The sequence below is a fragment of the Myxococcus sp. XM-1-1-1 genome (assembly GCF_020037095.1).
GTDB classification, from domain to species: domain Bacteria; phylum Myxococcota; class Myxococcia; order Myxococcales; family Myxococcaceae; genus Myxococcus; species Myxococcus fulvus.
This window is the reverse complement of the sequence record NZ_JAIQDH010000006.1, coordinates 230,687-423,350: the sequence shown is the minus strand read 5'-3', so window position 1 is coordinate 423,350 and position 192,664 is coordinate 230,687. Positions and strand designations below refer to the sequence as shown.

Sequence of the window (192,664 nt, the reverse complement as noted above, 5' to 3'; positions counted from 1 at the left end):
GGTCCACGTGTCCGATCGTGCCGATGTTCACGTGGGGCTTGTTACGCTCGAACTTCTCCTTGGCCATGACACTCCTCACCGCGGCTGAGCCGGTCAATCACCCGGCGCGTATCGAATCCCGCAAAAACTCACTGCGAAGGTGCTGCGTCCTGCTCCAAACCCGCCACAACGTCAACTGAAATCGCCCGCAGGGTCGACTGCCGGGCCGTCAGTAGCGGTTCAGCGCCGTCTTGGGCGCCGGCGCGTAGTGACTGAACTGCATGGTGTAGGTCGCCCTTCCCTGGCTGCGGCTGCGCAGGTCGGTCGAGTAGCCGAACATGGCGGCCAGGGGCACCTGCGCCTGGATGGCCTGCAGGCCGCCTGGGCGGGGCGTCATGCCCAGCACCTTGCCTCGCCGGCCGTTCAGGTCGCCAATCACGTCGCCCATGAAGGGCTCCGGCGTGACGATCTCGCAGTTCATGATGGGCTCGAGCAGCACGGGGCTGGCCGCGCGCACGGCGTCCTTGAAGGCCAGCGAGCCGGCGATCTTGAACGCCATCTCGCTCGAGTCCACGTCGTGCACGGAGCCGTCGTAGGCCTCCACCTTCACGTCCACCATGGGGTAGCCCGCCACGGGGCCGTTCTGGAGGGCCTCCTGGACACCGTCGCGCACCGCGTCCACGAACTCCTTGGGCACCACGCCGCCGACGATCTTGTTCTCGAAGGCGAAGCCCTTGCCGGCCTCGTTCGGCATCACCCGCAGCCAGATGTGGCCGTACTGGCCCCGGCCGCCCGTCTGACGGATGAACTTGCCCTCGGCCTCCATCTGGGTGGTGATGGTCTCGCGGTACGCCACCTGCGGCTTGCCGATGTTCGCGTCGACCTTGAACTCCCTCAGGAGGCGGTCGACGATGATCTCCAGGTGCAGCTCGCCCATGCCGGCGATCAGCGTCTGCCCCGTCTCCTCGTTCGTGCGCACGCGGAAGGACGGGTCCTCCATCGCCAGGCGCTGCAGCGACTGGATGATCTTGTCCTGGTCCGCCGTGGACTTCGGCTCGATGGCGATGTCGATGACCGGCTCGGGGAACTCCATCCGCTCCAGGATGATGGGCTGCTTGTCGTCGCAGAGCGTGTCGCCCGTCGCCGCCAGCTTCAGGCCCACCACCGCGCAGATGTCACCCGCGTAGCACTCGGTCAGCTCGTCCTTCTTGTCCGCGCGCATCTGGACCAGGCGGCTGACGCGCTCGCGCTTGCCCTTCACCGAGTTCCACACCGCCGTGCCCGCCTCCAGCTTGCCGGAGTACACGCGCAGGAACGTCAGCGTCTGGGACTGGAACGCCGGGTCGTTCATGATCTTGAACGCCAGGGCGCTGAAAGGCGCGTCGTCCCGCGTCTCGCGCACCGCGTCCTCGCCCTTGGGCGTCTTGCCGTGCACGGGCGGGATGTCCAGCGGGCTCGGCAGGTAGTCGATGACCGCGTCCAGGAGCGGCTGCACGCCCTTGTGACGGAACGCAGACCCGCAGAACACGGGGAACAGCTTCAGCCCCACGCAGCCCTTGCGGATGGCCGCGCGGACCTCCTGCTCGGTGAGCTCCTGGCCCTCCAGGAACTTCTCCGTCAGCGCGTCATCCTGCTCCGCGGCGGCCTCGAGCAGCTCCGCGCGCGCGGCCTCGGCCTGCTCGCGAAGCTCCTCGGGAATCTCCTGGATGTCGTAGCGGCTGCCCTGCTCCGAGTCGACGAAGACCAGGGCCTTCATCGTCAGGAGGTCGATGACACCGCGGTGCTTGTCCTCGGCGCCCAGGGGGAGCTGCATGCGCACCGCGCGCGCGCCGAGCTTCTCGCGGATGGTGCCCACGGACATCTCGAAGTCCGCGCCGATGCGGTCCATCTTGTTGATGAAGCAGATGCGGGGGACCTTGTAGCGGTCCGCCTGGCGCCAGACCGTCTCCGACTGCGGCTCCACGCCGTTGACCGCGTCGAACACGGTGACGGCGCCGTCGAGCACACGCAGGGAGCGCTCCACCTCGATGGTGAAGTCCACGTGTCCGGGGGTGTCGATGATGTTGACGCGGTAGCGCTGCTCGTTGCGCTGCCAGAAGGCGGTGATGGCGGCGGAGGTGATGGTGATGCCGCGCTCACGCTCCTGGACCATCCAGTCCGTGGTGGTGTTTCCCTCGTGCACCTCGCCCATCCGATGGATGGCGCCGGTGTAGAAGAGGATCCGCTCGGTGGTGGTCGTCTTGCCGGCATCGATGTGCGCCATGATGCCGATGTTGCGGTAGCGCTCCAGGGGATGCTCGCGAGCCATTGCGTCGGTACCTCTCCATGAGGGCGGGAGGGCTTTGGATGCCCCGTCTCACGTTCCCACCCGGACGATTTCAGAGAACCTGCTTCACCTAAAGAAACCGCCCGGATGCAACCTCTGCATCCGGGCGGGACACCGCGAGGCCGAAAGACCTACCAGCGGTAGTGCGCGAAGGCCTTGTTGGCCTCCGCCATCTTGTGCGTGTCTTCACGCTTCTTCACCGCGTTGCCGCGGTTGTTGGCGGCGTCCATGATCTCGCCGGCCAGCTTCTCCTGCATGGTCTTCTCGCCACGGGCCTTGGAGTACGTGATGATCCAACGCATGCCGAGGGCGACCCGGCGGTCCTGACGGACCTCGACGGGCACCTGGTAGGTGGCGCCACCGACGCGGCGGCTCTTGACCTCCAGCACCGGCTTGACGTTGTCGAGGGCCTTCTTGAACGTCTTGAGGGGGTCCTCCTTCGCGCGCTCCTCGATGAGGGCGAAGGCTCCGTAGCAGACGCCTTCCGCGATGGACTTCTTGCCCTTCCGCATCAGGTCGTTGACGAACTTGGTGACGAGCCGGTCCTGGAACTTCGGATCCGGAAGAATCTTGCGCTTGGCGACTACGCGACGGCGAGGCATCTCTTCTCTCTTCCCTTACGCCCTGGCTCCCTTGGGAGCACGCTACGACGGGCTTCAAGTACCGCTGAAGGAAACTTCACGAGGACGCTCCCCAGGGTGCGGGGCTCAACGTCCCAACTCTCAAACGAAGGTGATCGCGCTCAGCTCGGACGCTTCGCGCCGTACTTGGAGCGGCTCTGCTTGCGGCCCGCCACGCCCACGGAGTCGAGCGTTCCACGGACGATGTGGTAGCGCACGCCCGGGAGGTCCTTCACACGACCGCCGCGGATCATCACCACCGAGTGCTCCTGGAGGTTGTGGCCCACGCCGGGGATGTAGGACGTCACTTCGATTCCGTTGGTCAGACGCACGCGGGCCACCTTGCGGAGGGCCGAGTTCGGCTTCTTCGGAGTCGTCGTGTACACGCGGGTGCAGACGCCGCGCTTCTGGGGGCACTCCTTGAGCGCGGGGCTCTTGCCCTTGATGTTCAGCTTCTCGCGGCCCTTGCGGACCAGCTGGCTAATGGTCGGCACTGATACCTCGTTCTTCGGGTTCGCAGCCGCCACGAGACACGAGGCGGCGCATATCTACCTACAGGACTACTGAAAAAGGCCGCGAGTATAGGGAGCGACCCCTCCGTGTCAAGCACGGCATGACGCAGACCTGGAACAGGTCAGCGTCCGTGAGGTCTTTCCTTGAGACTCGTCAACCCAGCTTACGACGGGTCGGTCCTCTACTCCGCGTGCGCTCAGAAGTCGAGGACCATCACCACGGCGTCCTCGCCCTCGTCCGCGTAGTAGTTCGGCCGGATGCCCACCGGGCGGAAGCCGAAGGCGCGGTAGAGCTGGATCGCCGGCTCGTTGCTCTTCCTGACCTCCAGGGTGGCGAGGCTGCAGCGGCGCGCCCTGCCCCGCTCCAGCACCTCCTCCATGACGGCCCGCGCGACGCCCCGCCGCCGGTGCTGGGGGGCGGTGGCCACGTTGAGCACGTGGACCTCGTCGTGGACGATCCAGAAGATGGCCAGGCCCAAGAGCAGCGGGGGCACGAACTGCCGGGGCTCCTCCACCAAGAGGATGGTGGACCACTCGTGCTGGAGCTCGCGCTTGAGCAGCTCCGGGGACCAGGGGTTCTTGAACGCCGCCTGCTCCAGCGCCATCACCGCCGGCAGGTCCCCTTCCGTCATCTGACGGATGGAGAAGCCATGCGGCTCGCGTGGCTCGGCGTCCTCCCGCATCCGCCTCATCGCTTTGCCTCCCGTGTGAAGGGCGCCACCCGACGCACCTGGGCCGAGGCCCTCACCTGAGCCAGCTCCTCCACGGCCAGCGCCGCATAGCGCTCGCGGAAGAGCTTCTCCCGGATGGACTCCCGCACCGTCTCGTAGTCGGCCGGAAAGTCCCCGGGGTGCTGCTCGTAGAACCGACGGATCTCCGTCTCGCCCACCTGGGCCCGCAGGCGGATGCGGCTGTCCAGGACACGCTCGGCCCTGAGCCCCCGCGTCAGCACCGCCTTGAGCCCCTCCACGTCCACGTCCGCCCGGGCCAGGAAGCGCTCCAGGGCCTGGGAGCCCCCGACGCGCAGCCGGAACGCCTCCAGCCGCGCGTCCACCTCGGCGGGTTCGGCGGGGAACGCCTGGAGCCGGTCGGCGTTGAGCACCTGGACCCGCTGGCTGATGGCCAGCTCCAGCGCCCCCCGGAGGAGCTCCTCGTCCAGGGGGACCTCGAGCGCCTGGAGGCCGCCCCGCTGCACGAGGGCCACCCGGGCCTCGAACTCCAGCTCGCTCTGGGTGAGCACCCGACCCTCGATGATGGCGACCACCCGGTCCACCACCCTGCCCTGCGCCTCTCCCGCGGGAGCCTGGGCATGGACGGCCGGGGCGGCCAGCAGGAGGAGCCAGCCCGCCAGCCAGAAGGTACCTGCTCCCGCTCGGCGCGGCGCTGCCATGGCCTCCCTCATCTTCCGCCGGACTTTATACATCCCAGGCCAGCCGAACAGTCCTTGCTGGCGCACTCCCACCGACTGGTTACTTTCAATCACGTACAGCTCGGCGGGAACAAATGGCGGACGACTACTACCAGATCCTCGGCGTGGAACGGACGGCCTCCGAGGAGGCCATCAAGAAGGCGTTCCGGAAGCTCGCGCGCCAGCACCACCCCGACGTCAACCCCGGCAACAAGTCCGCCGAGGAGAAGTTCAAGCAGATCAACTCGGCCTTCGAGGTGCTGTCGGACCCGAAGAAGCGCAAGCTCTACGACGAGTTCGGCGAGGACGCCGAGAAGATCGGCTTCGACGAGAAGAAGGCGGAGGCGTACCGGCAGTACCGCGCCCAGGCGTCCCGGGGGGGCGTGGGCGGCATCCCCTACGGAGGCGAGGACTTCGACCTGGGGGACCTCTTCAACGACCTCTTCGGAGGACGCAGGGGCGGTGGGGGCGGGTTCAATGACCCCTTCGGGCGGGTCCGGGGGCGCGGCCCCATGGGTCCCGAGCGTGGCGAGGACCTCAACGCCCAGGTCCGCCTGACGCTGGCCGAGGCCGTCAACGGCACCGAGCGGCCCCTGTCCGTCAGCCGCGCCTCCCCCGACCGCTCCACCCCGGACGAGCGCGTCCGCCTGACGGTGAAGATTCCCGCGGGCGTCCAGACCGGCTCCAAGGTCCGGCTGGCGGGCCAGGGCGCCCCCGGCGCGAGGGGTGGGCCTCCGGGCGACCTCTACATCGAGACCGAGGTGATGGAGCATCCCCTGGTGCGTCGGGAAGGTGACGACCTCCACATGGACGTGCCCGTCACGGTGCCGGAGGCCATGCTGGGCGCGGAGGTGCGCGTCCCCACCTTCCAGGGCGAGCTCACCGTCAAGGTCCCCCCTGGCTCCCAGTCCGGCCGGCAGATGCGCCTCAAGGGGCGTGGGGTGCCCTCCCTCAAGGGGGGGTCACCGGGTGACCTCTACCTCCGCCTCCAGGTCAAGGTGCCGGACACCGACACCCCGGAGACCCGCGCCGCGGCGGAGACCCTGGCCAAGGCCTACCGGGACGATGTCCGTCGCGAGCTGACCCTCTGAAGCTCTTGTCTCTTGTCCTGGGCGCCGCCAAGGCATAGACGGCCCCTCCCACAGTCGGATTTCACGTCGCCGCAAACGGAGCACACGCGCACATGGGCCTCTTAGACATCTTCACGGGCGGCTCGGGCCCCGAGAAAGCCCTCAAGCTCAAGCCCAAGGTCACCCAGAAGTACGGCGACCCGGCGACCCGCCAGAAGGCCATCCAGCAGCTCGGGGAGATGAAGTTCCCCGAGGCCGTCTCCGTGCTCCTGGCCCGCTTCACCATCACCGTGGACCCGCTCACCACGGACGCCGACGAGAAGGAGCACACCTTCGAGCTGGTGAAGGCCTTCGGCAAGGACGCCGTCCCCCCCATCGTCGAGTTCCTCAGCAAGACGGAGCCCGCCACGTCGTGGGCGCTCAGGCTGCTGGGTGAGCTGGTCAGCGAGGACGAGGTGACCGAGGCCTGCGTGAAGGCGCTCCAGCACCTGTCCTCGACCTACACGAAGAACCCGGAGAAGAAGGTCGTCCTGCTCCACCACGTCACCGGTCGCCAGGACGCACGCATCCCCCCGGTGGTCGTCCCGTTCCTCTCGGACATGTCGGACGACGTGAAGATCGCCGCGCTCAAGGCGCTCGCCTCCTTCAAGTACGAGCCGGCCAGGGAGCCCATGCTCGCGCTCCTGACGGCCGACGAGACGGCGCGTCGGGTGCAGACCTCGGCGCTCTCCGCCCTGGCGGACGCGGGCTTCAGCGTGGGCGAGCAGCGCGCCCGCGTGGAGTCGCTCCTGGTGGAGCCCTACGTCCTGGACAAGGACGGCCGCATCCAGCGCCGGGCCTGAGCGCCCGGGCCCGGTCGTGTCGGGCAGCCGACACGACCACTGTCCTCCGGAAGGCCCTGCACACCGGGGCCGTTCCCAGGCGCTCGGAACCTGGAGCAGGATTCTCCCGTGCGCTCGAAGAAGAAAGGGGCCCTGGCAGAGGTCGTGCCGCTGCGCCCCACCACCTCGAAGAAGTCCACCCGTCGAGCAGCGAAGCCGGCTCCCCCGGCTGACGCCGACGCCGTCGCGCGCGCCCTCCTGGAGATGGCGCGCCACCTCACCGACAACGCGGGCCCCACCGAGGCCCTGCGCTCCCACCTCCAGACGCTCCACGCGCTGCTCAAGCCCAAGGTCTGTTACGTGGCCCGCTTCTTCGCCTCGCGCGAGCAGCTCCACGTCGAGCACGTCCGCGGCCGCTACGACAGCCGCGTCGTCGCCGCCGTCCCGGGCGAGGGCGTGGTGGGGCGCGCCTTCTCCGAGAAGAAGCTCCTGCGCGAAGCGGACACCCTCGCGGTGCCGCTGGAGAGCCCCCACGGCGTCACCGGCGTGCTCGTCGTCCTGGGCGCGCGCCGCGCCGTCTCCGACACCGTGCTCCAGTCGCTGGCCGCGCAGCTGGCCGCCGCCTACGAGGTGGCCCGGCTCCGCGACGACAGCGCCCGCCGCAACAAGGATCTGCAGACGGCCATCGCGGGCTTGAAGAGCCTGGAGCAGAACCGCGAGGAGCTGCTCGGCAACGTCTCGCACGACCTCAAGAACCCGCTCACCACCATCAAGTCGTACCTGGCGATGCTGGGACGCGAGAAGCTGGGGCCCCTCACGGACTCCCAGCGCCGCGCGGTGCAGATCTGCGATCGGAACTCCGACCGCATGCTGCGCATGGTGAACGACCTGCTGCTCATGTCCCGGCTCCAGTCCGGGAAGATGCAGCTCAACCAGCGCCCCTTCGGCCTCAAGGCCGTGGCCGAGGAGGTGGTCCGCTCCCTGGCCGTCGTCGCCGAGCACGGCAAGGTGCAGGTGCACATCCCCCCGTGTGCGGAGGTGTTCGTCCGGGGAGACCGCGAGCGCATCGCCGAGGCCATCCACAACCTCGTCGAGAACGGCATCCACCACAGCGAGCAGGATGACACCGTCGAGGTCACCGTCTCCGCCGAGGAGGGGCTCGCCGCACTGACGGTGAAGGACAGCGGTCCCGGCATGTCGGCCGAGGCGCTGGAGCACATCTTCGACGCCTTCTACCGGGCGCAGCCGGGCGTGCCGCGTCCTCCCGGGGCGGGGCTGGGCCTGCCGCTGGTGGGGAAGATCGTCGCCCTGCACGGCGGCCGTGTGGAGGCGTCCAGCGTGCTCGGCGAGGGCAGCACGTTCCAGCTGGTGCTGCCGATGTTCGCCGGGGCGGTCAGCTCCCCGGACCCGAACCAGGCGGCGCCCAAGGCGGGCGGCATCCTCCTGGTCGAGGACGACGCGGACTGCCGCGAGGTGCTGCAGCAGGTGCTGGAGCAGGAGGGCTACCGGGTGATGGCCACCTCGGGAGCCTCCGAGGCGCGCTCCATCCTCTCGCACATCCGGCCGGCCATGGTGCTGCTCGACCTGCGGCTGAGCGAGGAGGACGGGCAGTCGGTGCTCCGCTTCATCCGGGGCACCGAGTCGCTCGCGGACATCGTCGTGTACATCATCTCGGGTGCCAGCGAGGTGGCGTCCCTCACCTCCGGCCAGGGCCTGGAGCGCATCGACGGCTTCTTCGAGAAGCCGCTCCAGCTCCCCAAGCTGCTGGACACGGTGTCGGCGGTGGTGCGGCCCAGCCGCCGGGCTCCCGCCGTCCCCTGAGGGGGACGGAATGGACCGCGGAACGAACAAGAGGTGGCCGCACGCCACCTCGGCTTGGCTAGTATCCGCGCGTTCATGAGCACTTCCGTCTATTCCCGCTACCGCGCCGCATTCGCCGAGGGCCTCGCCAGCGCCCTGGGCGTGCAGGCCGCCGACATCGAAGCCCAGGTCAAGCCCGCGGAAGCGGCGCACGGCGACCTGAGCTTCGCCACCTTCCCTCTCGCCAAGGCCCAGAAGAAGGCGCCCCCCGTCATCGCCAAGGAGCTGGCCGAGAAGCTCTCCGTGCCGGGCCTGGAGATCAAGGCCGTGGGCCCGTACGTGAATGCCCGCTTCAACGCGGTGCCCTTCACCAGCGAGGTGCTCGACGCGGCCCGCAAGGCGGGCGCCACCTACGGCGGAGACGCGGACGCGGGGCGCGGCAAGACGGTGGTCATCGACTACTCGTCGCCGAACATCGCCAAGCCCATCGGCTTCCATCACATCCGCACCACGTTCCTGGGTCACTGCATCGCCAACATCTACCGGGCGCTCGGCTGGCGGGTGGAGGGCATCAACTACCTGGGTGACTGGGGCAAGCAGTTCGGCCTCGTCGCGGTGGGCTTCCAGGAGTACGGAGACCCCGCGCGCATCGACGACATGGGCCACCTGGTGGAGGTCTACGTGCGCGCCAACAAGCGCGCCGAGACGGAGCCCGCGTTCGACGAGAAGGCCCGCGACTTCTTCCGCCGCATGGAGGCCGGTGACGCCGAGGCCCTCAAGCTCTGGAACCAGTTCCGCGAGACGAGCATCCGCGGCTTCAAGCAGATCTACGCGCGGATGGGCATCGAGTTCGAGCACATCGAGGGCGAGAGCCGCTACCAGGGCAAGATGGACGCGGTCATCGAGCAGATCGCCAAGAAGCCCGGCGTGAAGGAGTCGCAGGGCGCGCTCATCGTCGACCTGCCCTACGCGGAGAACGAGCCGCCCATCCTGCTCAAGAAGAACGACGGCAGCACGCTCTACGCCACGCGCGACCTGGCCGCCGCCGAGGACCGCCACACGCGCTTCCAGTTCGAGAAGTCGCTCTACGTCGTGGCCCAGGACCAGGCGCTGCACTTCCGTCAGGTGTTCCGCACGCTGAAGGAGATGGGCCAGCCGTGGGCGGACAAGTGCGTGCACGTGGCGTTCGGCCGCATCCACGGCATGAGCACGCGCAAGGGCCAGGTGGTGCAGCTCAACGACGTGCTCGACGAGGCCAAGGAGCGCGCCGCCGCCAAGGTGAAGGAGAACCAGGAGGCCGGCCGGCTCCAGACGGATGACCCGGACAAGCTCGCCGAGCAGATCGGCCTGGGCGCCATCGCCTTCGGCGACCTCAAGCACAAGCGCGCCACCGACTACACCTTCGACTGGGACGAGGTGGTGAGCTTCGAGGGCCACACGGGCCCCTACCTCCAGTACGCCCACGCGCGCGTGGTCAACGTGCTGCGCAAGGGCGGCGGCGCGCCCGCCACCTACGACGCCAGCCTGCTGACGCTCCCCGAGGAGCAGGCCCTGGTGCGCGAAATCATGCGCCTGCCCGAAGTGGTGCGCGACGCGGCCGAGCAGTACGAGCCCAGCCTCGTGGCCCGCCTGCTGCTCGACGTGGCCGCCGCCCTGAGCCGCTACTACACGCTCGGCAACCAGGAGCGCGACAAGCGCATCAACGTCGAAGGGGATGACGCGCTGCGTTCCGCGCGACTCGCCCTGGCGGACGCGGCGCGGGTTACGCTCGCTTCGGGTCTGACCTTGTTGGGCATTCCGACACCCGAGAACATGTAGCCCCGGGGGCTGCCTTGGAAACCGCGCTGTCGCAGTCTGCGAATCAGGGAGAGTCCTTGCTGAAGGCGGAGTTCGGCCCGATGGGTCGGGCGCTGGGCACTCGTTATCTGGAGAGCGTCCACTTCCCACCCGAGGCCGAGGACGAGCTGCGAAACCTCCACGCCAAGGGGTTCGTGGTGCACGTCATGCGCTCCACGGCGTGGGTGAACTTCCTCTACCTCACCTGGGCCATGGTGCGCCGGAGCCTGCCGCCCGTGCGGGCGGTGTCCAACCTGCGCCCGTGGTTCACCAAGCCGTGGCGCCAGACGAAGCAGGGCGGCGCGTTCCTGGAGCGCTTCGAGTACGCGCGCCAACAGGGAGGCAGCGGCCTGGTCTTCCTGCGGCGCACGGCGCTCTTGCACGCGTCCGGGAAGGAGACGCACGAGGACCCCTTCCCCGCCCTGGTGGAGCTGGCGCGCACGTCGGACCGGCCCGTGTACCTGGTTCCGGAGCTGTTCGTCTGGGAGAAGCGCAGCGCGCGCCTGAAGCCCAACTGGGTGGACATGGTGTTCGGCAGCCCCGAGGCGCCGGGCTTCCTGCACTCGATGCTGGCCTTCTTCCGCAACTACAAGCGCGCGCAGTTCCGCGTGGGAGAGCCCATCGACCTGCGCGCCTTCGCCGAGCAGAACCCGAAGGACTCGGTGGAGGTGCTCGCGCGCAAGGTGCGCAGCACGCTGCACGTGCACCTGGCCCGGGAGACGCGCGCGGTGTTCGGACCGCCGGCCAAGCCGGCCGTGCGCATCATCGACGAGACCCTGCGCGACAGGCAGCTGCGCAAGGTGGTGGACGAGCACGCCGCGCAGTCCGGCCGCAAGCAGGAGAGCGTGCTGCGCGAGGCCCGCCGCAACCTGGAGGCCATCGCCGCGAAGCCCAGCCCCACGACGCTGGCCTTCGTCGCCCCGCTGCTCGACTGGGTGTTCAACCGCATCTACGACGGCATGCACGTGGACGAGGCGGGCCTGCACCGCGCGCTCAAGGCCGCCACCCGCGCGCCCATCGTCCTGTGCCCCAGCCACAAGAGCCACATGGACTACCTGGTGATGAGCTGGGTGCTGTGGAACCGCGGCTACGCGGTGCCGCTGGTGGCCGCCGGCGCCAACCTGTCCTTCTGGCCCCTGGGCAGCATCTTCCGCCGCTGCGGCGCGTTCTTCCTGCGCCGCTCGTTCAAGGGCGACAAGGTCTACGCCGCGTCCTTCAAGGCCTACGTGCGCAAGCTGGTGCACGACGGCATCCACCAGGAGTTCTTCCCCGAGGGCGGCCGCTCGCGCACGGGCAAGCTGCTCTCCCCCAAGCTGGGCATGTTCACCTGGCAGGTGGAGTCGGTGCTGGAGGGCGCGCGCAACGACCTGCTCTTCGTCCCGGTGGCCATCGACTACGAGAAGGTCGTCGAGTCGGGCAGCTACTCGAAGGAGCTGGCCGGCGGGGAGAAGAAGCCCGAGGACCTCAAGGCGCTGCTCAGCACGCCCAAGGTGCTCGCGGCGCGCTATGGCCGCATCCACCTGGGCTTCGACGAGCCGATTTCGCTCGTGGAGTTCATGAAGGAGCGCGGGCTCGACCCCGAGCAGCCGGTGACGGACGAGCAGAAGAAGGGCCTGGTCCGCGCGCTCGGCAACCGCGTGATGTACGGCATCAGCAAGGTGTCCACCGTGACGCCGCACGCGCTGGTGAGCACGTCGCTGCTCGCGCACCGTCGCCGGGGCCTGACGCAGCGGGAGCTGGCGGACCGCATCAGCATCCTGCGCCGCATCGCCCAGGAGGACGGCGCGCCGCAGTCGCGCGAGCTGGGCAACGCCCCCAGCAACCCCGAGACGATGGGGCCCATCCAGGACGCGATGCGCACCTTCATCGGCGACGAGATGGTGCGCACCCAGGAGGCCAAGGGTGACGTCATCTACCAGGTGGAGGACGACCGCCGCGCGGAGATGTCCTTCTACAAGAACACGCTGATGAACCTGGTGGCCGCGCGCAGCCTCGTGGCCAACGCCATGCTGGCCGCCGGCACGTCCGCCTCGTACGACGACGTGAAGGCGCGCGCGCTGTTCCTCTCGCGCCTGTTCAAGCTCGAGTTCATCTACCGGGTGAACACCACCTTCGACACCATCTTCGCGGAGACGGTGGAGCGGCTGGTGCGCATGGGCCTGGTGATGCACGAGGGCGACACGCTGAGCGTCGCGCCCGAGCCCCACGCCCAGCCGGAGCTGGAGTTCCTGGCGGACCTGCTGCGCGACTACCTGGAGGCGTACCTGCTGGCCGCGATGACGCTCAACGACGTGGCCACGGGCGTCGCCGAGGACCGCAAGGCCTTCCTCCGGATGGCCCTGGAGACGGGTCGCGCCGAGTACCACGCCGGCCGCATCACCGCCGCCGAGTCCCTGGCCAAGGTGACGCTGGAGAACGCGGTGACGTACCTGCAGGACCAGAAGCTCCTCGTCGAGGAGGACAAGAAGCTCAAGGTCGGTCCCCAGGCGACGGACGCGGACGCGCGCAAGCAGCTGGTCGAGAGCATCCGCGAGTACCTGCAGCGCTGACGTGTCGACTCCGGGCCGCGCCGCCTCCTCGAGGACGGTGCGGCCCGTCAGCGGGGCATGGGAGGATGGGCGGATGACTGCTCGCCCTGCCCTCCTGGCCCTCGTCCTCGGTGCCTCCCCGCTTCTCGGCTGTGGCTCCACGCCGAACACCCGTGAGCCCGCCTCGCGTGAATGTGGCGCCTCCATCCACGACGTGGCCTGGCTGGCGGGGAGCTGGCGTCAGGACACGGCCGGCAACCTCATGGAGGAGCACTGGACGCCCGCCGCGGGCGGCACGCTCTTCGGGGTGAGCCGCACCATCGTCCAGGGCAAGACGGTGTTCTTCGAGTACATGCGCATCGAGGCGCGCAAGGACGGGCTCTACTTCGTGGCCCAGCCCATGGGACGGCCGCCCTCGGACTTCAAGATGCTGCGTTGCAACAGCAACGGCGTGTTGTTCGAGAACCCGCAGCACGACTACCCGCAGCGAATCTTCTACCAGCGCCCCACCGCCAACCGCCTCACCGCCCGCATCGAGGGGAAGAAGGACGGCAAGGAGGCGGGACAGAGCTTCGAGTTCTTCCAGATGTAGCCGCAGGCCCGCGAGGGCTCACGGCGCGCTGCGGAAGACGATGCGAATCTCGCTGGAGAGCGGGTTGCCCTCGTAGTCCGTGAGCACCGTGCGCAGCACCAGCGTGTACTGCGTGTTGGGCGTCAGCACGACGCCCTCGGCGAAGGCGGCCTCCACCGTGTACGGGACGTCGCCCCGCTCCACGTCCTCGTCCAACTCCGGCACGGGGGGCGCGGTGAGCACGAGCGGGAGCTCATCCCGGCCGGAGAACACCGCGATGCCCGGGCGCAGACTGCGAAGGTCCATGGCCTCGGAGAAGGTGACGCGCAGGGCGCCTCCCCTCGGCAGCGTCTCCCCTCCTCCCGGCGCCGTGGAGACGACCCGGGGCGGCACCGTGTCGCGCGGCAGGTAGATGGCGTCCCCGGGCTCCAGGCACCCGGAAAGCGCCGACAGCGCGAGCACGCCCGCGAAGAACCGACTCGAGCGCGCGCCCATCAGCGGCACCCCTTCTGCGCCAGGCTCTCCGACGAGTGGCACTTGAGGCAGGCGCGGTCATTCGCCGACGCCAGCTTCTTGCACGACTGCGCGAAGCCCGCCGGGTGCGGGTTGATCTGCCGCCGCGGCGACAGCTCCGAGTGGCAGCTCATGCACGACTCCTCGCGGTGGCAGGAGATGCAGCTGGTCAGATCCCGCGACGCGGCGATGCCGTGGTGCTGCGGTCCGGGCAGCTCCACCCACGTGGTGTAGTCCGGGTGCACCTTCTGGTTGCGCGGCCGCAGCGACTGGGCGGCGTCCATGCCCACGCCCGCGCGCTCGTGGCAGGCGGCGCAGAAGGACTGGGCGCGGTGGCAGCTCTCGCACCGGGGCGAGTTGGTCCGGGCCTGCACCGGGTGCAGGGTGATGAAGTCGTTGGGGTGGATGGACAGCGGCTTCTGCATGCCGTCATGGCACGTCTGGCAGTAGCTCTCGCTGTGGCACTGCATGCAGACCAGCCGGTCCGTGGACGCGCGGGCCCCGTGGTTGAACTCGAAGCGCGGGCCGTGGTCCAGGCCCAGGGGGTTGCCCTGCATGGGCCGCAGCAGGCCCGAGTCGAACGTCAGCTTGAGCCGGCCGGACGGCTCCGTCGGGTGACACGTGGCGCACGTGTTCGAGGCCACGGTGCCGTCGTGGCACTTGAAGCACGTGGCCATCTTCGGCAGCTGGTTTCGCGTGCCCAGCTTCACGTCCTTCATCTCGCCGTGGCACACCGAGCACTCCACCTTCTTGTCCACGTGCTGCTGGTGGCTGAAGTGCAGGTTGGCCGGAGGCATGGACAGCTTCGCGGGCTCCTTGCGCACGGTGGCGTCGAAGCCCGGGTGGCAGGTGTTGCACGCGGACGGAGGGTCCGTGGGCTTGCCCTTCCGACCCGCCTCGATGTCGTGACAGGTCTCGCACTCCTCGTGGCCTGGGAGGTTCAGGTCCTTGGAGGACGCGCTGGCGCGGGCCGAATCGTGGCACGTGGTGCACTCGGCGCCCGCCTCCAGGTGCTGGGCGTGGTCGAAGCGCAGCGGGACGTGCTGGGCGGGATAGACGGCCAGGCTGCGCTCGCGGGCCGTGGCGGCCCAGGCGACGCCGGCGCCCACCAGCATGGCGAGCGCGGCCAGGGCGAGCAGTGCATGTCGGTTCTGACGGTGAAGCATCTACAAGCTCGCCTTCAGGTCGAAGAGGAGGAAGGCCTTGGTGTCGGAGTCGGTGAAGGGATTGAAGTTCTGCTCCACCACCAGCGACAGCCGCGTCGCGCGCGTCAGGGCCCGGCTGGCCCACACCTGGGCGCCGTAGAAGTTGCCCCCCAGGCGCGCGTTGAAGCTGTCGAAGATGCGCGCGAAGGACACCCGCGCGTCCAGCGTGAAGCGCTCCCGGTCGAACGTGTAGCCACCGGTGAGGTCGCCCCAGAGCTGGTCTCCGCCGAAGCCCGTGCGGTACGTCACGTCCAGCGCCGAGCGGAACGCGCCCGAGCGCCACGCCGCGCCCGCCGCCCCACCGATGCTGGTGGACTCCGGCGCGCCCTCCGCGTCCACTTGCGAGGCGATGGCCATCTCCGGGTTGACGTTCTCGTTGTACCGGCTGCCCAGCGCCTGCACGTAGAAGCGCAGCGGGCCGGGGGTGAACACGTCCACGCGCACCCGCGCCTCGTCGCGCGGCGCCCACGCGAAGTAGTACCAGATGGAGTCCGCCGACAGCACGGGCGACAGGCGCATCACCTCCAGCGTCGTCGCGACGCGCGTGCCGTCCCAGCGCACCTGCGTGCGAACCTGGGCCACCTTGCCCTGCAGCACGTCGTAGTCCACGCCGGCCAGCGCGTTGAGCCCCAGCCCCCGGCCGTAGCGCGCCTCCACCGTGGCGCGCTCCAGGTCCGTCTTCCCCTCCACCATCGCCTTGCGGTAGCCCACCGCGGCGTTGAAGCCCTTCAGGTCCTCGAGCAGCAGCTTGGCGCCGAAGACGGGCTCCATCGACGTCAGCGTGGGGTCCGCGCCCGCCACGCCCTGGTCCAGCCGCCGCGAGTCGCTCTCCCGCGTACCGTCCGGCTGATACACGGACGAGCCCAGGAAGCTCGCGCCCTTCACCCACAGGCCGCCGTACAACTCCGCGCCCAGGCCCATGCGCGTCACGTAGCGCGCGCGCAGCCCATCGAACGCGATGATGTCCGAGACGTCCGTGTAGAGCTGACGGCCCAGCCGTCCCTCGAAGCCGCCCTTCGCGTAGCGCACGTACGCGTGCAGCAGCTCAGCGTCCTCGGACTTCAGCCCGTCGACGCGCTCGGCCTCACCCTTGGGCAGACCGAAGTCCGCCCAGATGCGCATGTTGGACTCGAAGCCCAGGTCCTGTCCCGTGGCGAGCTCGAAGGCGTTGAGCCCCAGGTACTGGACGATTCGCCGCCTCGGCAGCAGCACCGGGTCGTCCGACGTGCTGCCACGCCACGCACGAATCTGGTACGCCTGCGCCTCGGTTCGCGCTTCCACCAGGAACGCCGACGCGTGCGACGTCGTTGCTCCCAGCCCCAGGCCCAGGGCACAGACAGCGCCAAGGATTCGAGGGGGCTTCCACCACGTCCGCTGCACCGTTCGAGCCAGGATGTAGGACGTCAAGGTGCTGACAGTATAGAGAACCTGCTGTCGCGACAGTTCAGCTTTTCGCGTCAAGGAGACGACAAATTGGAAGATTCCGCCCCCAGCGACGCCGCGCCCCTCGGGCCGACGGGCCCCTCCGAGCCTCCCCTTCCGGAGCCCAGGAGCCCTCGGATGCTGGCGCTCGGCGGGGCGGCCCTGGCGCTGGTGCTCTTCATCCTGGTGGGCGGCTCCGTCCAGTTGCTCAACGCGGCCTTCGGCATCTGGTTCACCGAGGTCTTCATCTTCATGGCGCTGGGGTGGCTGCTGCCGCGCCTCGGAGGATGGAAGCCCACGCTCTTCACGGGGCTGACGCCGCTGCATCCGGTGTCGACGCTCTTCGGCTTCCTGTTGGGCATCGCCAACTTCTTCGCGCTGGTGGTGCCCATCCAGTTCACCGCGCAGAAGCTCGCGCCCGAGTGGATGAAGGAGATGTTCGATGGCTCGCGGCTCTTCGAGCAGCAGACGCCGGTGGAGCTGGCCATCATCCTGGCGGGCGTGACGGTCGCCGCGCCCATCTGCGAGGAGCTGTTCTTCCGAGGCGTCTTCCAGCGGGGCCTGACGCCCCCGTCGCCGCGCTCGCCCACGACGGCCCTGGTCATCTCCGCGGTGGTGTTCAGCGCGTTCCACCTGGACCCGGTGGGCTTCGTGGCGCGCGTGGAACTGGGCCTGCTGTTCGGCTGGCTCTACCTGCGCACCGGCTCGCTGTGGCCCGGCATCGCCGCGCATGCGGCCAACAACCTGGTGTCCTCGGCGGCGTTCCTGGTGGCGAAGTCGATGGGCACCGAGGCCGCGGACACGGACACCAGCCCCCAGGACGTGCTGCTGCTGGCGAGCCTCGGCTGGGCGGGAGTGCTCGCGCTGCTGGGCATGTCGCGGTGGGTCCCCGTCTGGGGCACCGGCATCGCGGTGAGCGACGCGCGCGCGCGGGAGACGAAGCCCGTGCCGTCGCTGGCGAAGCTGGTGCTGCCGTGGGTGGTGGCCGCGACGGTGTCCCTGGTGCTGCTCGCCGTGGTGGACCGGCGCGGCATCGCGCTCAATCTCCATGACGTGGCCCACCCGCTGGCGCCACTCAAGAAGGACGCGCCCGCGGGGCTCCAAGCGGAGCGGGAGTCGTTGCAGGAGCTCCGCGAGGCCGTGCGCCGGGGCGAGGCTCCGCTGGAGGCGTACAGCGAGGAGCGCACGCGTCAGGCGCGCGCGCACAAGGCCGAAGGCGGTACCAAGTCACCGTGAGCGGGCGCGAAGCCAGCGGTTGGGCGAGGATGGGCGCCGCTCACTGAACGACTTGCGTACGTGGTGCCGCCCCCCGACGCTGGCGGCCCTCATGCCATGGAGCAAGCGCGGTTCGGCACGTCGCCCTGACGATGGTCGTCTCGGCGCGGCGTGCCACGTCACAAGACAGCGCGCCCACGAGCCCATCACGGACAGGAACGCTGGCGGCAGGACGTACCCGCGCCTGGCCCAGGCTCACGGGCCAGCACCTGACGTCTTCCGCGACGAGGGAGGGCCGGAGCGGACTCCAGCCCCCCACTTCAGACGAAGCGATACGAGCTCACGTGGAAGACGGGCCCCACCATCGCGGCGGTGAGCACGTCCTTGTCCACGCGGCCCTCGGCCTCGATGCGGTGGCCGTCCTTCTTGATGTGCCTGTCGCCACCCGCGAGCTGGTACGTGGTGCCGTCATCGGCCTCCAGCACCCACACGCCCGTCTCGATGTCGCGGAACACCACGCGCCCGGTGAGCGTCACGGCACGTCCTCACGCTTGAGCATGGCGCGAGCGACGATGAGGCAGACGACCGTGTTGAAGCCCAGCCACGGCTTCGCCAGGAACGCGAAGGGCATCCACGACAGCGCCGGAGCGCCCGCCCACGCCGAGTACGCCAGGAAGCCCGCGAAGCCCAGCGCGAGGCCACCCACCGCCGAGCGCATCCCCTTCCATCCGATGGCGGGCAGCGACAGCAGCACGGGGATGAGCGCGCTGTAGAACAGCGGGTTCACCGTGCGGCCCCGGCCGAAGATGATGCGCTCCCAATCCGGGATGGGCAGCGAGGCCATCTCCACCACGTCTCCCGCGGCGCCCGCCGTGCCCATGAACCAGGCGCGCACGAAGTACACGCCCACCGTGGAGAGCAGCAGCGGCACGAGGAACGCTGGACGCAGCAGCGCGTTGAGGTACCCCGGGCGCTCACGGCCGCGCAGCGTCAGCAGCACGAAGGCCAGCAGCGCCAGCGCCCAGTACAGCGGCGGCCAGCGCGACATGCCACCGCCGAGCGACGCCAGCGACGCCTCCGCGTTGAGCAGGCCGTGCCCGTACTGCTCGGTCCACGCCTGGTCCGCCACCTTGGTCGCACCCGCGTACAGCGCCTTCTCCACCTCGTCGGGCCCCTTGGCGCCGGCCGAGTACAGCATCGCGGCCACCGCGGCCACGTGCGGCGTGGCCATGCTGGTGCCCTGATACGAGGCGTAGACGGAGCGCGACACGTCCCTCGGGTCGATGGTGTTCTGGATGATGCCGCCCGCGTCCCCACGGCGCTTGTCACCACCGGGCGCGGCGATGTCCAGCTCCTTGCCATAGGACGAGTACGGCGCGAGCGAGCCCTCCGGCCCCACCGCCGACACCGCCACGGCGCCGGGATAGGCCGCGGGGAACTCCACGTGCGCGCGGCCGCCGTTGCCCGCAGCCGCCACCACCGTGACACCCTTCTTGCGGGCGTACTCCACCGCCTGAGCCATCACCTGCGAATAGCCGCCGCCGCCCAGCGACATGTTGATGACGTTGGCGCCCTTGTCCGCCGCGAAGCGGATGGCGTCCGCGATGTCCGCCGTGGTGCCACCACCGAAGTGGTTGAGCACCTTCACCGGCATCAGCGTCGCCTCGAAGGCCACGCCCGCCACGCCCTCACCGTTGTTGGTGGCCTGCGCGATGGTGCCCGCCACGTGCGTGCCGTGGCCGTGGTCATCGTTGGCGTGCTCGTCGTCGTTGACGAAGTCGTAGCCGGCCACGAACTTCACGCCCTTGAGGTCGGGCACCTGCTTGAAGTCCTCGTGGTCCTCGTACGCGATGCCCGTGTCCAGCACGGCCACGACGACACCCTTGCCCCGGCTGCGCTCCCAGGCCTTGGGCATGTCGATCATCTGGAGGTTCCACTGCCGCGCGTACTCCGGGTCATTCGGCGTGAAGCTCGCGCGGACCTCCATCAGCGGCTCGGCGGCCTCGACGCTCGGGTGCCGGCGGATCTTCTCCAGCACGCCCGCCACGTCGTCCACGCCCACCGCCAGCGTGAGGGCCTCGTCGGCGCTCTCCACCGAGTTGAGCTCCAGGTCCACGCCCCAGTCGGCCTCCCAGGCGTCGAACTCCGCCTTGGTGGTGCCGTCCTTGAAGTCCACGACGATGGCGTGGGGCACCACATCCACCGCGTCCGCCAGCGAGGCGGGGGGCGGCGCAGGGCGCTCGGCTTCGCTCTGGGCGGACTTGCACGCGGGCGCCACCGTCACGGCCAGGGCCAGCGCGGCTCCGCCCAAACTCCATCGCACCATCCGCATCGGGTTGCTCCTTGAGGAACGAGGCACGCTTCCGGAAGACCCTACGAACGAACGGAGAAACGATTGGGTCTGCACGGACAGTCTGTACGCCCACTCTCCCGGCGTGCAAGTGCGGGAGGCTGAAGAAATGTGAAGAAGTCCGCTGGGTTGCGGAGCATCGGTCAACCGCCGGAGAGGCGCTGGAGCCAGGTGGACAGGGCGTGCCCCACCTGCGGGAGGTTGCGTTGGAAGGTGGCGCCCGCGTCGTCGATGACCTCGAAATCCCCCCCCGCCCGGGCCACCGCCGCCGACACCGCCGCCCGAGGCATCCGTGCGTCCCCCTCCCCCTGGACCACCAGCAACGGGCACGTCACGCGCCCCAGCACCGCCGGGTCCACGTCCGCCGGCGCGACCAGGCACAGGCCCCCCACGGCGGGGAAGCGCGCCTGGAGCGCCAGGGCCACCTGCGCGCCGCCGTGCAGCGACGCCACCGCCACCGCGCTCGTGCCAGCCGTCTCCAGGAGCACCCGCATCGCCGCCTCGGCGTCCTCGAGCAACGCCAGGTCCTTGCCCCGCTTGCCCTGGCTCGCGCCCACGCCCCGGTGGTTGAAGCGCAGGGTGGGAAAGCCCGCGCTGGCCGCCGCCCAGGCGAGCTCCGCGGCGATGACGTGATCCATCCCCCCACCCTCGTCCGGCCGCGGCGGGATGATGAGCAACGGAGGCGCGCGCTTGCCGCGATGCGCCGTGCCCTCCATCACCTCCGCGCCCACGGGGATGAGCGTGGAGCGCTCCAGGAACTGACCTTTCTGGACCATGGAATCCACCATAGGAGGGCGGGCGCCGGACCGATACTCCTGCCCGCACCGCCCCTCGGAAGACCTCCAACCCTGGAGATCGCCTCGGGTTCGGCTCGGCTTCCCCGCTTCACTCGGGATGTGACGCGACAAGCCACCACGACGCACCGCGTCGGAATTGAGTGTTTGGAGCGAATTACCTCGTTCGTGCGCAACTTCGGACGGCTTCCTGGGACAATGGGGCAAGGACGTCATCTTCCATCCCCCCGTCGTAGTCCGCAGGAGCCCTCCAGCATGAGCACCATCGAGCGTGGCCGCCCCGTCGTCGGCACCACCCCCCGGACCCCTGTTGGCCGCACGTCGGAAGTGAACACCGTGGCGACGCCGGCGGTGCAGCCGAGCGCGGCGCGCGCGAACGCGGTGGTGGATGGCTTCGAGAGCGGCAAGGCGAGGGGCACGGCGACGGTGGCCGGTGTCTTCACGGCGCCCCCGGGCTCGAAGGACAAGGTCTACGACGGCAAGCTGGTGGGCGCTGGTGGCCAGACGTTCGAGCCCGGCACGCCGCTGAGCGACATCCCCGCCTTCACGCCGAAGAACAACCCGAACGCGACGGCCACGGTCATCTACACCAACGGCATGCGCACGGACCTGGCCAAGCAGACGGCGGAGCTGCAGGCGCTCGCGGACACGACGGGCATGCGCACCATCGGCATCCACAACTCCACGCAGGGCACCGTCGCCGACCTGTTCCAGGCTGTGAAGGACAAGCTGGACAAGGGCACCAACCCGGCCGTGGATACGCTGGCGGACACCGTCTACAACGAGCTGAAGGCGGGCCGGGACGTGCACCTGGTCGGCTACAGCCAGGGTGGCCTCATCACCTCGCGCGCGCTGTCGGATGTGGCGCGCCGGCTGCGCATCGAAGACGGGATGACCAAGGAGCAGGTCGAGCAGACGATGAGCAAGCTGAACGTGGAGACGTTCGCGGCCGCCGCCTGCACCTACCCGGACGGCCCCAACTACGTGCACTACATCAACAACCGCGACGCGGTCCCCACGCTCTTCGGTCTGGGCGGCAAGGGCTGGAGCCCCGCGGACATGCTGCGCCACGCGGGCAAGGGCGCGCAGGTGCACTACTTCTCCGAGGACACCGTGTTCTCGGGCGCGCACTCGCTGGTGGGCACGTACCTGAACCACCGCGTCCCGTTCGAGCAGGCTCGCGCCGGCCAGTTCTGATGGCCCACACGCCAGTCGTGGTAAACCACCACCATGACGCGTGACGAGGCCACTCAACTGGTGCAGGAGTATCTTCGGGCTCAGGGCGTCCACCTGAGCCCCGGGCTCAATCCCAAGGGGCTCGGTGGAGTGTCGGTGGGCGAGGCGCAGCTGTACTTCGAGCACTCCGAGGACACCGGCGAGCTCAAGTGCAGCGCCCTCATCTATCGCTTCCGTGACGCGCCCCGCCCCGGCGTCCTCGAGGGCTTCCGCGCCGAGCAGGCCGCGGGCACGGACGCCGGCGGTGGCACGGTGGACTTCGAGTCGGAGAGCAAGAGCCTCTTCCTCAGCCGCTCGTACCAGACGCCGCCCATCGACCTGGTCTTCGCCTCGGAGCTGAGCAAGCTCATGGCGGCGAGCCTGCGCTGGGGCAGCGAGGTGTTCGAGCGCGTGGCCTCCAAGGTCATCCCCGCGAAGTGACGTAGGAGGGCTTCGGACATGGCGCTCGCGTTCTCCCGCCACCTGCAGTGGCTCCTGTCGACCATGGGCCTGGCGAAGCCCCCTCCCCCACCGGGCGGCCCGATGACTCGCGAGGCCGCGCGGGAGCTCGTGCGCTGGTATCTGCAGACGCAGGGCGCGGGGATGAGCGAGGGCCTCAACGCGCAGGGCTTCGGCGGCGCGATGGTGGGCGACGCGCAGCTCTACTTCGAGCACCACGAGGCGACGCAGACGCTCGAGTGCAGCGCGCTGGTGTACCGCTTCCGCGAGGACCCGAAGCCGGGCGTCATCGACGGCTTCCGTCGTGAGGCCGAGGAAGGCACCGACGCGGGCGGCGGCACCGTGGACTTCGAGACGGAGAACAAGAGCCTGTTCCTCAGCCGCGACTACACGCGGCTGCCCTCGGGCTCCGCCTTCACGAAGGACATGGAGCGGCTGATGAAGGCCAGCCTCACGTGGGGCACCACCGTGCTGGACCGCGTGGCGTCGCGCGTCTTCGGGACCTGAGCGCGGCGCAAGTCCGCAAGCCGCATACCTCGGCTTCTCGCGCCTCGCAGCAAGCCAGGGTGGTGAGGCACCGGCCGGAGCACGGCCACTCGCCTGGGGCACGCACCCTCCCCGACCGGGAGGGAGCGACACTCATCCCCCAAGCTCCGCGGCGCCCCCACGCGACGGCGAGCAGCAAGCGCGCGTCAGACGGCCTGCAGCACGTAGAACTTGAGGTACTTCCCCTCCGGGAACTGCAGGCGCACCGGGTGGTCTGGCGGCTGGTAGCGCTCCTCGACGAGCGCCAGGTCCACGCCGGCCTTGAAGCCCGCCTCGCGCACCGCGCCCATGAACTCATCCGGGCTCACGCGCGCCGAGCACGACGCCGTGGCCAGCAGCCCACCGGGCCGCAGGATTCCCAGCGCCTGACGGTTGAGCGACGCGTACCCGTCGATGGCGGCCTGCACCGCGCGCTGACTCTTGGCGAAGGCGGGCGGATCCAGGATGAGCAAATCAAACGTGCGGCCCTCGTCCTTGAAGGACTGGATGACCTTGAACACGTCCGCCGCGAGGAAGTCGTGCTTCTCCGCGGGCAGCCCGTTGCGCGTGAAGTTCTCGCGCGCCAGGGCGATGGCCTCCGGGTCCAGGTCCACCGAGAACACGCTGTTGGCCCCGCCCAGCGCCGCGTTGACGGAGAAGCCGCCGCTGAAGCTGAAGCAGTTGAGCACGTCGCGGCCCTTGGCCAGTCGACGGATGAGGTGACGGTTCTCCCGCTGGTCCAGGAAGAAGCCCGTCTTCTGTCCTCGCCACACGTCCACCATGAAGGTGACGCCGCGCTCGCGGATGGCGATCTGCTCGGGCGCCTCCGGGCCGTACAGCATGCGCCCGGTGCCTCGGCCCTCGTCCTCCTCCACGTCGTCGCGCGCCACCTCGTCGCGGCCGACGATGCCCTTGAGCCCCGGCACCCCGGCCTTCAAGGCCTCGATGATGAGCGGCCGGTACGGCGTCAGGCCGGCCGAGTACAGCTTCATCACCGCCCAGCCCGCGTAGAGGTCCACCACCACGCCCGGCAGGCCGTCGCCCTCGCCGTGGATCAGGCGGTAGCTGTCCGTGTCCGTCAGGTCGATGAGCGACTGGCGCTCGGCCAGCGCCTGGCGCACGCGCCGGGTGATGAAGCCCGCGTCCACCGTGTCCCGCGAGTCGCGCGTCAGCACCCGCACGGCGATGGCCGAGTGCGGATCGTAATACCCGCGCGCGACGAACTTCCCGTTCTCCGTCAGGTCCACCACGCTGCCGGCGGGGATGCGCGGCACGTGCTCCAGCGCCTTGCGGAACACCCACGGGTGCCCCGCGCGCAGGTGCCGTCCCAGTCCGCGCGCCAGCTCCAACTTCACGACATTCACGGTGTCACTCCTCACGAGCCCTTCGGCTCCGCCGGGCCAGCAGCGTCCGGGCCAGCTCCTCGAAGCCCTTGCCCTCCGCCGCCCGGGTGATGAAGGCCGGCGGCGCGTCGATGCGGTCCAGCACCGCGCGCACGTTGGCCACGCCCACTCCCAGCTCGAAAGCCTGGAACATCGGGGCGTCGTTGAAAGAATCCCCCACGTACACGTAGCGGCCGTCCCGGGGCTCCAACTTCTCCCCCCACGCCACCCGCGCGAATCTCCGCGTCGCGCTCAGCTTGTCGAAGCGGCCGAGCCAGCAATTCACATGCACCGACGAGCGCACCGCCGTCACGCCTCGCGCGTGCAGCAGCGACTCGATGCGAGCAGCACCCTCCTCACCGAGGCGGGCCTCCTCGTTGTAGTCCACGGCCAGGTCCACTTCCGTGTACGCGCTGTCCACCGACAGCCGCGCGCCGGGCACCTGCTTCAACACCCGGGCGACCTCGGCCTGGAGCCTGCGCCGGTTCGCCACGCGCTCGGCGGGCGCCTCCAGGTACACCTTGCGCAGCCCTCGCTTGCCGCGCAGGAAGAACAGGCCGCCGTTCTCCACGATGACGCCGTCCACCGGGAGCTGTCGGGCCCACGCCTCACCCCACCCCGCCGGACGACCGCTCACCAGCACCACGCGCAGCCCGGAGTCGGACAGCCGCTCCAGCGCTCGCACGGTGTCCGAGCGCAGCTTGTGGCCCGTCGTCAGCGTGCCATCCACGTCCGTGAAGACGCCCTCGACACGGGACAGGTCCGCCTCGCGCAGCGGGCGCGGCGTCACGACCTTGCTGGAGGCCGGCATCACATCACGTCCAGTTGGGCGAGCAGTCCCTGGAAGATCTCGATGGTCGCCCCCAGCTCAGGGCCCGTGAGCTGGGCCAGCGGCTGCTTGCGCGCCTTGCGCAGGAACGCGTCCATGTCCGACGCGCGCCCGTAGAGCGCCTGGGCCGCCTGGGCCGCCTCGGCGAGCAGCCGCGCGGACACCGGCGCGTCCTCGTCCACCAGCGACAGGGCCCGCTCCAGCTTCACGCCGCAGGAGGCCCACACCTCGCGGTCGTGGATGATGAGGATCTGCCGCTGGTTCACCGCGGACAGGCCGCGCACGAAGGTGTCCAGCTCGCTGACGACCTTCAGCAGCTCCTCGCGCGAGGGGTTGGCGAGGATGGCCAGCCGCCCCACCTCCGCGCGCATCTCCACGATGTGGCGCTTGTCCTGCGCGCGCAGGTTCCGGTACGCGGCCGTGCGGCCGAACGCGTCCATCTCCGTCTGGAGCTGCTGCGCGTTCCACTGCACGTCCTGCGCCTCCGCCTCACGCACCTTGTTGAGCCGCGCCGTCAGGATGCGGCCCAGGTCCGCGGAGATGGCGCGCACCGTCACCGCGGCCTTCACCTCCGCCTCGTGGCCGGGCACCACCTGCGCCCGCGTCACCTCGCCCAGCGTGCTCGCCGTCTCGAACACGAGGTTGCTGACGCGCTCACGGAAGCTCGAGCGGAAGCGCTGGATCTCCGCCAGCAGCGTCCACCGGTCGCTCACCACGGACGGGTTGCGCATGGCCTCGCCCAGCTGCGTGATGCCCTGGGCCAGCTGCGTCATCGCGTCATGCATCAGCATGCCCGGGTCCTTGGTGCCGCTCAGGACCAGGTCGGCCAGGTTTCCACCGGGCTGCGCGGGGAACTGCACGCGGATGACGTTGAGGAGCGCGTTGACGTCCATCACCGTGTCACGGATGACGGGCGCCATCTCCTCCCAGAGGGAGAGGTCCGGGCTGGAATCCACCACGGGCGTCTCGTACTTCACCAGGTCCATGTCGCTCAGCCGGGCGATGGCCTGGGCGGCGGCGGCGTACACCTTGCGCAGCCGGCCGGCGAAGGCGCCGTCGGGGTGGGCCTGGAGGATTTCTTCGAGCCTCGGAGTCAGGGAGGCCTGCGGGTTCTCGGCGTCTGCGGACACGGGGGGCACACTCTAGCGCTCGACTTCCGCGCGGGGGAGTTCTAGCACTCGGACCGGGGCCGCGCCGCAAGGCCCGGGAGCGCTACGGGATGATTCAGGTCTGTCTGCTGAAGGACGGAGCCCTCTTCACCGGGGGTGAGGAGCTGCTCGCCGAGGAGGGGCGCAAGTGGATCGACGTCCTCCAGCCCGACGAGGCGCAGATGGCCCGGCTCGCCGAGCGCTTCGGCCTGCACAAGCTGGCCGTCGAGGACTGCCTCCACCTGGACCAGCGCCCCAAGCTGGAGGAGTACCCCAACCACGTCTTCGTCGTGCTCCAGGGCTTCAGCGCGGGCAAGGACGTCTGCCAGCTCACCCTCCATGAGCACCACTTCTTCCTCGCCAAGGAGTGGATCATCAGCGTGCACGAGCTGCCCTTCAACGGGCTGGAGTCCGTGAGACAGCGCGTGCGCGCGGACCCTGCCACCACCCTGGGGCGCGGCACGGACTTCATCCTCTACCTGCTGGCGGACGGGCTGGTGGATGCCCAGTTTCCCATCCTCGACACGTTCAGCGACGAGCTGGAGGACCTGGAGGTGGCCATCTTCGAGCAGGTGGAGAAGGCCCAGTTGCAGCGCATCTTCGAGCTGAAGCGGATGCTGGTGCAGCTGCGCCGGGTGCTCTCCCCCCAGCGCGACGTGGTGGGGCTGATGGCGCGACGAGGCATCCCCCACGTCGACGAGCGCTCCACGCTCTACTTCCGCGACGTGTACGACCACCTGGTGCGGCTGTACGAGCAGATCGACGCGGGCCGCGACATCCTGGGCAACGTGATGGACGGCTACCTGTCGATGGTGGCCAACAAGACGAACGACATCACCAAGCAGCTCACCATCTTCGCCACCATCTTCCTGCCGCTCTCGTTCATCGTCGGATTCTTCGGACAGAACTTCGATGCGCTGTCGGGACGGGGCTCGTACATCGCCATGTGGGTCTCGATTGTCGCCCTGCCCGTGTCCCTCTTCTTCTGGTTCAAACGCAAGCAGTGGCTGTGAGGCCGCTCGCTGGAGGATGCATGCCGACCGTCACCGTGAATGGCCTCTCCCTGCACTACCGCGACGTGGGCCAGGGCCCGGCGGTGGTGCTGCTGCACGCCTTTCCCCTCAACGGGGAGTCCTTCGATGCGCAGGTGAAGGCCCTGTCGGGCCGCTACCGCTTCATCCTTCCGGACACGCGGGGCTTCGGCGGGAGCGGGCTCGGCGAGGGCCCCACCCTCATGTCCGTCATCGCCCAGGACACCCTGGCGCTGCTGGATGCGCTCGGCATCGACCGGGCCGTGGTGGGTGGAGTGTCCATGGGTGGCTACGCGGCCATGGCGCTGCTGCGCGAGGACGCGGGGCGGGTTGCGGGCCTCGTGTTGATGGACACGCAGTGCACCGCGGATGACGACGCTGGCAAGGCGCGCCGCGAGGCCTCCGCGAAGGAGGCGCTCGAAAAAGGCGTGGAGCCCGTCATCCAGGCCCTGCTGTCCAAGCTGGTCGGCTCGGGAGCGGATTCACCCGTGGGTCGCGCGGTGGAGGCGCAGATGCGCGCGGCCTCGCCCCAGGCCATCGCCGCCGCCCAGCGTGGCATGGCGCTGCGTCCCGACAGCAAGGACATCCTGGCGCGCTACGCGGGGCCCGCGTTGATGGTGGCGGGAGAGCACGACGCCATCACCCCGCCCGAGAAGGCGAAGCAGATGGCGGACCTGGTGACGGGAGCCCGGCTGGAGGTCATCCCCGGCGCCGCGCACCTGGCCAACCAGGAGCAGCCCGAGCGCGTCAACGCGGTGCTGGACTCATTCCTCGCGTCACTCTGAGGAACTCAGCGCCCACGGGTCGCCAGTCGGCGGGCCTCCTCGAGGACATGTGCCTTGAGGAGATAACCGAAGCCCGCGTTCTGGATGCGGGTGACGAGCTCCTGACGGGTGGAGCCCATGTGCTCGGCGACCTCGTCCAGGTTCCACCGGGATTGGGCGAGCCGTTGCAGCAGGTAGGCGCGACGCGTCTGCGCCGCGGAGAGGCGGTACGTCTTCAGGTATTGAAGCGTGCCGTCCTTGTCCACGATGGCCTCGCCCAGGTGGTTCTCCGCCGACGGGACCAGGCTCGTATGGAAGCGCTGCAGGAGATACGGGCCGGCCTCGTACACCTTCTGTGACGACACCTCGACGCCCAAGAGGCCTCCGGCCATGAAGCCGTGGAAGGCGCCCCAGTCCTCGCGCATGCGCGTCACCTCCGCGCGCAGGTCACCGAGGCTCGACACCCGCTTCGCGTCCAGTGGCGTCCACAGCTCGACGACCTCCTGGAGATAGCCGTACTGGAGCAGCAGCTCGCCGTAGAAGTCCTCGAGCAGCGTGCGGTGCAGGACGCGGTAGTCGTCGGGATGCGAGACGACGAAGGCGGACAGCAGCTCATCCGCGTTGAAGAGCAGCAGGCCCACCTGCTTCTCGTGGACCTCGAAGGTGCGCAGCGCCCCGTCCAACACCGAGCTGAGCCACCCGGGGACGGAGGACTCCATGCGGGGATTGAGCCCGTAGGTCAGCGCGTCGCGTGAGTACTCCGACCAGGCGATCTCCGGCCCGCCGAAGTGCTGCGCCAGGAAGCCCTCCATCGCCAGATGCAGGGGCAACATGCGCAGCTGGTTCTTGTCCTCGCGGTGCACCATGCGGTGCAACAGGCGCACCGGGACGGGGCCGGCCATCACCTTCTTGCCGTCACGCGCGTTCAGCCGCGTGCCGTAGACGGCGTCCGCCTGGCGCTGGCCCCAGCTCACCACCATGCCGTGCGGGACGTAGGAGATGTACTTGAGGCCGCGGCCCTCGAGCTCACCCTCCAGGGACACCACCGCCGCCCACTCCGAGTACTCGCGGCGCGCGAAGCGCAGGTCGTCCCGCACCTCGTCGCGGAGCACCGGCACCAGCCGCATGCGGTTCCACGCCTGCGCGGGCGCGAAGCGCAGCCCGTGCGCCTCCAGTCGCCGGATGAGTCGCGTGTCGCTCATGCCTCCACCTCGTCCGCGCCTTCATGCACCTGGGGCTTCAGCCACGAATCCACGCGTCCGGACAGGTAGCGCTCCAGCTCCGCCAGCGACGCCGTGCCCTCCGCGAAGCGCGCGAACCCGAGCACCGTCGGGACGTCCTCGGCGTCTCGCACGCCCACCGTGGCCACCGCTCCGCCGAACGAGCGCGGCGCGTACTCCTCCGCGTCGAAGACGGGATTGACGTGCACCAGCGCGGTGCGCCGGTCCCGGTCCAGGCGCTCACGGAACACCCGCGTCAGCTCCGCCACCGCGCCCGGCGGGTCATTGTCGTAGCCATCCGAGACGATGACCACCAGCTCCGCGCCCCACTCCAGCGCATCCAACAGCGGCGTGGCCAGGTCCGTCTGCCCGCGCGCCGACACCGTCAACGGGTCCTCCACGGGCTCGCCCGTCCAGAAGGCCCGGTACTCCCGCGCCGCGGAGGACAGCAGGTAGTGCGTCGCCAGCGCCACGGCCAGCGGACGCCGCCGCTTCTGCAGCGAGCCGGACGTCGAATAGCTCCGGTCCAACACCGCCGCCACCTTCCCCAACGCGGGCTTCGCGCGCGCCAGCACCCGCGCCGCCGAGCCCTCCAGCGCCGTGTGCAACTCCTCGCGGCGAGAGGCCCGCGCCTCCGCCTTCAATGACAACACATACAGCGCGAGCTTCGTCAGCGGCGCGCGGGACAGGTCCACCGCCGGCTCCACGCCCCCCTCGCGCGCGGCGGACTCCTGGAGTCGCAGGCGCTCCGCCTGGGTGAGGCGCGGCTCGATGCGCTGGAGGAACACGTCGCGCGGGACGCCGTGCTTCTGCGCCAGTCCCTCCGCCACCGTGTAGGGCAGCTCGTAGAGCGCTTCTTGCGCGAAGTGCGCCCGACGAAAGGATTCGAACAGCGGCTGGGTGAAGACCCGCTTCTTCCAGCCCTTGAAGAGGAACGGCCCCAGCTCGCCCTCCAGCTTCACGTGCCCGTGCACCACCGCCGCGCGCAGCTTGGAGCGGTACTTCACCGCGTCGAAGGAGAGGTTCGAGCGCCCGGCCAGGTACTCCCGGACGATGGCGCGGCTGCGGCGGTTGTTGACGTGCCGCGAGCGCAGCGACTCCAACACCCGGAACGCGCGCTGCGTGGGCAGCCGGCGCAGCGCCGCGGCGATGAGGGCCCCCTCCTCCGCTCGCCCGGCCGGGTCCACGGGACTGCCGGCGGCGAGCAGGTTGAGGATGATCTGCGCCTGGTTGAAGTGGTTGATGCCCGCCGCGAGCGTGCGGCGGTAGAGGCGCCGGTAGTTGCCCAGGATGTACTGGTGCAGGAACTCGATGGAGACCGACTGCCCGCGCGCGTCACCGTAGAACTCCCGCTGGCCCGTGCAGGAGAAGCACGCGTTGACGAACATCACCAGGTCCTCTCGGGCGACCTGTTCGATACGGACTTCTGCGGGCAAGGCCATCGCGCGCACTGCCTCCGGGAAGACGAGAGGAGCGCCGCTCGGGGAAGAGTGAAACGACCAGCGTGTCAGGCTCCAAAGGCTTGAATCGGAAGTCGCATCGGAGTCCCGCGAGCGGCGCGCCGAGGCTACCACACGTCGCGCGCCGGGGACTCCTGACGTCCGCCTTCACCGCCTCACGGCTGGCACGACACCTCGGTGTCCTCCACCACGCAGGAGGTGCACGAGGCCGTCTCCACCAGGATGCCCTCGCGGCACTCCAGGATGGCCTTCCCGTCCTGACGGCACAGGCCCCGCCCCTCGGCGCTGGCCGCGCACGCATCCCCCGGGCCGTTGCCGGAGGTGTCACAGCGCACCGCCTCGTCAGACTCGCGGCACCCCAGCGGGCCCCGGCACGGCAGCTGCCGCCACTTGCCGGAACGACACTCCAGGGCCAGGACGGCCTCCTGACAGATGAAGCTCCCCGGTTCGTCGCAGTCGTCCCCCGAGCCGGGGCCACCGCAGGCGGTGAGGAGGAGGGAGCCAACAGCGGACACGAGTGCGAGGAAGGAGCGGTTCATGGGCTGAACCCAATATTTCGAGCGTCCCGCTCCCGGTCAACCACCCAGTGTCGACTGGAAGAAACGCCGGAAGTTTCCGCCCATCACACGTTCCACCCAGGACTCCGGATGGCGGCGCAGCAGTGCCGTGGTGAGCAGGCGCAGGTCCGTGACGTCCTTCATGCCCTTGGGCAAGGGCACCATGCCGTCGTAGTCCGAGCCCAGGCCCACGCCCTCCTCGCCCATGACGTCCACCGCGTGCTCGATGTGGCGAACCACGTCGTCCACCGAGTCTCCGCCCAGGTACACGGGGGCGAAGATGATTCCCACCACCCCACCCCGGTCCGCGATGAAGCGCAGCGAGGCGTCGCTCAGGTTGCGCCACCCGCCCCCCGCCGCGCGCACCCCCGTGTGCGAACAGAAGTAGCGCACCGAGGGATGGGAGAAGAGGTTCTCCAGGGTGCGCTCGGAGGCGTGCGCCACGTCCACGCTCAATCCCAGCCGGGCCATCTCCTCCATCACCTCGTGGCCCAGCGTCGTCAGCCCCCGGTTGCCCATCATCGGGAACGAGGAGCCGCCCAGGTCATTGTTCGACAGGTGCGTGAGCCCCATGAAGCGCACGCCCCGGCGGTGCAGCTCCGCCAGCCGCTCCACCTTCCCCTCGATGGCGTGCCCGCCCTCCACGCCCAGCACCGCGGACAGCCGCCCCTGGGCCAGGTTGTCGTCCAACACCTGACGCGAGTCGGCCACGCGCACCGTGTCCCCGGAGCGCTGGCAGAACTCCGCCATGCGCTCGAGCTGCCACAGCGCCCGCGTCCACTCGCTGGCGCGCGCCTCCCGAGGCCAGCCGCGCCACGCGGCGAACACCGGGAAGCCGCCGATGAAGGGGAAGCCCCGGGTGACGATGGTGAAGCACTGCAGCTTCACCCCCGCCTCCCGCAGGCGGGGGAAGTCCACGTGCCCCTCGTCGGAGCGGACACACAAATCCCGGTTCCACATGAGGGAGTCCGCGTGTCCGTCCGCGATGCACCAGCGCTGGTGGAGCTCGTTCACGTCACCCATAGGTGCCTGAGTCTGCCCATCCCACGGCCCCAGACAAGCACCCTCCGACCCACGCCGGGCCTCATGTCCCGGTGGCGATGACGCCACGGGGGAAGGCGAGCCCGGCCAGCGCGTCCTCCGGGGACAGCACGTCCGCGGCCTGCCCCCGGGAGCGCGCCTCCTGGCGCACCTGCAGGGCCTCCCGCGCGGCCTCCGGCGGGCCATACGTGTACCCCCGCCCCGCCAGCACCCCACGCAGCGCGTCCCGCAGCTCCAGCGCCGTCTGGCAGCGCTCCTCCGGCTCCCGGCGCAGCAGCCGCGCCAGGATGGAGCGCAGCGGCGAGCACAGGGACCGCGTCGCATGCTCCACGTGCTCCGGCGCGAAGCAGGCCACGCGCGCCGCCATCAACGGCAGGGGCAGCCAGCTGGGCGACTCCGCCTGGAGCACCTCCGCGTCCGCGTGCGGGCCGGCCGCGAGCGCCGCGCGCTCCACCGGCTCCAGGTCCAGCAGGTGCAACCCGGTGGCGAGCTCCAGCAGCACCACGCCCAGGGAGAACAGGTCCGAGCGCCCGTCGACCGGGCGGCGCAGCAACACCTCCGGAGACGCATACGCCAGGTCTCCGCGGACCACGTGGCCTTCGGTGGCCACGCGCCCCGGCAGCCGCGCCCACGCCAGCGCGAAGTCCGCCAGCTTCACGTGGCCGCGCGCGTCCAGCCGCAGCGTGCGCGGGCTGACGTCCCGGTGCACGAGCCCCAGGGGCCTGCCCCGGTCATCCTCCAGCGAGTGCGCGTGGTGGAGCGCGTCCGCCAGCTGCTCCCCCACGTAGGCGGTGAAGGCCTCCGAGAGCGGCCGGCGCCGCAGCGCCGCGAAGCTGATGAGCGTCTCCAGGCTCTGGCCCTCCACGTACTCCATGACGAGGTGGGGCGAGCCGTCGTGCACGCGCACCAGGAACACCCGCGCGATGGACGGGTGCGACAGCCGCATCAGCAGCTTGACCTCCTCGCGCAGCCGCGCCCGACCGAGTTCGTCCTCCGCGTCCATCAGGCGCTTGATGAGCACCAGGTCGCCAGGCGAGTCCGCGTAGTGCCTGCGGGCGAGCAGCAGCTCCCCCGAGCCACGCGAGCCCAGGTAGCGGATCAACTCATAGGACGTGGCGCCCGCGGAGAAGAGGATGAAGGGTTTGAGGGAAGGCTGGTCCGGGTGGTGGGTGCCCATGCGAAGGACGGCTCCTGGTGCGAAGGACCTCCCCAGGGTTGGGAAGGCGTGAGGAAACCTCACGCATCCTCCCTACCATCCAGGTCCGACACGCACTTCCGACCCTTCAGAATGGATTCAGGGAAAAAAGGAAACGGCCCCCACCGGAGTGGGAGCCGTCCCTGGGCCGCCCGTGAGGAGACGAGCCGCCCGACCGCGCCCCGTGGGTTACTTGGTGGGCGTCACGTTCTGCGTGACGTTCAGCTCGCGGACCACCATGTCCTTGCCATCCATGACGTACGACGCGCGGACCTGGTCACCCTCCTTCAGGTCACCCAGCTTCACCTCCTGGTTGTTCTGGAGGATGCGGCTCTGGTCGTTCGTCTTCAGCTTGAGCTGACGGTTGTTGGAGGTGTCCACCACCGTCAGCGAGCTGCCGCTGGTGGAGAGCACGCGACCGGACACGTTGGTGGTCGCCGCCATGGCGCCCGCCGTGCCGGAGCCACCCTGGGCCAGCTCCTCGTTGCGATCACGCTGCGCCTCGGCGAGGTCCGCCTGCTCATCGCGGACGTCCTCCTGGGCGCTGGCGATCTCCTCGTTCGCCTCACGCTGGGACTCGGCAATGTCCTCCTGCGCGTTGCGCTGGGTGTTCGCGATGTCCTGCTGCTCGTCCTGGCGAATCTCCGCCACCTCCTGGCGGGCTTCGCTCTGCGCCTCGGCGACGTCCTGGCGCTGCTCCGCCACGTTGTCCCGCTTGCTGCAACCGGTCACCATCGCCATCGCCGCGACCGCACCGACCGCCATCATGAGCTTGCGCATGTTCGTCCTGCCCCTTTCGGTAGGCTGTCCGGAGTGAGTGTTCCCCGGTGTTGGACAGAAAGTGAGCGCTCCCCTCGAACTTGCACAGGGCTTGCGCACACGCGCGGGAGGACACAGGGGGCCCTCGGCGTGCGCCCGGGCCTTGCTCGCCCGGCCGCTCTGCGTGGGAACATTCCCCGACACGGCCCATCGGAGAGAAACGGATTGCCTCCTGAGAGGCGCCGGCTTCTCCCCGTGCTCCAGGCGCTGATGGACTACGGCCCCGCGTCGCCGCCAGCGTCCGGAGAACCGCCATCCGGCGCGCCGCCGCCCGCGTCGGCGTCATCGCAGAACGGAGCGCCGCCCTCCACCCAGCGGGCGACGAGGGCACGCTGCTCCGCCGTGGGCAACGGGACGGTGGTCGGCGAGGGCGGCATGTCCTGGAACACCGAAGTGCGCGCGCGGATTCTCTCCGCCTTCGCGAAAGCGCCCGGCAGTCCACCACCGTCCGCGCCGCCATCCGGCGCCACGTAGTAGTCCAGCCGGAACGAGGACTGGCCGCTGCCGCTGGTGTCCGCGCCGTGGCAGGTGCTCACGCAGCTGGCGGCGAGGATGGGCTGCACGTCGTCGCAGTACGTGGGCACCGGCCCCGCGTCGGTGGGGCCCGCGTCGGACCCGGGCAGGCCGAGCACCTCGCACGTGCGCCCCTGCCCCTGCCTCACCGCGACACAGACGTGCGTGTCGGGACAGTCGCCGGCCGTCTCGCACGTCTTGCCGGTGAAGTCCGCCACGTCGATGGTGCAGGCCACGAGGAGGGCGGCCGCGCCGGTGGCGCCCGCGAGGAGTTTCTTCATGTTGGGCTCGGGAGAAACCGGGGACGAAGGAAGCGAGGGGGAACGGCCGCGACGTCAGGGCCCGGCATCGGGGCTGTCACAGAAGGGAGCACCACCGGCCACCCAGCGCGCCACCAGGGCCCGCTCCTCGGCGGTGGGCTGGGTGACGCCGCTGCCCGAGGGAGGCATGTCCTTCAGGTCCGACGTGCGCACCCGGATGCGCAGCGCCTTGGCGCGCGCGCCCGGCGCGCCGTTGCCCGTGGGCTCGTAGTAGTCCAGCCGGAACGAGGACTGGCCGCTGCCGCTGGTGTCCGCGCCGTGGCAGCTGCTCACGCAGCTGGCGGCGAGGATGGGCGCCACGTCCTTGCAGTACGTGGGCACCGGCCCCGCGTCCGTGCCGCCGTCTGCCTCGGCGTAGCTGGGGGGATAGATGACCTCGCACGTGCGCTGGCCGTCGGCGGCCACGGCGGTGCAGGCATACGCGGAGGGGCACTCGGTGTCGTCCGTGCAGGCGCGCCCGGCGAGGTCGTCCACGTTGATGGAGCAGGCCACGGCCACCAGCACGGCACCGCAGGCCAGGAGGGGGACAGGAGAGCGGAGGGCCACGGGGGGCTCGGTCAGAAGTGGTAGGTGAGGCTGGCGGTGTCGGCGGCCTCGTCCGGGAGCAGCTCCAGCACCAGCCCGTACAGCACGGCGGCGCCCGCGGCGGCGTACATCAGGTTGGCCGCGGTGGACGCCGAGCGGGCGCGGTCCAGCGTGCTCCTCGCCTCCCGGGCGGACGACAGGCTCTGCGCGCGCTTCGCCTCTCCCTGCGCGAAGAAGCCCAGGCCCAGCCCTCCCACGGCCAGCACGCCGCCCGCGACGAAGGCATACCGGTGACCGTGCAGCAGGGGCTGGGGCGCGCGGACAGGGGCATCCAGGGTCGCGACGGGGTCCGCGGCGGCGGCGGTGACGGGCAGCCCGAGCGCGACGACGAGCGCGGTGGAGACAAGCCTGCTGGGAGCCATGAGCATGGCGCCGAGTATAGCGGTGACGCTGGCGGACGTACTGCCGGAGTGTGCGTTGACAGCACGAGAGGGCCCCTGTAGTGCGTGCCCGGGTCCCCATCGCAAGGAGCCGTGACGCCGTGCAGGTCTGGGTCAACGGAGAAACGCGCGAGGTGCCGGAGGCCATCACCCTCTCGGCGCTGCTGGAGTCGCTTCGGGTCGGCGGCCCGGGCGTGGCCGTGGAGGTGAACGCCGAGGTGGTGCGCCGCGCCCGCCACCCCGAGCACCGCCTCCAGCCGGGGGACCGCGTGGAGATCGTCACCTTCGTCGGCGGCGGGTAGCGAGGAGATGGCCATGAGCATCCAGGACAAGCCCTTCACCATCGCGGGGGTGACGTTCTCCTCCCGCCTCATCCTGGGGACCGGCAAGTACCCCAGCCACGCCATCATGAAGCAGTGCCACGAGTCCTCGGGCACGGAGATGGTCACGGTGGCCGTGCGCCGGCTGGACCTGAAGGCCACGGGCGAGGCGTCGCTCATGAGCTTCATCGACCGGCAGAAGCTGCGCCTGCTGCCCAACACGGCCCTCTGCTACACGGCCGACGACGCGGTGCGCACCTGCCGGCTCGCCGAGGAGCTGGGCATGAGCAAGTGGGTGAAGCTGGAGGTCCTCGGCGACGAGAAGACGCTCTACCCGGACGTCGAGGAGACGGTGAAGGCGGCGCGCATCCTGGTGAAGGAGGGCTTCACCGTGCTGCCCTACACCAGCGATGACCCCATCACCGCGCGCAAGCTGGAGGACGCGGGCTGCGCGGCGGTGATGCCGCTGGGCGCGCCCATCGGCAGCGGCCTGGGCATCCGCAACCCGCACAACCTGCGCCTCATCCTGGAGACGGTGAAGGTGCCCGTCATCGTCGACGCAGGCGTGGGCACCGCGTCCGACGCGGCCATCGCCATGGAGCTGGGCGTGGACGGCGTGCTGATGAACACCGCCATCGCCGGCGCGCAGGACCCGGTGCGCATGGCCGTGGCCATGAAGAAGGCCGTGGAGGCGGGCCGCGACGCGTACCTCGCCGGCCGCATCCCCCGGAAGGCCTACGGCTCCGCGTCCAGCCCCATCGACGGCATCGTCCAGTAGCCTTCTCCGCGGACGGACAGGACGCTCCCGTGGCGCCCACCCTCCCCCGGCTCGTCGTCATCACCGACTGGCGCCTTCCTCGGGGGCGCCTGCTGGAGGCGTTGTCCCGCGCGCTGGACGCGGGACCGGACGTCGCCGTGCAGCACCGCCATCCGGAGGCCACCTCGCGCGGGTTCCTCGAGGAGGCCCGGGTGCTCGCCGCGCTCTGCCATGCCCGGGGCAATCCGCTGTTCATCAACGGGCGGCTGGACGTGGCGCTGCTGGTGGACGCCCATCTGCACCTGCCCGCCCACGGGCTGCTGCCCGCGCAGGTCCGCCCTCGCCTGCCCGCGGGCCGACTCCTCAGCGTGGCCGTGCACGACGAGGCCGAGGCCCTGGATGCGAGCGGCGCCGACCTGGCCCTGGTGAGCCCCGTCCACGCGCCCGGCTCCAAGCCCGGGGATGCGCGGCGACCGCTCGGTCCCGAGGGGTTCCGTGCCCTGGCGGGCAGGCTCGGGTGCCCGGCGCTCGCGCTCGGGGGCATCACGAGCGAGCGGGCCCTTGCGCTGGAGGGCGCGGCGGGGGTGGCCGTCATCTCGGCGGTGCTGGAGGCGGAGGACCCGGCGCGCGCGGCGCGCACGCTGCTCGCGGCCTGCCCGCCCCGGGCTATGCTGCCGGTCCCGTGACTTCACCTGCCTCCGCATCCGCGCTGCGTCCCCTGGCCCTGGGGGAGCTCATCGACCGCTCCGTCACCTTCTGGCGCGGCCACCTCAAGCCCCTCTTCGTGCTCAGCCTGGGCTACTCGCTGGTCAACTACATCGCGACCAAGGGCGTGCTCCAGCTCACGCGGGTGCTGACGCCCATGCTGTACTCCCCCGACCAGCAGGTGCTGGCCCAGCAGAAGCCGTTCGAGATGCTGGGGCAGTCCGCCCTCGCCATGGTGCTGTGGGGCGGGATGTTCTCGTTCCTCATCTGGAGCTACTGGCTGGCGATGGTCGCCACCTCCCGCTTCGTGGTGTCCACGCAGCTCGGCACGCCGGTGAGCCCCGCGGACAGCCTGCGCCGCAGCCTCTCCATGGTGGGGCCGGTGACGGGGGCGTTCGTGTTGTCTTTGGGCTGGTCGCTGCTGGTGATGCTGGTGGCGTGTGTCCCCGGCATCATCGTGCTCGTCGTGGGCGGAGTCGTGTCGGCGATGGGCTCGCAGGCGCTGGGCGCGGTGGTGCTCATCCTGGGTGCGCTGGTGCTGGGCCTGGGCATGGTGGGTGCCATGCTCTGGTACTTCCTGCGCTTCCTGCTCTTGCCGCCGGTGCTGGCGATGGAGGACCTGGGCGCGTGGGCCGCCTTCCAGCGCTCGGGGACGCTGCTGTCGGGGCGCGTGGAGCCGGGCTTCATGGGGCGCGTGGTGGTGCGGGGGATGATTCTCTTCACCGTCGTCAGCCTCATCCTGTTCTCGGTGCACCTGCTGTTCGGCATCCCCTCCTGGCTGGTGATGCTGCCCTACGGCAACCCGTTCTCCGCGGACACCATCGCCCGCACGCCCCAGTGGCTGCTGGTGCCCGTCGAGCTGCTCCAGGTCATGGCCCAGTCCTTCTTCTCCCCCGTGAACTTCGTCGTCTGCGCGTTCTTCTACCTGGACCTGCGCGTGCGCCGGGAAGCCCTGGACCTGGAGCAGCGGCTGGGCGGTGATACCTCACCGACGTCGCCGCTCGCCGCCTGACCTCGCGCGCCCGTGTCCGTGTCCTTCCTGCCCTTGATGCTCCTGCTGACCGCGCTTCCCTGCGAGGAGCGGGAGGACACGGCGCGCTCGCTCGAGGAGGCGCTGCGCGCGGGCCCCTCCGAGGTGTCCGCGTCACTGGAGCGACTGGAGCGGAGGCTCGGGGGAATCCCGCTGCCGCCTGCACCCGAGGACGCGACGGATGCTCAGCGCGTCGAGCAGGTGACGGCGTTCCTCGAGCGCGCGTGTGGCTTGCGTGAACAGGAGGCCCGCTCCGGCGAGCCGGTGACGGAGTTGCCCGGGAGCGAGCAGCAGCGACTGAAGTCCGTGTTGGACCGGCCGGAGTTCGCTCGCGCGCGGCAGCGGCACGGAGATCTGGTGAAGCAGTGGCTGCGCAAGCTGGAGGCGTGGCTGGAGGGACTGTTCGAGTCGCGCGAGGCCCAGGGCTTCGCGGTGGCGACTCGCACGGTGATGCTGGGACTGGCGATGGCGCTCGTGCTGTGGGGCGTGCTGAAGGTTCGCGCCATGCGTCGGGGGCGCGCTCCGGGGCGAGCACAGGACGGTGTCGGGCCCGCGGCGCCGCTCGTGCTGGACGCGCCACCGGAGCACCTGCGACGCGCGCGCACGGCCCTGGCGAACGATTCACGCGAGGCGATTCGCGAGGCACTGCTGGCCATGCTGTCCGCGCTGGAGGAGCGCCGGCTGGCGCGCCCCGATCGCGTGAAGACGAACCGGGAGCTGGCCTCGGAGCTGCCGTCGCGAGGGGCCCCCGCCTCGCTCACCCGGGAGGTGGAGCGTCTGGTGGAGTGGTACGACCACGCCTTCTACTCCCTGGCCCCCGTCCCCGTGGACGAGGCCACGCGGTTCCTCGAAGCGGTGGAGCGGCTCCTCGGCACGCTCGGCGCGGAGGCGGCGGCATGAGCTGGCCGACGACACGCAAGCTCGTTCCGGCGGCTGAAGCCGGACCTCTTTCGTCGCTGCGACCGCGTGACCTCGGCGGGTCGACGACACGCGACAGCCTCGCCGCTGAAGTCGGGAGCCTGTTTCATCCCGCGCGAAGTGCGCGTCCTCACGCCCCCTCTGCACGGCCCGGTGCCCGCTCCATCGCGGGCACCGCGCCTGGGGAGCAGGAGGTCACGCCGTGAAGAACGCACGGACGCTCATCGTCTTCGGGGTCCTCATCGCCATCGCGCTGGCGATGGGCCTGTCCACACGCGCGGATGCACCCGACTCGCCCGTTCCCTCCGTGGAGAACACGGGCCCCCAAGGCGCCCGCGCGCTCTACCTGTTCCTCCAAGAAGGAGGACGCGCGGTCAGCACGCACCTCGCCTCCCTGGAGTCACTCGCCGCCGACACCCGGACGCTCGTGCTGGCCTCCCCCATCGGCAGCCCCGTGACGGACGAGGAGGTGCGCAAGGTCGAGCACTTCGTCGAGCAGGGCGGCACGCTCGTGTACCTGTCGACGCGCGAGCTCGGCATGCACCAGGCCGCGCTGGAGAAGTGGCTCCGTCTGGAGCCCGGTCCCCTGCTGCCCGCGAGCGAGCGCGGGCTCTCCACGGACCTCGCGGACGCGGGTGGAACCACGGTGGACGTGTGGCTGGGCGCGGGTCCCCTTCGCGGACTCAGCACGCTGCGCGTCTCCCAGGACCGCGGCATCCTCATGGAGCACCCGGACGCGATTCCGCTCGCGGGGCTCGGCGGCGCGGTGACGGTGTGGCGACGTGCGCTCGGACAGGGCGAGATCTACGTGCTCGCCGGAGCGGACCTCCTGGAGAACCGCCGCATCGAGCTGCTCGACAACGCGCGCTTCTGGAACGCGCTCGCGGCCCGGGGCCCGCTCGTCATCGACGAGCACCACCACCAGCTCGCGCCCCCGCCTCCGCTGTCGCGTGGCATCTGGGTCTTCGTCGCGCAGGTCCTGGTCGTCAGCGGCCTCTATGCGTTCTCACGCGGCACGCGCTTCGGCGCGCCGAGGCCGGAGCGGGAGGAGAAACACCGCTCCGCGCTGGAGTACGTGCGCAGCATGGGCTGGCTCATGCGACGCGCGAAGGTGGAGAAGTCCCTGCTCCCCGAGCTGGACACCTCCCTGCGTCAGCAGTTGCAGGAGCGCCTGGGCATCTCCCCCACCCTCGCCGACGCGGAGGCCGCGCGGCTCCTCGACCAGGACGGCGGCATCCCCGCGTCGCACTACCTGGACGCCAAGGCGGAGCTGAACCGACTGCTCGGACAAGCCACCGTCAAGCCCTCGGACTACGCGCGAGTGGCCCGCCTCTATGCGCATTTGGAGCGCACCGTGGCGGGCCGACAATCGCTCAGCCGCTCCTGAGTCCCGTCCTCACGTGGACACCGGGCGCGAGACCACCGCGCCCGGCAGCCCCGACACTCAGAGCGACTTGCCCGCGGCCACCATCGCCGTGCCCACGTGGTGACGAATCTCGTCCACGCGCGCGTCCCAGCTCTCGTTGAAGATCTTCTCCGCGCGCTCGCGGCTGGGGCCCGGGCCCTCCGCGAGGCACTCGTCCACCTTGGCCACGAAGTCCTCGGTGGACTTGGCGATCTTGCACAGGCCCACCTTGCGGACCTCCGGCAGGTCCGTGGACACCACCGGCAGACCCGAGGCCAGGTACTCGCGCACCTTCAGCGGGTTGGCGTTCAGCGTCAGCTCGCTGATCTTGAACGGCATCAGCGCCACGTCGAACGCGCGGCTGTAACCCGGCAGGTCCGCGTACGCCTTGCGGCCGAGCATGTGGATGTTCGGCTCCGCCCTCAGCCGGGAGTCATCGCAGTCCGGCGTCGTCTTGCCGATGATGACCACCGAGCCCTCGGGATGCGCGCGCGCCGTGGCGATGATGGCGTCCTGGTCCACCCAGTCCGCCACCAGCCCGAAGAAGCCGATGACCGGCTTGGGCAGGTTCGCGATGTCCGCGGGGATGACCGTCGTCGGATCACACGCCTTCACGAAGTGGCGGAAGTCCGTGCCGTGACGCACCAGCACCGTGCGCGGGTTGACGCGGGACTTGTTGTCCCTCAGGCGCTCGGCGGACGTGATGCACAGGTCCGCGCGACGCAGGAGCCGGTCCTCCAGCTCCGCGATGTGCCGGCCGTTGGTGTCGCTGAAGGCGGAGAACTCGTCCACGCAGTGGTAGACGACGAACTCCTCACCCAGCGTGCCCGACACCGGCGCCGACGCGGGCAGGAAGCTCCAGGAGATGGGCCGCTGGAAGTTCAGCTGCTTCATCGCCCGGCGCACCTGCAGCCGGAGCAGCTCGCGGTTCGCCCCGCGCACCATCTCCGAGCCGTAGAACGGGATGGCCAGCGGCGACAGGACGTGGAGGTTGGGCTCCACCTCGCGCAGGCCCTGTGTGAAGCGCTCCAGCTTGGAGAAGATGCGCTTCACGTCGTGCGCGTTCGCCTTCGGCGCGCGGTTGCCGATGCTGTTCACCCAGAGGATGCGGTTGTCCCTGGAGAGGATCCGCATGATGTGGACCTTCGACAGCGGGTCGCCGTCCCAGTCGTTGGAGAACACCACCAGGTCGCGCCCTCGGAGCGCCCGGCGCGTCAAATCCAGGTCATCACTGCGACGCATCTCTCATCTCCCCTGTGTCTGAAGTCCTCGCGGGAGTCCCGCGAATCTCGTGTGAAGAACCGCTCATGCCGCGGGCGCCGCCTGCACGGGCGCGGACCGACGAGGCGCCAGCGCCTCGTACAGCTCCAGCAACACCGGCCCCACGTCGGGCGAGGCCACCTTCGCCGGCCCCGCCGCCACCGCCTCGCCGATGCTCGTCGCGAGCGACGCCGCGTCCCCCGCCCGGAACAGCCGCGTCCCCTCCGGCCGCGCGCAGACGTCGCTCGCCACGCAGGGCACGCCCAGGGCCAGCGACTCGCGCACGGAGATGGAGTCCCCGTCATGCGTCGTGGGCCGCAGGAAGACATCGCCGCGCGCGATGAGCCCCAACGCCGCGGGGTGGTCCAGCTCTCCCAGCACCTCGAGCTGCCCCGCCACGCCCAGCTCGCGCGCGTCGCGGATGAACTCCTCGGAGTCCGTCCCGGGGCCGAACAGCGCCAGCCCCACGTCCGGATGGGACTCCATCAACTTCCGCAGCGCCCGGAAGGCCACCTTGCGCCCGTACACGGGCGAGGGGTGGTGCGCCATCGTCAGCAACGGACGCCGCCGGGCCCGCGCGGCCTCCACCTTCACGGGCACCTCGCCCGCCTGCACCTGCGAGGCGCAGAAGGCGGGCTGCACCAGGACCTTCTCCGCCGGCACGCCGCACGACAGCAGCGCCTCACGAACCGCCAGCGAGACGGCGATGATGCGCGTGTAGCCCGCGAGCGCCACCCGGGCGAACGCGCGCCGCGCCGCGGACGCAGCCAGGTAGTCCGGCAAGAGCCCCGAGTGCAGCGTGATGAAGCGGGGCGCCCGACCCGCGGGCACCCCGGCCACCATGGCCGCGAGCAGCCAGGCCTTGGGGTTGTTCCCGCTGGTGTGGACATGCACCGTCCACCCCGAGGCGAGAAACCCGGTCAGCCTGAGGCCGAAGTGAGCGGGGCTTCGCACCGGGAGCACGTCCGGAACCGGCCGGCCGCCCTTCCCGATGTCCAGCACCTTCGCTTCGACCCCACGGCTGCGCAGGAACCGATGAAGTTGTTGAACGTGAATCGCCACGCCCCCGAACGGAGGCGGATGGTCTCCCACCAGGAGCACGCGCATGGCAGGCCCTAGCTCGGCACCGACGCCGAAGGAGGCACCGCCGACAGCGGCGAGCGACGCGGCAAGAGCCCCATCTCCCGCTGATACGTGGTCAGCGGATCCGGATCCTGCCGGATGACCCGCGCGGGGATGCCCGCCACCACCGAGCCCGGCGCCACGTCCTTGAGCACCACGGCGTTGGCGCCGATGACCGCGAAGTCACCGATGTGGATGTTGCCGAGAATCTTGGCGCCCGCGCCCACCCGCACGTAGTCGCCGATGATGGGCGCGCCCTCGATGCCCGAGCGTCCACCAATCGTCACCTGCTGCGAGATGAGGCAGTGGCGGCCGATCTTCGCCGCCTTGTGGATGACGACGCCGATTCCGCCGTAGCCCAGCTGCGTCCCCTCGCCGATGTCGGCCTCGTCCGGAACGTAGGAGCTGTGCAGGTAGTAGATGGCCTTGCGCAAGAGCGCGGGCAGCAGCGGAACCTTCTTCAGCCGCAAACCGCGAGCCATCCGGTACAACGTCATCGCATCGACACCCATCCACGCCTCCCCTGACCCAACCTCGCGACGGGGAGCAACCTAGGTACCGTTCCCCCGAGAGGGAAGTAGGCCCCAGGCGCATCCCGACTTTTCCTCAGGCCGTCCTCCGGGGACGCAGGCCCGCGAGCACCGCCAGCGGCCGCACCCCCGCGACGTACAGCATCACCACGTAGCCCACCGAGAAGAGCACCCCGGCCACCGCCAGCGGCAGCACGCGCCAGAAGAAGCCCTGGGGCAGGTGCCCCCACGCCCCCTGCGCCGCCGCCCGGAGCACGAACACGGCCAGCCCCGCCGCCCCCGCCGCCAGCGACGCGCGCCCCAGCTCCCGCCACGGGATGACGTCCACCAGACGCAAGGAGCGTCGGGGCGTGGACAGCGCCGCCGGAATCCGGGTGAGCAGCAGCACCTTGCCCACCACCTCCGCCACCGCCCACGAGCCGATGCCGCCCAGCATCCCCAGGTGCTTCACGCCGAAGTACACCAGCGGCACCGTCACCGCCGCCTTCACCGCGTACGACACGAAGATGGCCCGCGTCAGCCCGCGCGCCCTGAGCGTCCCGTCCATGGGCAGGATGGAGAGCACCACCCCGAGCACGCTGATGCGGAACACGGGCACGGCCGGCAGGAACTTCTCGCCGAACAGCGCGCCGATGAACTCCGGCGCCGCCGCGAAGAGGAACGCCGCGAAGGGCAGGAACACGTACGCCAGCTTCCCCGCCGCCTCGCGGAACGCGTCCACGCCCTCCTCCAGGCGCCCTTCCCGCTCCAGCTCCCCCAGGCGCACCATCAGCACCTCGCTGGTGGGCGTGTAGAGCAGGTCCACCACCGGCAGCTGGAAGCAGCCCACGCGGTACAGCGCGTACATCGCCGGCGCCACCGCGCCCGCCACCATGTACAGGTGCGCGTTCTGCTGCGGAATCGCCAGGAACATCGCCGCGCCGAACGGCGCCGCGTACGCCAGCTGCGCGCGCAGCAGCGGCCCGCTCACCAGGGGCCCCGTGACACCGCGCAGACAGACGACCCACGTCGCCACGAAGCGCAGCGCCGTGAAGCCGCACACCGCCACCATCAGCCCATGCAACGAGAAGCCCAGCAGCGGCGGCAGCACCATCACCGAGGCCCGCACCGCGTCCGACACCAGGTACACCACGGCCGAGGCCTTGGTGCGCCCCTGCGCCGTGAGCGACACCTCCAGCGGGAAGCTGCCCAGCAGGAACGCCGTGTAGGCCGCCAGCTCCCAGCGGTAGTCGAGCAGCCGCGGGTTGGAGAACCACCCCGCCACCGGGCCCATCAACGCGAAGACGAGCAGCGCGCCCACCACGCCCGCGCCCGACATGAACAGCAGCGTCTGTCCCAGGTACGGCCGCTTCTCGCCGGTGCGCGGCAGGAAGTAGTACAGGCTCTGCACCACGCCGAACGGCAGCACGTAGTAGAGCGTCGTGGCGATGAGGAACAGCTGGTAGTACGTGCCGTACTCGTCCAGGTTCAGCACCCGGGCGAGCACGAGCGGAATGGACAGCGTCAGCCCGGCGGTGAACAGCCGGGCCAACACCAGGGGACCGGCGCGGCCGAGGAACGAGCCCCCCGCCGCCGCCGGTGATGCCGCTCCGCTCACGGAGCCTCCTTCAGGGCCGCTCCGTCGGGCGTCGCCAGCACGTTGCCCATCAGGCTGCCGCGGAAGGAGTGCGTCCTGCGCCCCGGCACCGGGCGGCTCACGCCGAGCAACCCGAAGCAGTCATCCAGCTGGCAGCCGGTGAGCGGCGACGAGTAGTCCCCGAGCATCCCCAGGCTGAAGTTCTCCCACAGCACCTTGCGCTTGAGGGTGAACGGGTCCCCGCCGATGCGGTTGGGCAGGTCCTCCGTCGTCACGCCCGAGCGGAAGCCGTTCGCGGCGAGCACGCGGATGACCTCGTCCGAGTACCACCCGTTGCAGTACGCGAAGTCGCGCACCTGGATGCCCACCTCCGCCTCGATGGTCCGCTTGGACTCGAGGATCTCCTGCTCCACCACCGCCTGCGGCTCCAGCGTCAACACCGTGTGCCCCAGCGTGTGCGCGCCGAACTCGAACCCGTCGCGCGCCATGCGGCGCACCTCGTCCCAGTTCATGACGTCGCCCTGCTCGGGCACCAGGTCCTGGCCACCGCCGAGCTGCTGCTCCAGCGCGTCGATGATGGCCGTCAGCACCCGCGTGGGGTGCTCCCCGATGAAGTCATCCAGCGCCGCGGACACCGTCTTCTGTCCGGAGAGGATGGGGCCCAGCAGCTCCATCGACGCCTCCGGCAGCGCCGCGTACACCGGGTGGTAGTGCCGCTCCTGCGCGCGCCTGAGCAGGTGGAAGAGGCGGTCATGGTTGAACCGCCGCTTCGTGCCGATGAACGCTGTTGGCAGATAGGTGATGGCCGGCACGCCCATCTGCTTCAGGATGGGGTACGCGTACCGGTACACGTCCCGGTACCCGTCGTCGAAGGTGATGACGCACAGGTCCTTCTTCGCCACCCTCCGGCCCGACATCACGTCCACCGCGTCGCCAATCGACGCCAGCTCGAAGCCGGCCGCCGAGGCCTCCTCGAGATGACGCCGGAACGTCTCCTGGCTGATGAGCAACCCCGGGATGGAGCGCTGGAGCTCCCCGGTGAAGTCGCTCACCACGCGGTGATAACTCACGATGAGGATGCGCCTGCCACCCGACTGCACCCTCCGATAGGCCGCCATCGCCCGACGCATGCCGCTGTAGTGCAGCACGCCAGCGGTCGCCGCCTTGACCGCCCTCCGCAAGACCCTCGCCGTTGCCATCACGCCCTCCGCGGAAAAGGAACCCCTGGCCCACGTTCCCCTCAGGGAACTTCCAACTCGCGCGGGAGCCATTGCAGGGGTGATGCCATAGCCGATTCAGGCGCCTGACGTCCGCGCTCGGGGGGACGCCCGGCGGGACGAGAGGGATGACGACGGCTGGACACGTTGCACCAGGGAAACACGGCGGACCACGCGGGCACACCGTGCCCCACCCATTGGAAAAACTTTCCTGTCTTCAGGGTCGCCCCACCCCTGGCCGGCCAGCCGCCCGGGTTTCACTGGATGACAGTTGCGATTCCGGATACGAACGAGCATCCCGATGACTCCCCACTCCGCCGCTGCCGCGCTCGCGTTGCATGACGTCAGCAAGCGCTATGGACGTCGCTGGGCGCTGGCGCGGCTGACGTACGCGCTCCCCGCCGGACGCTCATTGCTGCTCACCGGCCACAACGGCTCCGGAAAGACGACGCTGTTGCGCATGCTCGCCACCGCGCTGAGCCCCACCGCGGGCCGCGTGGAGGTGCTGGGCAAGGACGCCGTCGTGCACCGCGACGAGCTGCGCCGCGACGTGGCGCTCCTGTCCCACGCCAGCTTCCTCTACGAGGACCTCACCGCGCACCAGAACCTCACCGTGCTGGCGCGGCTGCTGGGACACCCCTCGCCGAAGGACGCGGCGGAGGGCCTGCTCGCACGGGTGGGCCTGGGCAAGCGCTCGGACAACCCGGTGCGCGGCTTCAGCGCCGGCATGCGAAAGCGCCTGGCCATCGCCCGGCTGCTGATGAAGGCCCCGACGATCGCGCTGCTGGACGAGCCCTTCGGCGAGCTGGACCCGGAGGGCATCCGGGAGATGGAGGGCATCATCGCCCAGCTCAAGTCGGGCGGCGTCACGGTGGTGTTGGCGACGCACCTCATCGACCAGGGGCTGTCCCTGTGCGAGGAGCGCCTGCACCTGCAGGACGGACGGGCGGTGTCGGCGTGAATCTGCCAACAAGCCCCCAGCGCCCCCGGCCCCTCGGACTCATGGGCGCCACGCTGGCCCTCTTGCGCAAGGACCTGCTCATCGAGTGGCGCACCCGCGCGCGCCTCAACGCCATCGTCTTCTTCGCGCTGGCCACCCTGCTGATGTTCTCCTTCGCGCTGGGCCCGGACACGCGCCTGTTGGAGAAGAACGCCGGCGGCTACTTCTGGCTGGCCATCCTCTTCGCCAGCGTGCTCGCCCTGGGCGAGTCCTTCCGCGTCGAGTCCGAGAACGCCTGCATGGACGGCGTGCGGCTGGCCCCCGCGGACCCCCGCGCCATCTACCTGTCCAAGGCCCTGGGCAACGCGCTGCTCCTCGTCGCGCTGGGCATCCTGCTGTTGCCCGTCATGGTCGCCCTGTACGGCGTGCGGGTGGTCATGGGCGCGGTGGACCTGGGCAGTGTCCTGCTGCTCGGCAGCCTGGCCCTCAGCGCACCGGGGACGGTGTACGCCGCGATTTCCAGCAATGCCCGGGCAAGGGATGTGCTCCTGCCTCTGCTATTGTTCCCGCTGGTCATCCCTGCCCTGCTGTCCGCGGCCAAGGCGACCACCCTCGTATTGCAGGGAGACCCCATGAATCAGTTGGGCTCATGGCTGGGGCTTTTGCTCGGTTTCAATCTGATTTACTGGGGCGTGGGCTTCATGCTCTTCCCTCGCATCATCGAGGACTGACGGATGAACAAGCTCATCAAGTGGGGCCTCCCGGTGGTGGGCCTGGGCGTGCTCGCGGCGGGCTGGTGGTTGGGCCTGGCGTGGGCACCTCCGGACCGGGAGATGGGTGACGTGCAGCGCATCATGTATGTGCACGTCCCACTCCAGTGGATGGCCATGCTGGCCATGTTCCTGAACTTCGTGATGGCGGTGTCGCACCTGCTCAAGTCGAAGCCGGGCTGGAAGCTGGACTCGCTGGCGGAGTCGGCGGCCGAGGTGGGGCTGGTGCTGGGCGCGCTGGGCATGGTGACGGGTGCCATCTGGGGCCGCCCGACGTGGGGCGTCTACTGGTCGTGGGATCCGCGCCTGACGTCGGAGGCCATCATGCTGGTGACGTACACCGGCTACCTGGTGCTGCGGCGCTTCGTGGAGGACCCCGACAAGCGCGCGACGTGGAGCGCGGTGGTGGCGATTCTTGGCGCCATCAACCTGCCCATCGTCTGGTTCTCGGTGCGCTGGTGGAGAAGCCTGCACCAGGTGCAGTCGAGCCCGAAGACGGTGGATCCGCAGATGGTGCTGCCCCTGCGCGTGGCGGCCATCGGCATGCTGCTGGTCACCATCGCCCTGCTCATCCAGCGCTACCGCATCGCCCTGGCCGAGCGCCGGGCGGAGGTGGCGCTGCCGGACGCGCTGCCCGGTGCGGGCGCGCCGGATGTCCACAACACCCCGAAGGTGGCCTGACCATGACGACGCTGACGACGCTGGGAGTCCTCGCCCAGGCCGCGGGCCAGGTGGGAAGTGGCCGCATCCAGGGGGGCTGGGGCTATGTCTGGGCCTGCTACGGCATCACCGTGGCAGCGCTCGTGCTTTACTCGCTGTCCCTCTGGCTGCGCCGGCCCCAGGCCTCGCAGGACGCGAAGGAGTAAGTGGTCATGACGCCTGTCGCCCGTAATCGGATCTTCGCCCTGGGAGCGCTGCTGGTGGCCGCCGCTGGCCTGGGCTTCGTCGCCTTCGGCAACATCGGTGAGAACCTCGTCTACTACTGGAGCCCGTCGGAGATGCTGGCCCAGGGGGACAAGGCCTACACGGCCACCATCCGCCTGGGCGGCGTGGTGCAGCCGGGCAGCATCCAGTGGAACGCCGAGCACACCACCCTGCACTTCCGCGTCGCCAACGACGTGACGGAGGGCGCCGCCAGCGTGCTGGTGCGCTCCACGGAGACGCCGCCGCAGATGTTCCGCGACAAGATTGGCGTCGTGGTGGAGGGCACGTACGACGCCTCCGGCGTGTTCAGCTCCAACCGGCTGATGGTGAACCACTCGAACGAGTACCGCGCCCCCAAGGAGGGCGAGGACCCGAACAAGTGGCGTGAGACGCTGTCGGACAGCTCGACGACGGCGAGCGCGACGCCCGGAGCGGAGGCGCGGTGAACGGCTCGCTTGGATACGGACTGGTGCTCGGAGGGCTCGCGTTCGCGACCTTCGGCGCGCTGGTCGGCCTGGTCACGGGGCTGCGCCGCAGCGAGGCGGGCTTCCCGTGGGTGATGCGCGCGGTGTGGGGCTTCGCCGGCTGCATGATCGCCGCGAACCTGGTGATGGTGTACGCGCTCGTCTCGCACGACTTCAGCGTGAAGTACGTGGCGCAGGTGGGCAGCCGGGACACGCCGCTGCTCTACACGGTGGTGTCGCTGTGGAGCGCGCTGGAGGGGTCCATCCTCTTCTGGGGCTTCATCATGGGCGCGTACGTGGCGGCCTTCGCGTGGCTGCACCGCCGCGAGCACGCGCGCTACATGTCGCTGGCGCTGGGCACGATGCTGGCGGTGGGCGTGTTCTTCACGTTCCTCATCGCCGGCCCCGCCAACCCCTGGGGCGCCGTGTCGCCGGTGCCGCCGGACGGCCCGGGGCCCAATCCCCTGCTGCAGAACCACATCCTGATGGTCATCCACCCGCCCTTCCTCTACCTGGGCTACGTGGGCATGACGGTGCCGTTCGGCGTGGCGGTGGCGGGGCTTTTGCGCGGGGAGATTGGCGAGGCGTGGATGGCGCCCCTGCGGCGCTGGACGCTGGTCGCCTGGCTGTTCCTGTCCATCGGCATCATCCTCGGCGCGTGGTGGGCCTACGCGGTGCTCGGCTGGGGCGGCTACTGGGCGTGGGACCCGGTGGAGAACGCCAGCTTCCTGCCGTGGCTGACGGCCACCGCGTTCATGCACTCGACGATGGTGCAGGAGCGCAAGCGGATGCTGAAGCTGTGGACGCTGTCGCTCGCGCTGGCGTCCTTCGTGCTGACGATCCTGGGCACGTTCATGACGCGCTCGGGCATCTTCAACTCGGTGCACTCCTTCACCCAGTCGGACATCGGCCCCACGTTCCTGGTGTTCCTGGGCGTGCTGCTGGTGCTGTGCATCGGCCTGCTGGCGGTGCGCGGGCCGCTGCTGGTGCCGGAGGGCCGGATGAGCTCGCTGGTGTCACGCGAGGCGAGCATCCTGGTCAACAACCTGGTGTTCGTGGCCATTACCTTCACCGTGTTGCTGGGCACGCTCTATCCGCTGGTGTCCGAGGCGGTGCGCGGCGTGCGCGTCAGCGTGGGTGAGCCGTACTTCAACAAGATGGCGGTGCCGGGCGGCATCGCGGTGCTGTTCCTGATGGGCGTGGGCCCGGTGCTGCCGTGGGGCACGCCGGACAAGGCCACGCTGCGTCGGCAGTTCATCATCCCCGCCGTGGTGGGGCTCATCGTCACCGCGGTGTGCTTCGCGGTGGGGCTGCGCGGCGTCTACCCGCTGCTCACCTTCGGGCTCGCGGGCTTCGTCACCGTCATCACGGTGCGCGAGCTGGTGGCGCCGGTGCGCGTGCGCATGTCGGAGCGCAAGGAGGGCCTGCTCACCGCGCTCGTCACCAGCGCCACCAAGGCGCAGCGCCGCTTCGGCGGCTACGTGGTGCACCTGGGCATCGTCCTCATCATCGTCGCGGTGGCCGCGTCGTCCGCGTACGTCAAGCACACGTCCGGCACGCTGAAGAAGGGCCAGACGATGCAGCTCGACGGCTACCAGCTGAAGTACCTGGGGCTGATGAGCGGCGAGGAGCCGCACCGCACCTTCGTCGCCGCGCGCGTGGAGGTGACGACGCCGGGCGGCAAGGTCACGGAGATGAAGCCCCGGCTCAACTACTACGAGCGGAGCACGGACCCCATCGGCACGCCCGCGGTGCGCGAGACGGCCGGCGAGGACTTCTACGTCTCGCTGATGGCGTTCTCCGAGCAGGCCGGCAACGCGAGCTTCAACGTCTGGGTCTTCCCGCTCGTGGGGTGGATCTGGTGGAGCATCCCGCTGCTGGTGCTGGGCACGCTCATCGCCATCTGGCCGCGGCGCAAGGCGGCGGTGGCGCTGTCGAGCGCGGAGGTGGGCGCGAGCCTCGCCGGGGGTGACGCGGAACGGGGGGCGGCATGAAGCGCTGGCGCTACACGCTGGGCTTCGTCGTCCTCTCCGTGGCGCTGCTCACGGTGCTCTACAAGGGCTTCGGGCGAAACCCGCACGAGGTGCCCTTCATGCTGACGGGCAAGCCCGCGCCGGACTTCGTGCTGCGCTCGTTGGACACCGGCGAGAAGGTGAGCCTGGCGGACCTGAAGGGCCGCCCGGTGGTCATCAACTTCTGGGCGTCGTGGTGCGGGCCGTGCCAGTACGAGCACCCGGTGCTCGAGTGGGGCCAGCGCGAGTACGGCTCGCAGGCGGTGTTCCTGGGCGTGGTGTTCGAGGACTCCGAGGACAACGCCCGCGCCTTCCTGCGGCGCCAGGGGTACAGCTTCCCGCAGCTCATCGACCCGCGCTCGCGCATGGCGGTGAGCTACGGCGTGGCGGGGGTGCCGGAGACGTACTTCATCGACCCGGCGGGCACCATCCGTGGCAAGCACGTGGGGCCCATCGACCCGGAGTCGCTCACCCGGCGCATCCGCGAGCTGACCACGGCGAGCCCGTCCGCCGCCGAGGCCCAGCGTCCGTAGGAGCTGCAACCGTCACCCGCGCTTCACCTGGGGCCTCTCGCTTCCGGTGAAAACCTCGTGTTATTCCACGACTTGCGTTGACCGTGAGGGCTCCCCCCGCCCTCCGCACAGCAAGGTGGGTTCATGCGGTGCCCGGAGTGCGGTGAGTCCTCGAACGCGCGGCTGAAGTACTGCGAGAACTGCGGCGGCAAGATGCCGGAGAGCCCCCAGGGGCTGACGGGCTCGCGCCCCGCGCTGCGGACGAACTCCACGCGACGGGCCATGGAGGAGCCGTCCTACGCGGCGGAGATCCTCGACGAGGCGGAGGCCCACAGCCAGGGCGCCGCCTACGTGCCCGCGGGCAGCCGCGACACCGCGGAGGACACGGACCCGGGCCAGTCGCGCCCCGGCTACGACGGCCCCAGGTGGCTGGCGAGCGTGCCGGCGCACTCGCAGAGCATCGTGGGGCTCGCGGTGCTGTCGTTCGCGCTGGCGCTCTCCATCCTCCCCTCCTTCGATGGCGTGGGCGTGGTGGGCGCGCTGCTCGCGGTGGTGGGCGCGGTGCTGACGCTGGCGCGGGAGCTGAGGCTCGCGGGCGAGGCCCAGGGCGTCACGAAGCTCCTGCCGGAGGTGCTCTACCGCCCGGAGATTCCCGCGGCCTTCTGCGCGCTGCTGGCGGCGCTGAGCTTCCGCATGCTCGGGATGGGCGTGATGCCCGTGCTGTGGCTGCTGGCCTCCGGGCTCATCATCCATGACCAGTGGCGGAAGGTGATTGCCGGCCCCGACGGCGTGCTCGCGCGCTGGTTCGACCTGCGCCAGTTGCTGGTGATGCCGTCGGTGCTCACGCTCGGCGGCGTGGGACTGGCCTTGCTGACGCTGTTCGCGCCGTGGGCCACGCTGAGCACGCTGCCGGAGGTGCCGGACGCGCCCGTGCCCTCGGGTCCGCCGGAGCTGCGGGTCATCGGCGCGCAGCGGGCCGCGGATGACGTCCTGTACTCCGCGAACGCGGGCACCATCACCCTGACGGGCTGGGATCTGTCCGGCGCGGTGCTGGTGGAGCTCTTGCTCTTGTCGGTGCTGGCGCTGCTCGCGCTGAGGCCCGAGGTGTCCCGCCCCGCGTGGACGCGCTTCGCGCCAGTGGGCGTGCTGGGCGTGGGGCTCTTGTGGGCGCTGTTGCACCTGAAGCTGTCACCCGGGCCGCTCATCTTCGTCGTGGGCCTGGCGGCCATGGGCGTCCAGGTGGTCCGTCAGCTGCGGGAGTCAAGGGATGCGCTGGTCCCCGCGCCCGCGTATGACGACGGCCTCGACGAGACGGAGCGTGTCGAGGACCCGAACCCCGATGACATGTATCCGGACGACGAGGGAAACCCGGATGACATGGGCCCGGACGACGAGGGAAACCCGGATGACATGGGCCCGGACGACGAGGAGGAGCCCAAGCCTCGCGGCCGTTGAGGTAGAGCGGAGGCATGTCGTCCTCTCCTCCCCTCCCCCCTGGCGCGGTCGCCTTCGTGGACCGCTGGCGTGAGCTGTTCGATGCGCGGGACTGGGCCGCCCTGCGGGCCCACGAGCATCCCGACTTCCCGGGGTCAGGCCCGCCCAAGCAGAACGACAGCTTCATCCGCGGGCTCGGCACGAGCGGCTACCGGGTCGCGAGCGCGAAGCTGAAGCCCTTCGTACAGCCGAAGTGGTCCATCTTCCGCACCACGCGCCTGCACCCGCAACCCACGTACTGGTGTGACCTGGTGTTGAAGAGCGACAAGGGCCACCAGACGGAGGCGTTCATCGCGCTGGCGCCGTGGGAGGGCACCGAGGGCGCCTTCCGCGCGTCGTACTACGTCGAGCTTCCGCCGAAGAAGAAGGTCGCCCCGCTGGACCTGGGCAAGGAGCAGGCGCGTGTCTCGAGGTTCCTGGCCAAGGCGGTGAAGGACTTCGCGCGGAGCCACAAGGACCCGCGGCCCGTCCAGCGGCTGGCGCTGCGGTACTCCACCGACAATGGGGCGCTGAACGTGGGCTTCGACCTGAACCCGGAGTCCGAGCCGGGCGAAGGCATGACCCATGACGACTTCGCGGAGCTGCTCGTCCCCCGCTGGCCGGACGTGAAGGAGCACAAGCCGGCGCTGGTGGGCCTCGGCGGCGTGAAGCTCGCGGCCCGCGAGGATGGGACGTGGGGCACCCCCGAGGCGCATGCGCGACTGGAGGAGCACCTCGGGAAGATGCTCGTCGCGATGCTGCTCGAGCTGCGCGACAGCGGCCAGCTCGAGGCCCTGCGCGCATCGGACACCGCGGAGCTCGGAGTCGAGGAGTCCGAGGGCCACTTCGGCTGGCCCGACTACGAGGAGCGCGGACGCGAGAACCGGCTGGTGGCGAAGCGCTGAGCTTGTCAGCCCCCGCGCGCCACGCGAAGTCCGACCATCCTGGCGTGTCCGCCCTGGAGCCAGACACGTCAAAGGCTCGCGTGACGTGTCATCACGCGAGCCCGATGAAGCCGCCGCGCGACTCAGGGGGCCTTCTTCGCCTCGGGCGCGTCCATCTCCTTGAGCACCTTCTCCGCGTTCGTGTTGGACGGATCCAACTCCAGCGAGCGGCGATAGCTCGCCTTCGCCAGGGCCTTGTTCCCCTGGGCCAGGTACGCCTCGCCCAGGCTGTCGTGGACATTCCCGTCCTCGGGGAACTGCTCCACGTTGGCCTTGAAGACTTCAATCGCCTCCGGCACGCGGCCCCCGCGCAACAGGTCATACCCGACGCGGTTGAGCTCGCCCGCGCCGAAGAAGTACTCGGCGCCCGCCTTGCTGCCCTTGAGCTGCTGGTACGTGGCGAGCGCCTGCTGCGCGGTGCCCGTGGCCAGGATGCGAGAGACCTCGTCGGCGATGGACTTGAGCGGCTGCTTCGGCGCGACGCCGTTCAGGATGCTCAGCACGCCGGCGGACAGCGGCCGGGGGCTGGCGCCGCGTCCCACGTTGGAGAGCGCGACGACGACCTGCTTCTTCTCCGGGACCCGCACGAAGAAGGCGCTGAACCCGTTGATGCCCCCCCCATGGTAGACGGCCGTCAGCTTCGTCTTGCCGTCATCCAGCCTGAACGGCTCCAGCGACACCCCGAAGCCGTACTGGTCCAGGCCCGGCGTCGTCATCTTCTTCTTCAGCTCCTCCGACAACAGGGAGGTGCCCTGCAGCGCCTTGTCCCACAGGTACAGGTCCTCCACCGTCGAGTAGATGGAGCCCGCCGCGTACGGCAACCCCATGTCCAGGTAGTCCGCGTTGACGTACTGGCCCGACTTGAAGTCGTACCCCGACGCGCGCTTGGGCAGCACCGTCGCGGACACGTCGTAGCCCGTGTTCTTCATGCCCGCCGGCTTGAAGATGCGCTCCTCCAGCACCTGCGCGTACGTCTTGCCCGTCACCTTCTCGATGATGGCGCCCAGGAGGAAGTAGCCCGAGTTGTTGTACGCGTACTTCGTCCCCGGCTCGAACTGGAGATCTCCGGAGCAGTGCTCCTTCACGAACGCGGCGACGGTGAAGGGGTCTCTGGCCACGTCGCCGAACTTCGGGTTCGACGTGTAGCTGGGGATGCCGGAGGTGTGGTTCAACAGGTGCGTCACCGTGACGCGCGAGCCCGTGTCCTGACGGTAGTCCGTCAGGTGCTTCGTCACCGGGTCCTCCAGGCCCACCTTGCCCTCACCCACGAGCTGAAGGATGAGCGTGGCGGTGAACTGCTTGGTGACGGAGCCGATGCGGAACTTCGTGTCGGGCCCCGCGGGAATCCCCCACTCCATGTTCGCCTGGCCGTAGCCCTTCTTGAGGACGATGCCCGTCTCGTCCGCGACCAGCAGGCTCCCGTTGAACTGGTTGAGCGCGTGGTACCTCGCCGCCAGCCGCTCCATCGCCTCCTTGTCCTTGCGGCTCGCCGCGTCCGCCGGGGAGACCGCCAACAAGAACCCCAGGCCCACCGCGACACCCGCATCCATCCAAGCCAGCTTCATTCCGCTCTCCAAGGAAGTTGAATCGCCCCGCTCCATCCGAGCCGGCCCGGCGGCGTCCCATGCTCCACCGGGAACGAACCGGGCGACCAACCATTGCGTCGCGGCCGTGCCCCGCCCGGGCCCGCCGCCGGCCCGGCCGTGACGGATGCCCACCTACAGTCCGGGAAGCGGGGCAGGCGCCCGGCGCTCAGGTTTCGCTGTCCAACACCGGGCGGTAGCGCTAGTTAAGACGGCTTCCGGGAGTTCCGATGACCGCCGCCCTGCTGTCCCTGACCCTCGCCTTCGGCCTCGTCACCGGCCAGTTCGCGCCCCAGCAGGCCGCGAGCGAGCCTCTCGCCCCGGCCCTGGAGGAGCGCGTCCAGAAGCTCGGCAAGACGCTGCGTTGCGCGGTGTGCCAGGGCCTCTCCATCTCCGACAGCCCGTCCTCCATGGCCCGCGCGCAGCTGGACATGGTCCGGGAGCTCGTCTCCGAGGGGAAGAGCGACCAGGAGGTGGTCGAGTTCTTCGTGTCGCGCTACGGCGAGTGGGTCCTCCTGGAGCCCAAGGCCGAGGGCTTCAACTGGTTCGTCTGGCTGGGCCCCGTCGCGCTGCTCGTCGTGGGCGGCTTCGTCATCTGGAGACAGCTGCAGCAGGGCCCCGCCCTGGAGCCCACCGCCCAGGCCACCTCGCCTTCCGCCCCCGCCGCGCCGGGCGGCCCCCCTTCCGCGGCGGATGACGCCGACCCCTACCTCCAGGCCGTGCGCCGGGAGCTGGAGCGCTAAGCCATGCAGCCTCAGCCTACGAACTGGTTGCCCGGAATCATCGTCCTCTCCGTGGCCTTCGTCGCCGCCGCCGCGTGGCTGCTCTACATGCGCAGCCGGGGCGCCATCGCCGCCACCCCGCCCGAGCCGTCCAAGGACGGCGTGCTCGACGACTTGAGCCAGCGCGCCCAGTCCCTCATCGACCAGCTCCGCGCGCTGGAGGCCGACAAGCACAACCTGGCCCCCGAGCAGTACGCCACGGAGAAGTCCCGCCTGGAGCGCGAGGCCGCCGGCGCCCTGCGCGCCAAGGACGAGCACCTCAAGCGCAAGGCCACCTCCAGCGGCGACGGCCGCCCCCGCGCCCGCGAGCTGCCCGCGCCCACCGGTTGGTCCGCGCGCAACCCCCAGCTGTCCGGCGCGCTGTGGGGCGCCGGCATCGTCCTGTTCTTCGGCGGCCTGGGCTACCTGCTCGTCTCCGAGCAGCAGACCCGCGTCGACGGCCAGGAGGCCACCGGCCGCATGCCCCCGGGCGCCGCGGCCGGTCAGCAGGCGCAGCAGGGCGGCATGGGAGAGTCACAGGACCCGGAGCTCGCCCAGGCCCGCGCGCGGCTGGAGTCCAACCCCGGCGACCTGGACGCCGCGTCCATGCTCAGCCACGAGCTCATCCGCCGCCAGCAGTTCGAGGAGGCCGCGCAGGTGACGGCCAAGGGGCTCGCGGTGGACCCGTTCCACGTCGAGCTGCGCGTGCACCGCGGCGTGCTGCGCGCCACCCAGGGCGACCTCCAGGGCGCCGAGGCCGAGCTGACCGAGCTGGTCAACACCTGGCCCGACGCGCAGGAGGCCCTCATCTTCCTGGGCAGCCTGGCCCTGCGCCGCGACGACAAGCAGAAGGCCCTGGAGCACTTCGAGCGCTTCTCCGTCGAGGTGCCGCGCAACATGCAGCCGCCCCAGCTGGGGCCCGCCATCGCCCAGCTCCGGGCCGACATCGCCAACGTGCCCTGAGACACGGCTCACGCAACACAGTCACTACAGTTTATCCGGGTCTGATGTCATCTCCATGGTAGACATGTCTCGCCGTCCCCCCGTCGTTGGTAGGGAGCTCGACATGTTCAAGTACTCCGCGAAGCTGGCCTGTGTCGTCGCGTTGGTCCTGAGTGGTTGTGGTGGTGCCCCGGAGCAGCAGCCGCCGTCCGAGACGGAGACGCTCGAGTCGAGCGAGCAGGGCCTCATCTGGGCCTGCGACGGGCGTCGCTCCTTCAACCGCTACTGGACGGTGAACGGCGTCGAGGTGGGTCGCGAGTACTGTGACTGCGACGGCACGCTGACCGAGTTCGGCACCCTGTCGGGCCGCTACTCGCAGACGCTCAACTTCTACTGCAACTAGTCGCCCCCCTCGGCGCCCCGCTTCACTCCGGGGCGCCGACCCGACGCTGTCTTCAGTGCACCGCCGCGCGGCGCCGACGCAGCCGGCGGACCTTCTCCACCCACGTGCCCGGCAGCACCTGCTTGGCGGCGTTGCGCGCCTTGCGCGCCAGCTCCTCCGCGCGCGAGTACCACTGCCCCGCCTTCGTGCCCGAGTGCACGCGCACCGACACCGTGCGCCGCTGCTTCGACACCCAGTCGGACTTGTACGTCTCCGTGCCGCGCAGGAAGTCGTACTCGGTGAGCCCCGCCGCCAGCGCGTCCTTGAAGCTCTCCCCCACCAGCACCAGGCCCACGCTGCGGTTGCGCCACTCAGGGTCGTATCCCGACTGGAAGTAGACGAAGCGGTGGCCGTGGACGATGCCGTACACGGACGCCACGGCCTTGCCGCCCACCTTCATCGTGTAGAGCCACAGCCGGCCGCGCTCCGCCAGCCACTGCGTGGCGTCACGGTGGAAGGCCTCCACGCCCGTGCCCTTGATGCCCTGCGAGCCGCCGTCCTCCGCCCACCGGGCCGAGTGCAGCCGGAAGAAGTCCGTCATCGGCCCGGCCAGCTCGCCCGGAGCCTCCGTGCGCTCGATGCGATAGCCCTCCTGCTTCTCCAGCCACTTGCGCCGGCGCAGGTAGTTGTCGCGCCGGCCCGTGCGCTTGAGGAACGCGTCGAACGGCTCGCGCGGGTCCAACACGTCGTAGGGACACACGTACCGCTCCGACAGCCGCACGTCGTGCCCGCGGAACACCTCGCGCAGCACGTCCACCGTGACGGAGTCCTCTCGCAGGTCCGTCAGGTCCAGCACATCCCACTCCTCGCGCAGCGCCACCAGCATCCGCGCGAAGGACTCCGCCACGTCGCGCTCCAGCCCGCGCCGCGCCACCACGTCCAGGTAGTCGCTGCCCACGTGCGTCTCGCCCAGGAAGCCCAGGCGGCGCACCGGCACGCCCGCCACGCGGCGCGTCTCCAGGCCCAGCGGCAACAGTCCCACCAGCGTGCCCGCCGCGTCGCGCGCGGTGAGCACCAGCGGGCGCCGCTGGGGCGCGATGCGCCGACACCACGGATACAGCCACTCCCACGCATTGAAGGGGCCCGCGTCACTGGCATCCAGCAGCGCGTCCCACTCGGCCCTCATCCCCGCCAGCGCGGACAGACTGCCCACGGCGCTCACGTCCAGCCGCCGCGCGGCCTTGGGCCCCTGCCTCAGCTCGTCCTCGCGAATCACCGCCCCGCCTCCTCGGAGGGGGCTTCACGCCCCTCCCAACCCACCGTCCGGCTCAACCCGCGCGCTTCTTCGACCGATTCTCCGACCGCACCGCGTCGCGCACCACCGACGCCACGTCCGCCATCACCTCCGGCGACAGGTCCTGGTGGCACGGAATCTCCACGATGCTGCGCCGCAGCTGCGCCACCTCCGGGAAGGCCCCCGCGTCACACGCAGGATGGAAGCGCTTCCAGAAGTCGATGGCGTCAATGCCCTTCGCCCTCAGCCGCGCCAGCACCTCCGCCTTCTCCTGCACCACCATCGGGTAGAACAGCGGGCAGGTCCCCGCCGGCAGCTGGTTGAACAGCGGCGTCGACACGTCGCGCAGCCGGCCCAGCAGGTAGAAGTAGTTGCGACGGCGCTTCTCGACGATGGACTCCAGGTCCTGCGCCAAGGCAATGCGCTTGGTCAGCGGGCTCATGCCCAGGTCCACGTGCTTGCGGTCGAAGTGCTGCGTGCCCGTGGCCACCCGCTCGATGCTCGCCGCCTTCACCGTGCCGTGCCCCACCGTGCGCACCAGCCCGCGCAGGCCGCGGCCCACCGCGCCGCCGCGCAGCTCCAGGTTCTGCAACAGCGCGGACACCGTGTGGCTGAACGTCGACGCGGACGGCGGCGCCGGAGGCTCCGGCAGGCTGTACGAGCGCGGCCCGTTCACCACCAGCGCGCCCCCGTTGGGCACCGGCAGCGTCTTGTACAGACAGAAGATGCCCACGTCGCCCGTCGTCCCCAGCGGCACCGCGCCGTCGGACGAGAGCAGGGACAGCGCGCAGTCCTCGATGAGCACCAGCCCGTGCTGGTCGGCCAGCTTGCGCATCTCAGCGGCCGGTCCCGGGAAGCCCGCGTAGTGCGTCAGGTACAGCGCCTTCGTCTTCGGGGTGATGCGCCGGGCCACGTCCTCCAGGTCCACGTCCCAGCGGCTGCCCACGCGGTAGAAGCGCGGCGTCGCGCCCGCGTCCACCAGCGCCTCCACCTCCACGCCGTGGTGGTAGGAGGGCATCAGCACCTCGCCGTTGTCCAACCCCAGCATCTTCACCGTCAACCACACCGCGTTGCGGGCGAAGTAGAAGTAGCGGACGTTGGGCGAGGAGAACGGCGGAAGCGAGCCGGGCCTCGGCTTGGACACCAGCATGTGGGGCCACAGCGTGGGCAGCGACGGAACGAACAGCCGGCCCGAGGGAGTCATCGCTTCCATTTCGCCACCACCTCTTTCACCGCGGGGGTCCACCGGAACTTCGCCGCGCACAGCGCCCGGCCGAAGGCGGAGTCATTGAAGATGTAGAGCCACGTGTGGCGCCGGACCTGGTCCGTCCAGTCGCGCTTCCACACCATGTCCGGCCCCAGGAAGTCGAACTCGCCGAGCTTCCGGTCGATGCACGTCCCCACCACCTCCTCCATCAGGAGCTGGCCGGGGCTGCACTCGCGCATTTGCTCGTCGTAGCCGGGCTTGAGCAGGAAGTAGCGCCCGCCGTGCTCCAGGCCGTAGTGGAAGGCCACCGGCCGGCCGTCCAGCCGCAGGAAGTACAGCGCCAGCTTCCCCCGGTACGCCGCGTCGCGCGCCAGCTCCGTGTAGAAGCCCCGCGTCGCGGTGTCCTGCGCCATGGCCGTGCCGCGCTCGCCCTTCCAGCCGCTCTGCTCCAGCAGGAAGCCCTCCTCCAGCGTGCCCTCCAGGCCCGGGCCACCGTCCACCCGCTCGAAGGTGACCTTCCCCTTCTCCTCGAGCTTGCGGCGACGCCGCCTGCAGTTCGCCTTGAACTTGGACTGGAGCGACGCCTGGAACTTCTCGCGCGTGCCCGGCAGCGGGATGTACGGCGACTGGAGCGACTCCCACGCCCCCACCGGCATGCGGGCCGCCTGCGCCGCCGCATGCAGCCGCCACGCCGCGCCGCCATCCGGCACGTCCGTCAACCGCAGCACGTCCCACCCACCCTGCTGACGCAGGTGGGACAGGAACATCGCCGCGGCCGCGTCCGGCTCGCGGGCCAGCAGGTCGAACCGGCAGGAGTGCGTGTTCGCCGCCGCGGAGAGCTGGCGCACCGGCACGCCGTACAGGTTGGTGCGCTCCTCCCACAGGGGCAGCGCGGCGGAGAGCCGGCCTTCGCTGTTTCGCAGCGTCAGCACGCGCAGCCGCGCCCCCGGCGCGAAGTTGTCCAGCCAGATGCGGATGAACTCGTGGCGGTAGAACAGCTCGTCCGTCGTGGCCTCGACGAGCGCGTTCCACTCCGACTCCAGGGCCATGAAGGCCGCGCGGTCATCGACTTCGACGACACGCGGCCCGGGACTGCTCAGGGTTGCTTCCATGTTCGGGCGCCCAAGGTGGTGATGGGGTTGCTCGGCTACAAGCCGCTGCGCGCCATCTTCAGCAGGCAGGCGGCGACCTTGCGGCTGTCGTGTCGGATCCTGGACCCCTCCTTCAGGAGGTCCGCCCGCACCGGCACCACGCCCGCGGCGATGAGCTCGCGCGTGTCCACGTTCACCGTGAACGAGCCGCGCCGCCCGTAGCGCCGCATGGCCTCCGGAGAGGGCTCCGTGCCATTGACGAGCACCGCGTCCAGCACCGGCCCCACGTGCTCGCGCACCGCCTGCACGTGGTCCAGACAGGACATGCCGTCCGTCTCACCCGGCTGCGTCATCAGGTTGGCCACCATGACCTTCAGCGCGCGCGTCTCCTTCAGCGCCTGGGCCACGCCGTCCACCAAGAGGTTGGGCAGCAGGCTCGAGTACAGCGAGCCCGGGCCGATCACCACCAGGTCCGCGGCATAGATGGCCTCCAGGAGGCCGTCCACCGGCGGCGGAGAGCGCGGGCTCAGGGACACCTTGCGCACCCGGCCCTGGGCCCGGCAGATGTTGCGCTCGCCGACCACTTCCGTGTCGTCGTGCATCTGCGCCACCAGCTGCACCGAGGCCAGCGTGCACGGCAGCACGTTGCCCCGCGCGCCGAGCAGCTCCCCGGACATGCGCACCGCCTCCAGGAAGTCGCCCTTCAGCTCCGCGAGCGCGGCGATGAGCAGGTTGCCCACCGCGTGCCCGGCCAGGCCCCGCGCCCCGCCGAAGCGGAACTGGAACACGTCCTTGAGCGCGCTCTTGCCGCCGGCGAGCGCCACCAGGCAGTTGCGGATGTCACCGGGCGGCAGCGCGCCGTGCAGCCGGCGCAGGCGCCCGGAGCTGCCACCGTCGTCGCTCATGGCCACCACCGCGGTGATGTCCACGCCCGGATCTCCCGCCTTCGGCGTCGCGCGCCGCGCCAGGCCCCGGAGCACCATGGGCAGCCCCGTGCCGCCGCCGATGGCGACGATGCGCGTGGGCCGGTCCACCTGGGACTGCAACAGCTCGTTGCGCTCCGTCTCCCGCTCCCGCTCGCGCTCCCGACGGGCACGCGCTTCCTCCCACGACTCCGGGAGCGGCGAATCCATGTCCATCCCCACCATGTCCCAACCCCCATCCACGACGCCCGACCCGCCACCCCTGGCGGGTCCCCTAGGGCCCCCTCCCCTTCACGAGGAGGAGGGCCCGCGGGAGGTGTACCTACCGAGCTCCACGACCGAGAAGAACATGTCTCACGGTGTGGAAGATGATTCCCACATCGAGGAACAAACTGCCGTTCTTCACGTAGTACAGGTCGAACTCCAGCTTGTTGCGCGCGTCCTCCACCGAAGCCCCGTAGGGGTAGCGAATCTGGGCCCAGCCCGTCAGGCCCGGCTTCACCGCCTCGCGCAGCCCATAGAAGGGAATCTGCTGCTTGAGCTGCTCGACGAACACGGGCCGCTCAGGCCGCGGACCCACGAAGCTCATCTCCCCCATCAGCACGTTGAACACCTGCGGAATCTCGTCGATTCGCGTGCGGCGGATGAACTTGCCCACCCGCGTGACACGGTCATCGTTCGCCCGCGCCCACACCGCGCCGTTCTTCTCCGCGTCCGTCCGCATGCTGCGGAACTTCCACAAGTAGTACGTCGCGCCGCCCAGGCCCGTGCGCTCCTGCCGGTAGAACACCGGGCCCTTCGAGTCCAGCTTGATGGCCACCGCCACCAGAAGCAGGAACGGTGCCGACAGCGTGAGCAGCAGCGACGCCACCGCCAGGTCGAAGGCCCGCTTGAAGGCCCGGCGCAGCGGCGACACGGTGAGCTCGTCCGCGAAGGCGAAGTCGCTCGCCCGGAGGAACTGCACGGGAATCCGCCGCAGCACGCGCTCGCAGAACCCCGTCGCGTCGTACACGCGACGTCCCTGCAGTCGGCAGATGAGCAGTGAGTCCACCCAGTTGGCCCCGCGCATGTCGTCAGCAGCCTGCACGACATATGCCGCGCCCAATCGGGCCGCCATCTGGTCCAGCGGCTCCTGGCTGGAGCGCGGGTCCACCATGCCGATGACGCGGTAGCTGCCCTCGCCGCCCGCCTCGATGGCGCTCGCCACCGCGCGGGCCTTGAGGCCGTCACCGACGATGAGGACCGAGTCCGGCGCGCCGACCAGGGCGCGGATGGACACCCGGACCACCAGCGTTCCGGCCAGGGCGCCCATCGCCCCGCCCAGCAGCGCCCCCGGCGGCAGCGCCACGGGGAACAGCAGCGGGGCCACCAGCATCAGCCCGCCCGTCACCATCGCGGTGACCCCCGCGGCCTTCAGGAAGCGGTAGCCGCGCGCCCGGTCCTCCGCGGCGACGCGCAGGTCGTACAGGTCCAACAGGTACAGCGTGAACTGGAACGTGACGACGAAGGCCGCGCCCAGCCCCAGCAACGTGGGCCACAGCGCCGCCATCGGCGGCCGGGTGCCCTCGGGCGCGAAGAGTGCCGCACAGGCCGCCGCGCCCATCACGCAGGCCAATGCGATTGCCGAGCTCTCGGCGAGAAAAAACGTCAGCTTCTTGGCTGAAAAATAGTGGTGAAAGACCCGGAGCACTTGCCCCTCCGACCAACCCGCCCGACTCACGACGACCCGCCCCCCCGACAAAGCCCTCCGCCCCTGCCCCGTCACCGGGAGCCGGGGCGGAGGGTCTTCCGCCTCTCTACTTCTGCTTCTCGTAGTTCTTCAGATACGGCGTCGCGTGCACCTCCGCGCCGTTGAGGACGCAGCCCAGGATGGGCGCGCCGGCCAGCTGCTCCACCGCCTGGTGCACCGTCTTGCCCGGCGTCACGTTGGCGCGGATGACCATCAGCACGCCGTCCACCTGGTGGCCCAGGATCGCCGCGTCGGCGAAGGGCAGCGTGGGCGGCAGGTCGATGTACACCTCGTCGAAGCCCTCACGCACCGCCTTGAGGAACTGCTTCATGCGAGGGCTCGCCAGCACCTGCGACGGCTCCTCCGGCGTGGCGCCGGCGGGGATGAGCGCCAGGCGCGTGGAGTTGAAGCGGCGCACCACGTCGCGCACCTCCACCTCGCCCGTGAGCAGCTCCGCCAGGCCCGTCTTGTTGCGCACCCCCAGCGTGTTCGCCACCCCGCCGCGCCGGAGGTCCGCGTCCACCAGGAGGATGCGCCGGTCCGGGTTCGCCCGGGCGGCCGCCATCGCCAGGTTGACGCTCGTCACCGTCTTGCCCTCGCCCGGCATCGCCGAGGTGAGCGCCACGACCTTCATCGGCCGCAGCTCCCGCATCCGCTCCAACCGGTAGTACAGGCTGCGGTACTGCTCCGCCGCCGCCGAGGCCGGCGCCGTCAGCGTCACCACCCGCCGGTCCACCGCGTTCGGATTCGCCGCGTTGTCATCCACCCGGGGGAGGAAGTTTCCCGCCCGCTCCATCGTCTGATCCATGTCCGTCTTCCGTCCTTTCCGTGGGTGTCAGTTCAACGAGGTGGGGTTCGACACGTTGTTGCGCGACCCCGACGAAGGCATCAGCACCCGCCGCTCCGTCTTGCCTTGCATGTCCGGCACCACCGCCAGCACCGGCAGGGTCAGGCGCTGGCGCACCTCCGTCCCGTCGCGCAGGCTGTCATCCCGCATCTCCAGCACCGCTCCCGCCAGCACGCCCAGGCCCAGCGCCACCAGCAGCACCATCACCATCCCCGCGAACTTGTCCGGCCGGGCGGGCGTCACCGGCACCCCCGCCGGGGAGATGACGTTGAACAGGCTCTTGGCGCTCTTGGCCTCCAGCTCCTGGGCAATCTCCGCCTCCACCTTGCGGCTCACCACGCTCTGGTACTTGGTGCGCGCGATTTCGTAGTCGCGGTTCATCACCGCCAGCTCGTGCGCCCACTTCGGGGTGTTGTTCAGCCGCGCCTGGTAGGCCTCCGCCTTGCCCTGCAGGTCGACGATCTCCTTCTGGATGCTGCCGATGAGGCTGGCCACCCGGGTGCGCTCGGCGCGCTCGGCCCACAGCCGGCCCTCGGCCTCCTTGCGGCGCTCCGTCATGCCGGCGAGCTCCGACGACATGCGCTTGATCTCAGGGTGGTCCTCCGTCCACGTGGTGCGGGCGTTGACCAGGGCCCGCGTCAGCCCGCTCTCCGCCGCCTCCAGCCGCCCCGCCTCGCTGTCCACCGCGTTGCGAGCCCGCGCCAGGTCCGAGCGACGCGCCTCCGCCACGCGCAGCTCCTCCGACTTGGTCTGCAGCTCGTGCGACACCCGCTCGAGCCCGCGCATGTTCATCTCCATCTGCTCGGGCAGCTCGCCCAGGTGGGCGACCTTGAACTGGGCAATCTTGTGCTCCCAGTTGGACACCGCCTTGCCCATCTGCACCATCTCCTCGTTGAAGAGGTCCGTGGCGCGCGCCGCCTGCGCCTGGCGCAGCTTCAGGGTCTCCTCGGAGAAGATGGTGGGCAGCCGGTTGGCCACCTGCGACGCCACCTGCGGGTCGCGGTTCGCATAGGTGAGCTCGAACGCCGTCTCACCCTCCACGCGGACCGTCAAATCCTTGCGCATCTGCGCGACGGCCGCCTCCATGCCCTTCTCGGACACGATGTCCGGGTAGAGGTTCATCTCCTCGATGGCCTTCTGGAGCACGGGCCGTGCCAGCAGCTCCTGTCGAACGGTGAGCAACCGCTGCTCGATGAGCTCGCTCACCGTGCGCTGCACCATCTCCTCACCGGGCCGCTGCGGCTCCACGCGGACCACCACCGACGCCTCGTACATGCTCGGCCGGGTCAACACGATGGCCGCGCCCACCGCGAAAACCACTGCCGCGATGGCTCCCACCAACGCCTTGCGGCGCCACAGTGAGGCCAGCAGCTGGTCCGCCGTCATCCCACGCTCCATGACTCGCTCCTCCTCCAACCCACTCACGTGTTGTCACCACGCCGTCACGATGAGACGGACCGCGAATACGTTGCGCGTCAGGTCGCCCGCCACGCCCGCCGAGTCCGCCACGCCCACCTGGGCAATCCGATCCACCGCCCCCTGAGCCGCCACCTGGCGGCTGAAGCGGTACTCCACTCCGCCTCCAACTGCGTACCCCTGCGACACCAGGGGGGTGCTGCTGAACGTCGACCAGTCCCGCCCGGGCGCCCGCCCGTTGCGGAAGAAGCTGGCCGCGCCGAACGCCGACAGCTGGTGGTTGAACCTGCGCGCCAGCGACACCGTCGCGTAGTCCGCCCACAGGGCGTTCGCGAAGCCGCTCGCGCCCACCAGGTCATGTCCCACGGCGACTCCCAGGTCGAACAGCTCGCCCTCGCGCGCCAGCTCCAGGTTGACGCGAGGCACCCAGCCGCCCTCCTGCCCCGTCGGCGCCAGGTAGCGCACCGGGCCCGCCCGGGCGATGAACGTCGTCGGGCGGGTCAGCCGGTAGCGCAGCGTCCCCGCCACGCCGTGCGACTGGGACAATTCATTGTCATACAGGAAGCCCTGGTAGCGGTACTCCATGCCCAGGGTGAGCCGGCGCGTGGTGCGATACATCAGCTCCAGCGACGGCGTATGCGCATAGCCCGCCTTCTGGCCATCCTCGAGGATGCGCACCGCCTCCAGCCCGTAGCCCACGCGCACGTCCATGCGGTCCGTGGCGCGGCCCGTCAGGCCCACGCGGGCCTGGGTGTAGAACGTGGGCGACGTGGAGCGCGCCAGGCCGTCACGCGGCAGGGACATGGGGTCCGTGACGCGGAAGACCCGCACGTTGGAGTCCACCCGCAGCCTGCGAGACAGCAGGTGGCGCAACTCCAGCCCACCCCGGTGGTCCAGCGTCACCTTGCCCGAGCCATGCCGCATCAGCACGTCCGCGGCATAGAAGCTGTTGAGGTCCAGCCGCCCGTCGCGCCCCTGCACGCCCACGCGCGGCGACAGCTTCGTCATCAACTGGCCGCCCGTCGCATCCGGGCCGCCCAGGCGCAGGTCGTCGTCGTAGCGCTCCTCGGCGGAGATGCGCAGCCGAGGCTCCCACACGGTCGCCGCGGATGCCGCCGGCGCGGTGAGCATCAGGCCTGTCAGCAACCACTTCTTCCAGTCGCCCTTCACCGTCGTCCTCCCTCGCCTACGCCACCCTCGACCCATGGACCCACCGCCACCCGACTGCCCTCGACGCCCCTTCACGGCACGACGATGGTGTCGCCGGGACGCAGGATGACGTCCTGACCGCCGTCCGGAGAGATGAGGTCGCTGTAGCGCACCGGAATCTGCCCGCCGTTGCCGTCGCTGCGGATGACCACGATGCCGTCCGAGTTGGCGAAGTCCGTGAAGCCGCCCGCCAGGGCAATGGCCTGGATGAGCGACACGCGGCCGCGCAGCGGATAGGCACCCGGGTGCGTGACTTCGCCGGTGACGAACACGCGGCTGCTGTTGACCTCGCGGACGATGACCGTCACGCGGGGCTCCTGCACATACGACTGGAAGCTCTGCTTCAGCGACTCGGCCAGCTCCGTGGGCGTCTTGCCCGCCGCCTGCACCTCGCCCACCATCGGCATGGAGATGAAGCCATCCGGACGGACGGGAATGGTGCGGCTCAGCTCCGCGTCCCGCCACACCGCGATGTCCAGCACGTCCTCACGACCGATGCGGTAGGGCTGCTCGGAGTTGTCCACCTTCACCGCCGGCTGGTGCGCGCACCCGCCCAGCAGCATCACCCCCAACACCGTCCAGAACCCCGCGCTCGTCTTGCCCATCGTCTTCTCCCTCGTCTCGCTGCGGATGTCGTCCGAGGTCCCGCACCTCGCGGTGACCGTCGCTCTCGGCGCGGTTGCCATAGCAGCGGGTGTGCCACTGAGCCCTGTGAGGGAAAGCCCATGGATCGCCGTGGGTTACGAAACTGCCCACGTTGTGGCGTCGCGCGGGTCGGGAAGAATTACTGGCATCCGACAGGGTAGGAGTCTGGTCCTTTCGACAGTCCGGGCCCTGTTGATGGAAGACGATTTCCCACCGCGGGGCATGTGGGTTCTCAATCCGCACGGTGGGTGCTCGGCACGCGGTTTGAAGTCTGTTGAGCGGGAGGAGTTTTGTTTCCACAACGGGCCAGTGGGCCCAGCAGACAGGGAGCCAGCGGATGAGGAAGGCAGCGGGGGCGGTGGCGGCGGCGTTCGCGATGGGAACCGGTGTGATGGCGTGGATGGGCGTGGCCTTCATGGCGCAGACGGAGGCCGCGGCGCTGGGTGTCGTGGGCCTGGCCCTGTACGCGAGCAGCGCGCTGTTGAGCGGCAAGCCTGGCGAGGAGACGGCGCGCGGCATGGCCAACCAGGCCTGACGCCCGACGCCGTGACAGTAAAAAGGCCCGGTGTCCCCTGGGACGCCGGGCCTTCTTCTTTTCAGCCTCGCCCAAGACTCGGGGGTGGCTGGATGTCGTCCACGCGACGACCTCAGGGGATGGCGCGCACCACGCCGCCGTCCACGCGCAGCGCGGCGCCGTTGATGGCGGAGGCCTTGGGGCTGCACACGAAGGCCACCAGGGCGGCGACCTCGTCGGTGGTGGCGAAGCGCTGGAGCAGCGACGAGGGCCGCGCGCTCTTGAAGAACCCCTTCTCCACCGTGGCCACGTCCACGCCCTGCTGGCGTGACAGCTCGCCCAGGAACACCTCCACGCCTTCGGAGCGCGTGGGGCCCGGGAGGATGGAGTTGGCGGTGATTTGCGTACCGCCCAGGCCCTCGGCGATGCCGCGCGCGAGAGCAATCTGGGCCGTCTTCGTCACCCCGTAGTGAATCATCTCCACCGGAATCTGCACGCCGGACTCGCTGGAGATGAAGACGACGCGGCCCCAGTCCTTCTGGCGCATGCCCTTGAGGTAGTGGCGGCTCAGGCGCACGCCGCTCATCACGTTGACGTCGAAGGTGCGCAGCCACTCCTCGTCGGAGATGTCTTCAAAGGGCTTGGGCTCGAAGATGCCCAGGTTGTTGACCAGGATGTCCACGTGGGGCACCTGCTGGATGAAGCGGCCGGCGCCCTCGGCGGTGCCCAGGTCCACCGCGACGCCGCGCAGGCGCGCCTCCGGCTGCTTGCGGCGCACCTCGGCGATGGCCGCGTCCACGCGCGCCTGGGTGCGGCCGTTGACGATGACCTCCGCTCCCTCGCGCGCGAGCGCCTCAACGATTGCCAGGCCGATGCCCGCCGTGGAGCCGGTCACCAACGCCACCTTGTCCTTCAAGTCCAGGTCCATTCGTTCCCTCGTGAGAATGCGCGGCCACAGGTAACGCGCGCGGTGGGACCCCGCCAGCCCGCTTCACGCCCCGCCACGCCAGGGAAACCCCCATCCCGACGCATCACGGATATTCCACATTGCGGAATATCGGCAACGTGGTGTATCTCTCCGGGGCATGACGCGTGCCGCGCCCGGGGCAGTCCCTCAGGGGAGCGTCCGGCGGGAGTGGGTGCGATTCCATGCGGAAGAAGGCGACGAAGGCGGCCGTCGACAACTCGCGGGGGCTGCGCGAGCAGGGCGCGCGGTTCTTCGGGAAGCTGCTGGACTTCAATCGGGACCGCTCCGTGCTGCGCGACCCCGTCAAGCAGTTCTGCGACGCGCACGAGCTGAGCTCTCCCCAGAGCCACGTCATCATCTGGCTGGGCCACGAAGGGCCCTTGAACACGGGCGCCCTGTCGCGCCTGGCGGACATCCACGACAAGAGCATCACCGGAGTGGTGGACCGGCTCGAGGCCCGCGGGCTCGTCGAGCGCACCCGCCACCCCTCGGACCGCCGCAGCGTGGTCAACGCCCTCACCCCGGAGGGCCGGTCCATCTACGAGGGCATCCGCGAGCGCATCGAGACGGCGCTCGCGGGCTTCTTCGCCACGCTGCCCCCGGATGAGCTGGAGACGCTCTTCCGCCTCCTGGACCGCCTGCACGACACCGTGCGCGTCCCTCACGACTGACTCCGGAGCCGGGCCATGACAGACACCCCCGGCGCCCCTCACCTCTTCTCCGACCCCAGGCGGAGGCTCGGACGACCTCCACCCGCCCGCCTGGCTCCCACCATGAAGCCGCTCCACCGTCCGCCCTCGCCCGCTCGCGCGCGGGCCCGCGCCTCGCGCCTCGACGCGCTCAGGAGACCCCGCGCATGAAGCCCTTCTCCTCCTGCGTGTGCACGTATCCACCGGCGTGGCTGGTGCTCGCGCTGAACACCGCGCTGATGCCCTCGGACGCGCGCGCCCAGGAGCCGCCCCCGGACGCGCCCACCCAGGAGCTGTCCCGCGCCGTCCCCCCGCCCGAGGCACCGCCCGCACCCGAGCCGGAGCTGACGGGGCGCATCGAGCGCATCGACATCGAGGGCAACGAGCGCACCCAGGAGGTCGTCATCCTGCGCGCGCTGCGCACCCAGCCCGGGGAGCTGCTCACCGCCGGCGCGACGGAGGAGCTGAAGCGACGGCTGCTCAACCTGAAGCTCTTCGAGCACGTCGAGGTGCGCACGCGTCAGGAGGGCGACGGCGTGGCGCTGCGAATCAAGGTGGAGGAGCGCTGGACGCTGCTGCCCATCCCCATGTTCACCTCCAGCAATGGCCAGTGGCAGGCGGGGCTGTTCCTGTTGGAGAGCAACGTCTTCGGCCTGCACAAACTCTTCGTGCTCGGGGCGATGGCGGGCAACCGCGGCGGCAACGTCTTCTCGCTGTACAAGGACCCGGGCATCCGCGGCAGCCGGTGGACGGGCACGCTCTTCGGGCAGTACGCCAAGCTGGACCGCGAGCGTCGCGTGCGCGACATCGTCGTCGACGAGTACACGGACCGACGCCTGGACGTGTCCGGCGTGCTCGGCCACCAGCTCACGCCCGAGCTCAACGTGGGCGCGGGACTGTTCGGTATCTTCAACCGGCCGCTCCGCGCGAGCGAGGACGAGCCCGCTCCTGAACGGAGCCACGCGCAGGGCGTCAGCGCCGTGGCGGAGTATCTGGGACAGGACTTCCACTTTTTCTTCAATGAAGGGCTGTTCGCGCGTCTGAACCTGCGTCAGGGGTTCGACCTGGGGAGTGGTTCCCGGGACTACCGACAGGCGACCCTCACGGCCGCCTACACCCATGCGTTGTTCGGGAACCATGCGCTCACCCTGTCGGGCACGCTCGAATACGTGGATGGAGATTCCACCCTGGACGCGGTGCTGCTGGGACAGCGCACGGGCACGCGCGGCTTCACGCTGGCCACGCTCTGGGCGGAGCAGGCCGCCATCGCCACGCTCGAGTACCAGGTCCCCCTCTGGAGTCCCAGCCTGGCGACCTTCACCGCGCATGCCTTCGTCGACGCCGGGCACGTGGAGTGGAGGAATACAGTCACGCGCTACGTCGCCCCCGGCGCCGGGCTCCGCATGTACCTGCGCAGTGTCGCTGTTCCCGCCCTGGGCCTGGATGTGACGCGGGCTCCCCAGACCCGAGAGCTCGTCGTCAGCTTCGCGGCGGGCCTCTCCATGTAGTCGTGTCGTCCCCCAGACCGCGAGGTCCCTCTTGAGCACGCAACAGCGCACCGCCATCCTCACCGCCGCCACGCAGCACTTCGCCCAGCTCGGCTTCACCCGGGTGTCACTGGAGGACATCGCGCGGCGCGCGGGGCTGGAGCACGGCCAGGTCTTCCGCCACTTCTCCACCAAGGAGGCGCTGTTCATCGAGGTGGTGCGGCAGCACGGCGTGCCGGCGATGGAGGCGCTGGAGCGCGCCGTCGCCCGCGCGCCCTCCCCCGAGCAGCAGGTGCGCACCTTCGTGGAGGTCCGCCAGGAGCAGACCGAGCGCATCCTCCGGGAGCTGAACGTCTCCTTCGATGCCCTGCTCGACATCCTCCCGCTCATCGACCTGTACGTCGTGGACCTGCACGCGCGGGAGCTCGCCCTCCTGGAGTCCGTCTTCACCGAGGGCACGCGCCGGGGGGACTTCCACTTCCAGAGTCCGCGGAACGTGGCGGCCGCCATGCTCGCGAGCCTGCGGGAGGTGGAGCGGCTGACGTGGGCGGCCCAGTGCCTGACGTCCTCGGGGCCCGGGAGGCAGGCGTCGGACCTGCTGCACTGAGGAACACCGCGCGCGGCGACGCGGCCTTGCTCTATGGTGCGCCGCCATGTCGAAGACCCAGTACTGGCTCATCAAGAGCGAGCCGTCGGTATACCCGTACGCGCAGCTCGAGAAGGACACGCAGACGGAGTGGACGGGCATCCGCAGCTTCGAGGCCCGCAACAACCTGCGGGCGATGAAGCCCGGGGACCTGTGCCTCTACTACCACTCCAACGAGGGCAAGGCCGTGGTGGGCGTGGCCCGGGTGCTCACGCTGGCGACGGAGGACTCCACCGCCCCGGGTGAGGACTGGGCCTCCGTGAAGGTGGCCGCCGTCGTCCCCGTCAAGGCGCCCGTGGAGCTGGCCACCGTCAAGGCCACCGCCGCGCTGAAGGACTTCCCGCTCATCACCCGCAGCCGGCTCAGCGTGGCCCCCGTCACCGCCGAGCACTTCAAGCTCATCCTGAAGATGGGGAAGACGGCGCTGCCGAAGTAGCCGCGGCCTCCGGGGGCCGCAGCAGCGTCACCTTCGGCCCCGTGAAGCTGTGCCGCTGCACCAGCGCCCAGTACAGGCCCAACAGCCCCAGCGCGCCGGCGAACGTGTAGCCGGCGAGCTGGTTGGGCGGCAGCACGAACAGCACCATCACCACCCCGCACCACACCAGCGCGACTACGTTGACCCACGACGACGCGCGCCCCAGGTCCCACGGCCCTCGGTGCGACCACGTCCCGGAGCGGCGCGCGCGCAGGCCCACCCAGACGGGCAAGGCATAGGACGCGTAGAGCGCCAGCGTGCTCAGCGCCACCATGGCCGCGTACGCCTCGCTCCACAGCGCGACCAGGCCGCTGCCCGCCACCGACACCCAGACGGCGACGGCGGGACTGCGGAAGCGCGGCGACACGCTCGCGAGCCACTTCGACGCGGGCAGGCCGTTGTCGCGCGCGAAGGCGAACAGCATGCGCGAGTTGGACGTCACCGAGGACAGCCCACAGAACCACATGGCGCCGATGGCCACCCACACCAGCGCGCCGCCCAGCGCGGGGCCCAGGCCCTGCGTGAGCACATGGAGGAACGGGTTGGCGGCGGCGGCCGTGGTGGGCAGGTCCTGGATGGCCAGCGTCACCGCGCCCAGCAGGAGGTATCCCGCGACGGCGCTGACGGCCACGGACAGGAAGATGCCCCAGGGAGCATTGCGCGTGGGGTCCTTCGTCTCCTCGGAGACATGCGCGCTGGCGTCATAGCCGGTGAAGGTCCACTGCGCCTGGAGCAGGCCGATGAGGAAGCCATAGGCATACAGCGGCGTCTCCGAGCTGAAGCGCGTCATCAGGAAGGCCGCGTCCTGCTTGGGCGCGAACAGCGCGAGCGCGCCGATGAGCACCACCACCCCGCCCACGTGGTACCAGGCGGAGAAATCGTTGAGCCACGCGACGACGCGCACGCCCACGTGGTTGAGCACCGCGTGGGACAGCAGGATGCCCGAGTACAGCGGCAGCACGGACATGCGCTCGCGGGGCCAGCCGAGCATGTCCGCGAGGAACTCCGCGAGCCCGTAGTCGATGCCCGCCGTAATCGCGAACTGGCCCAGGGTGTTCAGCCACGCGGTGAAGAAGCCCACGCGGGGACCGCCGAGCATGGCGGCCCAGTGGTACAGCGCGCCCGCGGTGGGGAACGACGACGCGAGCTGCGCCAGGCTCGCCGCCACCGTGAGCGTCATCACCGCCACCAGCGGCCAGCCCACGCCCATCACCATCGGCCCGCCGAAGCGCAGCCCATGGCCATACAGCGTCACGGCGCCGGTGAGGATGGAGATGATGGAGAAGGAGACGGCGAAGTTGGAGAAGCCACCCATGCCGCGCAACAGCTCCTGCGCGTACCCCAGCCGCTGGAGCTGGGCGGCATCCTCCTCGAGCTGACGCTCCGAATCCGGAAGGTGGGCCATGCCTCCCAGGATACGCGGGCCCCCTCGTCCTTCCCTGGAGGGGTCCACCGAAAGAGCCCGCGTCTGTCCGGAACGCTACGGCTTGCGCGGGAAGGGGCCACCAGGGAAGGGGCCGCTGGGGCTGGGGCCGTCCTCGCCCGGGAAGCCCTTGCGGAGCTCGATGCGCTTCTGGATGCGCACCGTGCCCATCTCCGCCTCCACCTTGCGCCACAGCTCGGGCCCCAACAGTCGCTTGATGCGGACCATCAACGACAGGCGGTTCTTGCGCACCGCCGTCTCCGCGCGGCCCACCTCCTCCACCTGCTTGAGCACCGCGTTCTCATCGGTGGAGTCCGCGCGCAGCTGGCGCTCGAGCTGGAGCTGCGCGCGCTTGAGGTCCGCCTCCAGCGGGATGACGGCCTCGTTCGCGTCGAACGTCAGGTCTTGAATCTGCTTCGCCACGTCCCGGGGGATGCCCAGCTTCTCCACCACCTGCGGCGGGATGCCGTGCGCGGCGGGAGGCAGCGGGCCCAGCGGGAGCGTGCTGTCCGCGGGCCCCATGACGTGCAGCGTTCCCGGGCCGGAGCGGTGGATGACGACGTTCTCCGGTTCGGACTGGGCCTGTGCGGGCGAGGATGCGAGCAGCGGGCTCAACGCCGCCGCGGCCAACAACATGGACGTGCGAAGCTTCATGGCATCGACTCCTGGTAACTGATGGGTTGAATCGCCGTTCGGAACGGCGGTGCTTCCAGCGCGCGGGAATCCGGGGGGCGCAGCCACGCGGCCATCGCCCCGAAAGGTCGGTAGAGGTCATCGCGGTACACGGCGTCGCGCCGCGTGTAGCCACGGACCTCGGTGAAGAGGTCGGACAGCGAGGTGCGGCCCCATTGCGCCAGGGCCTCCGGCTCCGGCTCGGCCTCCGTGTCCGCGCGGCGCAGCTCCAGCTCGGACCGGGGCGCGGTGTCGTCGACCTGGACGTAGGTGTCTTCCGACACGCGGGGCGCCGGCGACTCGGACCGCGTCAGCCACGTCAGGGTGAGGACACAGCACGACGCCACCACTCCCGCGACGACACGGCGGCGCACCCTGCGGCGGCGCACCTCGCCCAGCACGGCCTCGCGAGTCACCGGCGTCAGGGGCGGCGTCACGGGCAGGCGCAGCCGCGACGCCGAGGCATGCACGGCCGCGAGCGTCCGGCATTCCTCACAGCCCTCCAGGTGGGCGCGCGCCTCGGGAGGCCACGGGGGCGAGGACTCCAGGAGGATGGGGGCCACGTCGTGGCATCTCATGGCGTTTCTCCTTCGAGGGCCCGCTCGGCCTTGAGCTTCTTGAGCGCGCGATACAGGTGGATGCGAACGGTGCCCCGCTCGATGCCCATGGCCTCCGCGACAGCGTCCAACTCGAGTCCCTCCAGGTAGCGAAGGCTGAAGGCCGTGGCCTGCTGCGACGGGAGCGCCCGCACCGCGCGGCCCAGGGCCCGCCAGCGCTCGGCGCCGACGAAGCGCTCCTCCGGCGACAGCTCCAGGGGCGTGCCCCCATCCAACGCATCACGCAGCACGTTCCACACGCGCCGCCTGCGCAGGTGGCTCATCGCGCGGGACACCAGGATGCGCCGCAGCCATGCGGGCCCCGCTTGCAAGTCCTTCAAACCGTGGCGCTTCTCGTAGGCATCAGCCAGGGTTGCCTGCACCACGTCCCTCGCCTCCTCCGCGTCCCACACCAGCCGCCGGGCCAGGCGCAGCAGCCCGGCCTGCTCCGCCTCCAGGAGCGACTCGAACCCGGGCGCGGCGGTGGCGCGCGCTGGAGTTCCAGGCTCCTCCAGGATGGCGGTACCCTTCACGGCGGAAAGACCTCCTCGACGGCTTCCACGGAATGAGGACGCACGAGGTCGGAAAACGGCATACTCGAAAGCGTGAGCCCCTCCGAAATCCGACGGATTCCCGCCGCGGAGACCCGTGGCCTGCGCCGCGCCGTGCTTCGCCCCCACCAGCCTCCCGAGGCCGTCGTCTATCCTGGAGATGACGACCCGGACACCGTGCACCTGGGCCTGTACTCGGAAGGCCGCCTGCTCGGGGTGGCCTCCATCTATCGGGAGCCGCCACCTTACGCCCTGAAGGCCATCACCGCGTGGCGCCTGCGGGGCATGGCCGTGGAGCACGGACGCCAGGGACAGGGGCTGGGCGCGGCCCTGTTGAAGGCGTGCATGGAGCACGCCGTGACGCAGAAGGGCACGCAGGTGTGGTGCAACGCGCGGTCGACCGCCTCGGGCTTCTATCGCTCGCTCGGGTTCATCCAGCACGGAGAGCAGTTCGAGCTGCCCGGCATCGGGCCCCACCACCTGATGTCCCGCGAGCTGAGGGAGCCGGGGCGATGAGCACCTCGCCGGACCTGGACGCGCTGCGCAGCGCCATCGAGAACCTGGACGAGGAGATTCTCGACGCGCTCCGCCGCCGCATGGACCTGGCGGACGACGTGGCGCGCTCCAAGCTGGCCACCGCGGCGCCGTTCCGGGACCAGCGTCGTGAGGACCTGCTGCTGCGCCGCATCCGCACGCGCGCGTCCGAGCACGGGTTGGACCCGCACGAGACGGAGCGCATCTGGCGGCTGGTCATCGACATGTCGGTGGCGCGGCAGCAGGCGCTCGTCACGCGGCTGGACACGACGCCGCTGCGCGTGGGCTATCCGGGCGTCGAGGGCTCCTACAGCCACCTGGCCGCGCGCAGGCTCTACACGGGCCGCGCGGGCGGCGTGCTGCTGACCGGGTTCGACGATGCGCGCGAGGTGGTGGAGGCGGTGCGGCGCGGCGAGCAGGACCTGGCGCTGCTGCCCATCGAGAACACCACCGCCGGCAGCATGAACGAGACGTACGACCTGCTCGCCGAGGGTGGCGTGGTCATCACCGCGGAGCTGGTGAGCCAGGTGGACCACCGGCTGCTCGGGCTGCCGGGCGCGAAGCTGGAGGGGCTGCGCGAGGTCATCTCGCATCCGCAGGCGCTGGCGCAGTGTGAGGCGTACCTGCGCGAGAAGCTGCCGTGGGTGCGGGCGGTGCCGGACTCGGACACGGGTGGCGCGGCGCAGAAGGTGCGTGAGCGCAACGACGCCACGGTGGCCGCCATCGCCAGCGAGACGGCCGCGCAGCGCTTCGGCCTGGAGGTCCTGGCGCGCGAGCTCCAGCCGGAGTTCGACTACACGCGCTTCGTGGAGGTGGGCCGCGAGCCCACGCCGCTGGCGCCGGGCGTGCCGTGCAAGACGTCGCTGCTGATGGTGCTGGAGCACAAGCCGGGCACGTTGGGAGAGATGCTCCAGCGGTTGACGCTGCGGGGGGTGAACCTGAGCAAGCTGGAGTCGCGGCCCATCCCGGGGCGGCCGTGGCAGTACCGGTTCTATGTCGACGTGGAGGGACATGCGGCCTCCGCGCCGCTGACGGCCGCGCTGGAGGACATCCGGCCGCTGACGTCCTTCCTGCGCGTGCTGGGCACGTATGCCCGGGCCGAGGGAAGCCATGGATGAGTTGTCGCCCTCGGAGATTCGCGTCGCGTTCCAGGGAGAGCCGGGCGCGTATGGGGAAGAGGCCCTGCGGGTGTTGTATGGGCCGGACGTCGAGGCGGTCCCCTGCCCCACCTTCCGCGCCGTGTTCGAGGCGGTGGCCGAGGGCCTCGTGGACAGCGGCGTGATTCCGGTGGAGAGCTCGCTGGGCGGGCCGGTGGCGGAGAGCGTGGACCTGCTGCTGGAGCATGACCTGCCCATCTCAGGTGAGCTGTCGCTGCGCATCCACCACTGCCTCGTCGCGCCCCCGGGACTCGCGCTGGAGGACGTGGAGCAGGTGCTGTCGCATCCGCAGGCGCTGGCGCAGTGCGCGGGCTATCTGCGGCGGCGCGGCCTCAAGCCCGTGCCCGAGACGAACACCGCCATCGCGGCGCGAAGGGTTTCTCGCGAGGCGCTCCCGCGCACGGCGGCCATCGCCAGCAGCCTGGCGGCGGAGCTGTACGGGCTGGTGGTGCTCGAGGACGGCGTGGAGGACTCGTCGGACAACCACACGCGCTTCGTCACGCTGGGCCAGGAGCCCGAGCACACGTGGAAGCGGCGCAAGACGGCGCTCGCCCTGACTGTGCCCAATGAGCCTGGGGCGCTGTACCGCGTGCTGGGTGCGTTCTCCGCGCGCGGGCTGGACGTGTCCCGACTGGAGTCGCGTCCCCAGCGTCGCGCGTGGGAGTACGTCTGGTGCCTGGATGTGGAGGGCGCGCTGGAGGAGGCGCGCGTGCGCGAGGCGGTGCAGGCGGCGCAGGCGGCGTGCATCACCTTGCGCGTTCTCGGCAGTTACGGCGTGGCCTGAGTCGAGCGCCACGCGGGCGCTCTCCAGAGACTGTGTGGCTTGCGTCGAGCACCTCGCCGCGCGGGCTTCATCAGCCCGTCGCGATGGCTCCCCGCGCATGGGCACGCCTCGCGGATGCGCCGTCGCGACGGCGTGGCCTGAGGCGAGCGCCACGCCGCGCGGGCGTCATCAGGCCGTCAGGCCGTCGCCGTTCTTCACGGCGGACTGGTACGCCTCGCGGATGATCTGCGTGTAGCGCTGGAGCGCGCCGAGCTGCTCCATGCGCAGCGCCTGCGGGCCGTCGCACAGCGCGGCCTCGGGCTGCGGGTGGAAGTCCACCAGCACCATGGACGCGCCCGCGATGAGCCCCTGGCCAATCGCGTGGAAGATGTCCGGCAAGCCGTCCGGCGGCAGGTCCGCGCGGCCGATGGCGTGCGACGGGTCCACGCACACGGGCATGCGCGTGAGCCGCCGCACCACGGGCACGTGCGCGAAGTCCACCATGTTGCGGTGCGGGTCACCCAGGTGCGTCTTCACGCCACGCAGGCAGAAGACGATCTTCGGGTTGCCCTCGCTCGCGATGTACTCGCAGGCGTTGAGGGACTCCTCCAGGGTGATGCCCATGCCGCGCTTGAAGAGCACCGGGAACACGCGCTGCTGACCGATGGACTTGAGCAGCTCGAAGTTCTGCGCGTTGCGCGTGCCCACCTGGAGCATGACCCCCGTGGCGTTGCCCGAGCGCTCCAGCGCGTCGCGAATCTCGTCGATGTGGCGAGGATGCGTCACCTCCATCGCCACGACCTTGATGCCGTGCTTCCCCGCGGACTCGAACACCCACGGCAGGCACGCCGCGCCCAGGCCCTGGAACTCGTACGGGTTGGTGCGAGGCTTGTACGCCCCCATGCGCGTGGTGCGGATGTCGTGGCGCGCGAGCGCCGCCATCATCGTCTCCACGTTCTCCTTCGTGTCCACCGCGCACAGGCCCGCGAACAACTGCACCGAGCGCTCATCGAACGTCACGCCGTTGTACTCGAAGCCCGTCGTCGTGCGCTGGCCCTTGTGCCGGCCGATGACCCGGTACTTCTGCGACACCCGCACCACCTGCCGCACGCCCGGAATCTGCTCGAAGACCTCCGTGGGCACCTGGGCCGTGGAGCCCAGCAGGTACACCTCCGTCACCGTGAACTCCGCGCCCTCGATGACGTGAGGACGCGGCGTCACCCCCTTGTACTGGGCGGCGGCTTGGAGGACTGCGGACACCACGGACTCGGGTGAGTCCGGCTCGAGCATGACGATCATCTTCGGAATCTCCAGACAGCTCTGTCTTGTAGGTCTTTGAGTGGGCGCGGACCGGGTCGCGCGACTTGTAACATCGGGGACGCGCGGATGCGTCCACGCGCGGGCACGCGGCCCGCCCCGAGCGAGCGGACGCCTCGGGGCACGCGGCCCCCTGCCCCGCTGCCTGCTTCAATGGCCCGCGGGCCGCAGCCGCAGGGCCAGCTGCGCGTAGTGGTCCCGCTGGGTCGTGTCGCCCAGGTTCTCCCAGATGTCGGACAAGGCCTTGGCGGCCTCGACGTACGCGGGAGACAGCTCCAGGGCGAGCTCGAAGGTGTACCGGGCCAGCCGATAGCGCGCCTTGTCGGGACGCCGGGAGCCTCGGGTGAGCAGCGCGTTGCCGCGCTCGTAGACCTCGATGGCGGCGGCCTCGCGGTAGCCGGGCTCCGGGTTGAGCTGGGTGGCGCGGCCCATCAGCTGGGCGGCGGCCTCGGGCTCCCCGAGCTCGAGCTGACACAGGGCGGCCTCGCGATGCGGGTCCGCGGCGGACGGGTCCACCTCGATGGCGCGCTCGAAGCAGTGCAGGGCCTCTTCCGCGCGGCCGAGCCGAGCCAGGGACGACCCCCGCGCCGTCAGGGCCGGGAAGTGCTTCGGGTCCACGGCGAGGACCTTGTCGAAGGCGGAGATCGCGGCCTCGTGTTGGCCTGACATCGAGAGGCTGGAGCCCTCGTTGAACGCCGCGAACAGCAACTTGGACATCGTGCCCCCAGGGCAAGGGTTGCCCGGCCATGCCGTTGGCCGTTCATCCAGCCTCGCACCGTGGAGCACCCAGTGGAAAGCCGTTCCAGGTCGTCCCGGCTTCGTCCGACTGATGGGAGCCATCCGCTCCGCTCGGGGCCACCCCGGGGCTCGAACCCCATGAGTGGCTCCCTTGACGCTCCGTTCAGAGGCGCAGACCCGCCTGGACACCAGCCCACATCAGGACGTCGCGGTCCGACGACTTGGAGAACCGGCTGAGCGCCGTCACCGGCTCGCCGTCCGTGGCGTGCAGGATGTTGAAGGTGGGACCCGCGAAGATGGCGAAGCGCGGCGCGAACGCGTAGCCCACCATCAACCGCCCCTGGTGCAGCATCCGGTTGTCCGCGAGCGCCCCGCCCCACTCGTGGATGGTGTTCGACACCACGTCCACGTCGAAGTAGAGCCGCTCGGTCAGCGGCACGTGGCCGCCCAGGCCCACGCCCGTCGTCCAGTGGCTGGGGCCCCGGTGGTCCGGCACCGCGCCCATGCCCACCACCAGCGTCGTGTAGAGGTAGCGGCTGCCCACCTTGAGCGCGACGTTGGCGTAGTTGAAGTCGTTGCCGTAGGCCTCCACGTGGAACTGGCCGTTGCGCACGATGTTGAGCAGGCCCACCGGCACGCCGGACTCCAGGTTGTTGGCCACGTTGACGATGCCCAGCTGCAGGCCGTTCATCTTCCCGGCGACGTTGATCAGGCCCACCTGCGCGCCCGTCACGTCTCCGCCCACGTTGATGAGCGACAGCTGCGCGCCATGGAGGGTGTTCACGCGGCTGACGCCCACCGCCATCTGCACGCCGCGCATCGTCCCGGCCACCCAGCTCATGCCCACCGCGGCCTGGTAGCCGTCCATGTCGCCGTTCACCCAGCTGCTGCCCACCGCCATCTGCACGCCCCTCATGGACGCGCGCGACACGTTGGCGCCCACCGCGAGCTGACCGAGGAAGCCGCCCTGGCTCGCCATGTTGAGGCCCACCGCGGCCTGCAGGCCCTCCGCCCTGCCGCTGACCCAGTTGCCCCCCACGGCGAGCTGCGCGCCCTCCATGATGTCGCGCGCCACGTTGCCGCCAAGGGCCGTCTGCACGCCGTGCGTCTCACCCGAGCCCCAGTTCGCCCCCAGCGCCATCGCGAAGCCATCCAGCCGCCCCATGGTCGCCAGCCCCAGGGAGATGGAGAGCGCGTTGTCCATCTGCTGCCCGCCGCCCCACAGGTCGTTCGTCTGGAGCTTCGGGGCCAGGCCCAGGTTGACGAAGCGGAAGTTGCCGCGCGCGGGAGCCAGGGGCTCGACCATCGGCCCCTGCGCGCCGGCCACCGGAGCGCCACCGCCACGCATCGCCGTCAGCTCGCCCTGCATCGCCACGAACGCCGTGTGGGCCAGCACGGTGCGGCCCGCGTCGCCCACCGTGAGCACCGCCTGGGAGCTGGCGCCGCGCGACTCCCGCGTCACCGTGTAGCGGCCCGGCTGCAGCCCCAGCTCGGTGGAGCGGCCCGCCAGCTTGTTGAGCTCCACCACGAGGCGCCCGGGCTCGTCGCGGATGAACAGGCGCCCCTCCACGTTCTCGTCCATGACGAGCACCGCGGAGGTGGTGCGCAGGTCCGTCATCACCAGCTCGCCCGTGCCGGCCAGCTCGATGTCATAGGCCGGGTGCTGCGCGCCCGCGCGCGTGCGCTCCGTGCGCGCGAGCGTCTCGTGGAAGGCGAACTGGTAGGCCTCGTGCAGCGTGACGCGGCCATCCCCCGTGGCGTCCGCCGCGCCGCGCAGGCCCGACACCAGGTTGTGCGTGAAGAACGAGCCGCCGATGCGGTCCGACTCCTGCGACACCTCGTCCTCGGACGACGAGGTGAGGATGGCGTGGCCCCGCACGGCGGTGGACGTGTCCACCAGGAACGCGGGACGGCGCACGCCGCCCTTCGAGCGCGCCAGCGTGCCGGAGGCGCACGAGTCCAGGATGGCGATGCGCACGTCCGCGGGGAGCTGCTCCAGCGCCTGCCGCAGCTCGCGGTAGCCGAAGCGGTCCTGATGCAGGAGCAGCCCCTCCTCGTCGGAGTGGCCGGAGTAGTAGATGAGCGCCTCGGTGCGTCCGCCCGGCGTCTTGCCCGCGGCGACCATCGCCTTGAAGCGGGCCAGCGCGCTCTCCAGCGCCTTGCGGTCGCCCTCGAGCAGCATCATCCGGTCCTGCCGCTGCACGCCGCCGAGCTCCTCCAGCACCTGGCCGAAGGCGTTCGCGTCGGTGACGGCGTAGCGCAGCTTCGCGCGGCCCGCGCCGCCGTCGTTGACGCCCACGAGCAGCGCGAACCGGCGCACGGCGACGGGGTTGGACGCAGGGGTACCGGCTGGGGCCGCCGTGGCCAGGGTGGGAAGCAACAGGGACAGGAACAGGAGTGACCGCGCCATCACGGCACCTTCTCCAACGTGAAGGATGTCTGGGCCAGGGTACCCGGAAGCGGGAGCGGCCGGGTGCTCGCCTCGGTGGGCTGACGTGCGAGCTTCCGCGCGGACTCCAGCACGAGGCCCACATCGATGGGTGAATCCGAGGTGACGAAGAAGAAGCGCTCGAAGGAGGGGGCGTCGTCGAGCTCGTACGCGTGCGCCAGCGATACCGCGTCCCCCTTCTGCAGCCGGGTGCTGCCCACCAGCGTGGTGGGGTGGTGGAGCGTCACCGCCCCCCGGCCATCCACGGACACCACCGTCCCGTAGCGCCGTCCGCCGGCGAGGTAGCTCAGCTGGAGCAAGTCGCCGCGCCGGGCGCGCGTGCGGTCCGCGAGCAGCTCCGTGGAGCCGTCATGCTGCCGGTACACCAGGAGCCGCGCGTCGCCCTTGATGCCGACCGTCTCCTCCATCAGCTCCACCCGCGCGGGCACCAGCGCCGGGGGCTCCGCCAGCCGCTCCGGCTGGGCCGACAGCATGAGCAGCACCAGGGACGCCGCCACGGGCAGCCCCATGGACAGCCCATGCCAGCCCGGGTCGCGCGCCGCGCTCTCGCGCTGGACGTCCGCGGTGCGCGCGCGGCGGGCGACCTCCCGGGCGAAGTCCTCGGGGGGATGACGGGCCAGCGTCTGGGCCGAGTCCGCCTCCAGCCGCGCCAGCCGGGCCCTCCCGTGAGGCTCGCGCTCCAGCCGGGCGCGAGCGTCGGCGAGCGCGTCCGGGGTCAGCTCGCCCAGGGCAATCCGCTCCAGCAGCCAGTCAGGGGTGCACAGGGCCATGCTCACGAAGCCTCCAGCGCGGTCCACAAGCCCCATCTCCAGGCCTCCGCCGCGCCCTCCGCCCACTGGAACACCACCCTGCCCTGGAACTGTCACCTGCCCGTGAGGACACGCCCCGGCGTCGAGTGGCGCAGGTGCGCGGATGTGGGCCCCGACTCGGGCGGGGGCTAATAGGTGAGGACCATCAGCTCCTCGTCCACGTAGGCGCCGCCGATCTTCAAGGCCCGGGGCTCCACGCCGTAGGTCTGGAAGCCGACGGAGCGGTACAGCGCGTGCGCGGACGTGTTGCCGGCGACGACGGCGAGCAGGAGCTGCTCGACGCCGGGCAGCTTGCGTCCCTCCGAGATGGCGGCCTGGAGCAGCCGGCGGCCCAGCCCGCGCGACTGCGCCTCCGCCGGGACGTACATGCCCCAGACCACGGCCTTGTGCGCGCTCTTGCGCCGAGGCTCCCGGCGCACGCCCACCATGCCCACCAGCTTCGTCCCGTCATAGGCGCCGAGCACCCGCTGCGAGTCGCTCGACTCCAGCCGCGCGCGCATCTCGTCGAGCGAGCGCAGGGACTCCTCCTCGAACGAGGTGCCGAACGACTCCGGGTGCTCCTTGAGCGCGCGCAGCCGCAGGGCGAAGAAGGCCTCCACCTCCGAGGGGAAGATGGGGCGCAGGGCGATGTCCCCCTCCCCGCTCGAGCGCCCCTCCTCCTTGAGCACCGCGGTGAAGCCCCGGACGAAGTCCGGGTAGCGCGGCGTCCAGCCCAGCTCCTTGAGCCGCGCGTTGGAGATGGCCCGATCTCCCCGGAGCGACTCGTGCAGCGTCTCCAGAGGCACGCGGGGTGGAGGCGACATGCCCAGCCGGTGCGCCAGCCAGGTGACAGTCTCCTCCAGCGGCGCGGCCCGGTCATCCGCCGCGCAGTAGAGCGCGCCCGGCGTGCCGCGCTCGAGCACCGCGAGGATGGCCGCGCCCAGGTCATCGACGTGGATGCGGGAGATGCGCCCGCCTTTGTCCGGGAGCCGGAGGTTGCCGGAGAGCAGCCGCGAGTGCGCGCCGCGCCCCGGGCCGTAGATGCCGGCGATGCGCAGCACCATCGCGCCCAGCGGCAGGTAGCGCGACTCGGCCTCCAGTCGCGGCAGCGACGCGGGCCAGGTGACGTCCACCGGCGTGTCCTCATCCACCACGCCGCGCGCGCCGCCGTAGACGCCGGTGGAGGACAGGTACATCAGCCGCGCGGGGGGCTGGGCCGAGAGCGCCTGGGCCAGGGCCACGTCGAGCCCGGCCTCGGGCGGAATGGAGACGACCACGTGCGCGCCCTTCGTCTGGAGCAGCGCGGCCTCCAGCGAGGCGACGCGGGCGCCCGCGCGCTGGAGCTCCTCGCGGCGGGCGGTGTCCCTGGTGGTCGCGAGCACCTCTCGCCCCGACTGGGCCTGGCTGACGGCGAGCCTCGTCAGCGTGTATCCGGAGCCCAGCAGGACGAGAGGTGGCGTCATGCCCCCCGCGATAACGGGAGCGGGGGGCGAACGCAAGGCGGGACGTGTCGACTACAGCTCCGCGCTGGCGCGCGGGTCGATGATTCCGCACTCCTTGATTTTGTAGAGCAGCGCCTTGTAGCTGATGCGCAGCTTGCCGGCCGCGCGCCGCTTGTTCCACGCGGTGCGCTGGAGCATCGCGAGGATGGCCTCGCGCTCGGCCAGCATCGCCGCGCGCTTGCCGATGTCCTTCAGCGACAGCTCGCCCGTCGGCGGGGGCGGAGGCGGCGGCTGGGGCACGTCGAACGGGTTGACGTAGCGCGGCGCCGGAATCACCGTGTTGAGCGGCTCGTGCACCACGGGCGTCGGCGCGTGCGGCTGCATGTGGGACAGGGCCGTGGCGCCGGCCACGTTGCGCGAGGGCATCTCCAGCACCTGGACGGACGAGGCCGGCGGCGCGCGCACGGGCTCCTCCATGCCCCGGCCGCCGTAGACGCTGTCGTCGCCGGCGTACGCGGTGGGCAACGACGGGGCGCTCGCGGGAGCGCGGCCCTCGCCGTGGAGCTCGTCGAGCACCAGCGTCGGGTCCTTCAGCACGCACAGCCGGCGCACCATGTTCTCCAGCTCGCGCACGTTGCCCGGCCAGTCGTAGTCCGCGAAGGCCTGGAGCACCTCGGTGGGCAGCTCGTTGACGCCGGAGATGTACTGGCGGCCGTACTTCTTGAGGAAGTGGTCCGTCAGCGGCATCACGTCCTCGCGCCGCTCGCGCAGGGGCGGCAGCCGGATGGCCACCACGTTGAGGCGGTAGTAGAGGTCCTCGCGGAAGTTGCCCAGGGCAATCTCCTTCTCGAGGTCGCGGTTGGTCGCCACCACCACGCGGCTGTCCACGCGCACGCTCTTCTTGCCACCGACGCGGAAGAACTCCTCGTCCTGCAGCACCTGGAGCAGCTTGGCCTGCAGCCGGATGGCCATCTCGCCAATCTCGTCCAGGAAGATGGTGCCCTGGTCGGCCAGCTCGAACTTGCCGGGCTTCTCCGCCGTGGCGCCCGTGAAGGCGCCGCGCTCGTGGCCGAACAGCTCGCTCTCCAGCAGCTCGCCCGGCAGCGCCGCGCAGTTCACCTTGATGAAGGGACGACCGCGGCGCTGGCTGCGCGCGTGGATCTCACGCGCGATGACCTCCTTGCCCGTGCCGGACTCGCCCAACAGCAGCACCGGGACGTTCTCGTTCGCGATGCGCTCCACCAGCGCGCGCGCCCGGCGCATGGACGGCGACGTGGAGATGAGCACGCGCGCGTCCGCGCCCGTGTCCACCACCGGCCGGGGCGCCACGCCCTGGACCACCGGCTGACGCTCCGGGGCACGCGTCCCCAGGGCGCGCGCCAGCGCGTCCTGCAGCTCGTCATTGCCCAACGGCTTGGACAGGTAGTCGCTGGCGCCCATCTTCATCGCCCGGACCGCGTCGTCCGCGCCCGTCAGGCCGCTGAGGACGACGACGGGGGCATTGCCCCCCTGCCCCCGGTAGCGGCGCAACACCTCCAGGCCGCTCATCTCGGGCATGACGACGTCCAGCAACACCGCGTCGAACGAGCCTCCCGCGAGCATCTCCAGCGCCTGCGCGCCACTGGACGCACAGCGCACCTGATAGCCCGCGCTCCCAAGCAACTCGGACAGGAAGGTGCGAACCGACTCCTCGTCATCCACCACCAGCACCGCGATCCGATCCATCCCCTCGCCTCCGCTCGCCCTCTGCATCGAACCTCCGCCCATCCTCACACCGAGAGCCGGGTCATGGACCCGGTCAGTCGACGAAATTCACGCGTGCGCCGCATCTCCTGCTGCGCCGCGCTCAAGAGCTGCATCGGCGTCCCCACGGTGTCCGGGAAGCTCACGGCCCCCAGCTCCAACGTGGTGCGCACCACCCGTCCATCCACCTGGAAGCGGGCCGCCTCGAACCTCGCGGCCACCCGCGACAACAACACCGGCACCGCCTCCGCGGGCGTGCCCGGCAACATCAGCGCGAACTGGCTGTCGCCCACCCGGGCCACCGCGTCCGCCTCGCGGACCGTCTGCCCCAGCACCACCGCGCTGTACACCAGCAGACGCTCCGCCATGCCCCGCCCGTACTCCTTGCGAAGCGCGCTCCAGCCCCCCACCTCCGCCGCCACCACGGAGAACGTCCCGCCGTAGCGCTCGCACCGGCGCACCTCCAACCCCATCAGCGCCAGCAGGAACGGCTTGTTGTAGACGCCCGTCACCGGGTCATGCAGCGCCAGCGCCGTGTCCTCTTCCTCACCCGCCGCGGCCCGCAGGACCGCGGCCTTCAGCCGCAGCTGCGCGTGCAGCTTCACCGCCAGCTCCGCCCCGCTGCCCCCGCGCGGCACCACGTCCACGCACTGCCCCTTCTCCAGGCAGTGCTGGTAGGCCCCCGCGTCCTGGGGGTCCACCATGTACAGCAGGGGCACGGTGCCTCGGCTGAGCTGCCGCAGCCGCCGGGCCACCTGCACGGCGCTGAAGTCGGGCGCCTGCACCGCGAGGATCACCGCCTCCGGCCGGATGACCTCGAACAGCGGCACCGCCGCGTCGAAGCGAGTCACGGGAACCACACGGAAGCCGGCCTCCCCGAGGAGCATCCGGGTCCGCTCCAGGTCGTCCGCCCTCGGCTCGATGAGCAGCACGGTGGGCGGCTGTCCCGCCTTCCCCACCCGCTTGCGTCGAACGCTCACCACATCCGCCTCCCCACCAGAATTTTCTCCACCGCTCCTCCGGCGCGTGCCCGGAATTACAGTCTCCAGCCCTTCCCTGACCTCTTCATCCCCCCGGATTTCCTGGGGAAGGGCATTCGGCTACCCATCCTGGGCAGCGGTTTTAGCAATGGACATGCCACCTTGGACTTCACGCAGCCGGGCCTCCAGCTCGGCCTCCGTGACGCGGTATTTGAAGGCGGGCACCCCGTCGATGACGATCACCGGGATGTCGTAGCGCCACCGCTCGAACAGTTCCGGGGACTCCAGGATGGAGATGAGCCGCAGCTCGAAGGGGATGCGAGCGCGGACGGCCTCCACGACGTCGGCTGCCTTGTCGCAGAGCGAGCATTTGGGTTTCGAGTAGATCTCGACTCTCATGGCGTGCAGGATGGACGGCCGATGCGCGGCCTGACTGGTGACTTCTCGACGATGCCCCTCAAGGACCTCGTCGTCTACCTCGGGAACCGACGGGCCACGGGCTCGCTCAAGGTGGAGCGCGGGGACGTGCGCAAGCAATGGGTCCTGCGTGACGGGCAGGTCGTTTGCGCCAGCTCCAATCAGCCTCGGGAGTTCTTCGGTCAATTCCTCATCAACATGGGGCATCTGACGGAGGCCCAGTTGGAGAAGGCCTTCGCCACGCAAGCCCAGACGCGGGTGTTCCTGGGCAAGGTGCTGGCGACGTCGGGAGTGGTGCCGGAGGCGATGGCGCGCTCGACGTTGAGCCACAAGTTCCGGGAGATGATGTTGGACGCCTTCCACTGGCAGGAGGGGGAGTTCACCTTCGAGGCCTCGGACACGGCGCCGGACATCGCCGGGTTGGATGTGGAAGTGGACCTGGTGGACATCCACCGCGAGGGCGAGTTCCGGGAGACGGCGTGGGAGGCCATCCGCGCGGTGTTCCCCACGGGCGGCACGCGGCTGGCGGTGGACGAGCGCAAGCTGCCCGAGCGCAAGCCCGGCAGCATGGACGAGCGCATCATCCAGCTCATCCATGACGGGCTGAGCATCGACGGGATGGCGCGGGCGCTGCACGCCACGGACTTCTTCCTGTACCAGCGGCTGTACGCGCTCTATCGCCTGGACGCGGTGAAGGTGTCGGACGAGGCGCCCGTCCCCGTCACGGCGGCGGTGGTGGAGGAGGAGAAGCAGGAGGGCGGCGTCATCGGCGCGGAGTCGTCCTCGGACGAGGTGCTGCAGGCAGCGCAGCTCTTCCTGGACGCGGGCAATGTCCGGGATGGCGAGGCGCTCGCGCGGCAGGCACATGAGATGTCGCCGTCGCCCCGCTCCGCGGCGCTGGTGAAGTCCGCGCAGGAGAAGCTGCTGGCCGAGCTGCGGCGGGAGCTGATGGACTCGGCGAAGGTGCCGGCGCTGCTGGTGGCGCCCGCGAACCTCAAGACGCTCCAGCTCACCGCGCCGGAGCGCTACCTGCTGTCGCGCATCGACGGACGGCGGGACATCGCCGCCATCGTCCACGTGTCGCCGCTGCAGGAGCTCGACGCGCTGAAGTTCCTCCACGGCTTCGTGGACATGGGGCTGGTGAAGCTCACCACGCGGTAGGAGGCCACGCGGGCAGAGCGGTCAGTGCTTGCCCGCGGCGGACGCGGGCGCGGTGACTTCGACGGGCGCGGGAACTCGCTCGAGTCCGAGCCGGATGGCCTCACGTCCGAGCCACGTTCCCCGGATGCGCCACTTCGGGTCATTGACCACGAGCGCGGCCACGGCGACGCGCGGGTTGTCCCGGGGCGCGAAGCCGACGAACCACGAGTAGTCCCGGAAGGGATTGCGGTCCGCGAGCGTGCCCGTCTTGCCCACCGCGTCGTCCACGCGGAAGTGCCGCTCCCGGAAGACGCCGCGCGCGGTGCCGTGCGTGACGGTCGTCTCCAGCATGTCGGTCAGCGCCTTCGCCGCCTCGGACGTCAGCACGCGCTCGGGCTCCTCGGGGGGCAGCAACACGCCGGGCCGAGGCTCGGGCTCCACCAGCACCGGGTCCACCCACAGCCCATCGTTCGCGGCCACGGACGCCACCAGCGCGCCGTGCAGCGGCGAGAGGTAGACATCCCCGAACCCCGCCCCCGTGTTCGCCAGCGCGAAGCCCTCCTCCGGCACCGCCGCGAGCGACACGTCCGTGGGCACCACGAAGTCGATGGCGCGATTGAAGCGGAAGCGCGCGGCCATGTGCCGCAGCACCTCCGCGGAGAGGTGCTTCTGCGTCAGCTTGGCGAAGATGACGTTGGCGCTCTTGCCCATCGCCATCGCCAGGGAATAGCAGGCCCCGTCCCGCTCGCTGTCCTCCAGGTGCCGCTCCGTCAGCCGCCGCTTGCCGCCGTGGAAGCACTCCTCCATCTCCGGCGAGACACCGGCCTCGAGGAGCGCGCTGCCCGTGACGATCTTGAAGATGCTCGCCGCCGGGAACACCGCGCGGAACGGCAGCCCCCGCAGCTCCGGCTGCGCCGCCGAGTGCTCCGCCAGCGCCAGCACCCGCCCCGTCGACGGCTCCAGCACCACGGCCGCGCCGTACGGCACCTCGTAGTCGCGGAGGATCTTCGTCAACTGCGCCTGGAGCACCGGGTCCACGGTGAGCACCTTCTCCTCACCGTTCTTCTCCTTCACCACCAGTCGCTCACCCTGCAGCTTCGCGCGCGCCAGCAGGTCCTGGGACTTCGCCATCGTCCGCAGCGTGGTGATGGGAGGCGCCGTCAGCCGCGAGGGCACCGGCGAGGGCGGCACCAGCCCGGGCACCGTCACCAGCGTGGCCAGCCCACCGTCCGCCCCGCCCTGCACCGCGGCCGCCGCCACCGCCTCCGAGTCCGAGCCGCCGTCCTCTCCCGGAATTCCCTGGGCCTCCAGCGGACCGCCGCCGCCCGCGTGGGCCCCGGGCCCCGCGTCCTCGGGCGCCATCGCCACGCTCCCCGCCTCCGGGGAGGACGCCACGACGCCCGCGTCCTCCGGGCCCACGGCCGGAGCGCTCCCGGGCGGGGACGCGTTCGCGCCCAGCAGGAGGGAGAGCGGCAGCAGGGCGGCGGCGAACAGGAGTCGTCGGCGAATCGTCATGTGCGGCGCGAGGGGGGCGAGGAGGGGGGAGGCAGGCGAATCCTAGCGGCTGGCGGCCCGCTGTCCACGGACGCTTCCCTGCCCGCCCGAACGGCGCCCTCGTCAAAAACCAGGCGACGGCGTGTGCACCTCCCCAGTAGGGTCCCCCACACTTTGGACGGACTGAAAGAAACCCTGGTCATCTGGAGCGCGGAGCTGCGCCGGGCCGTGCGCAGCGGGCGCGCGGTGGTGCTGCTCGGGCTCTACAGCATGTTCTCCGCGCTGGTGCTGCTGGTGGTCGGCTGGCTCGCCCGTGAAGTCCGCGCCGCGGTGAACCAGAAGCTCGCCGAGGCCGGCGGCGCGGACGCGGACACGTCCGCTCGCTTCGCCGAGGAGATGCGCAAGGGGGTGCTGGGCTTCCTCACCAGCAACGACACCGCGATGATGGAGGCCCTGGCGCAGGTGCCAATCGAGGTGCTGCTCGTCTTCAAGGTCACCCTCTTCTTCCTGCCCGCCTACGTCGCGCTGATGGGGTTCGATCAGATCAGCGGTGAAGTCGGCCCGCGCTCCATGCGCTACCTCACGGTGCGCGCCCGCCGCTCCTCGGTGCTGTTGGGCAAGTTCCTGTCCCAGGCGGCGCTGCTGGTGGGCCTGGTGCTCGTCATCGACCTGGCCATCTTCATCTACGCGCGCATCGCCAACCCGGACTTCGGCTTCGCCGCGCTGAGCCTCAACCTGCTCAAGTTCTGGATGGCCGCCATCGTCTTCTCGCTGTCCTACGTGGCGCTCACCACGCTGTGCTCCAGCCTCTTCCGCAGCCCCGCGGTGAGCCTGGTCTTCAACTTCATCCTGCTGTTCGTCTTCTGGCTGATGGACACCGTGGGCCGGGCCTCCAGCGCGGTGGACGCGGCGTCGGGCCAACAGGAGGGAGCGCTGCGGTTCCTGCGCTACCTGTCGCCCTCCTATTACGCCGGGGACCTGCTGCACCCGAGCTTCACCGAGTTCGGTGTGAGCGGCGCGGCCTACGCGGGCTTCGCGACCATCTTCCTGCTGGGGGCCTACGGCGCCCTGCGCGCGAGGGACCTGTGAGCGAGCTGGCCATCGAGTTGTTCGGCATCACCAAGCGCTTCGGCCCCAAGGTCGCGGTCAACAACGTCAGCTTCTCCGTGCCCAGGGGCGCGGTGTACGGCCTCATCGGCCCCAACGGCGCTGGCAAGACGACCACCTTCTCCATGATGTGCGGCTACCTCTATCCGTCCGAGGGCACGCTCAAGGTCATGGACGTGGACCCCACCACCCCCGGCGCCCTCAAGGGCCGGCTGGGCGCCCTGCCCCAGGACGCGGTGCTGCCCCCCGGCTGGGAGGTGGGCGCGCTCCTGATGTACTGGGCGAAGCTGTCCGACCTCGACGCCCCCGAGCGCGAGGCCCGCGAGGCGCTGGAGAAGGTCGGGCTGATGGAGGCCTGGAACGTCCAGACGCAGGCGCTCAGCCACGGCATGGCCAAGCGCACCGCGATGGCGCAGGCGCTCATGGGGCAGCCCCCGCTGGTGCTGCTCGACGAGCCCACCGCCGGACTGGACCCCCGCATCGCCGCGCAGGTGCGCCAGGTCATCAAGGACATGAAGGGCCGCCAGACAGTGGTGGTCTCCAGCCACAACCTCCAGGAGCTGGAGGAGCTGTGCGACGCGGCGGCCATCCTCGACAAGGGCACGCTGGCGCAGGACGGCAGCATGTCCGAGCTCACCGGCCAGGGCGCGGAGTTCCGCGTGCAGATCGCCCGCGGCACCGTCATCCCGCCCGAGATCGCCACCCTCCCCCACGTCACCGACGCGCGCCTGGAGGGCGAGCACGTCCTCGTGGTGCGCTTCGGCGGTCAGGTACCTCCCGAGGAGGTCATCAGCCGCGTCGTGGCCCACCTGCTCCAGAGCGGCGTGCTCATCCTCGGTGTCAGCCGCGGCCGGCGCCTGGAGGATCGCGTCCTCCAGTTGCTGTAGCCACCGGGTTTCAACCCACCTTGCGGACCCAGCCCACGTAGCTCGTCTCCCTGCGCTCCAGGCGGACGAGCTCGTGGCCCGTGGCCTCGCACCAGGCGGGCAGATCCGCCTCCAGGCCCCTGTCGGTGGAGACCAGCTCCACGAGCGTGCCGACGGGCAGCCGCCGCATCGCCTTGGCGATCTCCAGGATGGGCACCGGACAAGGCCTGCCGGAGGTGTCCACTCGCACGCTGTTGTCCATCCGCGAACTGTCTCCCATGGGTGAGATCCGAGCGTGCGGAATTTTTCCGAGAACCGCCCAGTTTTCGGGCCCCTGAGGGGCCTTGGTGGCGAGCCCGGAGGGCTTCCACTCGGCTTGCGTGTCTGGAAATCCCTCTGTTAAGTACCCCGGCCCTCTCGACTTTTCTCGTACATCCACGCTCGGGGCCGGAGTCGGACCTATGGCGAAGGAGCAGAACCCACCCATGAAGCCCAATATCATCGTGGCCTTGCTGGTCGGCCTGGTGCTTGGTTTCGTCGGCGGCCGCGTCTACAGCGGCTCTCCCACGAAGGCCGAAACCAAGCCCGCCGCTCAGGCTGGTCAGGCCAACCCCGCGCGCCGTCCGGTGGACCCCACCGTGTTCAAGGTTCCCGTCGAGGGTTCCCCCACCCGGGGCAACCCCGAGGCCCTCGTCACTTTGGTCGAGTTCTCGGATTACGAGTGCCCCTTCTGCAGCCGTGCGAACGTCACGGTGGAGAAGCTGGAGGAGGAGTACGGCAAGAAGCTGCGCGTGGTGATGAAGCAGAACCCGCTCTCCTTCCACGCTCGCGCCAAGCCCGCGTCCCTCGCGGCGCTGGCCGCTGGCGAGCAGGGCAAGTACTGGGAGATGCACGGCAAGCTCTTCGCCAACCAGAAGAAGCTGGATGACGCCTCCCTGGAGCAGTACGCCAAGGAGCTGGGCCTGAACCTGGACAAGTGGAAGGCCGACATGGCCAGCCCCGCGCTGTCCGAGGTCATCCAGAAGGACCAGACGCTGGCCGGCCAGCTCGGCGCGAGCGGCACGCCCGCCTTCTTCATCAACGGCCGCTTCCTCTCCGGCGCGCAGCCCATCGACAACTTCAAGGCGCTCATCGACGAGGAGCTCGGCAAGGCCGAGGCCCTGGTGAAGGGCGGCGTCCGCCCGGCCCAGGTCTACGCGAAGATCATCGAGAAGGGCGCCGAGCGCGCCGCCCCCAAGGCGGCCCAGCAGCAGCAGCAGGCCCCCGCGGTGAAGAAGATCGACGTGCCGGCCGACTCGGCCTCCTTCGGCCCGGCCACCGCCAAGGTGACCATCGTCGAGTGGTCCGACTTCGAGTGCCCGTTCTGCAGCCGCGCCGTCCCCACGCTGACGCAGATCAAGAAGGACTACCCCAAGGACGTGCGCGTGGTGTTCCGTCACCAGCCGCTGTCCTTCCACGCCAACGCCAAGGCGGCCGCCGAGGCCTCCGAGGCCGCGCGTGAGCAGGGCCGCTTCTGGGAGTACCACGACAAGCTCTTCGCCAATCAGAAGGCCCTGGACCGCGCCTCCCTGGAGAAGTACGCGCAGGAGCTGGGTCTGAACGTCGCCAAGTTCAAGGCCGCGCTCGACTCCGGCAAGTTCAAGGCGAAGGTGGAGGCGGACAGCGCCGCTGGCAGCGCCGTGGGCGCCAACGGCACCCCGACGTTCTTCGTCAACGGCCGCGAGCTCGTGGGCGCGCAGCCCTTCGACGCCTTCAAGCGCCTCATCGACGAGGAGATCGCCAAGGCCGACAAGCTGCTGGCCTCCGGCACCAAGCCCGAGGAGCTGTACGCGAAGCTCAACGCGGACAACGTGGCCAACGCCCCGGCCGCCGCCGCCCCCGGCGCCCCCGCCGAGCCGCCCGTCCAGAAGGTCGACGTCGGCAACGCCCCGGTGAAGGGCCCCGCGAACGCGCCCGTCACCATCGTCGCCTTCTCCGACTTCGAGTGCCCGTTCTGCAGCCGCGTGGTCCCCACGCTCAAGCAGATCGAGGACCAGTACCAGGGCAAGGTGAAGGTGGCCTTCCGCAACCAGCCGCTGCCCATGCACGCCAACGCCAAGGCCGCCGCGGCCGCCGCGCTGGCCGCGCACGAGCAGGGCAAGTTCTGGGAGATGCACGACAAGCTCTTCGCCAACCAGCGCGCTCTGGACCGGGCCTCGCTGGACAAGTACGCGCAGGAGCTGGGCCTGAACGTGGACAAGTTCAAGGCCGCCCTGGACAGCAACAAGTTCGCCCAGCAGATCGAGGCGGACGCGGCGGACGCCGGCCGTCTGGGCGCCACCGGCACCCCGACGTTCTTCATCAACGGCCGCACCCTGGTGGGCGCCCAGCCGTTCGACGCCTTCAAGCGCGTCATCGATGAGGAGCTGAAGAAGGCCGGCGCGGTGGCGGCGGACCGCAAGTAGTCCGCTCCTCGCAGCCCTGAAGCACTCGAGGCCGTCGGACCGCTTGGGTCCGACGGCCTCTTGCTTTCACGTCACGGGGCCTGGGACGTCAGGACACGGCGATGGCGTCGATCTCCACCTTGGAGCCGCGCGGCAGCGCCGCGACCTGGACGGTGGCGCGGGCCGGCGGGGCGCCGGTGAAGTAGCGGCCGTAGACCTCGTTGACGCGGGCGAAGTCACCCAGGTCCGTGAGGTAGATGGTGCTGCGCACCACGTGGCTGAAGTCCAGCCCGGCCGCCTTGAGCACCGCCTGGAGGTTGAGCATCACCCGCTCCGCCTGGGCGACGACGTCCCCCGGCACCATCTCCATGGTGACGGGGTCCAGGGGAATCTGCCCGGAGAGGAAGGTCATCTTCCCCGAGTCCACCTGCACCGCCTGCGAGTACGGACCGATGGCCTTGGGGGCCTGATCCGAGTGGATGGTCTGTCGAGCCATGGAGCGCACCTCGAGGAGTCGGGCGGCCGGAGGTGGCCGCCGGATTTTCCTGGGCGCTCTACCACGAATGGCGGCCCTTTAGATTCGCTCCACGGAGTACACGCCGCTCAAGCGCTCGATGGTGCGCATCAGGTCCGTGAGCTGCTTCAGGTCGGAGATGATGACCTCGAAGGTGTTCACGGCCCGGTCATCCCCGGTGGCCCGACAGTTGGCCTGGGAGATGTTGACGCCCTTCTTCGAGAAGATGTTGGAGATGTCCGCCAAGAGGCCCGTGCGGTCCGCGGTGAGCACGCGCAGGGTGACGGGGCGCTTGAAGTCACCGCGCACATCCCAGCTCACGTCCACGCGCCGCTCGGGGTCCGTCGCGAGCGCCTTCTCGCACCCCACCGTATGCACCGTGACGCCCCGTCCCCGGGTGATGAAGCCGGCGATGGGGTCGCCGGGGACGGGGTTGCAACACCGCCCGAAGCGCACCAGCACGTCATCCACGCCGCCAATCTGCACGCCGCTGCGGTTGCTGCGGCCCACCAGGCGCTTGGCCAGGTCCGTCACGCGCGACAGGCCGGGCAGCATGGACGAGCCCCCCGAGGGCGCGCCGTTGCCGGAGGACTCCCCTCGCGGCGTGGCCTCCGCCTCGTTGCGCTTCTCCTCGGGCACCAGCCGCTGCACCAGCTGCTGCGGCGTCACCTTGCCGTAGCCCACGGCCACCAGCAGGTCGTCCTCGACGCGGAAGCCCAGCTCCTCGGCGACGCGCTTCACCTCGCCGTTCTTGAGCAGGCGGTTGAAGTTGAGCTGGAAGCGCTTGAGCTCGCGGTCCGTCAGCTCGCGGCCCAACTGGAGGCTCTTCTCGCGCTGCTGCTGCTTGATGAAGCCGCGGATGCGCTGCTGCGCGCGGCTCGTCTTGACGAAGGTGAGCCAGTCCTTGGACGGGTGCTGCTGCGGGCTGGTGAGCACCTCCACCGTGTCGCCGTTCTTCAGCTTGTAGCGCAGGGGAACGATTTTTCCGTTCACCTTGGCGCCCACGCACCGGTTGCCCACGTCCGAGTGGATGGCGTACGCGAAGTCCACCGGCGTCGCGCCGCGAGGCAGCGAGCGCACGTCGCCCTTGGGCGTGAAGACGAAGACCTCGTCGGTGAAGAGGTCCACCTTCACCGTCTCGAGGAACTCCTTGGGGTCCTTCAGGTCCTGCTGCCACTCCATGAGCTGGCGCAGCCAGGCGAACTTCTCGTCATCCTTGGAGATGACCGCCTTGCCCTCCTTGTACTTCCAGTGGGCCGCGATGCCTTCCTCGGCGATCTTGTGCATCTCCGCGGTGCGGATCTGCACCTCCACGCGCTCGCTCAAGGGGCCAATCACCGTGGTGTGCAGTGACTGGTACATGTTCGGCTTGGGGATCGCGATGAAGTCCTTGAAGCGCCCCGGCACCGGCTTCCACATCTCGTGCACCAGGCCCAGCGCCTCGTAGCAGGCGGGCGCGGTGGGCGCGATGATGCGGAACGCGATGATGTCGTGGATCTGATCGAAGTCGATGCCCTGCGCCTTGATCTTCTTGTAGATGCTGTAGACGTGCTTGAAGCGGCCGCTCACGTCGCCCTTCAGGCTCCGCTCGGCCAGCTTGGTGCGCACCAGGTCGCAGGTGTCCTCGATGTACTTCTCGCGCTCCTTCTTGCGCTTGTTGAGCTTCTCCTGCAGCCCGAAGAACTCCTGCGGCTTCACGTAGCGGAAGCTCAGGTCCTCCAGCTCCGTCTTGATCCAGGAGATGCCCAGCCGGTTCGCCAGGGGCGCGTAGATGTCCAGCGTCTCCTGGGCGATGCGCGCCTGCTTCTCCTCGTTCATGTGGTCCAGCGTCCGCATGTTGTGCGTGCGGTCGGCCAGCTTCACGAGGATGACGCGGATGTCCTGCGCCATCGCGATGATCATCTTCCGGAAGTTCTCCGCCTGCTTCTCCTCCTGGGAGAGGCTGGCGGACGCGGAGAACTTGGACAGCTTGGTGACGCCGTCGACCAGCTGGGCCACCTCGGCGCCGAACAGCTCCGTGAGCTCCTCGGCGGTGGCGAGCGTGTCCTCGATGGTGTCGTGGAGCAGCCCGGTGACGATGGACGCCTCGTCCAGCTTGAGGTCGGCGAGGATGCCGGCGACCTCCAGCGGGTGGACGAGATAGGGCTCTCCCGACTTCCTCAGTTGGCCCTGATGCACCTTGGCCGAGTAGACGTAGGCCTTCTTGATGATGTCCAGGTCGGGGTCCGGGTGGTACGAGGAAACCCGTTGGAGGATGTCGTTCAGGCGGATCATCGAAGCAGGGGGAATCGTAACTTCGTGCCGGAGGGGGGGCAACGTTGCCCCACAGTGCCTGTCACATTTCTCTTCCGGGATTGTCCCACCCGTCGCGTTCGCTTTCGTTGACCCGACGTTTTACGCGCTCGTAGATTCGCCTCCGCCCATGTCACAGCTCTTGTTGTCGGCTCTCTCCGTGGTTTGCCCGAACTGTGACGGGTTCAATCCGCCGCGCTCGGCCACCTGTGTGCTGTGCGGCCAGGCCACGGGGGAGGCGCCCACCGCCAAGGCCCCCGCGTCCAAGCCGGCCACCACGGGCCGCCCCCCGCCCGCCGTGACACCCCAGGGAGGCCGCCCGGCGGCCGTCGCCTCCTTCCCCGGGCCTCGGGGCTCCGAACCCGTGGGTCCTCCCACCACCCCGCCCCCGCCCAGCGCCATTCCGCCGGGGATGAGGCCGTCCGCCCGGACGCCGCCCCCCACGGCCGCCGCGGGGTTGATGGTGGAGCGCCCCGCGAACACCCGGTCTCCGGCGGCGCAGCCCGCGGGCAACGCGCCTCCGTCCCTGGCGCCCCGAGCCGCGCCGCAGGGCCCCGCGAACACCCGGCCGCCTCCGCCGGTGCCCGACGCGGCGATGCCCGGACGCACGGGGACCTCCGCCCCGGCCGTGGCGGCGCCCCGCCCTCCACCGGCGGCCTCGCGCTTCGGGCTGGCGGTCATCGCCGGGTCCACGCGGGGGCAGCGCTACAAGCTGCCGGTGACGGGGTGCGTGGTGGGCCGGCAGCGCGGCGCCATCCTCTTCCCGGATGACGGGTTCGTCTCGCCGCTCCATGCGACGTTCCTGGTGAAGGACGGCGCGCTCTTCGTGCGCGACGAGAACAGCGCCTCGGGGGTGTTCGTCACGGTGGCGGGCACCGAGGCCATCACGGCGCGAACGCACTTCAGCGCGGGCCAGCGGCTGTTCCGCTTCACGGGGCGCCTGGAGCCCGTCGCGCCGGTGCCGGGTCGGCCCACGGTGTACGGCGCGCCCGTGCCGCTCGGGCAGGCGGTGTACGGCGTCGAGGAGGTCATCATGGGCGGCCGAGGTGGCCGCGCGGTGGTGACGGCGGCGCCCCTGCTCACCCTGGGACAGGCCCACTGCGACCTGAGCTTCCCGGGCGACGAGGGCCTCGCGGGTCGGCACTGCGAGCTGTCCCCCACTCCGACGGGCGCCTTGCTCAGGGACCTGTCCGGAGGACTGGGCACCTACGTGCGAATCCCGCCCGGCGAGGAGCGCCCGCTGCGACCGGGAGACCGCGTCCGCCTGGGCCAGCACGTGCTGCAGGTGGAGACGCTCGCCTGAGCGAGCGGGTGTGCTCCGTTCGGGCGCCCACGGACGTCCCACGAGCAGCACGCATCAGAGCATGCGCGGGAGCGCATGACCGCTTCGGGCGAGACGAGTCATGCCTCGATGAGGCCCGATAGCAAGCCGGGGCCTCGCGAGGCTCGGTGCCGCCACTGAAGATGGCCCCTCCGCGGAGCGGCACCTCTTGAGGACGACGCTTCCGCGGTCTCAGCATGTCCGTGGCAGCACGCCCCCCGCCAGTGAAGACGAGCACCCCGCCCTGCATGGGAACGAGGCAGGGTCGGCGCGGGCAGGCAACCCCCACCTGACGCCACCGCACTGACGCTACGGAGCGGCGGAGTCGCGCGGGCGGGCCCCCCACCCGACACCACCGACCCACGCACCGACGCTACGGAGCCGACGGGCGGGCCACGCTGCCGCCCAGCCGCTGCTCGATGAGCGCGCGGGCCCGCGAGTCCCGCACGTCGCGCAGGTGACGCATCCACCAGTTCCGGGCCTCATCCTGCTGGTCCCGCTGCCAGTAGACCTCGCCGAGCTTCAGCGCCAGCTCCGGGTCCGGGTTCGCCTCGAACGCTTGCCGGTAGCTGGTGGCGGCCATGTCGAGCTTCCCCCGCTCCAGGGACTGATCGCCATCCTGGGCGTGCTTCTTGGACAGCTCCAGGTTGCGATCGGGCGCCGGAATCAGCCGCTCGTACAGCGGCTGGTCCGCATCCGAGGGGATGACGCTCCCCGTCCTGCCGGGAACCGGGGCGTTGGAGGGAATCGCGAAGGGCGAGCCCCCGCCCTTCCCCGCGCCCTGCGTGTAATAGATGTAGGCGTAGAAGAGCCCCGCGCCCAGCACCAGCAACACGGTCAGCGACTTGAAGAAGAACGCCAGTCCACCCCCACCGACGCCGGGCTGCGTGGGGACGACGGAGTCGGTCTTCTCCCGCGTCGCGGGCATCACGTCGGCGCTCGAGGGCAGCGGCGAGAGCACGTCCGGAAGCGCGCGGACCGTGGCCTCCACCGTCATCTCGCTGCCCCACCCGGGGGCCGTGGCATCCCGGGCATCGTCGGGGCGGCCGCCGGACTTGCGCGGCAGCGGCGCCAGCACGGCCGAGGGCTGGGGACGCCGCGAGCCCGCCGCCTCGCGACGGCGCTCCTTCTCCACCGCCAGCAGCTCCGCGCGGAAGGCCTCCGCGTTCGCCGGGCGATCATCCGGGTCCTTGGAGAGCGTGCGCAGGATGAGCCGCTCCATCGCCGGGGAGATGCGCGCGTCGGGCCGGCGCCGCGTCGGCGGCGGCGGCTCCTCGGTGAGGTGCTTGGTGGCGAAGCCCACCGCCGAGTCGGACTCGAACGGCAGCAGCCCCGTCATCAGCTGGTAGAGGATGACGCCCACCGCGTACAGGTCCGAGCGGTGGTCCAGCTGCGCCCCGCGCGCCTGCTCCGGCGACATGTACTCGGGCGTGCCGCAGACGAAGCCCGCGCGGGTGAGCGCCGGACCGTCGTCCGTGGAGTCGGTGATCTTCGCGATGCCGAAGTCGAGCACCTTGACGAAGTCGGGCTCGTTGCGCCGCTGCTCCACCATGATGTTCTCGGGCTTCAGGTCCCGGTGGATGACGCCCGCGCCGTGCGCGTCCGACAGCGCGCCGAGCACCTGGCTGACGATGCGCACCACGCGCGCCTCGCCCAGCGGCCACTCGCGGCTCAGAATCTGGTGCAGGTCCTGCCCCGCCACGTACTCCATGGCGATGAAGAGCGCGCCGTCCTCGGCCTGGCCGAAGTCCAGCACGCTGATGGAGTTGCGGTGGTTGAGCCGGCTGGCCGCCTTGGCCTCGCGCTGGAAGCGCGCCACGGTGCGCTCGTCCGACAGCAACGTGTGCCGCAGCACCTTGAGCACCACCACCTTGTCGAGGGAGATCTGCCGGGCCCGGAACACCCTGCCCATGCCCCCCTCGCCGATGAGGGCCTCGACCCGGTACTTCTGGGCAATCGTCATGCCGACGTAATCGTCAGCATCCGCCGTGCGCACGAGGGTCGCGCCGCAGGCCGGGCAGAAACGGGAGGATTCTTGGGCGTCAGCGCCGCAGGAGGGGCAGTGCAAGTCAAACGTCCCCGAAGGGTGGGGCTGGAAGTTCACCACGTCGCTCGGGTGATGAGCAAGCCGCGCGCAATGCGAGCAACCGCGCCCCACCCCTGGTAGAACCCGCCCAGCCCCATGGAAGCGATGGAATACTGCCCCCGCTGCGACACCGAGAACCCCCGGGATGCCACCGTCTGCCGAGCCTGCGGCTCGCCGCTGCGCTCCGGCACCATGGTCATGGCCGTGGCCAGCCTGTCCTCGCGGCCCCAGGTCTCCATCCGCGTGGTGCGGGCCGATGGCGGCCCCGAGTCCGTCGTCCGCATGCAGCGCGACACCCTCACCTGCGGTCAGCAGGGTGACATCCCGCTCCCGGACGACCCCTTCATCATGCCCGTGCAGATGCGCTTCTTCTTCTCCGGCGCGCGCCTGGCCGTGGAGGACGTGGGAGGCGCCAACGGCGTCTTCGTCCGCCTGCGCCAGGAGCGGGAGCTGTCCCCCGGAGGCGAGCTGCGTCTGGGGCGGCAACGGCTGGTGCTGGAGCCCATCCCCACCGCGACGCCCGGCCCGGGAGGCACCCAGGTCTGGGGCTCACCGGATCCCGGCTACCGCCTGCGGCTCATCCAGCTGCTGGAGGGGGGCCTGAAGGGCGCGGCCTATCCGCTCCGCGAGGGCGACAACCTGCTGGGCCGCGAGCAAGGCGACCTCACCTTCCCCACCGACGGCTTCGTCTCCGGCCGGCACGCGGTGCTGCAGGTGCGCCAGGACCGGCTGACGGTGCGCGACGTGGGCTCGTCCAACGGCACCTTCATGCGGCTGGCCGGGCCGACCTTCGTCGACAACGGTGACCACTACCTCATCGGTCGGCAGCTCTTGAGGGTGGAGATCCAGGCACCGCTGGCCTGAGGCACCGCCCCGCGCTTTGACTCCCCGGGCCGCACGGGACATCTCCTCCCGCGCGGCCCCAAGGACCCCCACGGCCATCAGCCGTAGGACTTCTCCTTCTTCTCCTGCTCTTCCTTGCAGCGGATGCAGAGCGTCGTCACCGGACGCGCCTCCAACCGCTTGGGGGAGATGTCCTCCTCGCAACGCTCGCAGACGCCGAACGAGCCGTTCTCGATGCGCTCGAGCGCCTTATCAATCTTCTGCAGCAGGAACTTCTCGCGGTCGCGGAGTCTGAACACCATCGACTGCGCATACTCGGAAGAGGCCAGGTCGATCTCGTCGGGGAGATCGTCGGTGTCGAAGCTCGACTCCTCCACCAGGGTCTTCTTGGCGCTCTCGAGCAGGCTCGCCTTGCTGTCCTCGAGCATCTTCTTGTAACGCTTGAGATCTTTCTGGTTCACAGCCTTCGCTCCAGTACGCGAGGGTTTTTGGGCCCTGTCCCCCAAAAAAAGGGCCCGAAAGCTTTATTCAGGGAGCCTTCGGTGTCAAGCTGACGTGGTCACGAACTGCGGGTGAAGGGAGGGGCGTTTGAGCGAGAACACGAAGTTCGATCGGGAGTTCCTGCGCTCGGCCCTCTCCCTGGCCGCGAAGAGTGACGTCGATCACTTCCTCTACATCTGCGACACGCCCATCCCTCCCGAGGAGCTGCGCGGCAGGCCTGCTCGCAAGAAGCTCGTGTACGCGGTGACGCTGGACAAGCTGGCACAGGAGCACCAGCTCAAGAAGGTCCGCGCGCTCGTCATCCCCGCCTACGACTACTCGCGCACCGAGCGGGTGAAGGTGGCGCTCGTCTCCGCGCTCTCCCAGGGGGCCTTCAAGGAAGGTGACCTGGTGCTCTGCATGACGGGGCGCGTGGGCCGCGCTCCCGACACGCTGATGCAGATGCGAATCGGTGGCTCGTTGGATGACCGGCTCGCCATCGAGGGCGTGAAGCTGGGCGAGGAGTTCAACTCCCAGGTGGTGGACGCGCTCATCCAGCTGGCGCTGCAGATCGGTCAGGAGGGCTTCGAGGGTCACCCCATCGGCACCATCATCACCATCGGCGACCACACGACGGTGCTGGAGAAGAGCCGGCAGATGACCATCAATCCGTTCCAGGGCCTCTCCGAGGCGGAGCGGAACGTGCTGGACCCGAAGATTCGCGAGGCCATCAAGAACTTCAGCGTGCTCGACGGCGCCTTCGTCATCCGCGAGGACGGCGTGGTGCTGGCCGCGGGGCGCTACCTGTCCTCCGCGGACGAGGCGGTGAAGATTCCGCTCGGCCTGGGCGCCCGGCACGCCGCCGCCGCGGGCATCACCTCCACCACGCACTGCATCGCGCTGGTGGTGAGCCAGACGTCCGGCGCGGTGCGCCTCTTCAAGGGCGGCAACATCGTCCTCGAGCTCCACCAGACGGCACGCCGGACCTGAAGCCTCAGTCCGCCTTCTCCCGCAGCTCCTCGCGGTAGACCTCCGCCAGCGCGTGCGCGCGCTCCACCTCGTCGCGCGCCGCGTCCACCACCAGCGCCTGTTCGAAGCGCGCCACGCGCTCCTTCAGCGCGTCGGTGACGATGCCGCCCATCACCAGGCGCGCGGAGGCGCTCTCCCGCTCACGGCGCAGCTCCTCCACGCGCTCGCCCAGCTCCGCGGCGGCCTCCAGGAGCAGCGCACCGTCGGCCTCGGCACGCTCCAGCGACTCGCGGGTGGAGGCGAGGAGTGCCTCGGCCTGGACGCGGTCCTTCTTCAGCACGGCCACCGCCTTGGCGTCGGAGCGGGACTCCGCGGTGGCGCGGCGCGCGTCCAGCTCCGTGAGGCGGCGCGTGTAGCGCTCCACGGCGCGGGTGAGCTCTCCCTTGAGGGCGAGCAGCGTGGCCGCGGACTTGCGCAGCTCGGAGGCCTGCCGCTCCAGGTTCTCGAGCAGCTCGTCGAAGGCGGCCAGCGGGTCCACTGGCCGGGAGCGCTCCTTCTTGCGTTTCCAGAGGCCGAAGAACATGGCGTGCGGCAAGCCTAACCGAAGGGGCGGCACAACAGCCGCACTCGTGACAGCGCGTCCTCCACCGAGGGTCCGCCGACGGACAGCGCCGCGAGGTAGCGCGCGGGGGTCAGCCCATACACCGTGAGCAGGTGCTGGAGGAGCACGACGCTCTCGGTGGCGCGCTTGTCCGCGGGAGCCAGGGACGTGGCCTCCACCAGCGCGCCGAGGATGTCCACCACCCGGCCCACCACGTCCGCGCCAGGAACCTGCCCGCCCTCGGGTCTGGGGGGCGATTCAGGGAAGAGCGCCTCGAACGAGGCCTCTACCGCGACAGGCGTGTTCGAGCCGCGTCCGCTCGCCACGGCCTCGAGCGCCTCCAGGTGCGGCGCGAGCAGCTCCAGCGCGTCCGGCGTGGCGGGCACGTCACGCGGCAGCAGCGTGCGCCAGGGGGTGTCGAACTCGGTGCGGGCCCAGAGGATCTCCTCGTCGGAGAGGTGGTGGTAGAAGGCGCGCAGCCCGGAGGCCCGCTGCTCGCGCACCAGCGAGCGCAGGTCCGGGTTCTCCTCGCCCAGGGAGATGAAGCTCAGGGCGATGTCCAGCGAGCCCATGGGCGCGCGCGTGCGCCGGATGAGGTCCAGGTCCACGCGGTCCTCACCGTCGGTGACGAGCACCACGGTGGCGCGCGCCAGGTACGGGTCCCTGCCCTGCGCGGCGCGGATGGAGTCGAAGGCGGACATCAGCGCGAGCGAGATGTCCGTCTGTCCCTCCGCGGGAGAGTCGCGGAAGAGGCGCTCTATCTGCCGGGTGGCCTCGACGGCCGTGTCCACCCGGGCCAGCTCCGTGGGCACGTCGTTGAAGAAGCTGAAGTAGAGCGGGTCGAACGACTCGCCCCTGCGGGCCTTGACGCGCAGGTTGTTGAGCTCGGCGATGATGAGGGCGTCACGGAAGCGGGCGCGGGCGCCATGCATGGAGCCGGACGCGTCGCAGACATAGACGCGCACGGCGGTGCGCTTCACCTTCTTCGACTGCGGTGGCGGCGCGTCCTCGACGTACGCCCGCACCAGCTGCCGGTTGGCGGCGAGGTCCCTCAGGAGCATGCGCGGGTCCGTCAGCACGAAGTTGTTCACCTCGTGCAGGGCGCCTGTCGTCTCGAAGGTCATCGTCTGCGTGGGATAGGGCACGCGGCGCGCCACACGCCGGGCGGTCTTCGTCTCCGCCAGGACGATCTCCTCGGAGAGCGCGTCCTCCACGTCGAAATACCGGGCACAGCCCGCGGCCAGCTCGAAGGTCGCGAGCTGTTCGGGGCGCAACGAGAAGGCCAGGTCGGCCAGCAGCTCGTCCGGGCGGGGTGCGTCGACCTCGGGCCGCGCCGGCTGGGGCGCCTCGCCGAACCAGTCGGCCAGGGCGTCGCGCTCCGCGTTCTCCACCATGACCGTCAGGTGCGTCCGCGTGGGGAGCAAGGGCTCCAGGCTCGAGCGGGCCGCGGCGGCCAGCTCCAGGTCCCCTGCTTCCAGGGCCCGCTCATAGAGGCCACGCAGCGAGCGATAGGCCACCTGGGGCTCGTGGCGCGCGGTGTGCCGCACGTGACGCAGCAGCTCCTCGAGCGAGCGGACCGCGGGCACCGCGCGCGTGCGCTCCCGCGCCTCGGCCACGTCGCGACGCAGCGGCAGCGCCCGCTCCCGGTCATGGTCCGCCCCCAGTCGCAGCAACATCTCGTGCGCCAGGTCCAGGTCCCTGCGCTTCTGCACGACGTCGGCGACATTCTCCCGGGCCCGTGTCGCGAAGTACTCGGCCACCGCCATCCGCGCGCTGCTCGGAGGCCGCTGGGGTCGGCTCGCGGACGCTGGTCGTTCGTAGACGACGAAGTCCTCGTCCGGGGGGTCCTCCGTGTAGGGCCGCAGGAAGAGGTCGGCCACCTTCACCGCGCGAGCGAGCCGGACGAAGGCCCGCTCGAGGATGGAGAGTGTCCCCGGGGGCAGCACTCCCGCCCGCCATGCCCGCTCCACGCGGACCAGACGCTCCTCGAACTCCCCGAGCGCCTGTCCCGCGCGGGCCTGCAGGCCCTGGGACAGCGAGCCCGCGCGCCCGCGACGAGCCCCCAGGGCATGGAGCAGCAGGGCATCCGCCGACGTGTGGACTCCCACGCGGTCCAGCTCGCGGTCCAACGCCTCGAGCACTGGCAGCGACAGGTCCCCGGTCCCCGCGACCTTCCGGCCGAAGGGCCACCACCGTGGCCCGCCCGCTGCAGGTGGAGGCTGACGAAGCGCGTCCAGCCGCGCTCGCAACTCGGTGAGCCGCCGCGAGAGCATGCTCAGCCCCGCCTCTCGGCACTATGCGGCCCGGGTGCGCTCATGCCGCGGCCCGGCGCTCCAGCACCTGCCGGCTGTAGCGCCCGAAGTCCTCTTCGATGCCATGGAGCAACGTCCCCAGACGACGCGCGTTCTCCCCCACCTCTCCCGGCAGCCCCGCGAGCAGTGACAACACGCCCTTGAGCCGCACCAGCTCGCCTTCCTTCAACGCCAGCAACGGGAAGCGGCTGCGGACCAGCCGGTCCACGGTGCGCTCCACCTCGCTGCGCTCCTTCAAGGCCTCCGGCGCCGGCAGCGAGGTGAGCAGCTGGGTCAACCAGCTGCGCAGGAACTTCACCCGCGACTGGAGGAAGGCGAGCTCCGCCTGGGCCACCGCCGCGCGAGCCTCCTCCGAGAAGAACGCCGACGCCCCACCGCCACGGGTGAACGCGAGCTGTCCGTCCAGCCCCAGCAGCGCGGCCAGCTCTCCGTCCGGCGCGCGGGCGGAGAACTCACCGCGATAGAAGACGTACGCATCGCCGTTGATGACCGAGGCCGCCGCGGGAGGAGGGCTCGCCACCTCGCGAGTGAGCGCCTTGGCGTGCTCCCGCAGACGTCCGTCGAGGATGCCCTGACACTCGCGCATCACCACGTCCACCGGGAGGCCCTCGCGTCGGAGGTTCTCGACCACCGACTGCACGGCGCGGCCGTACTGCTCGACGCGCTCGAACGGCGTGGAGGCCAGGACCTCGCGCGCATACGAGAGGCCCAGCGGCAGCAGCAGCTCCTCCTTGAAGCTGCGCTGGCTGGGGTCCAGCGCGATGAGGGACTGCTCCAGCTGGGACAGCCGACGCGAGTCCGCGGCCAGCGCCTCCAGCGGCTCCTTGCGGCCTCGCGGCGAGGCCCCCTGGAAGGCCACCGTGGCCCGGCGTCGCAGCGCGCCCACCACCCGCTTGCGCGCGTCGACCTCCACCTTGCGCAGCCGCTCCACCGTCGCCGGGGCGCCCTCGGCCAGCAGGCCCATCAGGTCGGCCATCCGCGACAGCTCCTCCTCCAGGTTGTCCGCCAGCCCGACGAGCCCCTCCAGCTTGAGGCCCTCCTCGAAGTCCGCGCTCTCCGCGGTCAGGGCAATCATCTCCAGGGCGCCCTCGAGGAAGCGCGCGGTGGCCTCGCTCAGCGGCGTCAGCCCGGGCTTCAGCTCGGGGAGGACGCGGCAGAGCTCCAGCACGTCCTGGAACGAGGTCAGCAGGGACAGGCCGCCGCGCCCCTCGCCCTGCCCCGCCATGCCTCGCGCCAGCCGCTGGTCCATCGCCGCCACCAGCGCGCGCGCGGCGGCCAGCAGCGGCACCCGGTTCTGCAGGTGGCGCGGACCGGGCATCAGCTTGGACATGAGGCTGCGCGCGGAGGTGGACGCGATGGCCGGCTGCCAGTTGCGCGACAGCGCCTCCACCGTGGTGGCCTCGTCCGCCGCGGCCAGCGCCTGGGCCTCGCGCTCCAGCCCGCCCCCCAGCTCCTGGCGGACCTGGGCGATGACCTCGTCGAACGTGCGCTGCTCCAGCCGGACGATTTCGAGCTGCGCGCGCTCCCTCGGGTCGACCACGGACTTGAGCAGCGCGTCCGTCTCCGCCGAGGGCGGCCCTCCGAGCAGGAAGAACCAGCGCAGCGCGTCCAGGTCCTCCACGGAGGCCTCCAGCGGGCGCTCGGGCCGCCGGTAGATCTGATCCCGGACCACCGCCGCCTTCAGCGCCCACAGCGCCTTCACCGCCGAGCGCTGGGAGAAGTACTTCGTCGGCACGTAGTCGGGCAGCTTGGACACGTGCGACGTCAGCGCGCGCTCCAGCGCGTCCGTCAGGAGCTCCACGCCCTCCATCACCACGCTGGGCACCCGCACGCGCGCGACCGCGTCCTGGAGCAGGTCCACCTGCTGCAGCGAGAGCGGCGCGCGCAGGTCCGCTCGCGCGCCGTGCTCGAAGCGCTGGAGCATGGCCGCCCGGCTCTCCTTCCGGGCGAAGGACTTGGGCACGAAGCTGATGAAGCTCAGCCGGTCCGCGAAGGCCAGGAGCAGCTCCGGCGAGCGCGCCAGCACCTCGGAGAGGTACCGGTTGCTCGTCATCACCACGCACTCGGTGCGGCCCGCCGTCACCCGCCGCCCGTGCTTGAGCTCGCGCTCGAACAGCACGTTGAGGATGGAGCGCAGCAGCATGTCCCGGCCGTCGAAGACCTCGTCCAGGAACGCGTGCTGCGAGCCCAGCATGCCCTCGTCGGTGAGGTACTCCGTGCGCCCCGTCTCCGTCAGGACCTTGAAGTCCACCGGCCCCAGCAGGTCCGTCTGCACGGTGGACTCCGCCAGTTGCTTGGAGAACAGCGACGGCAGTCCCGTCTTCTCGTCGATGATGCGCCCCAGCACCGCGCTGGCGATGGCGCTCTTGGCCGTCCCCGGCGGCCCCACCACCAGCACGTGCTCCCGGCTCAGGAGCGCCAGCTCCAGCTGCGTGAAGAGCGTCTCCCGCTCCAGGTAGACATCCCGCAACTCATTGAAGAAGTGGCGAAAGGCCCGGGCGGCCTGGAGGTACGTCGTCGGCTGTGATTGCACGGACTATCCGGAGGCAGCGGGGTTGGCCCCATGCTACCCGCCGCCCTCCGTCTATTTGAAGTGGACCTCGCAACCGCCATCCGTGCAGGTCCGCCCGGCAATCCGGAACCGATAGCGCGCCACGGCCCGGTACACGACATCCACCAGCTGCCGCAGTCCGGGGACGTAATAGACGTACAACAGCTTCCCCAGGGGATGCCGGCCCAGCGCCCGGACGATGGCCTCGGCGCCCTCCATCACCCGCCCGTCCGCGCGGACCAGCTGCATGGCCAGCTCACACCGCTCCGCGCTGATGCCCGGAAAGGCCTCCAGCACGCCCTCGTCCCGGAACGAGCGCAGCTCCGTGCCCCGTCCGCCCAGCAGTCGCTGGAACTCGCGCGCCGCGCCGCTGCAGATGCGGCAGTGCCCGTCGTAGAGGATCACATCATGTCCCGGGGGTGTCGTCCTCAGCACCATCCGTGTCACCTCCACCCTGGTTCTATGTCAGCGAGAGGCCAGCGTGTCATGCAGATGCGCATGCACGGAGCGCCAGATGTCATGCTGCCGCTCGATGGGGTCCATCAGCTTCATGCCCACCGACGTGGCGGGCGAGCTGCCCTGGAAGGCCGAGTACTGGCGCAGTCGCGCTCCACCCGCCCCGTCGTCCTCGAAGACGAAGCGGTTCGTCCCCCGCAGGGGATGTCCGTCCAGCGTGGTGATGTGCACGGTGTGCTTCTCCGGCTCGAGCCGGAACGTCACGGGCGCCCAGACGGGCGGAGGCCCCTTCTCCTCCAGGAACACCTTCGCCCCGTCCGCCAGCGCGCCCGTGGCAGGTTGGAGCCGGATGCCCGCGGCCTCGAACACCGGACCGGGATTGCGCACGAGGTAGTCCCACGCCACCTCCGGCGCCACGCCGGGCAGGACGCTGGTGTAGTCCGTCAGGGAGGTGGGAGCCCCCTCGAGGGGAGGACTCGGGTCCAGCAGCCGCAGGTGCCCTCGCGCGTAGGCGTCCACCACCGTCCCCTTCCCCAGCAGCAGGCTCGCCGCGGCCGCCTCGGACTGGGCGACCGTCAGGGCTCCCTGCTTCATCTGCTCCCGCACGTTGCCCGTGGGGCGTGGAGGAAAAGCGCCCCCCACCGCGAAGTCGAAGTCGTTCGGTGTCCCCGTCATGGGACCGCATCGGGGCCCCACCCCAGGCGAGACACCGCCACCGCTCGAGGCAGGCCCCCGGAAGACCTCCAGCGTGCTGGCCTCCTGCCTCGCGGACGCGGACTGCGTCTTCCTCGTGGCCGACGAGTCGACAGGGAGCGCTCCGGGCTCGGGCTCGATGTTCAGCGCGAGGACGGACGACTGCTGGGACAGGACTCGGGACATGCGGGCACCTCACGAGACTGCGTGGAGCCGCCCCACGTTGCATCCCCCTCACCCACGCTCGCCCCAGTGTCCTCGGCCGTTTGCGTCAGCGCCGCGTCTCGCTCCACATACGCCCATCCCGACTTCCGGAGGGCCGGCCGCACGCGCCCGCAAAGCGGAAGGGCCGGCCCCCCGCGTGGCGGAGGCACCGGCCCTTCTGACTCAACGCACGGGCCTCACGGCCCCGGCATCATGACTGGCGGAACTCGGCGTCCACCACGTCGTCCTTCTTCGCGCCCGGCTGCGCGCCAGGAGCAGCCCCCGGAGGCGGCTCGCCACCCGGCGCCCCGCCCGTCGCCTTGTACATCTCCTCGGCGGCCTTGTAGCTGGCGGCCTGGAGCTTCTCGAGCGCGGACTTGATGGCGTCCTTGTCCTGGCCCTCGCGGACCTTGTTGAGCTCCGCCACCCCGTCCTCGAGGCCCTTCGCCACATCCGCGGAGAGCTTCTCCTTGTTCTCCTTGATGAGCTTCTCGGCCCCGTAGGCCTGGGCCTCCGCCTGGTTCTTCAGCTCCACCAGCTCCCGCTTGTCCTTGTCGGCCGCCTCGTTCTCGCGGGCCGCGGCGACCATCTTCTCCACCTCGTCCTTCGCCAGGCCCGAGGACTGGGTGATGGTGACCTTCTGCTCCTTGCCCGTGGCCTTGTCCTTCGCGCTCACGTTCAGGATGCCGTTGGCGTCCAGGTCGAACGTCACCTCGATCTGCGGCACGCCACGCGGCGCCGGGGGCAGGCCCGTCAGGTGGAAGCGGCCCAGGCTCCGGTTGTCGTTCGCCATCTCGCGCTCACCCTGGAGCACGTGGATCTCCACCTGCGACTGGCCGTCCGCGGCCGTGGAGAACGTCTCCGACTTGCGCGTGGGGATGGTGGTGTTGCGCTCGATGAGCTTGGTCATCACCCCGCCCAGCGTCTCCACGCCCAGGGACAGCGGCGTCACGTCCAGCAGGAGGATGTCCTTCACCTCGCCGGAGAGAACGCCCGCCTGCACCGCGGCGCCCACCGCCACGACCTCGTCCGGGTTCACCGAGCGGTTCGGCTCCTTGCCGAACAGCCGCTTCACCGCCTCCTGCACCTTCGGGATGCGCGTGGTGCCACCCACGAGCACGACCTCGCTGAGGTCCTTCAGGTCCAGCCCCGAGTCCTTGAGGCACTTGCGGCACGGCTCCAGCGAGCGCTCGATGAGGTCGTCGATCATCGCCTCGAACTTGGCGCGCGTGAGCTTGACGTTCAGGTGCTTGGGACCCGACGCGTCCGCCGTGAGGAACGGCAGGTTGATGTCCGTCTCCGTCGCGCTCGACAGCTCGATCTTCGCCTTCTCCGCCGCCTCCTTCAGGCGCTGGATCACCATCTTGTCCTTGGTGACGTCCAGCCCCGTGTCCTTCTTGAACTCGACGACCAGCCAATCCATGATCCGCTGGTCGATGTTGTCACCGCCCAGGTGCGTGTCACCGTTGGTCGCGAGCACGTCGACGACGCTCTCGCCCACCTCCAGGATGGACACGTCGAACGTGCCGCCGCCGAAGTCGTAGACGGCGATCTTCTCGTCCTTCTTCTTGTCCAGGCCGTACGCCAGCGCCGCCGCGGTCGGCTCGTTCACGATGCGCCGCACCGTCAGGCCGGCGATCTCACCCGCATCCTTGGTCGCCTGGCGCTGGGCGTCGTTGAAGTACGCCGGGACGGTGATGACCGCCTCCGTCACCTTCTCACCCAGGTAGTTCTCGGCGGCCCGCTTCAGCTTCAGCAGCACCTGCGCGCTGATCTCCGGCGCGCTGGACTGCTTGCCATCCAGGTCCACGCGCGCGTCGCCATTGGGGCCGCGGGAGACCTTGTAGGGCACCAGCTTGGTCTCCTCGGAGACCTCGTCGAACCGGCGACCCATGAAGCGCTTGATGGAATAGATGGTGCGCTCGGGGTTCGTGATGGCCTGACGCTTCGCCACCTGGCCGACCAGGCGCTCGCCATCCTTCGTGAACGCGACCACCGAGGGCGTGATGCGGCTGCCTTCCTCGTTGACGATGACCTTGGGCTCGCGACCCTCCATGATCGCCACCACGCTGTTCGTGGTGCCCAGGTCGATCCCAATAATCTTGCCCACGGTTCGTATCCTCCGGAAATGACTGCGTTTTCTTCAAAAGCTCCTGATGTACGCCCAACGTAACCACCCACCCCCGGGTGTCAAACCAGGCAGTGGTGTCGGCTCCTCACGTCTCAAGGTGATGCTCCTGGGTGCGTAGCGCAGTGCGCATGAGCCCGTCTGCCGCGTCACGCCATCGCCACCTTCACGCCACGGGTGCGTAACCCGCTCTACACCCCCGTCACCCCGAGGTAGCAACCGGCCGGCCTTTGGCACAGCAACCAACGTTGCAACCCCCTGGAATGACGTGCCTGCCTGCCTGCTGACGCCCCGCGTCACCCGTTGGCAATGAAAGTGCACAGTACGGCCAGCGTCGATGTCGGGTCCCCCCACCCGCACCTACCCTGGAGCATGTCCCCATGCTGGTTCAGCCCCTGCGCTCTCCGGACCTCCGCCGCGCCCCCTCGGCGGATGTCTCCGTCGAACCCAAGGTCGCGGTGCTGCTCAACGCCAACGCCCGGAAGGTGGATGCCCGGGTGGTGAAGTCCCTGTCGCACGTGGTGCCGGAGCAGGACCTGTTCCTGTCGCGCTCGGAGCTGGACGGGCGCCGCATCGCGCAGACGGTGCTCGAGCGGGGCTACCCGATGGTCTTCACGGGCGGCGGTGACGGGACGTTCATGGGCTTCGTGAACGAGGTGCTTCAGCAGGTGGGCCCGCGCGGCCGCTTCGCCGGCCAGCCGGTGCCCCGCTTCGGCATCCTCAAGCTCGGCACGGGCAACGGCATCGCCAACCACGTCAACGCCTCCGGCACCCGGGGCGACGGCATCCTGAACGACGTGCTGCGCGCCCGCACGGGTGAGGTGCCCGGCTTCCGCCCCATGGACCTGCTGATGGTGGACGGGCAGCGCGCGCCGTTCGCCGGCCTGGGCGTGGATGGCAAGGTGCTCAACGACTACATCTGGGTGAAGGAGAACCTGGGCAAGGGGCTCTTCAAGAGCGTGCTCACGGGCAGCGGGGGCTACTTCTCCGCGGTGGCGTGCAAGACGGTGCCGCACTACCTGACGAACTCGACCTGGGTGGAGTGCGAGGTCGTCAACGGCCCGTCGAGCGAGGCCTACCGCCTGGGCCCGGATGGCCAGCCCCAGGGTGCGCCGCTGGCGCCCGGCGACGTGCTCTTCCGCGGGAAGCTGATGATGGCGGCGGCGGGCACCATGCCCTTCTACGGCTATGGCCTGCGCATGTTCCCCTTCTCGTGCGGCCGTCGCGGCTTCATGCAGCTGCGCCTGGGCCAGGTGACGCCCACGCAGGTGCTGGCGAACCTGCCGCGCATGTGGGCCGGCCGCTGGTTCCCGGAGGGTCTGCACGACTTCCACGTCCGCGAGGCCACCATCCGCTTCGCGCGCCCCATGCCCTTCCAGGTCGGCGGCGACGCGGCCGGCTACCGCGACCAGGTCAACCTGTCCGTCGCGCCCGAGTCCATCGAGCTGGTCGACTTCAACGGCGCGCTGAACTAGGCGCCACGTCGGCGGCTGAAGCGCACGCGCCCTCCCAAGGGGCGCGACTCCAACGCACCGCCGCCTTCACGTCGCCCGGGCACCGGGCGATGCAGCCATGCGACGAGGATGCAGCGAGGCGCCCAGGACGGACGGAGGCGCTCCCGGACACGCGGGGTGACGTGAATCAGCCGCGGTCGCGCGAAGCCGGGGGCTTCTCGCCCGGCTCCTTGCGGCGTCCCACCAGGAACGCGTAGCTGACGCTGGCCTTGCCGTTGCTCTCGCGGTGCAGCGCCAGCTCCTCGCGCAGCGACGAGGCCTGGGGGCCCGACGTCGGACGCAGGCTGGCCTCCACCTCGCGGTAATAGTCGTCGAGCTCCGTGTCGTGCAGCGTCTCGGCCGACTCCGGCTCGAACCCGCCCATCTCCAGCGACATGAGCAGCTCACGCGGCAGGAGCAGCGGCGCGCCCAGACGGCGCTCCCACAGCTCGGCGGCGGCCTTGGGGACCACGCGCCCCACCCTGGCGGGGAAGGTCATCCCCAGCCGCCCGCGCTTGGCGAGCAGCGGCCGCAGGACGGACATCGTCCCCTTCAGCGTGTAGAGCACCCGCCCCGGGATGAGGATGGCGTCGAAGGCACCGTCTGGCAGCCCGAGGGAGTCCAGGGCCACGCCCCGGACCTCGATCCGGTCGCCGAGGCCCTGGTTGCGGACCCGCTCCCGGGCGGCGGCGACATGAGACTCGTCCGTGTCGCCGGCCATGACGGTGCAGCCCATCTCCCGGGCCAGGACCAGGGCGGCGCTGGCATCCGGGCCACACCCGAGCACGAGCACCTGCGAGCCCGGCTCCAGCTGGGCCACCTTGGCGAAACGCCGGGTCACGTCGTCCGAGCTGAACGCGCGCCGGGCGTCCGCGGGGTGGTACAGCGGAAAGGGCTCTGCCGGGCTCATGGACTCCTCATATACCCAACCCCGACCGGACTTCCAGAGACGGACGAGAGGGAGCCCCCTCCCGAGCCCCTGGCGTCACAGGTGATAGATGACGCGCGGGTCCTTGTGGAGCAGGTCGTAGATGGCCCGGCGCTGCTCCTCCGACAGCAGGTACACCGACACGCTCAGCGAGACATAGGTGCCCTTGCTGCTGGGCTGCTCGCTGATGGAGTCCGGGGAGATCTCCGTGCCCATGGCCCGGCGGAACAGCTCCCTGACGTGCTCCGCGAAGCCAGGGCCCTGCTTGCCCATCACCTTGAAGGTGTAGACCGAGGGGTACTCGATGAGGGGCTTCTTCTCCCCTTCTTCCGGGGGCGCGTCTCCAGGTCCGTCCTTCTTCATGACACGTCTCTATCGCTTGGGCACCCCAGGTGCCTAGAGCAGGTTGGCGGCGAGCTCGGCCAGGGCGCTGCGCTCACCCTTGGCCATCGAGATGTGCGCGGCGATCTTCTCGCTCTTGAAGCGATTGACCACGTGCACCAGGCCGTTGTTGGTCGAATCCACGTAGGGGTTGTCGATCTGGAACGGGTCCCCCGTGAGGATGATCTTCGTGTTGTCGCCCACGCGGGTGATGATGGTCTTCACCTCGTGGGGCGTGAGGTTCTGCGCCTCGTCCACGATGATGAACTGGTTGGGGATGCTGCGGCCGCGGATGTACGTGAGCGGCTCGATCTCCATCAGCCCCAGGTCCAACAGCTCGTGGTAGCCGCGGCCGGCCTTCTTGTCCGCGCGGCTCAGGTTCATCAGGAACTCCACGTTGTCGAAGATGGGCTGCATCCAGGGGTTGAGCTTCTCCTCGACGCTGCCGGGCAGATAGCCGATGTCGCGCCCCAGCGGGAAGATGGGACGGCTCACCAGGAGCTTCTGGTAGAGGTTCTCCTCGGTCACCTTCTGCAGGCCCGCGGCGATGGCGAGCAGCGTCTTGCCCGTGCCCGCCTTGCCGACGATGGTCACCAGCTTGATGTCGTCGTTGAGCAGCAGGTCCAGGCAGAAGGCCTGCTCCATGTTGCGCGGGCGGATGCCCCAGGTGCCTTCCTTGCTCTGGCGCAGGAGCGGCACCAGCCGGTTCTTGAGCCCGTGCAGCCGGCCCATGGCGGTGTGGGACGGGTTCGTCTCGTCCTTGAGCAGCACGAGCTGGTTGGGGAAGAGCGTGTCCACGTCGGGCAGCTCCACCTCGGCGCCGGGCTTGTACATCTGGTCCACCAGCTCCTTGGGGACCAGCCGCTCGGTGAAGCCGGTGTACAGCTCCGTGATTTCGACCCGCTCGGTGTCGTAGTCCTGGGCGATGAGGCCCAGGGCGTCCGCGCGGATGCGCAGGTTGGTGTCCTTGGTGATGAAGACGGCCTGGGTGTCCGGCTCCTGCTCCATCAGGTCGATGGCCACCGCGAGGATGCGGTTGTCCATCAGGTTGCTGTCCGCCATGGACAGCGGCAGCTCACGGTCCGTGAAGGACACCCGCAGCATGCCACCGCGAGGCAGGGGTACGCCCTCCTTCAGCGAGCCCTCCGCGCGGAAACCATCCAGGTAGCGGGCCACGAGGCGGGCGTTGCGGCCCAGCTCGGAGAGGTCGCGCTTGAACTGGTCGATCTCCTCGATGACGTAGATGGGGATGATGACGTTGTTGTCCTCGAAGCCGTAGATGCTGCGCGGATCATGCAGGAGGACGTTCGTGTCGAGGATGAAGTTCTTTCGCATCGTGGGTTCGCGCGACCTTGATGGGTACGGGTGCGACCGCTGGTGACCGTGCGACGTGGCTGTGCCTGACGCTCACTCCAATATACGCAGCGGCTCCCACGGAAGCAGCCGTGTTCGTGCGTGAACGCGGGCTGTTCGAAACCCCACGCCCCGCACCGGTCCTCCCGTCGAAGCGTTCGCTGAGGGGGTGACGTGGGCTGGCCGACACTCCGGGGGCGCGCGGCTCAGTGGGCCAGCACGGGGGCGAGCGGATCATACCCGAGCAGCTCCGCCAATCGCTCGGGCGGAGGCCCCGGGGGCATGCGTTGCCAGGGGAAGCGCTGCTGGAGCGCCTCCTCGTCGAGCGTGAGGGGCTGTCGTCCGGTCTGCTCGCGTGCCTCGGCCCAGCGCTTCGCGTCGAACGTGCGGATCAACCGGCGGCTCAGGGGCGCGAGCATGGGCATGGGGGTGAAGGGAACGGGCTGCCCTTCCGCGTCGCGCAGGCAGCCCAGCTCCACGGCCCACGCGAGCAGCCAGCGCGGACGGCCTCTTCCGGCGTCGCGCATGGCGAGGAAGCGGCCCTGGGCGGCGCCGTCCACGAAGAGGAAGCGCCGGTCATAGACGCTGGCGGCGGCGAAGGTGGAGGGCGTGAGGGCCAGCGCCTCCGCGCCGATGCGGCGGGCCATGAGCATGAGCACCTCGAGCAGCTGCGCGGAGAGCGCGAGCCCGGGGTGGCTCTGGCCGGGGAGCGGCGGGCGGTGCCAGTCGAAGGGGCGACCCGGATTCTGGAGCAGGAGCGCGTCCACGTAGAGCAGGGGCGCGGTGGCGAGCGCGTCGCCCAGGCCGACCTCGGCACCGGTGGCCATGCGCAGGGAGAGGTCGGCGACGGGGGCGTAGAAGCGGCGGCTCCAGAGGATGACGCGGGGGCGGAAGGGGTCCTCGCCCTGGACGCGCAGCTCCACGGGACCCACGCGCTCCTCGGCGCGCTGGATGAGGCCGTAGGCGCGCAGGACGCGCTCGAGGCCCGGGTGGCTGTAGGTGCCGAAGAGCAGGCCGACGCGGGACTTCTGCGAGTCGCCCAGGCCGAGGTCCTCGAGGGAGAGCTCCTCGAGCTCGGGCGCGGCCAGGTCCGCCCCGCTCAGGTGCTGATAGATGCGGCGGAAGCGGGGGTTGATGGGCAGCGTCCGAGGCATGGGGGCGTCCTCACTCAGTCGTAGCGGATGTCGACGATGGACAGCTCGATTTCACCGCGGGGGCGGCGCACCTCCACGGTGTCGCCCACGCCCTTGCGCAGGAGGGCGCGTCCAATGGGGGACTCCACGCTGATGCGACCTCCGGCGGCGTCGATCTCGTCGGACCCGACAATCTGGTACGTGGTGCGCTGGCCGTCCTCGTCCTCCAGGGTGACGGTGGCGCCGAAGTAGACGTGTGCACGGTCGGTCTGTTCAGCAGGCGTGACGATGGTGGCGGTGTCCAGGCGGCGCTGGAGGAAGCGGATGCGGCGGTCGATTTCGCGCAGGCGCTTCTTGCCGTAGATGTATTCGGCGTTCTCGGAGCGGTCGCCCTGGGCGGCAGCGGCGGAGACCTCGGCGGTGACCTTGGGGCGCTCCTCGTTGAGCAGGCGGATGAGTTCCCGGTGCATCCGCTCGGCGCCCGAGCGGGTGAGGTAGCGACGGAACGGAGCCTTCTCCTCGCCGTCCTCGGCCTCCAGGTCATCGTGCTCATCTGGGGAGAGGTCCTGGGACATGGGACTTGTATACCGCCGATGGCTGACGGAGGTGGGGGCCGAGGGGACGGGTGTGCCCGAAGTGACGAGCACGCCACTGTCAGGATGCCGGACGTGCGCTCGCCAGTGGAAAGCGCGAAGGAGTGCTGGTAGGAAGCGCCTGCCTCCGGGGCCCAGGAGGGTTGCCCGAGGATTTTGGACAAAAGAATAGTGCGAGTCGCTAGCTCAGATGGTAGAGCACCGGCCTTTTAAGCCGAGGGTCGGGGGTTCGATCCCCCCGCGACTCATGCAGTGACGACGTCCCCGTCGTCTAGAGGCCCAGGACGCTGGCCTTTCAAGCCGGTAACACGGGTTCGAATCCCGTCGGGGACATGTAAAAACGCGGGGTTGGACGGTGCGAACTGTCCAACCCCGTTCGTTTTTGACCGCTGAGTGGCGTTACTACGGCGTTACGCCAGTCCGGGTAACGACACGAGCGCTCTTAGGTGAAGTTCGACGAGCGCGAGCCGACACAGGCCAGCAAGTCGGGGGACCTCTTCTCTCCTGGCCAAGCGAGCGCGCTGCTGGCGCTACTCCGGATCGAGGCTCCAGGCGCCTTCTGCCCAGCGCTTCAACGCCTCCTGAGCCTCAAAGGGAATGAGCCCTTCGCCCTTCGCCGCTTCTTCGAGCACGGCCTTGGCTTCTACGGTTCTGTACCGAAGCAGGTAGGTCGCAGCAGCGGTGCGCACGTCCATCCGTGGGTGCGTGAACAACTGGGCCAGCGCGTCCCGCCCTGAATCTCCGTGAGCACGCAGCTTCTTGAACGCGGCGATGCATCGATTCGCATGCTTGTTCCCGGTCTTGGCATCACCGCGCCAAATGGAGTCCGTTTGGGCGGCGACGTTCTCTGCAAACTCCTCGACCAACTGCGAAATCGATAGCGCCATTGCCCCTTCCTCAGTCGAACTTCAAGGAACCGGCCCGCCACTCTTTCAGAACCATCTCCGCATTGAACCGGGCGACCCCGGGGGGGCCATTAGCGAGTTCGCCAAGAACAGCTTCCGCAGCCTCGGGCATTGCCTCTAGGACGTGCGAAGCCGCCCATCCCCTCACGTGTGGATTCTCGCTGACCATCAAACTCGCAAGCACGCCTGTGCCCTCAGCGCCTCGTGCTCGAAGCTCTCTCCAGGCCGCGTCAATCCTGCGAAATTGTGCGTTGGTCGCTCGGTAGTCGCCGGACTCGCTCCCAGCACCATGTGCAGCGGCAGCCTCCGCATAGAGCGCACCAAGGGCTTGAAGCGACAACGACTTTGCGGGCGTCTTCATTAAGGGAGAGCTCCGAAGTCGCGAAGGATGTTCAACCCAAATTCGCGCTGAGCCTCATACGATTGAGCCCTAAGCCACTCACGCACAGTCTTGCCTCCTGAGATGCGCTGGTTCGACGAATAGAACGCGCTGACCTTCATGTGAAGTTCCTTGTCGAGCGCGACGACGTTCTCCGTGTTGTGGATCGCCTTCGGTCCGAACCTCCCCACATTGCCGTCGGTCTGCTCGACGATGTGGTGCCACTCCTTCCCCGGACCTGCGGGGCCCATCGCTCGCTTGAAGGACTTGAACGACGAGTAGGACTTCATGCCGCCAGGGCCAGCGGGTGGCGTCGAACTGGAGCCTCCTCCCTCCCCTGCGCGCTGAAGGACGATGGCGGCGCCTGGCCCACCGCTCAGCACCGCCGCAGCACGCCCCGTCGATGCGGACACGAGTCGCATGGCGACGGTGCCATCGGCGGCCAACACGAGCGCTGGGACCTCTGACGTGGCGAAGCCTGTTCCCCCCAGCGTGCGCGTCGCGGCGGACACGGTCCCCCAGGTGGCCACGAGGTTCGTCACCAGTCTGGAGACGGCCTGCACCTGCTCGCCCCGCGTCATGTACTGGAAGCGCTCCAGGTACTCGGGCGATGACTCCAGTAGTGCCACCACTGCGGCGGGCATCTCCCGGAGCGCCGCGAGGTTGTCCGCTGGTGACGTCGAGAAGAACTTGCCCACCGCGAGGGCGAGCCCGACGAACGCCTCTTCGGCCCCGTCCAGGGTGCGGCTGATGACGTCGGCATCATCGTGGACGTCGGCCAGTGGGAAGCCGTTCTCCTCCCGCAGCTCGTCGTTCAGCAACCGGAAGACGCCAGTCCGCCCATCGTAGAAGCGACCCAGTTCGAAGCCGTGCGCTCGAAAGGCCCCGTCCTTCCACTCCACATCCCCCACCCGTTGCTGTGTCCTTCCGCTATGCACCCATGCGAGGCGCCCGTCAGGCCGAAGCACCGCCAGATGGTTGAAGCGCGCCACCCGGCGCACCAGCTCCCCCCGCGACACCTCACCCGTCGCCAGCACCTCCCGCAACAGGAAGCCCACCGCGACACGTGCAGGAAACTGGCCGAGCGTCACGTCCCTCTTCAACAGCGTTTTGAGGAGTCGCGCCGCGTGAGTCGGTGAGAGAGAACTTCCCGCGACTGGCCGCGTGTCGCGCTCTTCGAGTCCCGCACTCTGAAGCAGGACATCGAACGCATCCTGCTGCCTACGGCCTGCCCCGAGGGACACAGACTCCCGGAACATGTGGCGGCGGTAGAGCGGTTGCCTCGATGAGGTGTCGGCCTCTTCCGCTTCCTGTTCGCGTTCGGGGTCCTCGCCCGAAACGCTCCACCGCTCCCCGGGAAGTCCCGCGCGCTGATGGAACGTGTCCCTGCGAGTTGACGCATCAACCCCAGCGCAGCCCATGAACAGCAGGGCGACACCCACCACCCAAAGGCCAGCACGCATTCCTCTTCCTCTCGCAGCCTTCCACGGAAAGCCCCCAAATCCTGGCACGCACGACTGACACGCTCGAAGAAGCCAACAGTGGCCGCACGCACTCGCCGCGCAGCGAGGAGGAAGGCGACCAGGACGTCCGGACATCTGCGCGGAGGTCCATTTCCACCCTCCGCGCGAGAACCTCGGAAATCGCTATTCCGGAGGTAGCATCACCGTGTGCCCACCCTTCTACCGCGCTCATCGAATTTCGAGTTCCTGCGGATTCACGACCCGCTCCTGGTCGCATTGGGAGCACAGGCAGAGCGGTACTTCGCGGAAGATCCCACGACCTGCTTGATGAAGCTCCGGCAGTTCGCGGAGGTCCTCGCGCAGCGGGCCGCCGCGAGCCTCGGCCTGTTCTCCTCCGCGGACCAGCCCCAGGTGGACCTCATCCGGGCGCTGGATTCGCGCGGCGCGCTCACTGTCGAGGTTCGACAGGTTCTCCATGACATCCGTCGAGCCGGAAACGTCGCCGCGCACGAAGCCCGAGGGACGCACAGCCAGGCCCTCCACGGGCTGAAGCTCGCCCGGGTGCTCGCCATCTGGTTCCACCGGAGCTTCGGCACGGAGAAGGGCTTCAATCCGGGTCCGTTCATTCCTCCGCCGATCCGGTTCGGGAGTCGCAAGCGCTCGCCCAGGAGTTGGAGCGACTCAGAAGCGAGCTCGCACAGGCCAGGCTCAGCGCCGAGGCCTCTCGAGCCGCGGCCGACGAGGAAGCCCGGCAACGACTCACCGCGGAAGAGCGAGGCCGGAGGGACGCAGAAGAACGTGAGGTCTGGCAAGCACTCGCCGAGGAGGCCGAGACCAAGCTCAAGGCCAGCCTCGACGCCGTGCAACTCCAAGCCGCGGCGAAGCCCACCCAACAGCTCGACCGCCTCGTCCAGCAGGCACAAGCAGCCGGCGCGGACCTGGACCTGGACGAAACAGACACGAGGCAGCTCATCGACGAGCAGCTCCGTCAAGCCGGTTGGGAGGCTGACTCACAGAGCCTGACGTTCGCGGCCGGCACGCGTCCGCAGCGTGGACGCAACCTGGCCATCTCGGAGTGGCCCACGGCGAGTGGCCCCGCGGACTACGTCCTCTTCGCGGGCCTCGAGGTCCTGGCCGTGGTCGAGGCCAAGCGTCGCCGCAAGGATGCGGCCGGGGCCATCCAGCAGGCGAAACGGTACAGCGAGGGCTACCAGCGCCAGGGGGAAGAGGTGCTCCCAGGGGGGCCCTGGGACAAGTACCAGGTGCCGTTCCTCTTCGCGACGAATGGCAGACCGTACTTGCGCCAGCTCGAGCTGAAGAGCGGAATCCACTTCCTCGATGCTCGGCGTTCGACCCACCATCCCCGAGCACTCGCTGGCTGGTACTCCCCAGTGGGGCTGCGTGACCTGCTCCAGCAGGACCGCGCCGCGTCGGAAACGGCCCTGCGCGCGGAGCCTACTGAGTACCTCGGCCTTCGTGACTACCAGGTCAAGGCCATCCAGGCTGTCGAGGCGGCGCTGGAGAACGGACGCCGTGAAGGCCTGATCGCCATGGCCACGGGCACCGGAAAGACGCGCACGTTCATCGGGCTCGTCTATCGGCTCGTGAAGACCCGGCGCTTTCGGCGGGTGCTCTTCCTCGTGGACCGGAGCGCCCTGGGAGAACAGGCCATCAACGCCTTCAAGCATGCGCGCCTGGAGAACCTCCAGACCTTCACGGACATCTTCAACGTGAAGGGCATGGAGGATGTTCGACCAGACCCGGAGACGAAGCTCCACTTCGCCACGGTCCAAGGGATGGTGAAGCGCATCCTCTACACGGAGGGCGGTGAGCGCCCCAAGGTGGACGACTACGACTGCATCGTCGTGGACGAGTGCCATCGCGGCTACACGCTCGACCGGGAGATGAGCGACTCGGAGCTGAGCTTCCGGAGTCAGGACGATTACATCAGCACGTACCGCCGCGTCCTGGACCACTTCGACGCCGTGAAGATTGGCCTCACTGCGACGCCGGCGCTGCACACGACCCAGATCTTCGGAGATCCGGTCTACACCTACAGCTACCCGGAGGCCGTCATCGACGGATGGCTCGTGGACCATGAGCCCCCACTCCGCATCACGACGGAGTTGTCCGACGGAGGCATCCGCTGGGCCAGCGGCGAGGAGGTCCCGACCTACAACACCCAGACCCAGCAAATCGACCTCATCCATATGAAGGACGAGCTGTCCTTCGACGTGGAGTCGTTCAACACGCGGGTCGTCACCGAGAACTTCAATCGCGTCGTCTGCGAGGAACTGGCACGGCAGATCGACCCCTCCGCTGACGGGAAGACGCTCATCTTCTGCGCCACGGATTCGCACGCGGACATCGTGGTGGCGGCGTTGAAGAAGGCGTTGGACGCCCAATACGGGGGCGTGGACGACAACGCCGTGATGAAGATCACTGGCAGTTCGGACAAGCCCCTCCAGCTCATCCGTCGGTTCAAGAACGAGAAACGACCGAGTATCGCCGTCACGGTGGACCTGCTCACCACCGGCATCGACGTGCCCCCTATCGTGAACCTCGTGTTCCTGCGGAGGGTGAAGAGCCGCATCCTCTACGAGCAGATGCTCGGCCGAGGGACCCGCCGGTGCGACGATATCGGCAAGGAGGTCTTCCGCGTCTTCGATGCCGTGGACCTCTATGCCGCGCTGGAGCCGTTCACGTCGATGAGACCGGTGGTCGTGAACCCCGCCTTCACGTTCTCGCAGCTCATCGAGGAGCTGCAGCGCCTCAAGGACTCGGACGTGCAGCGACAGGTCATCGACCAGTTGGTGGTGAAGCTGCGGCGGAAGCGGCGGGTCCTGGAGAACAAGCTGGCCGAGCCCTTCGAGGCCATCGCTGGGATGCCCGTCGCGGACGTGCTGACCTTCCTCCGGGCGAAGCCTCCCGTGGAGATAGCTGCCTGGATTTCGAGCCGCCCTCAGCTCGGCGAGCTCCTCGACACCACCACGGGACCGGGACCGGTCGTCTACGTCAGCGACCACGCGGACCAGTTGAAGTCCGTGGAGCGTGGTTATGGGCCAGGGCGCGTGCGGCCGAAGGACTACCTGGATGAGTTCGAGACCTTCATCCGGAAGAACCAGAACGTGATGCCGGCATTGATGGTGGTGTGCCAGCGGCCGCGGGAACTGACGCGGCAGCAACTCAAGGAGCTGAAGCTGACGCTCGACCGGGCCGGATACAACGAAGCCTCGCTCCAGACCGCATGGAGGGACATGACCAACCAGGATATCGCCGCCTCCATCATCGGCTTCATCCGACAGCGGGCCCTCGGCGAGGCCCTGGTCCCCTACTCCGAGCGAGTGGATCGCGCCCTACGCGGAGTGCTGGAAGGGAACACCTGGACGCCACCACAGCGGAAGTGGCTGGAACGGATCGCCAGGCAGCTCAAGGTCGAGACCGTCATGGACAAGGACGCCTTCGATCGCGGCCAGTTCGAAGCGAGTGGCGGTTTCACGCACATCAACAAGGTCTTCGAGGGCCGGCTGGAGCAGGTTCTTACTGACCTGAGCGACGCCCTCTGGCAACAAGGTGGCAAGGCGACCGGATGAACACCAACGCGAACGATCTCGTACAGAAGCTCTGGAACCTCTGCTCCCTCCTTCGCGAGGACGGGGTGACCTACCACCAGTACGTTGCCGAGCTGGCTTTCGTGCTGTTCTTGAAGATGGCGAAGGAGACCAAGCGTGAGGATCAGCTTCCCAAGGGCTACCGCTGGGACGACCTTGCCAGACGCGAGGGCACGGAGCAGCTCCGGTTCTATCGGGAACTGCTCCTCCACCTCGGCACCCACGGCAGCAAGCGCGTCCAGGACATCTACGCGAACGCCAGCACGTCGCTCCGGCACCCGAAGAACCTGAACGCGCTCGTCAGGGCTCTCGATGCGCTCGATTGGTACGGAGTGGACCGTGAGAATCTCGGTGATCTCTATGAAGGGCTCCTGGAGAAGAACGCCACGGAGGTGAAGTCCGGGGCGGGACAGTACTTCACCCCTCGGCCCCTGGTCGACGCGATCATCGCGGTGGTGAAGCCGCAGCCAGGTGAGACCGTGCAGGACCCGGCCGCCGGCACTGGCGGGTTCCTCATTGCCGCCGACCGGTATGTCCGAGTCCAGACCGACAACTACTTCGACCTCACGGAAAAGCAGCAGGAGTTCCAGCGCAAGAAGGCGTTCTATGGCGTGGAACTGGTTCCGGAGACCCGTCGTTTGGCCCTGATGAACATGGCCCTGCACGACTTGGAGGGTGAGCTGATCCTCGGTGACACGCTGTCGCCTGTCGGGCGCGACTTACCGAAGGCGGACATCATCATCACGAACCCGCCGTTCGGGACCAAGAAAGGCGGCGGCAAGCCCGAGCGCGACGACTTCACGTTCCCCACCTCGAACAAGCAGCTCGCGTTCTTGGAGCACGTCTACCGGGGACTGAAGCCCGGTGGTCGCGCGGCCATCGTCGTTCCGGACAACGTGCTCTTCGAGGAGAACGTCGGTCAGGAGATCCGCGCCGACCTCATGGACAAGTGTGACCTGCACACGGTCCTGCGGCTGCCGACGGGCATCTTCTACGCGCAGGGGGTCAAGACCAACGTACTGTTCTTCACGCGGGGACAGACGGACAAGGGGAACACGAAGGCCGTCTGGTTCTACGACATGCGGACCAATGCCCCTGCCTACGGGAAGCGTACTCCTTTCCTGCGCGAACACTTCGCTGACTTCGAGAAGGCGCTCGGCCATGACTCCCATGGCAAAAACAAGCGTAAGGACCAAGGTACAGATGGTCGATTCCGGAAGTTCACGCGAGAGGAACTCAAGACCCGTGGCGACAATCTGGACCTAATATGGCTCAAAGAAAAAGGGGTCAGCAATACAGACAACATAGAGTCGCCCAACGTCATCGCCGCAGAGATCCGCGACAAACTCCAGATAGCTCTCACTGACCTTGAGACCTTATCAGCAATGCTCGAATCGAATGAGACCCTGCCGTCGTGACTAAGCACGCTCTTCCAAAGGGATGGACCTGGGTTCCTCTTGGCGATCTCCTTGCGGACATCGAAGCAGGCCACAGTCCGAAGGCGGAAGGCCGCCCCATTGGGCCGACGGAGAACGGCGTGCTGAAGGTGAGCGCCGTGAGTTGGGGAGAGTTCCGCCCGGAAGAAAACAAGTCGCTCCCGCCTTCCTATCAAGTAGATCCGAGACTAACCGTCCGCCAAGGCGACCTCCTCATTTCACGAGCCAATACCGTCCAACTTGTTGGCGCAGTAGTGATTGTCGACAAGGACTATCCGAGACTGATGCTCTCAGATAAGACTCTTCGTCTAGTGCCGGCGAGCGCCGATGTGAGCCGACGGTTCTTACTGCACGCGCTCCGTATGAACTGGGTCCGCGAAGTATTCGAAGAGGATGCGACGGGGACCAGTGACTCGATGCGCAATCTCTCGCAGGAGAAAATCCGTTCAGCGCCGATAGCCCTCGCCCCGGCACCGGAGCAGCGACGCATCGTCGCCAAGCTCGAAGCCCTCCTGGCCCGCAGCCGCCGCGCGAAAGAAGCCTTGGACGCCATCCCGGCGCTGTTGGAGCGGTTTCGGCAGTCGGTGCTCGCAGCCGCGTTCCGTGGCGACCTGACGCAAGACTGGCGTGCTGCTAATCCGAACGTGGAGCCTGCCTCGAAGCTGTTGGAACGGATCCGCACTGAGCGCCGCCACCTTTGGGAAATAACAGAACTGGAGCGAATGCAAACCAAAGGGAAGGAGCCTAGGGACGACTGCTGGAAGGAACGATATGATGCCCCTGCGTCTTTGGCATCGACAGAACGAGAAGAATTACCAGCCGGCTGGGAGTGGGCAACCATCGAGGAGCTAACCACAGGGGCAAGACGTATCGCCTACGGTGTACTGAAGCCTGGCGAGCATGTTCGCGATGGTGTGCGACTCATCAAGAGCGGCCAGGTGCGAAATGGATTCATGAGCCTGGAGGATGACTTCCGCATCTCGCGCTCGCTAGATGAAGAATTCAGAAAAACAAGGCTTTCCGGCGGAGAGGTACTACTCAACCTAGTTGGTGCAAGTATTGGACGGTCAGCGGTCGCCCCCGCTGAGTTGCGCGGTGCAAACGTTAGCCGAGCCATTGCTGTCCTCCCCATTATTTCAGGGCTTGAGACCTGGGTACAACGCGCTCTCGAAGGACCAGCCGGACAACGACTCATGGCGACCGCAACGGGAGGAAGCGCCCAACCTGTCCTAAATCTCGCAGAGGTGAGACCTTTACCTGTTCCTTTCCCTCCCGAGCAGGAGCGGCGGGAGATCGAGAGGCGAGTGGACAGCGCGTTTACGTCACTCAGCAGGGTGTTCACTGCTTGGGCTGCGGGACACAGACAACTTGAAGGACTGGAACCACAAATCCTTGCTAAGGCCTTTCGTGGAGAACTTGTACCCCAGGACCCGACAGATGAACCTGCGTCTGTCCTCCTTGATAAAATCCGCGCTGTGCGCAGCAAACATGAACAACACCCCAAACCGCTGAAGCGGCTTCGCACTCCCAGGCTCGCTTGACCATGGCCATCCCCGACTTTCAGAGCGCGATGCTCCCGATCCTCCGGCTCGCCCAGGACGGTAGAGATCACACACTCCGCGAGACCGTGGAATCCATCGCCTCAGAGTTCAAGGCCACCGAAGAGGAGCGCAACGAGTTGCTCCCCAGTGGCCGGCAGCGGCGGCTCCACAACCGGGTCGGCTGGGCGAAGACTTATCTACAGAAGGCCGGCCTCTTGGAACCCAACGGGCGCGGGCGGTTCCGCATTACCGCTCGGGGCCAGGAGGTACTCCAACGCAGACCAAGCCGCATCGACATGAAGTTCCTGGAGCAGTTCCCGGAGTACAACGCCTTCGCGGCCCTCCGTCATGAGGCCTCCAACGAGCAAGCCTCCGCTCCGGAAGTTCCATCCAGTACGGAGACACCAGAGGAAATCCTCGAAGACAGCTACCAGGAGCTACGGCGGCGCCTCGCGGACGAAGTCCTCGAGCGCATCAAGGCCTGCGACCCGAAGTTCTTCGAGAAGCTGGTCGTCGATCTCCTCGTGACCATGGGCTACGGCGGCTCACGCAAGGACGCCGGTCAGGCTGTCGGGCAGAGCGGAGATGAAGGCATCGACGGCATCATCAAGGAAGATCGCCTCGGTCTTGATGTTGTCTACATTCAGGCCAAGCGCTGGACAAAACCGGTCGGTCGGCCCGTCGTCCAGGCATTCGCTGGCAGCCTGGAGGGACAAAGAGCCCGCAAGGGTGTGCTCATCACAACTTCCGCATTCAGCCGTGATGCCCGGGAGTATGTGCGTCAGATCGAGAAGAAGATCGTCCTCATCGATGGAGGAGAGCTTGCCAAACTGATGATCGATCATGGCGTCGGAGTCACCGAGGTTGCTACCTACACCGTCAAGAAGTTGGATCTCGACTACTTCGGTGAAGATGAGTGAGTGCATCCCCGGTGCTCTTCATCTTTCCATCGAACCCGATTGCGCCTCGCCTCGTGGACGAACACTTCGAGCCCGAGGCCATCGCCGCGCGTGCCGCCGGCCACTCCATCGCCGTCGTGGATCACGATGCCCTGTGCAGAAGTGCCGCCGAGGAGGCCGTGCGGTGGATACCTCGACCTGACGAAGGCGCACGGACGAGCACCGCCCTGTATCGCGGATGGATGCTCACGGTACGGCAGTACACCGATTTCGCCGCCGCCGCCGCGCAACGCGGGGTGACGCTGCTGACCTCGCCGTCGAGCTTCGAGAACGCCCACTGGCTCCCTCGATGGTACGACGCGCTGAGCAGGTTCACCCCGCACTCCGTCTGGACCGATGGGCCGGACCTGGACGCATTCGAGGCCTGCTGCTCGCGATTGGGCTCGGGACCCGCGGTGCTGCGCGACTATGTGAAGTCACTCAAGCACTCCTGGGCAGAAGCCTCGTACGTCCCCGACGCCGCGAACCTTCCAGCGGCCCGAGCCGTGGCCCGCAGGTTCCTGGAACTGCGCGGAGAGGACTTCGCGGGCGGACTGGTCGTCCGGGCCTTCGAGCAGTTCACCACCACGGAGGCGAGAACGTGGTGGGTCCATGGACAGTGCATCCTCGTCACCGCGCATCCCGATACACCTGGTGACCTGCCGACGGGTACCAATCTCCAATCCATTGCATCTACCGTGGCAGCACTTGACCTGCCGTTCGTCACGGTCGACCTCGTGCTGCGCGCGGACGGAGTCTGGCGTGTCGTCGAGTTGGGAGACGGCCAGGTCAGCGATCGCCCGAAGAGCACATCGCCAGCTACGTTCATCGCGGCAATCGCAGGCGCACTCGGGGACTGAACCGGAGGTTCAGTCCTTCTCCAACGTCCGGAACACCGCGGGCAACTCCTGCTCACCCAGCCCCGCACCGAGGGCCCGCCGATAATTCTCCAGCAACTCCCGCGGGAAGCGGGTGCTGATGCGCGCATCGCTGCTCAGCCGGACGATGTGTTCGAGGGCCGCGACATGGGTATTCAGACTGCACTGGTCACCCGTGAAGTCATTGCGCTCGACCATTCCCTGCGCGGCGTCGGCGGTGACAGAAATCAATCCAAGGAACGAGCTCTTCTGGGCGAAGAACAACTTCGGGTCCAATCCTTCCGCCTTACACATGGCCGCGGCGTGGAGCACCGCCAGCGTGCCGCCGTAGTACGCCTCGAGAATCGCGCAGTCGAGCGTCGCCGCCGCCCCAATCTTCTCATCGACATACACGGAGTTCTTCGCGATCGCCTGGAGCGTCCCCACGTGTCGCTCGAAGACAGCTCGCGACCCGGCGTAGAAGACGGTGGCGTACTCCGTCGCCACGAACGCGGGATACGCGAGGATCGCCGCATCCAGGTAGTCCACAGCGTGAGCGCTCGCCCACTCCAGGCCACTGCGCGCATCCGCCGGCGACCCACTGGTGAGCTGCACGAGCGTCTTCCCCGCGAGCGCCGCTGAGACGCCCGGCGAGGAGAACAACTCCGCGCAGGCCGCGTAGTTCGACAGCGAGACGACGACAAGCTCGCGGCCCGCGACCGCCTCACTCAACTTCTCGAACGCCAGCGTTCCACTGCCCACCGCTTGCGCCTTGGCGTGGGTCCTGTTCCAGACCGCGACCTCGTGCCCAGCCGTGGCGAACGCGCGCGCCAGCGCGGTTCCCATGAGGCCACTGCCAATCACCGTCAGCTTCGTCGGACGCGTCGATGTCATCTGTCATCCCCAGGTGTGTCGTTCAAGCGCCGCACATGGATGCGGTGCGGCGCGAGTAGACCACAAGCCCGGAGGATTCAGACGCGGACCGACCGCCCGTCACGCGGCCCGGCGCTGCGGCGCACGCGATTGCTGGATGGCATCCAGCAGGCTCCGACTCGTCTCGCGATAATCGAAGGAGCGCACGGCACGCTCACGGGCCGCGCGGGACATCCGCTCACGCAGCGCCGCGTCCTGCCCGAGCCGGAGGAAGGCCTTCGCCAACCCCTCCTCGTCCCCCTGCTCCACCAGCAGCCCATCCGTCCCATCGGAGATCATGTCCGGCGTACCACCAATGATGGAACAGACCGCGGGGACACCACACGACATCGCCTCCATCACCGCGACGGGCGAAGCCTCTCCAAGCCCCGTGCTGGACAGCACGAAGGCATCCGCGCCGTGCAGCAGCTCGATGACGGCGGCCTCTCCGAGCGGCCCCACCATGTCCACATGCGCCTGCAATCCGAAACGGGCGATGGACTGACGGATCTCCTCCTCGTGAGGCCCTCGCCCGCCCAAGGTCAGGTGCGCACGCAGGCCCCGGTCCAACGCCTTGCGCAACCCCGCGAACGTATGCACGTGCCCCTTGCAGAGATTGAGTCGCCCAATCGAAACCAGGTGCAGTCCCCGAGGAGACTGCGCACGCTTCGCCGGAGGGCGGAAGCGGTCCGTGTCCACGCCCATCCACAGGGTATACGTCCGCTCGGGAGGAAGCCCCACGGACTCGATGAGCTCGCGCTGCATGGGGCGCGCGGCGGCGGCCACGAACGTGGCATCCCAGGCCTTCGCGGCATGGTCCGTCCCATACACAGGCAAATCCCCATGGAGATGGAAGCTGTAGCGCGGCCCTCCCAGGATCCGGCACAGCGCGAGCACATGCGCGGCATCCGCGGCCGAATGCCCATGCACGTGGTCCAGCTTCCGCTCCCGCGCGTGGTGCAGGAAGTCCACCGCGCAGGCCAGCATCCCCAATGCCCGAGCCTTCTGCTTCACACCCACCGAGAGCTTGGAGACGTACGTGAGCGCCTGGGCCATGCCCGGGAAGTCCCTTGGAGAGACCAGCGCCGAAGAGAGCCTGGGCGGAAAGAGATACGTGGTCTCAGCGGCCGCATGCGCAGCCCACTCGTGGGGGCAGTCCTCCACCGGACGCCGCGTCGAGAAGACATGCACCTCCACGCCCATGGCGCGCAGGGCGGTGATCTCCCGCCAGAAGAAGGCATGGGTCTGCGTGGGGAACTCCGGGATGAGCATTCCCAGACGAAAGGGGGCGGCGGTCATGGCCTGTGTTCTATCCAAACGACTGCGGGCGATGGCGCACCCTAGCCCGGCAGGCTGAGAGAGGTAAGAAAGTGAGCACTGCAATCCGCCCCCAGACGGCCCCGCACGCCTCTCTTTGCAAGAGAGAATCGGCAGAGGTCTGGGATGCCCCACCCCGAACCTCCTTCGCGGCTCCAGACAGACAGGCAGGGAATATCGCTCCGCCTCTTCGTCGGGCATTCGGAACCCATGGTGGTTTCAACGCCAACCAAGACAGCCCTCCAGTGAGCGACTCAACCCAGCCGCCACGGCCCTTTCATGGCGAGACCCGCCCAGCGCCTCTCCTGGGGAGTCGGGTGGGCCTCCCGGTTGAACCCATCCTCCCGGGTGGCGGACACTCGCGACATGGCGCGCGGCCCCGAGCTCGCCCTCCTGACCGAGAGCGAGGGCATCCTTGAAGTCGACAGCGTGGTGGACGGCTTTCGCATCCTGAAGCCGCTGGGTGAAGGCGCCATGGGGCAGGTGTTCCTCGCCCAGGACCTCTCGCTCGGACGCCGGGTCGCGCTGAAGTTCCTCAAGGTCGAACTGCTGGGCCAGCAGAACGCGGAGCGGCTCCTGGAGGAAGCCCGGACCACGGCGCGTTTCAACCATCCGCACATCATCACGGTGCACGGCGTGGGCAAGCACCACGGCCGCCCCTACCTCGCGCTCGAGTACATCGACGGCGAATCCCTGAGGCATCGACTCACCCACGAGCCGCCGGGTCCCAACGAAGCGCTCCGCATCTGCCGCGCCATCGCCGAGGCAACCGCCGAAGCCCACCGCCATGGCATCATCCACGCGGACCTCAAGCCCGAGAACGTGCTGCTGCCCAGGGACGGACGGGTCCGCGTCGTCGACTTCGGACTGGCCCGCCACGCGGGGACCGAGCAGGGCGCCGCATCGGGAACTCCCGCCTACATGGCTCCCGAGCGCTGGCACGGAGCGCCTCCCTCACCCGCCATCGACGTGTGGTCACTCGGCATCATCGCCTTCGAGCTGCTCGAGGGACGAAGGCCGCTGACCGATGAGCAGCTCGCGAGCTTCGTCTTCTCCCCCTGGCCTCTCGAGCACTCACCACGCGAGCTGGCGCTCCCCGTCGGCCAACTCCTGCGAGCATGCCTGGCCATCGCCCCCGCGCATCGGCCCTCCGCGCAGCAGGTCGCCCAGGCGCTCGCGGAAGCCCTCGGCCCGGGGCACAGCCGCGCGGGAGACCTCACGCCCTTCCGGGGCCTGCACCCCTTCACGGAGGGGGACGCCGAGGACTTCTTCGGCAGGGAGCCGGAGCTGGATGCGTTCATCGAACGCCTGCGCCACGAGCCGCTCGTCCCGCTGGTGGGGCCCTCTGGCATCGGAAAGAGCTCCTTCCTCCATGCCGGCGTGATTCCCCGCCTGCGGCAGATGGACCGCTGGTCGGTGCTCGTCACACGCCCTGGCCCGAACCCCTTGGGGAGGCTGGCCGCCATGCTGGTCGCGGGGCTCGAGGACGAGGCTACCGCCGAGGCCACCAGGGAGGTCCTCGCCCGGCGCCCGGGCGAAGGGGTCCGGCTGCTGCGGCGGCGCGGTGAGGTGACGCAGACGCGGGTGCTCCTCGCCTTCGATGCGTTCGAAGAGGTCTTCACGCTCGCCGCGCCCCAGGAGCGGCTCCAGTTCACCACGTGCCTGGCCGCCATCGCCGCCGCGGATGACCGGTGGCGCGTCGTCCTCGTGCTCAGGGATGACTATCTGGGCGCCTACTGTTCGCAGGAGCCGCTGCGGCCCCATCTTGGGGCGGCCTTCATGCTCGCGCGACTGGGCCCGGCGGCGCTCCACGAGGCCATCAGCGGTCCCCTGCGCCGGGTCGGCTATTCGACCGATGACGCCTCACTCGTTCCGCGGCTGGTGGCCGAAGTCCAGGAGCTCGCCGCGGGCCTTCCGCTGCTGCAGTTCGCCTGCATGGCGCTCTGGGAGCAGCGGGATACGAAGCGACGGCTGCTGCTCGCCTCCGTCCACGAGGCGCTGGGCGGCGTGGGTGGCGCGCTGGCCTCGCATGCACAGCGCTTGCTGCGTCAGCTCCCGACCGAGGAGTTCCACAAGGCGCGGGCGCTGCTCCTACGACTGGTGACCGCCGCGGGCACCCGCCGCCCCCGCCCTCAGACGGAGCTGCTGGAGGGGCTGGGCGCGGAGGGGGCGCGGGTCCTCGAGCGGCTCCTCACCAATCGGCTGGTGACCGTCACCCGGGAGCCCCAGACGGATGAGCCCTTCATCGAGCTGGCCCACGAGTCGCTCGTGCTCGCCTGGCCGGACCTGACGCGCTGGCTCGAGGAGACCCACGAGGAGCGCGTCCTCGTTCAGCAGTTGGAGCAGGCATCCCAGCTCTGGGAGCAGCGCGGGCGGCAGGTTGGCGAGACCTGGACGGACGAGGCGCTGAGCCAGGCGCTCTGGCGAGTCACGGAGTGGGACGTCCGACTCCCGACGCGCTCGCGCGAGTTCCTGGAGGCAGGTCGCCAACGCGCGCGCAGCCTGACACGCCGACGCAGGTGGATGTTGGGAGGCTATGTCGCGGCCCTCGCCCTGATAGCCCTGGTCTCCCTCCTGGCCGCCTGGGCGTTCCGGGAGAAGCAGCTCGAGGCCATCCGCCGCCAGGACGACATCCGCCTGGCCGCCGCGAACATGGGGGAGTTCGAGTTGGTGCTGGAGCCCCATGACTTCGACCCCGTGAAGCAGCAGTGGACTCGCGCAGCCGACATGGACCTGGACTGGACCCTGCGGCCCGCGGATGAAACGTCCAGCCCGGAAGAAGCCAGGCCCTATTCCCCGCAGGAGCTGCTGCGGAGCCGACTCCGCCGGATGCCGGACGGGAGCCTGCGCGAGCGTGTCGAGGCGCCCTCGCGCATGTCCTGGCTCATCGTGGAGCGTCCGGGCTGCGCGCCATCCATCGTGCGCCTGCGGCAACTGCCGGACTTCGACGACCGACAGCGGGGGCCGCCGCGGGAGCTGCGCTTCCCCATCCCCACCTGCGCGGCATCGAAGGTGGATTCGATTCCCATCCCAGCGGGCCCGTATTGGAAGCCGGAGTCGGAGGATTCGCCAGAGCCCGAGCACCTCGTCGAGGTGGCGGACTTCTCGCTCGACCGGACCGAGGTCACCAACGGGCAGTTCCGGCTCTTCGAGTCACAAATCCTCCCGCAGACCTTCGAGCGGCGGGAGCATCCGCCGAAGCTGCCCATCTTCAGTCGGATGCTCGAGCCCGCCATGCCCGTCACCGGGGTGGACGCCGCCGATGCGCAGGCCTTCTGCCGATACATGGGCAAGCAGTTGCCCACCGAGGACGAGTGGCGCAAGGCCTTTCGCGGAGGGCTGACGCTCGGCCCCGGAGCCACGGAGGTGAACCCGGCCCCCCGGAGGAGGACTGTCTGGGTGGTGGACCGGCGAAATCCTCAAGCGAATCTCAGTGGAGACGATGGGCACTCCGCCGCCGCCCCCGTGGGCTCCTTCCCCGAGGACCGCAGCCCCTACGGCCTGCTCGACATGGCGGGGAACGTGGGGGAGTGGACGCGGAGCATCTCAACGCGAGGAGAGAACGAGGGCCTGCGAATCTCCACCGGAGGCCGCTGGGACTCTCCGCTCGAGGAGCGACACGACGACGTCGCCTGGAGTACCCACCTCCCCTCCAGGCGCTTCGACTTCGCGCTCGGCCTGCGCTGCGCCGAGCCCCCTTGAGCGCGCTGCGTGCGCTGCTCAGCGCAGCGTGGACAGCAGTTGCTCCAGGGCGGGCGCGGGCTCGACCTTGGGCCAGCGCAGCATCAGGGGCGCTTGCTCCCGTTCATCCTTGATGAACACCCACCGTCGGTCCGCGGACACGGTGACTGGCTTCCCCTGGACGCGGAGGCTGAAGCCCGCGCCGCAGAGGGGCTCGCCGCGCCCCATCACCTCGAATCCCGGCAGCCTCCGCGTCCAGGGCCCGGGCTGCTCCGGGACCAGGCTGGAGGTGTCATCGCGGCTGCCGGCGGCGGTCGGCACGTCATTGCGCGAGGAGTAGAGCCACGCCGAGGTGAACTCCTCGCTCAAGCCACCGGGAACGAAGTCCGTGGAGAGCAACTCGACGGTCGTGCCGAACACCTCTCGCTCCAGGGCCCTGGAGACGTTCTTCAGCATCTTCAGTCCACTCTCCCCCACGCCTGTCCCACAGCCCAACAGCCGGATCTGGGCGTCGGGCGCGAGATGCGGCTTGAGCCGCTTCAGGATGGCGATGACCCCAGGAGGCTCGACTGCGCTCACCAGGAACGTGTCGTCGCCGAGCTCGAACTCCTCCGACGAGCCATGTCCCACCAGGTCCAGCAGGTCGATGGGACGGCCCACATTCAAGGCGATGTTCGGGAGGTTCTGCCAGTACTGACAGCGCTCGACCAGGGCATGAGACGTCGGCGGACGACGCGGCACCTTCTGGTCGTGCGGCTGTTCCCGTAACTCAATCACATCAGCGATGGTCTCGAAGAGGGTCTGGAAATCCCGTGTATAGGAAACGACCGTGAGATGGGTCTTCATGGGCGTGGGCTCCTCTAGCGCAGAGACAACATGATTTCATTGAGGACCTCGAGCAGCGGCAGGTCCTCCAGGGCCTCGTCCTCACTCAGGGCGCGCAGCAACATCTTGTTGCTCGCGGCGATGGGCCACTTCTTCCCTCCCTCCCTCAGGGTCCTGACATCGAGAGTGGCTCCCAGGTCCAGGTTCGCACTGGTCTCCCAGGCCTCCGACAGCATGAGAAAGCCATACGGATGCTTGTCCGTCGCACGCGGAGCGGTCGAGGGGAGATCCGGCCAGCAGATCCGGAACTGCTGGGTCAACTCCACCATGAAGAGCTTCGGCTGGGTGGGGTCGACGAGGTCCCTCAGGTCCTCCCTGCGCGCGAGCTGGAAATAGAAATTCCGCAAGCCGTCACAGGTCGTCTCCTCGCGGACCCGCTTGACGATATAGGGATAGAAGCGCGGTCCGATGGTGTCCCGGAGCCACCAGCGCCTTAACTCCTGCGGGGTCGCCTTGGGTTCGATATCGGCGGCGCCATACTCCTCGGTGGATACGGCCAGGGGAACGTCTGGCATCTCTGCTCCTGGGGTAGTGGATTGAGAGTGTCGAGCCCTGGCGGTGGCTGCGACACCCCGCCAGGAACAAGTCATTCACTGCAATGAGCTGAGCCCATTCGCCGCGCGACAGGAGCAATCCGCGCGCCAGCCCGCCTCCTCTGAATGACGGCTCCCTGGACTGTCAACTCCAGTGGACAGTCCCCCACGCCGCATTCAAATCGATTGGACACCACCCCGGGCGAGAGCACGTGTGTCCACGACTGGACTGAACCGGGCATGGGCTTTGCTCACCGGGGAAGCGCGCCCCACGCAAACGACGGGGGTGGGCTCGATGGTGCCAGGTGCGAGGGGGGGGCTGGCGCCATCGAGCCGGTTTTCATCGGGAGGATGAATGTCCGCACGGCACCGTGAAGAGCAGCGTCTGACTGAAGCGTTGGAGAGAAGAGCCCGCCCATGAGCACGTCCGCAAGCGGCGTGGTCCTCGAAGCACTGCGCGCGATACAGTCGGGTCAACTCTCCATCGAGGAGGTTCTGCGCACGAGCCTGCGCGCCAATCCTGGGATGAAGGGTTGGCTCGAGGAGAAGCTGGCGCGCTCGAAGGACCAGGACAGACGTATTCCCTGGGTCAGGCGGCAGCTCAAGCTCTCGGAGAGCGCCCGTGAGAAGGTCCTCACGGCCGCGCGTCGCAAGTTCCTGCGCAGACGGGACGTCGTGGGCGTGTCCTGGGGCGTGAAATACACGGGCGGACTGCCACGCCAGGCGGACTCGCTCATCGTCTGGGTGCGAAAGAAGAAGCCACCACGCGAGGTCCGCTCGCTCATCGAAGGTCCCTTCCAGGCACGGGTCGGAGGCGTGCGTCACACCGTGATGCTGGACGTGCAGGAGCTGCCCACAGGGACGAAGCAATGGGGGACACCGGTGCGCCCGGGCAACCTCACGCAAGTGAGAGTGGGAGACAAGCTCGGTACGCTCAGCGCGGCCTTCGACACCGGAGACATCTACTTCTCCGGCCACGTGGCGAAGGCCACGGGGAGACAGGTGACGGTGTTGCTCCCGGGAGGACGGAGCATCCCCGCGGGCGTGGTGAGGCGCTACCGCGACGACGAGGAGATCGACGGTGCGCGGGCTGGGCCGCTGCAGGCCAACGATATCGCTCGCGCCACGCGGTCGCCTGTCCGGGTCCGCACGCTGAAGTCCTCCGAGCACGACATCGGCGTCCGTGTCATCACCGTCGATGGTGAGCGCAGGTCGTGGATTGATGCGCTCGAGGCCCCGGCCGACTTCGGCGTTGACGGGAGGATGCGCTCACTCATCCGCCTCGCTGGCCGGGTGACGGCGGAGGGAGACAGCGGCGCCTGCGTCCTGGATGACGCAGGCCGGCTGATTGGATTTGTCGTCGGTTCAGCCGACAAGCACACCATGGTCATTCGCGCGGAAGGGGTCTTCAATGCATTGCAATAGAATCATCGCGGCGGGGTGCGTGTTCTTCTTCTCCTGTCTCGCCAGGGCGGAGGAGACAACGTACCGGTATGAGGTCTACAAGCAGGAGGATGGCGCGCCCGTCTGCACGATGAGACAAAAGGGCGTGGAGACGAAAGAGCAGTTTCTTCGCATCGAAGTCACCGTCCCTGTCGGCTCGAAACTGGAAAGCGCCTCCCTCGTCAAGCAAACAACTCCTGTCGAGGTCGTCTCCTTCCCACTCGACGGCATCTCCCCACCCGCCGAAGGTGGCAACCTGGCGGTGCTCACCCTGGAGCGTGCGAAGTTCGGCATACGCGAGACGGCGTTCCTCCAGGTCCAGATGAACACAGCGGGCGCGGTGAGTTCGCCCATCGACTGTAAGACCGAGGAGGGTGACTCGGTTTCCTATTTCGGAGAAGAGGGCACTTCGAAGACCGGCTCGATTGACGTAAGTGCGCTTGAGTTCTGGCTGGGAAACGAATCAACACTCAAAAACAACCTGCTCAAGCAATTGAAGGCAATTGACGACAAGGAGGAGCGAATCCTTCTCGTACACCTGCCATCGGGTGCGATTGCATCTCCCATGGACAATGCTGTCTCGGAGGGAGAGTGGATCCAAGTGGCATTCCTCCTGCCCGAGACTGAAGAGCGCATGCCGAGAATCACCTCGAAGAACTGTGAGGCCGTCAATACCTTCCGTCAGAAAGAGGCCCCGTCGGCCAAGGAGGGCGCGGATGCCCTTAAGGAGCGTCAAGGCGCGAAGGCCGACGAGCGCGCGCGCCCTATCAAGTTCAAGCTGGTTCCCGTAGGGCAGATGTTCCGGTGTGGAGCGGGCCCCCTTTCATACGAAGTCCATCCACTCTCCGGCTATGAAGCCAAGCGCCAGAAGGAAGCAGGAACGACTCCGGAAGCAGCGTCCTCTTCCGTCGAAAATGTGGTCACAGCCCGGGTGAGGCCCCGCTATCACCTCGCCGCCACGGCCATGGTGGGATTCGACACGGCCACCACCCGGCGCTTCGAGACGGATTCGTCCCAGCTCGTCCAGGAGGTGACGGACCGGGAGGGCCTCGCGGTCTATGTCGGTGCGACATGGATGGTGATCGGGGTGGACTACGAAGCGATGACGGAGCTGGACTACTTCCTCAACGTCTTCGCGGCCGTGAAGCCGACCTCGCCCACGGAGGATGCCGTCGTGGGGCTCGCGTTCACCTACACAGGCTCGCTCTCCCTGGCGCTGGGCCTCAGCCTGCACAAGAACACGCGCCTGACGAAGGGCTACACCGTGGGCAGCAGCTTCACGGGGGATGGAGACATCCCCACCGAGAAGACGTGGAAGGGCATGCGGCCTGGGTTCTTCGTGGGCTTCGCCGTCGACAGCAACATCTACGATGCGCTGATCAAGAGATTCTGACCCGCGCACGAGCACGAACGACAGAAGCCCAGCCCCCACCAAGGAGCTGGGCTTCGTTCTTCACCGTGGCGACCCGGTCGCCCGACGCACGCCTCAGGACTGGTGGAAGACCTTCGAGAAGAAGTTCTCCATGCGGGACTTCTCGGGCTCCAGGGTGTTGGCGGGCGAGGCCACGCTCGTGCCCAGTCCAGCGGCCGGACGCAGACCCGACGCGATGCCCGGCTTGATGTGGTGACGCAGGTCCACCGCCACGTCCGTCTTCAGGTGCGTGCCCACGCCCGCCGCGGCATTCACATCCGCCGACTGCTTGAAGAAGCCATTCTCCAACCCAATCTTGCCACCCGCCTGCGCCGCCGCGCCCGCCACCACGCCGCCCGTGACGGAGCCGTGCAGCCGGCCCAGGTGCCCGCCCGCCGTGCCGTACGCACCCGCCGTGGCCGCCGCGCCCACCTGACCGGAGAGCATCGCCGTGGCCGTCCTCGGGTCCAGGCTCGCCACGCCCTCGGCGTACGCCGTCGCCGACGCCTTCGCCTCACCCTTCACGTAGCCACCCACGTGCCGGTTGAAGTCGTGGTTCGCACTCGCCGTCACCCCCACGCCCGTCTCCGCCTTGCCCGTCAGCGCCGCCGTGTACGCGTGGTTGTGCCGGTCGTACGACAGCCCCGCCTGCCCCTGCGCCTTGAAGCTGTTCGCCTCACCCGTGATCTGACCGCTCGTCACGCCGAACCGGCCCGCGTGCGTCTTCTGCAGCTCGAACGCCGCGTTGGGCCCGTTCACCTCGGCCTGCGCCGAGTAGTGGTGCACGCCCGGAGCGTCGTACCGCGTGGTCGAGGCCTGCACCGAGCCCGTGCCACCACTCAGCGAACCCCCACCGAAGGTGTCCTTCTGGAACGTCTTGCCAGGCCGGTCCACGAGCATGTTCGGCTGGGCGCCCGCCGGAGCCGTGAGCTTGTTGTCGCCGCCGCTCACCATGATGTCCGAGGCCTGGCCCGTGGTCTTCTCGAAGGGGCTGTACGACGGCTGGCCCTCCACCATGCCCGGGTGCTTCAGCGGCCTGGGCTCCACCGCGGGCTGCGCACCCGGCGTCGGCTTCGTCGCCACGGGCTTCGTCACCTGCGAGGACGGCGCCGAGGACGGCAGCGTGTTCGCCCGCCCCAAGGGCTTCGGCTGGGACACCTTCGGGGTGGACGAGGACGGCAGCGTGTTGGAGCGGGTCAGCTTCTTACCGATGCGGGGGGACATGGGAGGCTCCTTCGAAGTGCGGCGGATGGGTCGTTCCTGCGATGCCCCTCCCCACTGCACCCCACATGCCATGCCCGTGTCGCCCCAAGCGGACGCACTGCCCTCCTGATTTCAATCAGTTGGCGAGCACCCTCTCCCGGGTCTCCCCGCGTCGCCTGATGACGGCAGTCATCAGCCCCCTGACAGCCGTCATCGTCCTGCCCGTCGACGTGAGCCCTCGGGCTACTCGGCGCAGTCCCTGTCGTAGTTCAGCTCCCGCTTCTCGATGACCTTGTCCTCCTCGACCAGCTTCTGCCCGTCCCACTTCACGACGGTGCGCGTGGTGTCGCTCGGCAGGAAGTTGCACGCGGCCCCCGCCGCGTAGGTGCAACGCCGGGTCACCACGAAGGCCGTCTTGCGGGAGGGCTCCAGCGTCGTGTCGCAGCCCTCCATCCCCATGCCCGTCGGGGAGTGCTCGTCCTCCATGCTCACCTTGCCCAGGTACTTGCCCGCCGCGTCGCGCGCCACCACGTCCAGCCACAGCACCACCCGCCCATCCCCCAACGACACCGGCGGCTTCAGCCGGGAGACGACGCGCGTCAGCGTCACGCCGCTCAGCCCCACCTTCAACATCGCCGGCTCCTGGACCACGCGCTCGCCCCCCGCCTCCTTCCACTTCGGACACGCGGACACCGCCTGCGTCACCGGCCGCTCGTAGATGAACGGGTGATACGCCTTCAACAAGCGGCGCTGCACCGCGGACTCGTCACTCCGACAGAACCCCAGCAACACGACCTCGAAACCCGGGTTGAGCCCTGGCACCGAGCCGCTCGACACCGTCTTCGGAAAACCCTCCGCCAACACGAGCGCCTTCGCGACCAGCTCCCGCTCCGACTCCCACTTCGCCACGGACGCCTTCGCGGCCTCAGCGTCCTTGCCGCCTCCCCAGATGACCGCCACGTACTCCCCACCCTGCCCCTCCGGCGCTGGCGTGGATGCGACAACGGAAGTCGCGGAGAGCAGCACGAACGGGACGACGTATCGCATGGAGTTCCCCCGTCACACGAGGGCCATCCCCTCGCTCACGCCCGAGCCTACTCCACGGCACTGGAAACACGCTGACACAAAGAGTCCGTCAGACTTCACAAGTGCCAGAGTCACTGTGGCCCGAATCAATCGCCATCAAAGCCTGACCGGGACGACGAACGAACGCGCCCGGGAGACGTGTGCCATCCGGCACGCGGAAGTCGAGAGGAGACACCGTGATGAGTCATCGAACGATTCGGAGCATTTTTGTCGCCAGCGCTCTGGCACTGGCCGGCTGCGACGGAGTGGATGCGAAGGAGGAGAAGGCGGACGCAAGTCTGTCGGCGCAGGAGCAGGGGCTGACGTGCACCAGCCTCATCCCCGTGATGTCGGGGAACAACATCCCGTGGGGCATCGCATCTGCCTCCAGCATGTATGACCCCAGCTATCAGCCATGGCTCGGGTTCGACAACGCGGCGAGCTTCTGGCTATCGACCCAGGGACAGACACCCGCGTGGCTGGCCTATGAGTTTCCGAGCACCTCCCAGTCGGTGCAGCGATATGCCGTCACCTACGGCAACGGCACCATCACCACCCGCGCCCCGAAGAACTGGACGCTGGAGGGTTGGACCGGCAGCGCCTGGACGGTGATGGACACCCGCGCCAACCAGACGGGCTGGGCCGGCCACGAGCGCCGCGAGTTCGCCGTCAGCTCCCCCGGCGCGTACAAGAAGTATCGAATCAGCGTGACGGATGACAATGACAGCCGCGCGGGCAACGTCGTGGTCTCCATCTCACGTCTGGAGCTCTACAATTGTCAGCCCTACCCCATGACGTCCTCGCTGTGGACCCGGACCACCGGAGGCACGGGGGGATTCAGTCGCATCCATGACCTCGCGGGAGACCCGGCGGGGCGCACCTACGCCACGGGGATGACCTCGGTGGGCCTGTCGGGCCAGCCCGCGGTGGGCCAGATGGATGCCTTCCTCTCGGCGCGGGACTGGAATGGCAACCTGCTGTTCCACAAGCAGATCGGCGCAGCGGGCAACATCGCCCTGGGCTACGGCGTGGCGCGCAACCGCAGCTTCGAGGAGCTCTACGTCGCGGGCTGGACCTCGGGATCACTGGACGGCAACCCGTCCATTCCAGGGTCGAGCGCGTTCCTGATGCGCTATCGCTACACGGGCGTCCATGGTTGGACGCGCCAGATTGGCGTCGCGAATGCACAGACGGAGGGCTACGGCGTGGCGGTGGATGCCAATGACAATGCCTTCCTGGTGGGCCTGACGAACGGTGGCCTGGATGGGAACACGCGCATCGGCAGCCATGACGCCTTCGTGGTGAAGTACGGCCCCGACGGCACCAGGCTGTGGACGCGACAGCTGGGCGTTGCCGGCAAGACGACCCATGGTCGCCGTGCCGCCGCGGATGACCTCGGCAATGTCTACGTGTCCGGCTGGACGGACGGCAACCTGGATGGAAACACCCTCACGGGCCCCCAGGATGCCTTCATCACCAAGTACGACGCCGACGGCGTGAAGCAGTGGACCCGGCTTGCGGGTGCGCCCGGAACGGCGGCCTACCTGTACGCGTCGCAGGTCGATGCGACGGGCAACGTGTATCTCGCGGGCTACTCGGGTGGCGGCATGGATGGCGTGCCCAACGTCACCCCGCAGATCGACGTGTTCGTGGCCCGCTTCAGCCCCTCGGGCGTGAAGCAGTGGGTGTGGGAGCTCGACTCGGGCTCCGGCTCCTTCGCGATGGGGCTCTACGTCGACGCGAGCGGCATCTACGCGACGGGCGGCGGCGTGGCGGACATCACGAAGGTGACGGACACCAGCGGAGGCATGGTCCACAACTACGTGGCGAAGCTGGACCACACCGGCAACCTGCAGTGGGTCATCCAGCAGGAGACCGCGGCCATCAACGGCGTGGCCAAGGACGTGCGCAGCATGGGTGTCGTCGTGGACGGGACAGGCAACCTCTACGTCGGCGGCTACGTGGACGGTCACTACCAGGGCAACACCATCCTGGGGACCCCAGACACGTTCCTGTCCAAGATCGCCAAGCCGCTCTGAGCCACCCATCCGGGCGTGACACGAAGCGCGTGTGTCAGGCCCACCCAGGCTCTGCCTGAAGAGCCGACGCCCGCGGCGGACACCACCGCGGGCGTCGGAGTGCCGATTGAATCGGGATGCTTCCTGGCGGTCGTACCGAGACAGCCATGAGGCATCAGCGTGTCTTGGAATAGTCCTCGAGGAGCTGGCGCACCCTGGCGGCCTCGGGGTGGGCGGGATAGCGCTTCACGAACGTCCGGTAACGCTCGCGGGCGCCATCCATCCGGTTGAGACGTGCCTGCATGGCGCCGGAGAGGAGCAGACAGCTCGCCTGCTCCGGCACGTTGGAGAGACAGTCCTCGGCGAGCAGGAAGGCATCGTGGGTCTTCCCCGCGCGCGACAGCCGCTGGGCCTCGGCGTACAGCCGGGCCGCCTCGTCGTCGGGAGTCGAGGACGCGGCGGGGCTCGGGCTCCTGGGCCGTCGCGCATCCGCCGAGCTCACCCGCACCTCGACCTCACCTTCGTTGTCCGAGACATCGTCGTCGAGCAGACCGCAGCGCAGCCCCTGGATGCCTCGGACCTTCACCTCGCGCGTCCCCGACAGGAAGAAGCGCACGGGCTGCATCCGGATGGGCTCGCCGTACCGGTCCAGCTTCGGCAGGGCGTTGCCCGGGGACCACTCGACGCAGGCGGCGTGGTTCGCGGGCCCCAGCGCGCGGCCCCTCGGGAAGACGCCCTCGCCCACGGGAGCCAGGGACACGGTGTACGTCTGCCGGGCGTCCAGCCCCCGGAGCAGGAAGCCCTGGGCGGTGGACACCCGCATGGGCTCCGGATGGAAGATGAAGCGCCGCTCGGAGCGCTCGCGGGGATCGCGCAGGGACACGTTCTGCGGGCTGAGGTCGTCCTTGATGGGCTCCCCGAGCGTGAACAGGGCGACGGACCGGATGCCCTTGAGCGCCAGCGGACGCCGCGGAACGACGCCCTGACGCTGGGCGACGGGGACGGCATCTCCGGCGAGCAGATAGAAGATGGGCTGCTCGGCATACACAGCCGGCTCCAGGACCGCGCGCGGCGGGCTCCGGGCCGAGAAGCCCGGCTCCCAGAGGGAGTACGTGGCGGACGGGGACAGGTGGAAGAAGGCCACCATCTCCCCCGGCACGCGGAAGACATGTCGACGGGAGTCCAGGCGGATGGAGGTCGCGTCGGGATGGTCGGCGACGGACTCGGCCTCCGCCACGGGGACACCCTGGACCTCGGAGGTCGAGTCCGATGTCCCCAGCGCGCTGCCGCTCCCGGCCAGGACCTCCGGGCCTCCTTCCCCCAAGGGCTCCAGGGGCCCCGGCGGCGGGGGCGGCGCGGGTGGAGGCCCGTCATCGAGCACCCAGGGCAGGAGGGCCAGCGAGAGCATCGCCACCAATCCTCCGGCGGCGAGGAGCCCCCAGCGCCAGGACCGGCTCGGCGGCTCCTGGGGAGCGGACGGAGGCGGCTCGGGGTTGGCCTGGCCTCTCCCGGGCAGCGGCGTCGTGGGCACGACGTCCTGGAGAACGCGGGTCGACTTCGTGGGCGCGCGCGTCGGAGCGTGCTCGGTGCCTCGCCACGCGCTCAGCTCCTCGACGAACGAGGCCGGCACCGCGAGGTCCCTTCCCTGCTGCAGCAGGTCCTCGCGGAACAGCTCGCGGACCAGGTACGCCAGGTTGGACATCCCGAAGCGGGGCGCGAAGGAATGGAGGAATCCGGCCAGCGCGTCACCGAAGGCGTTCGCCGACTCGTAGCGGAACCGGGTGTCCACGGACAGCGCCCGCATGACAATCTCATTCAGCGCGTTCGGCAGCTCCTTGCGCACCTCTCGCGGCGAGGGGAACTCGCCGTGCGCCAGCTTCGACATGACCAGGGCCTCCGAGCCGGAGACCGGAGCCTGACCGCAGAGCATCTCGTACAGCACCAGGCCCGTGGCCCAGACATCCGTGCGCGCATCCACCTCCTGGCCCCGGGCCTGCTCGGGTGAGAAGTAGAGGTACTTCCCCCGGACGATGCCCGGCTCGGTGTGGAAGCTGCGCAGCATGCGCGCCTTGGCGATGCCGAAGTCGACGATCTTGACCTGTCCCTCGTAGCTGATGAGGACATTGTCGGGGGAGATGTCGCGGTGGACGATGTGCAGGGGCACGCCCTGGTCGTCCGTGCGCGAGTGCGCGTAGTGCAGCCCGCGGCACATCTCCATCGCGATGTACGTGGCCAGCGGGATGGGCATCGACGCCAGGCCCGTCTTCGCCGCGCGTCTCAACACGCGGTGCAGCGGCTGGCCATCCACCAGCTCCATGGCCAGGAAGTACTGGCCATCCATCCGACCGAAGTCGAAGACCTGCGCGATGTTCCCGTGGGACAGCGTGGCGGAGATGCGCGCCTCGCTGATGAACATCGCGATGAAGGCCTCGTCGTTCGCGTGCTCCGGGAGCACCTTCTTGATGAGGACGGGCTTGGTGACTCCGGCGGCGCCCACCAGCCGCGCGCGCCACGTCTCCGCCATGCCTCCCCTGCCGAGTTGGGCGAGGAGCTCATAACGTCCGAGGCTCTGCTGCGGCTCCTGGGTCATCGGGCAACCCGTCCTGGACGCTCGAGGCGCATCGAAGTGGCACTTCGCGGGCCACACGATGTCTGTTTGCGGGGCGTCTGGGTAGGGGGATGGCGGCAATCCCAGGTGTGGCACCCACGCCCACCCGCACGACAGCCCCCCCCAACGGCACACATCGCGCCCGGCGCGGCGCAATGGCAGTCAATGGAGGGCGTCCGACCGCATCACACCGGCGCCCGCCCAGGATGGCGGGCACCGGCGGAACCACGCGTCGCTCGAGCCCTCACGGGAGCGCCCGAGCGGCGCGGCGAATCACTCCGAGTAGGAGTAGTTGTAGACGAGCTGCCAGTTGCGGTTGTAGCGGCGGGTCACGGTGAACCAGCCGCTGTGGCAGCTGCCCGTGTTGCTGGCGGAGTAGCCGTAGACGAAGCCGTTGTTCACGCGCGCCACGAGCTCAGGGGAGCCAGGGTTCTCGCAGGGCTGGGTGACGCGGACGGACTGGTACGCGGCCTCGGCATTGACCTGCTCCTGGCCCTCGAAGTCATAGATGGAGTGGACCCGGACGGCGGTGAAGCCACCCAGCTGGGCACCCTGCGTCGCGGTGGGCTGCGCGAGGAACGCGTTGAGGCTGGCCAGGGCCGCGGCCTCGTTGGTGATGGAGCCGACGACGCGGTGCACGGCGCCGTTCGAGTCGGACAGCGCGGCGCGGATGGAGGCGATGCCGGCGGAGCCCTGGTAGACGGACGTGTCGCCCCACGTGAAGCTCAGGGCGGAGCCGGCCGTGTACCCACTCAGCGCGCAGCTGCCGTTGGCGGCCGCGGGCGCCACCAGGATGACCTTGCGCAGGCGGTGCTCGGGGTTCAGGAGGGCAACACACTCGTTGCCCGCGACGCCGTCATAGTTGCCGGCGGGCAGCACGGCCTCGACGATGTTGTAGACGCGGAAGTTGGGGTCCGTGGCCTCCTGCTCCTGGGTGGCCTGGACGGGCTCGGGCGTCGGCTCCGCCTCGGGACCGAGGCAACCAACGATGAAGGACGACGCAAGGACGAGGGAAGACAGCCGAAGGGAAGTGCGCATGGGCGCGCTTCCTATCATGCGGGGGGCGATTGATCCCGCATATTCATGATTTGTTGCAAGGACGATACATGCGGAAAGGGCTGCTCTCACTGGACCTCCGCTCTCTACGGGCTACGCAGATCCAGGACTTTTTTTCATGTGCCTGTGAAAACAAAACGACCCCGCCAGCAAAGGCAGGGCCATCTTGCTCCCAATCACATCACTCTCGCGCTGAGCGTGAAGGCAATCCGCTCAGGGCAACCTGAAGACTCGCAGGTTCTCCTCGCCCTTGCGCACATAGACGAGGGCGTCGTGCGTGGCCTGGTAGAAGAAGCGGTTCTTGACCAGGTCATGCCAGCCGCCGAAGGCGCCCGCCTCCCACTGGGGGGCCTCGCGCAGGGTGCGGGCCTCGGCGTCGACCTCGTAGGTGCGGTATTCGAAGGAGCCGTCCCCGTCGCGGTCATACCGGAACGCGGCGATGTAGCGATTGAGCGGCGGCACGTGGGTGAAGATCATGCCCTCGAAGTATTCGGGATAGCAGCGCGCCCGCACGAGGTCGCTCCGCAGTGGAATGTCGTTCCACTTCGTCGTGTCCAGGTCGTAGGTGATCAACCGCGGCATCTGCACGTGCGGCTCCTCGTGTCCCGGCGCGGGGAAGCTCACGAGGACGCGGCCCACGCGGGCCATCTGCGCGAAGTGCCAGGCGGGAGGCGTGACGACCTCCCACTTCCAGGACGTGTCCTCTTGGCCGAAGGACCACCACTGCGAATAGTTGTAGTTCTCCGTGGGGCCGAACATGTAGCGCCCGCGCACCTCGTCCCAGAACGTCCAGCCGGCGGCGCCGCCGTAGCCCTTCGAGCCGTCATACGAGGCCCCCGGCGTGTTGAACGGATTGTGGCGCGTCCAGGTGCGAGTCTTCAGGCTGTAGCGCCACATGCGCCGGACGCCGGTGGCCACCTCGTCGAGGTCCGGGTTGTAGACGAGCCCGTTGTACGTGTGGCGCGCGGTGGGGTTGCGCGTCGACGCGGCGGGGCGGTCCGGGTCGAAGAACTCGTCCGAATGGACGTCGCTGTCCGGATGCGCCTTGGCGTACGCCTCCGCGGGGGGATAGCCGCTGTAGGTGTTGCCCCAGGGGACGTTCGTCCAGTTCGCGGAGTTGTCCGGCAGCTGCTCGATGCTCCAGCGCATCCGCGCCATGTCGAAGCGATAGAGGCCGTTGTTGGAGCTGTCGGCGTGGCCACCGCCGAAGGCCCACCACCGCGCCCTCGGCGCATCCAGCGCGATGCCGGAGTACGCGTTGATGACACCGGCGATGCCCTGCGAGCCCAGGTCGCTGAAGCCCGGGAGCGCGGCCTTGACCTCCGCGTCGAGCGTGGTGAGCGGCGTCCCCGCGACTTCAATCCAGCGTCCCTTGGGCACCAGCGCCCAGGAGGCCTCGTTCACCAGACCCGTCGAGTCACGCCCCGGCGTCCACACGTCCCCCGAGATGGAGCCCGTCTCCGGCCCGCTTCCCCAGGTGAACGGAGGCAGCGGGCCGGGTCCACCATCCGGCGTGGACGCGCCACCGTCGGAGCCGGACGAACCCGCGTCGGGGTTGCCTCCCGCGTCGGAGCCCGTGCCGCCATCAGCGCTCGTGCCCGCGTCGGGCTTGGGGTTCCCGTCGACCGGGTCATCGGAGGAGCAGGCCGTGAGCACACTCGCGACACCGAGCGCGAGGCAGAGACCCCAAGGTGACGAACGTCGGCCCGGCCGGACGGCTCGCATGCTCCACTCCTCGACAAGATGACTGTGCGCACACGCGTCGTGTGTTCGCGTCCCCAAGGCAAGTGACATGCCATGGGGCGCTCGCACAGAGTCACCTGGGAGCAGGTGCCGCCGTCACTGTTGCATCCGCGTGGATTCAGGGGGGGCCACCCCACATCATGTGGCCCACCTGCCCCACACCGCGCGGCGAGCGACTGTCGCTCGCGCGGCCTGGCTCGGTGCTCAGCGCTTCGTTCGAGCCTTGCCCGTGCCGCGAGGCTTGCTCGCGGACGCGGCCTTCTTGCCCTTCTTCGCGGCGGCCTTCGTCGGAGCCCGCGCCGTCTTGGACTTCGCGGGCACGGCCTTGGACTTCGCCGGCTTCGACCTGGGCGCGGTGACCTTGACCTTCGCGGGCTTCGACTTGGGCGTCGTGGACTTGGCCGCTTTCGCCTTGGGCGCCTTCTTCGCGGCCACGGGCTTCTTCGCGGACTTCTTCGTGGCCGCGGGCCTGGTGGCCGTCTTCCGTGTGCTCGGGGCGGAGGACTCGCGCTTCGGCTTCGCACGCGGGGAGCGCTTCTTCGCGGGGGCCTCTCCCACGACCTCCGCGTCCATCACGTCCGCCGGACGGACCCGCGAAGCAGGCGGCGTCACCGGACGGGAGACCGCTTCCGGAGCGGTCGTCACCACGGGCTCCGCGGTCAACACCACCCCTGGCGTCGCACGAGCCGACGGCTCCACGTGCGTCGTCACGTCGCGCGACTCCCGGGCCGCCGGCGGCTTCGCGGGAGGCTCGGCGGGAACGGAGGGCTGCCAGTTCTCGGGCGAGAACGCGGCATCGGTCTCCTCGCGAGGCTTCGGCGGCTCGAACTTCGGCGGCGGCCGGTGGTGGAAGCGCGCGTCCTTCGAGGCGGGCTTCCCGCCGTGACCGTGCTTCTGCGGCGCGTGCGGACGCCCGCCCTTGGCACCATGGGTACCGCCGCCACGCTGCCCCTGCGCGGCCAGGGCGCGGAGCCGGTCGAATCCGGGATGCGGCGAGCCACCCGTCGCCTCGGGAGCGGAGGGGGCCTCCAACGTCTTCACGGCGGAGGACTCCTGCTCCACGGACTGCGCACCTCGCACCTCGGCACCCTGCTGCTCGGGGCGCACGAAGACCCGACGCTTCTCACCGTGGCCCTCCCGCTCGGGACGACCTTCGCGGGGCTTGTTCGCCGACTCGTCGCGCCAGGGCTGCTTGAACTTCTCCTCGCCCCGCGCGGGCTCCTCGCGGCGCCCTTCCCGCACGAACCGGCCGCGGGGACTCGAGGGCTCCTCGCGCGCGGCCCAGCCTCGGGCGGAGCCCTGTTTCTTCTCCTCGCGCTCCCAGCGTCCCGGCCGCTCGGCCCGGTGCTTGCCATGCGCGACCTGCTCGCGGCGCTCGGGACGACGGTGCGAGAACGCTCCGCCCTCACGGCGCGCCAGCGGCGCCTCGCCGTCGAACTGGAGCGCCTCGAAGTCGATCTTCCGCGCCGTCGGGTTCGCCGACAGCAACCGCACGCGCAGCTTCTGGCCCACGCGGACGCGGCGCCCGTTCGGGTACACCAGCGCGTGCGTCTGCTTGTCCAGCTTCGAGCCCGGCCCCAGCGTCTCCGCCTTCACCAGGCCTTCGACGTGCACCTCGTCCAGCTCGACGAAGAAGCCGAAGTCGGTGATGGCCGCGATGGTGGCCGCGAACTCCTCGCCGACGCGGTCCTTCATCATCAGGGCCGCGTAGAACGAGACCACCTCGCGCTCCACCTGCATGGCCGCGCGCTCGCGATCCGAGCACTGCATCGCCATGTCCTCGAGCTTCTCCTCCTCGCGCTCGAGCATGGCCTGCGACGGCTTGCGGCCTGCCCTCGCCCAGTGGGCCTTGAGCAGCCGGTGCACCAGCAGGTCCGGGTAGCGACGGATGGGCGAGGTGAAGTGCAGGTAGTGCTCGGCCGCGAGCCCGTAGTGCCCCACCTTCGAGGCCGTGTACACGGCCTGCATCATCGAGCGCAGCAGCAGCTGGTTCAGCGCCCGCTGCTCCGGGTGGCCCGCCAGCTGGCTGATGAACGCGTCCAGCTCCTTCGACGACACCCCGTCCTCGAAGCGCAGCTTGAAGCCATACGCCTGCGCCAGCGCCGCGAAGGCCGCCAGCTTCTCCTCGTCCGGCTCGCCGTGGAACCGGTACACCGTGGGCAGGCCCTCGTCCTGGAAGAAGCGCGCCACCGCCTCGTTCGCGGCGAGCATGCACTCCTCGATGAGCCGGTGGCTGTCCTTGCGCTCGCGCTTGTCCATGCGCTCGGGCAGGCCGTCCTTGCCCACGACGACCTTGTGCTCGGGCAGGTCGAAGTCGATGGCGCCGCGCTCCTTGCGCATCTTCATCAGCGCCCGCGCCAGCGACATCATCCGCTCGAAGTGCGGCTTGAAGGCGTTGCGGTGCGGCACGTCCTTGCCATCGAGGACGTCCTGCACCTCGTTGTACGTGCACCGCGCCTGGCTGCGCATCACCGCCGGGTACAGCGTGGACGAGCGCCGCTGGCCCTGGGTGTCGAACGTCATGTCCGCCACCATGCACAGCCGGTCCTCGTCCGGGCGCAGCGAGCAGATGCCGTTGCTCAGCCGCTCCGGGAGCATCGGCAGCACCCGGTCCGGCAGGTACACGGACGTCGCGCGCCGGAGCGCCTCCGCGTCCAGCGCGCTGCGCTCGCGCACGTAGTGCGTCACGTCCGCGATGGCCACCACCAGCCGCCAACCTCCCGGCTGCTCCTCCACGTACACCGCGTCGTCGAAGTCGCGCGCGTCCTCGCCGTCGATGGTGACCAGCGCCATCGCGCGCAGGTCGCGGCGCTGCTCGCCGCGCGCCTCGTCCTCGGACACCGTGACGGCATAGCGGTCCGCCTCGTCCATGACCTCCGGCGGGAACTCGTCCGAGAAGCCCTGCGAGTAGGCGATGCCGATCACCTCGGAGCTCGGCGTGCCGGGCTTGCCGAGCGAGCCGGCCACCTCGCCGATCAGCCCGCGACCCGGGTCCAACAGGTTCGCGCCCACGCCCAGGCGCACCTTCACCAGGTCGCCCTCCTGGGCCATCTGGGTGAACGGCACGCGGATGGGCCCCGGCAGGCTCGTGTCCGTCGGCAGCACCAGCGCGTGGCGCCCGTGCGCGGTGTAGACGCCCACCGCCAGCTCGCGGCGTCGGTCCACCACCTGCACCAGCCGCCCCTCGTAACGTCCGGGCCGCCCCGCCACCTCCACCACCACCCGGTCATTGTCGAGCGCGCGCTGCGCCTCGCCCGGCGGCAGGAAGATGTTCTCGCCCTCGCCCGACACCGGGTGCACGAAGCCGAAGCCGTTCTGATGCACGTGGAGGATGCCCTCCACCGTGTCGAGCACCTCGCCGAAGCGGCGCTCCCTCCGGCCTCGCTGACCGGAGCGCTCACGCCAGTCGTCGCGCCCGCCACCGCCATGGCGTCCGGCGTCGCGGGCGCCACGTGACGGGGCACCACGGTCCTGGAAACGGCCGCCCTCCTGTCCGCGCGCTCCATGCCCCTGGAAGCGGGCGCGGGAGTCGTTCGAGTGGGCCTTGCCGAAGCGGGGCGCCTCCGGACGCGCCTGCTCAGGGTGCGCGGGGGCAGGACGTACGGCCTCGTCACGAGGGGGGCTGGGGCGCAGGAAGCGCTTGCCCTCCTTGACGATGGCGCCTTGACGGACCAGCTCGCGCAGGGCGCGCTTGAGCTCGGTCTGCTGGCCAGGATGCAGGCCCGCGAGTCGCAGGAGCTCCTTGATGCCCAGCGGGTGGTCTGCGTCGGAGAGAATCTGCTGGAGAAGGTCGGGAGGAATGCTCACGGTGGGGTCGCGGCTCGGCCGCTACGGGAACGGGTAAGCCCGAAGCGGCCGGGCGGGAACCCCCCGGCGACCGACTGCTTCCCGGAGTCCTCCTCCGGGAAGCGACGTTCAGGGCTTGACCGTGACGTTGATCTTGAAGGAGCGGTCCACCAGGCCCGGCGCGAGCGCCTTGGCCAGGAAGAACTCCACCTCGGATGTCCCCGGGTTGCGGGGGGTGAAGAAGAACTCTCGGGTGGCCGGTCCCCCATTGAGGCCCGGCTCGAAGTTGGCCTCGCGCAGACCCACGCGCTTGGCGGCGGTGGGCTCGATGGCCCAGGTGAAGCCCGGCTGCTCGGGCAGGCGCACGGTGAGGCCGTGGTTGAGCTTCACGTCCACGCTCGTGGGCACCTCGCCCTCGATGTGGACCAGCTCCATCTCGTCGCGAGAGACCGCGCGCGCCTCGGACGGACGGGGCTCCACGTTCTCCGCGCCGATGCGGCCGCCCCAACCGGACGTCTTGTCCACCACGCCCATGACCTGCAGCGTGTGGCCCACGAACTTGCGCAGCCCCTTCACCGCGGCCTTGCCCTCGATGAGGAACGAGACCTGCTGACGGGTGCCGCCGTTGGACACGACGAGCACGAACTCCTCGCCCGTCATCTCGAGGTTGCCGCGCACCGCCGCGAAGCCCTTGATGCCCGCGCCCATGCCGGCCGCCGTCACCATGGAGACCTCGCCGGGCGACAGGTAGCGCAGCCGGGGCTCGGTGTCCGCCGGGGGCGCCTCCACCACCTCGGCCTCCGGCTTCTTGGCGGAGTACTTGCGCACGTCCACCACGCCGCCGTGGTTGGTCGTCTTGCGGATCAACCCGCTGACGGAGACCTTGTGGTTCACGTACGCCGGCAGGACCTCCTGGTCCGGCCCCTGGAGCAGGAAGGTGAGCTCTCGCTTGTCGCGTCCCACCACCACCAGGTTGGGCATCTCGTTGAGGACGACCAGGCGGCCCTTGAGGCTGCCCTCGCCCGTCACGCCGCGGCCCTCACCGGCGGTGAGCAGCTGCTCCATCTCGCGCTTGGTGAGCGGCTCGCCCGGAGGCGGCAGCTTGGTGGCGCGGGGACGGGGCTTCTCCACGGCGGGGATGACGGGCGCGGAGGCCTTGGAGCCCGCCTTGCCGCCAGCGGCCTTGCCAGCGGGCGCCTTCGCCGCGGGGGCGGCCGGAGCCTTGGCCGTGGCGGACTTGGCGGCGGGAGCGGGCTTGGCGGCGGACTTCTTGGTCGCGGCGGCCTTCTCGGTCTTGTCGACCTTCTCCGCCTTCTCGGCGGCCTTGCCCTTCTCGGGGGCGACCTCCGCGGCCACCTTCTTCGCCGCGGACTTCGCGCCCTTGGCCACCGTCTCCGCGACGGCCTTGACCGCCTTCGTCGTCGAGGTGGCGACGCGCTTGGACGCGTTCTTGATCAGATCCAGCCGGGCGGATTTATCCTTCTTCGCGGCGGGCTTCGCGCCAGTCTTTCCAGCGGGAGTCGCCTTCTTGGCCCCGGACTTGGGCTTGGCCATCGACGCTGTCTCCTTGAGAGTTCCCGTGTACTTTCAACGGGTTGCCAAGCCACCCCCAGGAGGACTGGCAGGCTTCGCGATGATTGGAGCTTGTAACGATGATCAGCAGGGCTGTCAAACTAACACTTGATTTTCTCTCGGACTTTGGGTGCGAACAGCCCTGGAGAACACGCGCATGAACGACGCCGCGACACTGCTGCCGGAGGACGAGGCCCGGGCCCGGGTGCTGGCCCTGGTCCCCCCCCTGGCCACGGAGTGGGTGTCCCTGGACGAGGGCCTGGGCCGGACGCTGGCGGAGGACGTGATGGCCCAGCGCACCCTGCCCCCCTGGGACAACTCGGCCATGGACGGCTACGCGGTGCGCGCCTCCGACCTCACGGGGCCCTTGCCGGTGAGACTGCCCGTGTTGGAGACGGTCTACGCGGGCGCCACGCCCCGGCACGAGGTCCGCCCGGGCACCTGCGTGCGGATCATGACCGGCGCCCCCCTGCCCGACGGCGCGGACGCGGTGGTGATGCGCGAGCGCGCCCGCCCCGTCCCCAACGGCGGCGCGGATCAGGTGGACATCCTGGAGGCGGTGGAGTCCGGCCAGTTCGTGCGGCCGCGGGGCGAGGACGCCCACGAGGGGGCGCTGCTGCTGGCCCGGGGCACGCCCCTGGGCATCCCCGAGCTGGGGCTGTTGTGGGGCCAGGGCCAGCTGTCCATCCCCGTCCCCCGCGCGCCCCGGGTGGCCATCCTCTCCACCGGGGACGAGCTGTGCCGGGCCGACGAGCCCCCCAAGGGCCGCATCGTCGACACCAACGCCCCGTCCCTGGCGCTGGCGGTGCGCCGCGCGGGCGGACTGCCGTCCCTGCTGGGCATCGCGCAGGACACGCGGGACTCGGTGAGCGAGTTCCTGTCGCGCGCCCACGGCTTCGACGTGGTGCTCACCAGCGCGGGCGTGTCCGTGGGCGAGCGGGACTACGTGAAGGAGGTCCTGGCGGCCCTGGGCGTGGAACAGCACCTGTGGCGCGTGGCCATCAAGCCCGGCAAGCCGCTGGTGGTGGGCAAGCGCGGCAGCACGCTGTTCTTCGGCCTGCCCGGCAACCCCACCTCGTCCCTGGTGACGTTCGAGCTGTTCGTCCGGCCGGCGCTGCGCCGCCTGCTGGGGCACTCGGACGTGGCCCCCATCCGGGTGTCCGGGCGGTTGGACGGCCGCCTGGCCAAGAGCCCGGGGCTGGCGCATTTCGTCCGGGTGACGGCCACCTGGCGGGAAGGAAGCTTGTGGGCACGGCCGTTGTCCACCCAGACGTCCGGAGCGCTGCGCTCCGCGGCCTCCGCGACGCACCTGCTGCACTTCCCCCGGGAGGCCAGCAGCTTGTCTCATGGGGACGGTGTGGAGTTGCTACCGGTCTCCTGGGGGGCTTGAGAAACCGAAGGCGTCCGTCACGCATCCTTTCCGCGATTCCAGGTGGGCTCCGTTGGTGAGTCCGCCTTGACTTGCGTTCCGTGGGGCACCAAACAGGGAGCCTCGCAGCCGGAGAACAGAACACCATGTCGGATACTCGCTCACCCCAGGTCCTTCCGACCCGAAAGCCCACCCAGCATCTGGAGCGCTTCTCGGAGGCGGACGTCCCCACGGGGCGTGGACCGCTGAGGACCATCGTCTTCCGGGACAAGCGCAACGGCCGCGAGCACGTGGCGCTCGTGGCGGGGAGTGTGTCGGGCGTGGAGGGGGTGCCGGTGCGCATCCACTCCGAGTGCCTGACGAGCGAGGTCTTCGGCAGCCTCAAGTGCGACTGCCGCGAGCAGCTGGACCGGGCGCTGGACTTCATCACCCAGCAGGGCCTGGGCGTGGTGCTCTACCTGCGGCAGGAGGGCCGGGGCATCGGCCTGGGGAACAAGATCAAGGCGTACGCGCTGCAGGCCAAGGGGCTGGACACGTACGAGGCGAACCGGCAGCTGGGCTTCGCGGACGACCTGCGCAGCTACGACATCGCCGCGGAGATGCTGCGCTCGCTGGACGTACGCTCGGTGGACCTCATCACCAACAACCCGCTGAAGATCGCCGGGATGGTGGAGGAAGGGATTCCGGTCCTGCGTCGAATCCCTTCCCGGACCGAGCACAATCCGCATAACGTCGACTACCTGAGGACGAAGCGCGAGCGTACGGGGCACCTGATTGAGCTCTTCGCCGAGGACGACGACACGGAAGCCAAGGCCGGCTGAGAAGACGCCCGCGCGGCGGCGCGACACCGCCGTGCGCAATCAGGCGCGCGTGCCGTTCGAGGTGCGCTTCTGGGGTGTGCGCGGTTCCATCCCCGCCCCGGGTCCGCAGACGAAGCGCTACGGGGGCAACACGCCGTGCGTGGAGGTGCGGTGCGGGGACGAGCTGCTGATCTTCGATCTGGGCTCCGGGGCGCGAGCGCTGGGTGACGCGCTGCTGGCGTCGGGCACGTCGCCGGTGCGCGGCAACATCTTCATCTCGCACTACCACTACGACCACCTGCAGGGGCTCCCCTTCTTCGCGCCCATCTTCATCCCGACGAGCGAGCTGACGGTGAACGGGCCCGCGCGCAACGGGCGCAGCACGCGCGAGCTGCTCAGCGGGCAGATGGTGCAGCCCTACTTCCCGGTGACGGCCGAGGGCACGTTCCGCGCGAAGCTGACGTATCGGGACCTGGCGCCCGGGGACACGCTGCGGGTGGGCCCCGCGAAGGTGCGGTGGCTGGAGCTGAACCACCCGGGCGGCAACCTGGGCTACCGCGTGGAGTGCGGCGACAGGTCCGTGGTGTACGCGACGGACGTGGAGCACGGCAGCGAGCTGGACGCGGCGATGTTCGAGTTCGCGCGCGGCGCGGACCTGTTCATCTACGACTCCATGTACACGGAGGACGAGTACCACGGCCGCAGTGGGCCGGCGCGCACGGGCTGGGGCCACTCGACGTGGCAGGCCGCCGTGGCCGCCGCGGACGCGGCCGAGGTCAAGACGCTGGTGCTCTTCCACCACGACCCGTCCCGCGACGACGTGGCCATGGACAAGCTGCTGCGTCAGGTGCGCAAGCACCGCCCGGAGGCCATCGCCGCCAAGGAGGCGATGGTCCTCTCGCTGTAGCTCAGGCGCCGCCGCGCTTGCGGGCCACCGCGCGCTTCACCGTCTCGCGCAATCCCACGAAGGGCAGGCGCTCCAGGGCGGTGGGCACGTCCACCCACTCGAAGGTGTCGTGCTCCGGGCCCAGGCGGACGTCCGCGTCCGGAGGGGCCTGGACGGCGAAGCCGTTCTCCCGCGCGAGCACGGGGGGCAGCGTCTCGCCGATGGCGAAGGCGTGCTGGTAGTGGAGGTCCTCGGGAGCAAGGCGCAGTCCGGTCTCCTCCTCGAGCTCGCGGGCGGCGGCCTGGGCGGGTGATTCACCGGGCTCCACGCGGCCCGTGAGGATCTGCCAGAAGCCTCCGCGCTCGGGGCGGCGGCGCACGAGCAGGACGCGGGCCTCGGGGCCATGTCCGCGCACCACGGCGACGCTGACGGTGGACATGGGCGGCGGCGCATCGACGCGCTCGCTGTCGAACACGGCGCAGAAGCTGCGAGCCAGGGCCTCTTCCACGTCGGGCACGGGGATGGCGTTGCCACGCTCGCGCTGCATGGACGTGACGCCGGCCTCGCGGATGCCGCACGGGACGATGAAGCGGAAGTGCTCCATCTTCGTGTTCACGTTGAGCGCGAAGCCGTGCGTGGTGAGCCAGCGGGAGATGTGGACGCCGATGGCGGCGATCTTCCGCGCGTCCGGGGCGCCCTCCTCGCCAATCCACACACCGGGCCACTTGGGGATGGGGCCGGCGGTGATGCCCCACTCGGACAGCACCTGCATGATGGAGCGCTCCACGTCGCGCACGTAGCGACGCACGTCACGGCGCGACTCGGGGAGCAGGAAGATGGGGTAGCCGACGATCTGCCCGGGGCCGTGGTAGGTGACGTCGCCGCCGCGGTTGGTCTCGAAGACCTGGACGCCCTCGGCGGAGAGGCTCGCGTCGGAGGCGGTGATGTTCTCGCGCTTCGCGCCTCGGCCGAGGGTCAGCACGGGCGGGTGCTCCAGGAGGAGCAGTGCGTCCGAGCAGAGCCCCTCGCGACGCGCGTCGCCGAACAGGCGCATGAGCTCGAGGCCGTCCTCGTACTCCACCCGGCCGAGCCGGTAGACGGTGATGGTGTTCACGACGTTCCCTTCTTGCGCCGCCCCTTGCGAGCAGGGGCTGGCTTCGTGACTTTGTCGAGGTCCCAGGTGCCTGGGGGGATGCGCTGGAGGAGCGCCCGGAGCTCATGGCCCGCGCGCGGGGAACGCGCGGCCTCCGCCACGAGCACGAAGAGGGCCTTCTCGGACACCGTCGTCGTGTGCTCGCGCGCGGCGAGGTGGGCCCGGGCCATGTCCCTGTATTCGGCGGAGGTGGGCGGACGCAGGGACACGAGGCGCTGAACGTGCTCCAGGATGCTCACTGTGACGGTGCCGCTCACGGCACGCGACAGGGCGTCCGTGGTGGGGACGTTGAGGCGGAGGCCATTTCCACGCAGCGCGAGCTTGCTCGACGTGGGTGACTTGCCCCGCGCGCTGAGCACCACCGTGGGCCTCGAGGCCCGACCCAGGAAGGCGCTGAGTGTGCGCTGCTGTTCCGTGGTCAGCTGGTCCACGTCCTCGATGAACAGCGGCGTGGAGGATGGAGCCGCCGTGAGCGCGTCGACCGTGGTGAGAGCGCCCTGCCCTTCTCGCTGGAGCATCTGGAGCAAGGTGCTCTTCCCACAGCCCTCCGCACCGATGAGCAGCACGCAGCGGACGCCCGTGCGGAGTGCATCGATGAGCGCACTCCGCGCCTCCGGCTGCCCGATGAAGTCCGGCGCGCTCGGAGTCGGCGTCTCGACGCGAGGACGGGCCGGGAGCGACACCGGGCTCACCGAGTCACCGAACAGGGATGATGAGGCCGTGAGGCAGGCCTTGCAGATGAACGCGCCCGCCGGCCCCGCGACGAGCTCACCAATCTCCGCGCGAGGTCGGCAACAGAACGAGCACCACGCGTCCAGCGTCACGTCCGCGCGGGTGGGGCCACGTTCGATGATGCGCGGCTTGCGTCGACGCTGGGGTGGCGTGTCCTCCACGTCGTGAGGCTCGCGCGCGACGTCATCCTCACCGCCTTCGAATTCGTCAGACAACTCGCGCAGCGGCGCTCCGAACGGACGGGTTCCCGTCACACCCAAGAGGTGGGGCTGGCTCGCCTCGGCGCTCACGAACTCGCCCTGGTCCCCCAGAAGCCAGGTCTCATCCTCGACCTCGGATGCGCCGCTCGCCCCCACCGCGCCCGACGTGTCATCGGCTCCGGACACGCCAACCACCGGGCCATCCCACGCATCGAGCAGCCCTGGACTCCAGGACGCATCGTCAGAGCCAGCGCCACCCATGAGTCGATCGCCACCGAAGCTTCGTGCTCGACTTCGCGCACCTGCGCTCCGGGCCATGAATCGGAAGTCTGGCGACGCTCGGGCTGTCACGCTCGAGGCCTCGCCGGAACTCGCACTGTCGTCAGCGTCCAGTTCCCAGTCCCGCGCCGGCACTCCGGCTGTCACGCCCGACGACTGGCCACGCGTCGAGCCAGAGCGCTCGCTGTCGGCCCCGACCCTGCTCCGGCCTCGCGGCGCGAGTCCTCCCTGCTCGGGAGATTCTCCTCCCCCATCGTCGGCTGATCGCGAGCAGGGCGAAGCTCCGGCTGTCACGCGCGACGTCACACCAGCGCCAATGCTGTCGTGCGGATCAGCGACCCACCCCTGTCGAGGCGGCCCGGCCCTTCCCAGAGACGCTCCTGTGCTTTCGTCCGTCGGAGCGAGCGCGTCATCTCGCGACGCCTCGGCCTCGTACGAGTCGCTCCCACGCGACAGCTGGGCCTCCAGGCGCTGCAGGTCTTCACTCACCTCTGCGTCCAACACCCACGCGGTGACTTCGGCAGGTGCTTGCGCGAGACCAGGCGCCTCCTCCTCGCGCAGCGCGGCTTCGATGAGGCGCTGCCTCAACGCCAGCTCCAATGACGAGACACCCTCCTCGCCTCCCATCATCAAGGGTGCTGGAGGGGCAGGCTCCTCAGCATCCATCGCCGACATCCGCTCGAGTCGCGCCACCTCGTCGGCGATGTCCGCGCGGCGCGCATCCAGTCGGCGCGCATGGCGCAGCAACTGGAGCGCCCGAGGTGCGTTCCCCGCGCGCTGGAAGAGGGTCGCGGCCTGGAACAACAGCTCCACCGCACGAGGCGCGTCACCGCTCAGCTCGGCGGACTGCGCGGCGCGGATCAGCTCGCGAGGGTTCTCGGCCATACCGACAGAGCCTAACCGTCTTGGAGGACCACCGCCCGACCTCCGTCGAGCGGGCGGTCCGTCCCCTGGCAACCCCACGGGACGCCCTACCGTGGACACGAGGCCCGGGAGCCTCCGCTCACCGGGCCCGCATCCAGGGACCTCAGGTCATCGCCAGGAACAGCATGTCCGGCTTCTCGAGGTACTTGATGACTTCGTACACGAAGTCCGCGGCCACCGAGCCGTCGATGACGCGGTGGTCGCACGACAGCGACAGGTTCATCATGTCGCGGACCACGACCTGGTCCTTCACCACGGCCGGGCGCTTCTTGAGCTTGTGCACGCCCATGATGCCCACCTCGGGGTGGTTGATGATGGGCGTGGCGAACAGGCCGCCCGTCTGCCCCAGCGAGGTGATGGTGAAGGTGCCGCCCGTCAGCTCCTCCATCTTCAGCTTGCGCTCACGCGCCGCCACACCCAGCCGCGACGTCTCGCGCGCCAGCTCGGCCAGCGTCAGCCGGTCCGCGTCCTTCACCACCGCCACCGTCAGGCCGTCCGGCGTCGCCACCGCCATGCCGATGTTGTACTCGCCGCGCACCACCAGCTCCTGCGCCGCCTCGTCGAAGTTGGCGTTCAGGTGCGGGAAGCGCTTCAGCGCGGCGATGGTCGCCTTGATGATGAACGGCAGGTAGTTGATCTTCGTGTTGTCGCCCACCGCCGCCAGCTGCGCGTTGAGCCGCGCACGCAGCGCCACCAGCTCCGTCGCGTCCACTTCCTCCACGAAGGCGAAGTGCGGCATCGTGAACTTCGAGCGCACCATCTTCTCGGCGATCTTCTTGCGCAGGCCTCGCAGCGGCACGCGCTCGTCCGAGCGACCCGCCGACACGGAGGGCGCCGCGGGGCGCGCCTGGGCCGGCGCCGCCACCACCACGTTCTTCTGCTCGCCACCACCCTCCAGCGCCGCCACCACGTCCGCCTTCGTCACCCGCCCCTGCGGACCACTGCCGGAGATGGTCGTCAGGTCCAGCCCGTGCTCACGCGCCATCCGACGCGTCACCGGCGTGGCCAGCACCTTCGTCGCCTGCGTCGACGCCGCGGCAGCCGCCTGGGCGGGCGCCGCCGCCGCCGAAGCCGCCGGAGCGGGAGCCCCGTGGCCCGCGGCCTGGACCGGCGCGGCGCCTTCGATCTCCATCGTCACCAGCGGGTGGTGCACCTTCGCGATGTCCCCTTCCTTGCCGTGCGTCTGGATGACGCGGCCGGCCTTCGGGCTGGGGACGGTGACGGTGGCCTTGTCCGTCATCACCTCGGCGAGCACCTGGTCTTCCTTGACGACGTCGCCGGCCTTGACGTGCCACTTGACCAGCTCGCCCTCCATCACGCCTTCACCGAGGTCGGGGAGCTTGAATTCGAAGGTTGCCATGGGGTGTCTTTCCGAGAGGAACGGGGGTTGCGTCAAGGCTCGAATCGGGCCCGCTCAGCCGAGTCGCTCCAGGCGCTCGCGCTCCATCAGGCCCTTCATGAAGAACTCGGCGGCGCGATAGCTGGAACGAACCAGCGGACCCGAGGCCACGTAGAGGAAACCGTAGGACTCGGCCAGCTTCTTGTACGACTCGAACTGCGCCGGAGTGACGAAGCGCTCCACGCGCAGGTGGTACTGCGAGGGCTGCAGGTACTGTCCCAGCGTGAGCACGTCCACGCCCACGCCGCGCAAATCCTTGAAGGTCTGCTCCAGTTCGGCGTCCGTCTCGCCCAGGCCCACCATGACCGACGTCTTGGTGTAGAGGCCCTCGGGACGGTTCTTCAGGTACTCGAGCACGCGCAGCGACTGGGCGTACTTCGCGCGCCGGTCTCTCACCGTCGGCGTCAGCCGCTCCACCGTCTCCACGTTGTGCGCGACGACGTGCGGCCGGGCCTCGGCCACCGTGGCCAGGTCCTTCTCCACGCCCTTGAAGTCGGGGATGAGCACCTCGACGATGGTGCGCGGGCTCTCGCGGCGCAGCTCGCGGATCGCGGAGGCGAAGTGGCTGGCGCCACCGTCGGGCCGGTCATCCCGGTTCACCGACGTGACGACGATGTACTCCAGGTCCATCTCCTTGACGGCCTGGGCCAGGTGGATGGGCTCCATCGGATCCAACGGCGGCGGAGCGCCCACCTTCACGTGGCAGAAGCGGCACGCGCGCGTGCAGACCTCGCCCATCAGCATCACCGTGGCCGTGCCACCACCCCAGCACTCGGCGATGTTCGGGCAGCGGGCCTCTTCGCACACGGTGGCCAGCTTCGTGCGCTTCACGATGGCCTTGACCCGCTCGTACCCCTCGCCGTGAGGCAGGCGGACCTTCAGCCAGTCCGGCTTGCGGGTCGTCTCTGTCACCTGGGGGAGAGGGAACCGGTCAGGAGTCGCCATGGGTCGCGGGCCTTCTATGGTTTGGGCGGAAGACGTTCAAGCGGGAAGCCTCTAACGCGAGGCGTTAGCACCCGCAGGGCCTTCGCGCACGTCGTCTCCCTACTAATGCCCGCGCCCCGGCCGGGCAGCCCCCTGTCGGCGAGCACCGGGGCCCCCGGATGCCCAGCCTGAAGCCCATGGCCGCCATCCACCTGGGCACCAGCGGGTACGTCTACAAGGACTGGAAGCAGCGCTTCTACCCCACCGGCCTGCCGGCCCGCCGCTGGCTCTCCTGGTATGCGCGCGTCTTCCCCACCGTGGAGCTCAACGCGACCTTCTACCGCCTGCCCACGCCCCAGGCCGTGGACCGCTGGCGGGACCAGGTCCCCAGCCGCTTCCGCTTCGCCTGCAAGGGCAGCCGCTTCCTCACCCACCTCAAGCGCCTCACCGACGTGGACGAGGGCCTGGAGCGCTTCTACGCCCCCGTCCTGCGCCTGGGCCGCAAGCTGGGCCCCATCCTCTGGCAGCTCCCGCCCCACATGACGCGGGCGGACCCGGAGAAGCTGGACCGCTTCCTCGCCCACCAGCCTCGGGGCATCCGCCAGGTCGTCGAGTTCCGTCACGCGGCCTGGTACCACCCGGAGGTGCTGGACGTCCTGGAGCGGCACCGCGCCGGGCTCTGCGAGCACGACCTGCTGCCCGAGCCGATTCCCCACCCCACCGGGGGCTTTCGCTACCTGCGCTTCCACGGCACCGAGGCCCGGTACGTGGGCCGCTACGGCAAGGCGGCCCTGCGCCCCGTGGCGCGCGACTTGAAGCGGTGGAGGGACGCGGGCCACACCGCCTGGGTCTACTTCAACAACGACTCGCGAGGGCACGCGCTGCTGGACGCGCTGGACCTGGCGGAGCTGCTGGACCTGGGCATCGGGAGGACGCCGGAAATGGAGAGGCCGCCCTCGAAGCTCGCGCTCCGGGACGGCCCCAGCGGGCACCCGTGAGGGGCGCCCGTCCTCCACCCTCGCCGACTAGAAGTGGCGCGGGTGACCCAGCGTGGCCTCGGCGCCCTCGTGGACGATCTCCGAGAGCGTCGGGTGGGCGTGGATGGTGCCCGCCAGCTCCTCGGTGGTGATCTCCAGCTTCAGCGCGACGCAGGCCTCGGCCAGCAGCTCCGTGGCGTGCGGACCGATGATGTGGATGCCCAGCACCTCGTCGTACTTCTTGTCGGAGACGATCTTGATGAGGCCCGTGGACTCGTTGGTGATGGCGGACTTCGTCACCGCGCCGAACGGGGCGTTGCCGATCTTGACGTCGTAGCCGCGCTCCTTGGCCTTCTTCTCCGTCAGGCCCACCGAGGCGACCTCGGGGTAGCAGTACGTGGCGGACGGGGTGAGGTCGTAGTTGATGGGCTGCGGGTTCTTGCCCGCGATGTGCTCCACCGCGACCACGCACTCGGCGCTGGCCATGTGGGCCAGCATCGGGGTGGGGATGACGTCGCCCACCGCGTAGACGTTGGGCTCGCTGGTGCGCAGCATCGAGTCGACCTTGATGTAGCCACGCTCGGTCTTGATGGACGTCTTGTCCAGGCCCACGTCGTCCGTCACCGGCGAGCGGCCCACGGCCGACAGGAGGATCTCCGCCTCCAGCGTCTTGGTCTCGTTGCCGACCTTCATCGTGACGCGCACGCCGTCCGCCGTGTGCTCCACCTTCTCCACCGCGGAGCCCGTGTGCACGTCGATGCCGCGGCGGCGGAAGATCTTCTCCAGCTCCTTGGAGATGTCCGCGTCCTCGATGGGCAAGAGCGCCGGCAGGTACTCCACGATGGCCGTCTTGCTGCCCACGTGGTTGAAGATGGACGCGAACTCACAGCCGACCGCGCCCGCGCCCAGGACGATGATGCTCTTGGGGATGCGCTCGAGCTGCAGGATGGAGTCGCTGTTGAGCACGCGCTTGTGGTCCACCGGGACGTTCGGCAGGGACTTGGGGACCGAGCCCGTCGCGATGATGACGTTCTTGGCGTCCAGCACCTGCTTGGTGCCGTCGGCGGCGGTGACCTCCACCTTGCCCTTGCCCGCGATGCGGCCGTGGCCCTTGATGACCGTCACCTTGTTCTTCTTCATCAAGAAGTCGATGCCGTTGGCACCCTTGGTGACGACCTTGTCCTTGTGCTTCATCGCGTTCGGCCAGTTGACCGTCGGGCTCGACAGGTCGATGCCGAAGTCCCCGGCCTCCTTGACGTGGTGGAACAGCTCCGCCGTCCACAGCAGGGACTTGGTGGGGATGCACCCGCGGTGGAGGCACGTGCCACCCAGACGCTTGTCCTTCTCGATGATGGCCGTCTTCAGCCCGAGTTGCCCCGCGCGGATGGCGCCCACGTAGCCGCCAGGGCCCGAACCGATGATCACCACGTCGAACGTCTCAGCCACGCACGCCTCCGTCATTATTTGCGGATGGAACCCGGTGGGGCTGATAACCCCCGCTCCCGGTTGGAATCAAGGAGATTGCTCGTGCGCCGTTTCCCGCTCAGAACCCTCCTCCTGATGCTCGTGGCGCTCATCGCCTTCGGCCGTCTGTGGTGCGTGACGCACCAGGATGTGACGAGCGCTGCCCCGCCCGAGCGCCCCCCCGCCCGGGCCGCCGCCTCCCCGGCCGCCCCCGTCACGCTCGGCTCGCCCGACTGTCTCGCCCTGGAGCGGGCCCTGGACGCCGCCCTGCGCGCCCCCGAGGTCCCCAGCATCCTGGACGACGCCCGGGCGCGCCTGAAGGCCTGCGCCCAGCCCACCGCGCGCGCCTGCGAGCTGGGGCCGGCCCTGAATGCCCGGGCCCCGTTCAGCCAGGGAGTGGACACTCCGCTGCGGGGCCTCCTGGCCACGCTGTGCGAGCAGTGCCCGGGCCGGGTGAACCCCTGCGCGCAGCGCGTGGGTCAGGCCCTGCTGGACGCCACGGTGGGCCGCGCGCCGGAGGTCCCGGAGCTGCTGTGGAACCTGGAGCACGCGGGGCCGGGCACGGCGGGAGCCTGCGACACCCTCGTCCGGTTGGGGCTGGCCCCGGCCGCCCAGGCGGAGGTCGCCCTGCCCGCGACGGTGCTCCCACTGCTGGAGGGTCTCGCCCCCCGCTGCCAGGGGGCCGGGCTCCTTCCCGTGTCCGTGCTGCGCGCGGCGGCGCTCCACCAGGGGGACAAGGTGCCCACGCTCCGGACGCTCGTCAGCGCGCCGCGCGTGGAGACCGAGCCGGTGAAGCCGGATCAGCTCACCGGGGCCCAGCCCGGCTTCCAGGCCTTCGACGGGGACGAGAACACACGCGTCGCGGTGAGCAACGCGGCGAAGACCTCACGCTGGGCGGCGGATGGGGCGCTGCGCGCGGGCTACGCGCCCACGCTCAAGCACCTGGTGGGCGTGCGCGTCCGGGCGAAGGGCGCGGGCACGCTGCGCGCCGTCGTGCGCACCCCGAAGGGCGTGGGGCTCGTGGACCCGGAGGGAGGTTTCTCGTTCGTGAACCCCACGGTGTGCCGCTACCAGGGCACGGGCGCGTGGGAGAGCTGCGTGCTGACCGTGCCGCAGGTGGACGTGGACGCGGTCAGCGTGTTCCCCGAGAGCGCGGACGGCCAGCTCGCGGAGCTGGAGATACTCGGCGCCCGGTGAGTTCGCGCCGGGGCGGCCTCAGGCGACGAGGCCGCGCTCCTTGGCGAGCTGGAAGATGGGCGCCGCGTCCTTCTTCAGGACGGTGCTCACGTCCTTGACGATGGACTCGCCCGACTTCGCCACCGACAGGAAGTTGTCGAAGGTGCGGGTGAGGATGAGCACACCGGAGATGATGACGCGCTGGAGGTTGTGCTGCAGGTCCGTGCCCTCGTAGATGAGCCACGCCTGCTCGACACACTTCTTGCGAGCGTCCACCAGGAAGTTGTTGAGGATGGTGCGCTCGTTCGCGTCGGGCACCTTGGACTTCGGGCTCACGGAGCCGATGTAGATGAGGCGCGTGTTGAGGCTCGTCGCCGCCTCTTCCATCTGAGCCAGGATCGCCGCGACGTCCTCCTTGGTCGGAGGATTCTGCCAGCGGGAGAAGATGACTCGGTCGATGAGCTCTGCCTTGTACGTGGTGGGGCCGTTCACGATGCCTCCGGTGAGGCGGACGGTTTCGATGCCACGAAGCGCCCGGCCGGCGTTCTCCACTGCGCCGCGCGTCTGGATGTGTAGCAGGAACACTCCTTTCATTGAAGAGAGTCACTGCTGGGGGCGCGCACCTCTTCGTCGCAGTGCGACTGTGAGGATGCAGCCGTGACGGACAAATCCCGCTGGGTCGACGCTGACACGTCCGGAATTCGGGGGCTGATACGTGGAATGTCCGGACAGCCCCGCGTGGATTTCACGTGAAGTGTGACGGCCTCATCTCGTGTCGTTTGAGACCTGGGGTGCCGCGCGACGAGCGAGCACGGCCTTCACGTCCTCGAGCGAGAGCCCCAGGGGCTTGATGGCGACGAGCAGGTGGTAGAGCAGGTCGGCGGCCTCCTCCACGGCGCGGCTCGCGTCCGCGTCCGCGCAGGCGGTGACCAGCTCCGCGGCTTCTTCTCCCAGCTTCTTGAGTCGCAGGTTCCTGTCGCCGAGCAGGCGTCGCGTGTAGCCGGGCTTCTCGTCTCGCGCCGGGGCGTGTGAAGCGCGCTCGGTGAGCGTGGCGTCGAGCGCGGCGAGCGCATCCCAGCGACCGGTGCCGAAGCAGGTCTCCTCGCCGGTGTGACAGGCGGGGCCGGCCTTGTGGACGCGGGCGAGCACCGCGTCCCTGTCGCAGTCCGCGGACAGCGAGACGACGCGTTGGGTGTTCCCGCTGGTGGCGCCCTTGTGCCAGAGGCCTCGCGAGCGGGAGCGGTAGTGCATCTCGCCGGTGGCGAGTGTGTGCTCAAGGGCCTCGCGGTCCGCGTGCGCGACCATCAGCACGTCGCCCGTGGCCGCGTCCTGGGTCACCACCGTGACGAGCCCGTTGCCCTTGGTGAAGTCGAGTGTGTCCAGGTCCAGCATCAGGGGGTCCTCGTCGCGCCCAGGCGCTCGCGGGAGAGTCGGGCCAGCGCCGCGTTGGTGGCGATGCCGTTGCCGCCGAAGGCGGTGCGCTTGCCGGTCCAGTCGGTGAAGACGCCGCCGGCTTCCTCGATGATGGGCTGGAGCGCGGCCGCGTCCCAGGGCGAGAGCAGCTCGTCCACCATCACCTCCGCGCGCCCCGTGGCGACGAGCAGGTAGCCGTAACAGTCACCCCAGGTGCGCGACACGGCGGCGTCCCGCGTGAAGCGGCGCCAGGCCTCGCCTCGTTCGGGGAACTGGGAGAAGCGCTCGTCGGTGGAGAGGACCACCGCGCGGGCGAGGTCGGATTGTCCGGAGACGCGGGCGCGCTGGCCGTTCCAGAAGCAGCCTTCTCCTGGAGCGGCGACGAGCAGCTCGCTCACCGCAGGGAAGTACGCGGCACCCACGAGGATGCGCTCACCTTCCGCCAGTGCGACGAGCGTGCCCCACAGCGGCACTCCGCGGATGAAGGTCTTGGTGCCGTCGATGGGGTCGAGGATCCAGCGACGCTTCGCGCCGGGGCGTGTCTCACCGAACTCCTCGCCGAGGATGCCGTCCTCGGGGAAGCGCGTCTCGAGCCACTCGCGTGCCGTCTGCTCCGCGGTGCGGTCCGCCACGGTGACGGGTGTGCCGTCGCTCTTGGTGTCCACCGCGATGCCTCCTCGGAAGAATTTGAGCGCGACGTCACCTGTCGAGCGCGCGACCTCCGCCGCCGCCTGCATCAGTCCCTGGGTCGTCATCTCATGCTCCTGTTTCCCACCGTGTTCGTCCGAAGCGACCGGAGGGGCTTGAGCGAAGCACCGCCGCCGGCAGGCACCCCTCGGGGCTCGGGCTCGCGCGTCGCACCATGAAGAGTCCGAGTCATTTCGTGCCCCCGTGCTCCGCGGCGCTCGCGCGGCGCGACCGGGTGATGATGTTCCTCGATGCGGGCGCGATGTCGCGAAGACATCGCGCCTCGGACACGCGCATCGCGCAGCGAAAGGTCCGGGTCATGGCGTGCTCCGAATCGGCAGGCCGCTCGAGCGCAGGAGCGACTTGATGGCGCCCACCGTCGTGAGCCCATCGTGGAGGATGCCCGCCACCAGCGCCGCGTCCGCGCCACCTCGCGTGAGCCCGTCCCTCACGTGCTCCGCGCTGCCCGCGCCACCCGAGGCGATGACGGGCACGGCGACCGCGTCCACCACCCTCCGGGTCAGCTCCAGGTCGTAGCCCGAACGCGCGCCGTCCTGGTCGATGCTCGTGAGCAGCACCTCCCCTGCCCCACGCGCCACGCACACCTGGGCCCAGGTCACCGCGTCCAGCTCGGTCGGCCTTCGCCCTCCATGCGTGTAGACGCGGTAGCGCTCTCCTTCCTTGCGAGCATCGATGCTCGCCACCACGCACTGGGCTCCGAAGCGCTCTGCGCACTCGGTGAGCAGCTCGGGCCGAGCCACCGCCGCCGAGTTGATGCTCACCTTGTCCGCCCCCGAGCGCAGCGCCCGGCCCACGTCCTCCACCGTGCGCACGCCGCCGCCCACCGTCAGCGGAATGAACAGCTGCTCCGCCGTGCGCCGCACCAAATCCCAGAGCGTCTCGCGCTCCTCCGCGCTCGCGGAGATGTCGAGGAACGTCACCTCGTCCGCGCCCTCCCGTTCGTAGCGCAGCGCCAGCTCCACCGGGTCTCCGACGTCGCGAAGCCCCTCGAAGCGGACCCCCTTCACCACCCGGCCGCCCTTCACGTCCAGGCAGACGATGAGTCGTCGCGTGAGCATCACGTCACCTCCAGGGCCACGGAGCCCTTCATGCTGAACACCGTGCCGCCATCCACCATCGCGTCCCGCAGCGCGAGCCCCAGCGCCTTGAACGCGGCCTCCGTCACGTGGTGACGGTCCTTCCCACGCAGCACCCGCAGGTGCAGCGTCACCTTCGCGTGCTCACAGAACGAGCGCATCCAGTGCTCGTACAGCCGGTTCTTCAGCGGGCCCTCGTAGAAGAAGCGTCCCCCGGCATCCAGGCACGCCTGCACCAGCGCGTCGTCCATGGGAATGGTCCGCTCCGCGAAGCGCGCCGCCGTCGCGGGAATCACCCGCTGCACCGCCGTCCCCAACGTGATCGCCACGTCCTCCATCAGGTGGTGCTTGAGGTCACCCCGCGCATGCAGCTTCAAGTCGAGCCCCGCGTAGCGCCCGAAGGTGGAGAGCATGTGGTCGAAGAACACGAGCCCCGTGTCCACCTGCGTCGCCCCGCGACCGAGCGACACCTCCACGCGCACCTGCGTCTCCTTCGTCTCCCGAGTGACCAGGGTCATTCCGCGAACTCCCGCGCGACTTCACGCGCATCCAGTCGTCCCGTGTACAGCGCCATGCCGATGACCGCTCCGTACGCCCCCGCCGAGGCCAGCGCCCGCAGGTCGTCCATCGTCGTCACGCCCCCCGACGCGTAGAGCCGGTGACGACTGCGCGCCACCACCTCGCGCATCAGGGACAGGTCCACGCCCTCCAGCTGTCCTTCCTTGTGCACCGCCGTCACCAACAGCCCACCGAGCGCCAAGGGCTCCAGCACCGCGAGGACCTGGTCCAGCGTCCTGCCACTCCCCGCCGTCCAACCTCGCGTCACCACCTCCCGCCCGCGCACGTCCGCCGCCACGACCACGCGCCCCGGAAAGCGCTCCGTCACCTCCGCCAGCCACCCCGCGTCCTCGATGGCCCTCGTGCCCACCACCACCCCCGAGGCACCTCCCTCCAGCAGCGCCGTCACCCGCGCGGTGTCCCGGACACCCCCGCCCACCGTGAAGGCGAGCCCAGGCTCGTGCGACGTGAGTCGCGTCACCACCCGGGCGTTGGAGCCACGTCCCAGCGCCGCGTCCAGGTCGACGACGTGAAAGGAACGGAAGCCGAAGCCACGCCAGTGTCGAAGCGCGTCGAGCGGGTCATCCACTCGCACCCGCTCCGCGTCATACGAGCCTCCGACGAGCTGCACGCAGGCCCCCTCGCGCAGGTCGATGGCGGGGATGGCCCTCATGAGCGCACCTCACGGAGGAACGCCCGCACGAAGGCCACACCCGAGGCCGACGACTTCTCCGGGTGGAACTGCACGCCCACCACCTTCCCTCGGCGCACCGCCGCGGGAAAGCGGTCCTCCTCGTGCGTCGTCCACGCGGTGACGAGGGACGGGTCCGCCACCCGGCACACGTAGCTGTGCGCGTAGTACACGGTGTCCAGCTTCGCTCCGGACAACGTGCTGTCCTCGTCCACCTGGTTCCAGCCGATATGCGGCACCCGCCGGGCCGCCAGTCGCTGCACGTGGCCCGCGAAGTAGCCCAGCCCCTTCCCCGCCCCCTCGTCGCTCGAGTCGAACAGCAGCTGCATCCCCAGGCAGATGCCCAGGCACGGCAACCCTCGCTCCAGCGCCAGACGCATCGTGTCCCGCCCCTGCGCCAGTCTCGCCGCCGCGAGACCGAACGCCCCCACACCGGGCAGCACGAGCACATCCGTGTCCACTGCCCGGCGTGGGTCCTCCTCGACGTGGACCTCCACGCCCGGCTCCGTGGCCAGGGCCTTCGAGAGCGAGTGCAGGTTTCCAGCGCCGTAATCGAACAGGGTGACTCTCATCGCAAGGACTCCCGCAGCGCCACGAGCGCCGCCTCGAGCATGGGCCACGGTCCACTGCCGATCCGGAGCGCATCCCCCACGCCGGTCAGCCCCTGGAAGGCCCTCACGTTCACATCCCGCTCACGCATCCGCTGGGCCACCCCCAGCGCGTCCGGCATCGGCACCATCAGGAAGTTGCCCTCCGAGGGCAGCGGCGACAGCCCCATCGACATCAATTCCGCGCGGAGATGTTCACGATTCTTCCGTGCCTCGACCACCTGGGCCTCGACCCACATCCGGTCCTCGCGCAGGACGGCGACGGCCATCGACTCCGCCAATGTCGTGAGCTTGTACGGTCCGCGCGCCTTCTCCACCTCCGCGATGAGCGCCGGGCTGCCCACGCCCCAGCCCACCCGCATGCCCGCGAGCCCATACGCCTTGGAGAACGTCCGCGTCACCAGCACGTTCTGCCGCGTGCGCGCCAGGTCCAGGAAGTCCGGCGCCGAGGAGAACTCCACGTAGGCCTCGTCGATGATGACGAGGCCCGGCGCCTTCTCCACCACGTGCTCCACCGCCGCGCGGGACAGCTGCGTGCCCGTGGGGTTGTTCGGCGAGCACAGGTAGATGAGCTTCGCCCCCGTGGCCAGCAGCGCCTCCGGGTCCACGTCGAAGTCCGCGCGCAGGGGCACCGGCGCCGTCTTCAAGCCGTTCACCTTCGCGAACAGCGGCATCATCACGAACGTCGGGTCCTGGAACGCGAGCACCTCGCCCGGCTCCAGGAACGCGCGCAGCGCGCTGTCCAGCACGTCGTCCGAGCCACAGCCCGTCGTCACGCACCCGACACCGACACCGAGCCGTGAAGCGAGGACGTCGCGCAGGTCGGGCGCGTAGCCTCGCGGGTAACGTGCCAGTGACTCCGGACGGGACTCGCGCAGCACCCGCTCCGCCGCGGGAGGCACGCCGAAGAGGTTCGTGTTGTCGCTCAGGTCCACGCGACACGGCCGCTTCGGCGGTGAGTACAGGGGGATGTCCCGGAAGGACTCGCGCAGGGGAATCATGCGCCCCTCCAGGCTCGCGCGGCGTCGGCGTGCGCGAACAGCCCCTCGCTGTCGGCGAGCAGCCCCACGTCCTCCGCCAGCGCCTCGGAGGCCGCGCGCTCCACGCGCTGGTAGGTGGTCCACCGGTAGAAGTCGAGCAGGTTCAGGCCCGAGTACGCCCGCGCCAGCCCCGCCGTGGGCAGCACGTGGTTGGAGCCCGTCATGTAGTCGCCGTACGCCACCGACGAGCGCTCACCGAGGAAGACGGTGCCCGCGTTGCGCACCCTCGCCAGGTCCGCGGAGGGCGCGGCCGTGGCGAGCAACAGGTGCTCCGGCGCGAAGTCCGCCACGAACGGCCACGCCTCCTCCAGCGAGGCGACGCTCAGCACCGCGCCCCGGGAGCGCAGCGCCGCCGCGACGATCTCCTGCCGCTTCGCGTCCTCCGCCAGCCGACGCACCTGCTCCGCGACGGCCTCCGCCACCCCCTCACCGCGCGCCACCGTCACGCACGCGGCATCCGGGTCGTGCTCGGCCTGCGCCAACATCTCCCGCGCCACCGCCTCGGGGCTCGCCGTCTCGTCGGCGACGACGAGGATTTCACTCGGTCCCGCCGGCGCCTCGATGGCCACCGCGCCCACCACCTGGAGCTTGGCCTCCGCCACGTACGCGTTGCCCGGCCCGACGATGCGGTCCACCCGGGGCACGCTCTCCGTGCCGTACGCCATGGCCGCCACCGCGCCCGCGCCCCCCAACGCGAAGACCCGGTCCGCCCCCGCGAGCACCGCCGCCGCCAGCACGCTCGGGTGGGGCAGGCCATCCGGTCCCGGCGGCGAGCAGACGATGACCTCCCCCACGCCCGCCACCTTCGCGGGCACCACGCCCATCAACACGCTGCTCGGGTACACCGCTCGCCCGCCGGGTGCATACACCCCCACGCGGCCCAGCGGGTCGGGCCTGCGTCCCACCAACACCCCCGGCTCCGTCTCCACCTCCACCGCGCGCGGCTTCTGCGCCTCGTGGGCCCGCGCGATGTTGCGCGCCGCGCGCCCCAACGCCCGCGCCACCGAGGGCTCCAGCGACGCGAGCGCCTGCTCACAGCGCGCCCGGGGCACCTCCAGCGAGGACAGCTCCGCCCGGTCGAACTGCCGCGCCATCTCGAACAGCGCCCAGTCCCCATCCAGGCGGACCTTCGCGATGAGCTCCCGCACCCGCGCGGCGATGCGCGTGTCCACGTCCCCACCGCGCTCCAACAACCGCTGCCGGTCCTGACGCGAGAGGCTGGCCAGCGGCCCCCGGTACCGCAGGAACGAAGGAAGCGACATCATCACGCCACCAGCCTTTCGATGCGCGTGACCAGGATGCCCTCGCACCCCAGCGTCTTCAGCGCGTTGACGGTGCGGTAGATGGTCTTCGCCGGCACCACCGCGTGCACCGCGACGAACCGGCCTCCGTCCAGCACGTCCACCACCGTGGGACCGTTGAGTCCCGGCAACACCTCACGCACCCGGGGCAGCTCGTCCTTCGGCACGTTCGCCATCAGGTAGCGCTTGCCCCGCGCCGCGAGCACCGAGCCGAGCGCGAGCTTCAGCTCCTCCAGCTTCCTCCGCGCCTCCGGTACGTTCGCCTGGCACGCCACCAGCCGCGCGCTGGACTCCAGCACGGTGGCCACCTCGCGCAGGCCGTTCATCTTCAACGTGGACCCGGTGGACGTCAGGTCCACGACGATGTCCGCGATGCCCAGGTGCGGCGCGATCTCCGCCGCGCCCGACACGGGCACCACCGTGACGCTCTGCCCCCGGCGCGCGAAGTAGTCCTGCGTCAGACGCGGAAAGCATGACGCGACGCGCATGCCGTCACGCACGTCGTTGGCGTGGCTGATTCCACTCTCCTCTCGCGCGGCCACCACCAGGCGGCAGCGTCCGAACTCCAGGTCCATCAGGTGCTCGAGCTCACGGCCCGCCTCGTTCACCAAATCCCAGCCGGTGACGCCCGCGTGCGCCGCGCCGTCCGCGACGAACTCCGGGATGTCCTGCGCGCGGACGAAGATGGCCTCGAACTCGCCGCCGAGCGACGCGGTGAGCGCGCGCTCGCCTCGGGCGCGGACCTCCAGGCCCGCATCGTTGAAAAGCTCACGGACCTCTTCGGAGAGGCGGCCTTTGTTGGGAAGAGCGATCTTCAGCAACATGGGTGGACCTGCGGGGGACTGCGGGGGAACGGTGGCCGCGCGGAAACGAAAAAAGGCCCGTCCAGGGGGGGACGGGCCTTCGGTCGCTGCGGCAGGTGCCGGGAGGGTGGTGCGTCTAGTGGCTCACCCAGGCATGCGCATGGCGAACGGTCCCGTCGGGGCCGAGCCGATGATGCGCATGATGGGGATGCACGGAAGAGAGACGCACGGCTCCATCAGTAATGGCAAAGGTGCCCCGCCGTCAACTCGACCTGCGTCATGCCGCTTGCAAACCCTCGACGGGGCGAGCAGGAAGCAAGGCCATGCGAGTCTCGGACGTCATCATCGTGGGCGGGGGCATCATGGGCTGCGGCATCGCGCTGCGGCTGCGGCAGGCGGGCGCGCGCGTCACCGTCCTGGAGCGCTCCATCCCCGGCGCGGAGGCCAGCAGCGCCGCCGCGGGCATGCTCGCCCCCCAGATGGAGTCGGACGGTCCGGGCCCCTTCCTCGACCTGTGCCTGCGCAGCCGCGGCCTCTACCCCGCCTTCGCCGAGGAGCTGCGCGAGCTGTCCGGCGTGGACATCGCCTACCGGCCCTGCGGCATCCTCAAGGTCGCCTTCGCCGACACCGCCGTGCATCACCTGGAGGCCACCGTCCTGTGGCAGCGCGGCATGGGCCTGCGCGCGGAGCTGCTCGACGGAGAGCAGGCCCGGGCGCTCGAGCCGAAGCTGTCCGCCAGGGCCGTGGCCGCCGCGCACTTCCCGGATGACCACCAGGTGGACAACCGGCTGCTGGTGCGCGCGCTGACGATGGCCGCCGCGCGCGTGGGCGCCGAGTTCCGCAGCGGCTACGTGCGCGGCATCGTCCACGAGGACGGCCGCGCGGTGGGCGTGGACCTGGATGGCGAGGTGCTGCGCGCGGACGCCATCGTCCTCGCCGCGGGCTCCTGGTCCTCCCTGGTCCAGGGCGCGGGCGTGGAGGCGAAGTCGGTGCGGCCCGCGCGCGGGCAGATGATCCAGCTCCAGACGCGCCTGCCGTTGCTGCAGCGCGTCCTCACCTCGGAGAAGGGCTACGTCGTGCCGCGCGCGGACGGCCGCGTCATCGCCGGCAGCACCATGGAGCTGGTGGGCTTCGACAAGCAGGTGACCGCGGCGGGACTGGCGCGCATCCTCGACATGGCCCTGGAGCTGTGCCCGGAGCTGGGCTCGGCGCCCATCACGGAGACGTGGGCTGGCTTCCGTCCCTGGACGGAGGACAAGCGGCCCTACCTGGGCGAGGGGCCCACGCCCGGCCTCTTCCTCGCCACCGGCCACTTCCGCAACGGCATCCTCCTGGCCCCCATCACCGCCAGGCTCGTCGCCCAGGCCGTCCTCGGGGAGCGCACCACCCTGGACCTCGCCCCCTTCCGCTATGACCGGGGAAGCCCCCGGGCCCGCGCCTGAACGCCTTGCATCCCACCTGCCCGATGGGCTCCGCCCGCTTGCCCGCTCTGCCTGCCAGGGTCGCCTTCTGGACCGCCGCACTGGACTGTCAACCTGCAAGTGGAGGAAGGTGGTAATTTCCCTGACTCATTCGCCATTGAAACCCGGAAACCTCTAGAATCTCCCGCCGTGGAAGCCATCCCCCCTGCACCACCCCGAATCCTCATCGTCGACGATGACGACTCCGTGCGAGACGTCATCTCGGTCCTCTTGCGTGAAGAGGGCTACAACTGCGTCGTCGCGAGCGGCGCCGAGATGGCGCTGGACGTGGCGGGCGAAGAGGACACCCCGCTCGTCATCAGCGACATGAAGATGCCGGGCAAGGACGGCCTCTGGCTCCTGGAGAACCTGCGGGAGCGGCTGCCGGACACGTCCGTCATCATGCTCACCGGCTACGGGGACACGGAGTCCGCGGTGGACTGTCTGCGCCGTGGCGCGGTGGACTACCTGCTCAAGCCACCGAAGCTGACGGACCTCATCCGGGCCATCGAGCGGGCGCTCGCCAAGCGCCGCATCGAGATGGCGAGGAAGCGCTACCAGAAGAAGCTGGAGCGCAAGGTGCGAGATCGCACCGCGGAGCTTCGCAGCGCGCTGCACAACATCGCCAACACCTACCAGAACACGCTGCTGGCCCTGGTCGCCGCGCTGGACGCGCGCGAGCACGAGACGAGCGACCACTCGCAGCGCGTGGTCAGCTACACGTCCGCCATCGCCGGGCGCATGGGCATCCAGGGCAAGGAGCTGGAGGAGATCGGCCGCGGCGCGCTCCTGCACGACATCGGCAAGATTGGCGTGCCGGACGCGGTGCTGCTCAAGCCGGGCAAGCTGACGCCGGACGAGTGGCTGGAGATGCGCAAGCATCCGGAGATCGGCTTCCAGATGATCCAGGCCATCCCGTTCCTGTCCACGCCGTCCGCCATCGTGCTGTCGCACCAGGAGCGCTGGGATGGCGCGGGCTATCCGCGCAACCTGTCGCGGCAGGAGATCCACATCGGCGCGCGCATCTTCGCCGTGGCGGACACGCTGGACGCGATGACGAGCGACCGGCCGTACCGCAAGGGCACGACGTTCGCGAACGCCATCCAGGAGATCCGCCGCTGCGCGAACACGCAGTTCGACCCGGAGGTGGTGCGCGCGTTCCTCGACATCGGCGAGGAAGGGCTCATCCACATCAAGGAGGAGATGAAGAAGAAGAAGCTCCAGCTCCCCGTGGCGGAGCAGGAGGCGAACGAGGCCGAGGCGGAGCTCGCCCGCCTGACGGACCTGGACGACGAGCTGGAGAACGTCCCCGCCGCCCCGCGCTCGGGGACGAGCGAGCCCACCGAGCCGAAGGTCAGCGTCATCCGCTCGGCGACAGGCAGTGAAGGCTGAGCCCGTCGTCGGGGAATGAGATGAACAGCCGCCAGCCGGCTGTTAAGAGGTCAGGCCGCCCGTGACGATGCCCGCCCTCCAGACGGATCCACTCGCTGCGCCCCTGCTGGATGCGCAGGGGCGCCGCATGACGTACCTGCGGCTGAGCATCACGGACCGCTGCAACTTCCGCTGCACGTACTGCTCTCCCGCGTCGTGGGGCGGGAAGAAGGACCTGCTCGACGCGCAGGAGCTGGGGCGCATCGCCGCCCTCTTCGCGGCCCTGGGCATCCGTCGCGTGCGGCTCACCGGCGGCGAGCCGCTCATCCGCCCGGACATCCTGGAGGTCGCCCGGCGCATCTCCGGCATCCCGGGCATCCAGCACCTGGCCATCACCACCAACGCCAGCCATCTGGAGTCACTGGCCGCGCCGCTGCGCGAGGCGGGCGTGGACCAGCTCAACCTCAGCCTGGACACGCTGTCCGCGGAGACGTTCCGACGCATCTCCAAGCAGGGCGACTTCGACGCGGTGCTGCGCGGCATCGACCGCGCGGCCCAGGTCGGCTACGGCTCGCTCAAGCTCAACGTGGTGGTGATGCGCGGGGTCAACGACGACGAGGCGCGCGCGCTGGTGGAGTACGCGCACGCGCGGGGAATCACGCCGCGCTTCATCGAGCTGATGCCCTTCGGCCAGGGCAAGCCCGTGCCCACCGCGGAGCTCATCGAGCGGCTGCGCGGCGAGGGGCTCGAGCTGTCACCGGAGCCCGAGGAGACGGGCGCGGCCGCGGACTCCATCACCTCCGGTCCCGCGCGGTACTGGCGCGCACCGGGGGGCCGCGTGGGGTTCATCTCACCGCTCACGCAGAACTTCTGCGGCGGCTGCAACCGCGTGCGCGTGGCCTCCAACGGGGACTTGAGGAGCTGCCTGGGAGGACGCGCGCAGGCGCCGCTGCACCAGCTCATCCGTGGAGGCGCCACCGACGTGGAGCTGGCGCGCGCCATCCGCGCGGCGCTGGGCGACAAGCCGGAGGGCCACCGCTTCACCGAGCCCGGCAACGGCGCCACCCTGCTGTCGATGATGGGCATCGGCGGCTGAGGCCGTGCCCCCCAGGAACACGACGGGCGGGCCCGCGCGACTCGCGCATGACCCGCCCGGTGCAACCGGAGCTCCCATGGGGAGCCCCGCGCTGGACTACTTCACCAACCGGATGGCGAACGGGTACCTGTACAGCTGACCCTCGTTCGCCTTGAGGCCGGCGATGATGGAGAACACCAGCGCCACCACGCCGACGATGGGCAGCAGCACGAAGCCGATGCCCACGCACAGGGTGATGGAGGCCACCACCGCCGCGATGAAGATGGTGATCTGGAAGTTCAGCGACTCCACCGCGTGCTCGCGGATGAAGGACGACTCCTTGCCCTTCGTCAGCATCAGCACCAGCGGAACGGCGAAGCCCAGTCCCACGAAGTTGCCCAGGATGGTGCCCATATGGGCAATCAGCGCCATCGTCTTCTCGTCCTGGGTCGGCATCGGCGTGCCGGTGATGTACGAACCCACTTGTTCCCGCGGCGGAGTCTCCATGAAGTCTCCCCTCCCGATCATCGAGGGCGCGGACGCCGCGCCCATGCCCACCTACCATGGCATGCACACACTCTGATTGTCACGTCTCGGACAGGTGAGGCACCGCGTCGTTTGACGCCCTCGATTCCGGGGTTCTTGCTCAGCGATACAACTCGCTTCCCGCCTTCTTGAATTCCTCCCCCTTCGCCTCCATCCCCGCCCCCAGCGCCGCCTCCTCGGAAACTCCGGTCTTCGCGGCGTAGTCGCGAACGTCCTGGGTGATTTTCATGGAGCAGAACTGGGGTCCGCACATGGAGCAGAAGTGGGCGACCTTGGCGCCCTCCGCGGGCAGCGTCTCGTCGTGGAAGGCGCGGGCGCGCTCGGGGTCCAGCGCGAGGTTGAACTGGTCCTCCCAGCGGAACTCGAAGCGGGCCTTGGACATGGCGTTGTCGCGCGCCTGGGCGCCCGGGTGCCCCTTGGCCAGGTCGGCGGCGTGGGCGGCGATCTTGTACGTGATGACGCCCTCCTTCACGTCGTCACGGTCCGGCAGCCCCAGGTGCTCCTTGGGCGTCACGTAGCAGAGCATCGCGGTGCCGAACCAACCAATCATCGCCGCGCCGATGCCGCTGGTGAAGTGGTCGTACCCGGGCGCGATGTCCGTCGTCAGCGGCCCCAGCGTGTAGAACGGCGCCTCGCCGCACACGGCGAGCTGCTTCGTCATGTTCTCCTGGATGAGGTGCATGGGCACGTGGCCCGGGCCTTCGATCATCGTCTGCACGTCGTGCTTCCAGGCGATCTTCGTCAGCTCGCCCAGGGTCTCCAGCTCGCCGAACTGCGCCGCGTCGTTCGCGTCGGCGATGGAGCCCGGCCGCAGCCCGTCCCCCAGGCTGAAGCTGACGTCGTACGCCTTCATGATCTCGCAGATCTCCTCGAAGTGCGTGTAGAGGAAGTTCTCCTGGTGGTGCGCGAGGCACCACTTGGCGAGGATGGAGCCGCCTCGGCTGACGATGCCCGTCAGGCGCCTGGCGGTGAGGGGCACGTAGCGCAGCAGCACGCCGGCGTGGATGGTGAAGTAGTCCACGCCCTGCTCGGCCTGCTCGATGAGCGTGTCGCGGTAGATGTCCCAGGTGAGGTCCTCCGCCTTGCCGCCCACCTTCTCCAGCGCCTGGTAGATGGGAACCGTGCCGATGGGCACCGGCGCGTTGCGGAGGATCCACTCGCGCGTCTCGTGGATGTTGCGCCCGGTGGACAGGTCCATCACGGTGTCCGCGCCCCAGCGGATGGACCAGACCATCTTCTCCACCTCCTCCTCGATGGAGGAGGTGACGGCGGAGTTGCCGATGTTCGCGTTGATCTTCACCAGGAAGTTGCGGCCGATGATCATCGGCTCCAGCTCCGGGTGGTTGATGTTCGCGGGGATGATGGCGCGGCCCCGGGCCACCTCGTCGCGGACGAACTCCGGGGTGATGACGCGCGGGATGGCCGCGCCCCACGAGTGTCCGGGGTGCTGCGCGGCGAGCGACGCCTCCACGCGCAGGTTCTCCCGCAGCGCCACGTACTCCATCTCCGGGGTGATGACGCCGCGCCGGGCGTAGTGCAGCTGGGTGACGTTGCTGCCCGCGCGCGCCACGCGCGGCTTGCGGCGGTGGCCGAAGCGCAGCCCCGCGAGCCGAGGGTCCGCTTCGCGCTGGAGGCCGTATTGGGAGGTGATTCCCTCCAGCTCGCGCGTGTCGCCTCGCGCGTGGATCCACGCCTCGCGCGTCGCCGCCAGGCCCCGGCGCAGGTCGATGTCCGCCTCCGGGTCCGTGTACGGGCCGCTGGAGTCATAGACGTGCACCGGGGGGTTGGGCGTCTGCCGCGCGTCCGGCCCGTGGCCATGCCGCGTGGGGGTCTGCGAGATCTCGCGCAGGGGGACGCGCACGTCCGGGTGCAGCGCCCCGCTCACGTACACCTTGCGGGAGGCAGGGAGGGGGCCTCGACTGATGCCCTCCAACAGCTTCCCATCGACCTTCAGGCTCTTGGATGCTCCGCTCATCTCTCTCTCCTCGAGGACGGGCGGGAAGGCAGACGAAGCCTCCGGAAGGAAGCTTCGGGCCGCTTCCCTCCGCCGGTATGACCCGGTTCAGGTTCCAAGGGTTGGCCGCGCCGCGCGGCCGTCTCAGCCCCTTCCAAGGGGCACCCCTAGCGACTGGGTGAGCATCTAGCGCACATGGGGACGGGGTTCAACCCGGACTGGGGGCGGAGCCAGGCGCCGACCGGCGAACAGTCAGGCGCAAGGAATGCGGGACGACCCCTCGACGCGCAAACCTTGCGCGCGCCACAGGCCGCAATCACCGTTGCCCGAGGGAACCGGGGCTGGCCCCCGTCCTGCAATGCCTCCTGGAGGCATCCACACTCACCCGGAGAGCGCCACACATGCAGATCGTCGGAGAGCTGATGACACGCGAGGTGGTCACGCTCAAGGAAACACAGAACCTGGGCAAGGCGGAAGAGCTGCTGCGGCTGCACCGCATCCGGCATCTGCCCGTGGTGCGCCAGGGGAAGCTCGTGGGGCTCATCACCCACCGCGACCTGCTGCGGGCGGCGGCCACGAGCGCGAATGATCCGGCCGCGCAGCCGCTGTGGGCCGCGGACATCATGACGCGCGAGGTGACGACGGTCGCGCCCGAGGCCTCCCTGCGCGACGCGGTGGTGATGATGCTGCGCAACAAGTTCGGCTGCCTGCCGGTGGTGAGCAGCGACGGCACGCTGCTGGGCCTCATCACCGAGGCGGACCTGGTGCGCTACGCGCAACACCTCATCGAGGACAAGGACCGCCGCGAGCTGGCGCGCGAGTTCAACGCCTGAGTTCTTCGACGTGGGGCCGCAGTGCCACGTCGGCTGCTCCCTCGCGGGGCGCCTTCCGGGTCCGACGATGCGCCCTCGCGTCGATGGGCCTCGGCCACGAACGCGCCCCCGACGCGGGCCCTCGCTCCACCGCGCAACCGACTCCCACCATGAACGCTCCCCTCGCCTCGATACGTGAAGCCGAGGCCCACACCTCTCCGGCGCCCGACACGGCGCCCCTGCCTCCCGGGCGGCGCTGGGTGCGGCCCGCGCTGGCACTGGTGGGGCTGGGTGCGGTGGCGTGGCTGTCCGCGTTCGGGGTGCAGGGCGAGGTCGCGTCGCGCACGGTGCTGGTGGCCGGCGTCTGCCTCGTGCTGTGGCTCACCGAGCTGGTCCCGCCGTTCGTCCCCACCCTCCTGCTCCTCGGGGCGACGCCGGTGGTGCTCGGTCCGCTGGGGAAGGACTACGCGCTCTCGTCCGTGCTCACCTGGTGCGCGGACCCCGTGCTCATCCTCTTCCTGGGCGGCTTCACGCTCGAGGTCGCGGCGATGCGTCACGGCCTCGACTCCGCCGTGGCGGGCCACGTGGTGCGCCTGTCGCGCGGACGCCCCCGGCTACTCCTCCTGTTCGTCATGGGCGGCGTGGCCTTCCTCTCCATGTGGATGTCCAACGTCGCCGCGGCGGCGATGATGCTCGCCGCGCTCCGTCCCGTCCTCCACACCTCGCCTCCCGGCACGTCCCTGCGGCCCGCCCTGCTCGCGGGCGTGGCGCTGGGCGCGAACCTGGGCGGCATGGCCACGCCCGTGGGCAGCGGCCCCAACGCCCTCGCGGTGTCCGCCGCGAGCGCCTACGCGCACGTCACCTTCGCGGGCTGGATGGCGTTCGCCCTGCCCCTCACGGCGCTGATGCTCGTGCTGGGCTTCGGACTGGTGCTGCTGCGCTTCCGCCTGGGCGGCACCCTGTCCTTGCCCGCACAGGTGACACGTCCGCTGGATGGCCGAGGCCGGAAGGTCCTCTGGGTCAGCGCCGCGTGCGTGGTGGCCTGGCTGTCGGAGCCCGTGCACGGCGTGCCCGCTCCCGTGGTCGCCCTGGGAGCCACCGCGCTGCTCTTCGGCACGGGCCTGCTCGAACGCGAGGACCTCAAGAAGCTCGACTGGTCCACCCTCCTGCTCATCGCCGGAGGGCTGGGGCTGGGGAAGCTGCTGGAGCACTCGGGGCTGGTGGCCCATGCGCTCGACGGCGCGAGCCTTTCGACCTGGCCCCCGTCGGCCCGGCTCGGCGCGCTCGTCGTCGTCGCCGCGGCGCTGTCCGCGCTCATGAGCAACACCGGCACCGCCGCGCTCCTCATGCCGCTGGCGCTCAGCGTGGAGCCCTCCGCGTCCACGCCCATCCTCGTCGCCATGGGGTGCGCCTTCGGCATCCCCTTCGCCATCAGCACCCCTCCCAACGCCATGGCCGCGGGAGAAGGACTGGAGACCTCGGAGCTGTTGCGGTTGGGACTTCCCCTCATGGTGGCCGGCTGTCTGCTGGTCAGCGCGACAGGCCCCTGGGTCCTGCGAATCTTCGGGCTGCCATGAGCTACCCTCGCCCGCACCTCCAGGACTCCAGGACGAAGCCTGGGTCCACCATGAAGCACTGTCCCGGCACACGGGTTGAAGGGGCAATGCCGGCACAAGGCTCTGCGGGAGGAGCGCCCATGACGTCCGTTACCGTCACAGAGTACGAAACGCGTCTCTACTGGCAAGGCGACCACGGTGCCGTCCTGACGAGCGACCGTGCGCCCCCCGTTCCCATCGGCCTGCCCCTGGTGGAGCCAGGCGCGACGGAGGCCGGCCGCTGGGCCCCGGAGACGCTGCTGGTGGGCGCTGTCGAGGGCCGCACGCTGCTGGCCTTCCTGGAGCGCGCGCGCGAAGCGGAGGTGTCCATCCTCTTCTACCAGAGCTGCGCGGTGGCCCGGCTGGTGGCGAGCCCCGGCCAGGCGCCGCACCTCACTGACATCATCGTCCGCCCCCACGTGGCCGTGGCCACCGATGCGGAGGCGGAGGTGGTACGCCGCATCTTCGCGGAGCTGCCCGCGCACTGCTTCCCCAGCTCCGTCATCCAGATATCCCCGCGCATCGAGCCCGTGGTGGAGACGTGGCACGCCCGCGCCGCCCGCCCCGTCGTTCGCGAACCCACAAGTCTCGCACTCCCCTGACCCCGAGCCCCCGCCCATGTCCGTTCAGCGCATCCTGGTCGTCGACGATGAGGACAACGCCCGCAAAGCCATCGCCACCATCCTTAACGAGGAGGGCTACGACGTGGCCGAGGCCGCCGACGGCGCCGAGGCGCTCGCGCGCGTGGCGGACTTCTCCCCCGCCGTGGTGCTCACCGACGTGCGCATGCCGAAGATGGACGGCCTGAGCCTGCTGCGCGCCGCGCGCGAGCAGGGCAGCGACGCCACGTTCGTCATGATGACGGCCTTCGCCAGCGTGGAGATGGCGGTGGAGGCGATGAAGTCCGGCGCCGACAACTTCCTGCTCAAGCCGCTGGACGCGGACCAGGTGCTCGTCACCCTGTCCAAGGCCCTGGAGAAGCGCAGCCTGCGCCAGGAGGCGGAGGCGCTCAGGGACCAGGTCCGCACCCGCGTGCGGCGCTTCCACGACATCATCGGCGAGTCGCCGCAGTTGCAGGGCATCTACGACGTCATCCGCCGCGCGGCCAGCACGCGCGCCACGGTGCTCATCCTGGGCGAGTCCGGCACGGGCAAGGAGCTCATCGCCCAGGCGCTGCACCAGGAGTCGCCCCGCCGCGACAAGCCCTTCATCCGCGTGCACTGCGCCGCGCTGTCCGAGAACCTGCTGGAGAGCGAGCTGTTCGGCCACGAGAAGGGCGCCTTCACCGGCGCCATCGCGCGCAAGGAGGGCCGCTTCGAGCTGGCCGACGGCGGCACGCTGTTCCTGGATGAAATCGGGGAGATCTCCCCCACCGTGCAGGTGAAGCTGCTGCGCGTGCTCCAGCAGCGCGAGCTGGAGCGCGTGGGCGGCACCCAGACGCTCAAGGTGGACGTGCGAATCGTGGCCGCCACGCACCGCGACCTGGCCGCGGAGGTGAAGGCGGGCCGCTTCCGCGAGGACCTCTACTACCGGCTCAATGTCGTCAGCGTGACGCTCCCGGCCCTGCGCGAGCGCAAGAGCGACATCCCCGCCCTGGTGAACCACTTCCTGGAGAAGTACGGCGACTCCTACGGCAAGCAGGTCCGGGGGCTGGCCCCGGGCACGCTCCAGGCCCTGCTCGCGCACGACTGGCCGGGCAACATCCGCGAGCTGGAGAACGCCATCGAGCGCGCGGTGGTGCTCACCCAGGGCCAGGAGCTGACCACCGACGACCTGCCCCCGGTCCTGCGCGGCCCCCGGCCCTCGGGCACCAGCCAGGGTTCGCTCATCCCCGGCGCCACGCTGGCCGCCATCGAGCGGGAGGCCATCCTGCGCACGCTGGAGATGGTGCAGGGCTCCACCTCGCGCGCGGCGGAGGTGCTGGGCATCAGCGTGCGCAAGATCCAGTACCGCCTCAAGGAGTACGGCGCCCAGTCGGACGGCGCCCCCGCCCGGCTCGACGGCGACGAGCCCAACGGCCCGGACCTGGCCGCGGAGTCCTGAGCCGCGCCCCGGGACACCCGTCCTCCCGCGCTGACGCGGTGTCCCGTCCCTGGGCATCTACGACGAGTGTCGTTGACAGATACGACATACGTCGTAATACTTTCGCGAATGACGCCCGTTCCACCGCAGCCGACGCGCGCCGAGCTGGCCATCCTCCGAGTCCTCTGGCAGTTGGGGCCCAGCACCGTGCGGCAGGTGCATGAGTCCCTCCGAGGCACGCAGGAGAAGGACACCGGCTACACCACCGTCCTCAAGCTCCTCCAGAACATGACGGAGAAGGGGCTCGTGCAGCGCGACGAGAGTGAGCGCACGCACGTCTACGAGGCGGCCCTCAGCCAGAAGCGCACGCAGCGTGACCTGCTGCGAGACCTGATGGACCGCGCCTTCGGGGGCTCGGCGTCGAGCGTCGTCGCCCAGGCCCTGTCGATGAAGCGGGCCTCGGCGCAGGAGCTGGCGGAGATCCGGAAGCTGCTGGACGAGCACGAGAGGCGGGGGAAGTGATGCACGTGCTGGACGCGCTGGAACGGGCCCTCATCGACTTCGTCTGGCAGGGCGGCGCGGTGGCCCTCGTCGTGGCGGGGCTGCTGGCGATGATGTCGCGCCGCTCGGCGAAGGGGCGCTATGTCGTCGCGTGCCTGGGGCTCGCGACCATGGCGGTGTTGCCGCTCGTGACCTTCCTGCGGGCCCTCATGGAGGGTCCGGCCGCGGCGGCCTCGTTGGGCCTCGCCCCCCAGGCGCTCGCTCCGGCGGCGGTGGCCCGCGAGGTCGTGGTGGCGGACCTGGCGCCCACGGCCGAGGTCACCGTGACCTGGCTGGAGCTGTTGCGGCCCTGGCTGCTGCCGGCGTGGTGCGCCGGCGTGCTGCTGCTGTCGGCCCGGACGCTCGTCTCCTGGTACGCGGCGCAGCGGCTGTCGCGGCTGCACACCCGCGAGCCCGACAGCGTCTGGCGCGAGGCGATGGAGCGCGCGCTCGCGAAGCTGCGGATGTCGCGCCCCGTGCGGCTGATGGCGTCCACGCGCATCGACGTGCCCCAGGTCATCGGCCTGTGGCGTCCGCTCATCCTCGTGCCCGCGGGGGCCATCACCGGGCTGTCGCCGCAGCAGTTGGAGGCGGTGCTCTCCCACGAGCTCGCGCACATCCAGCGGCACGACTACCTGGTCAACCTGCTCCAGGCGCTGGTGGAGACGTTCTTGTTCTACCACCCGGCCGTCTGGTGGCTGTCCCACCGCATCCGCGAGGAGCGCGAGCACTGCGCCGATGACCAGGCCGTGCAGTCGTGTGGCGACGCGGTCCTCTACGCCCGCGCGCTGGCGCACATCGAGCAACTGCGCGCGCCGCCGTCCGCGCTGCTCGCGCTGGGCGCGGATGGGGGCTCGCTGCTGGGCCGCATCCGGCGGCTGCTGTCGGTCCCCGACACGCGGGCGCCTCGTCGCTCGTGGCGGCTGGTGAGTGGACTGGGTGGCGCGGCGCTCGCCGTGGCGCTGGGCTCCTCACAGGTGCCGATGACGGCGATGGCCGTGGCGCCCCAGGCCCTGGACGTGGCGCCGGTGGCGAAGCACGAGCGCGCCTTCACGGAGGTCACCCCGCCCGTGCATCGGCCCCTGGTGGCTCCGGCGCCCCGCATCCTCCCGCTCGACCTGACCTCCAAGACACCCAGCCGTCCGACGCGCGTGCTCCACAAGGTCTCGACCGCGCCTCGCAAGGCGCGCGAGCCCAGCCCCCGGCCGCTGCTCATCCCCGACACGCAGGGGATTGCGCGCACGCAGCTCCCCAGGACGCCCTACCCGCTCGACGTGGAGCCCGCCGTCCCCTCCGAGGCCGTGGCCGTGGAGAGCCACGAGACGCCGGTGGACGAAGCGCAGGTGGAGCACGACAGCATCTCGATGCAGGTGATGGCCGCGGCGCTGCCCGCGCTCACTCCGGATACGACGCCGCCCGCCGCGCCGACGCCGCCCCGTCCCCAACCAGAGGACGACGGCGCCTTCACGCTGGGGCCCGGCATCACCCCGCCCCGCTTCGTGTCCGGGCAGCGGCTCGCCTTCCAGGACATCACCCAGAACCTGCGCTCGCGCATCTCCGCCGTCCCCAAGGGCTCCATCGTCACCCGGTGCACCATCACCGCCGAGGGCAGCGTCACCAACTGCAAGTCGCTGCAGAGCCTCTCCGGTCTGGAGGAAGGCGTCATCCGCACCCTGACGACGTGGCGCTACGAGCCCGCGACGCTCGACGGCAAGCCGGTGCCCGTGCACTACGAGTTCGACATCTGGTTCACCAACGAGCCCGGTGGCGGCAGGGACCAGCAGCTCGCCAGCGCGGACAAGCCCGGCAAGCGCGCGGACGGCTCCAGCCAGAGCGCCTGCATCCTCTGCGCGAGCGTCTCCGCGTCCAGCGTGGCGACGCCTCCCGTCGCCGGCTTCTGAAGTGACGTGAAGCCCCCGGTGGCGCGTCGCCCTAAGTAGATCGCCAAATGTTCCTGAGCGAATCCGAGGCGGAGCGGGAACGGGCAAGGTCCCTGCATTTGTCTCGGAACTTGTGGCGACCTACTTAGCGCGCCATCGGGAGCCGCAGGAGGAAGCGGGCGCCGCCGCTCGGTGCGGTGCCCACCTCCAGCGTCCCGCCGTGCTGCGTGACGATGGCGTGGACGATGGGCAGCCCCAGCCCGGAGCCCTGCGCCTTGGTGGTGAAGAAGGGCTCGAAGATGCGGTCCCTCATCGCCTCCGGGACGCCCGAGCCCGTGTCGTCCACCGTGAGCCACACGCGCGTGTCCTCGGTGCCCACGGTGAGCGTCACGTGGCCTCCGGCGGGCGTGGACTCCAGCGCGTTGAGGCACAGGTTGATGAGCACCTGCCGCAGTCGCTCCTCCTCACCGGAGAGCGCGGGCAGGTTCGACTCCGGCACCACCTGCGTCAGCGACACCTTGCGCGTCTCCGCCTGACTGCTCAAGAGGTCCACCACGCGGCGCACCAGCGCCTTCACGTCCACGGAGCCGGGGCGGAACTCACGGGGCCGGGCGAACTGGAGGAAGTCCTCCAGGATGTGGTCCAGCCGGCGAATCTCGTCGCGCACGAGCAGGAGCGGCTCCAGCAACGTGCCCTGCTGGTGGTCCGGCAGCCTGCGCACCCGACGCTCCAGCACGGACAACTGGAGGGCCGCGGCGTTGAGCGGGTTGCGAATCTCGTGGGACAGCCCCGCCGTCATGGTCCCCACCGCGGCCAGCTTCTCCGTCACCTGCGCGCGTCGGGCCAGCTCCCGCTTCTCCGCGTGCAGCCGCACCTGCCGCATCGCCTGCTCCAGCGTCAGGAGCAGCTCTCGCGGCGCGCAGGGCTTCATGAGATAGGCGCACGCGCCCGCGCGCACCGCCGCCACCGCCGTCTCCAGCGTGGCGAAGCCGGTGAGCAGCACCACCTCCGAGTCCGGCGCGCCCTCCTTCAGCTCCGCCGCCAGCGCCGTGCCGTCTCCGTCCGGCAGCCGCAGGTCCACCAGCGCCACGTCGAACCCGTCGCGAGCCTTCTCCCGTGCGCCCCGACAGGTCGACGCCGCGTGCACCACGTAGCCCGCGTCGCCGAGCAGCTCATCGAGGTTGTCCAGGAACGCCGCGTTGTCGTCCACGACGAGGACCCGCGCGGGGGACTGGGAGTTGGGTTCGGTCATGGAGAGGACACGGGGCGCGCGGCGTGCGCGGTCTCCAGCGCACCCATGAGCGCGCCGGTGTCGAAGGGCTTCGAGTAGACATCCACGCCCTCGCCGAGGGGCGCCAGGTCCGGCCAGGCCGTCATGACGAAGGTGGGCAGACTGGGGAAGCGCGCGCGCAGGCGACGCAGCGCCTCACCGTCCGGGCCTCCGGGCATGCGCAGGTCCACCAGCGCCGCGAACGGCATCGCGCAGGAGAGCAGGTCCGCGTCCAGCGCGGAGCTCACCGTCACGCACGAGAAGCCCCTGGCGCGCAACAGCTCGGAGAGGTTGTCGCTGAGCGCCGGGTCGTCCTCGGCCACCACCACCAGCCCGTCGCGTCGTGCGTTGGCGAGCAGCTCCATCAACGTGGAGATGGGGACGGGCTTGGGCAGCACCGCGAGCAGCCCTTCACGCCGCGCGGTCTCCAGGTCGTCCTCGCGGGGATAGGCCGTCATGACGACGGTGGCGATGCCCGGGTCCACGCGCCGGATGCAGCGCACCGCGTCCGCGCCGCTCATCCCCGGCATGCGCATGTCCGTCACCAGCGCGTCGAAGCGCGTGGCGCCCACCGCGCGCAGGGCCTCGTCGCCCGTGGAGACGACGGTGGCCTGGTGGCCCTCGTCGCGGAGGATTTCGGCGAGGTTCTCCGCCAACGCCCGGTTGTCATCGAGCAGGAGGTAGCGTCGCACGAGTGCCCTCCTCGGGGGACTTGGGGAGCTGGAGCACGAACCGGGCACCCGCGCCGGCCCGGGGCGCGTAGGTGATGGAGCCGCCGTGCCGCTCCAGGATGCGGCGCACGAGCGGCAGGCCCAGACCGATGCCCCGCGCCTTCGTGGTCATCAGCGGCTCGAAGAGGCGCTCGCGGATGGCCTCGCTGAGGCCGGGCCCCGAGTCCTCCAGCACCAGCTCCACCTGACCGGCGTCGCTCGTCGAGCCGTGGAGCGAGAAGTCCCCGCCGGACTCCTCGAGCGCCTGCACCGCGTTCTCCAGCAGGTTGACGAACACCTGGCGCAGCTGCCCCGCGTCGCCGTGCACCGCGGGCAGGGACACCAGGCCCTCCGCGCTGACGCGGACGTTCTCGGGGCGAACCACGGCCTTGAGGGCCTCCTGCCAGACCTCGTCCAACCAGACCTCCTGCCGCTGGAGGGGGCGGTCGCGAATCATGTCGAGCAGGTCGGACACGATGTGGTTGGCGATGCCCACCTGCTCGCCGATGCGGTCCAGGTGCTTGGCGGTGCGCTCGTCCACCGTGGCGCCCTGGC

General features: G+C 69.7%; 170 protein-coding genes, 2 tRNA genes, 1 pseudogene and 1 riboswitch (1 of these 174 only partly in view). Of the genes and pseudogenes, 72 read left to right on the top strand and 101 right to left on the bottom strand.

All coding sequences use genetic code 11. From position 1 onward, the window contains the following. Positions 1 to 208: 208 nt before the first annotated feature. From fusA to K8640_RS15575, 5 genes are all read right to left on the bottom strand, one after another. Positions 209 to 2,287 carry an elongation factor G gene (gene fusA / locus K8640_RS15595; protein ID WP_223747735.1) on the bottom strand — a complete coding sequence of 693 codons (2,079 nt, stop codon included), beginning with the start codon at positions 2,285 to 2,287 and terminating at the stop codon, positions 209 to 211. Between the two features lie 149 nt (positions 2,288 to 2,436). After that, entirely contained in the window at positions 2,437 to 2,907 is a 471-nt protein-coding gene (gene rpsG, locus K8640_RS15590) for a 30S ribosomal protein S7 (RefSeq protein WP_011553340.1), read from the bottom strand. Between the two features lie 140 nt (positions 2,908 to 3,047). Next, a complete protein-coding gene (gene rpsL / locus K8640_RS15585; RefSeq protein WP_043408969.1) occupies positions 3,048 to 3,419 on the bottom strand; it encodes a 30S ribosomal protein S12 in 372 nt (123 codons plus the stop codon). A 215-nt stretch (positions 3,420 to 3,634) separates the two neighbouring features. Beyond that, the gene (gene rimI / locus K8640_RS15580) at positions 3,635 to 4,129 is read right to left on the bottom strand and encodes a ribosomal protein S18-alanine N-acetyltransferase (protein ID WP_223747734.1); all 495 of its coding nucleotides are present in this window, start codon (positions 4,127 to 4,129) and stop codon (positions 3,635 to 3,637) included. After that, complete coding sequence (locus K8640_RS15575) at positions 4,126 to 4,827, bottom strand: hypothetical protein (protein WP_223747733.1); 702 nt, start codon at positions 4,825 to 4,827, stop codon at positions 4,126 to 4,128. Before K8640_RS15575 ends, rimI begins: the two co-directional genes overlap by 4 nt. 113 nt (positions 4,828 to 4,940) lie before the next feature. On the opposite strand from K8640_RS15575, the gene K8640_RS15570 reads away from it, so the two are divergent. The 6 genes from K8640_RS15570 to K8640_RS15545 all read left to right on the top strand — a co-directional run bounded on the left by K8640_RS15570 (position 4,941) and on the right by K8640_RS15545 (position 13,492). Continuing rightward, positions 4,941 to 5,936, top strand: coding sequence for a DnaJ C-terminal domain-containing protein (locus K8640_RS15570; protein ID WP_141324543.1), 996 nt, complete (start codon positions 4,941 to 4,943; stop codon positions 5,934 to 5,936). Between the two features lie 92 nt (positions 5,937 to 6,028). Further along, positions 6,029 to 6,757 carry a HEAT repeat domain-containing protein gene (locus K8640_RS15565; protein WP_223747732.1) on the top strand — a complete coding sequence of 243 codons (729 nt, stop codon included), beginning with the start codon at positions 6,029 to 6,031 and terminating at the stop codon, positions 6,755 to 6,757. A 108-nt stretch (positions 6,758 to 6,865) separates the two neighbouring features. Then, positions 6,866 to 8,557 (top strand): hybrid sensor histidine kinase/response regulator, encoded by a 1,692-nt coding sequence (locus tag K8640_RS15560; RefSeq protein ID WP_141324541.1) that lies wholly within the window; start codon positions 6,866 to 6,868, stop codon positions 8,555 to 8,557. 75 nt (positions 8,558 to 8,632) lie between these two features. Then, a complete protein-coding gene (gene argS, locus K8640_RS15555) occupies positions 8,633 to 10,354 on the top strand; it encodes an arginine--tRNA ligase (protein ID WP_223747731.1) in 1,722 nt (573 codons plus the stop codon). Positions 10,355 to 10,368: 14 nt separating this feature from the next. After that, a complete protein-coding gene (locus K8640_RS15550; RefSeq protein WP_223747730.1) occupies positions 10,369 to 12,921 on the top strand; it encodes a 1-acyl-sn-glycerol-3-phosphate acyltransferase in 2,553 nt (850 codons plus the stop codon). Between the two features lie 73 nt (positions 12,922 to 12,994). Then, the gene (locus K8640_RS15545; RefSeq protein WP_223747729.1) at positions 12,995 to 13,492 is read left to right on the top strand and encodes a DUF6265 family protein; all 498 of its coding nucleotides are present in this window, start codon (positions 12,995 to 12,997) and stop codon (positions 13,490 to 13,492) included. 18 nt (positions 13,493 to 13,510) lie between these two features. On the opposite strand, the gene K8640_RS15540 is transcribed toward K8640_RS15545, so the two are convergent. From K8640_RS15540 to K8640_RS15530, 3 genes are read right to left on the bottom strand one after another with little or no spacing between them, the layout of a single operon-like run. Next, positions 13,511 to 13,966, bottom strand: coding sequence for an Ig-like domain-containing protein (locus K8640_RS15540; RefSeq protein WP_223747728.1), 456 nt, complete (start codon positions 13,964 to 13,966; stop codon positions 13,511 to 13,513). Continuing rightward, positions 13,966 to 15,150 (bottom strand): cytochrome c3 family protein, encoded by a 1,185-nt coding sequence (locus tag K8640_RS15535; RefSeq protein WP_223747727.1) that lies wholly within the window; start codon positions 15,148 to 15,150, stop codon positions 13,966 to 13,968. The genes K8640_RS15540 and K8640_RS15535 overlap by 1 nt, the downstream gene beginning before the upstream one ends. Further along, on the bottom strand, positions 15,151 to 16,470 hold the full coding sequence (locus tag K8640_RS15530; protein ID WP_223747726.1) for a hypothetical protein: 1,320 nt from the start codon (positions 16,468 to 16,470) through the stop codon (positions 15,151 to 15,153). A 192-nt stretch (positions 16,471 to 16,662) separates the two neighbouring features. Between K8640_RS15530 and K8640_RS15525 the strand changes: the two genes are divergently transcribed. Beyond that, the gene (locus tag K8640_RS15525) at positions 16,663 to 17,847 is read left to right on the top strand and encodes a type II CAAX endopeptidase family protein (protein ID WP_305070658.1); all 1,185 of its coding nucleotides are present in this window, start codon (positions 16,663 to 16,665) and stop codon (positions 17,845 to 17,847) included. Positions 17,848 to 18,146: 299 nt separating this feature from the next. Here K8640_RS15525 and K8640_RS15520 read toward each other — a convergent pair whose 3' ends face one another. The 3 genes from K8640_RS15520 to K8640_RS15510 all read right to left on the bottom strand — a co-directional run bounded on the left by K8640_RS15520 (position 18,147) and on the right by K8640_RS15510 (position 20,952). Further along, positions 18,147 to 18,362, bottom strand: a complete 216-nt coding sequence (locus tag K8640_RS15520) for a DUF5818 domain-containing protein (RefSeq protein WP_223747724.1) — start codon at positions 18,360 to 18,362, stop codon at positions 18,147 to 18,149. Next, positions 18,359 to 20,158 (bottom strand): S8 family serine peptidase, encoded by a 1,800-nt coding sequence (locus K8640_RS15515; RefSeq protein WP_223747745.1) that lies wholly within the window; start codon positions 20,156 to 20,158, stop codon positions 18,359 to 18,361. Before K8640_RS15515 ends, K8640_RS15520 begins: the two co-directional genes overlap by 4 nt. A gap of 161 nt (positions 20,159 to 20,319) precedes the next feature. Continuing rightward, positions 20,320 to 20,952 carry a serine aminopeptidase domain-containing protein gene (locus K8640_RS15510; protein WP_223747723.1) on the bottom strand — a complete coding sequence of 211 codons (633 nt, stop codon included), beginning with the start codon at positions 20,950 to 20,952 and terminating at the stop codon, positions 20,320 to 20,322. Between the two features lie 273 nt (positions 20,953 to 21,225). On the opposite strand from K8640_RS15510, the gene K8640_RS15505 reads away from it, so the two are divergent. The 3 genes from K8640_RS15505 (at position 21,226) to K8640_RS15495 (ending at position 23,151) form a co-directional block, all read left to right on the top strand. Continuing rightward, entirely contained in the window at positions 21,226 to 22,167 is a 942-nt protein-coding gene (locus tag K8640_RS15505) for a hypothetical protein (RefSeq protein WP_223747722.1), read from the top strand. Between the two features lie 33 nt (positions 22,168 to 22,200). Next, on the top strand, positions 22,201 to 22,626 hold the full coding sequence (locus K8640_RS15500) for a hypothetical protein (RefSeq protein WP_141324530.1): 426 nt from the start codon (positions 22,201 to 22,203) through the stop codon (positions 22,624 to 22,626). Positions 22,627 to 22,728: 102 nt separating this feature from the next. Continuing rightward, positions 22,729 to 23,151: a hypothetical protein gene (locus tag K8640_RS15495; protein WP_223747744.1), complete on the top strand. Its 423-nt coding sequence runs from the start codon at positions 22,729 to 22,731 to the stop codon at positions 23,149 to 23,151. A gap of 185 nt (positions 23,152 to 23,336) precedes the next feature. Here the strand turns inward: K8640_RS15495 and K8640_RS15490 are convergent, their stop codons facing one another. Genes K8640_RS15490 through K8640_RS15480 form a run of 3 tightly spaced genes read right to left on the bottom strand, consistent with a single transcriptional unit; the run spans position 23,337 to position 26,519 of the window. Next, entirely contained in the window at positions 23,337 to 24,533 is a 1,197-nt protein-coding gene (locus tag K8640_RS15490) for a class I SAM-dependent rRNA methyltransferase (protein ID WP_141324529.1), read from the bottom strand. Positions 24,534 to 24,537: 4 nt separating this feature from the next. Then, the gene (locus tag K8640_RS15485) at positions 24,538 to 25,362 is read right to left on the bottom strand and encodes an HAD-IIB family hydrolase (RefSeq protein WP_143097187.1); all 825 of its coding nucleotides are present in this window, start codon (positions 25,360 to 25,362) and stop codon (positions 24,538 to 24,540) included. Next, positions 25,362 to 26,519, bottom strand: a complete 1,158-nt coding sequence (locus tag K8640_RS15480; RefSeq protein WP_141324527.1) for a hypothetical protein — start codon at positions 26,517 to 26,519, stop codon at positions 25,362 to 25,364. The genes K8640_RS15485 and K8640_RS15480 overlap by 1 nt, the downstream gene beginning before the upstream one ends. A gap of 80 nt (positions 26,520 to 26,599) precedes the next feature. On the opposite strand from K8640_RS15480, the gene corA reads away from it, so the two are divergent. After that, positions 26,600 to 27,541 carry a magnesium/cobalt transporter CorA gene (gene corA / locus K8640_RS15475; protein ID WP_223747721.1) on the top strand — a complete coding sequence of 314 codons (942 nt, stop codon included), beginning with the start codon at positions 26,600 to 26,602 and terminating at the stop codon, positions 27,539 to 27,541. A 20-nt stretch (positions 27,542 to 27,561) separates the two neighbouring features. After that, positions 27,562 to 28,344, top strand: coding sequence for an alpha/beta fold hydrolase (locus K8640_RS15470; protein WP_223747720.1), 783 nt, complete (start codon positions 27,562 to 27,564; stop codon positions 28,342 to 28,344). Positions 28,345 to 28,349: 5 nt separating this feature from the next. Here the strand turns inward: K8640_RS15470 and K8640_RS15465 are convergent, their stop codons facing one another. The 9 genes from K8640_RS15465 to K8640_RS15425 form a co-directional block, all read right to left on the bottom strand. Then, positions 28,350 to 29,525 (bottom strand): ARPP-2 domain-containing protein, encoded by a 1,176-nt coding sequence (locus tag K8640_RS15465; protein ID WP_223747719.1) that lies wholly within the window; start codon positions 29,523 to 29,525, stop codon positions 28,350 to 28,352. Continuing rightward, on the bottom strand, positions 29,522 to 30,985 hold the full coding sequence (locus K8640_RS15460) for a hypothetical protein (RefSeq protein ID WP_223747718.1): 1,464 nt from the start codon (positions 30,983 to 30,985) through the stop codon (positions 29,522 to 29,524). Before K8640_RS15460 ends, K8640_RS15465 begins: the two co-directional genes overlap by 4 nt. Positions 30,986 to 31,158: 173 nt before the next feature. After that, entirely contained in the window at positions 31,159 to 31,542 is a 384-nt protein-coding gene (locus K8640_RS15455) for a hypothetical protein (protein WP_141324522.1), read from the bottom strand. 36 nt (positions 31,543 to 31,578) lie between these two features. Further along, on the bottom strand, positions 31,579 to 32,583 hold the full coding sequence (locus K8640_RS15450; protein WP_223747717.1) for a dipeptidase: 1,005 nt from the start codon (positions 32,581 to 32,583) through the stop codon (positions 31,579 to 31,581). 61 nt (positions 32,584 to 32,644) lie between these two features. Continuing rightward, positions 32,645 to 33,778 carry a serine/threonine-protein kinase gene (locus K8640_RS15445; RefSeq protein WP_223747716.1) on the bottom strand — a complete coding sequence of 378 codons (1,134 nt, stop codon included), beginning with the start codon at positions 33,776 to 33,778 and terminating at the stop codon, positions 32,645 to 32,647. Between the two features lie 207 nt (positions 33,779 to 33,985). Further along, complete coding sequence (locus K8640_RS15440; RefSeq protein ID WP_223747715.1) at positions 33,986 to 34,576, bottom strand: hypothetical protein; 591 nt, start codon at positions 34,574 to 34,576, stop codon at positions 33,986 to 33,988. Positions 34,577 to 34,830: 254 nt separating this feature from the next. Next, positions 34,831 to 35,409: a hypothetical protein gene (locus tag K8640_RS15435; protein ID WP_223747714.1), complete on the bottom strand. Its 579-nt coding sequence runs from the start codon at positions 35,407 to 35,409 to the stop codon at positions 34,831 to 34,833. Positions 35,410 to 35,463: 54 nt separating this feature from the next. Further along, positions 35,464 to 35,994, bottom strand: coding sequence for a hypothetical protein (locus K8640_RS15430; RefSeq protein ID WP_223747713.1), 531 nt, complete (start codon positions 35,992 to 35,994; stop codon positions 35,464 to 35,466). Between the two features lie 11 nt (positions 35,995 to 36,005). Further along, positions 36,006 to 36,395: a hypothetical protein gene (locus K8640_RS15425; protein WP_223747712.1), complete on the bottom strand. Its 390-nt coding sequence runs from the start codon at positions 36,393 to 36,395 to the stop codon at positions 36,006 to 36,008. Positions 36,396 to 36,514: 119 nt separating this feature from the next. On the opposite strand from K8640_RS15425, the gene thiS reads away from it, so the two are divergent. The 6 genes from thiS (at position 36,515) to K8640_RS15395 (ending at position 41,530) form a co-directional block, all read left to right on the top strand. Next, positions 36,515 to 36,715 carry a sulfur carrier protein ThiS gene (gene thiS / locus K8640_RS15420; RefSeq protein WP_141324516.1) on the top strand — a complete coding sequence of 67 codons (201 nt, stop codon included), beginning with the start codon at positions 36,515 to 36,517 and terminating at the stop codon, positions 36,713 to 36,715. A gap of 7 nt (positions 36,716 to 36,722) precedes the next feature. Then, complete coding sequence (locus K8640_RS15415) at positions 36,723 to 37,511, top strand: thiazole synthase (RefSeq protein WP_342742212.1); 789 nt, start codon at positions 36,723 to 36,725, stop codon at positions 37,509 to 37,511. 29 nt (positions 37,512 to 37,540) lie between these two features. Further along, positions 37,541 to 38,176, top strand: coding sequence for a thiamine phosphate synthase (locus K8640_RS15410; RefSeq protein ID WP_223747711.1), 636 nt, complete (start codon positions 37,541 to 37,543; stop codon positions 38,174 to 38,176). After that, positions 38,173 to 39,207: a hypothetical protein gene (locus K8640_RS15405; RefSeq protein ID WP_223747710.1), complete on the top strand. Its 1,035-nt coding sequence runs from the start codon at positions 38,173 to 38,175 to the stop codon at positions 39,205 to 39,207. The genes K8640_RS15410 and K8640_RS15405 overlap by 4 nt, the downstream gene beginning before the upstream one ends. 12 nt (positions 39,208 to 39,219) lie before the next feature. Then, the gene (locus tag K8640_RS15400; RefSeq protein WP_370640348.1) at positions 39,220 to 40,125 is read left to right on the top strand and encodes a DUF4129 domain-containing protein; all 906 of its coding nucleotides are present in this window, start codon (positions 39,220 to 39,222) and stop codon (positions 40,123 to 40,125) included. A 220-nt stretch (positions 40,126 to 40,345) separates the two neighbouring features. Next, the gene (locus tag K8640_RS15395) at positions 40,346 to 41,530 is read left to right on the top strand and encodes a DUF4350 domain-containing protein (protein WP_223747709.1); all 1,185 of its coding nucleotides are present in this window, start codon (positions 40,346 to 40,348) and stop codon (positions 41,528 to 41,530) included. 57 nt (positions 41,531 to 41,587) lie between these two features. On the opposite strand, the gene exoP is transcribed toward K8640_RS15395, so the two are convergent. The 5 genes from exoP to exoL all read right to left on the bottom strand — a co-directional run bounded on the left by exoP (position 41,588) and on the right by exoL (position 47,154). Further along, positions 41,588 to 42,790, bottom strand: a complete 1,203-nt coding sequence (gene exoP, locus K8640_RS15390) for a spore coat polysaccharide biosynthesis glycosyltransferase ExoP (RefSeq protein ID WP_141324511.1) — start codon at positions 42,788 to 42,790, stop codon at positions 41,588 to 41,590. A gap of 63 nt (positions 42,791 to 42,853) precedes the next feature. Beyond that, positions 42,854 to 43,915, bottom strand: a complete 1,062-nt coding sequence (locus K8640_RS15385) for a glycosyltransferase family 4 protein (protein ID WP_223747708.1) — start codon at positions 43,913 to 43,915, stop codon at positions 42,854 to 42,856. A gap of 8 nt (positions 43,916 to 43,923) precedes the next feature. After that, positions 43,924 to 44,442 carry a serine O-acetyltransferase gene (locus K8640_RS15380; RefSeq protein WP_046714337.1) on the bottom strand — a complete coding sequence of 173 codons (519 nt, stop codon included), beginning with the start codon at positions 44,440 to 44,442 and terminating at the stop codon, positions 43,924 to 43,926. Between the two features lie 94 nt (positions 44,443 to 44,536). Further along, positions 44,537 to 46,057: a spore coat polysaccharide flippase ExoM gene (gene exoM / locus K8640_RS15375; protein ID WP_223747707.1), complete on the bottom strand. Its 1,521-nt coding sequence runs from the start codon at positions 46,055 to 46,057 to the stop codon at positions 44,537 to 44,539. Next, positions 46,054 to 47,154: a spore coat polysaccharide deacetylase ExoL gene (gene exoL / locus K8640_RS15370; RefSeq protein WP_370640349.1), complete on the bottom strand. Its 1,101-nt coding sequence runs from the start codon at positions 47,152 to 47,154 to the stop codon at positions 46,054 to 46,056. Before exoL ends, exoM begins: the two co-directional genes overlap by 4 nt. A gap of 400 nt (positions 47,155 to 47,554) precedes the next feature. On the opposite strand from exoL, the gene ccmA reads away from it, so the two are divergent. From ccmA to K8640_RS15325, 9 genes are all read left to right on the top strand, one after another. Continuing rightward, entirely contained in the window at positions 47,555 to 48,214 is a 660-nt protein-coding gene (gene ccmA, locus K8640_RS15365) for a heme ABC exporter ATP-binding protein CcmA (RefSeq protein ID WP_223747706.1), read from the top strand. A 41-nt stretch (positions 48,215 to 48,255) separates the two neighbouring features. Next, positions 48,256 to 48,924 carry a heme exporter protein CcmB gene (locus K8640_RS15360; RefSeq protein ID WP_141331437.1) on the top strand — a complete coding sequence of 223 codons (669 nt, stop codon included), beginning with the start codon at positions 48,256 to 48,258 and terminating at the stop codon, positions 48,922 to 48,924. 3 nt (positions 48,925 to 48,927) lie between these two features. Next, on the top strand, positions 48,928 to 49,644 hold the full coding sequence (gene ccsA, locus K8640_RS15355; protein WP_223747705.1) for a cytochrome c biogenesis protein CcsA: 717 nt from the start codon (positions 48,928 to 48,930) through the stop codon (positions 49,642 to 49,644). A gap of 2 nt (positions 49,645 to 49,646) precedes the next feature. After that, positions 49,647 to 49,829 (top strand): heme exporter protein CcmD, encoded by a 183-nt coding sequence (locus K8640_RS15350; protein ID WP_141331425.1) that lies wholly within the window; start codon positions 49,647 to 49,649, stop codon positions 49,827 to 49,829. Positions 49,830 to 49,835: 6 nt separating this feature from the next. Further along, positions 49,836 to 50,333, top strand: a complete 498-nt coding sequence (locus K8640_RS15345; RefSeq protein ID WP_223747704.1) for a cytochrome c maturation protein CcmE — start codon at positions 49,836 to 49,838, stop codon at positions 50,331 to 50,333. Further along, on the top strand, positions 50,330 to 52,345 hold the full coding sequence (locus K8640_RS15340; protein WP_223747703.1) for a heme lyase CcmF/NrfE family subunit: 2,016 nt from the start codon (positions 50,330 to 50,332) through the stop codon (positions 52,343 to 52,345). The genes K8640_RS15345 and K8640_RS15340 overlap by 4 nt, the downstream gene beginning before the upstream one ends. Continuing rightward, positions 52,342 to 52,896, top strand: coding sequence for a TlpA disulfide reductase family protein (locus tag K8640_RS15335; RefSeq protein WP_223747702.1), 555 nt, complete (start codon positions 52,342 to 52,344; stop codon positions 52,894 to 52,896). Before K8640_RS15340 ends, K8640_RS15335 begins: the two co-directional genes overlap by 4 nt. A 123-nt stretch (positions 52,897 to 53,019) precedes the next feature. Further along, positions 53,020 to 54,330 (top strand): zinc ribbon domain-containing protein, encoded by a 1,311-nt coding sequence (locus K8640_RS15330; protein WP_223747701.1) that lies wholly within the window; start codon positions 53,020 to 53,022, stop codon positions 54,328 to 54,330. Between the two features lie 14 nt (positions 54,331 to 54,344). Continuing rightward, complete coding sequence (locus K8640_RS15325; RefSeq protein WP_223747700.1) at positions 54,345 to 55,253, top strand: hypothetical protein; 909 nt, start codon at positions 54,345 to 54,347, stop codon at positions 55,251 to 55,253. 122 nt (positions 55,254 to 55,375) lie between these two features. Here the strand turns inward: K8640_RS15325 and K8640_RS15320 are convergent, their stop codons facing one another. Continuing rightward, the gene (locus tag K8640_RS15320) at positions 55,376 to 56,857 is read right to left on the bottom strand and encodes a serine hydrolase (protein ID WP_223747699.1); all 1,482 of its coding nucleotides are present in this window, start codon (positions 56,855 to 56,857) and stop codon (positions 55,376 to 55,378) included. A 248-nt stretch (positions 56,858 to 57,105) separates the two neighbouring features. Between K8640_RS15320 and K8640_RS15315 the strand changes: the two genes are divergently transcribed. The 3 genes from K8640_RS15315 (at position 57,106) to K8640_RS15305 (ending at position 58,981) form a co-directional block, all read left to right on the top strand. Next, positions 57,106 to 57,618 carry a cytochrome c-type biogenesis protein gene (locus tag K8640_RS15315; protein WP_223747698.1) on the top strand — a complete coding sequence of 171 codons (513 nt, stop codon included), beginning with the start codon at positions 57,106 to 57,108 and terminating at the stop codon, positions 57,616 to 57,618. A gap of 3 nt (positions 57,619 to 57,621) precedes the next feature. Then, positions 57,622 to 58,599 (top strand): tetratricopeptide repeat protein, encoded by a 978-nt coding sequence (locus K8640_RS15310; RefSeq protein ID WP_223747697.1) that lies wholly within the window; start codon positions 57,622 to 57,624, stop codon positions 58,597 to 58,599. 103 nt (positions 58,600 to 58,702) lie between these two features. After that, positions 58,703 to 58,981 (top strand): hypothetical protein, encoded by a 279-nt coding sequence (locus K8640_RS15305; RefSeq protein ID WP_223747696.1) that lies wholly within the window; start codon positions 58,703 to 58,705, stop codon positions 58,979 to 58,981. 52 nt (positions 58,982 to 59,033) lie between these two features. On the opposite strand, the gene K8640_RS15300 is transcribed toward K8640_RS15305, so the two are convergent. The 9 genes from K8640_RS15300 to K8640_RS15260 all read right to left on the bottom strand — a co-directional run bounded on the left by K8640_RS15300 (position 59,034) and on the right by K8640_RS15260 (position 69,281). Next, a complete protein-coding gene (locus K8640_RS15300; RefSeq protein ID WP_223747695.1) occupies positions 59,034 to 60,236 on the bottom strand; it encodes a GNAT family N-acetyltransferase in 1,203 nt (400 codons plus the stop codon). 52 nt (positions 60,237 to 60,288) lie between these two features. After that, a complete protein-coding gene (locus tag K8640_RS15295) occupies positions 60,289 to 61,458 on the bottom strand; it encodes a DegT/DnrJ/EryC1/StrS family aminotransferase (RefSeq protein WP_223747742.1) in 1,170 nt (389 codons plus the stop codon). Continuing rightward, a complete protein-coding gene (locus K8640_RS15290; protein WP_223747694.1) occupies positions 61,455 to 62,573 on the bottom strand; it encodes a GNAT family N-acetyltransferase in 1,119 nt (372 codons plus the stop codon). The genes K8640_RS15295 and K8640_RS15290 overlap by 4 nt, the downstream gene beginning before the upstream one ends. 35 nt (positions 62,574 to 62,608) lie before the next feature. Continuing rightward, positions 62,609 to 63,700 (bottom strand): gluconeogenesis factor YvcK family protein, encoded by a 1,092-nt coding sequence (gene yvcK, locus K8640_RS15285; protein ID WP_141332910.1) that lies wholly within the window; start codon positions 63,698 to 63,700, stop codon positions 62,609 to 62,611. A 97-nt stretch (positions 63,701 to 63,797) separates the two neighbouring features. Further along, the gene (exoE, locus tag K8640_RS15280) at positions 63,798 to 65,165 is read right to left on the bottom strand and encodes a polyisoprenyl-phosphate hexose-1-phosphate transferase ExoE (protein ID WP_141333477.1); all 1,368 of its coding nucleotides are present in this window, start codon (positions 65,163 to 65,165) and stop codon (positions 63,798 to 63,800) included. Between the two features lie 106 nt (positions 65,166 to 65,271). After that, positions 65,272 to 66,012, bottom strand: a complete 741-nt coding sequence (locus tag K8640_RS15275; protein WP_141326040.1) for a CpsD/CapB family tyrosine-protein kinase — start codon at positions 66,010 to 66,012, stop codon at positions 65,272 to 65,274. Positions 66,013 to 66,039: 27 nt separating this feature from the next. Next, positions 66,040 to 67,449: a Wzz/FepE/Etk N-terminal domain-containing protein gene (locus tag K8640_RS15270; RefSeq protein ID WP_223747693.1), complete on the bottom strand. Its 1,410-nt coding sequence runs from the start codon at positions 67,447 to 67,449 to the stop codon at positions 66,040 to 66,042. A 33-nt stretch (positions 67,450 to 67,482) separates the two neighbouring features. Beyond that, a complete protein-coding gene (locus tag K8640_RS15265) occupies positions 67,483 to 68,637 on the bottom strand; it encodes a hypothetical protein (RefSeq protein WP_223747692.1) in 1,155 nt (384 codons plus the stop codon). 71 nt (positions 68,638 to 68,708) lie between these two features. Further along, positions 68,709 to 69,281 carry a polysaccharide biosynthesis/export family protein gene (locus tag K8640_RS15260; RefSeq protein WP_141326037.1) on the bottom strand — a complete coding sequence of 191 codons (573 nt, stop codon included), beginning with the start codon at positions 69,279 to 69,281 and terminating at the stop codon, positions 68,709 to 68,711. A gap of 377 nt (positions 69,282 to 69,658) precedes the next feature. On the opposite strand from K8640_RS15260, the gene K8640_RS15255 reads away from it, so the two are divergent. Next, positions 69,659 to 69,856, top strand: a complete 198-nt coding sequence (locus K8640_RS15255; protein ID WP_046714359.1) for a hypothetical protein — start codon at positions 69,659 to 69,661, stop codon at positions 69,854 to 69,856. Between the two features lie 112 nt (positions 69,857 to 69,968). Here K8640_RS15255 and K8640_RS15250 read toward each other — a convergent pair whose 3' ends face one another. Next, entirely contained in the window at positions 69,969 to 70,763 is a 795-nt protein-coding gene (locus tag K8640_RS15250; protein WP_223747691.1) for an SDR family NAD(P)-dependent oxidoreductase, read from the bottom strand. A 221-nt stretch (positions 70,764 to 70,984) separates the two neighbouring features. On the opposite strand from K8640_RS15250, the gene K8640_RS15245 reads away from it, so the two are divergent. From K8640_RS15245 to K8640_RS15230, 4 genes are all read left to right on the top strand, one after another. Then, positions 70,985 to 71,473 carry a MarR family winged helix-turn-helix transcriptional regulator gene (locus K8640_RS15245; RefSeq protein ID WP_223747690.1) on the top strand — a complete coding sequence of 163 codons (489 nt, stop codon included), beginning with the start codon at positions 70,985 to 70,987 and terminating at the stop codon, positions 71,471 to 71,473. Between the two features lie 185 nt (positions 71,474 to 71,658). Then, the gene (locus tag K8640_RS15240) at positions 71,659 to 72,999 is read left to right on the top strand and encodes a POTRA domain-containing protein (protein WP_223747689.1); all 1,341 of its coding nucleotides are present in this window, start codon (positions 71,659 to 71,661) and stop codon (positions 72,997 to 72,999) included. Positions 73,000 to 73,030: 31 nt separating this feature from the next. Further along, on the top strand, positions 73,031 to 73,585 hold the full coding sequence (locus tag K8640_RS15235) for a TetR/AcrR family transcriptional regulator (RefSeq protein ID WP_223747688.1): 555 nt from the start codon (positions 73,031 to 73,033) through the stop codon (positions 73,583 to 73,585). A 46-nt stretch (positions 73,586 to 73,631) separates the two neighbouring features. Beyond that, positions 73,632 to 74,060, top strand: coding sequence for an EVE domain-containing protein (locus K8640_RS15230; protein WP_223747687.1), 429 nt, complete (start codon positions 73,632 to 73,634; stop codon positions 74,058 to 74,060). Here the strand turns inward: K8640_RS15230 and K8640_RS15225 are convergent. The 4 genes from K8640_RS15225 to K8640_RS15210 all read right to left on the bottom strand — a co-directional run bounded on the left by K8640_RS15225 (position 74,023) and on the right by K8640_RS15210 (position 77,323). Further along, entirely contained in the window at positions 74,023 to 75,504 is a 1,482-nt protein-coding gene (locus K8640_RS15225; RefSeq protein WP_223747686.1) for an amino acid permease, read from the bottom strand. The genes K8640_RS15230 and K8640_RS15225 overlap by 38 nt on opposite strands. A 75-nt stretch (positions 75,505 to 75,579) precedes the next feature. Continuing rightward, positions 75,580 to 76,176: a periplasmic heavy metal sensor gene (locus K8640_RS15220; RefSeq protein WP_223747685.1), complete on the bottom strand. Its 597-nt coding sequence runs from the start codon at positions 76,174 to 76,176 to the stop codon at positions 75,580 to 75,582. Further along, on the bottom strand, positions 76,173 to 76,772 hold the full coding sequence (locus tag K8640_RS15215; RefSeq protein WP_223747684.1) for a hypothetical protein: 600 nt from the start codon (positions 76,770 to 76,772) through the stop codon (positions 76,173 to 76,175). Before K8640_RS15215 ends, K8640_RS15220 begins: the two co-directional genes overlap by 4 nt. Continuing rightward, on the bottom strand, positions 76,769 to 77,323 hold the full coding sequence (locus K8640_RS15210) for an RNA polymerase sigma factor (RefSeq protein WP_223747683.1): 555 nt from the start codon (positions 77,321 to 77,323) through the stop codon (positions 76,769 to 76,771). The genes K8640_RS15215 and K8640_RS15210 overlap by 4 nt, the downstream gene beginning before the upstream one ends. Positions 77,324 to 77,395: 72 nt before the next feature. Between K8640_RS15210 and K8640_RS15205 the strand changes: the two genes are divergently transcribed. Genes K8640_RS15205 through pheA form a run of 3 tightly spaced genes read left to right on the top strand, consistent with a single transcriptional unit; the run spans position 77,396 to position 79,816 of the window. Further along, positions 77,396 to 77,857, top strand: a complete 462-nt coding sequence (locus K8640_RS15205) for a GNAT family N-acetyltransferase (protein ID WP_223747682.1) — start codon at positions 77,396 to 77,398, stop codon at positions 77,855 to 77,857. Further along, positions 77,854 to 78,993, top strand: a complete 1,140-nt coding sequence (locus tag K8640_RS15200) for a bifunctional chorismate mutase/prephenate dehydratase (RefSeq protein WP_223747681.1) — start codon at positions 77,854 to 77,856, stop codon at positions 78,991 to 78,993. The genes K8640_RS15205 and K8640_RS15200 overlap by 4 nt, the downstream gene beginning before the upstream one ends. Next, on the top strand, positions 78,986 to 79,816 hold the full coding sequence (gene pheA / locus K8640_RS15195) for a prephenate dehydratase (protein ID WP_223747680.1): 831 nt from the start codon (positions 78,986 to 78,988) through the stop codon (positions 79,814 to 79,816). Before K8640_RS15200 ends, pheA begins: the two co-directional genes overlap by 8 nt. A gap of 168 nt (positions 79,817 to 79,984) precedes the next feature. Here the strand turns inward: pheA and K8640_RS15190 are convergent, their stop codons facing one another. The 8 genes from K8640_RS15190 to K8640_RS15155 form a co-directional block, all read right to left on the bottom strand. Beyond that, positions 79,985 to 81,094: a 3-deoxy-7-phosphoheptulonate synthase gene (locus tag K8640_RS15190; RefSeq protein ID WP_141326024.1), complete on the bottom strand. Its 1,110-nt coding sequence runs from the start codon at positions 81,092 to 81,094 to the stop codon at positions 79,985 to 79,987. A gap of 168 nt (positions 81,095 to 81,262) precedes the next feature. Then, positions 81,263 to 81,829: a tetratricopeptide repeat protein gene (locus tag K8640_RS15185; protein WP_223747679.1), complete on the bottom strand. Its 567-nt coding sequence runs from the start codon at positions 81,827 to 81,829 to the stop codon at positions 81,263 to 81,265. Between the two features lie 184 nt (positions 81,830 to 82,013). Beyond that, positions 82,014 to 84,260: a caspase family protein gene (locus K8640_RS15180; RefSeq protein ID WP_223747678.1), complete on the bottom strand. Its 2,247-nt coding sequence runs from the start codon at positions 84,258 to 84,260 to the stop codon at positions 82,014 to 82,016. Next, the gene (locus K8640_RS15175) at positions 84,260 to 85,069 is read right to left on the bottom strand and encodes an ActD protein (RefSeq protein WP_223747741.1); all 810 of its coding nucleotides are present in this window, start codon (positions 85,067 to 85,069) and stop codon (positions 84,260 to 84,262) included. The genes K8640_RS15180 and K8640_RS15175 overlap by 1 nt, the downstream gene beginning before the upstream one ends. 167 nt (positions 85,070 to 85,236) lie before the next feature. Next, positions 85,237 to 86,550 (bottom strand): GNAT family N-acetyltransferase, encoded by a 1,314-nt coding sequence (locus K8640_RS15170; RefSeq protein ID WP_223747677.1) that lies wholly within the window; start codon positions 86,548 to 86,550, stop codon positions 85,237 to 85,239. Between the two features lie 51 nt (positions 86,551 to 86,601). Then, positions 86,602 to 88,254 (bottom strand): sigma-54 dependent transcriptional regulator, encoded by a 1,653-nt coding sequence (locus tag K8640_RS15165; protein WP_223747676.1) that lies wholly within the window; start codon positions 88,252 to 88,254, stop codon positions 86,602 to 86,604. Between the two features lie 44 nt (positions 88,255 to 88,298). Then, complete coding sequence (locus tag K8640_RS15160) at positions 88,299 to 89,252, bottom strand: GGDEF domain-containing protein (protein WP_223747675.1); 954 nt, start codon at positions 89,250 to 89,252, stop codon at positions 88,299 to 88,301. A 120-nt stretch (positions 89,253 to 89,372) separates the two neighbouring features. Beyond that, on the bottom strand, positions 89,373 to 89,651 hold the full coding sequence (locus tag K8640_RS15155) for a glutaredoxin family protein (RefSeq protein WP_141326019.1): 279 nt from the start codon (positions 89,649 to 89,651) through the stop codon (positions 89,373 to 89,375). Between the two features lie 21 nt (positions 89,652 to 89,672). Between K8640_RS15155 and K8640_RS15150 the strand changes: the two genes are divergently transcribed. Continuing rightward, positions 89,673 to 90,830, top strand: a complete 1,158-nt coding sequence (locus K8640_RS15150) for a DUF4388 domain-containing protein (RefSeq protein ID WP_223747674.1) — start codon at positions 89,673 to 89,675, stop codon at positions 90,828 to 90,830. 21 nt (positions 90,831 to 90,851) lie between these two features. On the opposite strand, the gene K8640_RS15145 is transcribed toward K8640_RS15150, so the two are convergent. Continuing rightward, a complete protein-coding gene (locus tag K8640_RS15145; RefSeq protein ID WP_223747673.1) occupies positions 90,852 to 92,324 on the bottom strand; it encodes a penicillin-binding transpeptidase domain-containing protein in 1,473 nt (490 codons plus the stop codon). A gap of 153 nt (positions 92,325 to 92,477) precedes the next feature. Here K8640_RS15145 and K8640_RS15140 point away from each other — a divergent pair, with 153 nt between their 5' ends. Both K8640_RS15140 and K8640_RS15135 read left to right on the top strand, forming a co-directional pair. Continuing rightward, on the top strand, positions 92,478 to 93,392 hold the full coding sequence (locus K8640_RS15140) for an ABC transporter permease (RefSeq protein ID WP_223747672.1): 915 nt from the start codon (positions 92,478 to 92,480) through the stop codon (positions 93,390 to 93,392). Continuing rightward, the gene (locus K8640_RS15135) at positions 93,389 to 94,297 is read left to right on the top strand and encodes an ABC transporter ATP-binding protein (protein WP_223747671.1); all 909 of its coding nucleotides are present in this window, start codon (positions 93,389 to 93,391) and stop codon (positions 94,295 to 94,297) included. Before K8640_RS15140 ends, K8640_RS15135 begins: the two co-directional genes overlap by 4 nt. 10 nt (positions 94,298 to 94,307) lie before the next feature. Here the strand turns inward: K8640_RS15135 and K8640_RS15130 are convergent, their stop codons facing one another. Then, complete coding sequence (locus tag K8640_RS15130; protein ID WP_223747670.1) at positions 94,308 to 94,556, bottom strand: sulfurtransferase TusA family protein; 249 nt, start codon at positions 94,554 to 94,556, stop codon at positions 94,308 to 94,310. Positions 94,557 to 94,761: 205 nt separating this feature from the next. Between K8640_RS15130 and K8640_RS15125 the strand changes: the two genes are divergently transcribed. Further along, positions 94,762 to 96,720 (top strand): DsbA family protein, encoded by a 1,959-nt coding sequence (locus K8640_RS15125; protein WP_223747669.1) that lies wholly within the window; start codon positions 94,762 to 94,764, stop codon positions 96,718 to 96,720. Between the two features lie 88 nt (positions 96,721 to 96,808). Here K8640_RS15125 and K8640_RS15120 read toward each other — a convergent pair whose 3' ends face one another. Together K8640_RS15120 and K8640_RS15115 are read right to left on the bottom strand one after the other, a co-directional pair. Beyond that, positions 96,809 to 97,195, bottom strand: coding sequence for a RidA family protein (locus K8640_RS15120; RefSeq protein ID WP_255653080.1), 387 nt, complete (start codon positions 97,193 to 97,195; stop codon positions 96,809 to 96,811). Between the two features lie 78 nt (positions 97,196 to 97,273). Beyond that, positions 97,274 to 99,487 (bottom strand): bifunctional (p)ppGpp synthetase/guanosine-3',5'-bis(diphosphate) 3'-pyrophosphohydrolase, encoded by a 2,214-nt coding sequence (locus K8640_RS15115; protein WP_223747667.1) that lies wholly within the window; start codon positions 99,485 to 99,487, stop codon positions 97,274 to 97,276. 148 nt (positions 99,488 to 99,635) lie between these two features. On the opposite strand from K8640_RS15115, the gene K8640_RS15110 reads away from it, so the two are divergent. Then, the gene (locus tag K8640_RS15110) at positions 99,636 to 100,808 is read left to right on the top strand and encodes an FHA domain-containing protein (protein WP_223747666.1); all 1,173 of its coding nucleotides are present in this window, start codon (positions 99,636 to 99,638) and stop codon (positions 100,806 to 100,808) included. 391 nt (positions 100,809 to 101,199) lie between these two features. Here the strand turns inward: K8640_RS15110 and K8640_RS15105 are convergent, their stop codons facing one another. After that, a complete protein-coding gene (locus tag K8640_RS15105; RefSeq protein WP_223747665.1) occupies positions 101,200 to 102,894 on the bottom strand; it encodes a serine/threonine-protein kinase in 1,695 nt (564 codons plus the stop codon). Positions 102,895 to 103,008: 114 nt separating this feature from the next. Here K8640_RS15105 and K8640_RS15100 point away from each other — a divergent pair, with 114 nt between their 5' ends. Continuing rightward, entirely contained in the window at positions 103,009 to 103,776 is a 768-nt protein-coding gene (locus tag K8640_RS15100) for an FHA domain-containing protein (protein WP_174816797.1), read from the top strand. A 77-nt stretch (positions 103,777 to 103,853) separates the two neighbouring features. Here the strand turns inward: K8640_RS15100 and K8640_RS15095 are convergent, their stop codons facing one another. Then, positions 103,854 to 104,216 (bottom strand): TraR/DksA C4-type zinc finger protein, encoded by a 363-nt coding sequence (locus K8640_RS15095; protein WP_141327975.1) that lies wholly within the window; start codon positions 104,214 to 104,216, stop codon positions 103,854 to 103,856. A 127-nt stretch (positions 104,217 to 104,343) separates the two neighbouring features. On the opposite strand from K8640_RS15095, the gene K8640_RS15090 reads away from it, so the two are divergent. Beyond that, positions 104,344 to 105,225, top strand: a complete 882-nt coding sequence (locus K8640_RS15090; RefSeq protein WP_141327973.1) for a diadenylate cyclase — start codon at positions 104,344 to 104,346, stop codon at positions 105,223 to 105,225. Positions 105,226 to 105,229: 4 nt separating this feature from the next. Here the strand turns inward: K8640_RS15090 and K8640_RS15085 are convergent, their stop codons facing one another. From K8640_RS15085 to dnaK, 6 genes are all read right to left on the bottom strand, one after another. After that, complete coding sequence (locus K8640_RS15085) at positions 105,230 to 105,787, bottom strand: hypothetical protein (RefSeq protein WP_141327971.1); 558 nt, start codon at positions 105,785 to 105,787, stop codon at positions 105,230 to 105,232. A 14-nt stretch (positions 105,788 to 105,801) separates the two neighbouring features. Further along, complete coding sequence (locus K8640_RS15080; protein ID WP_223747664.1) at positions 105,802 to 108,078, bottom strand: vWA domain-containing protein; 2,277 nt, start codon at positions 108,076 to 108,078, stop codon at positions 105,802 to 105,804. A 40-nt stretch (positions 108,079 to 108,118) separates the two neighbouring features. Continuing rightward, positions 108,119 to 110,650 (bottom strand): AAA family ATPase, encoded by a 2,532-nt coding sequence (locus K8640_RS15075; protein WP_223747663.1) that lies wholly within the window; start codon positions 110,648 to 110,650, stop codon positions 108,119 to 108,121. Between the two features lie 51 nt (positions 110,651 to 110,701). Beyond that, positions 110,702 to 111,106, bottom strand: coding sequence for a thiol-disulfide oxidoreductase DCC family protein (locus K8640_RS15070; protein WP_223747662.1), 405 nt, complete (start codon positions 111,104 to 111,106; stop codon positions 110,702 to 110,704). 27 nt (positions 111,107 to 111,133) lie between these two features. Further along, positions 111,134 to 112,003 (bottom strand): hypothetical protein, encoded by an 870-nt coding sequence (locus K8640_RS15065; RefSeq protein WP_223747661.1) that lies wholly within the window; start codon positions 112,001 to 112,003, stop codon positions 111,134 to 111,136. Between the two features lie 229 nt (positions 112,004 to 112,232). After that, a complete protein-coding gene (gene dnaK, locus K8640_RS15060) occupies positions 112,233 to 114,131 on the bottom strand; it encodes a molecular chaperone DnaK (RefSeq protein ID WP_223747660.1) in 1,899 nt (632 codons plus the stop codon). Positions 114,132 to 114,529: 398 nt separating this feature from the next. Here dnaK and K8640_RS15055 point away from each other — a divergent pair, with 398 nt between their 5' ends. Beyond that, positions 114,530 to 115,624 (top strand): diacylglycerol kinase family protein, encoded by a 1,095-nt coding sequence (locus tag K8640_RS15055; RefSeq protein ID WP_223747659.1) that lies wholly within the window; start codon positions 114,530 to 114,532, stop codon positions 115,622 to 115,624. Positions 115,625 to 115,790: 166 nt separating this feature from the next. On the opposite strand, the gene K8640_RS15050 is transcribed toward K8640_RS15055, so the two are convergent. The 5 genes from K8640_RS15050 to greB form a co-directional block, all read right to left on the bottom strand. After that, positions 115,791 to 116,552 (bottom strand): cyclopropane-fatty-acyl-phospholipid synthase family protein, encoded by a 762-nt coding sequence (locus tag K8640_RS15050; protein WP_223747658.1) that lies wholly within the window; start codon positions 116,550 to 116,552, stop codon positions 115,791 to 115,793. Positions 116,553 to 116,627: 75 nt separating this feature from the next. Further along, positions 116,628 to 116,933 carry a YbeD family protein gene (locus K8640_RS15045; RefSeq protein WP_141327958.1) on the bottom strand — a complete coding sequence of 102 codons (306 nt, stop codon included), beginning with the start codon at positions 116,931 to 116,933 and terminating at the stop codon, positions 116,628 to 116,630. Between the two features lie 33 nt (positions 116,934 to 116,966). Continuing rightward, positions 116,967 to 118,286 carry a PhoH family protein gene (locus K8640_RS15040; RefSeq protein ID WP_046714397.1) on the bottom strand — a complete coding sequence of 440 codons (1,320 nt, stop codon included), beginning with the start codon at positions 118,284 to 118,286 and terminating at the stop codon, positions 116,967 to 116,969. A 224-nt stretch (positions 118,287 to 118,510) separates the two neighbouring features. Next, positions 118,511 to 119,458: a deacetylase gene (locus tag K8640_RS15035; protein WP_223747657.1), complete on the bottom strand. Its 948-nt coding sequence runs from the start codon at positions 119,456 to 119,458 to the stop codon at positions 118,511 to 118,513. A gap of 14 nt (positions 119,459 to 119,472) precedes the next feature. Continuing rightward, a complete protein-coding gene (gene greB, locus K8640_RS15030) occupies positions 119,473 to 120,012 on the bottom strand; it encodes a transcription elongation factor GreB (protein WP_141327954.1) in 540 nt (179 codons plus the stop codon). Between the two features lie 193 nt (positions 120,013 to 120,205). Between greB and K8640_RS15025 the strand changes: the two genes are divergently transcribed. Next, positions 120,206 to 120,278 (top strand) — tRNA-Lys (locus K8640_RS15025). A gap of 12 nt (positions 120,279 to 120,290) precedes the next feature. Then, a tRNA-Glu gene (locus K8640_RS15020) sits at positions 120,291 to 120,363 on the top strand. A gap of 197 nt (positions 120,364 to 120,560) precedes the next feature. On the opposite strand, the gene K8640_RS15015 is transcribed toward K8640_RS15020, so the two are convergent. Continuing rightward, entirely contained in the window at positions 120,561 to 120,917 is a 357-nt protein-coding gene (locus K8640_RS15015) for a DUF2019 domain-containing protein (RefSeq protein ID WP_141332889.1), read from the bottom strand. A 378-nt stretch (positions 120,918 to 121,295) separates the two neighbouring features. Then, positions 121,296 to 122,777 (bottom strand): hypothetical protein, encoded by a 1,482-nt coding sequence (locus K8640_RS15005; RefSeq protein ID WP_223747656.1) that lies wholly within the window; start codon positions 122,775 to 122,777, stop codon positions 121,296 to 121,298. 327 nt (positions 122,778 to 123,104) lie between these two features. Here K8640_RS15005 and K8640_RS42515 point away from each other — a divergent pair. The 6 genes and pseudogenes from K8640_RS42515 to K8640_RS14975 form a co-directional block, all read left to right on the top strand. Then, positions 123,105 to 123,269, top strand: a pseudogene (locus tag K8640_RS42515) (hypothetical protein); the annotation flags it as partial. A 179-nt stretch (positions 123,270 to 123,448) separates the two neighbouring features. Further along, on the top strand, positions 123,449 to 126,370 hold the full coding sequence (gene hsdR, locus K8640_RS14995) for a type I restriction-modification system endonuclease (RefSeq protein WP_255653079.1): 2,922 nt from the start codon (positions 123,449 to 123,451) through the stop codon (positions 126,368 to 126,370). Further along, on the top strand, positions 126,367 to 127,806 hold the full coding sequence (locus K8640_RS14990) for an N-6 DNA methylase (protein ID WP_223747655.1): 1,440 nt from the start codon (positions 126,367 to 126,369) through the stop codon (positions 127,804 to 127,806). Before hsdR ends, K8640_RS14990 begins: the two co-directional genes overlap by 4 nt. Positions 127,807 to 127,925: 119 nt before the next feature. Next, positions 127,926 to 129,365 (top strand): hypothetical protein, encoded by a 1,440-nt coding sequence (locus K8640_RS14985; RefSeq protein WP_223747654.1) that lies wholly within the window; start codon positions 127,926 to 127,928, stop codon positions 129,363 to 129,365. 2 nt (positions 129,366 to 129,367) lie between these two features. Next, positions 129,368 to 130,285, top strand: a complete 918-nt coding sequence (locus tag K8640_RS14980) for a restriction endonuclease (RefSeq protein WP_223747653.1) — start codon at positions 129,368 to 129,370, stop codon at positions 130,283 to 130,285. 11 nt (positions 130,286 to 130,296) lie between these two features. Then, complete coding sequence (locus K8640_RS14975) at positions 130,297 to 131,163, top strand: ATP-grasp domain-containing protein (protein ID WP_223747652.1); 867 nt, start codon at positions 130,297 to 130,299, stop codon at positions 131,161 to 131,163. A gap of 9 nt (positions 131,164 to 131,172) precedes the next feature. Here the strand turns inward: K8640_RS14975 and K8640_RS14970 are convergent, their stop codons facing one another. After that, positions 131,173 to 132,054 carry an NAD(P)-dependent oxidoreductase gene (locus K8640_RS14970; protein ID WP_223747651.1) on the bottom strand — a complete coding sequence of 294 codons (882 nt, stop codon included), beginning with the start codon at positions 132,052 to 132,054 and terminating at the stop codon, positions 131,173 to 131,175. Positions 132,055 to 132,153: 99 nt separating this feature from the next. Next, positions 132,154 to 133,371: a glycosyltransferase family 4 protein gene (locus K8640_RS14965; protein WP_223747650.1), complete on the bottom strand. Its 1,218-nt coding sequence runs from the start codon at positions 133,369 to 133,371 to the stop codon at positions 132,154 to 132,156. Between the two features lie 348 nt (positions 133,372 to 133,719). On the opposite strand from K8640_RS14965, the gene K8640_RS14960 reads away from it, so the two are divergent. Then, positions 133,720 to 137,091 carry a bifunctional serine/threonine-protein kinase/formylglycine-generating enzyme family protein gene (locus K8640_RS14960; RefSeq protein ID WP_223747649.1) on the top strand — a complete coding sequence of 1,124 codons (3,372 nt, stop codon included), beginning with the start codon at positions 133,720 to 133,722 and terminating at the stop codon, positions 137,089 to 137,091. Positions 137,092 to 137,109: 18 nt separating this feature from the next. Here K8640_RS14960 and K8640_RS14955 read toward each other — a convergent pair whose 3' ends face one another. Together K8640_RS14955 and K8640_RS14950 are read right to left on the bottom strand one after the other, a co-directional pair. Next, a complete protein-coding gene (locus K8640_RS14955) occupies positions 137,110 to 137,916 on the bottom strand; it encodes a DUF4347 domain-containing protein (RefSeq protein ID WP_223747648.1) in 807 nt (268 codons plus the stop codon). Positions 137,917 to 137,930: 14 nt separating this feature from the next. Further along, complete coding sequence (locus tag K8640_RS14950; RefSeq protein WP_223747647.1) at positions 137,931 to 138,470, bottom strand: hypothetical protein; 540 nt, start codon at positions 138,468 to 138,470, stop codon at positions 137,931 to 137,933. A gap of 435 nt (positions 138,471 to 138,905) precedes the next feature. Here K8640_RS14950 and K8640_RS14945 point away from each other — a divergent pair, with 435 nt between their 5' ends. Both K8640_RS14945 and K8640_RS14940 read left to right on the top strand, forming a co-directional pair. Then, on the top strand, positions 138,906 to 139,913 hold the full coding sequence (locus tag K8640_RS14945; RefSeq protein WP_223747646.1) for a hypothetical protein: 1,008 nt from the start codon (positions 138,906 to 138,908) through the stop codon (positions 139,911 to 139,913). Between the two features lie 19 nt (positions 139,914 to 139,932). Next, positions 139,933 to 141,324 carry a hypothetical protein gene (locus K8640_RS14940; protein WP_223747645.1) on the top strand — a complete coding sequence of 464 codons (1,392 nt, stop codon included), beginning with the start codon at positions 139,933 to 139,935 and terminating at the stop codon, positions 141,322 to 141,324. Between the two features lie 93 nt (positions 141,325 to 141,417). Here K8640_RS14940 and K8640_RS14935 read toward each other — a convergent pair whose 3' ends face one another. Both K8640_RS14935 and K8640_RS14930 read right to left on the bottom strand, forming a co-directional pair. Further along, positions 141,418 to 142,566: a hypothetical protein gene (locus K8640_RS14935; protein WP_223747644.1), complete on the bottom strand. Its 1,149-nt coding sequence runs from the start codon at positions 142,564 to 142,566 to the stop codon at positions 141,418 to 141,420. A 222-nt stretch (positions 142,567 to 142,788) separates the two neighbouring features. After that, a complete protein-coding gene (locus K8640_RS14930) occupies positions 142,789 to 143,592 on the bottom strand; it encodes a hypothetical protein (RefSeq protein WP_223747643.1) in 804 nt (267 codons plus the stop codon). A gap of 218 nt (positions 143,593 to 143,810) precedes the next feature. Between K8640_RS14930 and K8640_RS14925 the strand changes: the two genes are divergently transcribed. After that, the gene (locus K8640_RS14925) at positions 143,811 to 145,649 is read left to right on the top strand and encodes an SBBP repeat-containing protein (protein WP_223747642.1); all 1,839 of its coding nucleotides are present in this window, start codon (positions 143,811 to 143,813) and stop codon (positions 145,647 to 145,649) included. A 154-nt stretch (positions 145,650 to 145,803) separates the two neighbouring features. On the opposite strand, the gene K8640_RS14920 is transcribed toward K8640_RS14925, so the two are convergent. From K8640_RS14920 to K8640_RS14900, 5 genes are all read right to left on the bottom strand, one after another. Continuing rightward, positions 145,804 to 148,218, bottom strand: a complete 2,415-nt coding sequence (locus K8640_RS14920) for a serine/threonine-protein kinase (RefSeq protein ID WP_223747641.1) — start codon at positions 148,216 to 148,218, stop codon at positions 145,804 to 145,806. A gap of 291 nt (positions 148,219 to 148,509) precedes the next feature. Further along, positions 148,510 to 149,274, bottom strand: coding sequence for a hypothetical protein (locus K8640_RS14915; protein ID WP_223747640.1), 765 nt, complete (start codon positions 149,272 to 149,274; stop codon positions 148,510 to 148,512). A 231-nt stretch (positions 149,275 to 149,505) separates the two neighbouring features. Continuing rightward, positions 149,506 to 150,948, bottom strand: coding sequence for a hypothetical protein (locus K8640_RS14910; RefSeq protein WP_223747639.1), 1,443 nt, complete (start codon positions 150,946 to 150,948; stop codon positions 149,506 to 149,508). A 291-nt stretch (positions 150,949 to 151,239) separates the two neighbouring features. Beyond that, a complete protein-coding gene (gene rnr, locus K8640_RS14905) occupies positions 151,240 to 154,842 on the bottom strand; it encodes a ribonuclease R (protein WP_223747638.1) in 3,603 nt (1,200 codons plus the stop codon). Positions 154,843 to 154,950: 108 nt separating this feature from the next. Next, positions 154,951 to 156,375 (bottom strand): protease inhibitor I42 family protein, encoded by a 1,425-nt coding sequence (locus K8640_RS14900; protein ID WP_223747637.1) that lies wholly within the window; start codon positions 156,373 to 156,375, stop codon positions 154,951 to 154,953. A gap of 175 nt (positions 156,376 to 156,550) precedes the next feature. On the opposite strand from K8640_RS14900, the gene glp reads away from it, so the two are divergent. From glp to K8640_RS14885, 3 genes are all read left to right on the top strand, one after another. Then, positions 156,551 to 157,783, top strand: coding sequence for a gephyrin-like molybdotransferase Glp (gene glp / locus K8640_RS14895; protein ID WP_223747636.1), 1,233 nt, complete (start codon positions 156,551 to 156,553; stop codon positions 157,781 to 157,783). A 125-nt stretch (positions 157,784 to 157,908) separates the two neighbouring features. Next, the gene (ribA, locus tag K8640_RS14890) at positions 157,909 to 158,583 is read left to right on the top strand and encodes a GTP cyclohydrolase II (RefSeq protein ID WP_141325957.1); all 675 of its coding nucleotides are present in this window, start codon (positions 157,909 to 157,911) and stop codon (positions 158,581 to 158,583) included. A 49-nt stretch (positions 158,584 to 158,632) separates the two neighbouring features. Further along, positions 158,633 to 159,469, top strand: a complete 837-nt coding sequence (locus tag K8640_RS14885) for an MBL fold metallo-hydrolase (protein WP_223747739.1) — start codon at positions 158,633 to 158,635, stop codon at positions 159,467 to 159,469. A 1-nt stretch (position 159,470) separates the two neighbouring features. Here K8640_RS14885 and lipB read toward each other — a convergent pair whose 3' ends face one another. From lipB to lipA, 4 genes are all read right to left on the bottom strand, one after another. Beyond that, entirely contained in the window at positions 159,471 to 160,562 is a 1,092-nt protein-coding gene (gene lipB / locus K8640_RS14880) for a lipoyl(octanoyl) transferase LipB (RefSeq protein WP_223747635.1), read from the bottom strand. After that, complete coding sequence (locus tag K8640_RS14875; RefSeq protein WP_223747634.1) at positions 160,559 to 161,719, bottom strand: ClpX C4-type zinc finger protein; 1,161 nt, start codon at positions 161,717 to 161,719, stop codon at positions 160,559 to 160,561. Before K8640_RS14875 ends, lipB begins: the two co-directional genes overlap by 4 nt. 1,120 nt (positions 161,720 to 162,839) lie before the next feature. Then, a complete protein-coding gene (locus K8640_RS14870; protein WP_223747633.1) occupies positions 162,840 to 164,096 on the bottom strand; it encodes a dihydrolipoamide acetyltransferase family protein in 1,257 nt (418 codons plus the stop codon). Between the two features lie 54 nt (positions 164,097 to 164,150). Further along, on the bottom strand, positions 164,151 to 165,080 hold the full coding sequence (lipA, locus tag K8640_RS14865; protein ID WP_223747632.1) for a lipoyl synthase: 930 nt from the start codon (positions 165,078 to 165,080) through the stop codon (positions 164,151 to 164,153). A gap of 158 nt (positions 165,081 to 165,238) precedes the next feature. On the opposite strand from lipA, the gene K8640_RS14860 reads away from it, so the two are divergent. Next, complete coding sequence (locus K8640_RS14860) at positions 165,239 to 166,057, top strand: DUF72 domain-containing protein (protein ID WP_223747631.1); 819 nt, start codon at positions 165,239 to 165,241, stop codon at positions 166,055 to 166,057. A gap of 27 nt (positions 166,058 to 166,084) precedes the next feature. Here the strand turns inward: K8640_RS14860 and lpdA are convergent, their stop codons facing one another. Beyond that, on the bottom strand, positions 166,085 to 167,482 hold the full coding sequence (lpdA, locus tag K8640_RS14855) for a dihydrolipoyl dehydrogenase (protein ID WP_223747630.1): 1,398 nt from the start codon (positions 167,480 to 167,482) through the stop codon (positions 166,085 to 166,087). Positions 167,483 to 167,563: 81 nt separating this feature from the next. Here lpdA and K8640_RS14850 point away from each other — a divergent pair, with 81 nt between their 5' ends. Continuing rightward, positions 167,564 to 168,697 carry a hypothetical protein gene (locus K8640_RS14850; protein WP_223747629.1) on the top strand — a complete coding sequence of 378 codons (1,134 nt, stop codon included), beginning with the start codon at positions 167,564 to 167,566 and terminating at the stop codon, positions 168,695 to 168,697. Between the two features lie 18 nt (positions 168,698 to 168,715). Here the strand turns inward: K8640_RS14850 and K8640_RS14845 are convergent, their stop codons facing one another. From K8640_RS14845 to hisG, 10 genes are all read right to left on the bottom strand, one after another. Beyond that, positions 168,716 to 169,270: a DofB protein gene (locus tag K8640_RS14845; RefSeq protein ID WP_223747628.1), complete on the bottom strand. Its 555-nt coding sequence runs from the start codon at positions 169,268 to 169,270 to the stop codon at positions 168,716 to 168,718. Positions 169,271 to 169,441: 171 nt separating this feature from the next. After that, positions 169,442 to 170,068: a bifunctional phosphoribosyl-AMP cyclohydrolase/phosphoribosyl-ATP diphosphatase HisIE gene (gene hisIE / locus K8640_RS14840; RefSeq protein WP_223747627.1), complete on the bottom strand. Its 627-nt coding sequence runs from the start codon at positions 170,066 to 170,068 to the stop codon at positions 169,442 to 169,444. Beyond that, positions 170,068 to 170,844 (bottom strand): histidinol-phosphatase, encoded by a 777-nt coding sequence (gene hisN, locus K8640_RS14835; protein WP_223747626.1) that lies wholly within the window; start codon positions 170,842 to 170,844, stop codon positions 170,068 to 170,070. The genes hisIE and hisN overlap by 1 nt, the downstream gene beginning before the upstream one ends. Positions 170,845 to 171,093: 249 nt before the next feature. Continuing rightward, positions 171,094 to 171,858, bottom strand: coding sequence for an imidazole glycerol phosphate synthase subunit HisF (hisF, locus tag K8640_RS14830; RefSeq protein WP_370640347.1), 765 nt, complete (start codon positions 171,856 to 171,858; stop codon positions 171,094 to 171,096). After that, positions 171,855 to 172,391 (bottom strand): imidazoleglycerol-phosphate dehydratase, encoded by a 537-nt coding sequence (locus K8640_RS14825; protein ID WP_141333024.1) that lies wholly within the window; start codon positions 172,389 to 172,391, stop codon positions 171,855 to 171,857. The genes hisF and K8640_RS14825 overlap by 4 nt, the downstream gene beginning before the upstream one ends. Beyond that, positions 172,388 to 173,104 (bottom strand): HisA/HisF-related TIM barrel protein, encoded by a 717-nt coding sequence (locus tag K8640_RS14820; protein WP_223747624.1) that lies wholly within the window; start codon positions 173,102 to 173,104, stop codon positions 172,388 to 172,390. Before K8640_RS14820 ends, K8640_RS14825 begins: the two co-directional genes overlap by 4 nt. Next, positions 173,101 to 173,694: an imidazole glycerol phosphate synthase subunit HisH gene (hisH, locus tag K8640_RS14815; RefSeq protein ID WP_223747623.1), complete on the bottom strand. Its 594-nt coding sequence runs from the start codon at positions 173,692 to 173,694 to the stop codon at positions 173,101 to 173,103. The genes K8640_RS14820 and hisH overlap by 4 nt, the downstream gene beginning before the upstream one ends. After that, positions 173,691 to 174,731, bottom strand: coding sequence for a histidinol-phosphate transaminase (locus tag K8640_RS14810; protein ID WP_223747622.1), 1,041 nt, complete (start codon positions 174,729 to 174,731; stop codon positions 173,691 to 173,693). The genes hisH and K8640_RS14810 overlap by 4 nt, the downstream gene beginning before the upstream one ends. Further along, entirely contained in the window at positions 174,728 to 176,035 is a 1,308-nt protein-coding gene (gene hisD / locus K8640_RS14805) for a histidinol dehydrogenase (RefSeq protein ID WP_370640346.1), read from the bottom strand. The genes K8640_RS14810 and hisD overlap by 4 nt, the downstream gene beginning before the upstream one ends. Then, a complete protein-coding gene (gene hisG, locus K8640_RS14800) occupies positions 176,035 to 176,895 on the bottom strand; it encodes an ATP phosphoribosyltransferase (protein ID WP_141332745.1) in 861 nt (286 codons plus the stop codon). Before hisG ends, hisD begins: the two co-directional genes overlap by 1 nt. 302 nt (positions 176,896 to 177,197) lie before the next feature. Between hisG and thiO the strand changes: the two genes are divergently transcribed. The 3 genes from thiO (at position 177,198) to moaA (ending at position 180,801) form a co-directional block, all read left to right on the top strand. Further along, complete coding sequence (thiO, locus tag K8640_RS14795; protein ID WP_223747621.1) at positions 177,198 to 178,316, top strand: glycine oxidase ThiO; 1,119 nt, start codon at positions 177,198 to 177,200, stop codon at positions 178,314 to 178,316. A gap of 168 nt (positions 178,317 to 178,484) precedes the next feature. Further along, positions 178,485 to 179,726, top strand: a complete 1,242-nt coding sequence (locus K8640_RS14790; RefSeq protein ID WP_223747620.1) for an HD-GYP domain-containing protein — start codon at positions 178,485 to 178,487, stop codon at positions 179,724 to 179,726. A 67-nt stretch (positions 179,727 to 179,793) separates the two neighbouring features. Continuing rightward, positions 179,794 to 180,801, top strand: coding sequence for a GTP 3',8-cyclase MoaA (gene moaA / locus K8640_RS14785; RefSeq protein WP_223747738.1), 1,008 nt, complete (start codon positions 179,794 to 179,796; stop codon positions 180,799 to 180,801). Positions 180,802 to 180,897: 96 nt separating this feature from the next. Here the strand turns inward: moaA and K8640_RS14780 are convergent, their stop codons facing one another. Both K8640_RS14780 and thiC read right to left on the bottom strand, forming a co-directional pair. Next, on the bottom strand, positions 180,898 to 181,287 hold the full coding sequence (locus tag K8640_RS14780) for a DUF4870 domain-containing protein (protein WP_223747619.1): 390 nt from the start codon (positions 181,285 to 181,287) through the stop codon (positions 180,898 to 180,900). A 139-nt stretch (positions 181,288 to 181,426) separates the two neighbouring features. Beyond that, positions 181,427 to 183,301 (bottom strand): phosphomethylpyrimidine synthase ThiC, encoded by a 1,875-nt coding sequence (gene thiC, locus K8640_RS14775; protein ID WP_223747618.1) that lies wholly within the window; start codon positions 183,299 to 183,301, stop codon positions 181,427 to 181,429. A gap of 47 nt (positions 183,302 to 183,348) precedes the next feature. Further along, positions 183,349 to 183,459, bottom strand: a riboswitch (TPP riboswitch). 222 nt (positions 183,460 to 183,681) lie between these two features. Between thiC and K8640_RS14770 the strand changes: the two genes are divergently transcribed. The 6 genes from K8640_RS14770 (at position 183,682) to K8640_RS14745 (ending at position 190,150) form a co-directional block, all read left to right on the top strand. Beyond that, positions 183,682 to 184,113: a CBS domain-containing protein gene (locus K8640_RS14770; RefSeq protein WP_074954787.1), complete on the top strand. Its 432-nt coding sequence runs from the start codon at positions 183,682 to 183,684 to the stop codon at positions 184,111 to 184,113. 149 nt (positions 184,114 to 184,262) lie between these two features. After that, a complete protein-coding gene (locus K8640_RS14765) occupies positions 184,263 to 185,669 on the top strand; it encodes an SLC13 family permease (RefSeq protein WP_223747617.1) in 1,407 nt (468 codons plus the stop codon). A 119-nt stretch (positions 185,670 to 185,788) separates the two neighbouring features. Continuing rightward, complete coding sequence (locus tag K8640_RS14760; RefSeq protein WP_223747616.1) at positions 185,789 to 186,289, top strand: OsmC family protein; 501 nt, start codon at positions 185,789 to 185,791, stop codon at positions 186,287 to 186,289. Positions 186,290 to 186,305: 16 nt separating this feature from the next. After that, positions 186,306 to 187,730 (top strand): sigma-54 dependent transcriptional regulator, encoded by a 1,425-nt coding sequence (locus tag K8640_RS14755; RefSeq protein ID WP_223747615.1) that lies wholly within the window; start codon positions 186,306 to 186,308, stop codon positions 187,728 to 187,730. Between the two features lie 108 nt (positions 187,731 to 187,838). Beyond that, positions 187,839 to 188,231, top strand: a complete 393-nt coding sequence (locus K8640_RS14750; protein WP_046714442.1) for a BlaI/MecI/CopY family transcriptional regulator — start codon at positions 187,839 to 187,841, stop codon at positions 188,229 to 188,231. After that, positions 188,231 to 190,150 (top strand): M56 family metallopeptidase, encoded by a 1,920-nt coding sequence (locus K8640_RS14745; protein WP_223747614.1) that lies wholly within the window; start codon positions 188,231 to 188,233, stop codon positions 190,148 to 190,150. Before K8640_RS14750 ends, K8640_RS14745 begins: the two co-directional genes overlap by 1 nt. A gap of 124 nt (positions 190,151 to 190,274) precedes the next feature. Here K8640_RS14745 and K8640_RS14740 read toward each other — a convergent pair whose 3' ends face one another. The 3 genes in view from K8640_RS14740 to K8640_RS14730 are tightly spaced (each overlapping or abutting the next) and all read right to left on the bottom strand, a layout consistent with a single transcriptional unit that may run on beyond the window. Next, on the bottom strand, positions 190,275 to 191,381 hold the full coding sequence (locus K8640_RS14740) for a sensor histidine kinase (RefSeq protein ID WP_074954796.1): 1,107 nt from the start codon (positions 191,379 to 191,381) through the stop codon (positions 190,275 to 190,277). After that, positions 191,378 to 192,091: a response regulator gene (locus tag K8640_RS14735; protein ID WP_223747613.1), complete on the bottom strand. Its 714-nt coding sequence runs from the start codon at positions 192,089 to 192,091 to the stop codon at positions 191,378 to 191,380. The genes K8640_RS14740 and K8640_RS14735 overlap by 4 nt, the downstream gene beginning before the upstream one ends. Next, on the bottom strand, positions 192,066 to 192,664 hold the 3' portion of the coding sequence (locus K8640_RS14730; protein ID WP_223747612.1) for a sensor histidine kinase. 595 nt of this gene lie beyond the right edge of the window; the window shows 599 of its 1,194 coding nt (coding positions 596-1,194); its start codon lies off the right edge, out of view; it ends in the stop codon at positions 192,066 to 192,068. The genes K8640_RS14735 and K8640_RS14730 overlap by 26 nt, the downstream gene beginning before the upstream one ends.

What these genes read in the sequence shown, in the direction of transcription:
- K8640_RS14935 (WP_223747644.1), bottom strand. Translation starts at nt 142,566, where the DNA reads ATGTCCCCCCGCATCGGTAAGAAGCTGACCCGCTCCAACACGCTGCCG.
- K8640_RS15080 (WP_223747664.1), bottom strand. Translation starts at nt 108,078, where the DNA reads ATGCTCTCGCGGCGGCTCACCGAGTTGCGAGCGCGGCTGGACGCGCTT.
- K8640_RS15495 (WP_223747744.1), top strand. Translation starts at nt 22,729, where the DNA reads ATGACTCGCGAGGCCGCGCGGGAGCTCGTGCGCTGGTATCTGCAGACG.
- K8640_RS15215 (WP_223747684.1), bottom strand. Translation starts at nt 76,772, where the DNA reads ATGAGATGCCACGACGTGGCCCCCATCCTCCTGGAGTCCTCGCCCCCG.
- K8640_RS14845 (WP_223747628.1), bottom strand. Translation starts at nt 169,270, where the DNA reads ATGAAAGGAGTGTTCCTGCTACACATCCAGACGCGCGGCGCAGTGGAG.
- ribA (WP_141325957.1), top strand. Translation starts at nt 157,909, where the DNA reads ATGTCGGATACTCGCTCACCCCAGGTCCTTCCGACCCGAAAGCCCACC.
- K8640_RS15290 (WP_223747694.1), bottom strand. Translation starts at nt 62,573, where the DNA reads ATGGAAGCAACCCTGAGCAGTCCCGGGCCGCGTGTCGTCGAAGTCGAT.
- K8640_RS15575 (WP_223747733.1), bottom strand. Translation starts at nt 4,827, where the DNA reads ATGGCAGCGCCGCGCCGAGCGGGAGCAGGTACCTTCTGGCTGGCGGGC.
- K8640_RS15320 (WP_223747699.1), bottom strand. Translation starts at nt 56,857, where the DNA reads ATGAAGCTGGCTTGGATGGATGCGGGTGTCGCGGTGGGCCTGGGGTTC.
- K8640_RS15250 (WP_223747691.1), bottom strand. Translation starts at nt 70,763, where the DNA reads ATGGACCTGGACTTGAAGGACAAGGTGGCGTTGGTGACCGGCTCCACG.
- K8640_RS15185 (WP_223747679.1), bottom strand. Translation starts at nt 81,829, where the DNA reads ATGTCCAAGTTGCTGTTCGCGGCGTTCAACGAGGGCTCCAGCCTCTCG.
- K8640_RS14770 (WP_074954787.1), top strand. Translation starts at nt 183,682, where the DNA reads ATGCAGATCGTCGGAGAGCTGATGACACGCGAGGTGGTCACGCTCAAG.
- hisD (WP_370640346.1), bottom strand. Translation starts at nt 176,035, where the DNA reads ATGATGTCGCTTCCTTCGTTCCTGCGGTACCGGGGGCCGCTGGCCAGC.
- K8640_RS14915 (WP_223747640.1), bottom strand. Translation starts at nt 149,274, where the DNA reads ATGCGCACTTCCCTTCGGCTGTCTTCCCTCGTCCTTGCGTCGTCCTTC.
- K8640_RS15460 (WP_223747718.1), bottom strand. Translation starts at nt 30,985, where the DNA reads ATGGCCTTGCCCGCAGAAGTCCGTATCGAACAGGTCGCCCGAGAGGAC.
- K8640_RS15070 (WP_223747662.1), bottom strand. Translation starts at nt 111,106, where the DNA reads ATGGTGCTGAGGACGACACCCCCGGGACATGATGTGATCCTCTACGAC.
- K8640_RS14970 (WP_223747651.1), bottom strand. Translation starts at nt 132,054, where the DNA reads ATGACATCGACGCGTCCGACGAAGCTGACGGTGATTGGCAGTGGCCTC.
- K8640_RS15570 (WP_141324543.1), top strand. Translation starts at nt 4,941, where the DNA reads ATGGCGGACGACTACTACCAGATCCTCGGCGTGGAACGGACGGCCTCC.
- K8640_RS15175 (WP_223747741.1), bottom strand. Translation starts at nt 85,069, where the DNA reads ATGGCCCTGTGCACCCCTGACTGGCTGCTGGAGCGGATTGCCCTGGGC.
- thiC (WP_223747618.1), bottom strand. Translation starts at nt 183,301, where the DNA reads ATGAGCGGAGCATCCAAGAGCCTGAAGGTCGATGGGAAGCTGTTGGAG.
- ccmA (WP_223747706.1), top strand. Translation starts at nt 47,555, where the DNA reads ATGACTCCCCACTCCGCCGCTGCCGCGCTCGCGTTGCATGACGTCAGC.
- K8640_RS15005 (WP_223747656.1), bottom strand. Translation starts at nt 122,777, where the DNA reads ATGCGTGCTGGCCTTTGGGTGGTGGGTGTCGCCCTGCTGTTCATGGGC.
- yvcK (WP_141332910.1), bottom strand. Translation starts at nt 63,700, where the DNA reads ATGGTGGGGATGGACATGGATTCGCCGCTCCCGGAGTCGTGGGAGGAA.
- K8640_RS15565 (WP_223747732.1), top strand. Translation starts at nt 6,029, where the DNA reads ATGGGCCTCTTAGACATCTTCACGGGCGGCTCGGGCCCCGAGAAAGCC.
- K8640_RS15110 (WP_223747666.1), top strand. Translation starts at nt 99,636, where the DNA reads ATGTCACAGCTCTTGTTGTCGGCTCTCTCCGTGGTTTGCCCGAACTGT.
- argS (WP_223747731.1), top strand. Translation starts at nt 8,633, where the DNA reads ATGAGCACTTCCGTCTATTCCCGCTACCGCGCCGCATTCGCCGAGGGC.
- moaA (WP_223747738.1), top strand. Translation starts at nt 179,794, where the DNA reads ATGCCCGCCCTCCAGACGGATCCACTCGCTGCGCCCCTGCTGGATGCG.
- K8640_RS15315 (WP_223747698.1), top strand. Translation starts at nt 57,106, where the DNA reads ATGACCGCCGCCCTGCTGTCCCTGACCCTCGCCTTCGGCCTCGTCACC.
- K8640_RS15335 (WP_223747702.1), top strand. Translation starts at nt 52,342, where the DNA reads ATGAAGCGCTGGCGCTACACGCTGGGCTTCGTCGTCCTCTCCGTGGCG.
- K8640_RS14765 (WP_223747617.1), top strand. Translation starts at nt 184,263, where the DNA reads ATGAACGCTCCCCTCGCCTCGATACGTGAAGCCGAGGCCCACACCTCT.
- K8640_RS15015 (WP_141332889.1), bottom strand. Translation starts at nt 120,917, where the DNA reads ATGGCGCTATCGATTTCGCAGTTGGTCGAGGAGTTTGCAGAGAACGTC.
- glp (WP_223747636.1), top strand. Translation starts at nt 156,551, where the DNA reads ATGAACGACGCCGCGACACTGCTGCCGGAGGACGAGGCCCGGGCCCGG.
- fusA (WP_223747735.1), bottom strand. Translation starts at nt 2,287, where the DNA reads ATGGCTCGCGAGCATCCCCTGGAGCGCTACCGCAACATCGGCATCATG.
- K8640_RS15455 (WP_141324522.1), bottom strand. Translation starts at nt 31,542, where the DNA reads ATGAACCGCTCCTTCCTCGCACTCGTGTCCGCTGTTGGCTCCCTCCTC.
- K8640_RS15385 (WP_223747708.1), bottom strand. Translation starts at nt 43,915, where the DNA reads ATGCGCGTGCTCCTGGTGGGAGACCATCCGCCTCCGTTCGGGGGCGTG.
- K8640_RS15425 (WP_223747712.1), bottom strand. Translation starts at nt 36,395, where the DNA reads ATGGCTCCCAGCAGGCTTGTCTCCACCGCGCTCGTCGTCGCGCTCGGG.
- K8640_RS15535 (WP_223747727.1), bottom strand. Translation starts at nt 15,150, where the DNA reads ATGCTTCACCGTCAGAACCGACATGCACTGCTCGCCCTGGCCGCGCTC.
- K8640_RS14825 (WP_141333024.1), bottom strand. Translation starts at nt 172,391, where the DNA reads ATGACCCTGGTCACTCGGGAGACGAAGGAGACGCAGGTGCGCGTGGAG.
- K8640_RS14810 (WP_223747622.1), bottom strand. Translation starts at nt 174,731, where the DNA reads ATGATTCCCCTGCGCGAGTCCTTCCGGGACATCCCCCTGTACTCACCG.
- K8640_RS15150 (WP_223747674.1), top strand. Translation starts at nt 89,673, where the DNA reads ATGCGCGGCCTGACTGGTGACTTCTCGACGATGCCCCTCAAGGACCTC.
- K8640_RS15230 (WP_223747687.1), top strand. Translation starts at nt 73,632, where the DNA reads ATGTCGAAGACCCAGTACTGGCTCATCAAGAGCGAGCCGTCGGTATAC.
- K8640_RS14745 (WP_223747614.1), top strand. Translation starts at nt 188,231, where the DNA reads ATGCACGTGCTGGACGCGCTGGAACGGGCCCTCATCGACTTCGTCTGG.
- K8640_RS15040 (WP_046714397.1), bottom strand. Translation starts at nt 118,286, where the DNA reads ATGCGAAAGAACTTCATCCTCGACACGAACGTCCTCCTGCATGATCCG.
- hisG (WP_141332745.1), bottom strand. Translation starts at nt 176,895, where the DNA reads ATGTTGCTGAAGATCGCTCTTCCCAACAAAGGCCGCCTCTCCGAAGAG.
- K8640_RS14990 (WP_223747655.1), top strand. Translation starts at nt 126,367, where the DNA reads ATGAACACCAACGCGAACGATCTCGTACAGAAGCTCTGGAACCTCTGC.
- K8640_RS15270 (WP_223747693.1), bottom strand. Translation starts at nt 67,449, where the DNA reads ATGGAGCGTGGGATGACGGCGGACCAGCTGCTGGCCTCACTGTGGCGC.
- K8640_RS14780 (WP_223747619.1), bottom strand. Translation starts at nt 181,287, where the DNA reads ATGGAGACTCCGCCGCGGGAACAAGTGGGTTCGTACATCACCGGCACG.
- lipA (WP_223747632.1), bottom strand. Translation starts at nt 165,080, where the DNA reads ATGGCGACTCCTGACCGGTTCCCTCTCCCCCAGGTGACAGAGACGACC.
- K8640_RS15435 (WP_223747714.1), bottom strand. Translation starts at nt 35,409, where the DNA reads ATGAAGAAACTCCTCGCGGGCGCCACCGGCGCGGCCGCCCTCCTCGTG.
- K8640_RS15515 (WP_223747745.1), bottom strand. Translation starts at nt 20,158, where the DNA reads ATGCGGATGGTGCGATGGAGTTTGGGCGGAGCCGCGCTGGCCCTGGCC.
- K8640_RS14900 (WP_223747637.1), bottom strand. Translation starts at nt 156,375, where the DNA reads ATGGCCAAGCCCAAGTCCGGGGCCAAGAAGGCGACTCCCGCTGGAAAG.
- K8640_RS14755 (WP_223747615.1), top strand. Translation starts at nt 186,306, where the DNA reads ATGTCCGTTCAGCGCATCCTGGTCGTCGACGATGAGGACAACGCCCGC.
- K8640_RS14950 (WP_223747647.1), bottom strand. Translation starts at nt 138,470, where the DNA reads ATGCCAGACGTTCCCCTGGCCGTATCCACCGAGGAGTATGGCGCCGCC.
- hisH (WP_223747623.1), bottom strand. Translation starts at nt 173,694, where the DNA reads ATGAGAGTCACCCTGTTCGATTACGGCGCTGGAAACCTGCACTCGCTC.
- K8640_RS14750 (WP_046714442.1), top strand. Translation starts at nt 187,839, where the DNA reads ATGACGCCCGTTCCACCGCAGCCGACGCGCGCCGAGCTGGCCATCCTC.
- K8640_RS14920 (WP_223747641.1), bottom strand. Translation starts at nt 148,218, where the DNA reads ATGACCCAGGAGCCGCAGCAGAGCCTCGGACGTTATGAGCTCCTCGCC.
- K8640_RS14870 (WP_223747633.1), bottom strand. Translation starts at nt 164,096, where the DNA reads ATGGCAACCTTCGAATTCAAGCTCCCCGACCTCGGTGAAGGCGTGATG.
- K8640_RS15045 (WP_141327958.1), bottom strand. Translation starts at nt 116,933, where the DNA reads ATGAAGAAGGACGGACCTGGAGACGCGCCCCCGGAAGAAGGGGAGAAG.
- K8640_RS15450 (WP_223747717.1), bottom strand. Translation starts at nt 32,583, where the DNA reads ATGGGTGACGTGAACGAGCTCCACCAGCGCTGGTGCATCGCGGACGGA.
- K8640_RS15145 (WP_223747673.1), bottom strand. Translation starts at nt 92,324, where the DNA reads ATGACGATTCGCCGACGACTCCTGTTCGCCGCCGCCCTGCTGCCGCTC.
- K8640_RS15225 (WP_223747686.1), bottom strand. Translation starts at nt 75,504, where the DNA reads ATGGCCCACCTTCCGGATTCGGAGCGTCAGCTCGAGGAGGATGCCGCC.
- K8640_RS14965 (WP_223747650.1), bottom strand. Translation starts at nt 133,371, where the DNA reads ATGACCGCCGCCCCCTTTCGTCTGGGAATGCTCATCCCGGAGTTCCCC.
- K8640_RS15350 (WP_141331425.1), top strand. Translation starts at nt 49,647, where the DNA reads ATGACGACGCTGACGACGCTGGGAGTCCTCGCCCAGGCCGCGGGCCAG.
- exoL (WP_370640349.1), bottom strand. Translation starts at nt 47,154, where the DNA reads ATGGCGGCCTATCGGAGGGTGCAGTCGGGTGGCAGGCGCATCCTCATC.
- K8640_RS15505 (WP_223747722.1), top strand. Translation starts at nt 21,226, where the DNA reads ATGAGCACCATCGAGCGTGGCCGCCCCGTCGTCGGCACCACCCCCCGG.
- K8640_RS14945 (WP_223747646.1), top strand. Translation starts at nt 138,906, where the DNA reads ATGAGCACGTCCGCAAGCGGCGTGGTCCTCGAAGCACTGCGCGCGATA.
- K8640_RS15345 (WP_223747704.1), top strand. Translation starts at nt 49,836, where the DNA reads ATGACGCCTGTCGCCCGTAATCGGATCTTCGCCCTGGGAGCGCTGCTG.
- ccsA (WP_223747705.1), top strand. Translation starts at nt 48,928, where the DNA reads ATGAACAAGCTCATCAAGTGGGGCCTCCCGGTGGTGGGCCTGGGCGTG.
- K8640_RS14925 (WP_223747642.1), top strand. Translation starts at nt 143,811, where the DNA reads ATGAGTCATCGAACGATTCGGAGCATTTTTGTCGCCAGCGCTCTGGCA.
- K8640_RS15500 (WP_141324530.1), top strand. Translation starts at nt 22,201, where the DNA reads ATGACGCGTGACGAGGCCACTCAACTGGTGCAGGAGTATCTTCGGGCT.
- K8640_RS14980 (WP_223747653.1), top strand. Translation starts at nt 129,368, where the DNA reads ATGGCCATCCCCGACTTTCAGAGCGCGATGCTCCCGATCCTCCGGCTC.
- K8640_RS14930 (WP_223747643.1), bottom strand. Translation starts at nt 143,592, where the DNA reads ATGCGATACGTCGTCCCGTTCGTGCTGCTCTCCGCGACTTCCGTTGTC.
- K8640_RS15325 (WP_223747700.1), top strand. Translation starts at nt 54,345, where the DNA reads ATGTCGTCCTCTCCTCCCCTCCCCCCTGGCGCGGTCGCCTTCGTGGAC.
- K8640_RS15180 (WP_223747678.1), bottom strand. Translation starts at nt 84,260, where the DNA reads ATGGCGCGGTCACTCCTGTTCCTGTCCCTGTTGCTTCCCACCCTGGCC.
- K8640_RS15190 (WP_141326024.1), bottom strand. Translation starts at nt 81,094, where the DNA reads ATGATCGTCATGCTCGAGCCGGACTCACCCGAGTCCGTGGTGTCCGCA.
- K8640_RS14760 (WP_223747616.1), top strand. Translation starts at nt 185,789, where the DNA reads ATGACGTCCGTTACCGTCACAGAGTACGAAACGCGTCTCTACTGGCAA.
- K8640_RS15470 (WP_223747720.1), top strand. Translation starts at nt 27,562, where the DNA reads ATGCCGACCGTCACCGTGAATGGCCTCTCCCTGCACTACCGCGACGTG.
- K8640_RS14860 (WP_223747631.1), top strand. Translation starts at nt 165,239, where the DNA reads ATGCCCAGCCTGAAGCCCATGGCCGCCATCCACCTGGGCACCAGCGGG.
- K8640_RS15240 (WP_223747689.1), top strand. Translation starts at nt 71,659, where the DNA reads ATGAAGCCCTTCTCCTCCTGCGTGTGCACGTATCCACCGGCGTGGCTG.
- K8640_RS15330 (WP_223747701.1), top strand. Translation starts at nt 53,020, where the DNA reads ATGCGGTGCCCGGAGTGCGGTGAGTCCTCGAACGCGCGGCTGAAGTAC.
- K8640_RS15485 (WP_143097187.1), bottom strand. Translation starts at nt 25,362, where the DNA reads ATGCCGGCCTCCAGCAAGGTCGTGACGCCGCGCCCGCTGCGCGAGGCG.
- K8640_RS15440 (WP_223747715.1), bottom strand. Translation starts at nt 34,576, where the DNA reads ATGCGCAAGCTCATGATGGCGGTCGGTGCGGTCGCGGCGATGGCGATG.
- K8640_RS15465 (WP_223747719.1), bottom strand. Translation starts at nt 29,525, where the DNA reads ATGAGCGACACGCGACTCATCCGGCGACTGGAGGCGCACGGGCTGCGC.
- K8640_RS15035 (WP_223747657.1), bottom strand. Translation starts at nt 119,458, where the DNA reads ATGCCTCGGACGCTGCCCATCAACCCCCGCTTCCGCCGCATCTATCAG.
- K8640_RS15245 (WP_223747690.1), top strand. Translation starts at nt 70,985, where the DNA reads ATGCGGAAGAAGGCGACGAAGGCGGCCGTCGACAACTCGCGGGGGCTG.
- corA (WP_223747721.1), top strand. Translation starts at nt 26,600, where the DNA reads ATGATTCAGGTCTGTCTGCTGAAGGACGGAGCCCTCTTCACCGGGGGT.
- K8640_RS15130 (WP_223747670.1), bottom strand. Translation starts at nt 94,556, where the DNA reads ATGGGAGACAGTTCGCGGATGGACAACAGCGTGCGAGTGGACACCTCC.
- hisN (WP_223747626.1), bottom strand. Translation starts at nt 170,844, where the DNA reads ATGACGACCCAGGGACTGATGCAGGCGGCGGCGGAGGTCGCGCGCTCG.
- K8640_RS15360 (WP_141331437.1), top strand. Translation starts at nt 48,256, where the DNA reads ATGGGCGCCACGCTGGCCCTCTTGCGCAAGGACCTGCTCATCGAGTGG.
- K8640_RS15445 (WP_223747716.1), bottom strand. Translation starts at nt 33,778, where the DNA reads ATGGGCACCCACCACCCGGACCAGCCTTCCCTCAAACCCTTCATCCTC.
- pheA (WP_223747680.1), top strand. Translation starts at nt 78,986, where the DNA reads ATGGATGAGTTGTCGCCCTCGGAGATTCGCGTCGCGTTCCAGGGAGAG.
- K8640_RS15275 (WP_141326040.1), bottom strand. Translation starts at nt 66,012, where the DNA reads ATGGATCAGACGATGGAGCGGGCGGGAAACTTCCTCCCCCGGGTGGAT.
- K8640_RS15295 (WP_223747742.1), bottom strand. Translation starts at nt 61,458, where the DNA reads ATGACTCCCTCGGGCCGGCTGTTCGTTCCGTCGCTGCCCACGCTGTGG.
- K8640_RS15065 (WP_223747661.1), bottom strand. Translation starts at nt 112,003, where the DNA reads ATGTCCCGAGTCCTGTCCCAGCAGTCGTCCGTCCTCGCGCTGAACATC.
- K8640_RS15155 (WP_141326019.1), bottom strand. Translation starts at nt 89,651, where the DNA reads ATGAGAGTCGAGATCTACTCGAAACCCAAATGCTCGCTCTGCGACAAG.
- K8640_RS15050 (WP_223747658.1), bottom strand. Translation starts at nt 116,552, where the DNA reads ATGAGCCCGGCAGAGCCCTTTCCGCTGTACCACCCCGCGGACGCCCGG.
- K8640_RS15085 (WP_141327971.1), bottom strand. Translation starts at nt 105,787, where the DNA reads ATGTTCTTCGGCCTCTGGAAACGCAAGAAGGAGCGCTCCCGGCCAGTG.
- K8640_RS15055 (WP_223747659.1), top strand. Translation starts at nt 114,530, where the DNA reads ATGCTGGTTCAGCCCCTGCGCTCTCCGGACCTCCGCCGCGCCCCCTCG.
- K8640_RS15305 (WP_223747696.1), top strand. Translation starts at nt 58,703, where the DNA reads ATGTTCAAGTACTCCGCGAAGCTGGCCTGTGTCGTCGCGTTGGTCCTG.
- K8640_RS14820 (WP_223747624.1), bottom strand. Translation starts at nt 173,104, where the DNA reads ATGAGGGCCATCCCCGCCATCGACCTGCGCGAGGGGGCCTGCGTGCAG.
- exoP (WP_141324511.1), bottom strand. Translation starts at nt 42,790, where the DNA reads ATGCGTCGCAGTGATGACCTGGATTTGACGCGCCGGGCGCTCCGAGGG.
- K8640_RS15170 (WP_223747677.1), bottom strand. Translation starts at nt 86,550, where the DNA reads ATGACGCCACCTCTCGTCCTGCTGGGCTCCGGATACACGCTGACGAGG.
- K8640_RS15310 (WP_223747697.1), top strand. Translation starts at nt 57,622, where the DNA reads ATGCAGCCTCAGCCTACGAACTGGTTGCCCGGAATCATCGTCCTCTCC.
- K8640_RS15380 (WP_046714337.1), bottom strand. Translation starts at nt 44,442, where the DNA reads ATGGGTGTCGATGCGATGACGTTGTACCGGATGGCTCGCGGTTTGCGG.
- K8640_RS15255 (WP_046714359.1), top strand. Translation starts at nt 69,659, where the DNA reads ATGAGGAAGGCAGCGGGGGCGGTGGCGGCGGCGTTCGCGATGGGAACC.
- K8640_RS15165 (WP_223747676.1), bottom strand. Translation starts at nt 88,254, where the DNA reads ATGGATCGGATCGCGGTGCTGGTGGTGGATGACGAGGAGTCGGTTCGC.
- K8640_RS15200 (WP_223747681.1), top strand. Translation starts at nt 77,854, where the DNA reads ATGAGCACCTCGCCGGACCTGGACGCGCTGCGCAGCGCCATCGAGAAC.
- hisIE (WP_223747627.1), bottom strand. Translation starts at nt 170,068, where the DNA reads ATGCTGGACCTGGACACACTCGACTTCACCAAGGGCAACGGGCTCGTC.
- rimI (WP_223747734.1), bottom strand. Translation starts at nt 4,129, where the DNA reads ATGAGGCGGATGCGGGAGGACGCCGAGCCACGCGAGCCGCATGGCTTC.
- K8640_RS15540 (WP_223747728.1), bottom strand. Translation starts at nt 13,966, where the DNA reads ATGGGCGCGCGCTCGAGTCGGTTCTTCGCGGGCGTGCTCGCGCTGTCG.
- rpsG (WP_011553340.1), bottom strand. Translation starts at nt 2,907, where the DNA reads ATGCCTCGCCGTCGCGTAGTCGCCAAGCGCAAGATTCTTCCGGATCCG.
- K8640_RS15545 (WP_223747729.1), top strand. Translation starts at nt 12,995, where the DNA reads ATGACTGCTCGCCCTGCCCTCCTGGCCCTCGTCCTCGGTGCCTCCCCG.
- K8640_RS15260 (WP_141326037.1), bottom strand. Translation starts at nt 69,281, where the DNA reads ATGGGCAAGACGAGCGCGGGGTTCTGGACGGTGTTGGGGGTGATGCTG.
- K8640_RS15125 (WP_223747669.1), top strand. Translation starts at nt 94,762, where the DNA reads ATGAAGCCCAATATCATCGTGGCCTTGCTGGTCGGCCTGGTGCTTGGT.
- K8640_RS15100 (WP_174816797.1), top strand. Translation starts at nt 103,009, where the DNA reads ATGGAAGCGATGGAATACTGCCCCCGCTGCGACACCGAGAACCCCCGG.
- K8640_RS15220 (WP_223747685.1), bottom strand. Translation starts at nt 76,176, where the DNA reads ATGAAGCTTCGCACGTCCATGTTGTTGGCCGCGGCGGCGTTGAGCCCG.
- K8640_RS15510 (WP_223747723.1), bottom strand. Translation starts at nt 20,952, where the DNA reads ATGGTCCAGAAAGGTCAGTTCCTGGAGCGCTCCACGCTCATCCCCGTG.
- K8640_RS15415 (WP_342742212.1), top strand. Translation starts at nt 36,723, where the DNA reads ATGGCCATGAGCATCCAGGACAAGCCCTTCACCATCGCGGGGGTGACG.
- K8640_RS14955 (WP_223747648.1), bottom strand. Translation starts at nt 137,916, where the DNA reads ATGAAGACCCATCTCACGGTCGTTTCCTATACACGGGATTTCCAGACC.
- K8640_RS14740 (WP_074954796.1), bottom strand. Translation starts at nt 191,381, where the DNA reads ATGACCGAACCCAACTCCCAGTCCCCCGCGCGGGTCCTCGTCGTGGAC.
- thiO (WP_223747621.1), top strand. Translation starts at nt 177,198, where the DNA reads ATGCGAGTCTCGGACGTCATCATCGTGGGCGGGGGCATCATGGGCTGC.
- K8640_RS15120 (WP_255653080.1), bottom strand. Translation starts at nt 97,195, where the DNA reads ATGGCTCGACAGACCATCCACTCGGATCAGGCCCCCAAGGCCATCGGT.
- K8640_RS15115 (WP_223747667.1), bottom strand. Translation starts at nt 99,487, where the DNA reads ATGATCCGCCTGAACGACATCCTCCAACGGGTTTCCTCGTACCACCCG.
- greB (WP_141327954.1), bottom strand. Translation starts at nt 120,012, where the DNA reads ATGTCCCAGGACCTCTCCCCAGATGAGCACGATGACCTGGAGGCCGAG.